The sequence below is a fragment of the Microbacterium testaceum StLB037 genome, from assembly GCF_000202635.1.
In the GTDB taxonomy this organism is placed as follows: Bacteria; Actinomycetota; Actinomycetes; order Actinomycetales; family Microbacteriaceae; genus Microbacterium; species Microbacterium testaceum_F.
In genome coordinates, this window is record NC_015125.1 from 1,194,647 (window position 1) to 1,421,007 (window position 226,361).

The 226,361-nt window shown below is 70.8% G+C and carries 205 protein-coding genes and 1 pseudogene (2 of these 206 running past the window's edge); 96 read left to right on the forward strand and 110 right to left on the reverse strand.

Annotated elements, in window-relative coordinates:
* The 6 genes from deoC to MTES_RS05525 form a co-directional block, all read left to right on the forward strand.
* Window positions 1-471: the 3' portion of a deoxyribose-phosphate aldolase gene (gene deoC / locus MTES_RS05500; RefSeq protein WP_013584217.1), read on the forward strand. Its footprint begins 219 nt before the window's first position; the window shows 471 of its 690 coding nt (coding positions 220-690); its start codon lies off the left edge, out of view; the stop codon is at window positions 469-471.
* Entirely contained in the window at window positions 468-1,436 is a 969-nt protein-coding gene (locus MTES_RS05505) for a shikimate dehydrogenase family protein (RefSeq protein WP_013584218.1), read from the forward strand. Before deoC ends, MTES_RS05505 begins: the two co-directional genes overlap by 4 nt.
* A gap of 3 nt (window positions 1,437-1,439) precedes the next feature.
* Window positions 1,440-2,951, forward strand: a complete 1,512-nt coding sequence (locus MTES_RS05510) for a xylulokinase (RefSeq protein ID WP_013584219.1) — start codon at window positions 1,440-1,442, stop codon at window positions 2,949-2,951.
* Complete coding sequence (locus MTES_RS05515; RefSeq protein WP_013584220.1) at window positions 2,948-3,673, forward strand: SDR family oxidoreductase; 726 nt, start codon at window positions 2,948-2,950, stop codon at window positions 3,671-3,673. The genes MTES_RS05510 and MTES_RS05515 overlap by 4 nt, the downstream gene beginning before the upstream one ends.
* On the forward strand, window positions 3,670-4,299 hold the full coding sequence (gene eda, locus MTES_RS05520) for a bifunctional 4-hydroxy-2-oxoglutarate aldolase/2-dehydro-3-deoxy-phosphogluconate aldolase (protein ID WP_013584221.1): 630 nt from the start codon (window positions 3,670-3,672) through the stop codon (window positions 4,297-4,299). Before MTES_RS05515 ends, eda begins: the two co-directional genes overlap by 4 nt.
* 378 nt (window positions 4,300-4,677) lie before the next feature.
* The gene (locus MTES_RS05525; RefSeq protein ID WP_013584222.1) at window positions 4,678-7,575 is read left to right on the forward strand and encodes a chitobiase/beta-hexosaminidase C-terminal domain-containing protein; all 2,898 of its coding nucleotides are present in this window, start codon (window positions 4,678-4,680) and stop codon (window positions 7,573-7,575) included.
* Between the two features lie 218 nt (window positions 7,576-7,793).
* On the opposite strand, the gene MTES_RS05530 is transcribed toward MTES_RS05525, so the two are convergent.
* The 5 genes from MTES_RS05530 to MTES_RS05550 form a co-directional block, all read right to left on the reverse strand.
* A complete protein-coding gene (locus MTES_RS05530) occupies window positions 7,794-9,896 on the reverse strand; it encodes an acyl-CoA dehydrogenase (protein WP_013584223.1) in 2,103 nt (700 codons plus the stop codon).
* 349 nt (window positions 9,897-10,245) lie between these two features.
* Complete coding sequence (recQ, locus tag MTES_RS05535; protein ID WP_013584224.1) at window positions 10,246-12,282, reverse strand: DNA helicase RecQ; 2,037 nt, start codon at window positions 12,280-12,282, stop codon at window positions 10,246-10,248.
* Window positions 12,283-12,346: 64 nt separating this feature from the next.
* A complete protein-coding gene (locus tag MTES_RS05540) occupies window positions 12,347-13,801 on the reverse strand; it encodes a cation acetate symporter (RefSeq protein WP_013584225.1) in 1,455 nt (484 codons plus the stop codon).
* Window positions 13,798-14,190 (reverse strand): hypothetical protein, encoded by a 393-nt coding sequence (locus tag MTES_RS05545; protein WP_013584226.1) that lies wholly within the window; start codon window positions 14,188-14,190, stop codon window positions 13,798-13,800. The genes MTES_RS05540 and MTES_RS05545 overlap by 4 nt, the downstream gene beginning before the upstream one ends.
* 54 nt (window positions 14,191-14,244) lie before the next feature.
* Window positions 14,245-14,436 carry a hypothetical protein gene (locus MTES_RS05550; protein ID WP_013584227.1) on the reverse strand — a complete coding sequence of 64 codons (192 nt, stop codon included), beginning with the start codon at window positions 14,434-14,436 and terminating at the stop codon, window positions 14,245-14,247.
* Between the two features lie 25 nt (window positions 14,437-14,461).
* Here MTES_RS05550 and MTES_RS05555 point away from each other — a divergent pair, with 25 nt between their 5' ends.
* The gene (locus tag MTES_RS05555; RefSeq protein WP_043361080.1) at window positions 14,462-14,977 is read left to right on the forward strand and encodes a CGNR zinc finger domain-containing protein; all 516 of its coding nucleotides are present in this window, start codon (window positions 14,462-14,464) and stop codon (window positions 14,975-14,977) included.
* A 120-nt stretch (window positions 14,978-15,097) separates the two neighbouring features.
* On the opposite strand, the gene MTES_RS05560 is transcribed toward MTES_RS05555, so the two are convergent.
* Genes MTES_RS05560 through MTES_RS05575 form a run of 4 tightly spaced genes read right to left on the reverse strand, consistent with a single transcriptional unit; the run spans window position 15,098 to window position 19,484 of the window.
* Complete coding sequence (locus MTES_RS05560; RefSeq protein WP_013584229.1) at window positions 15,098-15,796, reverse strand: LytR/AlgR family response regulator transcription factor; 699 nt, start codon at window positions 15,794-15,796, stop codon at window positions 15,098-15,100.
* Window positions 15,793-16,965 carry a sensor histidine kinase gene (locus tag MTES_RS05565; protein WP_013584230.1) on the reverse strand — a complete coding sequence of 391 codons (1,173 nt, stop codon included), beginning with the start codon at window positions 16,963-16,965 and terminating at the stop codon, window positions 15,793-15,795. The genes MTES_RS05560 and MTES_RS05565 overlap by 4 nt, the downstream gene beginning before the upstream one ends.
* Window positions 16,966-16,978: 13 nt before the next feature.
* Window positions 16,979-17,212 carry a YbdD/YjiX family protein gene (locus MTES_RS05570; RefSeq protein WP_013584231.1) on the reverse strand — a complete coding sequence of 78 codons (234 nt, stop codon included), beginning with the start codon at window positions 17,210-17,212 and terminating at the stop codon, window positions 16,979-16,981.
* A 7-nt stretch (window positions 17,213-17,219) separates the two neighbouring features.
* Window positions 17,220-19,484, reverse strand: a complete 2,265-nt coding sequence (locus MTES_RS05575) for a carbon starvation CstA family protein (RefSeq protein ID WP_013584232.1) — start codon at window positions 19,482-19,484, stop codon at window positions 17,220-17,222.
* A 291-nt stretch (window positions 19,485-19,775) separates the two neighbouring features.
* Between MTES_RS05575 and MTES_RS05580 the strand changes: the two genes are divergently transcribed.
* The 6 genes from MTES_RS05580 to MTES_RS05605 all read left to right on the forward strand — a co-directional run bounded on the left by MTES_RS05580 (window position 19,776) and on the right by MTES_RS05605 (window position 25,777).
* Window positions 19,776-20,114, forward strand: coding sequence for a GNAT family N-acetyltransferase (locus tag MTES_RS05580; RefSeq protein WP_013584233.1), 339 nt, complete (start codon window positions 19,776-19,778; stop codon window positions 20,112-20,114).
* Window positions 20,111-21,133: a pirin family protein gene (locus MTES_RS05585; protein WP_013584234.1), complete on the forward strand. Its 1,023-nt coding sequence runs from the start codon at window positions 20,111-20,113 to the stop codon at window positions 21,131-21,133. Before MTES_RS05580 ends, MTES_RS05585 begins: the two co-directional genes overlap by 4 nt.
* A 188-nt stretch (window positions 21,134-21,321) precedes the next feature.
* Window positions 21,322-21,879: an ECF transporter S component gene (locus tag MTES_RS05590; RefSeq protein WP_013584235.1), complete on the forward strand. Its 558-nt coding sequence runs from the start codon at window positions 21,322-21,324 to the stop codon at window positions 21,877-21,879.
* 64 nt (window positions 21,880-21,943) lie between these two features.
* A complete protein-coding gene (locus MTES_RS05595) occupies window positions 21,944-23,689 on the forward strand; it encodes an ABC transporter ATP-binding protein (protein WP_050901756.1) in 1,746 nt (581 codons plus the stop codon).
* Window positions 23,686-24,474, forward strand: a complete 789-nt coding sequence (locus MTES_RS05600) for an energy-coupling factor transporter transmembrane component T family protein (RefSeq protein WP_013584237.1) — start codon at window positions 23,686-23,688, stop codon at window positions 24,472-24,474. Before MTES_RS05595 ends, MTES_RS05600 begins: the two co-directional genes overlap by 4 nt.
* A gap of 64 nt (window positions 24,475-24,538) precedes the next feature.
* A complete protein-coding gene (locus tag MTES_RS05605) occupies window positions 24,539-25,777 on the forward strand; it encodes an LCP family protein (protein ID WP_013584238.1) in 1,239 nt (412 codons plus the stop codon).
* Between the two features lie 9 nt (window positions 25,778-25,786).
* On the opposite strand, the gene MTES_RS05610 is transcribed toward MTES_RS05605, so the two are convergent.
* Complete coding sequence (locus MTES_RS05610; RefSeq protein WP_013584239.1) at window positions 25,787-26,968, reverse strand: M15 family metallopeptidase; 1,182 nt, start codon at window positions 26,966-26,968, stop codon at window positions 25,787-25,789.
* Window positions 26,969-27,103: 135 nt separating this feature from the next.
* On the opposite strand from MTES_RS05610, the gene MTES_RS05615 reads away from it, so the two are divergent.
* Window positions 27,104-28,537, forward strand: coding sequence for an AAA family ATPase (locus tag MTES_RS05615; protein ID WP_013584240.1), 1,434 nt, complete (start codon window positions 27,104-27,106; stop codon window positions 28,535-28,537).
* Between the two features lie 68 nt (window positions 28,538-28,605).
* Window positions 28,606-30,741, forward strand: a complete 2,136-nt coding sequence (locus tag MTES_RS19700) for an intein-containing Rv2578c family radical SAM protein (RefSeq protein ID WP_193374911.1) — start codon at window positions 28,606-28,608, stop codon at window positions 30,739-30,741.
* A 54-nt stretch (window positions 30,742-30,795) separates the two neighbouring features.
* On the opposite strand, the gene MTES_RS05625 is transcribed toward MTES_RS19700, so the two are convergent.
* Window positions 30,796-33,036, reverse strand: coding sequence for a DEAD/DEAH box helicase (locus MTES_RS05625; protein ID WP_013584242.1), 2,241 nt, complete (start codon window positions 33,034-33,036; stop codon window positions 30,796-30,798).
* Window positions 33,037-33,539: 503 nt separating this feature from the next.
* On the opposite strand from MTES_RS05625, the gene MTES_RS05630 reads away from it, so the two are divergent.
* From MTES_RS05630 to MTES_RS19830, 3 genes and pseudogenes are all read left to right on the forward strand, one after another.
* Window positions 33,540-34,163, forward strand: coding sequence for an antibiotic biosynthesis monooxygenase (locus tag MTES_RS05630; protein ID WP_013584243.1), 624 nt, complete (start codon window positions 33,540-33,542; stop codon window positions 34,161-34,163).
* Entirely contained in the window at window positions 34,160-35,065 is a 906-nt protein-coding gene (locus tag MTES_RS05635; protein ID WP_013584244.1) for an aldose 1-epimerase family protein, read from the forward strand. The genes MTES_RS05630 and MTES_RS05635 overlap by 4 nt, the downstream gene beginning before the upstream one ends.
* 343 nt (window positions 35,066-35,408) lie before the next feature.
* Window positions 35,409-35,948: pseudogene (locus MTES_RS19830) on the forward strand (DUF998 domain-containing protein); the annotation flags it as partial.
* 328 nt (window positions 35,949-36,276) lie between these two features.
* Here the strand turns inward: MTES_RS19830 and MTES_RS05640 are convergent.
* The 7 genes from MTES_RS05640 to MTES_RS05670 form a co-directional block, all read right to left on the reverse strand.
* Window positions 36,277-39,462 (reverse strand): efflux RND transporter permease subunit, encoded by a 3,186-nt coding sequence (locus MTES_RS05640; protein WP_013584245.1) that lies wholly within the window; start codon window positions 39,460-39,462, stop codon window positions 36,277-36,279.
* Between the two features lie 81 nt (window positions 39,463-39,543).
* A complete protein-coding gene (locus MTES_RS05645) occupies window positions 39,544-39,909 on the reverse strand; it encodes a fluoride efflux transporter FluC (protein WP_013584246.1) in 366 nt (121 codons plus the stop codon).
* Between the two features lie 9 nt (window positions 39,910-39,918).
* Window positions 39,919-40,581 (reverse strand): pentapeptide repeat-containing protein, encoded by a 663-nt coding sequence (locus MTES_RS05650; protein ID WP_013584247.1) that lies wholly within the window; start codon window positions 40,579-40,581, stop codon window positions 39,919-39,921.
* An 82-nt stretch (window positions 40,582-40,663) separates the two neighbouring features.
* Complete coding sequence (locus MTES_RS05655; RefSeq protein WP_013584248.1) at window positions 40,664-40,888, reverse strand: hypothetical protein; 225 nt, start codon at window positions 40,886-40,888, stop codon at window positions 40,664-40,666.
* Between the two features lie 61 nt (window positions 40,889-40,949).
* Window positions 40,950-41,846 carry an alpha/beta hydrolase fold domain-containing protein gene (locus MTES_RS05660; protein ID WP_013584249.1) on the reverse strand — a complete coding sequence of 299 codons (897 nt, stop codon included), beginning with the start codon at window positions 41,844-41,846 and terminating at the stop codon, window positions 40,950-40,952.
* A 7-nt stretch (window positions 41,847-41,853) separates the two neighbouring features.
* Window positions 41,854-42,288, reverse strand: coding sequence for a hypothetical protein (locus MTES_RS05665; protein WP_013584250.1), 435 nt, complete (start codon window positions 42,286-42,288; stop codon window positions 41,854-41,856).
* Window positions 42,285-43,706 carry a flavin monoamine oxidase family protein gene (locus tag MTES_RS05670; protein WP_013584251.1) on the reverse strand — a complete coding sequence of 474 codons (1,422 nt, stop codon included), beginning with the start codon at window positions 43,704-43,706 and terminating at the stop codon, window positions 42,285-42,287. Before MTES_RS05670 ends, MTES_RS05665 begins: the two co-directional genes overlap by 4 nt.
* A 56-nt stretch (window positions 43,707-43,762) precedes the next feature.
* Here MTES_RS05670 and MTES_RS05675 point away from each other — a divergent pair, with 56 nt between their 5' ends.
* The 3 genes from MTES_RS05675 to MTES_RS05685 all read left to right on the forward strand — a co-directional run bounded on the left by MTES_RS05675 (window position 43,763) and on the right by MTES_RS05685 (window position 46,887).
* Window positions 43,763-44,398, forward strand: coding sequence for a TetR/AcrR family transcriptional regulator (locus MTES_RS05675; RefSeq protein ID WP_050901758.1), 636 nt, complete (start codon window positions 43,763-43,765; stop codon window positions 44,396-44,398).
* 144 nt (window positions 44,399-44,542) lie between these two features.
* The gene (locus MTES_RS05680) at window positions 44,543-45,613 is read left to right on the forward strand and encodes an alpha/beta hydrolase (protein ID WP_013584253.1); all 1,071 of its coding nucleotides are present in this window, start codon (window positions 44,543-44,545) and stop codon (window positions 45,611-45,613) included.
* Window positions 45,610-46,887 (forward strand): MFS transporter, encoded by a 1,278-nt coding sequence (locus MTES_RS05685; protein WP_013584254.1) that lies wholly within the window; start codon window positions 45,610-45,612, stop codon window positions 46,885-46,887. The genes MTES_RS05680 and MTES_RS05685 overlap by 4 nt, the downstream gene beginning before the upstream one ends.
* A gap of 43 nt (window positions 46,888-46,930) precedes the next feature.
* On the opposite strand, the gene MTES_RS05690 is transcribed toward MTES_RS05685, so the two are convergent.
* The 4 genes from MTES_RS05690 to MTES_RS05705 all read right to left on the reverse strand — a co-directional run bounded on the left by MTES_RS05690 (window position 46,931) and on the right by MTES_RS05705 (window position 50,503).
* Window positions 46,931-48,379, reverse strand: a complete 1,449-nt coding sequence (locus tag MTES_RS05690) for an aldehyde dehydrogenase family protein (RefSeq protein ID WP_013584255.1) — start codon at window positions 48,377-48,379, stop codon at window positions 46,931-46,933.
* 1 nt (window position 48,380) lies between these two features.
* On the reverse strand, window positions 48,381-49,106 hold the full coding sequence (locus tag MTES_RS05695; protein WP_013584256.1) for a class II aldolase/adducin family protein: 726 nt from the start codon (window positions 49,104-49,106) through the stop codon (window positions 48,381-48,383).
* Window positions 49,103-50,032 (reverse strand): carbohydrate kinase family protein, encoded by a 930-nt coding sequence (locus MTES_RS05700; RefSeq protein ID WP_013584257.1) that lies wholly within the window; start codon window positions 50,030-50,032, stop codon window positions 49,103-49,105. The genes MTES_RS05695 and MTES_RS05700 overlap by 4 nt, the downstream gene beginning before the upstream one ends.
* A 99-nt stretch (window positions 50,033-50,131) precedes the next feature.
* Entirely contained in the window at window positions 50,132-50,503 is a 372-nt protein-coding gene (locus MTES_RS05705; RefSeq protein ID WP_013584258.1) for a fluoride efflux transporter FluC, read from the reverse strand.
* Between the two features lie 116 nt (window positions 50,504-50,619).
* Here MTES_RS05705 and MTES_RS05710 point away from each other — a divergent pair, with 116 nt between their 5' ends.
* Together MTES_RS05710 and MTES_RS05715 are read left to right on the forward strand one after the other, a co-directional pair.
* Window positions 50,620-51,114 carry a transporter substrate-binding domain-containing protein gene (locus MTES_RS05710; RefSeq protein ID WP_043361087.1) on the forward strand — a complete coding sequence of 165 codons (495 nt, stop codon included), beginning with the start codon at window positions 50,620-50,622 and terminating at the stop codon, window positions 51,112-51,114.
* Complete coding sequence (locus tag MTES_RS05715) at window positions 51,111-52,097, forward strand: cation diffusion facilitator family transporter (RefSeq protein WP_013584260.1); 987 nt, start codon at window positions 51,111-51,113, stop codon at window positions 52,095-52,097. The genes MTES_RS05710 and MTES_RS05715 overlap by 4 nt, the downstream gene beginning before the upstream one ends.
* Here MTES_RS05715 and MTES_RS05720 read toward each other — a convergent pair.
* Window positions 52,072-53,037: a DNA topoisomerase IB gene (locus tag MTES_RS05720; protein WP_013584261.1), complete on the reverse strand. Its 966-nt coding sequence runs from the start codon at window positions 53,035-53,037 to the stop codon at window positions 52,072-52,074. The two genes, MTES_RS05715 and MTES_RS05720, sit on opposite strands and share 26 nt — an antisense overlap.
* 3 nt (window positions 53,038-53,040) lie before the next feature.
* Window positions 53,041-53,310, reverse strand: coding sequence for a DUF7218 family protein (locus tag MTES_RS05725; RefSeq protein ID WP_013584262.1), 270 nt, complete (start codon window positions 53,308-53,310; stop codon window positions 53,041-53,043).
* Between the two features lie 236 nt (window positions 53,311-53,546).
* On the opposite strand from MTES_RS05725, the gene MTES_RS19630 reads away from it, so the two are divergent.
* The 3 genes from MTES_RS19630 (at window position 53,547) to MTES_RS05735 (ending at window position 55,493) form a co-directional block, all read left to right on the forward strand.
* Window positions 53,547-53,711, forward strand: coding sequence for a hypothetical protein (locus MTES_RS19630; protein ID WP_013584263.1), 165 nt, complete (start codon window positions 53,547-53,549; stop codon window positions 53,709-53,711).
* 331 nt (window positions 53,712-54,042) lie between these two features.
* Entirely contained in the window at window positions 54,043-54,888 is an 846-nt protein-coding gene (locus MTES_RS05730; RefSeq protein ID WP_013584264.1) for a DUF4097 family beta strand repeat-containing protein, read from the forward strand.
* Window positions 54,888-55,493: a PadR family transcriptional regulator gene (locus tag MTES_RS05735; RefSeq protein ID WP_013584265.1), complete on the forward strand. Its 606-nt coding sequence runs from the start codon at window positions 54,888-54,890 to the stop codon at window positions 55,491-55,493. The genes MTES_RS05730 and MTES_RS05735 overlap by 1 nt, the downstream gene beginning before the upstream one ends.
* Before the next feature lie 4 nt (window positions 55,494-55,497).
* Here MTES_RS05735 and MTES_RS05740 read toward each other — a convergent pair whose 3' ends face one another.
* Window positions 55,498-56,013, reverse strand: coding sequence for a universal stress protein (locus MTES_RS05740; RefSeq protein WP_043362216.1), 516 nt, complete (start codon window positions 56,011-56,013; stop codon window positions 55,498-55,500).
* A 164-nt stretch (window positions 56,014-56,177) separates the two neighbouring features.
* Between MTES_RS05740 and MTES_RS05745 the strand changes: the two genes are divergently transcribed.
* Entirely contained in the window at window positions 56,178-56,360 is a 183-nt protein-coding gene (locus MTES_RS05745; RefSeq protein ID WP_013584267.1) for a DUF3073 domain-containing protein, read from the forward strand.
* 36 nt (window positions 56,361-56,396) lie between these two features.
* Here the strand turns inward: MTES_RS05745 and MTES_RS05750 are convergent, their stop codons facing one another.
* The 4 genes from MTES_RS05750 to MTES_RS05765 all read right to left on the reverse strand — a co-directional run bounded on the left by MTES_RS05750 (window position 56,397) and on the right by MTES_RS05765 (window position 61,188).
* Window positions 56,397-57,614 carry a CynX/NimT family MFS transporter gene (locus tag MTES_RS05750; RefSeq protein ID WP_013584268.1) on the reverse strand — a complete coding sequence of 406 codons (1,218 nt, stop codon included), beginning with the start codon at window positions 57,612-57,614 and terminating at the stop codon, window positions 56,397-56,399.
* Window positions 57,611-59,086 (reverse strand): amidophosphoribosyltransferase, encoded by a 1,476-nt coding sequence (gene purF, locus MTES_RS05755; RefSeq protein WP_013584269.1) that lies wholly within the window; start codon window positions 59,084-59,086, stop codon window positions 57,611-57,613. Before purF ends, MTES_RS05750 begins: the two co-directional genes overlap by 4 nt.
* Before the next feature lie 6 nt (window positions 59,087-59,092).
* Entirely contained in the window at window positions 59,093-60,235 is a 1,143-nt protein-coding gene (purM, locus tag MTES_RS05760; RefSeq protein ID WP_013584270.1) for a phosphoribosylformylglycinamidine cyclo-ligase, read from the reverse strand.
* Between the two features lie 194 nt (window positions 60,236-60,429).
* Entirely contained in the window at window positions 60,430-61,188 is a 759-nt protein-coding gene (locus tag MTES_RS05765; protein ID WP_231848148.1) for an endonuclease domain-containing protein, read from the reverse strand.
* A gap of 337 nt (window positions 61,189-61,525) precedes the next feature.
* Here MTES_RS05765 and MTES_RS05770 point away from each other — a divergent pair, with 337 nt between their 5' ends.
* Window positions 61,526-62,137 carry a hypothetical protein gene (locus tag MTES_RS05770; protein ID WP_013584273.1) on the forward strand — a complete coding sequence of 204 codons (612 nt, stop codon included), beginning with the start codon at window positions 61,526-61,528 and terminating at the stop codon, window positions 62,135-62,137.
* A gap of 2 nt (window positions 62,138-62,139) precedes the next feature.
* Here MTES_RS05770 and MTES_RS05775 read toward each other — a convergent pair whose 3' ends face one another.
* Together MTES_RS05775 and MTES_RS05780 are read right to left on the reverse strand one after the other, a co-directional pair.
* The gene (locus tag MTES_RS05775; RefSeq protein WP_013584274.1) at window positions 62,140-62,475 is read right to left on the reverse strand and encodes a hypothetical protein; all 336 of its coding nucleotides are present in this window, start codon (window positions 62,473-62,475) and stop codon (window positions 62,140-62,142) included.
* A gap of 209 nt (window positions 62,476-62,684) precedes the next feature.
* Complete coding sequence (locus tag MTES_RS05780) at window positions 62,685-63,041, reverse strand: sterol carrier family protein (RefSeq protein ID WP_013584275.1); 357 nt, start codon at window positions 63,039-63,041, stop codon at window positions 62,685-62,687.
* A gap of 137 nt (window positions 63,042-63,178) precedes the next feature.
* Between MTES_RS05780 and purD the strand changes: the two genes are divergently transcribed.
* Both purD and MTES_RS05790 read left to right on the forward strand, forming a co-directional pair.
* A complete protein-coding gene (gene purD, locus MTES_RS05785; protein ID WP_013584276.1) occupies window positions 63,179-64,450 on the forward strand; it encodes a phosphoribosylamine--glycine ligase in 1,272 nt (423 codons plus the stop codon).
* A 55-nt stretch (window positions 64,451-64,505) separates the two neighbouring features.
* Window positions 64,506-64,847, forward strand: coding sequence for an MmcQ/YjbR family DNA-binding protein (locus tag MTES_RS05790; protein ID WP_013584277.1), 342 nt, complete (start codon window positions 64,506-64,508; stop codon window positions 64,845-64,847).
* A 22-nt stretch (window positions 64,848-64,869) separates the two neighbouring features.
* Here the strand turns inward: MTES_RS05790 and MTES_RS05795 are convergent, their stop codons facing one another.
* The 6 genes from MTES_RS05795 to MTES_RS05820 all read right to left on the reverse strand — a co-directional run bounded on the left by MTES_RS05795 (window position 64,870) and on the right by MTES_RS05820 (window position 71,867).
* Window positions 64,870-65,802 (reverse strand): sugar kinase, encoded by a 933-nt coding sequence (locus tag MTES_RS05795; protein ID WP_013584278.1) that lies wholly within the window; start codon window positions 65,800-65,802, stop codon window positions 64,870-64,872.
* Between the two features lie 43 nt (window positions 65,803-65,845).
* Entirely contained in the window at window positions 65,846-66,478 is a 633-nt protein-coding gene (locus tag MTES_RS05800) for a bifunctional 4-hydroxy-2-oxoglutarate aldolase/2-dehydro-3-deoxy-phosphogluconate aldolase (protein WP_013584279.1), read from the reverse strand.
* Window positions 66,468-67,694 (reverse strand): D-mannonate dehydratase ManD, encoded by a 1,227-nt coding sequence (gene manD / locus MTES_RS05805; protein WP_013584280.1) that lies wholly within the window; start codon window positions 67,692-67,694, stop codon window positions 66,468-66,470. The genes MTES_RS05800 and manD overlap by 11 nt, the downstream gene beginning before the upstream one ends.
* 126 nt (window positions 67,695-67,820) lie before the next feature.
* On the reverse strand, window positions 67,821-69,221 hold the full coding sequence (locus tag MTES_RS05810) for an MFS transporter (protein WP_013584281.1): 1,401 nt from the start codon (window positions 69,219-69,221) through the stop codon (window positions 67,821-67,823).
* A 50-nt stretch (window positions 69,222-69,271) separates the two neighbouring features.
* Window positions 69,272-70,276 carry an L-idonate 5-dehydrogenase gene (locus tag MTES_RS05815; RefSeq protein ID WP_013584282.1) on the reverse strand — a complete coding sequence of 335 codons (1,005 nt, stop codon included), beginning with the start codon at window positions 70,274-70,276 and terminating at the stop codon, window positions 69,272-69,274.
* A 70-nt stretch (window positions 70,277-70,346) separates the two neighbouring features.
* Window positions 70,347-71,867, reverse strand: coding sequence for a mannitol dehydrogenase family protein (locus MTES_RS05820; protein ID WP_013584283.1), 1,521 nt, complete (start codon window positions 71,865-71,867; stop codon window positions 70,347-70,349).
* Between the two features lie 88 nt (window positions 71,868-71,955).
* Here MTES_RS05820 and MTES_RS05825 point away from each other — a divergent pair, with 88 nt between their 5' ends.
* The gene (locus tag MTES_RS05825; protein WP_013584284.1) at window positions 71,956-72,918 is read left to right on the forward strand and encodes a LacI family DNA-binding transcriptional regulator; all 963 of its coding nucleotides are present in this window, start codon (window positions 71,956-71,958) and stop codon (window positions 72,916-72,918) included.
* On the opposite strand, the gene MTES_RS05830 is transcribed toward MTES_RS05825, so the two are convergent.
* The 7 genes from MTES_RS05830 to MTES_RS05855 all read right to left on the reverse strand — a co-directional run bounded on the left by MTES_RS05830 (window position 72,915) and on the right by MTES_RS05855 (window position 81,364).
* Window positions 72,915-74,222 carry a glycosyltransferase gene (locus tag MTES_RS05830; RefSeq protein WP_013584285.1) on the reverse strand — a complete coding sequence of 436 codons (1,308 nt, stop codon included), beginning with the start codon at window positions 74,220-74,222 and terminating at the stop codon, window positions 72,915-72,917. The two genes, MTES_RS05825 and MTES_RS05830, sit on opposite strands and share 4 nt — an antisense overlap.
* 45 nt (window positions 74,223-74,267) lie before the next feature.
* Window positions 74,268-74,897, reverse strand: coding sequence for a TetR/AcrR family transcriptional regulator (locus tag MTES_RS05835; protein ID WP_013584286.1), 630 nt, complete (start codon window positions 74,895-74,897; stop codon window positions 74,268-74,270).
* A gap of 10 nt (window positions 74,898-74,907) precedes the next feature.
* Window positions 74,908-75,051 carry a hypothetical protein gene (locus MTES_RS19510; protein ID WP_013584287.1) on the reverse strand — a complete coding sequence of 48 codons (144 nt, stop codon included), beginning with the start codon at window positions 75,049-75,051 and terminating at the stop codon, window positions 74,908-74,910.
* 245 nt (window positions 75,052-75,296) lie between these two features.
* A complete protein-coding gene (locus tag MTES_RS05840; protein WP_013584288.1) occupies window positions 75,297-76,928 on the reverse strand; it encodes an ATP-binding protein in 1,632 nt (543 codons plus the stop codon).
* A 205-nt stretch (window positions 76,929-77,133) separates the two neighbouring features.
* Window positions 77,134-78,693, reverse strand: a complete 1,560-nt coding sequence (locus MTES_RS05845) for an MFS transporter (RefSeq protein ID WP_013584289.1) — start codon at window positions 78,691-78,693, stop codon at window positions 77,134-77,136.
* Window positions 78,690-79,313, reverse strand: a complete 624-nt coding sequence (locus MTES_RS05850; protein WP_013584290.1) for a PadR family transcriptional regulator — start codon at window positions 79,311-79,313, stop codon at window positions 78,690-78,692. The genes MTES_RS05845 and MTES_RS05850 overlap by 4 nt, the downstream gene beginning before the upstream one ends.
* Before the next feature lie 302 nt (window positions 79,314-79,615).
* Window positions 79,616-81,364: a BCCT family transporter gene (locus tag MTES_RS05855; protein WP_013584291.1), complete on the reverse strand. Its 1,749-nt coding sequence runs from the start codon at window positions 81,362-81,364 to the stop codon at window positions 79,616-79,618.
* Window positions 81,365-81,442: 78 nt separating this feature from the next.
* Here MTES_RS05855 and MTES_RS05860 point away from each other — a divergent pair, with 78 nt between their 5' ends.
* From MTES_RS05860 to MTES_RS05900, 9 genes are all read left to right on the forward strand, one after another.
* On the forward strand, window positions 81,443-82,408 hold the full coding sequence (locus tag MTES_RS05860; protein ID WP_050901760.1) for a phosphoribosylaminoimidazolesuccinocarboxamide synthase: 966 nt from the start codon (window positions 81,443-81,445) through the stop codon (window positions 82,406-82,408).
* 133 nt (window positions 82,409-82,541) lie between these two features.
* Window positions 82,542-83,879, forward strand: coding sequence for a uracil-xanthine permease family protein (locus MTES_RS05865; RefSeq protein ID WP_013584293.1), 1,338 nt, complete (start codon window positions 82,542-82,544; stop codon window positions 83,877-83,879).
* A gap of 157 nt (window positions 83,880-84,036) precedes the next feature.
* Window positions 84,037-84,231: a hypothetical protein gene (locus MTES_RS18400; protein ID WP_148272812.1), complete on the forward strand. Its 195-nt coding sequence runs from the start codon at window positions 84,037-84,039 to the stop codon at window positions 84,229-84,231.
* 276 nt (window positions 84,232-84,507) lie between these two features.
* Entirely contained in the window at window positions 84,508-85,560 is a 1,053-nt protein-coding gene (locus tag MTES_RS05875; RefSeq protein WP_013584295.1) for a LacI family DNA-binding transcriptional regulator, read from the forward strand.
* Between the two features lie 62 nt (window positions 85,561-85,622).
* Window positions 85,623-86,915: a sugar ABC transporter substrate-binding protein gene (locus MTES_RS05880; RefSeq protein ID WP_050901841.1), complete on the forward strand. Its 1,293-nt coding sequence runs from the start codon at window positions 85,623-85,625 to the stop codon at window positions 86,913-86,915.
* Window positions 86,916-86,976: 61 nt separating this feature from the next.
* Window positions 86,977-87,918, forward strand: coding sequence for a carbohydrate ABC transporter permease (locus tag MTES_RS05885; protein ID WP_013584297.1), 942 nt, complete (start codon window positions 86,977-86,979; stop codon window positions 87,916-87,918).
* 1 nt (window position 87,919) lies between these two features.
* The gene (locus MTES_RS05890) at window positions 87,920-88,864 is read left to right on the forward strand and encodes a carbohydrate ABC transporter permease (protein WP_013584298.1); all 945 of its coding nucleotides are present in this window, start codon (window positions 87,920-87,922) and stop codon (window positions 88,862-88,864) included.
* Window positions 88,865-89,035: 171 nt separating this feature from the next.
* Window positions 89,036-90,007, forward strand: a complete 972-nt coding sequence (locus MTES_RS05895; protein ID WP_013584300.1) for a glycoside hydrolase family 68 protein — start codon at window positions 89,036-89,038, stop codon at window positions 90,005-90,007.
* A 212-nt stretch (window positions 90,008-90,219) separates the two neighbouring features.
* Entirely contained in the window at window positions 90,220-91,146 is a 927-nt protein-coding gene (locus MTES_RS05900; protein WP_013584301.1) for a PfkB family carbohydrate kinase, read from the forward strand.
* On the opposite strand, the gene MTES_RS05905 is transcribed toward MTES_RS05900, so the two are convergent.
* The 4 genes from MTES_RS05905 to MTES_RS05920 form a co-directional block, all read right to left on the reverse strand.
* The gene (locus MTES_RS05905) at window positions 91,091-92,143 is read right to left on the reverse strand and encodes a class C sortase (RefSeq protein ID WP_148272813.1); all 1,053 of its coding nucleotides are present in this window, start codon (window positions 92,141-92,143) and stop codon (window positions 91,091-91,093) included. The genes MTES_RS05900 and MTES_RS05905 overlap by 56 nt on opposite strands.
* Before the next feature lie 4 nt (window positions 92,144-92,147).
* The gene (locus MTES_RS05910; RefSeq protein ID WP_013584303.1) at window positions 92,148-93,554 is read right to left on the reverse strand and encodes a SpaH/EbpB family LPXTG-anchored major pilin; all 1,407 of its coding nucleotides are present in this window, start codon (window positions 93,552-93,554) and stop codon (window positions 92,148-92,150) included.
* A 79-nt stretch (window positions 93,555-93,633) separates the two neighbouring features.
* Window positions 93,634-96,066: a SpaA isopeptide-forming pilin-related protein gene (locus MTES_RS05915; RefSeq protein WP_148272815.1), complete on the reverse strand. Its 2,433-nt coding sequence runs from the start codon at window positions 96,064-96,066 to the stop codon at window positions 93,634-93,636.
* A gap of 287 nt (window positions 96,067-96,353) precedes the next feature.
* On the reverse strand, window positions 96,354-97,817 hold the full coding sequence (locus MTES_RS05920; protein WP_158309748.1) for a helix-turn-helix transcriptional regulator: 1,464 nt from the start codon (window positions 97,815-97,817) through the stop codon (window positions 96,354-96,356).
* 690 nt (window positions 97,818-98,507) lie between these two features.
* Between MTES_RS05920 and nhaA the strand changes: the two genes are divergently transcribed.
* Complete coding sequence (gene nhaA / locus MTES_RS05925; RefSeq protein WP_013584306.1) at window positions 98,508-99,839, forward strand: Na+/H+ antiporter NhaA; 1,332 nt, start codon at window positions 98,508-98,510, stop codon at window positions 99,837-99,839.
* A gap of 4 nt (window positions 99,840-99,843) precedes the next feature.
* Here nhaA and MTES_RS05930 read toward each other — a convergent pair whose 3' ends face one another.
* The 3 genes from MTES_RS05930 to MTES_RS05940 all read right to left on the reverse strand — a co-directional run bounded on the left by MTES_RS05930 (window position 99,844) and on the right by MTES_RS05940 (window position 101,895).
* Entirely contained in the window at window positions 99,844-100,398 is a 555-nt protein-coding gene (locus tag MTES_RS05930; protein WP_013584307.1) for an NUDIX domain-containing protein, read from the reverse strand.
* 280 nt (window positions 100,399-100,678) lie between these two features.
* Entirely contained in the window at window positions 100,679-101,281 is a 603-nt protein-coding gene (locus MTES_RS05935; RefSeq protein WP_013584308.1) for a hypothetical protein, read from the reverse strand.
* Between the two features lie 14 nt (window positions 101,282-101,295).
* Entirely contained in the window at window positions 101,296-101,895 is a 600-nt protein-coding gene (locus MTES_RS05940; RefSeq protein WP_043361098.1) for a hypothetical protein, read from the reverse strand.
* Window positions 101,896-102,025: 130 nt separating this feature from the next.
* On the opposite strand from MTES_RS05940, the gene MTES_RS05945 reads away from it, so the two are divergent.
* Both MTES_RS05945 and MTES_RS05950 read left to right on the forward strand, forming a co-directional pair.
* Complete coding sequence (locus tag MTES_RS05945; protein WP_043362244.1) at window positions 102,026-102,538, forward strand: glycosyl transferase; 513 nt, start codon at window positions 102,026-102,028, stop codon at window positions 102,536-102,538.
* Window positions 102,531-103,322, forward strand: coding sequence for a MerR family transcriptional regulator (locus MTES_RS05950; RefSeq protein WP_043361099.1), 792 nt, complete (start codon window positions 102,531-102,533; stop codon window positions 103,320-103,322). Before MTES_RS05945 ends, MTES_RS05950 begins: the two co-directional genes overlap by 8 nt.
* Here MTES_RS05950 and MTES_RS05955 read toward each other — a convergent pair whose 3' ends face one another.
* The 5 genes from MTES_RS05955 to MTES_RS05975 are packed head-to-tail and all read right to left on the reverse strand — an operon-like array spanning window position 103,323 to window position 109,176.
* Complete coding sequence (locus tag MTES_RS05955; RefSeq protein ID WP_013584313.1) at window positions 103,323-104,336, reverse strand: LacI family DNA-binding transcriptional regulator; 1,014 nt, start codon at window positions 104,334-104,336, stop codon at window positions 103,323-103,325.
* A 30-nt stretch (window positions 104,337-104,366) separates the two neighbouring features.
* Complete coding sequence (locus MTES_RS05960; protein ID WP_013584314.1) at window positions 104,367-105,833, reverse strand: GH1 family beta-glucosidase; 1,467 nt, start codon at window positions 105,831-105,833, stop codon at window positions 104,367-104,369.
* A gap of 29 nt (window positions 105,834-105,862) precedes the next feature.
* Window positions 105,863-106,762: a carbohydrate ABC transporter permease gene (locus MTES_RS05965; protein ID WP_013584315.1), complete on the reverse strand. Its 900-nt coding sequence runs from the start codon at window positions 106,760-106,762 to the stop codon at window positions 105,863-105,865.
* A complete protein-coding gene (locus MTES_RS05970; protein ID WP_013584316.1) occupies window positions 106,759-107,838 on the reverse strand; it encodes a carbohydrate ABC transporter permease in 1,080 nt (359 codons plus the stop codon). Before MTES_RS05970 ends, MTES_RS05965 begins: the two co-directional genes overlap by 4 nt.
* A 60-nt stretch (window positions 107,839-107,898) precedes the next feature.
* The gene (locus tag MTES_RS05975) at window positions 107,899-109,176 is read right to left on the reverse strand and encodes an extracellular solute-binding protein (protein ID WP_013584317.1); all 1,278 of its coding nucleotides are present in this window, start codon (window positions 109,174-109,176) and stop codon (window positions 107,899-107,901) included.
* Window positions 109,177-109,486: 310 nt separating this feature from the next.
* Here MTES_RS05975 and purS point away from each other — a divergent pair, with 310 nt between their 5' ends.
* The 7 genes from purS (at window position 109,487) to MTES_RS06010 (ending at window position 115,650) form a co-directional block, all read left to right on the forward strand.
* Complete coding sequence (gene purS / locus MTES_RS05980) at window positions 109,487-109,735, forward strand: phosphoribosylformylglycinamidine synthase subunit PurS (RefSeq protein WP_013584318.1); 249 nt, start codon at window positions 109,487-109,489, stop codon at window positions 109,733-109,735.
* On the forward strand, window positions 109,732-110,439 hold the full coding sequence (purQ, locus tag MTES_RS05985) for a phosphoribosylformylglycinamidine synthase subunit PurQ (protein ID WP_013584319.1): 708 nt from the start codon (window positions 109,732-109,734) through the stop codon (window positions 110,437-110,439). The genes purS and purQ overlap by 4 nt, the downstream gene beginning before the upstream one ends.
* 10 nt (window positions 110,440-110,449) lie before the next feature.
* Window positions 110,450-111,163, forward strand: a complete 714-nt coding sequence (locus MTES_RS05990) for a GntR family transcriptional regulator (RefSeq protein ID WP_013584320.1) — start codon at window positions 110,450-110,452, stop codon at window positions 111,161-111,163.
* Between the two features lie 52 nt (window positions 111,164-111,215).
* Window positions 111,216-112,631, forward strand: a complete 1,416-nt coding sequence (locus tag MTES_RS05995) for a carboxylesterase/lipase family protein (RefSeq protein ID WP_013584321.1) — start codon at window positions 111,216-111,218, stop codon at window positions 112,629-112,631.
* 135 nt (window positions 112,632-112,766) lie between these two features.
* A complete protein-coding gene (locus MTES_RS06000; RefSeq protein ID WP_013584322.1) occupies window positions 112,767-113,261 on the forward strand; it encodes an ureidoglycolate lyase in 495 nt (164 codons plus the stop codon).
* A 2-nt stretch (window positions 113,262-113,263) separates the two neighbouring features.
* The gene (locus MTES_RS06005; RefSeq protein ID WP_013584323.1) at window positions 113,264-114,721 is read left to right on the forward strand and encodes an FAD-dependent oxidoreductase; all 1,458 of its coding nucleotides are present in this window, start codon (window positions 113,264-113,266) and stop codon (window positions 114,719-114,721) included.
* Window positions 114,721-115,650: a 2-hydroxyacid dehydrogenase gene (locus tag MTES_RS06010; RefSeq protein WP_043361102.1), complete on the forward strand. Its 930-nt coding sequence runs from the start codon at window positions 114,721-114,723 to the stop codon at window positions 115,648-115,650. Before MTES_RS06005 ends, MTES_RS06010 begins: the two co-directional genes overlap by 1 nt.
* 115 nt (window positions 115,651-115,765) lie before the next feature.
* On the opposite strand, the gene MTES_RS06015 is transcribed toward MTES_RS06010, so the two are convergent.
* From MTES_RS06015 to MTES_RS06040, 6 genes are all read right to left on the reverse strand, one after another.
* Window positions 115,766-116,596 carry a lytic transglycosylase domain-containing protein gene (locus tag MTES_RS06015; RefSeq protein WP_013584325.1) on the reverse strand — a complete coding sequence of 277 codons (831 nt, stop codon included), beginning with the start codon at window positions 116,594-116,596 and terminating at the stop codon, window positions 115,766-115,768.
* Window positions 116,597-116,715: 119 nt separating this feature from the next.
* A complete protein-coding gene (locus MTES_RS06020) occupies window positions 116,716-117,927 on the reverse strand; it encodes an ROK family transcriptional regulator (RefSeq protein ID WP_013584326.1) in 1,212 nt (403 codons plus the stop codon).
* A gap of 99 nt (window positions 117,928-118,026) precedes the next feature.
* Window positions 118,027-119,247, reverse strand: a complete 1,221-nt coding sequence (gene mmsB, locus MTES_RS06025) for a multiple monosaccharide ABC transporter permease (protein WP_013584327.1) — start codon at window positions 119,245-119,247, stop codon at window positions 118,027-118,029.
* Between the two features lie 5 nt (window positions 119,248-119,252).
* Window positions 119,253-120,782 (reverse strand): multiple monosaccharide ABC transporter ATP-binding protein, encoded by a 1,530-nt coding sequence (gene mmsA / locus MTES_RS06030; protein ID WP_013584328.1) that lies wholly within the window; start codon window positions 120,780-120,782, stop codon window positions 119,253-119,255.
* Between the two features lie 66 nt (window positions 120,783-120,848).
* A complete protein-coding gene (gene chvE / locus MTES_RS06035; protein WP_013584329.1) occupies window positions 120,849-121,967 on the reverse strand; it encodes a multiple monosaccharide ABC transporter substrate-binding protein in 1,119 nt (372 codons plus the stop codon).
* Between the two features lie 193 nt (window positions 121,968-122,160).
* Window positions 122,161-122,730 carry a nucleotidyltransferase family protein gene (locus MTES_RS06040; RefSeq protein ID WP_013584330.1) on the reverse strand — a complete coding sequence of 190 codons (570 nt, stop codon included), beginning with the start codon at window positions 122,728-122,730 and terminating at the stop codon, window positions 122,161-122,163.
* A gap of 51 nt (window positions 122,731-122,781) precedes the next feature.
* Between MTES_RS06040 and MTES_RS06045 the strand changes: the two genes are divergently transcribed.
* Genes MTES_RS06045 through MTES_RS06060 form a run of 4 tightly spaced genes read left to right on the forward strand, consistent with a single transcriptional unit; the run spans window position 122,782 to window position 126,603 of the window.
* Window positions 122,782-123,738: an XdhC family protein gene (locus tag MTES_RS06045; protein ID WP_013584331.1), complete on the forward strand. Its 957-nt coding sequence runs from the start codon at window positions 122,782-122,784 to the stop codon at window positions 123,736-123,738.
* On the forward strand, window positions 123,735-125,033 hold the full coding sequence (locus MTES_RS06050) for an amidohydrolase family protein (RefSeq protein ID WP_013584332.1): 1,299 nt from the start codon (window positions 123,735-123,737) through the stop codon (window positions 125,031-125,033). Before MTES_RS06045 ends, MTES_RS06050 begins: the two co-directional genes overlap by 4 nt.
* On the forward strand, window positions 125,030-125,659 hold the full coding sequence (locus MTES_RS06055) for a helix-turn-helix domain-containing protein (protein ID WP_013584333.1): 630 nt from the start codon (window positions 125,030-125,032) through the stop codon (window positions 125,657-125,659). Before MTES_RS06050 ends, MTES_RS06055 begins: the two co-directional genes overlap by 4 nt.
* Window positions 125,656-126,603 (forward strand): PDR/VanB family oxidoreductase, encoded by a 948-nt coding sequence (locus MTES_RS06060; protein ID WP_013584334.1) that lies wholly within the window; start codon window positions 125,656-125,658, stop codon window positions 126,601-126,603. Before MTES_RS06055 ends, MTES_RS06060 begins: the two co-directional genes overlap by 4 nt.
* A gap of 97 nt (window positions 126,604-126,700) precedes the next feature.
* Here the strand turns inward: MTES_RS06060 and MTES_RS19240 are convergent, their stop codons facing one another.
* Window positions 126,701-127,783 (reverse strand): hypothetical protein, encoded by a 1,083-nt coding sequence (locus MTES_RS19240; RefSeq protein WP_148272819.1) that lies wholly within the window; start codon window positions 127,781-127,783, stop codon window positions 126,701-126,703.
* A gap of 264 nt (window positions 127,784-128,047) precedes the next feature.
* On the opposite strand from MTES_RS19240, the gene MTES_RS06070 reads away from it, so the two are divergent.
* The 8 genes from MTES_RS06070 (at window position 128,048) to MTES_RS06105 (ending at window position 137,052) form a co-directional block, all read left to right on the forward strand.
* Entirely contained in the window at window positions 128,048-128,389 is a 342-nt protein-coding gene (locus MTES_RS06070) for a 2Fe-2S iron-sulfur cluster-binding protein (RefSeq protein ID WP_013584337.1), read from the forward strand.
* A 305-nt stretch (window positions 128,390-128,694) separates the two neighbouring features.
* Complete coding sequence (locus MTES_RS06075) at window positions 128,695-129,960, forward strand: amidohydrolase family protein (protein ID WP_013584338.1); 1,266 nt, start codon at window positions 128,695-128,697, stop codon at window positions 129,958-129,960.
* Between the two features lie 25 nt (window positions 129,961-129,985).
* Complete coding sequence (locus tag MTES_RS06080; RefSeq protein ID WP_013584339.1) at window positions 129,986-130,762, forward strand: ABC transporter ATP-binding protein; 777 nt, start codon at window positions 129,986-129,988, stop codon at window positions 130,760-130,762.
* Entirely contained in the window at window positions 130,759-131,649 is an 891-nt protein-coding gene (locus MTES_RS06085) for an ABC transporter permease (RefSeq protein WP_013584340.1), read from the forward strand. The genes MTES_RS06080 and MTES_RS06085 overlap by 4 nt, the downstream gene beginning before the upstream one ends.
* A 134-nt stretch (window positions 131,650-131,783) precedes the next feature.
* Window positions 131,784-132,962 (forward strand): hypothetical protein, encoded by a 1,179-nt coding sequence (locus MTES_RS06090; protein ID WP_013584341.1) that lies wholly within the window; start codon window positions 131,784-131,786, stop codon window positions 132,960-132,962.
* Between the two features lie 343 nt (window positions 132,963-133,305).
* On the forward strand, window positions 133,306-134,637 hold the full coding sequence (locus tag MTES_RS06095; RefSeq protein WP_013584343.1) for an FAD-binding oxidoreductase: 1,332 nt from the start codon (window positions 133,306-133,308) through the stop codon (window positions 134,635-134,637).
* Window positions 134,634-135,413, forward strand: coding sequence for a creatininase family protein (locus MTES_RS06100; protein WP_043361105.1), 780 nt, complete (start codon window positions 134,634-134,636; stop codon window positions 135,411-135,413). The genes MTES_RS06095 and MTES_RS06100 overlap by 4 nt, the downstream gene beginning before the upstream one ends.
* Before the next feature lie 427 nt (window positions 135,414-135,840).
* Entirely contained in the window at window positions 135,841-137,052 is a 1,212-nt protein-coding gene (locus MTES_RS06105; protein WP_158309749.1) for an MFS transporter, read from the forward strand.
* 210 nt (window positions 137,053-137,262) lie between these two features.
* On the opposite strand, the gene MTES_RS06110 is transcribed toward MTES_RS06105, so the two are convergent.
* Window positions 137,263-137,451, reverse strand: coding sequence for a histidine ammonia-lyase (locus tag MTES_RS06110; RefSeq protein ID WP_148272821.1), 189 nt, complete (start codon window positions 137,449-137,451; stop codon window positions 137,263-137,265).
* Window positions 137,452-137,532: 81 nt separating this feature from the next.
* On the reverse strand, window positions 137,533-138,120 hold the full coding sequence (locus MTES_RS06115) for a TetR/AcrR family transcriptional regulator (protein ID WP_013584347.1): 588 nt from the start codon (window positions 138,118-138,120) through the stop codon (window positions 137,533-137,535).
* Between the two features lie 67 nt (window positions 138,121-138,187).
* On the opposite strand from MTES_RS06115, the gene MTES_RS06120 reads away from it, so the two are divergent.
* Both MTES_RS06120 and MTES_RS06125 read left to right on the forward strand, forming a co-directional pair.
* Entirely contained in the window at window positions 138,188-138,946 is a 759-nt protein-coding gene (locus MTES_RS06120) for an SDR family NAD(P)-dependent oxidoreductase (RefSeq protein WP_013584348.1), read from the forward strand.
* A gap of 225 nt (window positions 138,947-139,171) precedes the next feature.
* Complete coding sequence (locus tag MTES_RS06125; protein ID WP_148272822.1) at window positions 139,172-139,537, forward strand: hypothetical protein; 366 nt, start codon at window positions 139,172-139,174, stop codon at window positions 139,535-139,537.
* Between the two features lie 74 nt (window positions 139,538-139,611).
* On the opposite strand, the gene MTES_RS06130 is transcribed toward MTES_RS06125, so the two are convergent.
* Window positions 139,612-139,848 (reverse strand): hypothetical protein, encoded by a 237-nt coding sequence (locus MTES_RS06130; RefSeq protein WP_013584350.1) that lies wholly within the window; start codon window positions 139,846-139,848, stop codon window positions 139,612-139,614.
* Window positions 139,849-139,854: 6 nt separating this feature from the next.
* Window positions 139,855-140,229 (reverse strand): hypothetical protein, encoded by a 375-nt coding sequence (locus tag MTES_RS06135; protein ID WP_013584351.1) that lies wholly within the window; start codon window positions 140,227-140,229, stop codon window positions 139,855-139,857.
* A gap of 327 nt (window positions 140,230-140,556) precedes the next feature.
* Here MTES_RS06135 and MTES_RS18810 point away from each other — a divergent pair.
* A protein-coding gene (locus tag MTES_RS18810; RefSeq protein ID WP_099046917.1) for an IS5 family transposase occupies window positions 140,557-141,451 on the forward strand; the annotation gives its coding sequence in 2 pieces (ribosomal slippage) (window positions 140,557-140,907 and window positions 140,909-141,451; 894 coding nt in all).
* Window positions 141,452-141,552: 101 nt separating this feature from the next.
* Here MTES_RS18810 and MTES_RS06150 read toward each other — a convergent pair.
* Window positions 141,553-142,929, reverse strand: coding sequence for an amidohydrolase family protein (locus MTES_RS06150; RefSeq protein ID WP_043362259.1), 1,377 nt, complete (start codon window positions 142,927-142,929; stop codon window positions 141,553-141,555).
* A 260-nt stretch (window positions 142,930-143,189) separates the two neighbouring features.
* Window positions 143,190-144,317 carry an alpha/beta hydrolase gene (locus MTES_RS19705; protein WP_013584354.1) on the reverse strand — a complete coding sequence of 376 codons (1,128 nt, stop codon included), beginning with the start codon at window positions 144,315-144,317 and terminating at the stop codon, window positions 143,190-143,192.
* A gap of 159 nt (window positions 144,318-144,476) precedes the next feature.
* Here MTES_RS19705 and MTES_RS06160 point away from each other — a divergent pair, with 159 nt between their 5' ends.
* Window positions 144,477-144,977, forward strand: coding sequence for a hypothetical protein (locus MTES_RS06160; protein ID WP_013584355.1), 501 nt, complete (start codon window positions 144,477-144,479; stop codon window positions 144,975-144,977).
* A 115-nt stretch (window positions 144,978-145,092) separates the two neighbouring features.
* Here MTES_RS06160 and MTES_RS06165 read toward each other — a convergent pair whose 3' ends face one another.
* Entirely contained in the window at window positions 145,093-145,431 is a 339-nt protein-coding gene (locus tag MTES_RS06165; RefSeq protein ID WP_013584356.1) for a hypothetical protein, read from the reverse strand.
* A gap of 119 nt (window positions 145,432-145,550) precedes the next feature.
* Here MTES_RS06165 and MTES_RS06170 point away from each other — a divergent pair, with 119 nt between their 5' ends.
* The 8 genes from MTES_RS06170 to MTES_RS06205 all read left to right on the forward strand — a co-directional run bounded on the left by MTES_RS06170 (window position 145,551) and on the right by MTES_RS06205 (window position 153,565).
* Complete coding sequence (locus tag MTES_RS06170; RefSeq protein WP_013584357.1) at window positions 145,551-146,258, forward strand: SDR family NAD(P)-dependent oxidoreductase; 708 nt, start codon at window positions 145,551-145,553, stop codon at window positions 146,256-146,258.
* A gap of 239 nt (window positions 146,259-146,497) precedes the next feature.
* The gene (locus MTES_RS06175; RefSeq protein ID WP_013584358.1) at window positions 146,498-146,848 is read left to right on the forward strand and encodes a carboxymuconolactone decarboxylase family protein; all 351 of its coding nucleotides are present in this window, start codon (window positions 146,498-146,500) and stop codon (window positions 146,846-146,848) included.
* 3 nt (window positions 146,849-146,851) lie between these two features.
* Window positions 146,852-148,129 carry a M20/M25/M40 family metallo-hydrolase gene (locus tag MTES_RS06180; RefSeq protein ID WP_013584359.1) on the forward strand — a complete coding sequence of 426 codons (1,278 nt, stop codon included), beginning with the start codon at window positions 146,852-146,854 and terminating at the stop codon, window positions 148,127-148,129.
* A 260-nt stretch (window positions 148,130-148,389) separates the two neighbouring features.
* Window positions 148,390-149,424 (forward strand): amino acid ABC transporter permease, encoded by a 1,035-nt coding sequence (locus MTES_RS06185; protein ID WP_013584360.1) that lies wholly within the window; start codon window positions 148,390-148,392, stop codon window positions 149,422-149,424.
* Window positions 149,421-150,203 (forward strand): amino acid ABC transporter ATP-binding protein, encoded by a 783-nt coding sequence (locus MTES_RS06190; protein ID WP_013584361.1) that lies wholly within the window; start codon window positions 149,421-149,423, stop codon window positions 150,201-150,203. Before MTES_RS06185 ends, MTES_RS06190 begins: the two co-directional genes overlap by 4 nt.
* A 293-nt stretch (window positions 150,204-150,496) precedes the next feature.
* Window positions 150,497-151,498: an ABC transporter substrate-binding protein gene (locus MTES_RS06195; protein ID WP_013584362.1), complete on the forward strand. Its 1,002-nt coding sequence runs from the start codon at window positions 150,497-150,499 to the stop codon at window positions 151,496-151,498.
* Between the two features lie 67 nt (window positions 151,499-151,565).
* Window positions 151,566-152,081, forward strand: coding sequence for a GNAT family N-acetyltransferase (locus MTES_RS06200; RefSeq protein ID WP_013584363.1), 516 nt, complete (start codon window positions 151,566-151,568; stop codon window positions 152,079-152,081).
* An 8-nt stretch (window positions 152,082-152,089) separates the two neighbouring features.
* Window positions 152,090-153,565 (forward strand): protein adenylyltransferase SelO, encoded by a 1,476-nt coding sequence (locus MTES_RS06205; protein WP_013584364.1) that lies wholly within the window; start codon window positions 152,090-152,092, stop codon window positions 153,563-153,565.
* 104 nt (window positions 153,566-153,669) lie between these two features.
* On the opposite strand, the gene MTES_RS06210 is transcribed toward MTES_RS06205, so the two are convergent.
* The 12 genes from MTES_RS06210 to MTES_RS06265 form a co-directional block, all read right to left on the reverse strand.
* A complete protein-coding gene (locus MTES_RS06210; RefSeq protein ID WP_013584365.1) occupies window positions 153,670-154,773 on the reverse strand; it encodes an FAD-dependent oxidoreductase in 1,104 nt (367 codons plus the stop codon).
* The gene (locus tag MTES_RS18410; protein WP_013584366.1) at window positions 154,770-156,797 is read right to left on the reverse strand and encodes an MFS transporter; all 2,028 of its coding nucleotides are present in this window, start codon (window positions 156,795-156,797) and stop codon (window positions 154,770-154,772) included. The genes MTES_RS06210 and MTES_RS18410 overlap by 4 nt, the downstream gene beginning before the upstream one ends.
* Window positions 156,794-157,915, reverse strand: coding sequence for an LLM class flavin-dependent oxidoreductase (locus tag MTES_RS06220; RefSeq protein WP_013584367.1), 1,122 nt, complete (start codon window positions 157,913-157,915; stop codon window positions 156,794-156,796). The genes MTES_RS18410 and MTES_RS06220 overlap by 4 nt, the downstream gene beginning before the upstream one ends.
* Window positions 157,912-158,781 carry a DUF1684 domain-containing protein gene (locus MTES_RS06225; RefSeq protein ID WP_013584368.1) on the reverse strand — a complete coding sequence of 290 codons (870 nt, stop codon included), beginning with the start codon at window positions 158,779-158,781 and terminating at the stop codon, window positions 157,912-157,914. The genes MTES_RS06220 and MTES_RS06225 overlap by 4 nt, the downstream gene beginning before the upstream one ends.
* Before the next feature lie 14 nt (window positions 158,782-158,795).
* Entirely contained in the window at window positions 158,796-160,154 is a 1,359-nt protein-coding gene (locus MTES_RS06230; RefSeq protein WP_013584369.1) for an NtaA/DmoA family FMN-dependent monooxygenase, read from the reverse strand.
* Window positions 160,155-160,169: 15 nt separating this feature from the next.
* The gene (locus tag MTES_RS06235; RefSeq protein WP_013584370.1) at window positions 160,170-161,369 is read right to left on the reverse strand and encodes an LLM class flavin-dependent oxidoreductase; all 1,200 of its coding nucleotides are present in this window, start codon (window positions 161,367-161,369) and stop codon (window positions 160,170-160,172) included.
* 26 nt (window positions 161,370-161,395) lie between these two features.
* Window positions 161,396-163,009 carry an ABC transporter substrate-binding protein gene (locus MTES_RS06240; protein ID WP_013584371.1) on the reverse strand — a complete coding sequence of 538 codons (1,614 nt, stop codon included), beginning with the start codon at window positions 163,007-163,009 and terminating at the stop codon, window positions 161,396-161,398.
* A gap of 8 nt (window positions 163,010-163,017) precedes the next feature.
* Window positions 163,018-164,706, reverse strand: coding sequence for a dipeptide ABC transporter ATP-binding protein (locus MTES_RS06245; protein WP_013584372.1), 1,689 nt, complete (start codon window positions 164,704-164,706; stop codon window positions 163,018-163,020).
* Complete coding sequence (locus MTES_RS06250) at window positions 164,703-165,650, reverse strand: ABC transporter permease (protein WP_013584373.1); 948 nt, start codon at window positions 165,648-165,650, stop codon at window positions 164,703-164,705. Before MTES_RS06250 ends, MTES_RS06245 begins: the two co-directional genes overlap by 4 nt.
* A complete protein-coding gene (locus tag MTES_RS06255; protein WP_013584374.1) occupies window positions 165,650-166,702 on the reverse strand; it encodes an ABC transporter permease in 1,053 nt (350 codons plus the stop codon). Before MTES_RS06255 ends, MTES_RS06250 begins: the two co-directional genes overlap by 1 nt.
* Window positions 166,703-167,032: 330 nt before the next feature.
* The gene (locus tag MTES_RS19645; protein ID WP_013584375.1) at window positions 167,033-167,200 is read right to left on the reverse strand and encodes a hypothetical protein; all 168 of its coding nucleotides are present in this window, start codon (window positions 167,198-167,200) and stop codon (window positions 167,033-167,035) included.
* Window positions 167,201-167,228: 28 nt separating this feature from the next.
* Entirely contained in the window at window positions 167,229-168,350 is a 1,122-nt protein-coding gene (locus MTES_RS06265; RefSeq protein WP_080575372.1) for a fatty acid desaturase family protein, read from the reverse strand.
* Between the two features lie 327 nt (window positions 168,351-168,677).
* Here MTES_RS06265 and MTES_RS06275 point away from each other — a divergent pair, with 327 nt between their 5' ends.
* Window positions 168,678-169,433, forward strand: coding sequence for a GAF and ANTAR domain-containing protein (locus MTES_RS06275; RefSeq protein ID WP_013584377.1), 756 nt, complete (start codon window positions 168,678-168,680; stop codon window positions 169,431-169,433).
* Between the two features lie 20 nt (window positions 169,434-169,453).
* Here MTES_RS06275 and MTES_RS06280 read toward each other — a convergent pair whose 3' ends face one another.
* The 5 genes from MTES_RS06280 to MTES_RS06300 form a co-directional block, all read right to left on the reverse strand.
* Window positions 169,454-170,767 (reverse strand): APC family permease, encoded by a 1,314-nt coding sequence (locus MTES_RS06280; protein ID WP_013584378.1) that lies wholly within the window; start codon window positions 170,765-170,767, stop codon window positions 169,454-169,456.
* A 50-nt stretch (window positions 170,768-170,817) separates the two neighbouring features.
* Window positions 170,818-171,651: an ADP-dependent NAD(P)H-hydrate dehydratase gene (locus MTES_RS06285; protein ID WP_013584379.1), complete on the reverse strand. Its 834-nt coding sequence runs from the start codon at window positions 171,649-171,651 to the stop codon at window positions 170,818-170,820.
* Window positions 171,635-172,357: a histidine phosphatase family protein gene (locus MTES_RS06290; protein WP_013584380.1), complete on the reverse strand. Its 723-nt coding sequence runs from the start codon at window positions 172,355-172,357 to the stop codon at window positions 171,635-171,637. Before MTES_RS06290 ends, MTES_RS06285 begins: the two co-directional genes overlap by 17 nt.
* A gap of 86 nt (window positions 172,358-172,443) precedes the next feature.
* Complete coding sequence (locus MTES_RS06295; protein WP_013584381.1) at window positions 172,444-173,556, reverse strand: sensor histidine kinase; 1,113 nt, start codon at window positions 173,554-173,556, stop codon at window positions 172,444-172,446.
* Complete coding sequence (locus MTES_RS06300; protein ID WP_013584382.1) at window positions 173,556-174,230, reverse strand: response regulator; 675 nt, start codon at window positions 174,228-174,230, stop codon at window positions 173,556-173,558. The genes MTES_RS06295 and MTES_RS06300 overlap by 1 nt, the downstream gene beginning before the upstream one ends.
* Window positions 174,231-174,378: 148 nt before the next feature.
* Between MTES_RS06300 and MTES_RS06305 the strand changes: the two genes are divergently transcribed.
* The 4 genes from MTES_RS06305 (at window position 174,379) to MTES_RS06320 (ending at window position 179,455) form a co-directional block, all read left to right on the forward strand.
* Entirely contained in the window at window positions 174,379-174,885 is a 507-nt protein-coding gene (locus tag MTES_RS06305) for a hypothetical protein (protein WP_013584383.1), read from the forward strand.
* Between the two features lie 19 nt (window positions 174,886-174,904).
* The gene (locus MTES_RS06310) at window positions 174,905-176,113 is read left to right on the forward strand and encodes a cation:proton antiporter (RefSeq protein WP_013584384.1); all 1,209 of its coding nucleotides are present in this window, start codon (window positions 174,905-174,907) and stop codon (window positions 176,111-176,113) included.
* 131 nt (window positions 176,114-176,244) lie between these two features.
* On the forward strand, window positions 176,245-178,785 hold the full coding sequence (locus MTES_RS06315) for a bifunctional lysylphosphatidylglycerol flippase/synthetase MprF (RefSeq protein ID WP_013584385.1): 2,541 nt from the start codon (window positions 176,245-176,247) through the stop codon (window positions 178,783-178,785).
* Window positions 178,786-178,810: 25 nt separating this feature from the next.
* On the forward strand, window positions 178,811-179,455 hold the full coding sequence (locus MTES_RS06320) for a LysE family translocator (protein WP_013584386.1): 645 nt from the start codon (window positions 178,811-178,813) through the stop codon (window positions 179,453-179,455).
* A gap of 35 nt (window positions 179,456-179,490) precedes the next feature.
* Here MTES_RS06320 and MTES_RS06325 read toward each other — a convergent pair whose 3' ends face one another.
* Entirely contained in the window at window positions 179,491-179,967 is a 477-nt protein-coding gene (locus MTES_RS06325; protein WP_013584387.1) for an SRPBCC family protein, read from the reverse strand.
* A gap of 122 nt (window positions 179,968-180,089) precedes the next feature.
* Here MTES_RS06325 and MTES_RS06330 point away from each other — a divergent pair, with 122 nt between their 5' ends.
* Window positions 180,090-180,635, forward strand: a complete 546-nt coding sequence (locus MTES_RS06330; RefSeq protein ID WP_043361113.1) for a hypothetical protein — start codon at window positions 180,090-180,092, stop codon at window positions 180,633-180,635.
* A 116-nt stretch (window positions 180,636-180,751) separates the two neighbouring features.
* Window positions 180,752-181,468 carry a GNAT family N-acetyltransferase gene (locus MTES_RS06335; protein WP_013584389.1) on the forward strand — a complete coding sequence of 239 codons (717 nt, stop codon included), beginning with the start codon at window positions 180,752-180,754 and terminating at the stop codon, window positions 181,466-181,468.
* A 74-nt stretch (window positions 181,469-181,542) separates the two neighbouring features.
* Here MTES_RS06335 and MTES_RS06340 read toward each other — a convergent pair whose 3' ends face one another.
* Together MTES_RS06340 and MTES_RS06345 are read right to left on the reverse strand one after the other, a co-directional pair.
* Complete coding sequence (locus MTES_RS06340; protein ID WP_013584390.1) at window positions 181,543-182,301, reverse strand: L,D-transpeptidase; 759 nt, start codon at window positions 182,299-182,301, stop codon at window positions 181,543-181,545.
* Between the two features lie 79 nt (window positions 182,302-182,380).
* Window positions 182,381-183,175 (reverse strand): hypothetical protein, encoded by a 795-nt coding sequence (locus MTES_RS06345; RefSeq protein WP_013584391.1) that lies wholly within the window; start codon window positions 183,173-183,175, stop codon window positions 182,381-182,383.
* A gap of 235 nt (window positions 183,176-183,410) precedes the next feature.
* Between MTES_RS06345 and MTES_RS18415 the strand changes: the two genes are divergently transcribed.
* The 4 genes from MTES_RS18415 (at window position 183,411) to MTES_RS06365 (ending at window position 186,118) form a co-directional block, all read left to right on the forward strand.
* A complete protein-coding gene (locus tag MTES_RS18415) occupies window positions 183,411-184,163 on the forward strand; it encodes a hypothetical protein (RefSeq protein WP_013584392.1) in 753 nt (250 codons plus the stop codon).
* Window positions 184,164-184,212: 49 nt separating this feature from the next.
* The gene (locus MTES_RS06355) at window positions 184,213-184,674 is read left to right on the forward strand and encodes a prevent-host-death protein (RefSeq protein WP_013584393.1); all 462 of its coding nucleotides are present in this window, start codon (window positions 184,213-184,215) and stop codon (window positions 184,672-184,674) included.
* A 62-nt stretch (window positions 184,675-184,736) separates the two neighbouring features.
* On the forward strand, window positions 184,737-185,027 hold the full coding sequence (locus tag MTES_RS06360) for a hypothetical protein (protein WP_013584394.1): 291 nt from the start codon (window positions 184,737-184,739) through the stop codon (window positions 185,025-185,027).
* Window positions 185,028-185,062: 35 nt separating this feature from the next.
* The gene (locus tag MTES_RS06365; protein ID WP_013584395.1) at window positions 185,063-186,118 is read left to right on the forward strand and encodes an LLM class flavin-dependent oxidoreductase; all 1,056 of its coding nucleotides are present in this window, start codon (window positions 185,063-185,065) and stop codon (window positions 186,116-186,118) included.
* 108 nt (window positions 186,119-186,226) lie between these two features.
* Here MTES_RS06365 and MTES_RS06370 read toward each other — a convergent pair whose 3' ends face one another.
* The 6 genes from MTES_RS06370 to MTES_RS06395 all read right to left on the reverse strand — a co-directional run bounded on the left by MTES_RS06370 (window position 186,227) and on the right by MTES_RS06395 (window position 194,103).
* A complete protein-coding gene (locus tag MTES_RS06370) occupies window positions 186,227-187,417 on the reverse strand; it encodes a PLP-dependent aminotransferase family protein (protein ID WP_013584396.1) in 1,191 nt (396 codons plus the stop codon).
* Window positions 187,414-189,054 (reverse strand): dipeptide ABC transporter ATP-binding protein, encoded by a 1,641-nt coding sequence (locus MTES_RS06375; protein WP_013584397.1) that lies wholly within the window; start codon window positions 189,052-189,054, stop codon window positions 187,414-187,416. Before MTES_RS06375 ends, MTES_RS06370 begins: the two co-directional genes overlap by 4 nt.
* Entirely contained in the window at window positions 189,051-189,935 is an 885-nt protein-coding gene (locus tag MTES_RS06380; RefSeq protein ID WP_013584398.1) for an ABC transporter permease, read from the reverse strand. Before MTES_RS06380 ends, MTES_RS06375 begins: the two co-directional genes overlap by 4 nt.
* On the reverse strand, window positions 189,932-190,948 hold the full coding sequence (locus MTES_RS06385; RefSeq protein WP_013584399.1) for an ABC transporter permease: 1,017 nt from the start codon (window positions 190,946-190,948) through the stop codon (window positions 189,932-189,934). The genes MTES_RS06380 and MTES_RS06385 overlap by 4 nt, the downstream gene beginning before the upstream one ends.
* 65 nt (window positions 190,949-191,013) lie before the next feature.
* Window positions 191,014-192,660 (reverse strand): ABC transporter substrate-binding protein, encoded by a 1,647-nt coding sequence (locus tag MTES_RS06390; RefSeq protein ID WP_013584400.1) that lies wholly within the window; start codon window positions 192,658-192,660, stop codon window positions 191,014-191,016.
* A 27-nt stretch (window positions 192,661-192,687) separates the two neighbouring features.
* Window positions 192,688-194,103 (reverse strand): FAD-binding oxidoreductase, encoded by a 1,416-nt coding sequence (locus MTES_RS06395; RefSeq protein WP_013584401.1) that lies wholly within the window; start codon window positions 194,101-194,103, stop codon window positions 192,688-192,690.
* A gap of 488 nt (window positions 194,104-194,591) precedes the next feature.
* Here MTES_RS06395 and MTES_RS06400 point away from each other — a divergent pair, with 488 nt between their 5' ends.
* Genes MTES_RS06400 through MTES_RS06410 form a run of 3 tightly spaced genes read left to right on the forward strand, consistent with a single transcriptional unit; the run spans window position 194,592 to window position 199,062 of the window.
* Complete coding sequence (locus MTES_RS06400) at window positions 194,592-195,782, forward strand: LLM class flavin-dependent oxidoreductase (protein WP_013584402.1); 1,191 nt, start codon at window positions 194,592-194,594, stop codon at window positions 195,780-195,782.
* On the forward strand, window positions 195,779-197,161 hold the full coding sequence (locus tag MTES_RS06405; RefSeq protein ID WP_013584403.1) for an NtaA/DmoA family FMN-dependent monooxygenase: 1,383 nt from the start codon (window positions 195,779-195,781) through the stop codon (window positions 197,159-197,161). The genes MTES_RS06400 and MTES_RS06405 overlap by 4 nt, the downstream gene beginning before the upstream one ends.
* The gene (locus MTES_RS06410) at window positions 197,158-199,062 is read left to right on the forward strand and encodes an FAD/NAD(P)-binding protein (protein ID WP_013584404.1); all 1,905 of its coding nucleotides are present in this window, start codon (window positions 197,158-197,160) and stop codon (window positions 199,060-199,062) included. The genes MTES_RS06405 and MTES_RS06410 overlap by 4 nt, the downstream gene beginning before the upstream one ends.
* Window positions 199,063-199,410: 348 nt before the next feature.
* Here MTES_RS06410 and MTES_RS06415 read toward each other — a convergent pair whose 3' ends face one another.
* The 3 genes from MTES_RS06415 to MTES_RS06425 form a co-directional block, all read right to left on the reverse strand.
* Window positions 199,411-199,866, reverse strand: a complete 456-nt coding sequence (locus MTES_RS06415) for a MarR family winged helix-turn-helix transcriptional regulator (RefSeq protein ID WP_013584405.1) — start codon at window positions 199,864-199,866, stop codon at window positions 199,411-199,413.
* A gap of 7 nt (window positions 199,867-199,873) precedes the next feature.
* Window positions 199,874-200,302: an SRPBCC family protein gene (locus tag MTES_RS06420; RefSeq protein ID WP_013584406.1), complete on the reverse strand. Its 429-nt coding sequence runs from the start codon at window positions 200,300-200,302 to the stop codon at window positions 199,874-199,876.
* Between the two features lie 243 nt (window positions 200,303-200,545).
* Window positions 200,546-201,568 (reverse strand): methylenetetrahydrofolate reductase C-terminal domain-containing protein, encoded by a 1,023-nt coding sequence (locus MTES_RS06425; RefSeq protein ID WP_013584407.1) that lies wholly within the window; start codon window positions 201,566-201,568, stop codon window positions 200,546-200,548.
* Window positions 201,569-201,673: 105 nt separating this feature from the next.
* Between MTES_RS06425 and MTES_RS06430 the strand changes: the two genes are divergently transcribed.
* From MTES_RS06430 to MTES_RS06440, 3 genes are all read left to right on the forward strand, one after another.
* Window positions 201,674-202,288: a pyridoxine/pyridoxamine 5'-phosphate oxidase gene (locus tag MTES_RS06430; protein ID WP_013584408.1), complete on the forward strand. Its 615-nt coding sequence runs from the start codon at window positions 201,674-201,676 to the stop codon at window positions 202,286-202,288.
* A gap of 1 nt (window position 202,289) precedes the next feature.
* A complete protein-coding gene (locus MTES_RS06435) occupies window positions 202,290-203,120 on the forward strand; it encodes an FAD binding domain-containing protein (RefSeq protein ID WP_013584409.1) in 831 nt (276 codons plus the stop codon).
* 136 nt (window positions 203,121-203,256) lie between these two features.
* Window positions 203,257-206,100, forward strand: coding sequence for a molybdopterin-dependent oxidoreductase (locus MTES_RS06440; protein ID WP_013584410.1), 2,844 nt, complete (start codon window positions 203,257-203,259; stop codon window positions 206,098-206,100).
* Between the two features lie 233 nt (window positions 206,101-206,333).
* Here the strand turns inward: MTES_RS06440 and MTES_RS06445 are convergent, their stop codons facing one another.
* Window positions 206,334-207,194, reverse strand: a complete 861-nt coding sequence (locus MTES_RS06445) for a PhzF family phenazine biosynthesis protein (protein ID WP_043362285.1) — start codon at window positions 207,192-207,194, stop codon at window positions 206,334-206,336.
* Window positions 207,195-207,237: 43 nt separating this feature from the next.
* The gene (locus MTES_RS06450) at window positions 207,238-207,852 is read right to left on the reverse strand and encodes a GrpB family protein (protein ID WP_013584412.1); all 615 of its coding nucleotides are present in this window, start codon (window positions 207,850-207,852) and stop codon (window positions 207,238-207,240) included.
* Window positions 207,853-207,911: 59 nt separating this feature from the next.
* On the opposite strand from MTES_RS06450, the gene MTES_RS06455 reads away from it, so the two are divergent.
* Complete coding sequence (locus MTES_RS06455; protein ID WP_013584413.1) at window positions 207,912-208,280, forward strand: hypothetical protein; 369 nt, start codon at window positions 207,912-207,914, stop codon at window positions 208,278-208,280.
* 19 nt (window positions 208,281-208,299) lie between these two features.
* On the opposite strand, the gene MTES_RS06460 is transcribed toward MTES_RS06455, so the two are convergent.
* The 7 genes from MTES_RS06460 to MTES_RS06490 all read right to left on the reverse strand — a co-directional run bounded on the left by MTES_RS06460 (window position 208,300) and on the right by MTES_RS06490 (window position 218,191).
* Window positions 208,300-209,583: an allantoate amidohydrolase gene (locus MTES_RS06460; protein WP_013584414.1), complete on the reverse strand. Its 1,284-nt coding sequence runs from the start codon at window positions 209,581-209,583 to the stop codon at window positions 208,300-208,302.
* 190 nt (window positions 209,584-209,773) lie between these two features.
* Window positions 209,774-211,006 (reverse strand): pyridoxal-phosphate-dependent aminotransferase family protein, encoded by a 1,233-nt coding sequence (locus MTES_RS06465; RefSeq protein ID WP_013584415.1) that lies wholly within the window; start codon window positions 211,004-211,006, stop codon window positions 209,774-209,776.
* A 55-nt stretch (window positions 211,007-211,061) separates the two neighbouring features.
* Window positions 211,062-212,744: an AtzH-like domain-containing protein gene (locus tag MTES_RS06470; protein ID WP_013584416.1), complete on the reverse strand. Its 1,683-nt coding sequence runs from the start codon at window positions 212,742-212,744 to the stop codon at window positions 211,062-211,064.
* A gap of 184 nt (window positions 212,745-212,928) precedes the next feature.
* A complete protein-coding gene (locus tag MTES_RS06475; RefSeq protein WP_013584417.1) occupies window positions 212,929-214,296 on the reverse strand; it encodes an acetamidase/formamidase family protein in 1,368 nt (455 codons plus the stop codon).
* Window positions 214,293-215,627 carry an allantoinase AllB gene (gene allB / locus MTES_RS06480; protein ID WP_043361117.1) on the reverse strand — a complete coding sequence of 445 codons (1,335 nt, stop codon included), beginning with the start codon at window positions 215,625-215,627 and terminating at the stop codon, window positions 214,293-214,295. Before allB ends, MTES_RS06475 begins: the two co-directional genes overlap by 4 nt.
* Before the next feature lie 51 nt (window positions 215,628-215,678).
* Window positions 215,679-216,431 carry an aspartate/glutamate racemase family protein gene (locus MTES_RS06485; RefSeq protein ID WP_013584419.1) on the reverse strand — a complete coding sequence of 251 codons (753 nt, stop codon included), beginning with the start codon at window positions 216,429-216,431 and terminating at the stop codon, window positions 215,679-215,681.
* Window positions 216,428-218,191 (reverse strand): NCS1 family nucleobase:cation symporter-1, encoded by a 1,764-nt coding sequence (locus MTES_RS06490; protein ID WP_013584420.1) that lies wholly within the window; start codon window positions 218,189-218,191, stop codon window positions 216,428-216,430. The genes MTES_RS06485 and MTES_RS06490 overlap by 4 nt, the downstream gene beginning before the upstream one ends.
* A gap of 159 nt (window positions 218,192-218,350) precedes the next feature.
* Here MTES_RS06490 and MTES_RS06495 point away from each other — a divergent pair, with 159 nt between their 5' ends.
* Genes MTES_RS06495 through MTES_RS06505 form a run of 3 tightly spaced genes read left to right on the forward strand, consistent with a single transcriptional unit; the run spans window position 218,351 to window position 220,867 of the window.
* On the forward strand, window positions 218,351-218,986 hold the full coding sequence (locus MTES_RS06495; protein WP_013584421.1) for a helix-turn-helix domain-containing protein: 636 nt from the start codon (window positions 218,351-218,353) through the stop codon (window positions 218,984-218,986).
* The gene (locus tag MTES_RS06500; protein ID WP_148272825.1) at window positions 218,983-220,062 is read left to right on the forward strand and encodes a type IV toxin-antitoxin system AbiEi family antitoxin; all 1,080 of its coding nucleotides are present in this window, start codon (window positions 218,983-218,985) and stop codon (window positions 220,060-220,062) included. Before MTES_RS06495 ends, MTES_RS06500 begins: the two co-directional genes overlap by 4 nt.
* Window positions 220,040-220,867, forward strand: a complete 828-nt coding sequence (locus MTES_RS06505) for a hypothetical protein (RefSeq protein WP_013584423.1) — start codon at window positions 220,040-220,042, stop codon at window positions 220,865-220,867. Before MTES_RS06500 ends, MTES_RS06505 begins: the two co-directional genes overlap by 23 nt.
* 55 nt (window positions 220,868-220,922) lie before the next feature.
* Here the strand turns inward: MTES_RS06505 and MTES_RS18420 are convergent, their stop codons facing one another.
* On the reverse strand, window positions 220,923-224,258 hold the full coding sequence (locus MTES_RS18420; protein ID WP_013584424.1) for a LamG-like jellyroll fold domain-containing protein: 3,336 nt from the start codon (window positions 224,256-224,258) through the stop codon (window positions 220,923-220,925).
* Between the two features lie 38 nt (window positions 224,259-224,296).
* Window positions 224,297-225,880: an Ig-like domain-containing protein gene (locus tag MTES_RS06520; RefSeq protein ID WP_013584425.1), complete on the reverse strand. Its 1,584-nt coding sequence runs from the start codon at window positions 225,878-225,880 to the stop codon at window positions 224,297-224,299.
* Between the two features lie 218 nt (window positions 225,881-226,098).
* Between MTES_RS06520 and uraD the strand changes: the two genes are divergently transcribed.
* Window positions 226,099-226,361, forward strand: the 5' end (the start) of a protein-coding gene (gene uraD, locus MTES_RS06525) for a 2-oxo-4-hydroxy-4-carboxy-5-ureidoimidazoline decarboxylase (protein ID WP_013584426.1). The gene runs 265 nt beyond the window's last position; only the first 263 of its 528 coding nucleotides appear in the window; it begins with the start codon at window positions 226,099-226,101; the stop codon falls past the right edge of the window.

Sequence of the window (226,361 nt, forward strand, 5' to 3'; positions counted from 1 at the left end):
GGCGGCGCCACGACCGCGACGAAGGTGGCCGAGGCATCCGAACTCCTCTCCCTCGGCGCTCAAGAACTCGACGTGGTCGTCGCGATCGGGCGCCTGCGCTCGGGCGACGACGCCTACGTGACGAACGAGCTCGCCGCGATCGTCGAGGTCGTCGACGGCCGCGTGCCGCTGCGCGCGATCCTCGAGGTGGGCCGTCTCGACGACGACGACATCCGACGGGGAGTGGATGCCGCCATCGAGGCCGGAGTGCCCTGGATCAAGACCGGCACCGGCTGGTCGGGCGTGGCCACCTCGATCGCACACATCCGCCTGATCGCCGACCGGGCCGACGGCCGCGCCGCCCTGAAGGCCGCCGGCGGCATCCGCGACCTCGAGACCGTCCGCGCGATGGCCGAGCTCGGCGTGACCCGATTCGGCATGAACGCCACCGCCGCGCTGGCCGCGGTCGACGCCTCGAAGGACCACCGATGACTTTTCCCACCCTGACCGCCGCGACCCTGCGTCCGGCAACGGCTCCCACCCTCTATTTCATCGGCGTCACGACGGGGAGCTCCTCGATCCAGCACGTCTTCCCCCGGTGGGCCGCGCATCTCGGACTTCAGGATGCCGTGCTGCAGGGCATCGACCTGCCCCTGCACGCACCGGCCGAGGACTACCGCGCCGTCGTGCGCTTCATCGCGGAGGACCCGCTGAGCCTGGGCGCCCTCGTCACCACGCACAAGATCGACCTCTTCGCCGCGTGCCGCGACATGTTCGACGAGATCGACGCCTTCGCCGCGCTCATGGGCGAGACGAGCTGCATCTCCAAGCGCGACGGCCGGCTCGTCTGCCACGCCAAGGACCCGATCTCGAGCGGCCTCGCCCTCGACGCGTTCCTCCCCGCCGGCTTCTGGTCGCGAGGCCCCGCCGACGCCCTCTGCCTCGGCGCGGGCGGATCGTCGATCGCGATCAGCTGGTACCTCTCCCAGCAGGAGCGGGGGCTCGACCGCCCCGCGCGCATCATCGTCACCAACCGCTCGGCCGCGCGCCTCGACCACCTGCGCGAGATCCACGCGGCGCTGCCGACCGACACGCTCTTCGAGTACCGCCTGACCCCGACCCCGGCCGACAACGCGCGCGTGCTGGCCGACCTCGCGCCGCGCTCGCTCGTGGTCAACGCCACCGGCCTCGGCAAGGACGCCCCCGGCTCCCCCCTCCCCGATGACGCCGTGTTCCCCCTCGACGGCGTCGCATGGGACCTCAACTACCGCGGCGACCTCGTCTTCCTCGACCAGGCGCGGGCGCAGAGCGCCGAGCGCCGCCTGCAGGTCGAGGACGGGTGGATCTACTTCGTGCACGGGTGGACGCAGGTCATCGCCGAGGTGTTCGACATCGAGATCCCCACCTCGGGTCCCGCGTTCGAGCGGTTGAGCGAGCTCGCCCTGGCCACCCGCTGACCCATGGGACCCCTCGCTCTCGCCCTCGACCTCGGCACCGGTGGCTGCAAAGCCTCGCTCTGGTCGGCCGACGGTCGCGCGGTCGCCGAGACGGTCGTGGCGTATCCGACGCGGCATCCCGGTCCCGGCCGTGCCGAACAGCGTCCGCAGGAGTGGTGGGATGCCGTCGTCTCGGCGACCCGCGAGGTCGTCGCCCAGACTCCCGGCGCGCGCGAAGCCGTCGTCGGGATCGCCCTGTCGGGGCAGAGTCTCGGCGTCGTGCAGGTCGACGCCGCCGGAGAACTCGTCGCCCGCGACACCCCGATCTGGTCGGACACCCGCGGGCGCACGGGCGAGATCCTCGACCGCATCGACGAGGACGCCTGGTACCTGCGCACGGGCAACGGCTTCGGCGCGCAGCTGTATCCGGTCTTCAAGGCCCAGACGATGCGCGCCGAAGACCCCGAGGGGTGGGCGCGCACCCGGTCGCTTCTCGGGTCGAAGGACTGGATCACCCTGCGGCTCACCGGCGAGATCGCCACCGACCACTCGATGGCATCCGGATCCGGTGCCTACGACCTCACCCGCGGCGACTACGACGACACGATCCTCGACGCGGCCGAGCTCGACCGCTCTCTCCTGCCGACCCCGCGCGAGTCCGCCGACGTCGTCGGGACCCTGCGGCCCGCGGCCGCCGACGCGCTCGGCCTTCCCGCGGGCGTCCCCGTGCACGCGGGCGCCGTGGACAACGCGGCCATGGCCCTCGGCTCGCGCGGCACCACCGACGGCCGGATCTACGCCGCGCTCGGCTCGTCGAGCTGGATGACGGTGACCTCGAGCGTCCCCGTGCTCGACGTCGAGACGCGCCCCTACGTCTTCCGTCACGCCGTGCCCGGTCTGTACGTCAGCGCCCTCTCGACCTTCAGCAGCGGCACGACCGTGACGTGGCTCCGCGACGTGCTGCGTCCGGGCGCCGACATCGGCGCGTTCATCGACGGCGCCGCGGCGAGCCCGCGCGGCGCTCGCGGCGCGGTGTTCGTCCCGACGCTCGCCGGCGGCACTCCGCTCGAGGGGGGAAGCGGCATCCGCGGCACGCTCGCCGGCATCGAGCTCGGCACTGCGGCGGAGGATCTCGTGCGCGCGTGCCTCGAGGGCATCGCCTTCGCCCTGGATCGGAGCCTGCGCCACATCCGCTCGCTCAGCGGGCTTCCCGCCGACACCGACCTGCTCATCTCCGGCGGGGGCAGCCGCTCCGACGTGTGGAACCGCATCTACGCCGACGTCCTCGACACGGCACTCCTGCGCACCACCGTCGATCAGCAGGCGGCGACCCTCGGCGCCGCGGCCCTCGTGTTCGCCGGGTCGGGGGTGTGGTCCTCGCTCGGCGTCGCCGACGACGCCCACCGGCTGATCGAACGCCTCGAGCCCGACCCCGACGGGGTGCGCGCCTACGCCGCCTCCCGCGACCGCTACTCCGCCGCGGCCGATGCCGCGGTGCTCTTCGCCCGATCCACCCCCTCCCAGGAGACCGCATGACCGCCCTGCCCCTCGTCGTCATCACCGGAGCCAGCTCCGGGATCGGCGCCGCGACCGCCCGCGCCTTCTCGGCCGCCGGCCACCCCCTGCTGCTCATCGCCCGACGCCTCGCGCCCATGGAAGAACTCGGTCTTCCGGATGCCGAACTCGCGGAGGCCGACGTCACCGACACGGCCGCGGTGGCCGCGGCCATCGCGCGCGCCGAGGAACGGTTCGGCCCCGTCGACCTGCTCGTCAACAACGCCGGCCTGATGGCGCTCTCGGCGGTCGCCGAGCAGGATCCCGCGCTCGTGCAGGAGCAGTTCGACGTCAACTGCGTCGCGCTGGTGAAGAACAGCCAGCTCGTCCTCCCGGGCATGCAGGAACGCCGTCACGGAACGATCGTCAACATCGGCTCGATCGCCGGGAAGCAGCTCTACGAGAACCACGTCGTCTACAACGGGACGAAGTACGCCGTGCACGCGATGACCGAGGGACTGCGTCGAGAGAACGCGGCGCACGGCGTCCGCGTGCTCCTCGTCGCCCCCGGAATGGTCGACACCGCCCTGCTGAGCAACACCGGCGAGGGCGACGTCCTCGACGGCTACCGCGAGTACAAGCAGAGCATCGGCGGCGGACTCGTCCCCGACGACATCGCCCGTGCGATCCTCGCGGCGTACCAGCTCCCGCAGCACGTGAGCTTCCGCGAGATCGTGGTCGCCCCGACCTCGCAAGACGCATGAGCGCGCCCCTCGACGTGCTGCACGGCAGCCGCATCGTGCCCGTGGTGGTCCTCGACGACGCGTCCTTCGCGCCCGACCTCGCCGACGCGCTCCTGGCCGGTGGCATCCCCACCGCCGAGATCACCCTCCGCACGCCCGCCGCCCTCGACGCGATCCGCGCGGTCTCCGGCCGCCCCGGCTTCGCCGTCGGCGCCGGTACGGTGACGACCGTCGCCCAGGTCGAGGCGGCCGTCGACGCCGGAGCGACGTACCTCGTCTCGCCGGGGTTCGACGACGCCGTGGTCGAGCGGGCGGCGGCCCTCGGCATCCCCTTCATCCCCGGGGTCGCGACCGCCACCGAGATCCAGCGGGCCGTCGCCGCGGGCCTGGACCGCCTCAAGCTGTTCCCCGCCGCAGCCGTGGGCGGGCCCACCGCGCTGAAGGCGTTCGCGGGGCCGTTCCCCGACGTGCGCTTCCTGCCGTCCGGGGGCGTGTCGGCGTCGAACGCCGCCGAGTACCTCGCCCTGGGCAACGTCTTCGCGGTGAGCGGGTCGTGGATGGTCCCGTCCGCCGCGCTCACGGCACGGGATGCCGAGACCGTCCGCGCCCTGTCGGCCGAGGCGTCCGCGGCGGTCGCCGTCCTCTGACCGGCCGCCCCGAGAGGGTCTCGGCCGCCGCGTCGGGCCCGCGGCGCGGCGTGCCGTCGCGCGGAGTCCGGCCACCGCCGCCGGGCGACGCGCCGTCCCGCGGGGTCCGTGCCCGACACGCCGAGTTCCGGCATCCTGAACCGGCATGTCGACCCTCGACTCCGCGAGATGGCGCCGAGCACAGCTCGCAGAACCCCGGATTGAGTAGCTGCACTACACAAATGTAGCGCCACCCGAGCGGCGGACGGCCGTAAATCCGCGCTTGCGCATCCAAAGCAACCGCCATAGCCTCGCTGATACATCCCCTCGGCGTAGCATTACTACAGATTCAGCGATGAGTCACCGCGACGCCTCCCATCACCGGCGATAGGAGAACTCATGAGACGACGGCGCACCGCCCTCGCCTTGACCGCGACGACCAGCGTCGTCGCCGCCGCCCTGCTCGTCCCCGCGACCGCGGCATCCGCCGCCGACGAGCAGCGCACCGTCACCGTCCACCTCGATCAGACCGTGCAGGAGGACTACCTCGGGGTCGGCGTCAACGTCATCCCGTGGAGCCTGCTCGAGGGCACGACGAAGTACGGGTACGACGACGCCGACTGGGAGGTCGACGTCGAGCGCATCCACACCCTGCAGCCGAAGGTCGCCCGCATCTGGTTCCAGATCGATTGGATGGAGCTCGAGAAGGGCCGGTACGACTTCGAGAGCCCCGAGATGAAGGCGTTCTACCGGTACCTGGATGCCTTCAAGGCCGCCGGCACCGAGATCGAACTGAACTTCGGGTGGAAGGTCGGCGCCCGCGTCCACGACTGGTTCACGATCCCCGGCGCTCCTGACCCCTACATCTCGGCGCCCGCCGACCTGCCCGCGTACGGCGCCTCCGCCTCCGCCCTGCTGCAGAACCTCTTCGATCGCGGGTACGACGACGTCGACCACCTCACCTTCTACAACGAGCCCAACGGCAGTTGGGACTTCTGGGCACCCGGCGACGAGAAGGCGTACTACGCCGACATGGCGCGCGCGGTGAGCGACCGCCTGACCGCGGACGGCCTGCGCGACGAGGTCGACATCTGGGGCCCCGAAGAGGTCAACGCCGTCGCCTGGACGCAGTACATGGCCGAGAACGCCGGCGACGTCTTCGACCAGTACTCGTTCCACCTGTACGGCGAGTCGTACGACGCGATGGGGGATGCCATTGCCCAGCGCCGCGCGGTGATCGGCGACGCTCCCCTCAACCTCTCCGAGATGGGCTGGACCAACCCGGGTACGAGCGTCTGGGAGACCGGCTACGCGAACTACATCATCCGCAGCGCCAACGACGGGGTGCACTCCAACCTCATCTGGCAGCTCAACGGCGTCATGACGGGCGACCCGGCGGGTGACACGAACGGCTCCTACAACCTGTGGGACTCGCTCATCCTGGGACTCGAGCCCACGGCCGCGTTCTCCGAGGCCGGCCCGCTCATGCGGTACGTGCCCACGCGCAGCACGGTGCTCGGCACGGAGATCTCCGATGCCGATGTCCGCGCGACCGCGTTCCGGGCACCGGACGGCGAGCTGACGGTGCTCGTCGAGACCCAGTCGGGCTCGTCGAAGGACGTGCGCGTGCAGTTCGAGGGCGGCGACGCCGCCGGCGACTTCACCCGCATCGCGTACACGGATGCGATCGCGCAGCCCGGCGAGAACGCGCTCCTGCCGGCCTCCAGCGGAACCCTGACCCCGGATGCCAACGCCTTCACCGACACCGAGATCGGCGACGAGCACACCTACGCGATCTACACCACGGCCCCCGCAGCCACGCAGGTCGAGATGACGCCCGTGCGCACCTCGGTCGCCGGCGGTTCGCGGGTGCAGCTCGGCGCGAACGTCATCGACGGCACCGGCACGCCGACGTGGTCGGTCGTCGGATCCGACAACGGCACCATCGATGCGAACGGTGTCTTCACCGCCCCCTCGGTGACCACCGAACGCACCGTCGCGGTGCGGGCGACCCTCGCCGACGGCGAGTACGGGGTCGCACAGGTCGAGGTCACCCCGGCCAGCACGGCCGGTGTCACCGATGCTCCCGTGTTCAGCCTCGAACGCGGCGTCTACGACTCGATCGAGGCCGTGACGATCACGAGCGCCACCCCCGACGCGCAGATCTTCTACACGACGGACGGCAGTGAGCCCACGGCATCCTCCACCCCCTACACCGGGCAGATCTTCCTCGAGCCGCTCAAGACGACCTACCTGCGGGCCGTCGCGGTGGCGCCCGGGGCGGACGCGTCGGGCGTGACCTCACGGCTCTACAAGGTGAGAGACGTGCAGAACGCGCCCGACGGGTACTCGTTCTGCCAGTACGCCGGCGGCGGCGAGTGCGCCTTCGAGGGCGAGGCCAACGTCGCCTTCGGCTCGGACGGGCTGTTCGTCTTCGGGACCTTCACCGATGGCGTGGACTGCGCGGTCGCCTCGTTCGGCTCCGACCCGAACCCGGGCGGCGACAACCGCTGCTTCGTCAACCCGGACGTGTCGGAGGAGCCGCCGCTGGTGAGCATCCTCAACGCCGGCTTCGAGCGCCCCGCGACCGGCGGGACGGCGAACGGACCGATGGTGAACGGATGGACGTTCAGCGCCCGCGCCGGAATCCAGCACGACAACAGCGTCTTCGTCCCCGCCTCGCCCGCCCCGCAGGGTGAGCGCACGGCGTACCTGAAGAGCGACTCGGGGCTGGCCAGCCGCATCGACCAGACCGTGGTGTTCCCTGCTGGTACGTTCGCGATCACGTTCGCCGCGGCGAACCGCGTCGGCTTCGGCGGTCAGCAGGAGTTCGACGTCGAGGTCGACGGGCAGAAGCTCGGTCACTACGTTCCGGTGGGCGGCGACTACCGGTACTACGAGACCGCACCGTTCACGGTGACGCAGGGCGAGCACACGATCTCGTTCGTGGCGACGACCACCGAGGGCGACAACACCGGGTTCGTCGACGACGTCCGCGTGGTCGCCGCGGAGGAAGAGCCGGGCGACACGACGGCTCCGACGGTCACGGTCAAGGAGGGCGCTGCGTTCACGCAGGGCACCGCCGAGGCCTACGACAAGGTGAGCTTCAAGCTCTACGACGAGGGCAAGATCGACCGCGCCGTGCTCAACGGCGTCGTGAAGGACCTCGCCGACAACACCTGGTCGGATGTGAACTTCGTCGCCCCGGGAGTGTTCGGGGCCGTGTCGGGCGAGAACACGCTCGTCGTCTCCGACGTCGCGGGCAACAGCACGACCGTCACGTTCACGCTGCGCTGACGCGTACCGCGGGCCCGTCCCGCCCTTCGGGGTGGGGCGGGCCCGCTCCCGTGTACCGGGATGCCACGGCGCGATCGTGCGACGAGAACAGGCGATGCGTCCGGAACAGGTCGGATCCTCGCGGATCGCCCTGTTCTCGGCGCATCGCCTGTTCTGGTACTGCCCGGAAGCGGGAAGCGCGCGGGCGGCAGTCCCCCACGGCCGCCGCCCGCGCGCGCTTACTTCGCCGGCTTCTTCTCCGGCACGGGCGCGTTGCCCGAGGCCCGCAGCTCGGCGTAGTACGCCGCCGCTTCGTTCTGACGGTCGTCCTCGACACCGGTGGCGATCGATGCGCGCACGTGCTCCGGGCCGTAGCCGAAGGCATCCACGAGGTCCTGCGCATGCGGGCGGAGCCGCGCGCAGAGACGGTCGATGTAGCTCGAGACCGCCGCCGCGCGCTGCGTCGACAGGCGCCCGTTGATGAGGTGCCAGGCGAGGTGCTTCTCGATGAGCTGGAGGCCGAACAGGTCCCGCAGCCATGTCATCACCTGCAGGGTGCCGCGGTCTTCGATGCGGTTGATCGCGTCGGTGAACGCCTCCCACTGGAGCAGCTCTCCGTGCGCGCGCGCCGCCTCGATCAGCTCGGACTGGTTCGCGTTGAAGAGCGCGGCCGCATCTTCCCGGGAGAGCTTGGATGCCGGACGCAGACGACCCGCGATGTCGGCGATCATCTGCTGGACGCGACCGGCGAGCAGCTCGTGCTGCTGATCGGCGCGGAGTCCGCGCTCGACCGAGCGGGCCGTGGACCCGAGGTCGGTGACGGCCTGGCCGAGCTGACGCAGCCCCGCCCCGTGGAAGAGCTTGCCCGCGGTCTGCCCGACGGCGAACGCGGCGAGGGCCTTGGCATCCTTGCCCTTGAACTGGCGGGCGTAATCGGCGAGCAGGCGCTTGCCGACGAGCTGCAGGAGGATGTTGTTGTCGCCCTCGAACGTGACGAAGATGTCGAGGTCGGCGCGCAGCCCCACGAGACGGTTCTCGAACAGGAACCCCTGGCCGCCGCAGGCCTCGCGGGCCTCCTGCAGCGTGTCGAGCGCGTGCCAGGTCGACAGCGGCTTGAGGGCCGCGGCGAGCGTCTCGAGGTCTTCGCGGTCGGCGTCCGTGTCGAGCGCGCCGCTGAAGACGCCGTCGAATTTCTGCAGGAACTCGTCGTGCGCGAAGATCTCGGCGTAGGTCGTCGCCAGGCGGGGCAGAAGGCGCCGCTGGTGCTTGCCGTAGTCGAGCAGGGTGACCTCGGGGGTGCCGCTGCCGGAGTCGAACTGGCGACGCTGATTGCCGTAGGTGATCGCGATGATGAGGCCGATGGCCGACGCCCAGGCGGCGGCGCCGTCGAGCGAGACACGACCCTGGACGAGGGTGCCGAGCATCGTGAAGAAGCGACGGCCGGGGCTGGCGATGTCGCTCGAGTAGGTGCCGTCGGCGGCGACGTCGCCGTACCGGTTGAGGAGGTTCGTGCGCGGGATGCGGACGTGGTCGAAGTGCAGGCGACCGTTGTCGATGCCGTTCAGACCGCCCTTGAGGCCGTCGTCCTCGCCGCCGATACCGGGGAGGAAGGTGCCGTCCTCGTCCCGCAGGGGCACGTAGAAGCAGTGCACACCGTGGTTGACGCCGTTGGTGATGAGCTGGGCGAACACCGTGGCGGCTTTGCCGTGAAGCGCGGCGTTGCCGAGGTAGTCCTTCCACGCCCCGCGGAACGGCGTGTGGATGACGAACTCCTCCGTCTCGGGGTCGTAGGTCGCGGTCGTGCCGATCGCCGCGACGTCCGAGCCGTGACCGGTCTCGGTCATCGCGAAGGCGCCGGGGATCTCAAGGCTCATGATGCCGGGAAGCCACTTGTCGTGGTGCTCGGCCGTGCCCAGCTGCAGCACGGCGGAGCCGAAGAGGCCCCACTGCACGCCGGACTTGATCTGCAGGCTCGGGTCGGCGGCGACGAGTTCCTCGAAGCCGGCGATGTTCGCGCCGTTGTTCTCTTCGCCCCCGAAACGCTTCGGGAAGGCGCGGTGCACCGCGTTGTTCTGCACGAGCAGGTGCAACTGGCTCAGGGTGCGCTCGCGGTGAGCGTCCATCCCCAGGCTGTCGTCACGCCACAGCGCGGGATCTTTCAGCATCTCGCGCGCCTGGCGACGGGTGTCACCCCACGTGCCGAGCAGCAGGTCGGTGACCCGGTCGATGTCAATGCGCGCTTCGGCGGCTTCGGCGGCGGAGTGCGGAGCGGACGGGGCACCCCCGACGGGTGTGCGCGTGCTCGTGGCGGGCGTGGTGGGACGGACGGCGGCGTCGGTCATTTCGGCACCTTTCGACGTTGCAAAGGGATGCCACCACGGTAGGAGTCCCACAACGCACCGGCAAACAGTGTGTGCGGTGTCGACAATGCGTCGGGGCGACGGGAGGCGCGGTCGTTGTGGGGGGTCAACATTCCCGTGCGGTGGCTGTGGACGCGGCGAGGGCGGCCGGCGGCTTCGACGGGCTCAGTCACCCGGGGCGGGTGCGCGGGGCGCGGGGCCGAGGGGGCTTCGACGGGCTCAGCCACCCCAGGCGCGCGGGGCCGAGGGGGCTTCGACGAGCTCAGCCACCGCGGGGACGCATCCCCTCGAGCCACGGCCCCTGAGCCCGTCGAAGGGACCGGAACCCGCGTCAGTTCGCGGCGACCACCGTCAGGATGCCGTCACCGTAAGCCTCGCGCTTCTTCGCGCCGATGCCGGTGATGCCGTCGAGGTCGTCGACCGATCCGGGCCGCGCGGCCGCGATGGCCCGCAGCGTCGCGTCGCCGAAGACGATGTAAGCCGGCACCCCCTGCTCCCGCGCCTTCTCGGCGCGCCAGGCGCGAAGCGCCTCGAAGAGGTCGCGGTCGCCGGGGGCCACGTCGTCGGCGCTCGACTTCCTCTGCCGGGAGGACCCGCCCCCGCCGGTGCGGCCGAGCGCGTCGCGCCGGAGCGGCACCGGCGTCTCTCCGCGCAGCACCCCGGCCGACGCCTCGCTGAGCGCGAGCGTGCCGTAGTCGCCCTGGGCGACGATGATGCCTCGGGCCAGAAGCTGACGGATGACGCTGCGCCAGTCCTGGTCGGAGAGGTCGGCGCCGAGGCCGTACGTGCTGAGCCGGTCGTGGCCCTGCTGCGAGATGCGCTCGGTCTTCGCTCCGCGCAGGATGTCGATCAGGTGCCCCGCGCCGAAGGCCTGACCCCGTTCGCGCTGAAGACGCACGATGGTCGAGAGCAGCTTCTGCGAGGCGATGAGTCCGTCCCACGTCTCGGGAGGGGTGAGGCAGGTGTCGCAGTTGCCGCACGGCTCCGACTTCTGGCCGAAGTAATCGAGGAGGTTCTGGCGGCGGCATCCGACCGTCTCGCACAGGGCGAGCATCGCGTCGAGGTGCTGGCCCAGACGCATCTTGTAGGAGCGATCGCCGGGCGATTGATCGATCATGCGGCGCTGCTGCACGACGTCTCCGAGCCCGTACGCCATCCACACGACCGAGGGATCCCCGTCGCGTCCCGCACGACCGGTCTCCTGGTAGTAGCCCTCGACCGACTTGGGCAGGTCGATGTGGGCGACGAACCGCACGTCGGGCTTGTCGATCCCCATGCCGAACGCGATGGTGGCGACCATGATCACCCCGTCTTCGCGCAGGAAGCGCGACTGATTCGCCGCGCGCACGGACGTGTCGAGGCCCGCGTGGTACGGCAGGGCGTCGAGGCCCTGCGTGCAGAGGTACGCCGCCATCTGCTCGACGCTCTTGCGGCTCAGCGCGTAGACGATGCCGGCCGCCCCCTCGGGCTGGCTCTTGATGAACTGCACGAGCTGACGGCGCGGGTCGACCTTGGCGTCGATGCGGTACTGGATGTTCGGGCGGTCGAAGCTCGCGACGAAACCGCGCGCATCGCGGAGGCGCAGGCGCTCGACGATCTCTTGCGCGGTCGCGGGGGTCGCAGTGGCCGTGAGCGCCATGCGCGGCACCCCGGGGAACCGGTCGGCGAGATCGCCCAGGGCGAGGTAGTCGGGCCGGAAGTCGTGACCCCACTGCGACACGCAGTGCGCCTCATCGATCGCGATCACGCTGAGGCGGCCGCGCGAGAGCAGACCGAGGGTCTGTGCGCCGTTGAGACGCTCGGGGGCGACGTAGAGCAGGTCGAGTTCGCCCGACAGATACGCCTGCTCGACGGCTTGGCGCTCGGCCGGAGCCTGCGTGGAGTTGAGGTACCCGGCACGCACGCCGTTGGCGATGAGCGCCTCGACCTGGTCGTGCATGAGCGCGATCAGTGGACTGACGACGAGCCCCGTTCCGGGGCGGACGAGAGCGGGCACCTGATACGTGACGCTCTTGCCGCCGCCCGTGGGCATGAGGACGACCGCGTCTCCGCCGTCGACGACGTGCTGCACGATGTCGGCCTGGTCGCCACGGAAGGCGTCGTACCCGTAGACCTCGTGGAGCACTTCGCGCGGGTCGCGACCGGTGAAGTCGCGCACGGCCGGGAGCTCACGGGCCGTACCCGTCGCGGCGACCGCGCGCGCGAACGCGGACGTGGGGTCGACGGGCGGGGGTGGGGCGTCGAGGTCGTCGGGCGGGGCGAAGAGATCAGGGTCCCAGTCGGCGTCCGCGTAGGGGTCGTCGTACCCGCCGAACGGCTCGGGCGGCGCGTCGGCGTAGGGCTCGGGGGCGGCGCCGGAAGAAGTCACCCGTCCACGGTAACCCGGGGTTCCGACACCCGCGCGAGCCGACCGGGCATCTGGGGACGGGGCGTCAGGAATCCGGGGTGTGCAGACGCGCCAGGTAGCGCTCGACGCGGAACGGCACGCCCGCCCGGTCGCGCAGCGACACCCCCACGATGACGGCGGTGGTCAGCGGGATCGTCCAGGCCGCGGGCTGAGCGAGGAGCGCAGCCCACGGTCCGGCATCCGGGATCATTCCTCCGCCGACGAACGCGGCCCCGCACGCCAGCGCGCCCACGACCATGCCGGCGACCGCGCCGCGAGCCGTCAGTCGCGGCCACCAGACTCCGAGCAGGAGCACGGGAGACAGGGTGGATGCCGCGAAGACGAAGACCGCGCCGACACTGGAGACGAGGCCCGCCGGCTCGGTGAGCAGGGCGACCGCGAGCGGCACCACCGTGCACAGCACCGCCGACAGGCGGAAGGAGCGGACGCTGCCGCCGAACACGTCCTGACTCACGACACCCGCGAGCGAGACCACCAGACCCGAGGAGGTCGCGAGGAACGCGGCGAACGCCCCCGCGACGATGAGCGCCGTGAGCAGTTCGCCCACCAGGCCCGGGAAGAGTCGCGCGGGGAGAGCGAGCACCACCGTGTCGGCGAGGCCGCGCACCGCCAGATCCGGGGCCACCACGCGAGCGATGAGCCCCATCGTCGACGACACCGCGTAGAACGCCCCGATGAGCACGATGACGACCACGGTCGTGCGCCGCGCCGATCCCCCGTTCGGGCTGGTGTAGAAGCGCACGAGGACGTGCGGGAGACCGATCGTCCCGAGCAGGAGGGCGAGGAGCAGCGAGACGGTCGCGTACGTGTCGACCGACGCGGGCCCGTACGCGGTCGGGAAGATCGTCGCCGGATCGTGCTCGCGTCCGCCCTGCGAGAGCACGACCAGCAGGAAGACCGCGGGGACGAGCAGCGCGGTCAGCTTCAGCCAGTACTGGAACGCCTGCACCGCGGTGATCGCCCTCATCCCGCCGGCCGCGACGATGGCCGCGACGAGGGTGGCGACGACCACGGCGCCCACCCACCCGGGCACGTCCGCCACGACGCCGAGCGCGAGGCTCGCGCCGTGCAACTGCGGCACGATGTACAGCCAGCCGATCACGAGCACGACGACGCTCGTGACCCCGCGGGCGGCCCGCGACTCGAGCCGCGCCTCGATGAAGTCGGGGATCGTGTACGCGCCGCTGCGCCGGAGCGGGGCGGCGACGAAGAGGAGGACGAGCAGATACCCCGCGGCGTACCCGATGGGGAACCAGAACCCCTCGGCGCCCGAGAGCAGCACGAGGCCGGCGAGGCCCAGGAACGTCCCGGCCGAGAGGTATTCGCCGCTGATCGCCGAGGCGTTCCACACGCTTCCGACGCTGCGGGAAGCGACGAAGAAATCGCCGGTCGTGCGGGACAGACGCACGCCCGAGAACCCCAGGACCGCGGTGACGACGATCAACAGCCCCACCGCGGTGAGGTCGAAGGCGGGGTTCACGCGTCGGACCCGGGTTCGGCAAGGTGGCGGTAGCGCCGTTCGTTGCGCGCCGCCGCCCGCACGAAGATGAGCGCGAACACGAGGATCACCGGATAGAACGCGTAAGCCTGCGCGAGCCACGACAGCGGGACGCCGAGAACGACGGGGTCCCCCAGCTCGGGCAGGATCGCGATCACGACGGCGAGCGCTCCCGCGACCACGAGGAACGCGGCGACGCAGCCGATCGCGAGCCGCAGCTGCGCCCGGACGAGTCCTCGCGAGAAGACGTCGTCGGCCTCGGCGGGCGCGCGTCCCGGCAGAGCGAAGCCGCGCGTGGAGGGGCGCGGCACCCGATGCGATCCGGATGCCGTGACCCGCACGCGCGGCAGGCGCGGCGGCTCGTCGGTCATGGCCTCCCATCGTGGCATCCGGAGCGTCCGTCGTCGATGCGCGTTCCCCGCCGCTCACACCTCGCGCGAGAGGCGGACCGGGGGCATCGCGGCGGCGGGATCGAGATCGACGCGGCGGGCGAGGCATCCGGTGCACCGCACGTATCGCACGCGCCCCTCGCTCGTGACGTGCGCGGACTCGGTGACCCACGCGTGTTCGTGGACGGATGCCGCGACGGGCAGCGACAGGGTTTCGGGGGCACTCATGATGTCAGCGTGCTGTAATGCCGTTATGCATCTCAACCCTTACGGTGAGTACGCGGTCCTGCTCGCGGCCTCGCTCGCGAACGACTGGCCCGGCGACCGCGACGGCGTCGAGGAACGAGCACGGCTGCTGGGCATGTCGATGGATTTCCCGGTCGGCGTCGACGACCACGAGCGCACACGCGACGTCATCGACGACTGGCTGCGCGTCGTGGACGAGCCCGACCCCGACGCCCGAGCCGCCCTCCTCAACGCGCAGATGGCCGCGGTCACCGCCTACCCGCGGCTCACCAACCACAACGGCGAAGGGTGGCACCTGCACTATCGCGACGAGAACGACGCGCTCCCCCGGGTCTTGGCCGCGGTCATCTCGGTCGGCACGGCGCTGCATCTCGTCACGCGCGGGCAGGACCGCCTCGCCCGGTGCGCGGCGGAGCCGTGCGTCAACGTCGTCGTCGACGTCACGCGCAACGGACGCCAGCGGTACTGCTCGGTGCGCTGCGCGAACCGCGCGGCCGTGCGCCGGCATCGCGCGCGGGCGTAATCCCGGCGCCCGACGAGAGCGTGTCCCACTTTTGGCCACGTGAGTCCGTCCACAGCCGCACTTTTCGGGACATCCTCCGCGAAAAGTGGGACGAGGGGTACGCCGCGAGGAATGCCCGCCTCAGCGCAGCAGAGCGTCGCGCACCGACGGCACGAGCCGGCGACTGACCGGCAGCTCGATCTCGGGCAGGACCACCGAGGGCGCCGAACCCGACAGACGCACCTCGACGATGGCATCCCGATGCACGAGGGTCGACCGGTGCACGCGGACGAAGCCGACCTCGGCCCACCGCTCGGCGAGCTCCGACAGCGAGACGCGGACGAGGTGATCGGATGCCGCCGTGTACAACCGCGAGTAGTCTCCCTGCGCCTGCACCCACCGCACGTCGGCCCGGCGGACCATACGCGTCACTCCGCCGACCGTGACCGGGATCGCCTCATCGGCGGACGGTGCGGGACCGGCGTCGATGGCGCGATCGAGAGCACGGCGGAGGCGCTCGACGCGGACGGGCTTGAGCACGTAGTCGACCGCCTCGACGTCGAACGCCTCGACCGCCCCCGCGTCGTCGGCGGTGACGAACACGATCGCGGGCCGCTCCCGCAGGCGCGCGAGCGCGCGGGCGAGGTCGAACCCCGAGAGCCCCGGCATGTGCACGTCGAGGAACGCGACCGCGACGTCGACCCGCTCGAGAACCCGAAGCGCCTCGGCCCCGCTCGCGGCGGCGTGCACCTCGCCCACCCGCGGGTCGGCCGACAGGAGCGCCACCAACTCGGCACGCGCGGGGGCCTCGTCGTCGGCGACCAGGACGTCGACGCTCACGGGTGCGCCGTCTCGTGCCGCGGCTGCGACTTGGGCACGCGCAAGCGCACCGCGGTGCCCGCGCCGACGTTCGTCTCGACGACCAGGCCGCCGGCCGGACCGTAGAGCTGGCGCAAGCGCGCGTCGACGTTGCGGAGCCCCACGTGGGTGGACGCGGCGTCGAGGTCGAGGAGGGCAGCGAGCTCGTCCGGATCCATGCCCACGCCGTCGTCGTCGACCACGACCTCGGTGTGCGTCCCGTCGTCGATCGAGGTCACGGTGATGACCCCGCCCCGCTCGCCCGGCTCGAGTCCGTGCCGCACGGCGTTCTCGACGAGCGGTTGCACGGACAGGAACGGGATGACCGTCGCCAGGGTCTCGGGCGCGATCCGCAGACGCACCGACAGGCGGTCTCCGAACCGTGCGCGTTCGAGCTCGAGGTAAGAGTGGATGCTGCGGAGTTCTTCGGCGAGGGTCGTGAACTCTCCCTGACGGCGGAACGAGTACCGCGTGAAGTCGGCGAACTCGAGGACGAGGTCGCGGGCGCGCGGCGGGTCCGTCGAGATGAAGGAGGCGATCGCGGTCAGCGCGTTGTAGATGAAGTGCGGGCTGATCTGCGCCCGCAGAGCGCGCAGCTCCGCCTCGGCGAGCGCGGCACGCGACGCGTCGAGCCCGGCGAGCTCGAGCTGTGCCGCGCACCACTCGGCGACGTCGCCCGCCGCGCGCACGAGCGGCCCGCGCACGGGCGACGCGAAGGCGATCACCGCTCCCCAGACGCGCCCGTCGACGACGATGGGTGCCCCCACGGCCTCGCCGTCGCTCTCGGTGAACACCTGCCGGCGACCGGTCTCGCGCACGCGCGCGGCGATCCGGCGAGCCGAAGCGGTCAGCGCCTCCGGGCCGTCCAACGCCACACGATCCTCGGCCGCGTCGACGATCGCCACCGCCTCCGCCGCGAGGAGCGTACGCAGATGCTTGGCCGCGCGGGTGGCATCCGGTTCATCCCGTCCCCCGCGGAGAGCGGATGCCGCTGCCACGGCGAGGTGCAGGGTACGGTGCGTCGCCCGCTCCGCGTCGCTGCCGAGGTCGCGCGGCGCGAGGGCGAAGCGGCGCGCGAAGACCAGGGCGAGGGTCAGCGCCGCACCGACGACGACCCCCGCGGCTCCGGCGAGCAGCGGTGCGTCGAGCATGCTCGCAGCCTAGTCAGCAGCAGCGGGCGCCGGGATTCGCGTCCTGCTCGGCCGCCCGCTGCCGCCAGAACTGCCGCTCGGTCAGCGGGACGTCGCCCCGGTGGTGCACCCGGTGGTGCGCGACGTACACGTCGTAGGCGCGATCGCCCATGAGCGTCGTCACGTACCACCGGATGCCACGCCCCACCCGCACCAGCCCCTCCCCCAGGCGGGCAAGGGCGGAACGCGTCTCCACCGAGTCGCTCATGACGCCCTCAGTGGTGCGCCGACGCGGTCGGACGATCCGGGTGGTCGGCCGGGAGGGCCTCCCACTCCTTCTCGATCTCGCGCTCGGCCCGGGTGGCGAGGAAGCCGGCGGGGGCGAATCGACGGGATGCCACGGGGGCGTCCTCGAGGTCGGCGCCGCCGCCGTTTCGCAGGGCCTTCACCGTCACGATCACGGCCATGAGGATGACGACGATCGCCAGCGTCACGAAGATCACCGACAGCACCCCCTGGACGAACGTGTTGCGGACGACGGCCTCCATCGCCGCGACCGTCTTCGCGGTGCCGAACTCGGTCTTGCCCGCGGCGAGCGCGTCGCGGAACGCGATGTGGTTCGCCCAGTATCCGACCGCCGGGACCGGCGAGAAGATCTTGTACATGGATGCCGTGATCGTCACGACCGCGGCGAACGCCAGGGGCAGCGCGACGATCCACAGCCACCGGAAGTACGACCGTCCGCGCTTGGCGACGATCGCGAGCACCACGGCGAGCGCGATCGCGGCGAGCAGCTGGTTGGCGATGCCGAACAGCGGGAAGAAGGTGTTGATGCCGCCCAGCGGGTCGGTGACACCGAGGATGAGGATCGACCCCCACCCGGCGACCATGATCGCCGTGCAGATCCAGACGCCGGGACGCCAGGAGAGGTCCTTGAACTTCGGGAGAACGGTGCCGATCGAGTCCTGGAGCATGAAGCGGGCGACGCGGGTGCCGGCATCCACCGCCGTCAGGATGAACAGGGCCTCGAACATGATGGCGAAGTGGTACCAGAACGCCATCATCGCCTGGCCGCCCAGGGCCTGTTGCATGATGTGCGCGAGGCCGAGGGCGAGCGTCGGCGCTCCACCGGTGCGCGAGACGATCGAGCCCTCGCCGACCGCTGCGGCGGTGGTCGTGAGCATGTCGGGGGTCAGGTTGACGCCCGCGAGTCCGAGGCCGTTCACGAACGCGACCGCACCCTCGACCGTGCCGAGGGTGGCGGCCGGAGAGGCGTTCATCGCGAAGTAGATGCCGCGGTCGATCGACAGGGCGGCGACGAGCGCCATGATCGCGACGAACGACTCCATGAGCATGCCGCCGTAGCCGATGAAGCGCGTCTGGCGCTCCTTCTCGATGAGCTTCGGCGTGGTCCCCGAGGCGATGAGCGCGTGGAATCCGCTGAGCGCTCCGCACGCGATCGTGACGAAGAGGAACGGGAAGATCGGGCCGCTGAAGACCGGGCCGGTCTCCCCACCCGCGAACTCGCTGAACGCGGGAACCGAGATCTCGGGCCGCACGAGGACGATGGCGCCGGCGAGCATCACGATGACGCCGACCTTCATGAACGTCGACAGGTAGTCGCGGGGAGCGAGGAGCAACCACACCGGCAGGACCGCGGCGACGAACCCGTAGATGATGATGCCCCACGCGATGATGGAGCGGTCGAGGTGGAAGGCCGCGTAGCCCCACTCGGTCGAGGCGACCCAGCCGCCCGCGACGATCGCGCCGATCAGGAGCACGAAGCCGATGATCGAGATCTCGGTGATGCGCCCCGGGCGGATGTAGCGCAGGTAAAGGCCCATGAAGAGGGCGATCGGGATCGTCATCGAGACGCTGAACACACCCCACGGGCTCTCGCCCAGGGCGTTCACGACGACGAGCGCGAGGATCGCGACGATGATCAGCATGATGAGCAGGCTCGCGAGGATCGCGGCGGTGCCGCCGATCTTCCCGAGCTCGTCGCGGGCCATCTGGCCGATCGTGCGGCCGCCGCGGCGCATGGAGAAGAACAGCACGAGGTAGTCCTGCACCGCGCCGGCGAGGATCACGCCGACGATGATCCAGATCGTGCCGGGTAGGTAGCCCATCTGCGCGGCGAGTACGGGACCGACGAGGGGTCCGGCGCCGGCGATGGCGGCGAAGTGGTGGCCGTAGAGCACGCGACGGTCGGTGGGGACGTAGTCCTTGCCGTCCTGCTTGCGCTCGGCGGGGGTGGCCCGACGGTCGTCGGGACGCGTGATGTAGCGCTCGATGACCTTGGAGTAGAAGCGGTAACCGATCAGGTAGGTGCAGATCGCGGCGAACACGAACCAGATCGCGTTCACCGTCTCTCCGCGCACGATCGCGAGCATCGTCCACGCGAGGCCGCCGAGCAGGGCGATCCCGACCCACAGGGCGATCTTCGCGGGCGTCCATCGGCTGCGGAGCCGATCGGGAGGGACGGCGACCGGGGGAAGGTTCGGGTCGGTGACGACGTCATCGTCGACGGAAGCGCTCATGGTGTCTCCTGCTCGCGGCGTTGCGGACTCGGACAGTGAACCGGATGCCGCGGGCCCGACGCCGTGGCATCCGGTCATCGTGCGGTGAGCGGCGTGAACGGTGCGGTGAACGGTGCGGCTGGTCCCTTGAGCCTGTCGAAGGGACCGGGGGCTTCGACGAGCTCAGCCACCTACGACGCGGCGGAGGTCCCTGAGCCCGTCGAAGGGACCGGATGCCGCGGTGTCGAGGGGGTGCGGAACACCGCGCGCGCCCCGTACGTTGCTGGAGAGAACCCGACGACAGGAGGCGCCATGACCGACGCACTGACCGTGACCCGCAACGATGAGGCCCACCGCTACGAGATCCACGTGGACGACGAGCTGGGCGGGTTCCTCGAGTTCCGCCCGGCCGGTGAGGGCCGGGTCGTCCTCCCGCACACCGAGGTCGACCCCGCGTTCAAGGGACGCGGCCTCGGCTCCGCACTCGCGAGCGACGCGCTCGCCGACCTCGCCCGTCGCGGCGACAGCATCATCCCCTCGTGCCCGTTCGTCGCCCACTATCTGCGCGAGAACGACGTCCCGGGCCTCATCATCGAGTGGCCGGAAGACCACGACGCGGCCGACTCGGCAGACCCCAGCGAACCGGCATGACCCGCCTCGACGTCGCCCCTCCGGAATCCGAGAGCCCCGTCGACTGCGACGGCCCGCGCGCCCTCGTGGTCGAGGCGCGGGAGGTTCCGCTCGGCGGCGTGCGCGGCATGGAGGTGCACCGCACGCTCCCCCACCGCGCGCTGCCGATGGTCGGGGCGTGGTGCTTCCTCGACCGGTTCGGCCCGCAAGAGACCACCATGCGCGTCGAGCCCCACCCCCACATCGGGCTGCAGACGGTGACCTGGCCGATCATCGGCGAGGTCCGCCATCGGGATGCCGTGGGCAGCGACGTCGTCGTCCGCCCCGGCGCGCTCAACCTCATGACCAGCGGCGAGGGGATCGCGCACTCGGAGTACTCACTCGGCCAGGGACCCGTCGCTCTCGACGCCCTGCAGCTGTGGGTCGCTCTGCCCGAATCGCGGCGCCACGGCGGACCGGCCTTCGAGCGCCACGAGAACCTCCCCGTTCTCGACCTCGGCGAGGGCGCCGACGCCGTCGTCGTGATGGGCGAGCTGGGTGCTGTGAGCTCTCCCGCAACGGTGCACACGCCGATCGTCGGGGCCGAGATCCGCCTGCCCGCCGGCGTGCGGGTGCGGCTCCCGTTGCGGCCGGGGTGGGAGCATGCGCTCTACGGCATGACCGGAACCACGGATGTCCAGACAGGAATGGATGCCGTCGACGCCGACGCCGCGCGACGCTCGGAGCCGCTCCCGGCTGGAGCAGATGGCGCGGTCTCGGTGGACGGAAGCCGCCTGCTGTACCTCGGGAAGGGGCGGGACCACGTCGATCTCGTCAGCCCCAAAGGTGCCCGCGTGTTCCTCCTCGGCGGAGAGCCGTTCGAGGCCGACATCGTGATGTGGTGGAACTTCGTCGGACGCACGCACGACGAGATCGTCGAGGCTCGCGAGGCTTGGGAGGCGCACGCTCCCCGCTTCGGCCAGGTCATCGACCACGGCCCCGAGCGCATCCCCGCTCCACCGCTCCCGGCGGTGCGCCTCACGCCCCGTCGCCGGCGCTGACCCGCCCGCCCGAGCCACGCGCGGCGCCCTCCTCACCCCGCGTCGTCGCCCGCACCGCGCGGCGGTGCGCACTCCCATCGAGTGTCCAAGAAACCCGGGAATCGCCCGCACTCTTTCCGGGTTTCTTGGACACTCGACGTCGAGAGACACGGGCGCGGGCAAGACGGGGCCGCCGATACGCTGAGGCCATGGCCTCGGCATCCGTTCTCTCCACCCGCGTGCTGCTCGTCTGCGCGGCGATCGGGGTCGGAACGGGCATTCTCGGCGGAGCGGCGGGATGGCTGACCCTCGCGGTGCTCGCCGCGGCGCCGTGGGCCTACGGTCTCGTCCTCGGGTCGCACGTGCTGCCCGGGATCATCGCGCAGCAGGTGGTCCGCCGGCCCTGGGTCGCCCTCGTCACGCACGTGCTCGCCGCCCTCGTCGCGAGCGCCATGGCGCCGCAGTGGACCTTCCGTTTCCTCGGGACGGCGATCCTCATCGGCGGCATCCAGGAGGGGGTCGCGGCCCTCACCCGCTACCGCGTGTGGGCACCGGCGCGCTTCTTCATCTCCGCGGTCATCGTCGGCATCGTCATCGCGGTGCCGGTGTGGTTCGCGGGCGACATCGCGAGTCTCGTCCCGGTCGCCCGGGTCGCGGCGGTGGCGATCAGCATCCTGGGTCCCGTCGCGTGGACCGCCGTCGGACTCGGCATCGGCTCGGGCCTGCGCGGCGCCGGGGTCGCCCGGGGTCTCTCGACGCCGAGATGAGCTCGAACAACCGAAGTTAGGGCGCACTAAGTTGGGGAGCGTACGCGCCCCCGAGGACTCGCCCGTGACCACCCGCCCCCACCCCGTCGCCGCCCCCGCCCCGTCGGACACCGACGCGCTGCTGAGCCTGCGCGACGTGGCGATCACGCATCTCGACGCGCCCGCGGCGACGCCGTCCGCCGTGAGCTTCGACGTCGAGCCCGGAGAGGTCGTGCTGGTGCTCGGCCCCAGCGGTTCCGGCAAGTCGACGCTCGCTCTCGCGCTGAACGGCCTGATCCCGCACTCCGTTCCGGCCACGGTCGAGGGCACGGTGCGGGTGGCGGGACAGGATGCCGCGACCGCGACGATCGCCCAGCTCGCGGTCACGGTGGGCATGGTGTTCCAGGATCCCGATGCCCAGCTCATCACCGGCACGCTGCTCGACGAGGTCTGCTTCGGTCCCGAGAACCTCCGACTGCCGGTCGACGTCGTCCTCGCCCGCGCGGAGGCGGCCCTGCGGCGCATGGGGCTCTGGGAGCGACGACACGAATCCCCCGACGTCCTCTCCGGCGGTGGGCGCCAGCGCCTGGCCATCGCCTGCGCGCTCGCGATGGGCTCACCGGTGCTCGTCCTCGACGAGCCCACCGCCAACCTCGATCCGCGCGGCGTCGACGACGTGTACGCAGCCCTGCGCGAGATCGTCGCCGAGGGCGATCGCGCTCTGGTCCTCGTGGAGCACAACCTCGACGCGGCGATGGGGCTCGTCGAACGCGTCGTCGTCCTGGACGGCGAGGGATGCCTCGTCGCCGACGGTCCGGTCGACGACGTGTTGCGCGCTCGCGCCGACGAGCTCCACGCCCTCGGAGTCTGGCTGCCGACCGCGACGCTCGCGGCCCTGCGCCTGCGGGACGCCGGATACCCCTTCGAGCGGCTCCCGCTCACCCCGGCCGAGCTGAGGGACGCGCTCGAGGGGATGCCCGCCCGGGGCGTGGCATCCCTCCCCCGTCCGCAAGAGCGACACCACGGCGACGCTCTCGTGAAGGTCGAGGGGTTGCGCCTCTCGCGCGGGCGCACGCCCGTGCTCCACGGGATCGACCTCGAAGTCGCGGCGGGCGAGTTCGTCGCGGTGGTCGGGGCGAACGGCGCCGGCAAGACGACGCTGGTCCAGGCGATCGCGGGAGTCCTCCGTCCCCCGCCCGGGACGGTGCGGGTCGACGGTCTGGACGTGGGCCGCACCCGCGCCCGCACACTGGCGCGGCACGTCGGGTTCGTGTTCCAGAATCCCGAGCACCAGTTCATCGCGACGACCGTGTTGGACGAGATCGCGCACGGCCTGCGGGCGCAGCGTCTCGGCGACGCCGAGGTGCGGCGCCGCGCGGAGGAGTTGCTCGCCCGCTTCGGGCTCGCCGACAAGGCCGGCATCCATCCGTTCCTCCTCTCCGGGGGTCAGAAGCGGCGTCTCTCGGTCGGCACCGCGCTCGTCGGGGGCGCGCGCCTGCTCGTGTTGGACGAGCCGACGTTCGGCCAGGATCGTGCGCGTGCCGAGGAGCTACTCACGCTGCTCGACGACCTGCGCGAGGACGGCACGACGATCATCGTCGTCACGCACGACATGCAGGTGGTCGCCGAGCACGCCGACCGGCTGATCGTCGTGGACGAGGGACGGATAGCGGCCGACGGCCTCGTCGCGGACGCGTTCTCCGACCCGGCGCTCATCGCGCGCGCGGGGCTGCGCACGCCGCCCCTGCGCGAGGCCTTCGCGGGGCTGCGGAGACACCCGGAGCTCGCGACGGTCGAGCGCCTGCGCGACCTTCCCGAAGGCACCCGATGACCGCCGTCGTGGAAGCCGATCGTCCGACGGCGCGACGGGGACTCGGGGCGCTCAACCCGCTGGCGAAGATCGCCGGCCCCGCCCCCGCCATGATCGCCCTCGTCTTCGTCCGCGACCTGTCCACACCGCTCGTGTTCCTCTGTCTCGCGTACGCCGCGCTGCTGCTCGGCGCCCGTCTCACGCGCCGGGGGCTCGGCATCCTGATCGGGGTGATCCCCGTCGCGATCGTCGTTGTCGCCGCGGGATTCGCCCTGTGGGTCGACCCCGCGCGGGTTGCGGGCACGAGCGAGGTCGTCCGGCTCGGCGACGGGGCGGTGACGCAGGGGGCGCTCATGATCGGGCTCGCCACCGGTCTGCGGCTCGCGGCGATCATGGCGCTCGCGTTCATCGGCGGGCTCACGACGGAGGGGTCCGATCTCGTCCGTTCCCTCGTGCAGCAGCTGCGCGTGCCGTCCCGCATCGGGTACGCGGCTCTCGCGGCGATCCGCTTCGTCCCGCGCTTCGGACACGAACTCGCCGTGATCCGGCAGGCGCACCGCGTGCGCGGTGCCCGGGGTGGAATCTGGTCGGCCCCGGCGCGGGCGGCGGGATACGTCGTGCCGCTGTTGGCCGGAGCGATCCGTCACGCCGAGCGCGTCGCCCTCGCGATGGACGCGCGGGCCTTCGGCGCGCACCCCGACCGCACCGAGCGGCACCTGGTCCCGTGGCGTCGGCGCGACACGGTGTTCGTCGGGGCGTTCTGGGCGGTGTCGGCCGCCGTCTTCGTCGTCGTGCGCCCGTTCTGAGCGATCCGGGTCCCGGAGCCGTGGCATCCGTCCCCCTAGACTCGGGGAAACCTGAGGAGAAGCCATGCCCCGGCGCCGTCGCACCGTCGCGCAACACGCTCGCCTGCGCTCCCCGCATCCGTTCTCCCAACTGGCCAAGCTGCTGGCCGTCGCCGCCACGGTCGTCCTCGTCGCGGTCGTCGGCGTCACGGCGTACACCGCGGTCGATCTGACCTCGGACTACGTCGCCGAAGCGGTCGCCGTCGAGAACCAGCCGGCCATTCCGCCCGACCTCGGACAGCTCGAGGGCGGCGTGAACATGATGGTCGTCGGGATCGACGCGTGCGAGGAGCACCTGAAGGCGCTGTTCGGCGAGCGATGCGAGGGCGCGGATGCCGAGGGCCAGCTCAACGACGTCAACATCCTGATGCACATCTCCGACGCTCCGCGGCGGGTCACGGTGGTGTCGTTCCCGCGCGACCTGCTCTTCGACGCCCCCGCGTGCGACACCCCCGACGGCGGCCGGTGGGGCGGCGGCTTCGTGCAGATCAACGAGATCTACACGTACGGCGGCCTGTCGTGCGTGATGACGGCCATCTCGGACCTGAGCGAGCAGCAGGTGCAGTTCGGTGCCATGGTCACCTTCGGCGGGGTGATCGAGATCACGAACGCGATCGGCGGTGTCGAGATCTGCCTCGCGAGCCCCATGCGCGACGAGAACACCGCGATCGACTGGCCCGCCGGCCCGCGCACGATCCAGGGCTACGAGGCACTGCAGTTCCTCCGCACGCGCTACGGCGTCGGCGGTAGCGACCTCGCGCGCATCAGCAACCAGCAGCAGTACATGTCACGACTGGCGCGGAAGCTCGTCAGCGAAGAGGTGCTGTCGAATCCCGCGACGGTGTTCCGGCTGGCATCCACGGGGCTGCGCAATGTCACGCCCACGCAGAGCCTCACGAACCCCCTGACCCTCGTGCAGATCGCCTCCGCGGTGAAGGACGTGCCGTTCGAAGACATCGTGTTCGTGCAGTACCCGACCGTGACGGCGAGCTCCGACGCGAACCGGGTCGAGCCGAACGACGCGGCGGCCCAGGTGCTGTGGGACGCTCTGTCGGCGAATCAGGCGATCGAGGTCACCGGTGACGTGGGCGCGAACGGGGGCGTGATCGCCGAGCCCTCGCCCGACGAGACGGCCGCGCCGACCGACGCCCCCGAGGTCGAGGCGGGATCGGTCGATCCGACCACCGGTGCCGTCGCCCTGCCCGAGTCGATCACCGGGTCGAGCGCGGCGCAGCAGACGTGCAGCAACGGCGTCGTGAACTGACGCTCGGGGTCAGTAGCTCGGCGCGGCCGGGAGGTTGAAGAACGCCTCGAGGGTCGAGTAGCCGCCGTCGTGGTACGCCTGGGCGAGCTCGGGGCCGATGTAGCGCAGGTGCCAGGCCTCGGGTTCGTATCCCGAGACGCTCTCCTGCCCGTCGACGTAGCGGATGACGAAGCCGTACTCCCAGGCGTGCTCGCGCACCCACGCGCCCTGCGACGAGCCGGCGACGTCGTCGAGCGACCCGCACGAACCGCTGCACGGCACGATGTCGACCGCGAGGCCGGACTGGTGCTCGCTGAAACCGGCGCGGGCGCTCTCGCGGTCGGCGGCCGCCACCCCGCCCACGGCGACGCGGCCGGCGTAGGTCTCCTGCTGGGTCCCGTACGAGCGGAACGCACTGAGGTACCCGATCTCACCCGCCCCCGCATCGTCGGCCGCCCGCACGAGCGTGGTGAGGGCCTTCGCCGCCGAGGACCGCATCGCGCTCTGCTCGAGCGCGCGGACGCCGTCGGGCATGACGAGGTCGTCGGGGCGCCAGTCGACGGGGTCGTACGGACGCTGCTTGTTGACCACGACCCACTGGTGCGTCGGGTCGCTGAGCGACACGCACGGAGCGATCCCGGATGCCACGGCGTCACGGAATGCTGCCCCGCCCCCGGCCGCGGCGATCGCCGCTCCATCGTCCTTCGCCGCGAGGGCGGAGGTGAACGCGGGGTTGTCGCACGGGGTCGTGGCGGCCGGAGCCGCGGCGAGGGTCGGGACCGGCAGACCCTCGGCGGGGACGGCCGGGGGGCCCTGGACCGAGGCCACCGCGTCGGGGCCGGCGGCGTTGGCCGGGCCCGTGGCATCCTGTCCCCCGCCGGACGCGGCGATTCCGATGGCGATAGCGCACGCGGCGACGACGACGGCCCCCGCGGCGGCGACCGCGAGGCGTCGGCGCAGGAGCAGGGCGCCGAGGGCGGCGCGCGGTGTCTCGCGCAGGGCGCGACGCGAGGGGGTGCCGAGCTCCCCGCCGGATGCCGGCGGGGTCTCCCGCCGACGGAGCCGGGAGCCCTCGTCGGGCATCGGCTCCTCGAAGGTGGAACGGCGCCGAGAGGACGCGGGCTCGGGAATCGGAATGGCTGCCGTCGCCCGACGTTCGGCCTCCGCGCGCGCGGCGCGACGGGTCGGAAACGTCGGATCGGAGGGACTCATTCCGTCCATTGTCCCCCGCACCGTCTCTCGGGTCGACCCGCCGCCCGGCTCGTTCGGCTCATTCCCGGTTGCACCCCGGAGATGCCGACGGCACGCTGAGGGGAACCGTGTCACGATCCCGGGAAGGGAGCGATCATGCTCGAAGACGAAGATCGCGAGCTCATGCGCGCCGTCAAGCGCTACCTGCAGCGCGTCGATCGGCTGGCCGCCACCGAAGCCGCCGAGGAGCGCACGCCGCTGGGCATCGCGCTCAGCGATCACCTCGGGGTCGACGCGGCATCCGTCCCCGTCCTGACCGAGTCCGTGCCCCCGCACCGGCTCGTCGACGCCGATGTCGCGCTCGACGAGCTGACGGCAGAGCGCGGCGGAACCCTCCTGGGCGTCAGCGGCGGCGAACAACGCCATCACTCGTCGGTCGCCGACCTGATCAGCAACGCCCACACCCGCTTCGCTCCGGGGCCGGTGTCGTACGAGATGAGGGCGACGGGCCCGCACACCGAGCGCCGCATCGTGGCCTTCGGTGTGCGTCTGCTGTCGTTCGCGGGTCACCCGATCGCGATCGTCCAGCGCGGCGCCTCCCCGCGCCATGGCGAGCAGACCGCGCGCCTCGAGATCCTGAGCGCGGACCAGGATGCCGCGACCGAGCTCGTCACCGAGCTCCGGCGCCTGATGGTCGAGAGGAGCGTCCTCAAGGGACGCGTGCTCTCGTTCGTCCCCACCGAGTACGGGCACGACGCGGGTGCGACGTTCCTGGATCGCCCCGACGTGCCGGCCGACGACATCGTGCTCGAGGACGGGGTGCTCAAGCGGGTCGTCGAGCACGTCGTCGGGGTCGGCGAGCATCGCGATGCCCTCCGCGCGGCGGGGCAGCACCTCAAGCGCGGCGTACTCCTCTACGGACCGCCCGGAACCGGCAAGACCCTCACCGTCCGGCACCTCCTGTCGCGCACCCCCGACACGACCGCCGTCGTCCTCACCGGCTCGAGCATCCGCTTCATCGCCGCGGCGGCGGAGATCGCCCGCACCTTCCCGCCGTCGCTCGTCGTGCTGGAGGACATCGACCTCGTCGCCGCGGACCGGGGCTACTCGCCGCAACCGATCCTGTTCGAGGTGCTCGACGCGCTCGACGGGCTGGAAGGCGACGCCGACGTGGCCTTCGTCATGACGACCAACCACGTGCACATCCTCGAGGAGGCGCTGGCCGCGCGACCGGGTCGCGTCGATCTCGGCGTCGAGATCCCCCTCCCCGGAGCGGACGCGCGGCGACGACTGTTCCGTCGGTACGCCGCCGACCTCCCTCTCTCGGATCGGGCCCTGGATGCCGCGGCCGACCGCGCCGAGGGCACCACCGGCTCGTTCGCGAAGGAGCTCATCCGCCGCACGGTGCTGATCGCCGCCGTGCGGGGCGACGGCGCCGGGGTGACCGATACCGACCTCGAGACCGCGCTGGACGACCTGCTGTCGTCGGGAGCGGCGCTCACGCGGCTCCTCCTCGGGGCACCGGGAGAGGATGCCGCGGCGCCGGGCGATCACGTCCACATTCACCACGGCGCCTCGTACCATCCCTAAGGGGATCCGCGTACGAACTTTGCGGGCATGCGGTTGCCTCACTATCGAATCTGTGTTCGAATGTGGTGATGAGATGGCAAGGTCAGCAACTCGGCGTCGATGACACCGCGGCGCTCCCCGGAATGGAGCGGATGGACGGTCTCGTGCGCTCGGTCACGACGCCCGAGTTCGCCGGCATGACCTTCCACGAGGTGCTCTGCAAGAGCGCGCTCAACCGCGTCCCCGGTGTCTCGGCGATGCCGTTCGACTGGACGGTGAATCCGTATCGGGGCTGCACCCACGCGTGTTCGTATTGCCTGTCCCCCGACACACTGATCCTTCGAGCCGACGGACGCCACGTCCCCCTGTCGGAACTCCGCGTCGGCGACGAGATCATCGGAACAGAACAAGGACCGACATACCGTCATTACGCCCGCACAACGGTCCTGGCGAAGTGGGCGACTCGCAAGCGTGCACACCGCGTGACTCTCGCAGACGGCACCGAGATCGTTGCCAGCGAAGACCACCGCTTCCTGAGCAATCGAGGCTGGAAGAGCGTGCGGGGGGCGATGAGTGGGCGTGAGCGGCGACCGCACCTGACCCTGATGAACCGGCTCCAGGGTTTCGGCACCGGCCACCGCGCTGACTCATCCGGTCCAGGGCCTGACTGGAAGCGCGGTTACCTCACCGGCATGATCCGCGGCGACGGCATGGTGTTCCACAAGAGCTACGACGACGGCCGTCGGGTCCGACTCGTTCACCGATTCCGACTCGCGCTGGCCGACCGCGAGGCCCTCGACCTCACTCGCGCGTTCCTCGAGGAGATCGACGTGCCGACGATGGTCCGACCGTTCGCCGTTCGCCCAGGCCGCAAGCCGATGACGGCGCTGCACACCGCTCGGCGCGACGCCGTCGCGCGCGTGGAAGAGTTCATCACGGTCCCCCCGGACCGTTCGATGGATTGGCTGGCGGGCTTCCTCGGTGGGATATTCGACGCAGAGGGAGCGCATTCCGGAGGCATCGTTCGAATCTCGAACTCCAACACGGAGCTTCTTGATCTGACGGAACAGGCGATGCGTGCCTTCCGTTTCGACGCTGTCAGGGAGCCAACGCGGCCCAACGGTGTCGTCTACATTCGGCTGAGGGGCGGTCACGCGGCGCGAGATCGGTTCTTCAGCGTCGCCCGCCCCGCCATCACTCGCAAGCTCGATCTGATCGGCCGAGCCGTCAAGACCAGCTCAGACCTGCGTGTCATCTCGATAGACGACCTCGGGCATGAGATCGACATGATCGATATCACCACCGGTACCGGTGACTTCATCGCCAACGGCGTCGTCAGTCACAACTGCTTCGCCCGGAAAACCCACGAGTATCTCGACCTCGACTACGGTGCCGACTTCGACTCGCAGATCGTCGTCAAAGTCAACGTCGCAGAGGTACTCCGGACGGAGCTCCAGCGCGGGTCGTGGTCCCGCGAGCCGGTCATGCTCGGCACGAACACCGACCCGTATCAACGCGCGGAGGGGCGCTATCGATTGATGCCCGAGATCATCGGAGCGCTGACCGAGAACCGCACCCCGTTCTCGATCCTCACCAAGGGCACGCTGCTGCGGCGCGACCTTCCCCTGCTCACGGACGCCGCCCGAGAGGTGAAGGTGTCCCTCGCGATGTCGATCGCCGTCTTCGACGACGCCCTGCAGCACTCGATCGAGCCGGGAACCCCCAGCGCCGAGGCACGGCTCGAGACGGTTCGGGCGGCGACGGCGGCGGGTTTCCGCGTGACGGTGTTCCTGATGCCGATCATGCCGCACCTCACCGATTCGGTCGCCGCTCTCGACGACGCCCTCGCCCGGATCCGCGCGGCCGGAGCGGCACGCGTGGTCTACGGGGCGCTGCACCTTCGCCCCGGGGCCAAGCAGTGGTTCCTGCAGTGGCTCGAGCGAGAGCACCCGCACCTCGTGTCGTCGTATCGGGGGCTGTACCCCGGCGTCTCCGTCTCGGCCCCCAAGGCCTACCGCACGTGGCTCGGCAAGCGCATGCGTCCGCTCCTGCGGATGCACCGTCTCGACGGGTGGGACGAGGACGACCACCCCCGCGGGCGCCCGCAGCCCGGCCTGGCCGCGCGGACGCCGCCGGTGAGCAGCCTCGGCCCGTTGCGCAGCACCGGGGTCCCGGCATCCGTGAGGCCTCGGGTCGCCCCCGCGAGCGAGCCGACCCTCTTCTGAACGCGAGAACCCCCGCCGCGGCTGCGACGGGGGTTCCGGGATCCGCGGAGCGGATTACGACGTGACGTCGGCCAGCTGACGACCCGAGATCTCTTCGATCAGGTCATCCCCGAGCTGGGCCGACTCGAACGGAGCGTCGATCTCGGCACGGTCGAGCAGCTCGGTCATGCGGCGCTGACGCTGCCGCGTGATCAAGGTCACGACGGTGCCGCTGCGGCCGGCGCGGCCGGTGCGACCCGACCGGTGCAGGTACGTCTTGTACTCGTCGGGGGCGTCGGCCTGGATGACCAGGTCGATGTCGTCGACGTGGATGCCACGGGCGGCGACGTCGGTGGCCACGAGCACGTTCACGCGGCCCGAGGTCAACTTCTCGAGGTTGCGCGTGCGCTTCTGCTGGTTGAGGTCGCCGTGGAGGGCGACCGCCGCGATGCCGGCTTCGTCGAACTGCTCGGCGAGCATCTCGGCGTACGCGCGGGTCCGCGCGAAGACGAGGGTCTTGCCGTCGCGGTCGACGAGCGAGTCGAGGATCTGCGCCTTGTCGCGGTGCTCGATGACGAGGACGCGGTGCTCGATGGTGCCCGAGTCCTGGTCTTCGCCGGCGACCTCGTAGACGGCCGGCTCGACGAGGAACTCGTCGACGAGGGCCGCGACCTCGCGGTCGAGGGTGGCCGAGAAGAGGAGCTTCTGGCTGCCGTCCGCGGTCGCGCGCAGGATGCGCTGCACCGGCTCGAGGAAGCCGAGCTCGCACATGTGATCGCCCTCATCGAGAACGGTCACCTGCACCTGGGAGAGGTCGAGCTTGCCCTGCTTGAGGAGGTCCTCGATACGGCCGGGCGTGCCGATGATGATGTCGACGCCCTTCTTCAGCGCACCCACCTGGCGCGCCTGGGGCACGCCGCCGTAGATCTGGGTGGTGAACAGGCCGACGCTGCGCGCGATGGGCTGCACGGTGCGGTCGATCTGCAGGGCGAGCTCGCGCGTGGGCGCCAGGATGAGCGCCTTGGGGGCGCGTCCGAACTCACGGCGCTGGCCCGCCTGCGCGCGCAGGATGCGCTCGACGAGAGGGGCACCGAAGGCGATGGTCTTGCCCGAGCCGGTGCGGCCGCGGGCGAGGACGTCGCGTCCCTCGAGGATCGGCTTCACCGTCGCCGCCTGGATGGGGAAGGGGCTCGCCGCACCGAGAGCGGCGAGGGCGCGCACGATGTTGTCGCCGAGGCCGAGCTCGCCGAATCCGGCGCCCGTCTCGGTCGCGGCGTCGACGGCCTGAGCCTGCAGACGCTCGTGGACGACGTCGACGCGCTGCTCGTGCTCGGCGGAGCGCTTCGGGGTGGCGTTCCAATCACTCCGGCTGGGGCCGTCGGTGCGGCGGGGACGGTCGTCGAACGAGCGGGCCGGGCGGTCGCTGCGGTCGAACGAACGCGCAGGACGGTCGCCGAAGTCGCGACGGGGACGGTCGTCGAACGAGCGCGCGGGACGCTCGCCGGCATCGCGACGGGGACGCTCATCACGATCGAACGAACGGGCCGGGCGGTCGCTGCGGTCGAAGGAACGCGCGGGACGGTCGCTGCGGTCGAAGGAACGCGCGGGACGGTCGTCACGACGGGGGCGGTCGTCGAACGAGCGCGCCGGACGGTCGCTGTGATCGAACGAACGAGCCGGGCGCTCGCCGGCGTCACGACGGGGACGCTCGTCACGGTCGAACGAGCGCGCCGGACGGTCGCCCGCGTCACGACGGGGACGCTCGTCACGGTCGAACGAACGAGCGGGACGGTCGTTGCGGTCGAACGAACGCGCCGGACGGTCGCTCCGGTCGAAGGAACGAGCCGGGCGGTCGCTGCGGTCGAACGAACGCGCCGGGCGGTCGCCCGCGTCACGACGGGGACGCTCGTCACGGTCGAACGAACGTGCGGGACGGTCGTTGCGGTCGAACGAACGCGCCGGACGGTCGCCGAAGTCGCGACGGGGACGGTCGTCGAACGAACGCGCGGGACGCTCGTCGCGGCGCCCGGCCGTGGCATCCCGATCCGAACGGCCGAAACGGTCGTCGCGCGCCGAGGTGCGGATGTCGCGGGCCTCGGTGCGGCCGGCGCGGTCGGCCGCGTTCCAGCGGCCCTTCGCGGGCGCGGCCTCGGTCTCGGCGCGGTAGCCGCGGTGGCCGGGGCTCTTGCTGCCGGGCTTGGCCGGGCCCTCGGTACCGGGGCGGCGCTTGCGGTCCTGGAACGAGGTCTGCGCGGCGTAGCGCGGCTCGAAGTTCTTGGCGGGTCGGCCGCCGGCGGGCTTCTTGTTCTTGGGCATGACGATGTCCTTCTGGGTTCTGTTTCGCGCGAGACAGCAGCACCGCACGGCGGTGCAAAACCCGGACTATCGTCGGCCGGGGGCCATTCACTGATGATGGTCGAGGCCGCGATCGCGTCCTGTCCATCGGCCCCTTGGACTCACAAACCCATCCGCGCATCACACGCGGTGTCCAGAGCCGACCGCCCCACGCTACAGGTCGCGCCTGGGAATGGCATCCACGTCCCACGCGACGAGAACAGGGGATGCCACCGAAACAGGCCAAATCGGCACCTGTCTCCCTGTTCTCGTCGCGGCCCCTGTTCTGGTGGCAGCCCCGGTCTCAGACGATCCCGAGGCCCGCGGCACTCCCCGCGTCCCGACGCGAGCGCCGCGCCCGACGAGAACAGGGGATGCCACGGAAACAGGCCGTATCGGCACCAAACAGCCTGTTCTCACGACATCCCCTGTTCTCGTGGCGAGCGGACGGCGGGATACACGCGCTCCTCGACGAAAATGGACGCATGGCAGACACCGACGCCCACCCCATCACGGTGGCGATCGAGCGGCGCATCGACCCGACGCGCACCGCCGAAGCGACCTCCTGGATGCAGGCCGGCACCGACCTCGCGACCGCTTTCCCGGGCTTCCTCGGCTCGGGCTGGGTGCGCGCGGGTGAAGAGAGCGACCTCTGGTACATGCTGTACCGCTTCCGCGACATCACCACGCTCGAGGGGTGGGAGACCTCGTCGCAGCGCCAGTGGTGGCTCGACTCGGGCCGCCCGTTCGCGCGCGAGGAGCGCGTCGAGCGCCGCACCGGCATCGAGGGCTGGTTCGACGCCTCGTTCGGCTCGGTGCTGGAGCCTACGGATGCCACGACCTCGCCCGTGCAGCAACCCGTACCGCCCGCGCCGCCCCGGTGGAAGCAGGCGGTCACCATCTGGGTCGGATTCTTCCCCACCAACCTCCTCGCATCGTGGCTTCTGGGCTTCATCCCGGGGTTCACCGAGATCCCCCTCGTCGTGCGCGTGCTCGCGACCACCCTCATGCTCACCCCCGTGATGACCTACGCGGTCCTCCCCTGGGTCACCCGCCTGCTGCGCCCGTGGCTGCAGCGCCCACCCCGCTTACGAAAGGCCTCGTCATGACCGCCGATCCCACCGGCCAGCGCTTCACCCTGCGCGGTCCGCGCTCGTCCGCCGAGATCACCCAGGTGGGCGCGGCGCTGCGCGGCCTCACCGTCGACGGCGTCGACCTCGTGCCGCCCTACCCGGACGATCAGCCGACGCCCGCGGCATCCGGGGTCGTTCTCGTCCCCTGGCCGAACCGCATCCGCGACGGCAAGTACACCTTCGAGGGCGAAGAGCTGCAGCTCGCGATCAGCGAGCCGAAGTTCGGCAACGCCAGTCACGGCCTCCTGCGTTTCGGTACGTACCAGCCGATCGAGCACACCGACGAGCGACTCGTGCTCGGCGCCGACGTGGTGCCGCAGACGGGGTACCCGTTTCACCTGCGCACCCGGGTGACGTTCACGCTGCTCGCCGACGGCCTGCACGTCGCGCACCACATAGAGAACGTCGGGGCGAGGACCGCGCCCGTCGCGCTCGGCGTCCACCCCTATCTGCAGATCGGCGGCGTCGCGACCGCCGACCTCGTGATCCGCTCCACCGGGACGACGACACTCGTGCTCGACGACCGCAACATCCCCGTCGACGAGGTTCCGGTCGACGACCGCACCGACCTGCGCGGGGGCCGGCGCCTCGGTGACGCGTCGCTCGACAACGGCTACCGGGGGCTGGAACGGGATGCCGAGGGCCGCGCGGTCCACACCCTCACCGCCCCGGACGGCCGCGTCCTCGAGCTCTGGCAGGACGCCGGATTCGGCTGGGCACAGGTCTTCACGACCGACCGCTACCCCGGGCAGCCGCTCGCGGTCGCGATCGAACCCATGACCGCGCCGGCGAATGCATTCGCCTCGGGAATCGACGTGCACGCATTGACGCCGGGAAACACATCGGTGCGCGAGTGGGGAATTCGGTTTAGCGCTTAATCAATGAATATGTCCCCCTTTTGGGGGACATATTTTCCGCCCGCGACCAGGGCTTATTTTCAGTCAAGACTTTCCCGTTGGAGCGAGAGAAAAGTTAGCATTCTGCTGACGGTCTCCGTCGACGCCGGGGATCAAAGCGACGCGATTCTCGGCATTACCCGAATTAGCCGACGGAGGCCGAGGGTCTCGCGGCGCCGGGGGACTTTCGGTCCGCCCCCAGCGAAAGCGCCCGAAAATGAGCATCGCGGTCCGACCAGCCGTTTCCACCCCGTCCCTCACCTTCTCGCGGGAGATGCTCGCGGCATCACGCCGTCTGGCGCGCCGGGCGATCGCTCTGTCGACGATGCAGTTGGCCGCCCTGGTGCTGGTCGTGCTCGTGGGCGGCATCCTGGCGTCGATCCTCACCACGACCGATCCCCTGTGGTGGCAGCTGCATTTCAGCCAGCTCGGGACGTTCCACGACCTGTCCGGCGCCCTGTTCAACACCACGCTCAAGGTCGGCGGCGCGCTCGTCGTCGTCTACGCCGTGCGCGTGCGTCGCGAGCTGCGTCGCCTGGGATCGCGGGCGGGTCGACGAGGAGCCGCGACGGTCGCCTTCGTCTGCCTCACCGTGATCGGCGTCAACCTCGCCCTCGTGGGGTGCGTGCCCCTGAACAGCAACAAGGACCTGCACGACAAGGTCGCCGGCATGATGGTGCTCGGCTTCGCCGCACTGCTGATCACCACGCCCGTGCTGCTGCACCGCCTGAACCGACGCCTCGCGGTCTCGACGGCTCTCGTCTTCGTGTTCCTGTTCGCCGGGGCGTGGCTGTTCGTCACCGCCACGATCAATCTCGCGCTCTTCGAGGTGATCGCCTTCGCCGCGATGTTCGGCTGGTCGGGGATCTTCACGTGGATGCTCTCGCGAGCGGGCGTCCCCGCGGCGCCGACCGAGGCGGCCGCGATGCACGCGGGGAACCCGGATGCCGCAGCCGCGAACGCCGCGACGGCGCACATCGCCACACCGGCCCCGGTGACGTCCGACGCCGCTGCGCGTGCGGCGGCTCGGCGCGTCGCCGGATGGGTCGCGGCGCAGCGACTCGCATCGCCGCGCGGCACGGCACCGCAGGCGCCGGCACCGTCGGTCACCGGGCAGGCGCCCACGCTGCGGCCGGTCGCGGCGCACCGTACGGCGACGTGTCACCCCGCGGCGCGCCTGCGCCTCGCGTCCCTCAGTACCGGTCGCGCAGCTCTCGCCGGCTCAGCGGGTGCCCGTCCTCCGCAACGGCCTCAGCCGCGCCCCCTGATGCGTCGACACTGTCCGTGTTGCGCGCCGCGCGCCGCGCGAGGCGCCGCTCCCGGGCTCCCTCGACGAGGTTGTACAGCGTCGGGAGCACGAGCAGGGTCAGGAACGTCGACGACACCAGCCCGCCGATCACCACGACGGCCAGCGGCTGCGAGATGAAGCCGCCGTGCCCGGTGATGCCCAGCGCCATCGGCACGAGCGCGAAGATCGCCGCGAGCGCGGTCATGAGGATGGGGCGCAGACGCCGTGAGCCGCCGACGATCGTCGCCTCGTAGACACTGAGACCGCGAGCGCGGTATTGGTTCACGAGGTCGATGAGCACGATCGCGTTGGTCACGACGATCCCGACCAGCATCAGCGCACCGATCATTCCGGCGACTCCGAGCGGCACCCCGGTCACCAGCAGCAGGAGGATCGCGCCGGTCGCCGCGAACGGCACCGAGACGAGCAGTTCGAGCGGCTGACGCAGGGACTTGAACGTGGCGACCATGACGACGTAGACGATGAGGATCGCCGCGAGCAGGGCGAGCCCGAGCTGGCCGAACGCGTCCTGCTGCGAGGTCACCGCGCCGCCGACCTTCGCCGTCGCCCCCTCCGGCAGCTGGACGTCGGCGAGCGCCGCGTTCACGCTGGCGGAGGAGCTGCCGAGGTCGTCGGTGGTCGGGGTGACCGTCACGGTGGCCGTGCGCAGCCCTCGAGCCGTCGTGATCGACGGGGGCGTCTGGCTCTGCTCGACCGTCGCGATCTCGTCGAGACGAACCGTGCCGGTCGCGGTCGGGATCTCGAGGGCGCGCAGCGCGTCGACGGTTGCGGGCGGGTTGGCGGCGGCGACGTAGACCGTCACACCGCGACCGTTGATCTCGACGGTGCCGGCCTGGCGTGGCTGCATCGTGTTCGACACGAGCGCTCCGACCGTGCGCTCCGATAGACCGCGCTCGGCTGCGGCCGCGCGATCGACGCGCACCGAGACGTACGGCAGCGACGCCGAGAGGCTGCTCGTGACCTGGCCGATGCCGTCACGCCCCTGCAGACCCGCGACGACGGCGTCGTTCGCCTGCTGCAGCGCCTGCCCGTCGGCGGCGCTCACGTCCACGGTGATGTCGGTGGACCCCAGGCCGCCGCCGCCGGAAGCGGCGACCTCGATCTCTCCGGCATCCGTGATCTTCTCCAGCTCGGTGCGCACGCGGTCGCGCAGGTCGACCTGGTCGACGCCCGACTGCGAGGTGATCGAGTAGGTGATGCCCGAGCCGCCGCCCGAGAACGCGTCGCGCAAGGCCGACCCGGTCGAGCCGATCGACGTCTGCACGGTCTCGACGCCCGGGGTGTCGAGCAGCACGGCCTCGACCTTCTGCGCCGCGGCGTCTTCGGCATCCAGGCTCGGAGCGGATCCGATCTTCTGCGTGACGGTGAACGTGTTCTGGCCGGAGTCGCCGAGGAAGTCGGTCTTGAGCAGGGGCACCGCCGCGAGGGTCCCCCCGAGGACCAGCACAGCCACGGTGAGAGTGACCCATGAGTGCTTCAGCGTCCAGCTCAGCACGGGCACGTAGGCCTTCTGCAGACGCGAGGGCGGTGCGTCGGGGGCTTCGGGATCGATCGGGTTGCCCTCGGCATCCCGGATCACCTTCCCGGGCTTCAGGAACCACGACGCCAGCACGGGCACGATCGTCAGCGAGACGAGGAGCGACGCGGCCATCGCGATCGTGACGGTGAGCGAGAAGGGACGGAACAGCTCACCGGTCACGTCTCCGACGAACGCGATGGGCAGGAACACCGCGACCGAGGTGATCGTGGATGCCGTGATCGCGGCCGCCACCTCCCGCACCGCGCGGACGATGGTCGGGATCTTCTCGGCGTCGCCGACGTAGTGCCGTTTGATGTTCTCGATCACGACGATGGAGTCGTCGACGACGCGGCCGATCGCGATCGTGAGGGCGCCGAGCGTCAGGATGTTGAGCGAGTAGCCGAACGCCTGGAGACCCACGAAGGTGATCAGCACGCTCGTCGGGATCGAGATCGCGGTGACGAGGGTGGAGCGCACCGACATCAGGAAGATGAGGATGATGACGACCGCGAAGACGAGGCCGAGGAGCCCCTCCTGCGCCAGCGCCTCGATCGACTGCTCCACGAACGGCGCCTGATCGAAGACGACGGTGAAGGTGGCACCGTCGCCGAGGGTCGACTCGAGCCCCGGGAGCGCGGCGAGGACTCCGCGCGACACGTCCACGGTGTTGGCCGCGGGGAGCTTGGTCACGGCGATCGTGAGGGCCGGCTTCCCGTCGACGCGCGACAGGGTGGTGGTGGGGTCGGCCTGGAGGGCCACACTCGCGACGTCGGCGATCGTCGTGGCACCGGCGCGGAGCTGCGCGGCATCCGAGGGCACGAGAGGAAGCGCTGAAATCTCATCGACGCTGGTGAGCTTGGCGCCGGTCTGCACCGTGAGGGTCTGATCGCCCTCGGTGATCGACCCGCCCGGGAAGAGGACGCCGTTCGCGTCCAGGGCGTCGGTGATCGACTGCTGGGTGTAGCCGCGCTCGGCGAGCTTCGTGGCGTCGGGCGTGATCGTCACGCGCTGGGCGGTGCCACCGACGATCTGCGCACCGTTGACGCCCTTCACGTCCTCGAGGTCGGGGATGATGCTCGTCTGCAGCGTGGACTGCACGGCCTCGGCATCGCTGAAGCCGGTGACGGCGAGCTGGATGACCGGGAAGTCGTCGATGCTGGCCGACGCAACGGTGGTGTCGGCGGACTCGGGGAGCTGGTCCTTGATGCGCGCGATCGCCGCGAGGATCTTCTGCTGCGCCGAGGCGAGGTCGGTGCCGTAGGTGAAGGACGCCGAGACGATCGACGAGTTGGTCGTGCTCGTGGCGGTCGTGGACTCGAGCCCGTCGACACCGCGGATCGCGTTCTCGATCGGCGTGGAGACGTCGGCTTCGACCACCTCGGGCGAGGCGCCGGGGTAGGTGGTGACGACGGCCAGCTGCGGGAACTGGATCGACGGGATCAGCTCCTGCTTCAGGTTCGTCAGCGCGAGGCCGCCGAAGATCGCCGCAACGATCGTGACGAGGGCGATGAGGGCGCGGTTCTTCAGGCTCAGGACGGCCAGATACGACACGAAGGACCTCTCGGGAGCATCATTCGATACAGAAATGTATCGACGCTCAGTATCCCACGGGCCGTTGCGCGGGAGGCCGCGTCACAGCAGTGAGCCGATGCCGATCCCGGCGAGCGCGGCGACGACCGACCCGACGAACGAGGCCACCGCGTAGACCGTCGCCGTGCGCGTCCGACCCTCCTCGGCGAACAGCGCGGTCGCCACCGCGACGGCACTGAACGTCGTGTAGCCGCCGAGGAGCCCCGTCCCCAGGATCCAGCGCCACGCTTCGTCCGCGGGAAGACGACTCAGGATGCCGAGCACCAGCGCCCCGGAGAGGTTGACCACGAGGATGCCCCACGGAAAGCTCTCGCCGGTGCGGCGACGGATGGCGACGTCGAGCACATACCGCGCCGCCGCGCCGACTCCCCCGGCGAGAGCGACGGCGACGAAGACGAGCGGGGTCACGCGGCCAATCTAGTCGTCGACCGTGATCCCGCGGTCAGCGGCGAGCAACGGGGCCAACTGCTGCAGTTGCCACGACGAGATCGTCGCCCCTCGCAGAGCGCTCAGCCCCGCGATGCCGCCCAGTTCCGCTTCCCGCAGGTCGGCGTGCTGGAGGGTCGCGTGTTCCACGATGAGGTTCGAGATGCGCGTACCCGGCGCGGCGAAACGGGTGATCCGGGACTGACCCACGTCGAGTTCATCGATGGTGCAGTCGGTGAAGGCGACGTCCTGCAGGACCGCCCCTCGGAGATTGACGAATCCGAGACGGCAGTTCCGGAAGTGCACCCCGCTCCACGTCGACTCGAACGCCTCGACCGATCCGAAACGGGATGCCGCGACCTCGACGTCACGCCATGCCCCGCGCGAGGTCGTCAGAATGGGCACGTCGACACCGGTGATCGACACCTCCGCGAGGCGCGCGTGACGCAACGTGAGGGTGGATGCCCGCAGGCCGTCGATACGGGATACCGTCAGCTCCGCGCTCTCGAGGTCGACGGCATCCTGACCGACGTTGTCGAACGACACGCCTTCCAGATGAGCCCGGGGCATGAGACCCGCGGAGTCCCCCTGCAGCAGGTCGTCGAGGACGAGGGTGCCGAACGACGGGGCGACGAGGGTGGGGCGCTTCGGCATGGGTCTCCTGGATCGCGGGACGGGGTGGAGAGAGCCTAGCCACTCCCGCTCGACCCTCTCCCGCACTCCGGTGACGGGGACCTCAGGCCTCCAGAGCCTCGACCCGACGACGGAGCTCCGCGGCCTTCTCGGCACCGAGCTGCGCGGCCGCCAGCTGCAGGGCGGCGCTCGCGGTGAGCGTCTTGGCGACGAGGTACGTCGGGCTCTTCTTCAGGTCGGGGATGACGTCGAGGATGATCGCCTCGGCATCCGGGTCCGTCATGAGCTTGCCGAGCTTCACCTTGGCGAGGTCGTATCGAGCGGCCATCGTGTCTCCTGATCCGGGTGCACCGTCGTCACCCTGGCGAGATTGTTGCACGTTTGTACAGTTATGTCATCACGCGGAACAAGGATTCGGCCAGATCCCCGACCCGCGCGTAGGCGGCGCGGGCCTCCGGCGTCCAGTGCGCCCCGACGTAGACGTGGAAACCTCCGGCCGCCGCGACGAGCGACACCGGCGCACCCGCCTTGCGAGCGCGCCGGACGAAAGCCGCCACGTCGTCGAAGAAGATGTCGTTTCCCCCTTGGAAGATCAGCGTGGGTGGGAGGGTGGACACGTCGCTCCGAGCCGGGTCGACCTCCGGATCGTCCCGCGATCCCCCGCCCACCCACGCGCGTGCCGCGGCACGCAATCCGGGCGCACGTAGGGACGGATCGCGGCGCGAGCGGCGAGCGATCGCGGGATTGTCGAGGGCGAGGTCCACCCACGGAGAGAAGAGCACGAGAGCGTCCGGAGACCGCTCGGCCCGCGCGGACAGCCCGAGGGCGACCGTGCCGCCCGCGGAGTCCCCCGCGACGATCAGCCGCCCCGACCCCACGCGCTCGGCCAGTCGCGCGTACTCGGCGTCGACGAACGCGGCCGTCTCCGCCGCGCGGTGCTCCGGCGCGAGCGGGTAGTTCACCACCGTGACGGCCGCCCCGGTCGCCCGCGCCAGGCGTTCGACGATCCACCAGTGCTCGGCGACGAGCGGGTTCACCAGCCCACCGCCCGGCAGATACATGAGCTCGAGGGCCGCCCGGCGGCGGGCCGGCTCGTACCGGACCACCTCGTGACCACCGCGCCGCGTCACGCGCAGTCGACCCGTTCGACGCAGACGAGCGGGAGGCGGCGCCGGCGCGCGATTGGGGTCGAGGGTGGAGAGGTAGTCGTCTCGCGACAGGGCTCGACGGGTCGGAGCGGCCTTCACCCACAGGGCGAGCGTGGTCAGCGCCAGCGACAGCGACACGACCGCCTCACCCCGCGGCCATGTCGGCCAGGGCGTTCGTGGTGACCAGACGCACGACCGCGGGCAGGCCCGCAGCGATCTTGCGCCCCACCAGCGGCCCGAGAACCACCGCCAGCGGACCCGAGATCTCGACACCGTGAGTCACCGACAGCCCGTTCGGCGTCTCCCGCATGTGGTGCGGGAACGACAGCACCGCCCCCGGGAGGCGGATCCGGAAGTTCATCGCGACCCCCGGCTGCAGCTCGGTGAAGGTGAACGTCTGCGCCGGCGTGCCGTGATTGATCACGCGACCGGTCGCGCCCACGCGCGGCGGGGCGGCGAACTCGGCCACGCGCAGGTCGGGGTCGTCGACCGCCCAGTCCTCGGGGGTGGTCCAGCGCTTCCACACCGCCTCGGGAGACGCGGTGGTCAGGTGGGTGTACTGGCGACGCCATGTCGTCATGCGGACGCTCCCGTTCGTGCGTGATCCGGCGAGGTGGAGGTGACGAAGCCGCGGGCCTGGAGAGCGGCCCGCTCCCCGGCCCGGACGGCTCCGTCCATGAATCCGGTCCAGCGGTCGGACGACTCCGTGCCGGCCCAGACCACCCGACCGACCGGGGCGGCGAGCGCCCCCGCGTAGGGGACGACCACGCCCGGCCCCGGAGCCGCGGTCGGGCCGCCCCCGACCCAGGGCTCGGCGCCCCATCGCTGGTCGATGAAGCCCGTGGCATCCAGTGCTCGGGGGCCGAAGAGGTCGGCGAACGACGACAGTACGCGCACGCGCCGCTCCTCGGCCGGGAGACCGTCCCACTCGCGGGCGTACACACCGCCCACGAACCCCAGGAGCACGCCGGGACCGCCCGTCCCGGGCGGGCTGGCGTCGAAGGTGATGAACGCCGGGCCGGTGTCGGAGAGGCCCTGACCGGACAGGTCGCGCTCGCGCCAGAACGGCGTCTCGTAGACGGCGTAGGCCTTCGAGAGCACACCGGCCGGCCACCGCTGCGACATCTGCGCGTTGACCGGGGGCAGTGCGGGCGAGAACGCGATGCGCGAGCGCAGCGCCGGAGGCACCGCCACGACGACGGCATGCGCCGAGACGCGCTCGTCGCCCGCGGAGACGAGCACTCCGTCATCCGTCGTCTCGATCCGCTGGACGGGGGCGTTCCGGCGCACCGCGTCGCCCAGGTCGGCGGCGATCCGCAGGGCGATCTCGTGCGAGCCTTCGACGAAGTGCTCCTCCTGCGCCCCGCCCTCGGTGTCGAGCATCGACGAGAGCCCGCCCGCCTGATGGATGTAGTGCAGGGCGTGCAGCAGCGACACCTCGTCGGGCTCGCAGCCCCAGGTGGTGCGACTCGCGATGGCGATGAGGTCGCGGGCCGTGGTCGAGGCGTGCGAGCGACGGAGCCACGATCCGAGACTGTCGGCGTCGAGCTCGGCCGCCCGGGGTGCCGCGGCCGGGTTCCCGCGCGGGACGGTTCGCGCGAGTCGGTCCAGGGCGAGCTGGATGCGACCGACGTCGAGGAGGTTCGCCCCCATCGGGGGCACGGTGCCGCGGTAGCGGCGGTGCTGGCCGCGCCACCGGATGACGTTCTGCCCTGCCGAGTGCGTGGGGAAGCGGCGCACACCGACCTCGTCGGCGAGTGCGATGATGCGATCCTGTCCGGGGCCGACGAAGGTGCCGCCGAGATCGACGTGCACCCCCGCGACGGTGGCGGAGCTCACGCGGCCACCGACCCGGGACGACGCCTCGAAGACGGCGACGCGCAGGCCGAGCTGGTGGAGTCGGCGAGCGGCGGTGAGGCCGGACAACCCGGCCCCGACGACCACCACGTCGACGTCGGGGGCCGTGGCGCGATCGACGGCTTCGGGGGTGACGGTCATAGGCTTGCTCCGTTTCTGGTGCGATCTCGGGCGGTCGGGCCGTGGAAGGGGACGCCGTGAGCGAGACGACGAGCCGGTCGATGCGGGCGCGAGGGCGCGCGCGACGGGAGCTGCTGCTGGACGCGACGCTGGCGATCATCGCCGAGCGCGGCATCGCCGGTGTCACGCACCGCTCGGTGGCCGCCGCCGCCGACGTGCCGCACTCCTCCACCACGTACTTCTTCGATTCGCTCGACGACATGATCGGCGAGGCCGTCGCCCACGCGATGGATGCCGAGTTCGAGCGGCTGCAGCAGTTCCGCGCCGTCCTCGAGAGCGGCGCGGGGTCGCCGGGCGCCGCGATCGACGAGTTCGTCGAGATCGTGCGGCAGCAGTCCGACGAGCACACCGTGGCGCAGTTCGAGATCTACCTCTTCGCCTCGCGGCATCCGGCTCTGCGCGCGCACGTCGAACGCATCCTCGACGAGACGAGGGAATTGGCCGGGAGCGTGCTGCGCGTCAACGGCGTGACCGATCCGCACGCCGCCGCGGCGGTCGTCGCCCTCATCGATGGATTCGCTCTTCATCGCATCGCCCGTTCCGAAGTCGTCCAGTACCAGTCCCTGGCGCGCGCCCTGCGCGCCACTCTCGTCGGATTCGTGACCCTCGCCGCCACCACCTCGCTGGGGGAGTCCGCGTCACCGCTCGAGTAATTTGCACAAACGTACTACTTACGGCGTGTGCATCTCGACCTTGCGCGGCAATTTCACACGTTCGACACACAATCTTGTACGTGTGTGCAATAAAGTGACCCGATAGTCGACCACGACGATGTGTTCGAGGAAAGGGTGCGATCGATGGCGCGTCACCGCCTGCAAGACCATGCGCTGCGCTGGGGAGCCCGCGCGCTGGGGAGTGTGCCGCACGGCGTCCTCCGCCGCCTGAACGGACGGCCGATCGAGGTGGACGGGAATCGCCTCCACCCCGCCGTGCAGACCTCCCTCCGGGTCATGAACGCCTCGCCGGGCGCCCACTTCGAACGGATGCCACTGCCCCAGGCGCGGGAGCACATCGAGGTCGAAGCCTGGACCTTCGCGAGTTCGACACGGCTGGCCCAACGCCGGGACATCACGATCCCCACGCGCGACGGGCAGGTTCCGGCCCGCGTCTACCGCGCGCGAACGGACCGCCCGGCGACCGGGACGGTCGTCTACTTCCACGGCGGCGGGTGGGTGCTGGGTTCCCTCGACAGCGCGGATGCCACCTGCCGAACGCTCGCTGCGACAACCGGTATGACCGTCGTCTCGATCGGCTACCGCCTCGCTCCCGAGGACCCGTTCCCCGCGGCCGTCCATGACGGCGTCGACGCCTTCCGCTGGACGCGCGACAACGCGCACCGCTTCGGCGGCACGGCGGACACCGTGGGTGTCGGGGGCGAGAGCGCCGGAGGAAATCTGGCGGCGGTCATCTCGATCGTCACGCGCGACGACGCCGAGGGCGCGCCCGCCTTCCAGATCCTCTTCTGCCCCGTCACCGATCTCTCGCGCAAACACCGCTCGTACGAGCTGTTCGCCGACGGCTTCTTCCTCACCGAGGCGCAGATGGACTGGTACGCCGCCCACTACCTCCGAGGCGGCGGACGAGCCGACGACCCGCTCGTCTCGCCCCTGCTCTCCGACGACCTCGGCGGACTCGCCCCGGCGTTCGTCGCCGTGTCGGGCTTCGACGTGCTGCGCGACGAGGGCATCGCGTACGCGCGACGCCTCGAGGAGGCGGGGGTGGACACGACGCTCGTGACCCACACGGGCCAGATCCACGGCTTCTTCAACGCGTGCGGAGCTCTGAAAGACGCTCGGGATGCCGTGACCGACGCCGGCACGTGGGCGCTGGGCCGCCTGTCCGCCCGCGCCGACGGGGCGCGTCGATGACGTCCGACGGCCGGACGGTCCCGGTCGCGGTGTACGCCGAACCCACCCGACCGGTCCGCGCCGGGTGGATCGCCGCCTTCGCCGGCGCGTGGCTCGGTCTGTGGATGGCGCAGCTCGTGCCGGTCCAGGTGCTCCTCCCCCTGCAGATCGCCGCCCAGCACTCTTCGGACGAGTGGCTCACCTCGCTCGTCTCCTACGGCCTGGTCAGCGCGGTCGCCGGGGCGTTCGTCGTGGTCGCCTACCCGATCGTGGGGGCGCTCAGCGACCGCACGCGATCACGCTTCGGGCGGCGGCGACCGTGGATCCTCGGCGGATCGCTGACGGCCGGCGTCGGCCTCGCGCTCCTCGGCATCCAGACCGGGACCGTCGGCACGATCGGGATGTGGACCGTCGTCATGCTGGGGTTCTGCATGGCCTCGGCCGCCCTGACCGCCGTGATGGCCGACCAGGTCCCGGAGAACCAGCGCGGGCTCGTGTCGGGGTGGATCTCGGCGCCGAACGCGCTGGGGATCCTGCTCGGGATCGTGCTGGTGACGGCGGTGTTCACCACGATCCCCTCCGGCTACCTCGCGCTCGCCGTGAGCGTGGTCGTGCTCGCCGTGCCGTTCGTGCTGCGCCTGCGCGATGCTCCGCTGAGCCCCGTGGATGCCGCCCGCCTGGGGCCGCTCACGGTGCGGTCGGTGCTGGCATCCATCTGGGTGGACCCCCGTCGCCATCCCGACTTCGCCTGGACCGTGGCGAGCCGTGTGCTCATCAACCTCGGCAATGCCATCGCGACGACGATGCTGCTGTACTTCTTCACCTTCGCGCTCGGTGTCGCCGACCCCACCGGGTTCCTCGTGTTCACGACGGTGATCTACATGGTCGTCACGATCGTGGCATCCATCGCCCTCGGCAAGCTCAGCGACGTGCTGGGGCGACGGCGGGTGTTCGTCCTGGCATCCGGAGTCGCCCAGGCGCTGGCGGCGCTGCTGCTCGCCGTCGCTCCCGCCGAGAGCACCTCGATCGTGGGGGCCGTGCTGCTCGGGCTCGGGCAGGGGTGCTTCTTCGCCGTCGACCAGGCCCTGGCGACCCAGGTGCTCCCGTCCGCCGAGACGCGGGGCAAGGACGTCGGCATCATGAACATCGCGATGGCCGGCCCTCAGGCCTTCGGACCGCTCCTCGGTGCCGGAGCGGTCGTGCTCTTCGGAGGCTTTCCGGGCCTGTTCATCGCGAGCGGTGTGACCGGGCTGCTCGGCGCGGCGGTCGTCATGCGGGTGCGCTCGGTGCGCTGAGGCGCGGGAGCACGGAGGCCGCTGACGGTCCGAGGGCGCGCGCTCACCCGTAGAGCAGGCGGATGATCCGCTGCACGAGCGCGTCGACGCGGGGCGTGCGCCGCATCGTCGTGAGGGTGAGCAGACGGAAGCGCTGTCGGGTGATGGCCTTGGCGTACGCGAACTCGCGCAGGCCGTCCGCCCCGTGGATGCGCCCGAACCCGGAATCGCCCACACCCCCGAACGGCAGCGACGGCACGGCGGCGAACGAGATGACCGAATTGATCGCGATCATGCCCCCGCGCAGGCGCTCGGCGAGAGCGCGTCCCCGCCGACGCGAGAACACGGCACCGGACAGGCCGTACCGGACGGCGTTCGCCTTCGCGACGGCTTCGTCCATGGATGCCACGCGGTTGACGACGAGGGTCGGACCGAAGGTCTCCTCGCGCACCGCCGCCGACGACTCGGGCACATCGAGCAGAAGGACCGGCGCGAGCGTCTGCCCGCTCTCGACGACCGCTCCCTCGCGGAGGACGCCTCCGGCGGCGAGGGCATCGGCGACGTGCTCGCGCACGACGTCGGCCTGGCGGGGCATGGTGAGCGGACCCAGCCGCGCCGCGTCGTCGGTTCCCGCACGCAGCTCGCGCACGCGCTCGGAGATGGCGGCGACGACGCGGTCGTACACGAGGGTGTGCGCGTAGACCCGTTCGATGCCGATGCAGGTCTGACCGGCGTTCGAGTACGCGCCCCACACCGCCGCCTCCGCGGCGGCCTCGATGTCGGCATCCGCGTCGATGAGGAGCGCGTCCTTCCCTCCCGCCTCGATCACGACGGGGGTGAGCGTCTCGGCGCACGCGGCCATGACCCGTTTGCCCGTCGCGGTCGATCCCGTGAAGGCGATCTTGTCGACCCCGGCCCGAGACAGCGCGGCACCCGTGTCGCCGAGGCCGGTCACGAGCTCGAAGACCTCGGGGGCTCCGCCTGCGCGCACGAACGCGCGGCGCAGCCAGTCGCCGACGGCGGGCGTGTACTCGCTCGGCTTGAAGACGACCGCGTTGCCCGCGGCGAGCGCGTACGCGAGGGAGCCCATCGGGGTGAACACGGGGTAGTTCCAGGGGCCGATGACCCCGACCACCCCGTAGGGGAGGTAGCCGAGGCTCGCGGACTGGTTGATCATCAGCAGTCCCGCGCGCACCCGACGGCGCCGCAACGTGCGTTCGGCGTGCGCGGCCGCCCACGCGAGGTGGTCGAGCGCGAGGAGGATCTCGAGCCGCGCATCGCCGGACGGCTTGCCGGTCTCAGCCCGGACGACGGCGATCAGTTCGTCGAGGTGCAGGGCGATGTCACGACGCCAGGCGTCGAGGATGCGACGACGACCGCGGAACCCCTGCGCCCGCCAGGCCCGCGCCCCCGTCCGGGCGCGGACCACCGCCGCGCGCACGGCGTCGTCGTCGCAGACGGGGAACGTCCCGACGACGTGACCGTCGAGCGGGCTCAGGGAATCGAAGGTCATCTCACGCCTCGTGCTTCTGCCCGTATCCGGTGGCCACCGCCGCGGCGACGACGTCGGCCTGCTGCGCGGGGCTGAGCTCGGCCGGCTCCCCCGCGGCGCGGGCGCGCAGGTAGATGTCGCACGCCCACTCCAGCAGCGCGGTGTGCGCGACGGCGTCGGCGAGATCGCGGCCGGTCGTCACGGCCCCGTGGTGCGCGAGGATCACCGCGTTCGCGCTGGACAGGGCATCGCCCGTGGCCTCGGCGAGCTCGCGAGAGCCGAACACCGAGAACGGGACGACCTCGATCTCGCCGCCGAGGGTGAGCTGTTGGTAATGCACGCAGGGAAGGCGGTCGGAGATCAGCGACACGGCGACGGCTGCCGGAGCGTGGGTGTGCACGACGGCACCCACCGCGTCGTCCGCGTACGCGGCGAGGTGCAGGTCCAGCTCGGAGCTGGGGGCGAGGCTCCCCCGCACGAGGCGTCGATCATCGCCGACGACCACCACGTCGTCCGCGACCGCCTCGGCGAAGACCACTCCGGTCGCGGTGATCGCAATGCCCCCGTCGACGCGGACGCTCACGTTGCCCGCGGTCCCTTTCACCAGCCCGTCGGCCGCGAGCGCGCGACACACGGCCGCCACGCGTTCGCGGGCGTCGGACCCGCCGGCATCGAGCCCCGCGGCGTCGAGCCCCGCGGCGTCGGACGCCCGGGCGGCATCGGGCCGGGTCGTCCCCGCGCCCGTCACCGCGGCACCGTCGCCAGGAGAGCGTCGATGGATGCCGCGTCATACGTGCCGTACGAGGTGCCGACGCCGGCGACCACCTGGGCGGCCGTCGCCGAGCCGAAGCGCGCCGCCTCCGCGGAGCTGCGGCCGAGGAGCTTCGCGAAGACGAAGCCGGCGGAGAAGGCATCCCCTCCGCCGCTGGTGTCGACGGGCTCGGCCGGCAGGATGGGGATCTCGCGGAGATCCCCGTCCTCGACGAGCACGATGTCGCGTCCCCCGTCGGTGATCGCGACGACGCGGGCTCCCGCGGACGCCATCGCGTGCGCCGCCGCGTGCAGGTCGGCGGCTTCGGTCCACCCGAGCGCCTGCTCGGCGTTGGGCAGGACGTAGTCGGTGTGCGCGAGCAACGGCTCGATCAGGGCGTAGAACGCCTGCTCGCCGCCGATGAGGAAGTCGAGCGAGGTGGTCGCCCCGTGCTCTCTCGCGTAGTCGAGGATCTCGATGACGTTCTCGGGGCCGAGGAGTTCGGGCGCACCCACGTGGACGTGGTCGGCCGCGGCGAGCGCGTCCCACGGGACGACGTCGGCCGCGAGGGCGTTGGCACCCACGACGTGCAGAGCGGGCCGCGACCCGTCGGAGCGGATCGGTAGGACCGACGCCGATGTGGGGAGCTCCCCGACGCGGAGATTCTCGACGTCGATCCCCTCGTCCGCCAGGAGACCCACCAGCACACGCCCCGTGACGTCGTCACCCACCGAGCCGCTGGTGACGACGTGGGCGCCGAGTCTCGCGAGCACGAGCGCCGTTCCCCCCGCGGGCCCGGCCGCCGACATGACGATCTCATCGACGAGCAGGGACCCCTGCCCGTCGGGGATCTCATCGACGGGTTGCACGATCGTGTCGAGGACGTGGGCACCGAGCGTGACGATGCGAGGGGCGGCGGTCATCGTTGAACCTCCGGGTCGGGTCACCGCTCGGACGGCCCGCGCGGCGTAAGTGGCACATTTGTACCATTTTCTCGTCCCGGGGACAACCGCCCCGTGCGCTCAGCGCGGCCGACGGCTCCCGCGCCCCAGCGCGACACCGGCCCACGCCGCCGCAGTCCCGACGATCACCGTCGCGACGCCCCACCACAGCTGCGTCAGGTCGGCGGACTCGAGGGCGAGAGAGCTGTACGTCGTGAAGCCCCCGAGGACGCCGGTGCCGAGGAACAGTTGCGCCCGCTGCGCGCGCGAGGACTCCGGCATCCGGGCCCGGAACCCGAACACGATGCCGATCGCGAACGCCCCGACGACGTTGACGAGCGGAACGAGGGCGGGCCCGAGGTCATCGCCCAGGCCGAGGGTGAGCCCGGCGCGCACGGCGGTGCCGATCGCCCCGCCGACGGCCACGAGGACCACGTCACGCCACACGCTCACCGCGCCACCCTACGCCGCTCCGCGCTAGGAGGACGGCGAGAGCCGCGCAACCCCCGCGACACCCGGGCACGCGGTGACGCAGAATCCCTGTCGCTCCCGCAACGGAAGGCCCCGTCATGTCCAGATCGAGACCGGTGATCGTCGTCGTCGCCGCCCTGTGCGCCCTCCTCCTGGCCGGTTGCGGCATCCGGATCCCCAGCGACCCGCAGGGAACCCTGGACCGCGTCGAGGGCGGAGTGCTGCGCGCCGGGATCTCCCCCAACGGCGACTTCGTGCAGGTCGACGGCGCTCAGCCGAGCGGCAGCGAGATCGACGCTCTGACCGCTTTCGCGGGCTCCGTGGACGCCGAGGTCGAGTGGACCGTCGGTTCGGAGGAGGCGCTCGTCCGGGGGCTCGAGAACGGCGACCTCGACGTGGTCGCCGGCGGCCTCACCGACGACACCCCCTGGACGGACAAGGCAGGCATGACACGGCCATACGGCGAGGTGACCCTCGACGACGGGTCGACCGCGCGGATCGTGATGCTCGTCCCGCTCGGCGAGAACGCTTTCGTGTCGCGCCTCGAGACGTTCCTCACCGCCGAAGCCACGATTGAGGGGGTCGGACGATGACCGCGCGTTTCGGCCGCACCGAGCTCCCGGCGCGGCAGGCCGAGGTCCTCCGCCGCGCCGTCCGCCTGGAGGGCATCACGCTCGGGTTCCTCGCCGTCACGGTGACCCTCGTGTTCCTCGTGCTCGGCAACTCGCAGGCGATGAAAGCCGCGTGGATCGAGGACCTCCTGTCCTTCATCCCACCGATCGCCTTCCTGGTGGCCGTGCGACTGGCCCGACGCCGGCCCACCGTGCGGCATCCGTACGGCTTCCACCGCTCGGTCGCGATCGGTCACCTGGTGGCGGCGGTGGCACTCACGGGAATGGGAGCGTTCCTCATCGTCGACTCCGGGATCGGGCTGCTGACCGCCGAGCACCCGACCATCGGCACGGTGAACCTCTTCGGCGTGACGATCTGGCTCGGCTGGCTGATGATCGCGGTCATGGCCCTCACGGGCATTCCGCCGGTCGTCGTCGGCCGGATGAAGCTCGGCCTGGCGCGCGAGCTGCACGACAAGGTGCTCTACGCCGATGCCGACATGAACAAGGCCGACTGGATGACGTCGGTCGGAACGATCGTGGGCGTCCTCGGAATCGGCGTCGGTCTGTGGTGGATGGATGCCGCCGCCGCCCTCTTCATCGCCGGGAGCATCGTGCACGACGGCATCAGCAACCTGCGCGCCGCCGTCGTCGACCTGATGGACGCGCGCGCGACGACCTTCGACGACGCCCGGCCCCACCCGCTCGTGGGGCGGGTGGATCAGTACCTCGCGGGCCTTCCCTGGGTGCGCGAGGCGGGAAGCCGGGTGCGCGACGAGGGACACGTCTTCCACATCGAGGCGTTCGTCGTCCCCCGCCATCGGAAGGTCGCGCTCGCCGACATCGAGGACGCCCGCGAGGGGTGCGTGATCCTCGACTGGAAGATCCAGGACGTCGTGGTGGTGCCCGTTCCGGAACTGCCCGACGTGGTCGACGCGATCACTCCCCGAGGATCAAACGCCTGATTGCGGCATCCTTCGAGCCGCCCAGCTCCATCGTGCGACCCTTTCGGTACAGCGAGAAGACGCGGGGATCGATGTAGCTCGACTTCGCCACGGCGGGGGTGTTGCCGAGCGCTTCCGCGGTCGCGCGCACCGCCGCCACCTCGGCCTTCTTGCGTTCGTTCTTGCCCCCGACGGCTCCCACCTTCGCGAGAGACTCCGCCGCCATGATCGTGCCGCGGAGCGTGCGGAAGTCCTTCGCACTGAAAGGGCCGCCGGTCAGGGAGCGGACGTAGGCGTTGACGTCGCCCGGCGTCAGCGGCACGCGCCGCCTCCCGCGCTTGTAGCTGAGGAGCGCCGCCCGCGAGCGTCCGAGCGCGAGTTCTTCGATGAGGGATGCCAATTCGGCATCGTGCACGCGCAGATCGGCGCGCTTGCCGCTCTTGGCCGGAAACGAGAGGCGGATGAGATCGCCCTCGATCGTGGCATCCCTCCGCTGGAGGGTCGTGAGGCCCCGGCTGCCGTTCGTGACGAAGTACCGCGCGTTGCCCACACGCGGCGCGACGAGGTCGAGCAGGCGGAACGACACCGCCAGCACCCGCTCCCGGTCGATCTCGCTGCGGCGCAACGACTGCGTCACGCGGGCTCGAGCGCGGGGCAGCGCCTCGGCGAGTTGCAGCGCCCGAGCGAACTTGCCCTTGTCCTGCCGCTTCGACCAGTCGGCGTGGTACGTGTACTGCCGGCGGCCGGCCTCGTCGGTCCCCACCGCCTGGATGTGGGCGTTCGGCTCGCGGGCGATCCACACCTCCCGCCAGGCGGGCGGGATGACGAGACCGCGCGCCCGCTCGGCCTCCCGCTCGGGAACGGGCGCCCCCGTGTGGTCCACGAACCGGTAGCCCGATCCCGAGCGGACGCGGCGATAGCCCGGGTCCTCGTAGGGACGGACGCGGATGAGACGCGCCATGCGTCAGTGATGGCGGAGCATGTCGATCAGCTCCGCCTTCTTCTTGCCGGAGTACCCGGTGATCCCGAGCTCCTTCGCGCGCTTCTTGAGCTCGTCGACGGTGCGGTCCTCGTAGTTCTCGGCGTGGCCGCCCTTCTCCCCGACGGCGCCGCGTCCCTGCGCGGCAGCGGCGTTCGAGATCCGCGCGGCCTTCTCCTTCGAGTCGCCCTGCTTGCGCAGTTCCTCGTAGAGCTCGGGGTCTTTCAGACTGTTGGATCCTCGCCCCTGGGGCATGATCGTCTCCTTCCGTCGGAACACCGACGCTACGGCGGACGGCCACCCCCTTCCTCGGGGTTGACACCGCGCGCGGCCGACGTCGGACGGGTGGGCCGTGTTACCGGGCGAGCGCGGCTAACAGCGATTTCCCAGCAACGTCAACCCCCTGCCGCATTTCCGACCGAGTGACACGGTAGAAGGACCAGTCACCCGGGTCCGTGTCCTGACGCGGTGAACAGCTAGGAGAGCCCCCCATGAACATCTTCCTCATCATCATCATCGTCGCCGCGATCGTCATCGCCATCGTGAGCGGAATGAGCCAGGCCGCCAGCTTCCTGCTCTGGGTCGCGATCATCGTCGGCCTCATCGCCCTGATTGTGCTGTTGTTCCGCCTGATCAGCGGACGCAAGCCCGTCTGACCCCCTCGGAGGACGACGCGTTTCGGGTGCGCGTCCCCTCCCCCCTCGGCGGGTTCGCCCGCCCCGGATGCCATGCGTTCCCCCAGAGCGCATGGCATCCGTTTTTGTGTGCGGGGCGGTCCCTTCGACGAGCTCAGGGACCTCACTCGCGCGGCACTCGTGGTGGCTGAGCCCAGGTGGCTGAGCCCGTCGAAGCCACCGACCCCGCACGGTCAAGCCGGGGTGGCTGAGCCCGTCGAAGCCACCGGAACCGTCGCGGGGGGCTTGACGAACTCGCGATATATCTCGATACTGTCCTCAACGCGATATATCGCGAGTGAGGAGCCCCACCATGGAGAAATGGATCGTCCACCCCGGCGAGACGCGCGTCATCGACCTCGAGAGCGTGCGCGAACTGAAGATCGGCCTCGTCGGCGGCCAGATCGACGTCATCGCCCACGATGAGCCGACCGCCCGCATCGAGGTGCACGGCGTCACCGTCAAAGACCTGCGCATCGAGATGAGCGACGGTCGCCTCGAGATCGACCACCCGCAGCTGCGGTGGGACAACTTCCTCGAGGTGTTCCGCAACTTCGGCGCCGGCGGCCCCAAGGCCGAGGTGAGCGTGGCCGTGCCGCGCGCCGTCGCCCTGACCCTCGGCGTGGTCAGCGCGAGCGCGCTCGTCTCGGGTCTGCGCACCGACGCCAAACTCAACACCGTCTCGGGCGACATCATCGTCGACGGCCTCGTGGGCGACGTCAACGCCAACGCCGTCTCGGGCGACGTGCAGGTGCGGGAGCTCGAAGGCTCCCTGAGCGCCAACAGCGTCTCGGGCGACGTCACGGTGACCGGTGCCGTCACCAAGGCCTCCATCGACACGGTCTCGGGCGCGATGCTCGTCGACTCCACCGGCCCCGTGCAGTCGATCGCGCTCAACTCCGTCAACGGTGCCGCCACCATCCGCCTCGATCGCGGCCTCCCCGCGAACTACGTCTCGCGCACGGTGAGCGGCCGCGTGCAGATCGACGGACACGTGCGCTCCGGCTCGGGCCCGACCAACTACACCGGTTCGACCGGCACCCTCGCGGGGCAGTTCGTCGACGTCCGCGCCAACACGGTCTCGGGAGAGATCACCGTGCTGCGCCGGGGCATCTCGGGCCTGCGTCCCGAGGAACTCGCGACCGAGGAGGAGTGGTGATGAGTCCTGTCTTCTCGCACGGCGGTCTGCGCCTGTACATCCTGAGCCTGCTCGATGAGGCGCCGCGCCACGGCTACGACCTCATGCAGGCCCTGTCCGACCGCACCGGAGGCACCTACTCCCCCTCGGCCGGCACCATCTATCCGCGCCTGGCGAAGCTCGAAGACGAGGGTCTCGTCACGAAGACCGTCGACGGCCGCAAGACGGTCTACGAGATCACGGATGCCGGACGCGCCGAAGTCGCGGCTCGCACGGGCGACCTCGAGGGCATCCAGGCGGAGCTCGCGGACAGCGTGCGTCTCATCGCCGACGAGGTGCGCGGGAGCGTCCGGGACGCCATGAGAAGCCTCCGGGCCGACCTGGCCGCCGCATCCCGCGAGGAGCGTGAGCACGCCGACACGGCCCCCGTCGACGACGCCCGTTCCCGGACACGCGAGCAGCTGCACCGCGCGGATGCCGCGATCACCGAGTTCCGCGGACGCGTCCGCTCGGAGCTGCGGTCGCACGTGGCCCGGGGCGGCGAGCTCGCGGCATCCGGAGTCGACGAGATCGAGACCGCGCTGCGTCAGGCCTCCGACGCGGTCGCCCGCGCGATGCGCGGCTGACCCGTCACTCCCACGGCAGCTCCTCGTGGGCGCCGACCGGCTCTCCCAGCGGAACCACCAGCACCGGACGGTGCTGCCGGTGCGAGAGCCGGGCGGCGACCGAGCCGGTCAGGAACTCGCGGAGCGACTCCCCCAGCCCGCGCTTGCGCGTGCCGACGACGAGCAGCGATGCGCCGACCTCATCGGCGAGCTGGATCAGCGCCAGCGCCGGATCGCCGATCACCTGACGCGCGCTCCAGCGCACGTCCTCACCCGCGAGAGCCGCGGTCGCGTCCTTCTCGACCTCCGCCAGCGCGGCGCGCGCCACTTCCCCGGCCACGTCGAGCGTCGCCGAGTTGACGTACCCGTCCGGATCCTCGAACGCGACGAACCGCGTCGTGTCGACGTGCGCGACGATCAGCTCGACTCCGGCGAGTGCGGCGTAACGTGCCGCCTCGCGCACGACACGGGGCGGTTGCCCCGGCACGACTCCCGCGATGACGGCTCCGGATGCCGCTGCTCCCGCTTCGTGGTCGCTCATGCCGTTCTCCCCTTCGTCGTCGGCTCTCTCCTCGCGGGACCGCGGACGGTCGGGGGCGAGGGGCACCGTGATATCCTGGGTGTTACTCTTACCGGCTCGGTCCGGAACCGCAATACGCAGGGCCCTGAGCACGGCCTGCGATGTCGATCGTGAGGGGGTCTCGCATGGGGCGTGGCCGTCAGAAGGCGAAGCACACCAAGATCGCCCGTGAGCTGAAGTACGACACCTATTCGGTGAACTACGCAGCGCTCGAGCGCGAACTCGGCGCACCCGAACCGGGTGAAGACGCGTACGTCGACAAGTGGGCGGACGAGTACTCCGACGAGTACGAAGACGAGAAGGCGTAGGGCCTCAGCGCCCCGCACCGGCCGCGTCAGCGGCTGTCACCAGGCAGTGCCGTGACGGCGCTCCCAGGCTTCCTCGATCGTCTCTCCGCGTGATACGACGATTCCCGCGGGGATCACGCACGCGATGACGACGCCGAGCACGATGAGTCCCGCCGTCCATCCGCCCGTGACCTCGTGGGTCACGCCGATGGCGAGCGGCATCAGCGCGGCGACGCCGTAGCCGACGCTCTGCACGAACCCGCTGAGCGCGACCGCGGTGTCGTGCGACCGCGTGCGCAGGCCGAAGAGCACGAGCGCCATCGGGAACATCAGGGGCGGGATGCCGATGAGCACCACCCACAGTGTCGTCGCAGCCGCGGGGGCGAACAGGAGCCCGGCGACCCCGGCGAGTCCGCCCACGACGGCGACGACGTAGAACGGGGCGACGGTGCGCGCACGCACGACGAGCAGCGGGACGACGAGCGACACCGGCAGACCCATGAACGAGAACAGGGCGAGCAGCCCGCCGGCCTCGGTGGCATCCACCCCGGCCACGCCCATCACCAGCGGCGGCAACCAGGCGAAGAGTCCGTAGGCGACGGACGAGTTCACCGCGAACGTCGCCGCGAGCGCCCAGGTCTGCGGCACGCGGACCACCCGCGACAGCACCGAGGTCTTCGGCTGCTCGATGACGTCCGCCCGGGCCGCCCGGGCACGGAGGCTCATCGCGACCCAGGGCACCACCGCGGCCAGGGCGACCGCCGCCCACAGGGTGAACGAGCCGCGCCATCCGACGCTCTCGGCGAGGGGGACGGCCACGAGCGGCGGCATGAACGTGGCGACCGCCATCGTGGTCGTGTAGATCGTCGTCATCAGGCCGATGCGGGCGGGGAAGTACTTCTTCACCACCGCGGGCAGCAGCACGTTGGCGACACCCACCGCCGCGAAGATCCCGGCGGTGGCGGCGAGCAGGGTGATCGCGTCGACGGCGAGCGCCCGCATGCCGAGCATGACCGCCGCGACGACCGCGGCGACCAGCACGAGGCGCTCGAGCCCCACGCGTCGCTCGATCGCGGGCGTCACGAAGCCCGAGATCGCGAACGCCACGGGCGGCGCCATGCCGATCAGGCCGACGATGGCCGCCGGGAGGGGAAAGTCGCGCTCGATGACGATCAGCAGCGGCGACAGCGACGCGACGGCGATGCGCAGCGTCAGCGCGAGCAGCACGATCGCGGCCGCGGCGAGCGCGACGGTCCCCGCGCGACGGGGACTCAAGACTCCTGGCTGCCCTCGACCCAGGCGAGATACTCCTCCGACACGGTCCCCGTGACGTAGCGGCCGTCGAAGCAGCTCATGTCGAGGTCGACCAGGTCGGTGCCCTCCATGATGGCGGCCTTGAGGTCGTCGACCTCCTGATACACGAGGTAGTCGCACCCGAGCTCTTCGGCGATCTCGGGGATCGTCCGGCCGTGGGCGACGAGCTCGTGACGCGAGGGCATGTTGATGCCGTACACGTGCGGGTAGCGCACGGGAGGAGCGGCCGAGGCGAAGGTGACGCTCTTGGCCCCGGCATCCCGAGCCATCTGGATGATCTCGCGGCTCGTGGTGCCGCGCACGATCGAGTCGTCGACGAGGAGGACGTTCTTGCCCTGGAACTCGGTCGACATCGCGTTGAGCTTCTGGCGCACGCTCTTCTTGCGCACCGCCTGCCCGGGCATGATGAACGTCCGGCCGACGTAGCGGTTCTTGTAGAAGCCCTCGCGGTACTCGATGCCGAGCTTGCGGGCCACCTGCATCGCGGCGGGACGCGCCGAATCGGGAATGGGCATCACGACGTCGATCGAGCCGGCGGGCGTGTACTTCGCCACGGTGTCGGCGAGGCGCTCGCCCATGCGCAGACGCGTCTCGTAGACCGAGACGCCGTTCATGACCGAGTCCGGGCGCGCGAGGTAGACGTACTCGAACGAGCACGGCGCGAGCATCGTGCTCTTCGCGCACTGCTGCGCGTGCAGGGTGCCGTCGAGGCTGATGAACACGGCCTCGCCCGGCTCGACGTCGCGGACGACCTCGAAGCCGGCGTTCTCGAGCACGAGCGACTCGGATGCCACGATGTACTCGTCACGGGACTCCCGGCCGGGCACCTCGGGGGCGGGGCGCTTGCCGAGGATGAGGGGACGGATGCCGAAGGGATCGCGGAACGCGAGCAGACCGTAGCCGGCGATGAGGGCGATCGAGGCGTACGACCCTTCGACGCGCTCGTGCACGCGACCGACCGCACGGAAGACCTGCGCGGGGTCGAGGTCGGGGCCGGTGATCTCGGACTGCAGCTCGGAACCGAGGATGTTCACGAGCAGCTCGGTGTCGCTGCTGGTGTTCAGGTGCCGGCGGTCCTTGTGGAAGAGCTCGGTCGTCAGCTCGCGGGTGTTGGTCAGGTTGCCGTTGTGCACGAGCACGATGCCGTACGGCGCGTTGACGTAGAAGGGCTGCGCCTCTTCTTCGTTCGACGCGGTGCCCTTGGTGGCGTAGCGGACGTGGCCGAGGCCGATGTCGCCGAGGAGGGCGCGCATGTCGCGCGTGCGGAACGCCTCGCGCACCTGCCCGCGGGCCTTGTGGATGTGGAACACGCCGCTCGACTCGGCCGTGGCCATGCCCGTGGAGTCCTGTCCCCGGTGCTGGAGAAGGAGGAGCGCGTCGTAGATCTCCTGGTTGACCGGGCCCTGCCCGGCCATGCCGACGATGCCGCACATGGGGTGTTACTTCGCTCCGTTCGCCGGCGCACCGGCATCCGCGTACGAGCCGACGAGACGCACGGCGCCTCCGTCGACGCCCTTCGCGCCCTGTTCGTAGTCGCCCTCGGGGCGCTGGTCGTCGCGGACGACACCGACCTGCCACGTCGCGATGCCGTCGGCCGTGAGCGCCGCGGTCGCGGCATCCGCGATCTCGGGCGAGACGACGGCGAGGAACCCGATGCCGAGGTTCCAGGTGCCCTCGGTCGCGGTCAGCTCGAGGCCGCCGATGTCGGCGAGCACGCGGAACACCGGCGAGGGGCTCCAGGTCGAGCGGTCCACGTCGACCCACGTGTTCTGGGGCAGGACGCGCGCGAGGTTCGCCGCGATGCCGCCGCCCGTGACGTGGCTGAGCGAATGGATGCCGGAGCCCACCGCCGCGTCGTCGAGCAGGCGCAGCAGCGGCGAGGTGTACAGGCGCGTGGGCTCGAGGAGAGCCTCGCCCCACGTTCCGCCGAGGTCGGCGGAGGCGGAGCCGTACGCGATGCCGGCGCCCGTGATGATGTGGCGCACGAGCGAGTAGCCGTTGGAGTGCAGGCCGCTCGAGGCGAGGGCGAGCACGACGTCTCCGCCGCGCACGCGATCGGCGCCGAGCACGCGGTCGGCCTCGACCACGCCGGTCGCCGCTCCCGCGACGTCGTAGTCGTCGATGCCGAGCAGGCCGGGGTGTTCGGCGGTCTCCCCGCCGACCAGCGCGGTGCCCGTCATGGCGCAGCCGCGCGCGATGCCCGCAACGATGTCGGCGATGCGCTGCGGCACGACCTTTCCGCACGCGATGTAGTCGGTCATGAAGAGCGGACGCGCACCCACGACGACGATGTCGTCGACGACCATGCCGACGAGGTCTTCGCCGATGGTGTCGTGCTTGTCGATCGCCTGCGCGATCGCGACCTTCGTGCCGACGCCGTCGGTGCTCGTCGCGAGCAGCGGCTTGGCGTAGTCGCGGAGCGCCGAGGCATCGAAGAGGCCGGCGAAGCCGCCCACGCCACCGAGCACTTCGGGCCCGTGCGTGCGGCGCACGGCCGACTTCATCAGTTCGACGGCGAGGTCGCCCGCGGCAGTGTCGACGCCGGCAGCGGAGTAGGGGTTTTCGTGGGGAGCGGAGGCCACCGCAACAGACTACCCGGGGTGGCTGTGTGCGGGCGTCCGGTTGGGGGGGGGTGACGGAGCGGGGTCACTGCGGGTGGCGGGCGGGGCTGCGGGCCAGGTGACGGGGTGGGGCTCCGGGCGGGAGGAGGATCCGCGACGGGAGGACGCCCCGGGCACCCGGCATCCTCCCCTCCCCGAATCACCTCCCGGTATGGTCAGCGGATTCGGTGCAGCCCCTGCGCGACCGCTTGGGTGATCATGAGCTGCCCAGAAGGCCAGTCGTTGACGACCTGGTGATACCCGACGCGGATGACGTGATAGCCGTTCAAAGCCAGGAGAGCATCGTGTCGGATGTCGGCCTCGCGCTGCGCGCCGACATGATGCCCGCCGTCGACCTGAACCACGAGTCTGTCTCCTATGAGGAGATCGACACGACGTCCGAGAATCCACGCCTGCGCGCAAAGCCGCTCGCGAAGCCACCTCAGGCGAACGAGAAGGAACGTCTCCAGGCCGGAGTCCGCGAGTGGCGTCGCCTGCTCCGCGATCTGCCGCGCCCGGCCCGTGAGCGGATACCGACGCATTTCGTCCAGCGTGACGAGTCGTTTGTTGAGCGCCGAATCCCAGATCGCGAGCGCCTGTTCCGGTGGGAGGCACCCGCTCACCAGACCGAGCACATTGATCACGCCATCAACCAGGTCCTCCGGATGCCGCGGGAGAAGAGGCTGCGAGCGGTGCGCGCGCGTACCTTCCGCCACGGAGATTCGCCCCGCGTGGGCGGGTGCCGCGACGTGCACGTCGTGCTGATCGAGCACCCACAACCCGTGCCGGGTCGCTGCGGTGGAGCACGCGAGCACCACCCCGCCGCGAGCGGCGGCGAGGAGGAACGCATCGGCGTCGGGGAGAGCGATCCACCGGCGGCGAATGCGCAGCACGGCACCGCTGCGCACGGCCGCCGCGATCGTGTCGACGGACACTCCCTCTCGCTGGAGGCGAGACGTCGCGACGACCCCTTCAAGGGCGCGCACACGGGCACGAAGAGCCTCGATGCGGCGGGATAGTCCAGCGCTCATCGCCGTATCGTGCCGGACGCGCGGGGTGTGTCTCCAGGAAAGGCATCGCGGCCTGTGGACAATTCGGGTTGGGGAGGAGCAGTGCCGCAGCCGGGACTTCCGGGCATGCGGAGGGGATTCGGCGAAGGGAGGACGCGCCGGGCACCCGGCATCCTCCCCTCCCCGAATCACCTTCGCTCGCGCTCGCGCGCCCCGCGCAAGGCCCATCGCCCCCGGGCAAGCCCGTCCCTACAATGACGCCATGACGGCAGGCCAGCCCGAGTGGGTGATCCGCGAGGACGCTGCGTCACCCGTGCTCGTCGCGCTCTACCTGCGCCAGGTTCTCGGCATCCGTTCTCCGGAGGAGTTGCCGTTCCTGCGGAGGGTGCCGCCGACGCCGGAGAGCGGGAGAGCGGATGCCGCGCAGTCGGAGCTCGAGCGGCAGTGGCGCGCGTACTGGGCGATGACGGTCGAGCCGCAAGCGCACCCGTCCCCCGTGCCGCTGGAGTTGGTCGACGGGTTCGACGGTTTGGTGACCCTTCCGGTCGAGGGCGCGGACGCCCTGCGCGAGGCGGCGGCCCCCTTCGCCGACGACGCCACGGACTACGCCCAGCACGCTCACGGACGGTACGCCCGGGAGACGGCGGCGCGACCCGGGGTGTCGTACCGCGCCTACGCGAGCGCGATCGCGGCGCACGAGCGGATCGTCGGTCGGCGCGCGCACTCGTTCGAGCTCAACGTGCAGATCCTGCCGCTCGCTCAGCGGGGAGTGTGGTGGATCGGTTCGCTCACGGTCGCGGTGACGGACGGCCTGCGCGGCGACGTCGCGGCGTTCGACTCCGCGATCCACCCGATCATCGCGGAGCTCGCCTGACGTCAGGCTCCGTGCTGCTCGTGATCGACGACCACCTGGCGCGTGCGACCGCCGAGGGTGCGCTCGAAGATCAGGGCGATGATGGCCGCGATCGTCACGCCGATCACGACGCAGATCAACGCGGTGAAGCCGAACACCTGCAGCTGCGAGTACACGACCTGCGTGAACGGGCTCACGTCCGCTCCGTCGATCGCGAACGTCAGGACGAGGGCGGCCAGGATGCCGACGAACGCACCGGCGGCGAGGAAGACGCCGTACTTCGGGGCGCGGCGCACGCTGACCGTCTCGATGTCGTCTCGCGAGATGGACGGTCGGTCGGGGGCGGGCTGCTCGGCCATGCCTCCATTGTCCCACCACCGCGTCGTCGGCGGGTCACGCCGCCGCCCCGCCTCGAGAGCACACGTTCCGCGCGAACGCACACGTCGCGCACCGCCCGGAGCGCGTGATGTCGCGCGGAACGTGTGCCCTCGCGAGGGAAGCCGCGGCCGCAAATGCGCAGAACCGGGCCGCGAGGAGACCGCGACATCGCGGGCGGGTGCGGACGAAACTACGGGCGCAACGGGAGCAGCGCGCTCAGGTCGGCGCGGACACCGGAGGCGACGATGCGCCCGGCGGCGACGGCATCCGTCCAGTGCTCCCGCCCCGTGGCGACGGCGATCCAGGTCGCGGCGTCGGTCTCGACGACGTTGGGCGGGGTGCCGCGCGTGTGGCGCGGACCCTCGATGACCTGGACGGCGCCGAAGGGCGGCACACGCATCTCGACGGAGTTGCCCGGGGCCTTCTCGGCGAGCAGCTGGAGCAGGTAGCGCACCGCTGTCGCGAGCGCGGGGCGCGGGGCGTCGCCGGCGGCCACCGCCTCGAGGGCGGCCCGACCGTCACCGGTCTCGATACGGCGTGGGGGCATGGCATCCACGGTACTCGCGGGTCGCGGCGGCGGCTCCGCGGGCGAGGCCCCGCGCACAGGCGCACGCCCGGTCGCGCGGCTCCACGGGGCATCCGCCCGGCTCCGCGGCCGGACGCCCCGCTCGGTAGGCTGGCCGCGTGAGAATCCTGGTCCTCGGTTCGGGCGCGCGCGAGCACGCCATCATCCTCGCCCTGCGCTCCGAAGAGGCATCGCACGCGATCTTCGCCGCTCCCGGCAACGCCGGCATCGCGCGCGACGCGCACCTCGTCGGCCTCGACCCGAACGACCCGGCCGCGGTGCTCACGTTCGCCAAGGAAGAGGCGATCGACCTGGTCGTCGTCGGTCCCGAAGCGCCGCTGGTCGCCGGCGTCGCCGACGCCCTGCGCGAGCACGGCATCCCGGTCTTCGGCCCGGGCAAGGCCGCTGCCCAGCTCGAGGGCTCGAAGACCTACGCGAAGCGGATCATGGATGCCGCGGGCGTTCCCACCGGACGCGCGGTGCGCGCGAGCGACCTTCCGACCGTGGAAGCCGCCCTCGACGAGTACGGCGCGCCCTACGTCGTGAAGGCCGACGGGCTCGCCGCGGGCAAGGGCGTCATCGTCACCTCCGACCGCGAGGCCGCGATCGCGCACGCCGCCACCTACCTCGCCACCGGAGCCGTCCTGGTCGAGGAGTTCCTCTCTGGTCCCGAGGTGTCGCTCTTCTTCCTCAGCGACGGCGATCACGTGCTGCCGTTGAGTCCCGCGCAGGACTTCAAGCGCCTCCGCGACGGCGACGCAGGCCCGAACACGGGCGGCATGGGCGCCTACTCGCCGCTGCCCTGGCTCGACGAGCGCTTCGGCAGCGAGGCGGAGTTCGTCGATCAGGTCACGCGCGAGATCGCGGAGCCCGTGATCCGGCAGATGGATGCCGAGGGCACGCCGTTCATCGGACTCCTCTACGCGGGCCTCATCCTGACCGAACAGGGCATCAAGGTCATCGAGTTCAACGCGCGCTTCGGCGACCCCGAGACGCAGGTCGTGCTGCCGCGACTGATCGACCCGCTGTCGGAGCTGCTGCTCGCCGCGGCCTCGGGAACGCTCGAGGACCGCCCGCGCCCCGCCTTCGCCGAGGCCGCCGCCGTGACGGTGGTGCTCGCGAGCGAGGGATACCCCGAAGCGCCGGTCACCGGCCGCGGGCTGACCGGGATCGACGAGGCCGAGGAGGTCGAGGGCGTGCACCTCGCGCACGCGGCGACGGCCTCCCCCGACGGGAAGTTCGTCGCCACGGGCGGCCGTGTGCTCAGCGTCGTGGCCCTGGGGTCGACCTTCCGCGAGGCGCGCGCCGCCGCCTACGCCGGTCTCGAGCGCATCGGCCTCGAGGGCGGACAGTACCGAAGCGACATCGCGCTCCGCGTCGTCGAGGGCTGACGCGCGGCGCTACGCCCCCGTCGTCGTCGTCATCCTTCCCCGCTAGCCTCTCGTCATGGTCGACAGGGATGCCATGGCCCGCGCGCACGAGATCTTCGACCCGATCGCCGAGCGCCAGTGTGCGCTGCCCGACATCGACCTCGGCCGCATGTTCGGCGCCGAGGGACTGCGGGTGCGCGCGAAGGTCTACGCGTTCGTCGTGCACAACGGCTCGCTCGTCGTGAAGCTGTCGGAGGAACGCGCAAGAGACCTCATCGCCTCGGGCACCGCCGGGCCCATGATCATGCGGGGGCGCCCGCTGCGGGAGTGGGTGGAGGTTCCGATGGATGCCGGAGCGGCGGTGTGGGCAGAGTTGATCGACGAGGCGCGGGTCTTCGTCGACGCGATCACGCCCTGAGCCGGGCCCCGCCCCGCGAGTGTCAGCGCCGCACCGGATCCCCACCGCCGGCGAGGAACCGCTCGAGGTCGCGGCGCGTCGGGGCGGCCTCCCAATCGCCGGGGACGAGACACGCCATCGCCCCGCAGGCGTTGCCGCGCACGAGGGCGTCCGCGGCGGAGAGGCCCTCGAGCCACGCGCTGAGGAAGCCGGCGACGAACGCGTCACCCGCCCCGACGGTGTCGAGCGGCTCGATCACGAAGCCGAGCGCCTCGGTCGCGTCGTCGGTGGTGAAGACGACGGCGCCCTCGGGTCCGCGTTTGACGATCACCTGCCCGACTCCCGCCGCGAGGAGCGAGGCCGTGGCATCCGGTCCCAGCAGCTCGAGCTCTTCGACGCCTCCGAACACGAGGGTCGCGCGCTCGGCGATCTCGCGCAGCACCGGCGCCGCCACCTCGGGGGCGGCGAGCGCCGAGCGGTAGTTGATGTCGAAGCTCACCGGCACACCGGCCGCGCGCGCCCGTTCGACGACCGCGAGCACGGCGGAGCGGGCGGTGTCGGAGAGCAGCGGCGTGATACCGGTGACGTGCAGCAGGGCCGCTGCCTCGATCCACCCGTCCGGCACGTCGGCGGCGCTCAGCCGGGACCCCGCCGAGCCGCGACGGTAGTAGTGAACGGCGGTGGATGCCGCGGACGGACGCTCCTTGATCATCAGGCCCGTCGGGGCTCCGGTGTCGACGAGAGCGCGAACGTCGAGTCCCTCGCCGCGGAGCTCGCGCGCGATCCGCTCGCCGAGCGGATCGTCGCCGACCCGGCCGAGCCAGGACGCGTCGATGCCGAGGCGTTGCAGCCCCACCGCGACGTTGCTCTCCGCGCCGCCGATCCCGAGGGCGAGTCCCGACGCGTGCCGCAGCGAGCCGATCTCGGTGGTGCGGGCGAGCGCCATCGTCTCGCCGAGCGTGACGACGCGGGTCATGGGCGGCCTCCTCGGCATCGACCCGCCGGCGGCACGCGAGCGGTCACGCCTCGCCACCCTCGCAGACGGAGACGAACCGCTGCGCACGGTCGCGCAGCGCGCCGAGGTCGCCGCCCCGGAACGCGTCGCCGAGCAGCGGTCCGCCGACGCTGACCGCGACGGCGCCCGCCGCGAGCCAGGCGGCCGCGCCGGCGGCATCCACCCCTCCCGAGGGGACGACGGCGATGTCGGGGAACGGTCCGCGCAGGTCGGCGAGGTAGCCCGGTCCGACCTGCCCGGCCGGGAACACCTTGACCGCCGAGGCACCCGCCGCCCACGACGAGAACAGCTCGGTCGGGGTCAGACCGCCCGGGATGATCGGGATGCCGGCATCCACCGCCCTCTTCACGAGTGCGGCAGAGGTGATCGGCGTCACGACGTAGTCGGCGCCCAGCTCGATCGCGCGGTCGAGCTGGGCGAGGTTCGTGACGGTGCCGATACCCAGGTCGCCGTCGAACGACGAGCGCAGATCGGCGAACGCGTCGAAAGTGCCGGGGGTGGTGAGGGTCAGCTCGACGCTCTGCACGCCGGCCTCGGCGAGGGTCGCGAGCACCGGGGCGTAGTCCGATGCGGCCGAGGCCCGCGCGACGACGACGAGCTTCGACGACAGCGTGCGCGCGGGGAGCTCACCAGTCATGGACGGTCCCATCCAGCAGGCGGTTCACGGGGAGGTAAGCCTTCGTGTACTCGAACGCCCCCGCGGCCTCCTCGTCGAGCTCGACGCCGAGACCCGGCTGGTCGCCGGGGTGCAGGAAGCCCCTGTCGAAGGTGAACGACGTCTGGAACACCTCGAGGGTCTGCTCGTTGTGCGGCATGTACTCCTGGATGCCGAAGTTGTGGATCGCGAGGTCGAGGTGAAGGGCTGCGGCCATGCCGACGGGCGAGATGTCGGTGGGACCGTGGATGCCGGAGCGGATGCCGTAGATCGCGGCGAAGTCGAGCAGTTTCTTCATCGCCGTGATGCCGCCGGTGTGGGTCACGGCCGAACGCACGTAGTCGATCAGCCGCTCGGTGATGAGCGTCTGATAGTCGTAAACCGTGTTGAAAACCTCGCCGATGGCGAGCGGGGTCGTCGAGTGCTGGCGGATGAGGCGCAGCGCGGTCTGGTCCTCGCCGGGGGTTGCGTCCTCGAGCCAGAAGAGGTCGTAGGGCTCGACGTCCTTCGCGAAGCGGGCGGCCTCGATCGGCGTCATGCGGTGGTGGCCGTCATGGAGGATCCGCAGGTCGGTGCCGAACTCCTCGCGGATCTTCGCGAAGACCCCGGGCATGTGGTTGAGGTACTGGCGGGTGTCCCACGTCTCCTCCGACGGACGATCGCCGGAGCGCTTGGCCGGTTCGTAGTCGTAGCGCACGCCCGGACCGGTCGAGGAGACGCCGTAGATCTGGCCGAGGCCGGGAACGCCGGTCTGCACGCGCACGGCGGTGAACCCGAGCTCGCGGTAGCCGGTGATGGCGTTCGAGAGGGCGGCGAAGTCGGTGCCGGAGGCGTGGGCGTAGACGCGCACGCCGTCGCGGCTGGCCCCGCCGAGCAGCTGGTACAGCGGCATCCCGGCCTTCTTCGCCTTGATGTCCCACAGCGCCATGTCGACGGCGGCGATCGCGGCCATCGTCACGGGTCCGCGCCGCCAGTAGGCGCCGCGGTAGAGGTACTGCCAGGTGTCTTCGATGCGGTCCTCGTCGCGGCCGATCAGCATCGAGGCGAGGTGCTCGGAGAGGTACGACGCCACCGAGAGCTCGCGGCCGTTGAGGGTGGCATCCCCCCATCCGACGACGCCGTCGCTCGTGGTGACCTTGAGGGTGACGAAGTTGCGGCCGGGGCTGGTGACGATGACGTCGACGGACTCGATGCTCATGCGGGGACTTTCTCGAGGAGGAGGGAAGAGGGATGCCGGGCGGACTCGCCGTCACGAGCCCGCCCGGGGCCGCACCGCGCGACGGCGGTCGGCCGGGTGCGGGGCCGCGCGGGGCGGCCCCGCGGATCACATCGCGGCGCGCGGGTCGGTCAGGTCGCGACCGGTCCACTCGGGGGCGACGATCGCGGCGACCAGCGCCGAGGCGGTGAAGACCCCCATCAGCACCATGATCGGGATGATGCTGCCGGTGGCGGCGGCCACCCACGCGGCGGCGACGACGGGGCCGATGCCGGTGGCGATGATCGCGGCGATCTCGCGGACGACAGCGGTGAGCGTGTAGCGGTTGCGGGCTCCGAAGATCTCGGGGATCGAGATGTTCTCCATGGATGCCAGACCCAGCACAGAGATGTTGTGGATCAGCGCGTAGCCGACGAAGATCCACGCGACGTCGCGGGAGTTGATCAGCAGCAGGGTCGGGACGATGAGCAGCAGCGACAGCGCGGACATGACGATGTACATGCGGCGGCGGCCGAACTTGTCGCCGAGGAACCCGACGACGGGGATCGTGACGAAGCCGATCAGCGACGAGACGATGACGATCTCGGGGCCGACCTCCTTGGAGACGGCGAGGGTGATCGTGATGAACGAGATCAGGTAGGTCTGCACGATGCCGGAGTTGCCGGCCTGGCCGAAGCGCAGGAAGAACGACACGAGCACGGCCTTGAGCGGCTTCTTCTGCAGCGACTCGAGCGTGCGGATGTCGTTGGTCTCGGTGGCGACCTTCTGCAGCTCGGCGCGCGAGAGCGCCTTGCCGTCGACGACGTCGGTGCGCTCTTCGAAGACCGGGCTCTCCTTGAGGTTGAAGCGGACCCACAGGGCGAAGAGCATGATCACGGCGCTGCCGATGAAGGGGATGCGCCAGCCCCACGCGATGACATCGCTCTCCATCATCACGGCGAGCAGGATCGCCCAGATGCCGGAGGCGAAGAGCGTGCCGCAGTTCGTGCCGAGCGCGACCAGCGAGGCGACGACGCCGCGACGGTTGTCGGGGGCGTACTCGGCGAGCATGACACCTGCGCCCGAGATCTCGGCACCGGCGCCGAAGCCCTGCGCCAGGCGGAGGATGACGAGGAGGATCGGGGCCAGGATGCCGACCTGCTCGTACGTGGGCAGGACGCCGATGAGGGTCGTCGCCGCTCCCATGAGCAGGATCGTGTAGAACAGCACCTGCTTGCGGCCGATCCTGTCGCCGATGCGGGCGAAGAAGAACGCGCCGACCGGGCGGGCCACGTAGCCCACACCGTAGGTCGCCATCGCGAGGACGACCGCCATCGCGGCGTCGCCCCCGGCGAAGAAGATCTGGCTGAAGACGAGGGCGGCGGCCAGCGAGTAGAGCTGGAAGTCCATGAACTCCAGCGCGGTGCCGAGCCAGCCGGAGACGGCGGCGCGGGCGAGGTCGCCGACCGACCTCTTGGCGACGGGCGTCGACGACGACGCGTCGACGCCGGGGGCGGAAGAGCTGCTCATCGGATTACTCCTTCGTAGTGATGATGATCGTTCGGTGAAGCGGGGACGGGTCAGAGGGAGAGGAGGACCTTGGCGGATGCCGAGGAGTCGCGCGCCGTGGCGAACGCACTCACCGCGTCGGCGGCGGGGATGACGTGCGAGACGACCGCGTCGAGGGCATCGGTCTCGGCGAGCATCGCGACGGCGTCGTCGATCTCGGTCGAGAAGCGGAACGCGCCGCGGACGGTGAGTTCTTTCGCGAGCATCGGAGCGAGGTTGACGCCGATCTCAGCGTCCGGGAGCATCCCCACCTGCACCACGGTGCCGGCGCGACGGACGGCGCGGACGGCCTGGGTGAGGGCGACGCCGACCCCCGAGCACTCGAAGACGACGTCGAACGACTCGGGGTCGATCGCGTCGGTGCCGACGAGGAACGTCTCGCTCGCCCCGAGCGCCCGCGCCCGGTCGAGGGGCTCGGGCCGGACGTCGCTCGCGCCCACGACCGCTGCCCCCGCGTGCACGGCCGCGGCGACGACGAGCAGACCGATGGGGCCTGCGCCGATGACGAGGGCGCGCTTCCCGGTCAGGTCCCCTGCCAGACCCACGGCGTGGATCGCGACGGCGAGGGGCTCGGCGAGCGCCGCTCGCTCGAGGGGAAGGCCTTCGGGGAGGACGCGGATCATGTGTTCTTCGACGAGGAGCAGCTCGGCGGCCCCGCCCTGGCGATGCGGGAAGCCCGCTGCGCTGCCGAGGTAGTCGCCTCCCGCGCGCAGGTGCGGACGGTCCTCGAGTCCCGGCGCGGAGGGACCGAACCGTGCGGGGTGGACGGTGACCGGAGTGCCCGGCGCGAGGCGACCCGAGGGGTCGAGGTCGACCTCGGCCGAGAGCTCGTGACCGGGGGTCAGGGGCTCACGGACGGCGTACTCGCCGTTCTTTCCGTGGAAGTAGTAGTGCAGGTCCGACCCGCAGATGCCGACGTAGCGCACGCGCAGGCGCACTTCGCCCTCGCCCGGCTCGGGAGTCGGGCGGTCTTCCCAGCGGATGTCTTCCGCGCCGTGGATCGCGAGGAGCTTCATCGCGTCTCTTTCCTGTCGTTCTGCGCTTCGAGAGCGTCGGATGGTGGGGCCGTTCGGGGGTGCCCAGGGGTCAGGTCGCGGGGTGCGCCAGGCTGCCGGCGGCGGCGAGGCTGTCGGCGATCGCGCTCTCGACGCCGCGCTGCACGATCGTGTCGACGAGATCACCGACCCGGTCGACGAAGGCGGTGCGGTGCGCGACGTCGTCGCCGAACAGCCGCAGGTCGACGATGGCGCGGTGCGCGAGGTCTCTGCCGCCGCGCGTGGGGACCGCGGTGAGCCGTTCCCGGGCGGGGTCGGTCATCGCCTCGGCGTGCGGACCGGGGTCGAACCCGGCCGGCGGGGCGACGCAGGCGAGGTAGGCGGCCACGGTCAGCGCGATGAGGTGCGGGAACTCGCCGCGGTCGAGAGCGTGGGCGATCGGGCCCGGGATGCGCTGGCCGAGTTTGACCGACCCGTCGGATCCCACCTGGCTCGTACGGTGGCCCAGAGCGCTGTTGCCCCAGCGGGCGAAGAGCTCCCGCTCGTACTGCTCGATGTCGACGCCGGCGGGAGCGGTGACCGAGGGCTCGTACTCGCCGCGCAGGACGGTCGCGGCCGCGGCTTCGATGTCGGCCAGGGCGATGGCATCCGGGATCGTCGGAACTCCCCGCAGCGCGCCGAGGTAGGCGATGAGCGAGTGCGTGCCGTTCAGCAAACGCACCTTGAGCTGCTCGTACGCGCCGACCTCGTCGGTGAACACCGCTCCCCCGGCCTCCCAGGCGGGGCGGCCCGCGGCGAAGCGGTCCTCGATCGCCCACATGGTGAAGGGCTCGGCCGGCACGGGGATGTCGTCGCGGACGCCGAGGAGTCCGGCGACGCGGTCGGTCAGCTCGGCGGTGGTCGAAGGGACGATGCGGTCGACCATGCTCGACGGGAAGGTCACGGCGCGGTCGAGGTAGGCCAGGACGTCGGCGCCCTCGGCATCCGGAAGCTCCTGGAGGAACTCGCGGACCAGCTTCTCGGTGTGCGAGCCGTTCGAGAGCAGGTTGTCGCAGCTCAGGATCGAGAGGGGCGCGCCGCCGGCAGCGGCGCGGGCCTGCAGTCCCCGGGCGAGCTGGCCGATGGTCGAGGTCGGCGCGCCGCCGCGCAGGTCGGCCTGCACGCGCGGATCGGTGACATCGAGGTGCTGCGTCGACGACGAGAAGCTGTAGCCGTTCTCCGTCACCGTGAGCGTCACGACGCGGATGCCGGGGTCGGCGAGGTCGGCGACCACTCGTGCCGGGTCGTCGGCGGCGACGTACGAGTCGGTGTGGACGCCGGGGATGGCGAGCGTCGTCCCCTCGGGCGAGACCGTGGCCACGGCGTAGAGGTGGTCCTGAGCGTGCAGCGCGTCGACGACGCGACGTGAGCGGGATGCCACGCCGACGATGCCCCAGTCGCCCCCCTCGGCGCGGAGAGCGGCTGCGGTGTACACCGCCTGGTGCGCGCGGTGAAAGCTGCCGAGACCCAGGTGCAGGATCCCCGCGGCGCCCGACACCGGGGGAAGGGCGACCGGCGAGGAGTCGCGACGCAGGCGCGCGGTCGGTGCGGAGGGATCATCGGTGATCGACATACAAGCAGTGTGCTGTGTTTGTACAAACTTGTCAACAGTTTTCACACCGCTATGCACGAAGATGGAACGACAGCACGAAGGAGCACGGATGGCGGCGACCCTCACCGACGTGGCCCGGCACGCCGGAGTCTCGATCGCCACGGCTTCGCGCGCTTTCGGCGAGCCCGACCGCCTGGCCCCGGCGACGCTCGAGCGGGTGCGCGCCGCCGCCACCGAACTCGGCTACGCCACGTCGCAGGTGCCGACGGGGGCGCGCACGATCGCGGTCCTCGTTCCGGATGCCGCGAACCCGGTCTACGCGACCCTCCTCAAGGCCATCCAGGGGCAGGCGTGGCACGGTCGACACCGGATCGTCCTCTACGACGCCGACGAAGACCTCCGGCGCGAGCGCGAATCCATCGAGCTCGCGGGCAAAGCCGACGGTCTGGTGCTGTGCTCTCCGCGCCTTCCCGAAGAGGATGTGCTCGCACTGATCGGCGACACCCCGCACGTCGTGATCAACCGCCTCATCCCGGGGGCCGTCTGCGTCATCATGGACGCCGAGCGCGGCCCGAGCCAGGCGGTCGAGCACCTCGCCGCCCTCGGCCACACGCACCTCGCCTACGCCTCGGGCCCGTACGGCTCCTGGGCCGACGATCAGCGCGCACGGACCGTCGCGCGCGCGTGCGAACGGTTCGGCATCCGCCTCACGCGCCTGAGCAACCACGCCGCGTCGATCCAGGGCGGCCGCGCGAACGCCGCGGCGGCGATCGCGAGCGGGGCCACCGCCGTGATCGCCTACAACGACCTCGTCGCTCTCGGGCTCGAGGCCGGCATGGGCGAACTCGGCCGAGCGTGCCCCGACGACGTGAGCATCGTCGGGATCGACGACATCGAACTCGCCGGAGCCGTCACCCCGAGCCTGACCACGGTCCGGATGCCGATCGCACGCTCGGGCGCGCTCGCGGTGGAGCTGCTGCTGCAGTCGATGGCCGGCAGCGCCCCCGACGAGACGGCGGTGCTTCCGTCGGAGCTGATCGTCCGCGGGTCGACCGCTCCTCCACGGGTCTAGACCGGGTCTGAGCCGGTCGCGGCGCGGGCCGCGACCATCGCCTCCACGTCGTCCACGAGCCCCGCGGCGCCGGGAGCGACCGCGATCGCCTCGCCGATGCGTCGCGCGTTCGCCGCGTACGACGGGTCCGTGAGGATCCGCTGCACGGCCGAGCGGATGGCATCCGGAGCCGGACGACCCGTGCGCAGATTCACACCCACGCGAGCATGCTGCACGCGCGCGGAGGTCTCGACCTTGTCCTCGGAATCGCCGGCGATCACGATCGGCACGCCGTGGCGCATCGCGTGGTGGAGTCCGCCGTAGCCGCCGTTGGTCACGAGCACGCTCGTGCGGGCGAGCAGCTCGTCGTAGGGCAGGTAGCTCGCGGCGAACGCGTTGGCCGGAAGGGCCGGCAACGTGTCGACCGGGCGACCGCCCGTGGTCACGGCGACCTGGACGGGGAGGTCGGCCAGGGCCGTGAGGGTCGGCTCGATCACCTCGCTGTAGTCGGTGTTGGCGACCGTGCCCTGCGTGACGTGCACGAGGGGCAGGGCCGGATCGAGGTCGGCGAACCACGCCGGCGCAGGCGCGGGCTGCGTGACCGCCGTGGCCATCGGGCCGTAGAAGCGCAGGGTGTCGGGGGCGTCACTGCGGGGGTACTCGAACTCCCCGACGGTGAACTGCGCGAGAAGGTCGCTGCGCGAGAGGACGTCCATGAAGAAGGCCCCGTTCAGCGGAGGGGCGCCCACCCCGGCCAGGAACAGGTCGAGCGAGCGGTGAACCGGCCGGAGCACGATCTTGGCGGTGACGCCGAGAACCCGGTTTCGCGCGCGGTTGAGGAGCGGCTGACGCAGCGGCGTGATGCCGAGACCGTAGGGCGGGGTGTCGCGGCTGGAGAAGCCGGCCGCCGTGATGCCGCACATGACGGTGAGGGGACGCTCGGAGCGCGGCAGGCCGAACAGGGTCTGCACCCCCAGGAAGAGCATGTCGTGCAGCACGACGTCTGCCGGCTCTTCCGCGAGAACGTGCTCCAGGGTGGCCGCCGCGGGGCCGGCGGGGTCGAGAAACGCCCGCTCGACGCCGCGGTTGATCGTCGCGAGTCCCCGCTCGCGCTCGTCGTCGCCGGTCCCGATGTCGTCGAGCGTGTCGGCTTCGGGCGGCAGAGGCAGGAACCGGATGCCGGCGGCCTCGACCATCGATCGGTATCGGGCGCCGGTGAGCAGGCGGACATCCCATCCCCGTCGCTGCAGTTCGGTGGCGACGACGAGGAGCGGGCCGACGTGGCCGACGGCGGGCATGCTGCAGATGAGGGCGGAACGGGTCATGTTCGGTTTCTTTCGAAGACGAGACCCCCGCGGGCAGCGGACGGTCTACGCGAGGTTGTCGGAGAGGTGGAGGAGCTGGGCCGTCAGCCACGACCGGTAGGCGTCGATGTCCCAGCCGCGGGTGACGGTGAAGTGCGTCCATGGATCGGGGCCCGTGATGAGGCCGAGGACGTCGGCGGCGAGCGCGACCTGCTCGACGCGGATGCGCTCGCGCTGGAGGAACCAGCCGGCCGCGATCGTCATGTCGCGATGGCGCCGCATCTCGAGGTCGAGGTACGCGGCGCGCACCTCGGCGTCACTGTCGGCGGCGGCGAGCAGGGCCCGGACGATCGCGGCCGAACGCCGGTTCGCCTCGATGAGGAAGTCGACGTACCTCGAGATCGCCGCGTCGGTGTCGGGCTCGCTCATGATCTCGACGAGTTCCGGTCGCTCGGTGAGCGAGTGCCGGCCCTCGTCGCCCGCGAAGGTGCGCTCGAAGGCGGCGATGAGCAGGGCGTGCTTGGGGCCGTTCAGGTGGACCGTCGGGATCGACACCCCCGCCTCGGCCGCGATGGTCTTGATCGATGTGGCGACGTACCCGTCACGGACGAAGAGCCGCGCCGCCGTGTCGACGATGTTCGCGCGCGTGGCGGCGGCTTCGGCCTGCCGCTTGGGGGATTGATAGCTGCGGGGCACGTCCCACCCGCTACTTCGCGGCGACGACGCCGACCCGGGCGGCGGCGGTCGACAGCACACTCCCGACGGAGATCAGGATGCCGGCGGCCCGGAGCCACGAGGGGCGTGAGCCGATCGCGACGGTGGAGTGAAGCACGGGGGCGGGAGCGGTCATGGGCGACTCCTTCGAGAGGCGAGGTGGAGCGCGCGAGCGGGGTGCGAGTCACCGCAGCGCAGAATTCACCATACACCCATATAATCGAATATGGAGATACTTCCCCGCGTCATCGAGAGGGATTGTGAACGGACAAGCTCCGAAACCGTCGAATTCACAGGAGGTACGCATAACCCATTACGTGCCTCGATCGCCACGACAAGGAAACCGCGGGCCAACGCACTGTCACCGAGCGGAACCGTGGCTCAGGAAGGTGCCGGAGCGGCTGGGAGGTCGACGGTCACCGTGGTGCGCGCACCGGGCGCGCTCTCGATGTGGATGCGCCCCTCGTGCGCGTGGACGATCGTGCGCACGCGAGTGAGCCCCAGCCCGAACCCCTGCACCGCCCGGGAACGCGCGTGGGCGGTGCGGTAGAAGCGATCGAAGACCCGACGCAGCTCGGCATGAGAGAGGCCCGGACCGTCATTCGCCACACTGACGCGCACACGCTCGTCGCCCGCGTCGCACGTCACCGTGATCGGCGCCTCGGGCTCACCGAACTTGAGGGCGTTCGTCAGCAGTTCGGCGATGGCGTTCTCGAGTTTCTCGCGGTCGGCGTGAGCGCGCGCGACGGATGCACCCCTCACGTGCACGGGCGTCGACTGCTGCTCGGCGAGCTTGCTGACACGCCGCGCTGCGGCATCCACGATCTGACGGATGTCGACGACGCAGAGACGGAGCGCCCCCTCGACCCGCGTCGCGGAAACGAGGTCCTCGATGCGGTCGAGGAGGTCGGCGGCCCGGCGGTTGACCACATCGACGTACGAACGCAGCTTGGGATCGTGCGGTCCGACGGCGTCGTCGATGAGGGAGAGGAAGCCCGTGACGCTCGTGAGCGGAGTGCGGAGCTCGTGCGAGACCGTGCGGAGGAACTGCTCGCGCACCTCGATCGCGTCGGCGAGTTCGGTGACGTCGTGCGCGACGACGACGGTTCCCTGGACGGAGCCGTCCCGCCTGTGCAGTTGGTTCGAAGACGCGAGAACGGCCATCTGCGCCTCGGGCGGGCCGAGCCAGGCGAGGTGCGCACGAATGACTTCGCCCCGCAGCGCACGGGGGATGAACTGCTCGTCGGGCGGGATTCTCGACACGCGATCGGCGGCGAGCACATTCTCGCCGGCATAGGGGGGTTCATCGAGACGGAACCCCGACGCGTGCGCCATCTCGTGAGCGGCGGCGTTCGCCACCTCAAGGCGCCCTTCTTCGTCGTAGAAGGCGACGCCCGCGGCGACGGTATCGAGGATCCCCGTCACGAGTGCCTCGGCGTCCTGCGCGTCCGCGAGGGCTTCGGTCTGAGCCTGATTCGCCCGGGAGAGTTGGCGTCCGCGGTGCCCCAGTCGACGCGCGGCGAGGAAAGCCATGACGGCCAGCGCGACGATGACCAGCGGCAGACTCGTGACGTTCGCCCAGCCCGCGAAGGACTGCGGCCAGGCGCCGTCGTAGACGAATCGGAAGGTCAGCATCGCCACCGAACCCCCCGCGACGAGCGTCAATCCCGCGCCCCCGAAGGCATAGGCCGCCCACGTCATCGGGAAGATCGCGAGCAGGATCACCCCGGGCAACACCCGCGTGATCTCGGCACGGAGGAGCGTCACGGCGACGACATCGAGAGCCGCGACCGCGATCGGGGCGAACCTCTCCCACGGGACGAACATCGCGAGGACCGTTGCCACGACACCCAAGGCGAATCCGAACAGCGAGATCGGCATCACCAGGATGGACGGCTCCACGACGGCCACGACCACCGCCACGTACACGAGCCCGAAGAAGAACGGGAGTTGCGTCTGCGCAGATCGAGCACGACGCCCCTCCGGTGTCCGCGTCGAGTCGATGTGGGGCACGGCGTCCTCGTTGCCTCTCGGGGGCGGGTAGCGGGCAGGCGGCCGCGCCCTGTGGGGTGTCGAGGGCGAGTTGCGGCAGCCAGGAAACGAAAGGTAGGTTAACCGACCATCCGCCTCTCGTACAGCTCGGCAGGACGCACGATGACGCACAGATGGCAGAAGCCGCCGCCTCCCGGAGGACGCGACGGCTTCTGCCGATTCGGAGCTATTCGCCGGCGGCGGCCGGAGCAGCCTGGGCCTGCGGGGCGGGAGCCGCGTCGCGCGGAGCGCCGTGCGGGCGGATCATCGCGGGCCGGCGCATGAACAGCACGGCGACGAGACCCACGCCGATCACGATGATCGGCAGCGTGAGCGACTGCCCCATGGCCTGCGAGAACCCGGTGACGACCTGCGGCGGAAGCGTTCCCCCGCCGAAGCTCGCCGAGGCATCCGCCGCTCCGGGCAGGTTCGCCTCGAGGCGCGCCTGCATGAACGCGGCGATGGATGCCGAGCCGATGACCGATCCGACCGTCCGGGTCGTGTTGTAGATACCGGCGCCGGCGCCCGCCTGGCGCGGCGGGAGGTTCCGCGTCGCGGTGGTCGCGAGCGGACCCCACATCCCTGCGTTGCCGACGCCCATGAGGGCCGAGGGGATGAGGAAGGCCCAGATGGGCGCGTCGTTCAGGATGAGCGCCACGTAGATCCCGAGCGAGCCGCCCACGAGCAGGAGGCCCGGCACGAGCAGGAAGCGCGGATCGGTGCGGTCGAGGAGCTTGCCGGCGAACGGGGCGAGCACGCCGGACAGGATGGCGAGCGGGACGAGCAGCAGTGCCGACTCGGTCGGGGTCAGGCCGCGAGCGAGCTGCAGGTAGAACATCTGCGGCAGCGCCATGCTCGTCACGGTGAAGCCGACCGCGGCGATGGCGAGGTTCGCGACGGAGAAGTTGCGGTCGCGGAAGAGGTCGAGCGGCACGAGGGGTTCCCCCTTGCTGCGCGCCTGGGTCCAGACGAACACGCCCATGACGACGACGCCCGCGGCGACCATCCCCCAGATCCACGCCGCCCACGAGTAGTGCTCGCCCTCCTGCAGCCCGAAGACGATGAGGAAGAGGCCGACGGCGCTGAGCACGACGCCCAGGATGTCGAACTTGTGCGCGGTGCGCGGCAGCTGCGGGACGAGGATCACCGCGGCGATGAAGCCGATGATGCCGACGGGGATGTTGATGAAGAAGATCCACTCCCACCCGAGTCCGTCGACGAGCAGACCGCCCGCGAGCGGGCCGACGAGGGTCGCGACACCGGCGGTCGCGCCCCACAGGCCCATCGCCGCGCCACGGTTCTGCGGCGGGAACGTGCGGGTGATGACGGCCATGGTCTGCGGCGTCATCAGGGCGGCGCCGAGTCCCTGCACGGCACGGGCCGCGATCAGCACCTCGAGCGACGGGGCCAGTCCGCACGCGAGCGAGGCGAGCGTGAAGATCGCGAGGCCCGTGAGGTAGATGTTCTTCGGGCCGAAGCGGTCGCCGAGGCGGCCGGTGATCAGCAACGGCACGGCATAGGTCAGCAGGTAGGCGCTGGTGACCCACACGACGTTGTCGAGGTTGTTGGTGTTCGGGTCGAGCGCCGCCTTGATCGCGGGGTTCGCGACCGAGACGATCGTGGTGTCGACCAGGATCATGAAGAACCCGATGACGAGCGCCCAGAGGGCGGGCCAGGGGCTGCGTTCGTGGGTCTTGTGGGACCCGGTACGGGTGGATGCCGTTGTGGCGGCGCGAGCGTCGGTCATGCGAATGTCTCCCTCGAGACGCGGTGCTTGTTCTTGATGTGTTCGGGGATCTCGGCGACGCCCCAGGGCAGGGTGCGGTCGGCGAGACGCGCGCGCAGGGAGTCCTGCCACGCGAGTTCGGCGGCGAGGAGAGCGGCTTGCCGCTGCACCTCGACGAGGAATTGCTCGGGGGTGTCGCGCGCGGCGGCTTCCTCGAGACCCACGCGGTGCTCGCCGATGGAGGCCTCGAGCATCGCGCGTCGCTGGTCGAGCAGGGCGACGACCTCGTCGCGCTCGAGATTGTGGGCTTCGGAGAGCGCCACACGGAAGTCGCTCTGCCGATCGATCTGGGGCAGTTCGGCGCGAACCCACTCCTCGACGGCCCGGCGCCCGGCATCGCGCAGCGTATAGGTGGTCCGCTCGGGACGATTGCCGTGTCGGTCGACGCCGACCTCGGCGAGGAGGCCGTCGCGCTCGAGGCGGGCGACGGTGTGGTAGATCGTGCCCTTCTGCAGGGGGACGAGCCGATCGTCGCGCCGCTCCTTGAGCAGCCGGACGAGCTCGTACGTGTGCATATCGGCTTCGCGGAGGGTCGCGAGGATCATGACGGCGATCGGAGTGAGGCGGCTGGTCTCCGGCATCCGTCCTCCTCATGGTCCGTGTTGACTAGTCCACGTGGACTATACGCTCTTCCACGCGATCTCGCGAGCCTCCGCACCCGAGCGCCCGCGCCCGCACCCGCGCCCGCCCTCGCGCCCACGCCCGCCCTCGCGCCCTCGCCCGCCCGCTCCCGCACCCGCACCCGCGCCCGCGCCCGCGGGCAGCGCTGAATGTCCAAGACACCCGGACGAAAATTCGAAGCGTCCGGGTTTCTTGGACACTCAACGCCCCGACAGAGCCCGGGACCGCGGAGAGATTGGGGCAGACGTGGACCGAGCGCGAGCTATGAGTCGGTCGGCGGGGCCGAGGGAGGCGAGCTGGCCGCAGGCGCGGAAGACTGCGCCGCAGCCGTCGGTGCCGCACGGCGCACCCACCGCAGGGGGATCGAGAAGATCCCCCGCTGGTTGGGCTCCTCCACCTCGAGCCCGTAGTGCTCGCCGATCGCGTCGCGCAGCTGGGCGCGCTCGGCCTTGTCGTAGGCGCGCATCTCGCGCCGGAAGGCCGTCACGGTCGCCCAGCAGATCGCCAGCAGCACCAGGCTGAACGGCAGAGCGATGCTGATGGCCGCCGTCTGCAGGGCTTGCAGACCGCCGGCCAGCAGCAGCGCGAAGGCGATGAGCGAGGTCGCAAGGGTGAAGAAGATGCGCACCCAGCGCTTGGGCTCCTCTTCGCCGCCGGTGGCGATCATGCCCATCACGAGCGCGCCGGAGTCCGCCGACGTGACGAAGAAGATCCCGATGAGGATGAGGAACCCGATCGACAGGAACACGGCGCCCGGCACGCTCTCGAGCATCTGGAACAGCGCGGTCGAGACGTTCACCGCCCCGTCGGCGCCGACCAGAGAGACCGTGCCGCTGAGTTCGCCGTAGATGGCCGTCCCACCCAGAACGGTGAACCACAGGATGCCGACGAGCGTGGGCACCAGGATCACTCCGGTGACGAACTCCCGCACCGTCCGTCCGCGCGAGATGCGCGCGATGAAGATGCCGACGAAGGGCGCCCACGAGATCCACCAGCCCCAGTAGAACGCCGTCCACGTGCCCTGCCAGGCGACCCCGTCTGCGCCGGAGTAAGCACTCGTGGTGAACGAGAGGCCGACGAAGTTCTGGATGTAGTTGCCGATCGACTGCACGACGTCGCGCAGGAGGAACTCGGTGGGGCCGGCGAACAGGAGGTACAGCATCAACAGGCCGGCGAGCACGAGGTTGATGTTCGACAGCCACTTCATGCCCTTGCCGACGCCCGAGAGCACCGAGAACAGCACGAAGCCGGTGATGATGCCCACGATGATCGCCTCGCTGACGACCGAGGGCGAGACGACGCCGAGGTACTCGAGACCGGCACTGATCTGGATGACACCGAGACCCAGCGATGTGGCGACGCCGAAGAGCGTGCCGACGAGGGCGGCGACATCGACCGCGTTGCCCCACGCCCCCTGCACGAGACGCGCCCCGAGCAACGGCTCGAGCGCCCAGCGGATGGTGCGCGGGCGCCGCCGCCGGTGGAAGGCGTAGGCGAGTGCGAGTCCGATCACGACGTAGATCGACCACGCGTGCACGCCCCAGTGCAGGAACGTCTGCGACATCGCCTGCTGGGCGAGCTGGTTGGGGGTGCCGGACACACCGGGCCGCGGCTCGATGAAGTGACTGAGCGGCTCGCTCACGCCGTAGAAGACGAGACCGATGCCCATGCCGGCGGCGAACAGCAGCGAGAACCACGACATCGTCGAGAACTCGGGCTCGTCGTCGTCCTGCCCGAGCTTGATGTTCCCGAATCGACTGAATCCCATCGCGAGCGCGAACACGACGAAGAACGCCGCGATCAGCACGTAGTACCAGTTGAAGGCCGAGACGATCGTGGTCTGCACGGCGCCGAACGTGGCCTCGGCGGCGCTGGGGAAGAGCATCGCGAAGGCGATGAACGCCAGCGCGATCGCTGCGGCAGGCCAGAAGACCCACCCCCGGATCGTCTTGTGACGACTGCCGAGGTGGGGATCGATGTTCACCGTGGTGTCGGGGGCTGCCTCGGTCATTCCATCCACGGTAGTCAAGGGCCTCGCGCCGACCGGGGGGCAGGCGCGACGGAGCGCGGTGTGGCACAATCCGCGCCGATGCGCGCCGCCCGCACCCGCAATAATGAGCGGGTGACCTCCGCTGCCCCGCTCGAGCTCCCCGGTTGGCGCCACACCTACTCCGGCAAGGTGCGCGACCTCTACATCCCCTCCGACACGGTCGAAGGGGCGGCCCCGGCGCACCTTCTCGTCGTCGCGAGCGACCGCGTGAGCGCGTTCGACCACGTCCTCTCCCCCGGCATCCCCGACAAGGGCGTGCTCCTGACCACCCTGAGCCTCTGGTGGTTCGACCAGCTCGCGGGTGCCGACGGAGGGCGCGGCATCCCGAATCACCTCGCCGCCGACCACGCCCTCGTCGGCGACGACGCGGTGGAGCTGATTCCGGATGTCGTGCGCGGACGCGCCATGCTGGTCCGCTCGCTCGACATGCAACCGATCGAGTGCGTGGTGCGCGGGTATCTGACCGGCTCGGGCTGGGCGGAGTACCGCGCGGAGGGCACGGTCTGCGGCATCCCCCTTCCGGATGGCCTGAACGACGGCGACCGCCTGCCGGAGCCGCTCTACACCCCGGCGTTCAAGGCGCCGATGGGCGAGCACGACGAGAACATCACGTTCGAGCGCTCCGTCGAGATCGTCGGGGCCGAGACCGCCGCGGCCCTGCGCGACGCCTCGCTCGAGATCTACCGCCGCGCGTCGGCCACCGCCGAGGCGCACGGGCTGATCCTCGCCGACACGAAGTTCGAGTTCGGCTTCGACGCCGACGGCGTGCTGACCCTCGCCGACGAGGTGCTGACCTCGGACTCCTCGCGGTACTGGGATGCCGAGGCCTGGAGCATCGGCACCACTCCGGCGGAACGCATGGCGAGCTTCGACAAGCAGATCGTGCGCAACTGGCTCGCGGAGAACTGGGACAAGCAGGGCGAACCGCCCGCGCTGCCCGACGAGATCGTCGAGCGCACCCGCGAGCGCTACGCGGAGCTGCTGCGCCTGCTCACGGCATCCTGATCCGCCCGCGGAGGCTTCGACAAGCTCAGCCACCGCTCGTGCGGCCGCGAAGCCCGAGCATCGGTCCCTGAGCCCGAGCATCGGTCCCTGAGCCTGTCGAAGGGACCCCCGACCACCCTCTTCAAGGAGACACATGTTCCGCTGGAAGCTGCACGGCAACGGGCGCACCGTTGCACCGGGCGCGGTCGTCGCCCCCGGCGAGCGCCTGAACTGGGGGGCGACGGTCGCGATCGGCCTCCAACACGTGATCGCGATGTTCGGTGCGACGTTCCTCGTGCCGGTGCTGACGCAGTTCCCGGTCTCGACGACGCTGCTGTTCTCGGGCGTCGGGACACTGCTCTTCCTGTTGATCACGCGCAATCGCCTCCCCAGCTACCTCGGCTCGTCGTTCGCCTTCATCGCGCCGATCACCGCCGCCACGACCATGGCCGGCACCGGCTCGGCGCTCGCCGGCATCGTCGCCGTCGGGGTGCTCCTGGCCGTGATCGGCTTCATCGTGCAGTTCGCCGGCCTCGGGTGGGTCGACAAGGTCATGCCCCCGGTCGTCGCGGGCGCGATCGTCGCGCTCATCGGGTTCAACCTCGCGCCGGTGGCGTGGGGCAGCTTCGAGAAGCAGCCGCTCACCGGAACGATCACGCTGGTCGCCGTCATCCTGTTCAGCGTGCTCTTCCGCGGCTTCCTGGGCCGCATCTCGATCTTCCTGGGCGTGATCGTCGGCTACGTCGCGACCGTGTTGATCCAGGTCACGACCGGCGAGAAGCTCATCGACTTCGACGCCGTTGACGCCGCCCCGTGGGTGGGTCTGCCCGAGTTCCACTTCCCCGACTTCGCCTCCCCCGGCACGTGGTCGGTCATCGCAATGTTCCTGCCGGTCGTGCTCGTCCTCGTGGCCGAGAATGTCGGTCACGTGCGCGGAGTCGCCGCGATGACGGATGCCACGGCCAACCGCTCGACCGGTCGCGCCCTCATCGCCGACGGTCTCGCCACGACGCTGGCGGGATCCTTCGGCGGCTCGGGCACCACGACCTACGGCGAGAACATCGGAGTCATGGCCGCCACGCGCGTCTACTCGACCGCGGTGTACTGGATCGCGGGCCTCACCGCGATCCTGCTGAGCCTCTCCCCCAAGGTCGGCGCGGTGTTCAACACCATCCCGCCCGGGGTCCTCGGCGGCGTGACCACGGCGCTCTACGGCCTGATCGGCATCATCGGCATCAAGATCTGGGTCGACAACCGCGTCGACTTCTCGCGCCCGGTCAACCAGTACACCGGAGCGGTGGCCCTGGTTCTCGCGATCGCGGGCTTCACGATGGACATCGGCCAGTTCCAGCTCGGTGCCATCGTGCTCGGCTCGGTCGCGGCCCTCGTGATCTACCACCTCGGCAACGCGATCGCCCGCGCGCGCCAGACCGGCGCCGACGACGGCGGGCCCATCCCCGCGGTGGGGCCGCTGGGCGGCGACCCGTCCTGACTCCGCGTCAGGACCGAGGGATGCCGAGACCGCACCCGTTCACCGAGCCCGCACGCGCGTGCGGCGAGACGCCGACGGCCTCGGCGATCGCGTGCGGTCTCGGCGAGGCGGGGCGTACGGCATGATCGGGGGGACCGCCCCCACCCCGGAGGAACCCATGACCGCCACCACCCGCCCGACCGCCCGCACCGGCATCATCCTCGTCGCCGTGGGGACCGTCTTCCTCGCCGCGATGCTGTGGTGGGATGCCAACGGCGCTCCCACCGTGGCCCACTTCATCACCGCCTCGGCGGGGTACCTCATCGGCCAGGGCATCGTGACGTTCTTCGCCGCACGGCGTCGCCCGCGCTGACGCCGCGCCCGCGGCATCCGGTCCGTCCTGCGGATTTCGGAGGCGGGGGCGGGCCGTCCCGAGGAGTTCGACCGCAACACGCCGCTCCAGGCCGCTCTCCGCCGGCGAGTCGGGACTCAACTCGGCGCGACGGCACGCCCGCCGACCCCGGCCTCGCCGCCACCGTTGCCGTTCCGTTACTTGACACCGGCGGGCTCCACACCGCACACTGATTGCTGTCGCTGGTAAATCGGTTTATCAGCAAGATAAATCGATTATCCAACGAAGGGTGAAGCCATGGCTCGAGTGCGCATCGCGGATGTCGCCAAAGCCGCCGGCGTCTCGCCCGCGACCGTCTCTCTCGTCCTGAACGACGCCGAGTCGCGCATCTCCGACGAGACCAAGGAGCGCGTGCGCCGCGTCGCCGACGAGGTCGGATACTCCCCCAACCCGATCGCCCGGAGCCTCCGCACCCGCGTGACCGGCACGATCGGCCTCGTCTCGGACCGCATCGCGACGACCCCGTTCGCCGGACGCATGCTGGCCGGTGCGCAAGAGGTCGCCCGCGAGAACGGGCGACTGGTGATCCTCGTCGACACCGACGGCCACCCCGAGATCGAATCGGACGCGATCTCCACGCTCGTGAACCACCGCGTCGACGGCATGGTCTACGCGTCGATGTACCACCGCGTGCTCCCGGCCCCCGCCGGTCTGCCCTCGGGCACGGTCTTCCTCGACTGCCGACCCGAAGACGGCGGATACCCGGCCGTCGTCCCCGATGACTACGCCGGGGGACGCGCCGCCACCCAGGAACTGATCGACGCGGGCCACCGCCGCATCGCCTACATCGACGACGGCGACGCCGACCGCCCGGTCGCCGCCGAGCTCCGCCTGCAGGGCTACCGGGACGTCCTCACCGAGGCCGGCATCGACCCCGATCCCGCTCTCCACGTCTCCGCGCAGACCTCGGCGGCCGGCGGTCAGAGCGCGATCGCCGAGCTGATGGCCTTGCCCGACGAGCAGCGCCCCACCGGCGTCTTCGCCTTCAACGACCGCATCGCGGCCGGGGTCGTCATGTGGGCGCCCCGTCATGGCATCCGGATTCCCGAAGACCTGTCGATCGTCGGCTACGACGACCAACAGCTGGTCGCGGCGGAGCTCGATCCGCCCCTGACCACCGTCTCGCTCCCCCACGCGGCCATGGGCCGCTGGGCGATGGAGGTCGCCCTCGGCCTCCGCGAGACGGACACCGATTCCCCCCACCTCATGGACTGCCCGATCGTTCGTCGGGCTTCCGTCGGCCCTCCCGCGCACCTCGGCAGCGCGCGGGACCCCCGGGCCACGGACTGACGCCTCTCCGGCGTCCCCTCACGATGGCGACAGGGATGTCGTCGCACACCGAAAGGAACACGATGAAGAAGTCCTTCATCCCGCTCGCCGCAACGGGCGTCGCTGCCGCGCTGGTGCTGACCGGCTGCGGTCAGGCAGGTCAGGGCAGCACGACGACCGAAGACGGTCGCACCGTGCTGACCATGTGGACGCACTCGGCGGGCAACCCCGCTGAACTCGCGGTCTACGAACAGATCATCAGCGACTTCAACGCCTCGCAAGACCAGTACGAGGTCAAGACCGAGTCCTTCCCGCAGGGCGCGTACAACGACGCCATCGTCGCGGCGGCGGCCTCGGGCGACCTGCCCTGCCTGCTCGACCTCGACGGCCCGATCATGCCCAACTGGGCCTGGGCCAACTACCTGCAGCCGCTGAACATCTCCAGCGACATCACCGACAAGCTCCTTCCCACCGCGGTCGGAAAGTACAACGGCGAGATCTACTCCGCCGGCTACTGGGATGCCGCCCTCGGCATCTTCGCCCGCAAGTCGGTTCTGGATGCCAACGGCATCCGCATCCCGACCATGGCTCAGCCGTGGACCGCGGCGGAGTTCGACTCCGCCCTCGCCACGCTGAAGGCGGCCGGGTACGACACCCCGATCGACATCGGCGCCGAGGACAAGGGCGAGTGGTGGCCGTACGCCTACTCGCCGTTCCTGCAGAGCTTCGGCGGCGACCTGATCAACCGCGACACGATGCTCACCGCGGACGGTGCGCTGAACGGTCCGGATGCCGTGAAGTGGGGCGGGTGGTTCCAGTCCCTGTTCACGAACGGCTACGCCAACAGCGGCGGCACCGTCGGCAACCAGGAGTTCGTCGACGGCAAGGTCGCGCTGAGCTACACGGGCGTCTGGAACGGTCTCGCCGCGGTCGACGCCGTCGGTGAGGACCTGCTGATCCTGCCGCCGCCGAACCTCGGTAACGGCCCCAAGATCGGCGGCGGTTCGTGGCAGTGGGGCATCTCGTCGTCCTGCAACGACGCCGAGGGCGCCCGCAAGTACCTCGAGTTCAGCTTCAACGACAAGTACATCACCCAGTTCGCCGACGAACAGCTCGTGATCCCCGCCACGGAGGCGGCCACCGAGGCGTCGAAGTACTTCAACTCCACCGATGGCGCTCTGCGTCCGTTCGCGGAGTTCTCGAAGGAGTACGCCGTGCTGCGCCCCGAGACCCCCGCCTACGCGGTGATCTCGACCACGTTCGAGACGGCGGCCAAGGACATCATGAACGGCGCCGACGTGCAGTCGGCCCTGGATGCCGCCGTCACCGAGATCGACACCAACATCTCCTCCAACGACGGCTACGGCGCGAAGTAACGCCGAGCCTGCGGTGGGGGTCCGCTCGGACCCCCACCGCACCCGGGAAAGAAGAATCCTGATGACCGTGTCTCCTCCGGTCGCCGCGGCGAAGCAGCCGCGCCGATCCCTCCGTCGCATCCGTTCCTCCCGAGGCCGGGAGACGTGGGCGGGCCTGGCGATGATGGCCCCCGCCGGGCTCCTGCTCCTGCTCTTCCTCATCGTGCCCGTGCTGCTGGCGTTCACGCTGTCGTTCACGAACGCCCGTCTGATCTCGCCGAACCCGCCGCGCTTCGTGGGCCTCGACAACTTCTTCCGGGCCTTCACCGCCGACCCGGTGTTCCTGCAGTCGGCACTGAACACGTTCCTGTTCGCGCTCGTCGTGGTGCCGGTCCAGGCCGGTCTCGGTCTGCTGCTCGCGATCCTCGTGAACCAGCGCCTGCGCGGCACCACGTTCTTCCGCGTGGTGTTCTTCATCCCGGTCGTGACGTCGATCGTCGTGGTGTCGATCCTCTGGCGCTTCATGTACCAGAGCGACGGACTCATCAACTCGATGATCGACACCGTCACCTTCGGGGCCCTGAAGGGCGCCGACTGGCTGAACGACCCGACCACCGCGCTCGGCGCGATCATCGTGCTGTCGATCTGGCAGGCCGTGGGCTTCCACATGATCATCTGGCTCGCCGGTCTCCAGACCATCCCCGAGGAGCTGTACGAAGCCGCTCGAATGGACGGCGCGAGCCGGTGGCACCAGTTCGCCCACGTGACGTGGCCGGGCCTTCGTCCCACCATGGTCTTCGTCCTCGTCACGATCACGATCGCCGCCCTCGGGCTCTTCGTCCAGGTCGACGTGATGACCCAGGGCGGTCCCCTCAACTCGACGACGACCGTCGTGTACCACGCGGTGCGCAAGGGCTACGAGCAGCAGGAGATCGGCTACGCCGCCGCGATCTCGCTCCTGTTCTTCGTCGCCGTGCTGGTCATCGCCCTCATCCAGCGCTGGTTGACCCGAGAGAAGAACTGACATGACCGGCACCCTCGAGCGCCCCCGCCGCACGGCGTCGCGCAGCACCCCCGCCCGAGAGCGCACCCGCTCCTCGGAAGGCCGCAACGGCCGCATCCTCACCTACGTGTCGATGTCGATCCTGGCGGTGTTCTTCCTGTTCCCCCTCGTGTTCATGTTCGTCTCGAGCCTGAAGCCCGACGCGCAGATCCTCCGCGACATCGACTCCCCCGCGGCGTTCCTGCCGACCGGCGACATCAGCCTCGACAACTACTTCGGCGTCTTCGATCGCGTGCCCGTCGGACAGTTCCTCTTCAACTCGATCCTCGTGACGGTGCTCACGGTCGGGCTCGGGCTGATCGTGAACTCCCTCGCCGGCTTCGCCCTGTCGCGCCTGCGGTGGAAGGGTCGCGTGGTCGTGCTCGCGCTCATCATCGCGACCCTCATCGTGCCCTTCGAGACGATCGCCGTGCCGATGGTCTACTGGGTCAACCAGCTGCCGACCCTCGTCATGGAGGGCGGCGTGCTGAAGTACGACTTCGGCTGGCTGAACACGTACCAGGTGCAGATCGTGCCGTTCATCGCGAACGCCTTCTCGATCTTCCTGTTCGCGCAGTACTTCTCGACGATCCCGCCGTCGCTCGACGAGGCGGCCCGCATCGACGGGGCGAGCTGGTTCACGATCTACCGCCGCATCATCGTGCCCCTCTCGGGGCCGGCGTTCGCGACGGTGGCGATCCTGACGTTCCTGCCCGCGTGGAACCAGTACCTGTGGCCCCTCATGGTCGTGCAGAAGGAGAATCTGCGCCCGGTCATGGTCGGCATGCAGTACTTCTTCCAGCTCAACACCGCCTGGGGTGAGGTCATGGCCTACACCTCGCTCATCACCCTGCCCGTGCTGATCGTGTTCCTGGTCTTCCAGCGTGCGTTCGTCAGCAGCATCGCGGCATCCGGAGTCAAGGGATGAGCTGTCCACTCGATGTCGTCGTGCACGGGGAAGCACCCGTCGACATCGTCACCACTTCCGCCGGGGCGGCCGAGCGCCCCGGCGGGAGCCCCACCGACGAGCCGCCGGGCGTGGCTCCCTCCACCCGAGAAGACCCGCAGCGATCCGCTGCCCCGAAAGAGAGTGCCTGACGTGTTCGACCTCGCCGATTCCTACGTGTGGGATTTCTGGTTCGCCGACGACGGCGACACCTACCACCTGTTCTTCCTCTACGCCTCGCGCGCTCTGCACGACCCCGAAGCCCGTCACTACCGCGCCTCGGTGGGCCACGCGGTCTCGACCGATCTCGTCTCGTGGGACCGCGTCGCCGACGCCCTCGTGCGCGGCGGTGCCGACGACTTCGACGCGCTCGCCACCTGGACCGGCTCGACCGTCCGCCGCGAGGACGGCACCTGGTTCCTCTTTTATACGGGCTCGCGCCTGGCCGAAGACGGCCGCAACGTGCAGCGCATCGGGTACGCGACCAGCGACGACCTCTACACGTGGCACAAGAACCCGGCGAACCCGGTGCTCGAGGCCGACGGTGAGATCTACGAGCGCCTCGCAACCACCGCGTGGCACGACGAGGCGTTCCGCGACCCGTGGGTGTTCGCCGATCCCGCCGGGAACGGCTGGCATATGTACGTCACCGCCCGCGCGCCCCGGGGACCGCTGAACGGTAGCGGCGTCGTGGCTCACGCGACCTCGCCCGATCTCGAGACGTGGACGCTGCGGGCCCCGGTGAGCGAGCCCACCGACGAGGGCTTCGGCCAGCTCGAGGTGACCCAGGTCGAAGAGGTCGACGGCCGCGCGGTGCTGCTGTTCTCGTGCATGCCCGCCCAGGCGATGGATGCCGTGCGCGCCCGCCACCCGCGCGGGGCGGTGTGGGCGGTCGCCGCCGACAGCGTCCTCGGTCCGTTCGACATCGCGACCGCGACGCCGATCACCGACGACGACCTGTACGTCGGACGCCTGATCCGGGACCGCGACGGCCGCTGGCAGCTCCTGGCGTTCCGCAATGTCGGTGTCGACGGACGCTTCGTGGGCGGGATCACCGACCCCATGCCCGTCGGCTGGGACGGCGACCGCCTCGTCGTCACGCAGCCCGCGGTGCTGTCGGCCTGACGGCGCGCGCCCGGTCCGTCGGGCGGAACTTGCGGCTGCGGCCCGGTCCGTCCGGCGGAGTTCGACCGCAACTCCCCGCTCCCACCCGCCGCTCACCGGCGGGTCGCGCCGGAACTCCGCCCGACGGCACGCCCCGGCCCGGCTCCCGTTCGCGCCGGCACGCTCGATGCACCATGATGACGGCGAGGCGATCGCCCACCGGAAGGATCAGCATGACGACCACGGAAACCCGCACCCACGACGTCGCCGTGCTCGGCGAGGCCCTCGTCGACATCGTGACCACCGCGGCGGGAGCGTCCGAGCGCCCCGGAGGCAGCCCTGCGAACGTGTCCGTCGCTCTCGGCCGACTCGGCCGCGACGCCACGCTCGTGGCACGCGTCGCCGACGACGAGCGCGGGGCCGCGTTGAACGCGTGGCTCTCGGCATCCGGAGTCGACCTGCGCACCGCCGGTGACCCCGAGCGCACCGCCACGGCGCGCGCCACCATCGGCGAGAACGGCAACGCCACGTACGAGTTCGACATCGACTGGGTGCTGCCCTCGCCGGTCGACGTGCCCGCGTCCCGGATCTTCCACACCGGATCCGTCGCGGCGACCCTCGCCCCTGGCGCCGACGAGGTGCGCGCGGCGGCCGAACGTGCGCGGCGCTCCGCGCTCGTCAGCTACGACCCCAACATCCGCCCCGCCCTCACCGGCGGGCACGCCGACGCCGCCGCCCGCGTCGAGGCGCTCGTCGCCCTCGCAGACGTCGTCAAGGCCAGCGCGGAAGACGCCGAATGGCTCTACCCGGGCGTCGCGCCCACCGACGTCGCGCGTCGATGGGTCGAGCTGGGCGCTGGGCTCGCCGTCATCACGGACGGCGAGGCAGGATCCCTCGCCGTCACCGCGCACGCCACCGTCGACATCCCCGCGGTGTCCACCGCCGTCGTCGACACCGTCGGCGCGGGCGACACGTTCATGGGGACCCTGCTCGACGGCATCCTGAACATCCCCGGCGATGTCGAGGGGCTGCGCGCGAGCGTCCGGAGCCTCGACCGCGAAGCCCTCCTGGCGCTGCTCAGCCGCGCGGCGCGCGCCGCCGCGATCACCGTCGGGCGCGCGGGAATGGACCCGCCCACCCGCGACGACCTCGACGGCTGACCGGGCGGGCCTTCGGCAGGCGGCCGGCGGCGTAGACCAGCACGCAGAGCGCGGCGAAGGATGCCGGGATGATGACGGCCCACCAGGGGAAGCCGGGGACGTCGGGCGCCTGCCCCGCGGCGTCGATGTCGGCCTGCGGCGTCGGAGTCACGCGCTCTCCCGTCACCAGGATGCGATGAGTGTTGATCCCCAGAGGCGTACACGTGACCAGGGTCACCAGGTCTTCTCCGGCCTGCGGGAAGAGGGTCTCGGTCTCCTCCGGCAGCACCACCTGCGTATCGCGCACGCGATAGGTGAGCACGTCACCGAAGACCTCGATGGTGAACGTGTCGCCCACGACGACCTCATCGAGGTCGTCGAAGAGGGTGGCCCCGGCCAAACCCCGGTGCGCGGTGAGCACGGAGTGCTGATCGGCACCGCCGACCGGCAGCGATGTGCCCTCGAGGTGGCCCACGCCCTTGTTCAAGGTCGCGTCGCTCGTCCCGTGATAAATCGGCAGGTCCACGTCGATCGCGGGGATGCGCAGCCGGGCCATCACGCCGTCGGCGCTGGCACGCAACAGATCGTCGTAGACGAACCCCGGAGCGTGCGCACCAGAGCCTGTCGGCACGCGCGACCCCGCCTCGAGCAACGCTCCTCCCACGAGGGCGGCGTTGTAGGAGTGCGCTTCGGACAGCGCCTCGCTCCGCGTCGAGCGGGTCGTCGAGCCGAGGTCGGTCTCCACGCTCACGATGAGCCGCGACTGGTTGTACTGCGTCCACCAGCTCGCCACCGTCGGGTACATGAGCAGCAGAACGCCCACAAAGGCGATGAGGGCGAGCGCCGCCGTCGCCCACGGTGCGCGCCACCGGCGACGACGGGCTTGTCGACGGGATGCCGGGGGCCAGGGGTCCTCGCCGGGAGGATGCCAGGACCGACGTCGACGCGGGTGCGGCGCGACGTCGGCCCCGGCTGGGGAAGGGGCGGTGTGGGGGGAATCCGCCCCTCCCGGCTTCATGCGGTCAGGACCGCTGCGCGCGCATGCGGCGAGCGACGATGGTTCCGACACCCGCGAGGACGAGGCCTCCACCGAGGATCGTGAACGCAGCGCTCCCCGCGCCACCGGTCAGCGGGAGGTTCGGACCCGTCTGCTGGGTGTTCGGAAGGGTGACCGTCGTGGGCGCGCTCGTTCCACCGGCGGTGACGGTGACCTCGGTCCACGGATCGGCGGGGAGGACGTATCCGGCGGGAGCCTGCGTCTCCTTCACCCAGTAGGTGCGCGACGTCACGGAGTCGTTGCCGACCCACAGGCCGTCGATCGAGATCTTGCCGGTCGCGTCGGTGGTGAACGGGCCGGCGACGAGCGTGCCGTTCTTCGCGTCGTACACCTCGAAGATCGCACCCGAGAGCGCGTCGGAGGTCGCGGCATCCGTCTTCTGGATCACCAGCCCGCCCGAGTTGGTCTGCGGCGAGTTGGTCTCACGCTCGGATCCGTTGGTGTTGACCAGAGCGGTGTTGGTGATCTGACCGTCGGCCCCGAGGCTCATGACCTTCGTGGAGATCTTCGCCTCGACGGCGGTCTTTCCCGCGAGCTTGGACAGACCGACCGAGGTGAAGGTGATCTTGACGTTGCCGGAGACCGTGTAGTCGGTGTCCTCGACCAGCGGCGTTCCATCGACCGAGACCGTGGCGCCGGTGTACGACAGGCGGTCGTCGAGGTCGTCGGTGATCGAGAAGCTGCGGTAGGTGTCGCCTGCGGCGAGCGCCGGAACGGGAGCATTCACCGTCCACACGACCGTCGAGCCGAGCACCGGCGCGTCCGGGGCCGAGACCGACTTGGTCGGGTTGGTGTCGTTCAGCTTGTTCTTGGGGTAGACGTGCACGTCGTAGAGCCAGGTGCCCTGGTTCGGGTACGGCACCGACACGAGGAAGGGCTGCACGGGCGAGACGATCGGGTTGGGTCCCGGGTTGGTCTCGGTGACGTAGTACAGACCGTAGGGAAGGTTCGCCAGAGCCGCTTGGCCGTCTGCTCCCGTGGTGACCGTGGTCGAGTTCGCGAACGAGAACGGTGCGGACGCGATGTTGGCGGGAGTGGCCGTTGCGGCCTGGTCCCAGCCTGCGGCGGTGGTGAGGTCGATCGCCGTGCCTTCGTAGGCGACGCGCTGCACCGAGAATTGCACGCCCGACAGCGCCTCCCCGAGCTGCCGGACCGCGTCCGGATCGGTGATCTCGGCACCGTTGCCCGCGGCGCCCGGATCACCCGCGTGCTTGTGGATGGTCAGCGTTCCGGTGGTACCGGTGATGTTCGACGGGCTCGCCGGGTCAGCGGCATGCGCCGCCCCGCTCGCTCCCATGGCGCCGAGCGCGGCGAGCGCCGCGACTCCGATGCCGGCGGCCAGCTTCCGCAGCCGCAGTGACCTGAGGGACATGTGATTCTCGCTTTCGTTCCTTGGCCGCCGTGGTCGACGACAGCCGGGGTGTGGGGGGACGTTCGGGGAAGACGGACGGTCAGCGTGAGGACCGTCGGCTTCGCAGGCGCAGGGTGAGGACGGAGGCGGTCGCACCCAGGAGGACGACGAAGCCCGAGATGACGAACGCATCCGCACCCACACCGCCCGTCAGGGGCAGGCGCGCCCCCGACTGCTGCTCATTCGTCTGCGGCCCGAGGTCCTGCGTCGTGCCCGCATTCGCGGGGGTCACCGTGAAGGAGAGCGAGCCCGCGGCGATGTAGCCGACCGGCGCCCGGGTCTCGGTGGCGGTGTACGACCCCCAGGCCAGATCGTCGAGGCGGAATGCGCCCGGGGTGGGGTCCTTGTCGAGACCGGTGCACGGGCTGGCGATGCAGTCGACGACCACGTTGTCGGGCGCGGCGAGCGAGGGACCCGAGACCGTCCATTCCGATCCGGACAGCATGTCGCCGGTCGCCTCCGATGTCTTGGTCCAGGCGACGCTCCCGGGTTTGCTCGCGTTCGTGATTGTGCACACCACGTCGGCGTCGGCAGCCACAGAGACGGATGCACCGGTCACGGTGCCGCCCGTGCAGCTCCAGGGTCCGGCTTGATAGCCGGCGGGCGTGCCCGATTCGGACAGGGCATAGGAACCCGGGGCGACCACCGCGGAGGTGATCGCGCTCTCGCCGGTCTTACCCGTGATCGCCTGAGGTCCCGCGCCGGTCAGCGTCCAGTCGGCCGGCGTCGAGCTACCGCCGTAGGTGTTATCGACCTGCTTCTTCAAGGTCAGCAGGCCCGAGACCGGCTTGTTCGTGAGGGTGCAGTCAATCGCATCACCGGGCGCGATGTTCGACAGGGCGACTCCGGATGGCCCGGCAAGAGGAACCGTCTGGCTGCCGCCTCCGGCCCGGGCGATGGTGCAGACGCCGCTCACGAACTCCCACCCGCTTTGTTGCTGCTCCGAAACCTTCACCTCGCCCCGCGCCGAGGCGCCCTCGAAGGCGAGCTGCCAGGACACGCTTCCGGATGCCGGGGTGACCTGGGTGGTTGCGGAAGGAGAAGCCGTACCGGAGCCGGTGGTGAAGGTCGTCGCCGCGCCGAGTGTCCATCCGCTTCCGGGACGCGCGTCCTGTCCACGGATGTCCTGGACCACCTTGTGCACCGTAACGCTCGCCGTCAGCGCCCGGTTGACGAATGCGCACTCGACACTCGCGCCCGAACGGTTGGGAATGGTCACGGTCGACTCGGAGCTCACGGTCACTGCGGCGCCCGTCTCGTCGACACAGCTCAGGCTGCTCGCATAGGTGGCGATCGGACTGGTCGATCCGGGTGCCATCTGCTCCGTCAACGTGTACGTGGCGCCCTGTAGAACGGGGAGAGGGCCGATTTGATCCGCCTGAATGCCCGTCGCAGAACCCGTCGTCGTGGCAGTGCCGGAGACCGTCGAGCCTTTTGCCACGGAGAGGGCGAATTGATCCGAACCCGCCGCGCGCGACGCCACATTCTTGCGGAGCGTGAGGTTGGCGGGCGAGTTGCAGCTGGCCAGATCCGTACTGCCACTCAATCCCGTCGCGGTGACGGAGATCAACGTGCCCGTGGAGGTGTCGTACTCGCGGACGGTGTCGGAACTTCCGAGGAACATGCTGCCGTTGTTGTTGAACGCGACACCGTTGACTTCGGCGAAGCCCGCGGTGGTGAAGCTGAACGACTGCGACGAGGGAAGGAGCCCGCCGCTCGCCGCGGCGAGGGAGGCGGCGGTTACCGACAGGACCGTGGTGCTGGAGTTGCTGGCAACGAGATACAGATTGCCGCGCGCGTCGAACGCCATGTCACCGTTCATGGTTCCGCTACCCGCGGTGGGCGCGTTGATCGAACCGACCAACGTGAATGCTCCGGTAGATGGCACGTAGCGGGTCAGCAGGAACCGACTGTCAGACGTGAACCCCCCCAGGTAGTAGTCTCCCGTGCTCAGATCGATTGCTCCGGCGACGAACGAGACCAATGAGGTGTTGGTGTAGCTGTCGGTCGTCCGAACCCACCTCGATCCATCGAAGTAGTAGATCCTCGCAGTGTTCAACGTGCTGGACCGATCAAAGGCGAGGGCCGTCTTGCCGTCCGCTCCGATCCCCAGGCCGTTGAAGTGCGTGATCCCCTGCGCGGCGGCACCAACGGTCGAGACCGCGCCGTTGGCGATACGTCTCATCTGCCCAGAGCTGGAGACCGCGTAGAGCGTCTGCGGTGCGCACGTCAACGACGCAGACACCCCGGACGGAATCGAGGCCGGTCGCACCGGCGAGAGAGCCTGCGCGGCGGGGACGACCGTCGTCGCCGCGACCACTCCGACACCAGCGCCCGGCTCGGAAGCGCTCGCTGGCGCTCCCGAGCAGGTCAGCCCCAGGGACAACCCGGCGACCAGCACTGCGCGGGCGACCTTCTCTTTGATATGCACGAAATTCTTCCCTCCGACGAATAGCGCCGATTTCGGCGGCATATTCGCGATTCAACGGTCGGCCTCGCTCGGGCGGATATCGCACACGAAATCCGCCGCCATCTCACATGGATCCGACGAACGCCGTGTCTCACCGTATGGACCGCCCCAGAGAACACGAAACCGTTAGTACCCGCCTTAGTCCCTGCGCTTAATACCAGCCCCCGCTCGCCACGCACCGCAGTCGCATGGCCGGAATCACCCAGGCGGGGTCGGCCGCGACATCGAGAGGAAAGAGAAGAGGGAGCCGCCCCCGATGGGGGCGGCTCCCTCGCGTGAGCGATCAGCCTCTATTCGTTCGCGGAAGATTGCTCATCGACCGGCGGCAGGAAGAATTCACGCTCATCGAGAAAGGCCAGCGCTTGCTTCCGGGTCGACACTCCGAGTTTGCGGTAGAGCGTACTCAATTGCACTTTCACCGTATTGACGCTCACGCCGTCCTTTTCGGAGATTTCTTTATTCGATGCCCCGTCGTAGATACTCCAGGCAAGTGATTCTTCGCGAGACGTCAAGACCGGAACGACCGATGGCGATGGGGGATTCGGCAGGCTACCGCGGTACTGCTCGAGCCGAGACAGGAACTCAGCCGCCTCCGGCGTCACGTCGCCGAGCCACTCGGCGACGTCTCGCAGATCGACGGCGGCCAGACCGATGATCAAAGCCGGCGAAAGGCGCGCCCGAGCCGCCATCCGGAGTCCGTCCGTCAGTGACCGGCGCGCTCGGACGTGCTCACCCAGCCGATACTGCGCCACCCCCCGCACGAGCATGATGGCCACGGCTGCGCGCAGGCCGAGTTCAGAGACGCGTCGGAGGCAGGGTTGGGTCACCCGAAGGGCAGATCGGTAGTCCGCCGTCATGAGGAACGCCAGGGCACGCGGGGCTTCGAGGCAGACGATGGGCGGGGTCGGGAGGTCGATGCCGCTCGCCACGGCCAGCGCGCGTCGCGGCTCCCCCCGCAGCAGCAGCGCGTCGAGGTAGAGGCTCAGCAAGAACCCACGCATCATCCAGCGACCCCGCGACGATCCACAGTCCAGGAGGCCGCTGCCGAGGCAGACGGCTTCATCGATCTGGCCGGAGAGCACGTACGCCTGCACGCTGACCACGTCCGCCGCGTACTGCACGTAGTCATCCCTCCCCCCGATCCCGCGCAGGTCCGCAGCCGCACGCCGGAGGCCGTCCGCGTCTCCCTCGTTCGCGAGCACGAAGGATCGCGCCACGCTCAGGACATAGGAATCGTGCGACCAGGAAGGATCGTTCCGCCGCGCGAGGCCGTCGCATTTCGATATCTGACCCGACGCTGCCGCCATGTTCCCCCGGAGGCTCAGGCAGAGAGCGAGGACGCTTTTCGCGCGGAATGTTTCAGCCGCATTCGCACTCATACTCAGAGCCCTGCGCGCATGAAGGGCGGCGGTGGAAACATCCCCGAGAGCACAATAAGCCTCCGCAGCGTTCGCCTCGAGGAAAAACATTTCCCGACGATCCAGCGAAACGGACGAACGAAGGTGGTGATGACGCCAGTAGCGCCCCAAGAGATATGAGCAACTTTCGATATCATCCATACGCGCATGGGCGATGAGCGCTGCACTCAACACCGAAACTTCTTCTTTAGGAATGTTTTGCGGTTCCGTGCGCATAGGAAATGATCTCACGTAATTGAGATCGAAAATCGCAGCAGCCTCCACCGTCGGCAGCGTGCTCGCATTCACTCGACGCGCCGACTCATTCACCACGTCGCATGATTCGAAAAGACTCACGACTCTCCCCCGTCATCACTCGAGACTCAATCCACGAAAGGTCAAGAAGTTCCAATTGCGCCTCTGCGGAACAGGCGCGACTCGATACGGCGTGTAACCGTACAGGATTCGGTACGCGCACTCCGGCCCCGGTCCAGGGCGAAAGGGCGCGCGCGAATCCGCCCCGTCCGCGCGTCGCGCACGCGGCACGATGAGCTGCTCCACGCCGAAAGTCCACGAGACGACAAGCCGATTCAGCCACCGCCCTCAGAGGTGCACGACGCCCCCGGCGACAGAAGCACGCTCGAACCCGCCCTTTGAAAGCGCTCTCATCTTCATACCAGGGACACGTCGCACGAGGGTATCCACGGCGTGTCGCGCTCGTCTCAGCGGCCGCGAGGAGCCGTTGCGGCGCCATCCGCCCCACTTCTCGCCGCTCCGTCGCGGCGCCCGTCGAAGCACCCCGACGGCCTCGCTCTCATATCCGGCGCGCGCGATATGGCCTTCCTCCGTCAACGACGGAAGTGATATATGCGCATTCCGAGAGAACATTCGCCGATCGAGGGCCGTTCCGGCATATCCCGTAATTCGCCACGACCGGAGCCCTGGACCGCGCCACAGGCGAGCGCGGCACCCAGCACGCGTAAACTAGGCGATGGTGCGTCGGGAAGTCTGGTCGACATTTCGTTGACCGACCCTTCTGGAGGCTTCATGAGCCACGACACCGTCCGCGCGCCGAGCTGGCCCGGCTACGCCGAAGTCCACCGCGTCACGACCCTGCTCCGCCGCGAGTCCGTCGGCGGGATGGTGCTCGTCGTCGCCGCCCTCGCCGCGATCGTCTGGGCGAACTCGCCCGCGTCGGAGGCGTACTTCGCGTTGCGGGATCTCCGCTTCGGCTACGAGCCGTGGCATCTCGAGCTGAGCGTGGGCGCGTGGGCGGCCGACGGGTTGCTCGCGATCTTCTTCTTCCTGGTCGGTCTCGAGCTCAAGCGCGAGATCGTCGTCGGGAGTCTGCGACGCTTCCAGACCGCGATCGTGCCGGTGACTGCGGCCTTCGCCGGCGTCGCCGTGCCCGCGGTCATCTATGTCGCGATCGTGCACACGCAGCCGAGCCTCCTGGCCGGCTGGGCGATCCCCACCGCGACCGACATCGCGTTCGCCGTCGCCGTGCTCGCCCTCGTCGGCTCGCACCTGCCCGGTCCCCTGCGCATCTTCCTGCTGACGCTCGCGGTCGTCGACGATCTGATCGCGATCGCGATCATCGCGATCTTCTACACCAGCGACATCTCGCTCGTGCCGCTCGCCGTTTTCGCCGTGCTCGTGGTCGCGTACGGGGTGATCGCCCACCGCGCCCGCGCGTGGTTCTCGCGCAACGCCTGGGGTGCCTGGGTCGTGCTGCTGCCGATCGGCTTCGCCGCGTGGGCGTTCCTGCACGCGTCGGGCGTGCACGCCACGATCGCGGGCGTCGCTCTGGCGTTCACGATCCCCGTCGCCGCGTCGAAGCGGCAGCCCGAGCACCACGGCATGGACCTCGCCGAGCAGTTCGAGCACCGCTTCCGCCCGCTTTCCAGCGGCATCGCGGTCCCGATCTTCGCGTTCTTCGCGGCGGGCGTCGCCGTGGGAGGCGGCGAGGGAATCGTCCGCGCGCTGAGGGACCCCGTGACGATCGGCGTCGTCGCGGGACTCGTACTCGGCAAGCCCCTCGGCATCCTGCTCGGCGTGCGCCTGCTCACACTCGTGACGAAGGTGCGTCTCGACCCGGCGCTGAAGTGGATCGACCTCGCGGGCGTGGGCCTCTTGGCCGGCATCGGCTTCACGGTCTCGCTGCTCATCGCCGAGCTGAGTTTCGGTGACGGCTCGCCCCACACCGACGACGCGAAGATCGCGATCATGGTCGCCTCGCTCGTGGCATCCGTCCTCGCGTCCTGCGTACTGCTCGTGCGCAACCGTCGCTACAAGCAGCTGGCGCGGGACGAAGAGGTGGATGCCGACCACGACGACGTCCCGGACGTGTACCAGCAGCCGCTGCCACCGGAGCGCTGAGCGCTCAGACCACGGGCGCCACGCTCGAGTACTCCTCCAGCGCGACCGGCTCCCAGGCGGGAAGGATCTCGTCGAGGATGAACCGCCCCGCTTCGCGCCACATCTCGACGATCTCCTCGTCGGGAACCGCGTCCAGCTCGGCGCGGGTGAGGAGGCGGATGTCGGTCGACTCCCCGTCGCCGGGGGCGCCCGCCGGCTCCTCGGCGGTGACGAGCGCGTAGAGCAGATCCGTGTGGAAGTGCGCCGGGTCGGGCGAGGTGCACGCGGTCGACGACAGCACCGGAACGGGATGCGCCGCAGCGTCCGTGAGCCGACGCAGGCGCACCGGCGGCTGGAGCAGCCGCACCTGCTCCGGCCGATACCCGGACTCCTCGACGAGCTCGCGCTGCACCGCCGCCCACGGGGTCTCGTCGTGCTCGACGTGACCGCCGAACATCATGAGCTTCCGAGCCCGCCGGTGCAGGTGGTAGCTCAGGCGCGGTTCGGGTCCGTCGGTGCGCACCACGAAGAAGCTGACGGTGGCGTCGTGATCACCGGGGCGGGTGTGCAGGTGGGGCATCGGGCGTCTGTCCTTCGGCGGGTGGGCGGGTGTCCACGGTATCGACCCCGCACCGCCTCGATCTGCCCGGCTCCGGCCCGGCTCGGCTCGGCCCGGCTCGGCTCGGCTCGGCTCGGCTCGGCTCGGCTCGGCCCGTCACGAGAACAGGGGATGCCACGGAAACAGGGCGATCCGCGCGAGAACGGCCTGTCCCGGTGGCATCCCCTGTTCTCATGACGTCCGGAGGCCGCGGGCGCGAGACCGACGCATGGCGCGGGCGCCGGCCCGAGAGCAGCGCGCCTCAGCCCAGACCCATCTCCTGCAGCACCCCCGTCTTCGTGCGGGTGAAGGCCTCGACCTCGCCGTCCTCGCCCTCGCCGAATCGGGTCGAGTACCCCTCGCCGCGCGGGCGGGACGCGAAGAGGGCCTCCACGGCGCCGGACAGATCGGCCGAGACCGTGGAGCCGCCCGGCGACAGCTCGCCGTACCCGGCGACGATGGAGACGTCGACGTGGTTCTGCTCCGCCACCGGGATCACCGCGACCAACACGGCGCGCAGCAGGTCCTCGGACACCGCGTAGCCCGGGGTCGCGTCGAGGTCGGCGGCGTCGGCGGGCTCGATGCTCACGTCGACGCGCAGCTGGCAGGGGCCCTCGCAGTTGTCGCTCCCCTTCTCGGCGACGACACGCCAGCCTCCGCCGTCGGCCGCTCCGCTCTCGTCGATCGCGGCCTGGATCGGCGGGATGGCCTTCTCGATGTCGCTCTTGCTCGACCCGAAGGGGTCGTCGAACGGCGATCGTCCGTCGACCAGGGGAATCACGAAGCAGCCCGACAGAGCCACGGCCATCACCCCGGCAAGCGCCGCAGCGAGCACCCCTCTGATCGCCCCGCGTGTCCCGCTCATCCCCGTCGCCCTCCTCAGTCGAAGATCTGCGACGAGATCTCCGACAACCACGCGCGCGCGTTGATGTTCACCGTCTCGAGGTAGATCCACACCCCGTCACGCGCGACCACGACGTCCTCGGTCTCGGCGGTGCCGCCCGCCTTCACGCAGTACTGGGCGCCGAAATCCTCCGCCGCCTGGCACTCGTACCCCTGCGCGCCGAGACCCGCGACGCCGGCGGTGACATCGGCGTCCGACGCGGTGCTGACGATCAGCAGCACCGCGGCCGCCTCCTCCTGGATCCAGTTGCACGACAGCGCCGTCGTCGCGTTCGCGGGCGCCGGCCGCACGAAGCCGTCGGCGTGCTGAGCCGTGAGCCCGCCCACCGTCTCCTGCCGTGTGGCCGCCGTGCCGAGATCATCACAGGATGCCGGGATCGAGGCCGACGGCGCCGTCGGGGCCGAGGGCTCGGATGACGCGGAAGGAGTCGGCGACGCACTCGGAGCGGTGGCCGACGGCGAGGCGACGGTCGTCGTGGTCGGTGCGGGAGCGGGGTCGTCCGGGACGCACCCGGTCAGCCCGGCGATCGCTCCGATCAGCAGCGCTCCCGTGATGGCGATGGATGCACGACGCATGGTGAAACCCCCTCCGCGGAGCAACGCTCTCCGGTGCCGCCCGCTCTTCCTGCGCTCAACATAGCCGGGTTCGCCCGCCGCCTCACCCAGCGCTTGACCCTCACGTGGCGTGAGGGAACACGCTGTGACCATGAACGAGAATTTCGACGCCTTCGACATCAGCCCCGTCCCCCGTCCCGGCCCGGGCGCCGCCGCTCCGCCGCTGTACCGCGGCATCTACGGCATGCCCATGTTCGTCACCGTCCCGACCACCGACCTGGCGGCATCCATCGACTTCTGGACCCGCGGTCTCGGATTCTTCGAGCTGTTCGGCATCCCCGGCCAGATGGTGCACCTGCGGCGATGGGCGTTCCAGGACGTCCTGCTCGTGTCCGGCGAGACGATCGCATCCCCGTCGCCCGCGAGCGTGAGCTTCGCGTGCGTCCTCGACCAGATCGATCCCCTGATCTCGTCGTTGGATGCCGTCGGGGCCACCCCCGAGGTCCGCGACACCCCGTGGAACACCCGCGACGTCGAGGTCATCACCCCCGAGAATGCGCGCGTCCTGTTCACCGCGGCCAAGGTGTTCGACCCGGCGAGCGTCGAGGGGCGGAACCTGCAGTCGGTGGGGATCGGGCGCGACGACAATGGGTCCCATGAGTGAGCACGGGATGCCGGTGGGCGAGACGGCGGCCCGCCTCGGGCTGACCGTGCGCACCCTGCACCACTGGGATGAGATCGGTCTCGCGCGCCCGGCCGCGCGCTCCACCGCCGGCTACCGGCTCTACACCGACGACGACCTCGAACGCCTTCGCCGCATCGTGGTCTACCGCGAGCTCGGCCTGGATCTCGACGCCATCCGCGCGGTGCTCGACGAGCCGGGTGGAGACGTCGCCGCGCAGCTCCGCGTCCAGCGGGCCCAGCTCGCCCAGCGCATCGCGCAGCTGCAGGACCTCGACGAGGATCTCGAGCGCATGATCGCGGCGCAGGAGCGCGGCATCCTGCTCTCCGAGGATGAGCAGCGCGCGACCTTCGGACCCGGCTGGGACACGAACTGGCCCGCCGAAGCGCGGGATGCCTACGGCCGCTCGCCGCAATGGCAGCAGTACGCCGAGCGGTCGGCATCCCGTTCCGCCGACGACTGGGCCGCGGTGACGCGGGAGGTCTCCGCCTTCGACGACCAGCTCGGAGCCGCTCTCGACGCCGGCGTCCAGCCCGGCGATGCCGCGGCCGACGCGCTCGTCGACCGGCATCGCGAGGTGTTCTCGCAGTACTTCCCCGTCACCCGGCAGATGCAGGTGCACCTCGGCCGGATGTACGCCGCCGACCCCCGCTTCGCCGCGCACTACGACGCGATCCGCCCGGGACTCGCGGCGTGGCTGCGCGACGCGATCGAGGCCAGCGCCCGCGCGCACGGCATCGACCCCGACACCGCTCGGTGGGAGTGATCAGGCGGAACCGCGCTCGACGATCTCGGTCGGGAGGATCGTCGCGTGGACGGCCGGTCGTCCGGCGAGGATGTCGAGGAGAACGGATGCCATGTGCCGCCCCTGCATGAGCGAGGGCTGGCGCACGGTGGTCAGCCCGGGGGTCAGCGTCGTCGCGACCGCGGAGTCGTCGAAGCCGATCAGCGCGATGTCCCGGCCGACCTCGAGTCCCCGATCGCGGAGAGCCGTGTAGGCGCCCCGAGCCATCAGGTCGCTCGCCACGAAGAGGGCGTCGGGGAGCTCGCCCGCCGACAGGATGCGGTTCATCGCGAGGGCACCGCCCATCTCGGTGAAGTCGCCGTCTTCGATCGCGACCGGCTCGAGTCCGGCGTTCGCCATCGCGGCGCGGAACCCCTGGATGCGGTCGAGCGAGGCGGGCATGTCGAGGGGCCCGGAGATGGTGCCGATCCGACGGTGGCCGCGATCCAGCAGGTACTGCGTGGCCCCGCGGGCGCCCTCGACGTTGTCGACGTCGACGTAGTAGTCGTCGGCGCGCACCTTCGGGGGGCGACCGCCGTAGACGACCGGCACGACATCGGCGATGCGCTCCAGGAACGTGTCGCTCGTGTGGTGCGAGGCGACGATCGCTCCGTCGACGCTGCCCCCGCGCAGGTACCCCAGCGCCTTCGCGCTGGCGTCGTCGCTCGCGATGAGCATGTTCATGACGAAGTCGGTCTCGCCGACCACCTCGCCGATCCCGGCGACGATCGATGCGAAGAACGGGTCGCCGAAGAAACGATCGGTCTGCTCCGGGATGATCAGCGCGATGGCGCGGGTCTGCCGGCTCGCGAGCGAGCGCGCCGCGCGATTGGGGACGTATTGCAGTTCCTCGATCGCGCGGCGCACCGCTTCGAGGGCGGCGGGAGAGACCGCGGTGGAGCCGTTGACGACACGGGACACCGTCGAGCGCGAGACTCCGGCGCGAGCGGCGACTTCTTCGATCGTGGCGGCGCCCCGCACGGGTGCGAGTTCCATCGCGTTCCCTCCTCCGGGCCCTCGCGCGGCCTACACCGCGGCTGCGGTGACCAAAGCGCGCTCGGCGATGATGCGAGCGTACTGCTGCCCGGAGTCCTTCACCGTGCGCGTCTGCGTCTGGTAATCGACGTAGACGATGCCGAAGCGCTTCTCGTATCCCCAGGCCCACTCGTAGTTGTCCATGAGCGACCAGTAGAAGTACCCGCGGACGTCGACGCCCTGCTCCACGGCATCCAGAACCGCTCCGAGGTGGGACTCGACGAACGCGACGCGCTCGGTGTCGTGCACGTGCGCCTCCCCGCCCTCGGCCCCGCCCTCGACGACGAGCTCGTCGTCGTAGGCGGCGCCGTTCTCGGTGACGTAGAGGGCCACGCCGGCCTGGGCTGCGTACTCCTCGCTGACGTGGACCAGCAGACGGGTGAGCCCCTCGGGCTGCACCTCCCAGTGCATGCTCGTGCGGTCGAGGCCGCGGTCGTGCCAGTAGAGGTTGTGGTGCGCGGGGAACGGCGACGCGATCTGCCGCTCCGTCGGAGCGTCGCCCGCGGGCGGGTTGACGAGCGGGGGCGTGCCGCCGACGAACTCCCCGTGGTAGTAGTTCACGCCCAGGGTGTCGATCGGCGTCGAGATGATGTCGAGGTCGCCGGGCTGAACGGCCGCCTGCCACGCGGACACCGCATCGGCGTCGGTCTTGCGGAAGTCCTTGATGATGTCGGCGGGGTACTCGGCGCGGAACACCGGCTCGAGGAACCAGCGGTTGAACTGCCCGTCCACCCGTCGCGCCGCGTCGATGTCGGCCGGGTTGGTCGGGTCGACGGCATCCGCCACCGTGAGGTTCAACGTGAGCCCGAGGTTCAGCGAGGAGTCGCGGGCGCGGAGCTCGCGCACGGTCTGGCCGTGGCCCAGCAGCAGGTGGTGCGCCGCGAGCATGCCCTCGGCCTGCGAGTAGTGCCCGGGGGCGTGGGCGCCGGCGGTGTAGCTGAGGAACGACGAGCACCAGGGCTCGTTGAGCGTCGTCCACACGTTCACGCGATCGCCGAGCGCGTCGTGCATGTCGAGGGCGTACTCGGTGAACCTCTCGCTCGTCTCGCGCACCGTCCAGCCGCCGCGGTCCTGCAGGGCCTGCGGGAGATCCCAGTGGTACAGGGTCAGCCACGGGAGGATGCCGGCATCCAGAAGCTCGTCGACGAGGCGCTTGTAGAAGTCGACGCCCTTCGGGTTGAGGGCGCCGCCGTCGGGACGCACGCGCGACCACGACGTCGAGAACCGGTAGGTCTGCAGACCGAGGCTCTTCATGAGCTGCACGTCGCCGGCGTAGCGGTGGTAGTGATCGCACGCGACATCGCCGTTGTCGGCGTTGATCACGGCGTTCGGGACGCGGCTGAAGGCATCCCAGATCGAGGCGGTGCGGCCGTCCTCGAACGCGGCACCTTCGATCTGGTAGGCCGCGGTCGCGGCACCGAAGAGGAAGCCCTCGGGAAAGGCTCGGGTGTCGGACATGGTTCGGGTTCCTTCCGTGGGCGCGAGGGTCATCCCTTCACCGCCCCTTGCATGATGCCACTGACCAGCTGCTTGCCCGCGAAGACGAACAGCAGGAGCAGCGGAACCGTCGACAGCAGCACACCCGCGAGCACGACCGAGTAATCGACGAAGTAGTTCGACTGCAGCAGCGACAGCGCCACCGGCAGCGTGGGGTTCTGGCGGTCGAGCACGATGAACGGCCAGAAGAAGTTGTTCCACGCGGTGACGAAGGTGAACAGGCCCAGCATCGCCGCGGCGGGGCGGGCGGCGGGGACTCCCACCGTGAGGAAGGTGCGGAACGAGCTCGCCCCGTCGACGCGGGCGGCCTCGATGAGCTCGTCGGGAACGGCCTGGCGCAGGTACTGCGTCATCCAGAACACCCCGAACGCGCTCGTCAGCGCGGGAACGATGACCGCGCCGATCTGGCCCGTCCACCCGATCTCACTGAAGAGGATGTACAGCGGCACGACGCCGAGCTGTGTGGGCACGGCCATCGTCGCGACGACGAACAGCAGCAGCCACGGGCCGCCGCGGAAGCGGAGCTTGGCGAACGCCCAGCCCGCGAGGGTCGAGAAGAAGACGACGGATGCCGCGATGAGAGCCGAGCTGAAGATGGAGTTCCACAGCCCCGTCCAGAAGTTGACGGCGGGGTTGTTCAGGACGGCCGCGGCGTTCGTGAAGAAGTTACCGCCCGGGATCCACGACAGTTCCGTGTTGCGGATCGTGGACGAGTCCCCGGAGCCGATCAGCAGCGCCCAGTAGTACGGCACGATCGCGGCGAGGAGGACGACGCCGAGGCTGGCGTAGACGAACCAGCCGGGACGCGAGCCCCGCACGGCGCGAGGACGGCGGCGTGACGGCGTCGGGTCGGCCGCCGCGGTGACGGGAGAGGTGTCGATGACGCTCATGACCGTGCGCCCTTTCCGGTGGATTCGGCGGCGACGCGCTGCTTCGTCGCCCGCGCGGCGGCGCGGCGCTGGGCACGGGTGAGGCCGTCGCGGGTTCCCTCGTCGCGGACGAGCGAGCGACTGATGAAGAGGTTGAGCGCCCCGATGACGAGGATGATGAGGAAGAGGATCCACGCGAGCGCGGCCGCTCGACCGAAGTTCCACTCGCCCCAGCCGAGCTTGTAGAGGTAGAGCGAGATGGTCAGCCACTGGTTGTTGGAACCGCCGGTGCCGCCCTGGTCGAACATGCGCGGCTCGTCGAAGATCTGCAGGCCGCCGATGGTGGACGTGATGATCACGAAGATGAGGGTCGGCTTCAGGCTCGGCAGGGTGATCGAGAAGAACTGACGCACCTTGCCCGCGCCGTCGACGGTCGCCGCCTCGTAGTACTCGCGGGGCACGGCCTGCATGGCCGCGAGGAGGATGAGGGTGTTGTAGCCGGTCCAGCGGAAGTTGACCATCGTGGCGATCGCGATGTGGCTGGCGAAGGTGTCGGAGTGCCATCCCACCCCGGGCAGGCCGATGCGGCCGAGCAGCGTGTTCACGATGCCGTACTGGTCACCGAACATGTTGCTGAAGATCAGGGCGACCGCGACGGGGGCCATGACGTAGGGCACGAGAACGCCCATGCGCCAGAGCGTCTTCGCCCGGATGTTCTGGTCGAGCATCGCCGCGATGAAGACCGCGAAGAGCAACTGCGGCACGGTCGACAGCACGAAGATGCTGAAGGTGTTGCGCAGGGCGTCCCAGAACGCGGGCTGCGAGAGCACGTAGGCGTACTGGTCGAAGCCGACGAAGGTGCCCGAGCCGCGGATCTGGTCCCAGTCCATGAACGAGATGACACCCGTGTACAGGATCGGGAAGAGGCCCGTGACGAGGAAGAGGATGAAGAACGGGGAGATGTAGAGGTACGGGGAGAGCTTCAGATCCCAGGCGCTGAGCTTCGAGCCGAACCCGACGCGTCGGGGGGTGCGGGCGGGGGGACCGTCGGGGGCGGATGCCGCGGGGGCCGCGGGCGGCTGCAGTGTCGTGGTCATGAGGTTCCTTCCGGGGGTACGGGCCGGGCGCACGAGGCGCCCGGCCCGCGACGTCCGAGGTCAGCCGATGGCTTCCACCTGCGAGACCCACTGGTCCCACGAGGTCTGGGCGTCCTGCGTGTTCTGGTCGACGCGCAGGAGCGCCTTCGACATCGCGTCGTTCACCTGGAAGTAGTACTGGCCCTTGAACGGCGTCACCGTCACGGCGTTCGCGCGGTTCGTGAAGATCTCACCGATCGGGGCGTCGTTGAAGTAGGCGTTCTTCGCGTCGAGGAGGTCGGTCGACTTCAGCGCGTCGACCTGGCTCGGGAAGGTGCCCGCCTGCTGGAAGAACTTGACCTGCTGCTCGGGCGAGGTCAGCCAGTCCGCGAGGGCCTGCGCCTCAGCCACGTGCGGGCCGTTGGCGGGGACGGTCAGGTACGAGCCGCCCCAGTTGCCGCCGCCGTTGGGGAACACGTCCGCGATCTTCCAGCCGGAGACCTCGGGGGCGTTGCCCTCGATCTGCGTCAGCATCCAGCCGGGGCAGGAGAGCGTCGCGAACGCGCCGTTCGCCATGCCCGCGTACCAGTCGGTGGACCACTGCTCGAAGTGCGCCGACTGCGTCTTGCTGGCGTCGAGCGTCTCGGTGTAGATCTTCTTGACCTCGGGGTTGGTCGTGGCGGTGATCTCGCCCGAGTCGGGGTTCTCGTAGGCCGCCTCGACCTGGTTGATCATGCCCTGGTACACGCTGCTGGCGGAGTCGAAGAACGGCTTGCCGGTGGCGGCGACGTACTTGTCACCCATCTCGAAGTACTTCGACCAGTCACCCTGGAGCGCGGCCGCGACATCGGCGGGCTCGCTCGGCAGACCGGCGGCCTCGAAGAGGTCGGAGCGGTAGCAGATCGCCTCGGGGCCGATGTCGGTGCCGTAGCCGACGAGGTTGCCCGAGGGGTCGGTCGCTGCCTTGACCTTCCAGTCCAGCCAGCGGCTCTTGAGGTCGTCAGGGACGGGGGCGAGGAGGTCGGAGTACTTCATGACCTCGGGAAGCCAGTCGACCTCGATGGCCTCGATGTCGGCCAGGCCGCTCTTGCCCAGCTTCTGGAAGTAGTTGGCACGGGCGTCGTTCGACTTGGCCGCGCGGTTGTGCACGATCTTCACGTTCGGGTGCTCGGCGGTGTACGCGTTGAGCAGCTCGTCGGTGTAGCCGAAGTCGTTGAACGTCGCGACGGTGAGGGTGACCTCCTCGTCGCTGCTGCCGGCGGCAGCACCCCCGCCGCCGGAGCAACCGGCCAGCACGAGGGCAGAGGTGGAGGCGACGGCTGCCGCGAGGGCGACGCGGCGCAGGGCGCGTGATTTCACAGGACACTCCTTTGTGGTGGATGCGAACCGACGAGGGTGATCTGCCCCCGGCCTCAGGTGTGGGAGCGCTCTCATCGATTTCGTCGAGAGTATGGGATCGCTCCCACGACGTCAAGGGAGCGCTCCCAAATCGACGACACGTCGCGAGATCGCACGTCCGTGTCGAGGTCGCACCGCGTTGCGCACAGCCCTCTGTCATCTCGCGCGGAACGTGTGATCTCGGCAGCGGACCCGCGCCCGACGCGCACCACGCGGCACGCGGCGCCCTGCGTAGAATGGGAGGACACGCCCACCGACTCCTGGAGCTGCTGTGCCCACCATCGTCGTCGACGTCATGCCCAAGGCCGAGCTTCTCGACCCGCAGGGAAAGGCCGTCGCCGGCGCCCTGTCGCGTCTCGGCGAGAACCGCTTCTCCGACGTGCGCATCGGCAAGCGCTTCGAGCTCACCGTCGAGGGCGAGGTCGACGAGGCCATCCTCGCCCGTGCCCGCGAGCTCGCCGACGAGATGCTCTCGAACGCCGTCATCGAGGACGTCGTCAACATCGAGGTCGTGGAGTGACCGCCCGCATCGGGGTCATCACCTTCCCCGGTTCGCTCGACGACCGCGACGCGCAGCGCGCGATCCGCCTCGCCGGCGCCGAGCCGGTCGCCCTGTGGCACGGCGAGCACGACCTGAAGGGCGTCGACGCCTTGGTCCTGCCGGGCGGCTTCAGCTACGGCGACTACCTGCGCGCGGGTGCCATCGCCGCCTTCGCGCCGATCATGGCCGAGGTGAAGGATGCCGCGGGCAAGGGCATGCCCGTCCTCGGCATCTGCAACGGCTTCCAGATGCTCGTCGAGGCGCACCTGCTGCCCGGCGGCCTCATCCGCAACGCGCACCAGCAGTTCATCCGCCGCGACCAGCGCCTGCGCGTCGAGAACGCCTCGACCGCGTGGACGAGCGACTTCTCCGAGGGCGACGAGATCGTCATCCCGCTCAAGAACGCCGACGGCGGTTACATCGCGGATGCCGAGACCCTGGCCCGCGTGAACGGCGAAGGCCTCGTGGCCTTCCGGTACGTCGGCGTGAACCCCAACGGTTCGCTCGACGACATCGCCGGCCTCACCAACGAGCGCGGCAACGTCGTGGGCCTCATGCCGCACCCCGAGCACGCGGTCGAGCCCGGCTTCGGCCCCGGCACGAGCGCCGCCATGCGCTCCGGCGTCGACGGCCTGGGCTTCTTCACCTCGGCGATCACCGCCGTGGTGGGCGCCGCGGCCTGACGCCTCGCTCGTGACCGAGAAGCGCTCTCCCGACCAGGACGCGCTGATCGATCGCATCCTGCACCTCTGGCGGGCGGATGCCGAGACCCTGCCCTCCGAGCCGCGCCTGGCCGAGCTGACCGGCGCGAGCCGCAACTCGGTCCGCGAGGCCCTGATCCGCCTCGAGGAGCGCGGGTACGTGCACCGCACGCAGGGCGCGCGCACCTCGCCGAATCGACGTCTCCCCGGTATCGGTCGCCGCATCGACGAGCAGTTCGACCACTCGCTGTCGATCCGCTCCGCCGGCTACGAGCCGACGCTCGAGGTCGTCTCGGCGGACCGGCTCGCGCTGACCCCGGGCGCTCACCGCTACGACGATCTGCCCGACGGCACCGAGGTGCTGCGCACCCGCAAGATGTGGCGCGTCGACGGGGCGCCGTACGCCCTCGCCGAGGACCTCGTGCCGCTCACCCGCCCGGCCGACCTCGACCCGCATCGTCCGGTGTTCGATCTCGCGGAGGAGGCCAATGGCATCCGGGTCGCGTGGGAGACCCTGTGGATCGACGCGATCGCCCTCGACGCCGAGCGCGCCGGGATCCTGGATGCCGAGCCCGGCACGCCGGTGATCGAGATGACGTACTGCGGGTACGGGGCGGACGACGCGATCGGCTACTGGTCGCGAGAGGTGCAGCTGCCGGCGCCCGCGGGCCTGCGGAATGCGCTGATCCGGCGCGTGCGGTCCTGAGCCCGGTCCGCGAGGACTCCCTGGGACAAGGCATCCGGGAGAAGATGAGAGCATGTCTCGTCCCGTGATCCAGACCGACGTCGGCTCCGTGGCGGGAGCCCGGCACGAGGGAGTCGAACGCTACCTCGGCATCCCGTACGCCGAAGCTCCGGTGGGGCCTCGGCGCTTCGCCGCCCCCGCGCCGGCCGCCGGCTGGGACGGTGTGCGGGAGGCGACCGCGTTCGGGCCGACCTCACCGCAGTCCCCGTACCCCGGCGCCATCGGAGAGCTCCTGGCCTCGGCGATCATCCCGGGCGACGACATCCTCACGGTCAACGTCTGGCGACCGGAGGATGCCGACGGCGCCGCCGTCCTGCTCTGGTTCCACGGCGGGGCCCTCGAGCGGGGCACCGCGGCGCTCAGCACGTACGACGGCACCCCGTTCGCGCGCGACGGCGTCGTCTTCGTCTCGGCGAACTACCGACTGGGGGCGGAGGGGTTCTCCGTCCTGCCCGACGCCCCGCGGAACCTCGGGCTCGCCGACGCGGCGGAAGCGCTGCGGTGGACGCATCGAAACATCTCCCGGTTCGGCGGAGACCCGTCGCGCATCACGATCTTCGGGGAGTCCGCCGGCGGAGCCGTCGTGGCCGCCCTCCTCGCCCGCGAAGACCTCCGCCCGATGATCGCCGGCGCCATCATCGAGTCCGGCCCGCTCGACGCCGAGACCCCGCAACGCGCGGGGCGGGCCACCCGCGCCATCGCGCGCTCGCTCGGCGTCGAGGCCTCGGCCGAGGCCCTTCGCCAGGTCGAGCCGGAACGGCTCGTGGCCGCGCGCGACGCGATCGCCGCTCGATCGACCCTCCTGCGGGCAGCACCGGGGTTCACGGCGGCGGTCGATCCCGAGACCCTTCCCGACTCTCCGCGGCGCGCGATCGTCACGGCGGACGTGCCCGTGATGATCGGCACGAACACGGACGAGTACCGCCTCTGGTATCCGCCCGAAGCCCTCGCCGCGCTGAACCGGCGCACGTACGCCCTGCTCGCCCTGGCGAAGCGCCTTCCCCGGGGCGTCTGGGCGGCATACCGACGCGCCCTCCCCGAGGCGTCGACCGGCGAGATCATCGGGCAGGTGATCACGGACTCGATCCTGCGCGCGCCCACCGTCGAGGTCGCTCGAGCCCGCACCGCCCCCACCTTCGTGTACGAGTTCGCGTGGCAGAGCCCGGTGCGTGATCTGCGCGCCGCGCACGCCCTCGAGATCGGCTTCGTCTTCGACGCGCTCGATGATCCGGCGTCGGAGCGTCTGGCGGGGACCGCAGCGCCCGCCGCGCTCGCGGAACGCATGCACGGCGACTGGATCCGCTTCGCCGAGACGGGCGATCCGGGCTGGTCGACGTTCGCGGACGGCGAGCGCGTCCGCCGCTACGACACCGTCACGCGGGATGTGCCTCTCCCCCGCGCCGAGGCTCTGGCCGCGCTCATGCGCTGAACGCGGCAGACAGGGCGCGGGATGCCAGCGCGTCGCGTTTCGCCCACGTAAAGACGCCGTGACGTTGTTGGACAAGTCGCTCCGCGACTTGTTGGACAAGCGTACGCTCGCCTCACCCGACGAAAGCGAGCCGTCATGCCCGAGACCCTCACGACCCACCCCCTCCCCTCCGAGATCGTCACCCCCGCCGGATTCGAGCCGTTCGGCGTCGTGCTGACCCCCATGGAGGACGGCACCCCGTTCACGGCGGAAGAAGCCGTACTCGATGTGTCGAACGGCATCCCGCGCTTCTACCTCATGCACCTCGAGGACAAGGCGCCCGAGTTCGTGCGCGTCACGCGACACCTCGAGACCACGCAGACGCTCATGGCGGTCGGCGACGTCGAGTGGACCATCGCCGTCGCCGCGCCCGGGATCGAGGAGCCGACGCTCGACGACCTGCGGGCCTTCCGCATCCCTCCGCGCACGGCGATCACGATGCGCAAGGGCACGTGGCACGCGGGCCCCTTCTTCGCCGAGCCGAGCATGGACTTCGTCAATCTCGAGCTCGACGACACCAACGTCACCGACCACCACAACCACCGCTTGGACGACGCCTTCGGGGTGCGCGTCGTCATCGACGCGGAGTGACGATGCTCACCCCGCTGGTCGACGCCGGAGCGCGCCTCGCCGCCCTCGAACGCGAGGCAGCGCACCAGGCCGCGCTCAGCGCGGGCGACGGTCGCGCGTGGGTCGGCGAGCGCGACGGGATCCACCCCGTCGTGATCGTCGGTGCGGGACAAGCCGGCCTCGTCCTCGCGCGGGGCCTCCGCCGCCGCGGCATCGACGATGTCATCGTGCTCGACGCCGCCCCGGCCGGATCGGCCGGACCCTGGACGACCTACGCCCGCATGCACACGCTGCGGACGCCGAAGGACATCGCCTGGCCGACCTGGGGCACCCCCGCCGTCAGCCCGCGGGCGTGGTTCGAGGCCGTGTACGGCCTCGACGCCTGGGACGGGATCGAGTTCTTCCCGACGGTCGCGTGGCACGGGTTCCTGCAGTGGTACCGAGAGGTCTCGGCGATCACGGTCGTCCCTTCGACGCGGGTGACGGCGATCGTGCCGGGTGACGGACCCCTGCGACTCGCGCTCGAGGGTCCCGACGGCACGTGGACGCTGGAGGCGCACCACGTCGTGCTCGCGACCGGAATCGAGGGGGCCGGCGGCCGCCACATCCCCGCTCTCCTCGACGGACTCCCCGCCGACCGGGTCCACCACACGCACGATGACATCGACTTCGCCGCCCTCGCGGGCCTGCGGATCGGCATCCTCGGCGCGGGCACCGGCGCGTTCGACAACGCCGCGACCGCCCTCGAACACGGCGCCGCGAGCGTCGATGTGCACATGCGCCGCGCCGCGATGCCGCAGGTCAGCCCATACCGCTGGATGGAGTTCGCCGGTCTCATCGAGAACTACGGCACGTTCACCGACGCGCAGAAGTGGGCGTTCAACGTCCATCTCTCCGCCGTCGATCAGCCCGCCACGCAGAACGCGCTCTGGCGCGCGCACGCCTTCGACGACTTCCGTTTCCTCACGTCGTCGCCGTGGGAGAGCGTCGCGTGGACGGGCAGCGACATCGCCGTCACGACGCCGCGTGGCATCCATCACTATGACGTCGTCCTCGCCGCGACCGGCATCGTGTCCGACCTGGTACGGCGCGCTGAGCTGGCGAACGTGGCTCCGGATGCCACCCTGTGGAGCGATCGCCTCAGCCCCGAGGCCGCGGCCCAGAACCCGGGGCTGGCCGCGTTCCCGTATCTCGACGACGATTTCGGCCTCGTGGACCGGAACGGGGGCGAGGCCCTCTCGCGCATCCACCTGTTCAATCACGGCGCGCGGATCAGCCAGGGGATGCTGAGCCACCAGATCCCGGGGCTCGTGGGCGGAGCGACCAAGCTCGCGGCGGCCCTCTCCCGCCGCCTGTTCGCGCGGCAGTCCGACGAGTTGCTCGCGGAGTACCTCGCGTACGACGTGCCCGTCGGCGTGCACATCGGTCGACGCGCGCAACCCGCCTCCGCCGAGAAGCCCGCGGCGGTAGCGTCTTCCTGATGACGACCGCGATCCCCCTCACCGTGTCCGTTCCGACCGCCCGCCTCCGCGATGACCTCGGGACACTCCCCGACGGCGTCGAGGTGGTGATCTGGGACATGAAGGATGCCGCTCCGCGCGAGCGCTTCGACATGGTCGTGCCGCCGTACATGTCGATGGACGGGGTGATCGAAGCCCTCTCGGGCGTCGAGGTCGGGCTCGTCCAGAGCCAGTCGATCGGCTACGACAACGTCGAGGGACGCCTGCCCGAGGGGCTCGTGTTCGCGAACGCCTCCAGCGTGCACGAGACGGCGACCGCGGAGCTCGCCGTCGCTCTCACGCTCGCCGCGCAGCGTCGGCTCCCCGACTTCGTCCGGGCCCAGGACCGCGGCGAGTGGACGGGCGGGGGCGCCGCGGGGCTCGCCGACCGACGCGTCACGCTCCTGGGCTTCGGTGGCGTCGGCCGCGCGATCGCCGCACGGCTGAAGCCCTTCGAGGTCGACCTCCGCGCCGTCGCTTCGCACGGACGCCTCCAGGACGAGGTCGAGGTGTTCCCGCTCGGCAAGCTCTCCGAGGTGCTCGCCGACACGGACATCCTCATCGCCTCGCTCCCCGGCGGCGACGCCACCCGGCACATCATCGACCACGCGGCGCTGTCGGCGCTTCCCGACGGCGCGCTCGTGGTCAACGTCGGCCGTGGCCCCCTCGTCGACACCGACGCCCTCGTCGACCACGTGCGACGCGGCCGCATCCGCACGGCGCTGGACGTGACCGACCCCGAACCCCTGCCCGCCGGCCACCCGCTGTGGAGCCTCGAGGGAGCCCTCGTCGTCCCGCACGTCGGAGGAGCGACGGATGCCATGCACCCCCGCATCGCGCGCCTCGTCCGCCGGCAGATCGACCGCCTCCGCGCCGGCGAGGAGCCGCTGAACGTGGTGATCGGCGGCTGACGCCCCGACCGCCGTCGCGCAGCCGCTCCGGTGCGCGTCGAGTGTCCAAGAAACCCGGACGCCGCGCGATTCCGTTCCGTGTGTTTCGGACACTCGAACGGTGAGGTGACGCCGGTCAGCCGCCCGCGCGAGCCGCGTAGGCGTTCGCGGCGGCGGCGACATCGTCGACGTAGGTGTCGAGGTGGTTGTACGAGAACACCGCTCGGCGCCACCCGGCCGGACTCGTCATCTCGCCCGCGGCGCACAGATACCGCCCCGCCGCCAGTGCCGCGTCGTCGATCTGGTTCGGGTCGGCGATGCCGTCGCCGTTCGCGTCGGCACCCCAGCGCTGCCACGTCGAGGGGATGAACTGCAGGGGTCCGACGGCGCGATCCCAGACGGTGTCGCCGTCGAAGCGGCCGCCGTCGGTGTCGGAGATGGCCGCGCTCGCGGTGCCGTCCAGGGCGATCCCCCGGATGGGCGGATCGGGATACCCATCCGCGCGGAGCGAACCGCCGTCGTGCGTGCCGTGAGCGGACTCGATCGCACCGAGGCCCGCGAGCGTGTTCCACCCGAGACCGCAGCCGGGCTGCTCCGCCCGCAGGGTCAACGAGGCCGCGGCGTAGGCGCGCAGAGCGCGTTCCGGGATGCCGGTCCGCACCGCCACCGTTCCGGTCCAGGCCGGATCCGGTGAGACGGTGGCGACACCGGCCGTTCGCTGCGCCGAGTGAGACACCGCCGCGTCTGCGGCAGGGGTCGAGAGGGCGGATCCCGCGGAGACCGCCGGCACCGTGGCATCCCCCTCCCCCGCTGCCTCGGGCCAGTGGTCGACGCGCGCCGCGGATCGCTCGACGTCGAGGGCCACCGCCTGCGCCTGCGCGACGAAAGCACCTCCGCCGCCCACCAGCAGCACGAGCGCGAGCAGCCACGGCCAGAGCGGCCGGTGCGGAGCCTCGTCGAGGTCCACGGACACCTCCCGGGCGCCCGTCAGGTCGGACGCACGCGGCGACGCTAGACCGCGCCCTCGACGCCGACGTGAACGGTCGGGATACGGCATCCGTCCCGGCCCACGGGCGCGTCGCGAGGTCAGCCGCGAAAGCCCGCCGGGTTCGACAGCAGGTCGGCGAACGCCAGCTCGGCGGGGCCGACGAGCATGAGGCGCGAGCGCAGGTGGGCGCGTTCGAGACGGATCGTGCGACCCTCCGCACCGAGGGGATGGACGCGCACCGCGTCGGCGAGACGCTCACGGCTCACCGAAAGCAGCGCGCCGAGGTAGCCGGAGAGCACGACCGTCTCGGGGCTGAACGCGTTGACGAAGTTCGTCAGGGCGATCGACAGCACCTCGACCTGCCGGGTGACCTCGGTCATCACGCGAGGGTTGCGCGCGACGCCGAGCTCGACGTCGAGCTCGTCCTCGTCGAGCTTGCGACGACCCAGGAGCGGTTCGAGGATGTCGAGGCTGACCTCGGCCTCGAGGCATCCGCGACGTCCGCACACGCAGCGCCGACCCCGGGGGTCGACGACCGTGTGACCCAGCTCGCCCGCGTAGCCGGACGTGCCGCGGAGGAGCGTGCCGTCGATGATGAGCCCGCCGCCGATGCTGTGCATCGCTCCGCCGAGGTAGAGCAGGTTGCCCACGCCCACGCCGACGCCGAAGCGTGACTCGGCGAGGGCTCCGATGCTCGCGTCGTTGCCGGCGGTGACCGGCATGCCCAGCTGATCGCTGAGGCGGGCGGCGACCGGGTCGCGCTTCCACCCGAGGGTCGGCGACACGAGGACGGAGCCGTTGGCGTTCACCAGGCCCGGCACCGCGAGCCCGGCACCCACCACCCGGTAGTGACGGTCGATGTCGGCGCGCATGGCCTCGACCGAGGACTCCACGATCTGCACGAACCGGCGCGGTGAGGGCGGGCTCGCGGTGTCATGGCGGAGCCGCGCGTGCACGACGCCGCCGAGCCCGACGAGGGCCACCGTCACCGCGTGCGGTTCGGCGCGGACGCTCAGGGCGGCGACGTGGTCTTCGGGCTCGATGTCGAGCGTGGGGCGGCCGACCTTGCCGGTGCGCTCCCCGCCGGGGGCTTCGCGCACGAGACCCAGCTCGGTGAGCTCCATGACCAGTCCGGTCACGGTCGAGCGGTTCAAGCCCGTGGTGGCGCCGAGCTGCGCGCGTGAGAGCGCTCCCCGCGAGTGGAGGAGCGACAGCACGGACGCGAGGTTCTGCTGGCGGATCAGGTCGTTGGTCGTACGACCGGCCGGGGGTGCGAGCGGCGTCGCGGGCTCGAACACGGCAGGGGTCATGAGGGGCGCACCTCCCCCATCATCCCATCGGAGTCATCCGGACGAGAAACGCAGTGACGCGGATGGGGAGCGGGCCCCGGGGCCACGCTCCCCATCCGATCACGCACCGCCGTTGCGCCGCTTGTTGAAGATGTCGAACGCGACGGCCAGCAGCAGGACGATGCCCTTGATGGCCATCTGCCAGGCGGCATCCACGCTCAGGATCGACAGACCCATGTTCAGCACGCCCATGACGAGACCACCGACCACGGCGCCGATGACGGTGCCGATACCGCCCTGGACGGCGGCACCACCGATGAACACGGCGGCGATGGCATCCAGTTCGTAGTTCTGACCGGCGGATGCCACGGCCCCGCCGGCGCGAGCCGTGCTGACCACGGCGGCCAGGCCCGCGAGCACACCCATGTTCACGAAGATGAAGAAGTTGACCCACTTCGTCTTCACACCGCTCATCACGGCCGCGAACAGGTTGCCGCCCATCGCGTAGACGTGGCGACCGAAGGTCGTGCGGTTCAGCACGAACGTGTACGCGAGCACGAGCACGGCGAGGATGATCAGCACGATCGGGGTGCCGTTGTACGCGGCGAGGGTGAAGGCGACCGCCATGATCGCCACCGCGGCGATGGCGTTCTTCGCCCAGAACGACCACGCGACCTCGCGGGGCAGCTCGAGGCGACGCAGTGTCGCCCGTGTCCGCAGCTGCTGCGCGATGAGCGCGACCACGGCGACGAAGCCGAGCACGACCGTCAGGGAGTCCCAGACGCCGACGTACCCGAGGACCGGCGGCAACCACCCGGCGCCGATGGCCGTGAAGCCGTCGGGCAGGCCCGCGATGGTGCCACCGGTGAGCAGCACGAGCGTGAGACCGCGGAACAGCAGCATGCCCGCGAGCGTGACGATGAACGCGGGGATGCCGACGAAGGCGACCCAGAAGCCCTGCCAGGCACCGACGACGGCGCCGACGGCGAGCGAGAGGATGACGGCCAGCCACCAGGGCAGCCCCCACTGGTTCATCGCGATGGCCGCGATCGCGCCGACCATGGCGACCACCGAGCCGACCGACAGGTCGATGTGCCCGGCGATGATGACCATGACCATGCCGATCGCGAGGATCAGCACGTAGGCGTTCTGCTGGATGAGGTTGTTGACGTTGCCCGGCATCAGCAGGCGGCCGCCGGTGAGCACCTGGAACAGCACGATGATGATGACCAGGGCGGCGAGGATGCCGAACTGCCGGAAATTGATGCGGGACAGGATGCCGCGGCGGCGAGGACCCGGCTGGGTCGGCGCCTCGACCGTCTGAGTGGATGCGGTGGCCATTGCTGTCAGTTCCTTCCGGCGGTCATGTGCCGCATGAGCGTCTCCTGGGTGGCATCCGCGCGGCTGACCTCGCCCGTGATGCGTCCCTCGGAGATGGTGTAGATGCGGTCGGAGAGGCCGATGACCTCGGGCAGCTCCGACGAGATGACGATGACGGCCTTCCCCTGAGCCGCGAGTTCGTTGATGATTCCGTAGATCTCGTACTTCGCGCCGACGTCGATGCCGCGGGTCGGCTCATCGAGGATGAGGACGTCGGGTCCGGTGAACATCCACTTCGACAGCACGACCTTCTGCTGGTTGCCGCCGGACAGGCGTCCGGTGATCGCCGCGACGCTGGGTGCCTTGATGTTCATCTTGTAGCGGTACGAGTCGGCGACCTTGTACTCCCGGTACCGGTCGACCACGCCCAGACGGGCGAGGCGGGCGAGGGCGGATGCCGAGACGTTGACCTGGATGTCGCCGATGAGGTTGAGGCCGTACTTCTTGCGGTCCTCGGTGGCGTAGGCGATGCCGTGCTTGATCGCCGCGTCGACCGTGCGGACGTCGATCTGCTGGCCGCTCTTGTAGACCTCGCCCGAGATGCCCGTGCCGTACATGCGGCCGAAGATGCTCATCGCGAGCTCGGTGCGCCCGGCGCCCATGAGGCCCGCGAAACCGACGATCTCTCCCGCGCGCACCATGAACGAGGCGTTGTCGATGACGACGCGCTCGGTGTCGACGGGGTGGTGGACGGTCCAGTTCTCGACGCGGAACAGCTCGTCGCCGATGTCGGGCTCGCGCGGCGGGAACAGGCTGTTCAGGTCGCGGCCGACCATGGCGCGGATGATGCGACCCTCGTCGGTCTCGGGATCGTCGCGACGCATGGTCTCGATCGTGCGACCGTCGCGGATGATCGTGATGCGGTCGGCGATACGGAGCACCTCCTTCAGCTTGTGGCTGATGATGATGCAGGTGATGCCCTGGTCGCGCAGCTGGTCGATGAGGTCGAGCAGGTGGGCGGAGTCGTCGTCGTTCAGGGCCGCGGTGGGCTCGTCGAGGATGAGGAGCTTTACCTCCTTGGCCAGGGCCTTGGCGATCTCGACGAGCTGCTGCTTGCCGACGCCGATCTCGTAGATCTTCGTCGCGGGGCTCTCGCGCAAGCCGACGCGCTTGAGCAGTTCGGCGGCGGCGGTGTTCGTCGCGTTCCAGTCGATGACGCCGCGGCGGGCCTTCTCATTGCCGAGGAAGATGTTCTCCGCGATCGACAGGTACGGGCTGAGGGCCAGTTCCTGGTGGATGATCACGATGCCGGCGGCCTCGCTGTCGTTGATCGAGCGGAAGGCCACCTCCTTGCCCTCGAGCGTGATGGTGCCCTCGAAGCTCCCCGCCGGGTAGACCCCGCTGAGCACCTTCATGAGGGTGGACTTGCCGGCGCCGTTCTCGCCGCAGATCGCGTGGACTTCGCCGCGATGCACGTCGACCGAGACGTCGGCGAGAGCCGGGACGCCGTTGAACGACTTCGAGATCCCCGACATGCGCAGGATCGGTTCGGTCATGGTTGTCCCTCCGTCAGGGATCGAGCGGCGGGGCGGGCCGAAGCCCGCCCCGCCGCGAGGGGTGGATCAGAGTCCGACGTCGGACGCCTTCAGGAAGCCCGAGTCGATGAGCTTCGACTGCACGTCGTCCTTGGTGACCACCTCGGGGGTCAGCAGGTACGACGGGACGACCTTCTTGCCGTTGTCGTAGGTCTTCTCGTCGTTGACCTCGACGGTCTTGCCGTCCTTGATCTCCTGGATCATCGTGAACACGCGGTCACCGAGGGCGCGGGTGTCCTTCCACACGGTCATCGCCTGAGCGCCGTCGAGGATCGCCTTGACGTTGGCCTTGTCGGCATCCTGGCCCGTGATGATCGGGTAGTCGGCGCCCGGGGTGTATCCGGCCGACTTCAGCGACGCCTCGATACCGATGGCGAGGCTGTCGTTGGGCGAGAGCACCACGTTGACCTTCTTGCCGTCGCCGTAGAACGACGAGAGGCGGTTGTCCATCTCGGCCTGAGCCTTGTCGGACGCCCAGCCCTGGATGCCGATCGACGCCCACGCGTCGTCGTTCGCGGGCGACTTGCCGCTGGGGACGACCAGCTGGCCCTTGTCGACGTAGGGCTTCAGGACGTCCCACGCGCCGGCGAAGAAGAACTTCGCGTTGTTGTCGTCGGGGCTGCCGGCGAAGGGCTCGAGGTTGAAGGGGCCCTTGCCGTCCTTGAGGCCGAGCTGCGTCTCGATGTACTGGCCCTGGAGGGTGCCGACCTTGTAGTTGTCGAACGTGGCGTAGTAGTCGACGTTCTCGCTGCCGTTGATCAGGCGGTCGTAGGCGATGACCGTGGCGTTCTGCGCCTTGGCCTCCTGGAGCACCGGGCCCAGGGTCGAGCCGTCGATCGCGGCGATCACGAGGATCTTCGCGCCGCCCGAGATCTGGTTCTGGATCTGGCTGATCTGCTGGTCGGTCTTGTTGTCGGCGTACTGCAGGTCGACGGTGCAGCCGGCGTCCTGGAGCTTCTTCTGGAGCTGCTCACCGTCGTTGATCCAGCGCTCGAGGCTGCGGGTCGGCATCGCGATGCCGACGTTGCACTCGGTGCCGCCGCTGGCGGCGTCGCCGCCTCCGGCGGGTGCGCGCTCGGCGCTGCACGCTCCGAGACCGACGGCGAGAGCGGCGATGGCCGCACCGGTCAGGATTTTCTTCAGCATGTGATCTGCGTTCCTCTCTGAACTGCAGGGACCCCCGTGGCCGTACCCGTGCCCTCCCCGGCACAGATCGGGTACGTCTTCGTCCCGGCTTCCTGGTGCCGTCGCAATTATGACGGCTCCGAAAAATTATCTAGCGGCGGGGGTTTTGTCTATAGCCACGTCAAAATTCTTCCCCGCCGTGATCAGACCGTGATCAGCGCTCGTCGCGGTCTGCCCCGGACCACAGATCTCCGCACTCCACGAGGTCGGCGTTCTGCGTGATCAGGTAGGGACGTGCCCCGATGTCGCCCCGGACGGCGGCGCTGACGGCGTCCCAGTGCGCGCGGCCGATCAGCACGGGATGCCCCGGCACCCCGTCGTACACCGCCTGGGCGAGCGCGTCGGCCCGCGCCCGACGGACCAGGCGCGCGATCGCCGCAGGGTCGGCATCCGGTGTGTCGACCGGCATGATCACCGCGGCGGAAGCGGATCCGGATGCCGCGACCGCGAGGCTCGCGCGGACCGCGGCGGCGACTCCCGACGCCCAGTCCGGCACACGGACGATCGTGGCCTCGGGCGGAACGAGCGGGGCCGCCTCGTCGGCTGCCGCCCCGAGGGCGACGAGGATCTCGCCGCACCCGGCCGCGCGCAGAGCCCGGACCGCGAGGGCGACCCAGGGCGCGCCGGCCGGGGTGCGGGCGAGGGCCTTGGGGCCGCCGAATCGGCGGCCGGCCCCCGCGGCGAGGACCACTCCGCACGGCGGCTCGAGGGGTTCGGCGGGCATGGTCACGACAGCGTAGCGTGCGCGAAACACGCCCCGACTACCGTCGCGTCCATGCTCGATCTGGCCGCCGACCTGGTGCCGCTGCTCGACGCGGGAGTGCCCGTCGCCGCGGTCACGGTCACCGCCGTCGTCCGCAGCGCACCGCGCGGCGTGGGGGCCACGCTGGCCGTCACGCGCGATGCCCGCGTGATCGGCTCGATCTCGGGCGGCTGCGTCGAGAGCGACGCCGTGATGCTCGGACTCGACGCCCTGCGCACGGGCGCCGTGCGGCGCGCGCGCTTCGGATTCTCGGACGACGGCGTCGTCACCCCGATCGCCGCGGGACTCGCGTGCGGCGGGGCGGTGGACGTGGTGGCGTACCCGATCGACGGCGCCGCGGTGCGGGCGGCCTTGGGGGACGCCCGCGCCGGCCGGGAGGCGACGCTCCGCCTCGACCTCGACGGCGAGCCGCTCGAACTGCACCGACCGGCCCTGCCGCGGCTGATCGTGCTCGGAGCGGGCGAGCACGCCGCCGCCCTCTGCCGCCTCGGCGCCGCCGCGGGCTTCGCCGTGACCGTCTGCGACGACTGGGCGCTTCTGGTCACGCGCGAACGGTTCCCGGATGCCACCGAGCTCGTCGTCGCGGCCCCCCACGACTACCTCGCCACCCTCGACTCGCCCGACGCCCGCACCGCGGTGTGCGTGCTCACGCACGACGAGCGCCTCGATGTCCCCGCGCTGCGCACCGCCCTGCGGATGCCCGTCGGCTTCGTCGGGGCGATGGGAGCACGCGCGACGGTCGCGCGGCGCGCGATGCTCCTGCGCTCCGCCGGAGTCACGGATGCCGAGCTCTCGCGCCTGCACTCCCCTCTCGGCCTCGACCTCGGCGGCGCCACCCCGGAGGAGACGGCGCTGTCGGTGATCGCCGAGATCGTGGCATCCCGGAACTCCGCCGACGCGAGACCGCTCCGCGATGGACGCGGTCCCCTGCGGCAGAGGGACGACGCGTGCGCGGTGAGGAGCGCGTGAACGCTCTCGTGGTGCGCGGCGCGGTCGCGGTGGTCGACGGCACCGGACGCGTGCACACGGACGACGTCGTGTGCGTCGACGGCGTGATCGTCGAGGGTGCCGCTCCCGCGGGGGCGACGGTCGTGGAGGCCACGGGCTGCGTCGTCACCGCGGGTCTCGTGAACGCCCACCACCACCTGCTGCAGACGGCGTTCCGGACGCTGCCCGGCACCCGCGGCATCCCGATGCGGGAGTGGCTGCCGGCGATGGCGGCGGCCTACACGGCCGCGGGGGTCGACCCCGAGCTGACCGGTCTCGCCGCGCGCGCGGGACTGGCCGAAGCCCTGCTGAGCGGCGTCACCACCGTCGCCGATCACCACCTCACCTGGCCGAGCGGCGCCGACACCGTGGGTATGGCGCGGGCCGCGGCGGAGGCAGCCGCCGGGCTCGGCGCGCGCCTCGTGTTCGTCCGGGGAGCCGCGCGCGACGACCCCCAGGAGGCGGCGGCCTCGGCCGACGCGATCGTGCGGGCGCTGGTCCCGGGTGCGCCGGGCGGGGTCTCGGAGGACGGGATGCTGCAGGTCGCCGTCGGACCCGCCGGGGTGCACAGCGACCCCCGCGAGACGTTCGAGCTGCTGGGTGAGGTCGCGCGGGAACACGGCCTGCGCCGGCGGACCCAGGCCAACGAGGTCGTCGACGTCGAGATCGCGGTCGAGCGCTACGGCGCGCGTCCGCTCGACCTCCTCGAGGAGTGGGGCTGGCTCTCCCCCGACGTGACGCTCGCGCACCTGTGCGACGTGACCGACGACGAGATCGCCCGGGTCGCGGCATCCGGGGCCTCCGCCACCCATGCACCGGGCTGCGACGTGCCGATGGGCTGGGGCGTCGCTCCGGTCCGCCGACTGCTCGACGCGGACATCGCCGTGGGCCTCGGAACGAGCGGCGGGGGCAGCAACGACGCGGGACACCTGCTCGCGGACGCGCGCCTGGCGATGCAGGTCTCGGCTCTCGTGGGGCCGCAGCTGCCGGCATCCGAGGTCCTGTCCCTGGCGACCGCGGGCTCTGCGGACGGTCTGGGGCGGTCGGAACTGGGACGTCTGACCCCGGGAGCCGCCGCCGACATCTGTCTGTGGGACGTATCGGGAGTGGCGGATGCCGGTGTCGCCGACCCCGTGGCGGGACTCCTGTGGGCGTCGCCCGGGCGTCGCCCACGCACGGTCGTCGTGCGGGGACGGGTCGTCGTCGACGAGGGGCGCCTGGTCTCCGCCGACGAGGACGAGATCGTCGCGCGGCTGTTCGAGAGGGTGGGACGATGACGACCATGGCTCCTGCGACGTCGGTCGATGACTCCCCCACCGGTGACGAAAGGCTCGGGGCGCGCGTGCGGGGACTCCGCAAGGCCCGCGGGCTCACCCTCACGCAGCTCGCGGAGGCCGCCGCGCTGTCGCACCCCTTCCTCAGCCAGCTCGAGCGCGGCCTCGCGCGGCCGAGCATGGCGAGCCTCGAACGTCTCGCGCGAGCCCTCGGCACGAGCCGGGTCGAGCTGATCGCGGCCTCGGAACCGCGCCGCGCCGACGCGGACGCGGAGCCGTCGTTCGTGCTCGCCGACGAGGGCGCGATCGGGCCGTACGCCGAGGGCACCGCGCGCCTGCTCGCGGACGGACCGCGACGGTTCGAGCCCCTCGAGTTCTCGGGGTCGAACGCCGAGGCGGGCGACCATTACGTGCACGAGGAGGACGAGTTCCTCACCGTGCTCGAGGGGACGATCGTGATCTCGTTCGGACTCTTCGGCGAACGGCGGCTCTCGGTGGGCGACTCGGTCTACTGCCGCTCCGGCACTCCGCACCGCTGGCACTCGCCGGACGGATCGCCGTACCGGCTGCTGATCGTCAAGGAACTCGTGCACGGCTCGGTGGACGACACACCCCAGGGAGACACATGAGCGGGGGAATGACCTTCGACGCCATCGTGCGGGAGCGGCGGGAAGCCGCCGACGGCGTGGTGGTGCTCGACCTCGAGCGCGCGGGCGGCACGCTGCCGCACTGGTCGCCCGGCGCGCACATCGACGTCGTGCTGCCCGGAGGCATCGAGCGGCAGTACTCGCTGTGCGGGTCGCCGAGCGAGCGCGGCACGTGGCGCATCGGCGTGCTCCGCGAGCGCGAGGGCTCGGTCTGGCTGCACGACAACGCCCACGTCGGTGCGACGCTGCGGGTGCGCGGACCCGCCAACCACTTCCTCTTCGCCCCCACCGCGGGACGCTCGTACGTGTTCGTCGCGGGCGGCATCGGCATCACGCCGATCGTGCCGATGATCGAGGCGGCCGAGGCCGCGGGAGCGACCTGGGCGCTGCTGTACGCGGGGCGCTCGCGGCGCACGATGGCCTTCGTCGATGAGCTGATCGAGCGCTACGGCGAGCGCGTCGAGGTCTTCGCGGCCGACGAGGGCGACCGCCTCGATCTGTCTGCTCGCTTCGGCACACCGGTTTCCCGCACGGTCGTGTACTCGTGCGGCCCCGCGCGCCTGCTCGAAGCCCTGGAGGAGGCGATGTCGGGCTGGCCCCGAGGAAGCCTGCACCTCGAGCGCTTCGAGGCGAAGGTGCTGGGCCCGCCGGTGTGGTCCGAGCCGTTCGAGGTCGACCTCATGATGTCGGGCCTGACCGTGACGGTCCCGCCCGAGCGCTCGATCCTCGATGTCGTCGAGGAGGCCGGCGCGGTCGTCCCCTCGAGCTGCCGCGTCGGCACCTGCGGCACGTGCGAGGTCGCGGTCATCGACGGCGAGGTCGAGCACCGCGACTCCGTGCTCTCGCCGGAGGAGCAGGATGCCAACCGCTCGATGATGGTGTGCGTCTCGCGCGCGGCGTGCGGGCGGATCACGCTCGAGCTCTGACGGCAACGAACGACTTTCAACGTAACCGTAGTTCGCTAGGGGATAGTCGAGCGGGGTCCTTCGTCTGCGGCGAAGAGATTTACTCTGCGGGAGAAGGTTAGCCACCCGACGTAACGAGGCCACCTATTGCGGCACCAATTCCAGACCCGATTACCGCAGCTGCAACTGTCGCGCCTACAACTCCGCGATGCTCCATTCGGGCAGACTTGTTCTCAATGGCGGAACGCGCGAAGCCAGTGTCAATGCTCGCTACTCCCGCCTCATCGTCCTTGAGGTCACCGTCGAAGAGCTCCGGGGTAGCGAACTCCGAGGAGGCATCCTGATAATCGCGTCTGGCGTCGGCGACCATTCGCTGCAGTGACTCAATTGCCGCCATCTGCAGCCAAATCTCGGAGATGATCCTCCGCACAGGACGCCCGCGCCCCTTTCCCCGCATGAAGCTCCACACGTCCTGCAATGCGTGCCCAACTGTTCTCCAAGCACCGACATCAGCGCGCTCCACCGTAGCGTAGTCCATGAGAAGTAGCGTTGCTGTTTTGGAGCGGAGGGACTGCTCGATGTTCAGGACGCGGCGCGATCCATTTTTGATGCGCGCGAAAGCGGCACCCGGACTGAAGACTTCACTACCGACAAGGACGGAAACCATTTCTGGCGCAATGTTTCCGCGGATTCGGACGTCCACCGGTTCCATGCCTACGGGCTTATCAAAGTCAATATCGAAATCGAGAGACGGGCCGGACCACACCGAAACACGCATGTCACGGTGGCCGAAGAGATGCTCGCACACCGGACTACACGCCTGAACGAGCAGCGTATGCCCCAGAGGTTCGAGCGCGTCTCGCAATATGTCAACTACGACTTGCCCCGCAGCAGACGGCGCGTACCGGTCGCTTTCGGAGCGGCGCCAAGCCACGACGGCCGTCCAACCACCCCAGGTCGCTTCGTATTCATCCGCGCGAGCGCCTTCACCGTGGATTCGCGGTTGATTTTTTGCAGGAACATGTACCGTGAACGCGATTGCTCCACCGAAGCGCCTCGCGTGTATGTGATCAGCGCCGCTGAGCAGGTGATCGTCTTCGCTTACTGAGATGGGGTAAAAGATCTGGTCTTCGTCCCAATAGTCATTTGGCGGCCCAGTTCGAACACTAGTCACCCGACTGTCCTTTTTGAGGGCCGTCATTATGTCCTCGCGAGGCGTAGTGCTGTCCGACGAACCAAGACCCAGGACAAACGTGCCAAAGCGGGCCCACCACATTTCCGAGGGAGGAGAGGACGACGCAGAGCGGAGAACATCGGACATTTTCTTTCCCCTGTACGTAGTTGATGCGTGGGTCGAAGATAGCGCGTCCGCGACCTGTCTGGCCCGACGAATACTGAGCCTTCGCGTGCGCACCTCAACGGGCGGATTCTGGCGGAGCCACTCCGACCGCGGCGCCGCCCGGCGATGGCCGGATGGCCGCGCGGAAGCCTGCACCTCGAGCGCTTCGAGGCGAAGGTGCTCGGCCCTCCGGTCTGGACGGAGCCGTTCGAGGTCGACCTCATGATGTCGGGCCTGACCGTGACGGTCCCGCCCGAGCGCTCGATCCTCGATGTCGTCGAGGAGGCCGGCGCGGTCGTCCCCTCGAGCTGCCGCGTCGGCACCTGCGGCACGTGCGAGGTCGCGGTCATCGACGGCGAGGTCGAGCACCGCGACTCCGTGCTCTCGCCGGAGGAGCAGGATGCCAACCGCTCGATGATGGTGTGCGTCTCGCGCGCGGCGTGCGGGCGGATCACGCTCGAGCTCTGACGCGAGCGGCGGCCCTGCCGTCACCGGAACAGGGGATGCCACCGAAACAGGCCGGCCCTTCGCACGACGGCCTGTTTCGGTCGCATCCCCTGTTCTCGTGACGGTGCGCGGCGGTGCCCGCGGAGCGCCGCGAAAGGTTTGTCACGAGGGTCACGCCGAGGAAATACAGCGGAAACGCGCGGTTCCTAGCATCGGAACATCGCCGGATGTTGGTCACACCAACACTGGCCGGCCGCCCCCGGCGACCCGCCCCGATGCCGTGGCTCCCGTCTCGACGACCGTCTACCCGACTCCTCGGAGGCTCCGTGTCTGCCGCTCCACCCGTCTCCCTCGCCGCGCTCCGCGGTGCGCGCCTGCCCTCGGGCGCGCTCGTCGACATCGCGCTCGACGGCGACGAGGTGCTCGCGGTGGTTCCGGCCGGAAGCCCCCTCCCCGACACCGACGGCGAGACGCTCGACCTCTCCGGCTACCTCGTGACCGCGGCCGGGGCCGAGCCGCACGCGCACCTCGACAAGGCCCTCTCGTGGGATGCCATCCAACCCCCGTTCGGCGACCTCGAGCGCGCGATCGAGAGCTGGCACGCCTTCGCCGTCACGCTCGACGAGGACGAGACGCTCGGGCGCGCACGGGCCACGGCGCTGCGGATGCTGGCATCCGGGATCACGTCCGTGCGCACGCACGTCGACCTCCTGCGCGGCGACGACCCGCTCACGGGCGTGCGGGCGATGCTCCGCCTGCGCGACGAGCTTGAGGGCCTCATGGACATCGAGCTCGTCGCGCTCGGCGGGCCCACCATCACCGACGACGTCTTCGAGGCCGCGCTCGACGCAGGCGTCGACCTCGTCGGCGGGGCACCGCACCTCGCCGACGACCCGATCGCCGACCTCGAGCGCCTCCTCGCGATCGCCCGCCGCCGCGACGTCGGTCTCGACCTGCACACCGACGAGAGCCTCGCCGGGGCCGACACCCTCGCGACCTACGCTCGCGCGGTCACCGGCTGGCACCGCCCCCGCAGCGCGGGCCACTGCGTGCGTCTCAGCATGATGCCCGCCGCCGACCTCGCCGAGCTGGCCGATGAGATCCGCGCCGCCGACATCGGCGTGATCGCCCTGCCCATCACCAACCTGTACCTGCAGGGATGGGATGCCGAGCACGCCGTGCCCCGCGGCATCGCGCCGATCGGCCGCCTCAAGGCCGCCGGTGTCCGCGTCGCCGCGGGAGCCGACAACGTCCGCGACCCCTTCAATCCCGTCGGGCGCTGCGACCACCTCGAGACGGCGTCGCTCCTCGTCTCGGCGGGGCACCTCGCCCCGACGGAGGCGATGGATGCCGTGACCGTCGGCGCGCGCGACGTGATGGGGCTGCCCGTCGCCGGTCCCGTGCCGGGTGCCCGCGCCGATCTCGTCGCGATCCGCGCCGACTCGCTCGGCGAGGCCGTGGCTTTCGCGTCCGCTGATCGCGTCGTCATCCACCGCGGTCGCCTGGTCAGCCGCACCACCGTCTCGACCGAGACGGCGACTCCCCGCCCCACCGAATCCGCCCGCGCCGCCGCACCCGCGACGACTCCCTGAACCCGACCGGAAAGTGAGCGCTCCCGTGACCTTGGCCTCTCCCGCTCCCGCAGACATCGCGGACCCCACCGCGCCCCTGCTGGACTTCCGCAACGTCGCCATGACGTTCCCCAACGGCACCACCGCCCTCTCCGGCGTCGACCTCACCGTCGGACGCGGCGAGTTCGTCAGCGTCGTCGGCCCCTCGGGCTGCGGCAAGTCGACGCTGCTCCGTATCGCGTCGGGGCTCGAGACCGCGAGCGAGGGCACCGCGACGGTCAACACCGACCGCATCGGCTACGTCTTCCAGGACGCGACGCTCCTGCCCTGGCGCGACGTGCAATCCAACGTCGAGCTGCTCGCCGAGCTGAACTGGCAGCCGAAGCGCGTCCGCACGCCGAAGGCGAAGTGGGCGATCGACCTCGTGGGCCTGACGGGCTTCGAGAAGCACCTCCCCAAGCAGATGTCGGGCGGCATGAAGATGCGCGCCTCGCTCGCCCGCTCGCTCACCCTCGACCCCGAGCTCTTTCTCTTCGACGAGCCGTTCGGCGCTCTCGACGAGATCACCCGCGAGCGTCTGAACGACGAGCTGCTGAAGATCTTCGTCGAGCAGAAGTTCGGCGGCCTCTTCATCACCCATTCGGTCTCCGAGGCCATCTACCTCTCCACCAAGGTCGTCGTGATGTCGGGTCGCCCCGGTCGCCTCGTCGACACCTTCGAGATCCCCTTCGACATGCCCCGCGATCCCGAGATCCGCTACACGGCCGAGTACGCGAAGCTCGTCGGCGAGGTCTCCCACGCCCTTCGGGAAGGACACTCATGAGCACCACGTCTGCAGAGCCGGTCGTCTCCCTGTCGCCCGAGCCCACGGCATCCACTCCTCCGCCCACTCCGCCGAAGCCGCGCACGCCCGCGCGTCGCCGCGGCTTCGGGGCACGCGCCGCATCGATCCTTCCGCCGCTCGGCGTCCTGATCGTGCTGCTCGGCGCCTGGTACGGGGTGTCGATCGCGCTGAGCGCCTCGGGCAAGGGCTTCCTCATGCCCATGCCCCACGAGATGTTCACGCAGGGCTTCTTCAACCCGCAGGTCGGCTCCGACATCTGGATCGCCCTGTTCCGCACCACGGGCGTCGCCCTCACCGGCCTCGCCATCGCGATGGTGATCGGCATCGGCTGGGCCATCGCGATGTCGCTGGCCCGCTGGGTCGAGCGATCGACGTACGCGTACGCCGTGATGCTCCAGTGCATCCCGATCCTCGCCCTGGTCCCGCTCGTCGGGTTCTGGTTCGGCTACGAGTTCCTCGCCCGCGTGATCGTCTGCGTCCTGATCGCGCTGTTCCCGATGGTCTCGAACACCCTGTTCGGCCTGCAGTCGGTCGACAAGTCGCAGCGCGAGCTCTTCCGTCTGCAGAAGGCCGACAAGTGGACGGTGCTCACCAAGCTCACCCTCCCCGCGGCCCTCCCGTCGATCTTCGTCGGCATGCGGACCTCGGCCGGGCTCTCGGTCATCGGCGCGATCGTCGGCGACTACTTCTTCCGCCGCGGCGAGCCGGGCATCGGCTCGCTCATCTCCAACTACCAGTCGCGCCTGCAGAGCGCCGAGCTGTTCGCCGCCATCCTCGCGGCCTGCCTCCTCGGCGTGGCGATCTTCGCCTTCTTCGGCTGGCTGTCGAAGGTGGCCGTCGGCCGCTGGTACGACAGCACGCGCTGACCCAGACCCCCGGATGCCACGGCCTCCCCGCCGCATCGCGCGCGAGGAGGCGGCATCCGGCGTACCCGAAACACCCCTGCACCTGCTCCACCTTCCGCACCCGAGCTCCATCACGTCACAGAAAGCGACCCAGCATGCAGCGCTCCACTCTCCTTCGCGCCACCGCCGCCACCGGTGCCTTCGCGATCGCCCTCACGCTCACCTCGTGCGCGGGAAGCGCCGCGGACCAGGCGGCGCCGGCGACCGACATGCCGATCGGCTCGGTCGACCTCTCGGCCGACTGCCCCTCGACGATCGTCGTCCAGACCGACTGGAACCCCGAGGCCGAACACGGTCACCTCTACGAGATGATCAAGGACGACTACACGATCGACGCCAACACCAAGGCGGTCACCGGTCCCCTCATGGCGGACGGTGAATACACCGGCGTGAACCTCGAGATCCGCGCCGGTGGCCCCGCCATCGGCTTCCAGACCGTGTCGGCGCAGATGTACCAGGACGACAAGATCACCCTCGGCTACGTCAGCACGGATGAGGCGATCCAGCTCTCGGCCACCACGCCCACCAAGGCCGTGTTCGCTCCGCTCGACATCAGCCCGACCATGGTCATGTGGGACCCCGCGACCTACCCCGACGTGAAGACCATCCAGGACGTCGCCCCCGCGCTGGAGAAGAACGGCGGCGTGTGGCGCTACTTCGACGGCTCGGCGTACATCGAGTACCTGAAGAGCGCGGGCCTCGCGAACAGCTCGATCCTCGACGGCTCCTACGACGGCACCCCGTCGAACTTCGTCGCCGCAGGCGGCAAGGACATGCAGCAGGGCTTCGCCTCCGCTGAGCCGTACGTCTACCAGAACGAGGTCTCGGCTTGGGGCAAGCCGGTCAAGTTCGCCCTCATCCACGACGCGGGATGGCAGACCTACCAGTCGTCGATGTCCGTGAAGAAGGACAAATTCGACGAGCTGTCGCCCTGCCTGTCGAAGCTCGTCCCCGTGCTGCAGAAGGCGGGCGTGGCGTACTACAAGGACCCGAAGGCGGCGAACGACCTGATCCTCAAGCTGGTCGACGAGTACGCCACCGGCTGGACCTACACCCAGGGCGTCGCGGACTATTCGGTCAAGACGCAGGTCGACCTCGGCCTCGTCGGCGACGGCCCCGACTCCACCTACGGCAACTTCGACGACACCCGCTTCTCGGACTTCTACACGAAGGCGGCCAAGGTCTACACCGACCTGGGCACCCCGCCGGCGTCGGGGGAGACCGCGAAGGACCTGTACACGAACGAGTTCATCGACACCTCGATCTCGTTCTGACCGCCTCGGCCCGGTCCGCCTCGCGCGGGCCGGGCCGCGCCGGTGGCTTCGACAGGCTCAGCCACCTCCTCGCGGCCCAGGTCCCTGAGCCCGAACCGAGATCCCCGAGCCCGAACCCAGGTCCCTGAGCCTGTCGAAGGGGCCGGAACCCGCCGCACGGCCGCAGCTCGGGTCCCTGACCGAACCGAGATCCCTGACCGAACCGAGGTCCCTGAGCCTGTCGAAGGGACCGGAACCCGCCGCACGGCCGCAGCCGAGATCCCTGAGCCCGAACCCAGGTCCCTGAGCCTGTCGAAGGGACCGGAACCCCCTCCCCGCAACCCGTTCCACCCGGAGAACCACCATGAGCGACACCGCCACCCGCGTCCTCTCCCTCGAGGACGAACTTCTCGACCTCCTCGGCCCCGCCGCCGTCAGCACCGAACCGCGCGTGCGCGAACGCGCCAGCGTCGACGGTTCCCCGATGTCGCCGATCATCGCGGCGCAGCTGCCGCTCGGGCTGGCCGACCTCGTCGTCTTCGCCGCGAGCGCCGAGCAGATCGCCACGGCCGTGGCCGCGGCATCCCGTCACGGGGTCCCAATCACCGTGCGGGGCAAGGGAACCGGCAACTACGGCCAAGCCATCCCGATGCAGGGCGGCCTCGTGATCGACACCACGCGCGCGAAGGCCATCGTCGAGGTCGGCGACGGCTTCATCACCGCCGAAGCGGGCACCCCGATGGTGCTGCTCGAGCAGGCGGCGTGGGCCGCGGGCCAGGCGCTGTGGATGTACCCCTCGACCGCGCAGTCCACGATCGGCGGCTTCCTCTCGGGCGGCTCCGGCGGAACGGGCTCGATCGCGTACGGCTCCAACGACCGCGGCTTCGTCGCCGCGCTCGACGTCGTCCACGCCGACGGCAGCGACGAGATCCACCACGTCGAGGGCGACGAGGCCCAGAGATACGTGCACAACTACGGCACCGCGGGCGTCATCGTCCGCGCGACCGTCCGCCTCGAGCCGCTGCGCGAATGGCGGGGGCTCTGGGCGAGCTTCCCCGACTTCGCGGGCACCCTGTCGGTGGTGCAGACCATCGGCAACCTCGACCCGTCGCCGCGCCTGGTCTCGGGAGACGGGCCTGAGATCTCGGCATCCCTCCCCGCCGACGAGGCCATCCCCGAGGGACGTTCCAGTCTTCGCGTGATCCTGGATGCCACCCAGGTCGATACCGTGACGGCGATCATCGAGGGCGCGGGCGGCCGCGTCGAGGCGGTGCGCGAGGGGCCGCAGGCCAGCATCCGCCTGTCGATGCTGAGCTACAACCACCCGATCGAGTGGTACCAGAAGAGCCAGCCGCACGAGGTGTTCCACCTCGAGGTCGCCGGCGCGCCGCTGGCCGAGGACATCGAGGCCGTCGAGGCGGTTTTCCCCGGCGGCAAGCTCCACGTCGAGTCGACGAAAGCGTTCCCGATCGGGATGCTCGCCGCTCCCTACGTCAGCGAAGAAGACGTGTACCGCGGCATCGCGGAACTCAACGCGATCGGCGTCGGCGTGCACAACCCGCACCAGTGGAACGTCGACTTCAACGTCGAGCAGACCATCGAGACGGCCCGCGCGACCGACCCGAACGGCCTCCTGAACCCCGGCAAGCTCAACCCCGACTACACCGGCGCGCGCAAGGGAGCGATCATCTCATGACCCGTCTTCTCGCCGAGCTGAGCGGTCCCGCCGCCGCGGAAGCCCTCACCGAGGACTCGATCCTCGTGCTCCCCACGGGCGCGATCGAGCACCACGGTCCGCACCTTCCTTTGGCGACGGATGCCATCGTGGCCGAGGCCTCGGCGACGGCCGCCGTCGCGCGGGCCGCGGCGATGGGGCTGGACGTCTGGCAGTTGCCGACCCTGTCGATCACGAAGTCGGACGAGCACTCGTGGGCACCGGGGACGCTGTGGCTGACGCCCGAGACGATGCTGCAGACCGTCGTCGACATCGGGCGCTCGATCCTCACCACGCGCGCTCGGACGCTCGTGTTCCTCAACGGCCACGGCGGCAACGTCGCGCTGCTGAACGTCGCGAACCGCGAGCTGCGTCGCCGCTTCGGCCTGCGCACGTTCTTCATGCCCGCCGCGCGCGTGCCCTCGTTCGACGGCACCGACGGCACGCCCGACGAGCACGGCACCGGCATCCACGCCGGCTACGGCGAGACGAGCATGATCATGCACCTGCGCCCCGAGCTCGTCGATCCGTCGACCTTCCACGCCACGGTGCCCGCGCACATCGGCGACTTCCGGCACATCGGCTTCAACGGCAAGCCGGTGACCTTCGGATGGCTGTCGAACGACTTCGGCCCCACCGGCGTACTGGGCGACCCGACCGGCGCCAACGCCGAGGCAGGGGCGCGCATGTTCGAGGACAGCGTGTCGTTCGTGGTCGAGGCGCTCGAGGAGATCAGCCGATTCGACTACACCGCGTGATGGTGGCGCGGCGCGCAGCACGACTCCTGCAGATTCGGCCGTGCGGCACCGGACCGGCTGTCGTGGGTGCGTCGTGCAGGAGTTGTGCGCCGCGGACGAGCGGGTTGGCGCCCCACCCCGCGTTCACGTGCGCGCCGCTCCCCGACGCGGCGGTTCTCGGTGGCAGGCAGCACAACTCCTGCAGAATGCGCACCAGGATGCGTCCCGGGGGCGCGACCCCGGGTCTTTGCAGGAGTTCTGCACCCGGAAGGCAGAAGCCCGCCGAGATCGGTGCCGCCGCCGGTACGCGGCCGGTGCGGCACAACTCCTGCGAATTCTCGCCCGAAGTGCGGCAGCGGCAGACCCCCCGAGACCGGGAATCGTGCAGGGGTTGTGCTTCGCCCGGGCCGGATTCGACTCCGGATGCCACGGACTCGGCGGTGCGCGCGTGAGCGTGGCCGCCGAACCCGCGCAGGGGGTCCGGGCCTACGGGCAGGTGCTGCGCCTGCCCGGCGCGCGGACCTTCGTCGCCGCGGGTATCCTCGCCCGATTCCCGCGCGCGACCCTCTCGCTCGGCATCATCCTGCTGGTGTCCGCCACGACCGGCAGCTTCGCCTCGGCGGGCCTCGTCGTCGCCCCGCTCGTCGGCGGCATGGCGGTCGCGGCGCCCCTGTGGTCGTCGCGGATGGATCGGCACGGCCAGGCCCGCGTCATCCTGATCTCTCTCGGATGCCTCGTGCTCGCGGCATCCGGTCTGCTCGCCCTGGTGCTGACCGGGGCGCCGTTCTGGACGTGGCTCGTCGCCGCCTTCGTCACCGGCGCCGCGACCCCCGACCTCACCTCGGCCGTGCGTGCGCGGTGGACGGTGCTCGCGCCGGAATCGCAGCGCACCGCCGCCCTCGCGCTCGAGACGATCGCCGATCAGATGGTGTTCATCGCGGGTCCGCCCGCCATCACGGCGGTCGCCGCGGCCGTCGACCCCGCGGTGGCGATGCTCGGCTCGCTCGGGCTCGGGGTGATCGGCGGCGTGTGGCTCGCGGCACAGCGCGGGACGCAGCCCGTGGCCTCGCCGCGCGGACCGCGGACCGGGCTCGTCCTGCCGCCCGCCGGGGTCGTACCGGTCGCTCTGGCATGCATCGCGCTGGGTGGTGTCTTCGGTGCCTTCGACGTGAGCCTCGTCGGCTGGGCGGAGGTCGGCGGGCGGCCCTGGCTCGCGGGGCCGGCGTTCAGCGCTCTGGCCGTGGCGATCGCGATCGGCTCCGTCGTCACGGGGGCGCGCGCGTGGAAGCTGTCTCCCGCCGCGCGCTACATCGGCTTCGCAGCGCTGGCCGCGGTGGTCGCGGTGGGACTCCCGTTCGCGCAGAGCTCGGTGCCCGTGCTGTTCGGCGTGATCCTGCTGCTGGGCTTGGCCGTGTCGCCGGTGATGGTCTCCGGCATCCTGGTCGCCTCGGCGCGCGCCCCGAAGGGACGCGTCACGGAGACGCTCGCCTACCCGACGGCCGCGATGTCGCTCGGGGTACCGATCGGCGGCGTGATCGCGGGAGCGGCCCTGGATGCCACGGGCCCGGCGACCGCCCTGGTCACGATCGCGGTGTCGCTGGCTCTGGCGGCGGTGATCGCCGCGGTGGGCGAGGCGCTGGTGCGGGTGGGTCGGCGGTAGCGGCGGGGCGGAGGCTTCGACACGCTCAGCCACCGCGCACGGCCCGGGCCCCCTGCCGCCGCCGAGGTCCCTGAGCCCGTCGAAGGGACCGCACCCCAGCCACCGCGCACAGCCCAGGTCCCTGAGCCCGTCGAAGCGACCGCACCCCGCAGCCGCGCGAGGAGGCTTCGACACGCTCAGCCACCTCTGCCGTTCGGCCGGGCGTGCGCGTCAGCCCGCCGAGACATCCAGACTGTGGACCCGGCCGGTCGCCGGGTCGACCCAGTTTCCGGAGCCGGTCAGGCGGTGCCACCGCTTGTGGAACGCGAGATCCGTGTCGGCGGCGTCGAGGACGCCCGCCCCGCACAGGTCGCAGATCCGGAGGAGGACCGTCTCCCCCTCCGCCGTCGTCAGCGACACCGAACCGTTTGGAAATGTGAGCCCCACCGCGCTCCCCCTTCGTTCGCGAGATGCCCACACCTTACGAGACGCGGGGGCGGCTCAGTGCGGTGCGACCTCGCGGAGCGCGCGGCGGACCACGCTCTGCGGGGCTTCCGTCCCTCCGTGCAGCGCCCACCAGGCGAGGGACGCATTGACCGCCGCCATCAGCGCGTGCACGCGCACCAGGATCGAGAGGTCGTCCGGTGAGGAGCCCGACCGTTCCACGGCAAATCGTGCCGCGGCATCCGTCATCATCCCGATCGTCGGGGCACCGACCTGCTGGATCGACGGGTTCGCGCGGATCACGCGGAGCCGGTGGCGCGTGACCTCGATGGACTCCGCGGGGATGGTCGCACCGGCCTCGAAGGCGCGGCGGATCACCTCCCAGACCGGCTCGTCCTCGGCGCTGGCGGCCAGGGAGGTGCGGAAGCGATCGGACGACTCCTCGAGCCCGTCCCAGACGAGGGCGGCCTTGGTCGGGAAGAGCCGGAACAGCGAGCGCCGACTCACGCCCGCCGCGGTGGCGACCTCGTCCATCGACACGGCGTCGAACCCGCGCTCGTCGAAGAGGCGGAGCGCGACGAGAGAGACGCGACCGGGATCGATCGTGCGCGGCCTCCCCGCGGGACGTTCGTTCGGACGTTCCATAGACACCTTTCGGCACTGAGTGCTAAAACGTGAGTGGCGCACCCGCGCCCTCACGAAGGAGAAAAACATGACCGCGTCGACCGTCGCACGATTCGCAGGCAAGACCATCATCGTCACAGGTGCCGGGTCCGGTATCGGACGCGCCACGGCGACGCGCATCGCGCACGAAGGAGGGCGCGTGATCGCAACAGACGTCGTCGCCCCGCGACTCGATGCCCTGCGCGAGGAGTTGAGCGGCCTCGCGGTCGAGACGGTCGTGGGCGACGTCTCCGCGCCCGAGACCATCGCGGCGATCCTCGACGCCGCGGGAGAGCGCGTCGACGGCCTCGCGAACGTCGCCGGGATCATGGATGCCTTCCTCCCGCCGAGCGAGGTGGACGACGCCACGTGGGACCGGGTCATGAGCGTCAACCTCACCGGGCCGATGCGCCTGACGCGGGCGGTGCTGCCCCTGATGATCGCCGTGGGCGAGGGAGCCATCGTCAACGTCGCCTCGGAAGCGGCGCTGCGCGGCTCGACGGCCGGCGCGGCCTACACGTCGTCGAAGCACGCGATCGCGGGATTCACGAAGAGCGTCGCGTTCTTCCACGGACCCCAGGGCATCCGCGCGAACGCCGTCGCCCCGGGAGCGGTCGCGACGAACATCGAGGCCCCGATGGGCAGCGAGTACGCCGCCGGACGCGTCGGCCCGCTTCTGCAGGTCGTCGTGCCGCCCGTGGCGCAGCCCGAGCATCTCGCCGCCGCCATCACCTGGCTGCTGAGCGACGACTCGGCCAACGTCAACGGTGTGCTGCTGCCGAGCGACGGGGGATGGTCGGCGATCTGACGCACTCCGCCGCCGCGCGCTCGCCCGGTGGCTTCGACAGGCTCAGCCACCTGCGCCGCGCGCTCGCCCGGACGCTTCGACAGGCTCAGCGACCTCCGCGGGGCGCTCGCCCGGTGGCTTCGACAGGCTCAGCCACCTCCGCCACGCGCGCGAGCGAGGTCCCTGAGCCTGTCGAAGGGACCGGACCCGCGCGGCGACGAACGTGCGACCCGTAGCGTGGTCTTCGTGGACCCCGAGACCGAGGAGCAACGATCGCGCTTGGCTCACTGGAGCTGGCAGGACCGATCCCTCAGGTCCACCACGCCCCCACGGGTCGAGGACGGTCGGCGCCTCATCCGCGTCTTCCCGGAGTGGATCAGCGGCCTCCCCCTCTGGGAGAACTTCACCGAAAACTACCCGTTCGAGCGCGATGCCCTGCCCCTCTCGTCCGAGCTGCAAGACGCTCTCGAGGCATGGAACGAGCACTGGCAGAATCGGAACCCCACCGAGGAGCTCCCCGACCTGGACCGATGGCTCACCGAGGGCGGAGAGCTCGTCGCCCGACTCCGCGACGAACTGGGTGACGTCGCCGAGGTGCGGGCCGAGTTCTGAGTTCCTCTTCCAGCGGGCGGATCAGCTAGGGGCGAACGGTCCCTGTGGGTGGGTAGCGGCAACGACCGGCGAGCTCAGCGGTGGGGCGCGGCGCTGACGATCTTCACTCGTTTCGGGCGAATGATTCTGATGGCAACTGAGGCGTGTCCAGCCGCGACAAGAGTAGCCAACACCGCGGCCACGTAGGGCGTGACATCGGGGGCATCAGTGCCGAGCGCAGAGAGCACGATGAAGGGTAGCGTCAGGCTGAGCAGTGTCCCGACCGCGAACGACAGCGCCAGCAAAAGGAAGAGCAGAAGTTTGTCTTTCACGATGCCTCAGCACTTATAGGTGTTCAGAGTGAAGGCGAAGTCGTCGCCGATCTTGTGCCAGCCGCCGTCTCCCTTGAGATAGTTCCTGGCTTGCGTGGTGCCGCCCGCACCATAGAACCACGCACAGACGCCTCTGGCGAGAAGATACCCATCGGCGTCCTTCATGGAGTCTCGGGACGACTGGCCAGGCCGAAGTGTCGATGTCACGCCCGTAGGGCGGCCAGCTGAAGTGCTCCAGTTCGCTCCGACCAGGATGGAGAACTGCGAGGTGCTGGCGTTCTTGACCGTGCCGCAGAAAATCCATCGACAGTCGCTTGCCTGCGCCGCGCCCGGCACCTGCAGACCAGCCAGCGCTGCCACGACCAGGGCGCCGCTGATCATCACTCTCCGCAACCTCGGCCGGAAGAAACGAACTCGACTCATACATGGCTCCTGCCTGGGAAATGGAGCGCATACCCGCTCCCGTCGCGGAGCTTCTCGCCGCGCGTTCGCCCATCGTCGTGAAGAAGCGCCGTGCTGGTGCCGAGAGGCGCGAAATCTCACCATGGAGGTCGCCCAATCGCGCACTCCAAGTGAACGACAGTCACCTGTGCGCTCTTGTGTCACCACTGATGCAGCGCGGGCCGACAGGGTGGCTAGACATCACCGACGTGCGGACCTAGGGCGTGTCTTGTAATTGGTCGGTGTGTTGGCTGAGATGCTGGCAGGGTGTCGCGTTTCGTGTTGCTCTCGGATGATCAGTTCGTGTTGATCGCTGATCTTCTCCCTGGGCCTACGGGTAGGAAGGGGCGTCCGTTCGCGGACGCGCGGACGATGGTCGAGGGCATCGTTTACCGGTACCGGACCGGGATAGCCTGGCGGGATCTGCCGCGGACGTTCGGGCCGTGGCAGACGGTGTGGGCTTGGCATCGCCGTCTCGCGGCCGATGGCACCTGGGACGTCGTGCTCGACCGACTGGTCAGCGCTGCGGACACCGCTGGCGCGGTGGACTGGTCGGTGTCAGTGGACTCCACGATTGCGCGCGCCCACCAGCACGCGACGAACATCTCCCGGGTTACGGGGGGCTTCGTCGAATTACACGAATCCGCGACTCGAGCCGCCTGACCACGGCTTCGGTCGCTCCCGCGGAGGCCTGTCCACGAAGATTCACCAGCTCGTCGACGGTCATGGACTGCCCTTGGTGACATTGGTCACCCCCGGACAAGCGGGCGACTCGCCGATGCTGCTGCCCCTGCTGGCCGAACTCCGCGTCACCCGGCCGGTCGGACGCCCGCGCACCCGACCCGATCGAGTGCGCGGCGACAAGGCGTACTCATCCCGAGCGATCCGCGCCCACCTTCGCAGCCGTGGCATCGAAGCAGTGATCCCGGAGCCCCGCGACCAGCAAGGCCACCGGAAACGGCGCGGATCCCGAGGCGGACGCCCCGTCTCCTACAACCCGGTCGACTACCGCAACCGCAACGTCATCGAACGCGGCTTCTGCCGAGTCAAACAATGGCGAGGCCTCGCTACCCGCTACGACAAGCTGGCAATCGTCTACCGCGCCGCGGTCGTCCTCAACGCCGTCATCGCCTGGCTACGCCATTTACAAGACACGCCCTAGTTCGGGCCGGACCCGAGGCTCCTGAGCCTGTCGAAGGGACCAGCAGCCGCGCCCGGAGGCTTCGACAAGCTCAGCCACCTCCGTTGCACGACGCCTCGGGGTCAGAGGATGACGCCGAACTCCTCCGCGAGCGCGGGCAGCTCCTCGTGCAGCACCCGCGATGCCTCCTCGGCCAGCGGGTTCGTCGAAACACCGCGGTCGTTCACGAGCTTGCCGCCGACGTAGACCTGCTGCAGATTGCGCAGGCCGCACGCGAGGACGTAGCTGCGCACGGGGTTCCACAGCGGTCCGACGTCGGGCAGCCGCGGGTCGACCACCACGAAGTCGGCGAACTTGCCCACCTCGAGGCTGCCGACGCGGTCGTCGACGCCCATGATCTCCGCGCCCCCGAGGGTGTGCAGGCGCAGGACCCGCTCGGGCATCATCGACAGCGGGTCGTGGGTGCGGGCGCGCTGCATGAACATGCCCATGCGCATGTTCTGCCACGGGTCGGCGACGTCGGTGCAGGCCTGGTCGTCGAGACCCATGCCGACCTTCATGCCCTGCTCGAGCATCTCGGGCACATGCGCGATGCCGGATGCCAGACGCCCGTTGGATGCCGGCTGCCACGACATACTGGCGCCGCCGGCGGCGGCATCCGCGATGATCTCGGGCGTCGTCTGGATGAAGTGCCCGAACATCATGCCGGGGCGCAGGGCTCCGGCGTTCTTGTAGAGCTGGAACTTCGTCTGCTGGTGCTCGATGGCCTCGTACGTCTCGAGGAAGTGCGCCTGGTTCGTGACACCGAAGCGGTCCATGACGGCGACCTCGATCTCGGCGGCGTCCGGCCTCGTCGACCACTGCACCTGCCCCATGATCGAGGCGCCGAGGGCGATGTCGGGGTCCATGGCCAGGACGTGATCGAGGGATGCCTCGAACCGGGCGAAGATCTCGTCGTCGGTGCCGACGGTGGCATCGAGGGCGATGGAGTCGACGAAGCGGAGCCCCGCGTCGTGGCATCCGTCCGCCTGTCGGGTGTGCCAGGCGTGATCCCGCAGGATGCCGCCACCGTCGGCTCGCTTGCCGTCGACCATCGGCTCCCAGGGCAGGAGCGGGTCGGTGAAGTTGTAGGCCGTGGTCACGCCGTTGGCGAGGAAGTCGAGCGAGCCGTGCAGCGTCGCCCAGTAGATCTGGTCGGGTGAGGCGTTGTTGAGCACGCTGAACATCGAGGTACACCAGCCGTAGAGCGTCTGGTCGACGCCGAGTCCGCGCGAGCCGCTCGTGAAGAGGTGGCTGTGGGACGAGACGAAGCCGGGGGCGACGAACTTGCCGTCGACGTCGAGGATCTCGTCGGCGGTGACACCCGGGGCGGGGTCGCCGGCGCCGATCGCGGCGATGCGGCCGTCCTGCACGAGGAGGTATCCGCGCTCGATGTAGCCGGGGTCGTCGGTGCCCGCGGGGACCGTGATGAGCCGTGCGTTCGTGACCAGGAGCGACATGTTGATCACGGTAACAATGGCGTGTTTCCGCGGTGTTCCGGGCGTGGGGCGGGCTGTTTGCGGGGAGCCTCTCGTCCCACTTATGGCGGTGCATGTCCCTGAAACAGCCAGTTAGACACCGCCCCACCCACCACAAGCGGGACAAGGGTCGAGCACGCCGGCGCAGCGACCCCCTCGTCCCACTTATGGCGGTGCGTGTCCCAGAATCGCGAGTCAGCCACCGCCCCACCCACCACAAGTGGGACAAGGGTGCGCGCCGATCAGGCGAAAGCCGCGCGCACCGCCGGCGCGACCGCGGCGAGCACCTCGTCGCGCGCGGGCGTCGACGGAAACACCAGGAACAGGTGCGGCACGCCCTCGCGACGCACGAATTCAACGGGGACTCCGGATGCCGCCAACCGCCCGGCGTACTCCTCCGCTTCGTCCGAGAGCGGGTCGACGCTCGCCGCGACGATCACCGCCGGGGCGGACCCTCCCAGGTCCGGTGCGCGCAGCGGCGCGGCCTCGACCGGCACGACCGGCACAACGCGCGCGGGCACCGCCACGGCCTCAACCGGCACGACTCGCGCAACGCCCGCGTCAGCCGCGGGCACCGCCGCAGCCTCAACACGCGCAACGCCCGCAACGCGCGCAGGCACCGCCGCCGCGGGCACCGCCACCGAGCGCACCCCCGCCCGCGCGGGTCGCGACCCCGCCTCCCCGGCATCCTGCACATACAATCGCCAGTACCACTGCATCCCCTTCGCGGTCAGCGGCAGATTCTCGGTGTGCGCGCGGTAGCTCCGCCGGGTCGGGTCGGGGGCGTCGAGTACCGGACACAGCAGAACCTGACACCGGATGCCGGGAGCCCGCCCCTCACGCGACCGCAGAGCCAGCGCGGCCGCGAGGTTGCCGCCCGCGCTGTGGCCCGCGACGCCCAGGAGGGCGGGGTCGACCAGTCCTCCCGCGCCGGAAGCGGCGAAAAGCAGCGCGCGATCGAGGTCGTCGAGGCCGGCCGGGAAGGGATGCTCCGGTGCCAGCCGGTAGTCGACGCTGAGCACCTGCGCGCCGGTCGCGGCGGCGAGCGCCCGACAAAGCGCGTCGTTGTTGTCGAGGTCGCCGGCCACCCAGCCGCCGCCGTGGGCGAAGACGAGGGTTCCGCGGTGGCACGCGCGGGGCCGATACAGCCGCAGCGCGAGACCGTCGGCATCCAGGTCGATCGACTCGATCACCTCGTCGTCGGGTACGCGCACCCACGACGGGTTGGCCCGCAGCTCGGCGATCCGCGCGGCGTCGTCGCCGTCGGCATCCGTGGCTCCCGAGGGGATGGTCCCCGCCTGCGCCGCGAGGCGCGCGAGGTGCGCCCGCACGTGGGGGTCGGTGATGGCCGGGTGCACGGCGTCGGTCACGGGGGTCCTTCCGGTGGGCGTTCGGGATGCCGCGCGTTGGGGCGGCTCTGGGCGGTGATGCCCCGAGCGTAGGCCTGCGGATGCCGACGACCCGGCGCCGACGACCAAGCGTTACGCCGGAGAAACATCGGCGTCTCAGGCGCCCCGCACGATGGCGCCATGAGCTCTCCGGAACAGCGGGCGGCGGCGATCCTGGCCGCGCAGCGCTTCGTCGTGATCGGAACCTCCGACGCCCACGGGCCGTGGACCGCGGCCGCGCAGTACCGGCTCCTCCCCCGCGGTCTGTACGTGGAGTCCGACCTCGGTTCGCGGCACGCCCGGGCGATCGCGGGGTCGGGGGTGGCATCCGGGGTCGTCTACGACTCGTCGGCGGCCATCGTCGACGCCGACGGGGTTCAGCTGGCGTTCTCGGCGCGGGAGGTGGATGCCACCGAGCCGGCCGTGCGGGCTGTGCTGGCCGCGCGGCTCCCCCGTGACGCGTGCCCCGCCGCGGCGCTCGAAGCGGAAGTGGCGGCGGTGCTCGCGGTGCCGACGAAGCGCCTGTACGTCTTCGACGTCGAGCGGGCTTACGTCTTCGATCGCGACGCCTGGCGGTCGCGCGGCACCGACGCGCGGGTCGAGGTCGACCTGGCCGCCGTGTGGCGGGCCCTCACCGGATGACGCGGCGCGGAACGTTTTCCGGGCTCGCGGGGCGGCGGCCGGCGGCGTCCGCTCTCGTGCGCGAGGCCACCCGTCCTCGACCGCACCGCGCGGCCGGGGTGACGAGACCCCCCGATCAGCCGAAAGACCGCGCGAACATGATCTGGGCGATCACCGGCAGGCCGAACGAGGCCAACGCACAGACGATCGCCGCACCCGCGACGATGCGGGGTGCCAGACGACGCGAGCGGACGGCGAAGAACGCCGCCAGGATCGCCAGCGTGGTGAGCCCGACGGGGACCAGGAACCACAAGACGAGTCCCCCCGGCACCCAGGCAAGGAGGAACAGCACCCCGATCAGCGCCGACCACCCGAGAGCCAGTACGGCGATGACGAGCAGCGAGAGAGCGATGCTCCCCACGGCCGCACCCGTGCCCGACCGCGCCGTGGCGTCGGGTCGGACCGCCTGATTCATGGCCTCACCCTAGCCACATCGCGGCGTTACGCGACCGAAACAGCGCCGTCGCGACGCCGTAGGACGCCGGGCGTACCGTGACGCCGCAGGGCGACCCGACGCCCGGAGAGAGGTAAACCATGTCCCACCGCGTCATCGTCACGGGAGGCGCCGGCGGCATCGGCGCCGCGATCGTCGAACGCTTCCTCGCCGACGACGCCCGCGTCGCGGTGCTGGATCGTCGCGCACCGGCCGCAGAGTCGGGATCCCTCTTCGTCGGCGTGGACCTGCGCGATCCGCTCGACACCCGCCGCGCCGTCGGCGAGGCGATCGCGGCGCTCGGCGGCGTGGACGTCCTCGTGAACTGCGCGGGGATCTTCCAGCACGCGTCGCTGCTCGACATCACCGTCGACGACTGGGATCGCGTCCTCGACATCAACGCGCGCGCCACGTTCGTGACCATGCAAGCCGTCGCTCCGGCGATGCTCGATGCCCGCCGCGGCGCGATCGTCAACATCGCGAGCATGGCCGCGAAGCAGGGCGGCGGCGGCGAGGGGCACTACGCGGCCTCGAAGGCCGCGGTCGTCGCCCTGACCCGCGCGGGCGCGCAGGAGTGGGGATGCCACGGCGTCACCGTCAACGCGGTCTGCCCGGGGTACGTGCTCACCGAGATGGGCGCCGACACCCGCTCCGAGGCCGACGTGGCCGCCTGGAGCGCGAAGTCGCCGCTGGGGCGGCTCGGCATCCCCGAGGACGTGGCCGGTGTCACCCACTTCCTCGCCTCCCCTGCGGGCAGTTACCTCACCGGCCAGGCGATCAACGTCACGGGCGGGATGGTCATGCACTGAGCGCGCGTCGTGCCGCGCTCCGGAGAATCCACCGCCCGGGCAGCAATCATCGGTTCCCCGCAGCCGGGAGTGACTTCGGACTCCGGAGCGCGGGACGCGCGCGCGACACCAGCGGCGCGGGGGCTCCGGCGCGAGCGGGCCGCGTGTGACCGCGCGTGACGCCCGCCGACGCGCGCCAGAGGGCGGTGGTTACGGTGGGGCTTTGGCATCCGTCCCGCCGAAACCGACCTGGAGAGCACATGTCCGAGTACTTCGACCGCACCGCCGACAAGACCTACACGAAGGTCTACAAGGCCGAGACGCCCGACATCCTGGCCGCGTTCGCCGCGTTCGATCAGGCCGTCTTCGCCGCCGAGGGTCGCGCGATCCCGCTGAAGTACCGCGAGCTCATCGCCTTGGCGGTGGGCATCACCACGCAGTGCGTGTACTGCATCGACGGGCACTCGCAGAACGCCGTGAAGGCCGGCGCGACCGAGGCCGAGCTGGCCGAGGCTGCCTGGGTCGCCACCGCGATCCGCGCGGGCGGCGGGTACGCGCACGGCCGCCTCGCGTTCAAGCTCGGCGAGGACGCCCGTCCCCACGAGCACTGACCCGTGTCGGCCCTGGAGGCGGAAGCGCTGGAGTTCATCCGCGCCCTGATCCGCATCGACAGCGTCAACACGGGTGAGGCCTCGACGATCGGCGACGGCGAGACGCGCGCCGCGCGCTTCGTCCAGGCCCGGCTCGAAGACGCGGGCTACGAGACGACCCTCGTCGAACCCGTTCCGGGGCGGGCGAGCGTGATCGCGCGCTTGGCCGGGTCGGATCCGGATGCCGGTGCCCTCGTCGCCCACGCCCACCTCGACGTCGTGCCGGTCGAGGTGGAGAACTGGACGTACCCGCCCTTCGGGGCCGAGATCCATGACGGCGTCCTGTACGGCCGCGGGGCCGTGGACATGAAGGACTTCGCGGGGATGCTCCTCGCGATCGCCCGGGCGTTCCGGCGCGAGGGCATCGTCCCGCGCCGCGACCTCATCTTCGCGTTCTTCGCCGACGAGGAGGCCGGGGGTGTCTGGGGCGCGCGCTGGATCGTCCGCAACCGTCCCGAGCTCTTCGCCGGGGCGACCGAGGCCATCAGCGAGGTGGGTGGGTTCTCGATCCCGCTGCCCGGGGACCGTCGGGCCTACCTCGTCGCCACGGCGGAGAAGGGCGTCACCGTCGCCACCCTCACGGCCCGAGGACGCGCGGCCCACGGCTCCCGGCCCACCGCCGACAACGCCGTCGTCCGCGTGGCGCGAGCCGTCGCCGCGGTCGGTGCGCACACGTTCCCCATGGTCCGCACGGCGACGCTCGGACGGTTCGTCGAGACCTGGGAACGCGCGGGCGGGCGGATCGACGACCTCGGCTTCGCGGCATCCCTCATCGACGCGGGCATGCGCAACACCGCCTCCCCGACCGTGCTGACGGCCGGTGGTAAGCCGAACGTCATCCCGGCGACGGCGAGCGCGGCCCTGGATGTGCGCGTGGTGCCCGGACAGGCCGAGGCCGTGCGCGAGCAGCTCGCGGCCCTCGTCGACGATGACATCGAGATCACCTGGGCGCGCGATATCCCGGCCATTGAGGCGCCTACCGACGGACGGCTGATCGACGTGCTGCAGGATGCCATCACCGCCGAGGATCCCGATGGCACCGTGGTTCCGTACCTGCTGCCGGCCAGTACCGACAACAAGCACCTCGCCGAGCTCGGCATCCGCGGATACGGCTTCGTCCCGCTGCGCGTGCCCGCCGACTTCGACGTGTTCGGACAGTTCCACGCCGCGGACGAGCGAGTACCGGTCGAGGCGCTGCACTTCGGCACGCGGGTGACGGCGCGGCTGCTGCGGGAGGCGTGAGGGCGCTTCCGGCGCGTGAGGGGGCTGAGCTTGTCGAAGCCCCCGGGGGGATCCGGTCCCTTCGACAGGCTCAGGGACCCGGCGCCTTCTAGCGCGAGCGAGCGCGCAGCGCGAGCGTGTTACCCCGCGAGGCGGAGTTTTGCGGAGCGTGGCGGACGGTTGCGACGTGTGAAACGTCGCGTCGCGAGCGGAGAAGCCCCGGCTTAGCGTTTCGGGCACCCACCGGCTTCACCGCCGATCCGCCGCTCGAGGAGCACGCCATGACCACCACCGCGCCGGCCCACGCCGCCCGCCCGATCGACACGTCCGCCACGAATCCCGCCGCCAAGGTCGACCTCGGCACCATCGCCGTCGTCCCCACCCGCCACTGGTGGCGCTGGACCCTCAGCGCCCTGCTGCTCTTCGTCGTCGCGCAGTTCGTGTGGAGCCTCTTCACCAACGACCGGTACATGTGGGGCACCTTCGCGCAGTACTTCTTCGCGGAGCCCGTGCTCATCGGCATCGGGTACACCCTGAGCCTCACGGCGATCTCGGCCGTCGTCGGGTTCGCGCTCGGCACCCTCCTCGCGCTCGGCCGCCTGTCGCCCTCGCCCCTGGTCAGTTCGGTCGCGTGGGGCTACATCTGGTTCTTCCGCTCGGTGCCGCTCGTCGTGCAGATCATCGTCTGGTACAACCTCGGCTACCTCTACCCGACGCTCGGCCTCGGCACCCCGTTCACGACGGACTTCTGGATCGTGGAGTTCCCCACGGTGCAACTGGTCAGCGCCTTCGCCGCGGCGATCCTCGGCCTGGGGCTCCACCAGGCCGCGTACTCCGCCGAGATCATCCGCGGCGGGCTCGTCTCGGTCGACCCCGGTCAGCACGAAGCCGCGGCGGCCCTCGGCATCCCGGCATCCCGTCGTCTGTTCCGCATCATCCTGCCGCAGGCGATGCGCTCGATCGTCCCCAACGCCACGAACGAGGTGATCGGACTGGTGAAGGGCGCGTCGGTCGTCTTCGTCATCGCGATCCCCGAGCTGTTCTACGCCGTGCAGGTGGTCTACAACCGCAACAGCCGCGTCATCCCGCTCCTGCTCGTCGCCGTGGTCTGGTACACGATCATCACCACGATCCTCAGCGTCGCGCAGTACTACATCGAGCGGCACTACGCCCGCGGGTCCGCGCGCGCCCTGCCCCTGACACCGTTGCAGCGCGCCCGCCGCTGGGTGAGCACGCAATGGGCACGCCTCGGCGATGCGCCCCCGGGAGCGACGGATGCCACGCACCCGGTCGCCGCGAAGGGAGCGGGCGCATGAGCGTCGCCACCGCCACCCGTGGGCTCGTCGAGATCCACAACGTGCACAAGAGCTTCCACGGCGTCGAGGTGCTGAAGGGCATCGACCTCACCGTGCAGCCGGGCGAGGTCGTCGCGCTGCTCGGACCGAGCGGCTCGGGGAAGTCCACGCTGCTGCGCACGATCAACCACCTGGAGACCGTGGATGCCGGCTCGGTCACGGTCGACGGGGAGTTCATCGGCTACGAACTGCGTCACGGCAAGCTGCACGAGTTGCACGAGAGGGAGATCCTGCGCCGGCGGACGCGCGTGGGGATCGTCTTCCAGAACTTTCACCTCTTCCCGCACCTCACCGCGCTCGAGAACGTGACCGAAGCGCCGCTCGCCCTGAAGCGGCTGAACAAGGACGACGCGCGCGAGCTGGCCCTCGGCCTGCTCGACCGGGTGGGCCTGAGCGACAAGGCCGACGCCTACCCGCGTCAGCTCTCGGGTGGTCAGCAGCAGCGCGTCGCGATCGCCCGGGCCTTGGCCCTCACGCCCCAGGTGCTGCTGTTCGACGAACCGACGAGTGCGCTCGACCCCGAGCTCGTGGGCGAGGTGCTCGATGTCATCCGCGACCTCGCGAAGCTCGGCACGACCCTCGTGATCGTGACGCACGAGATCGGTTTCGCGCGCGAGGTCGCCGACCGCGTCGTGTTCCTCGACCAGGGCCGCGTCGTCGAGCAGGGCACGCCGGACGAGGTGCTCGGCCGCCCGCGGCACCCGCGGACGCGGGAGTTCCTCGCGAAAGTGCTCGGCTGACGGCCGCGACCTCCCGGTGGCTTCGACAGGCTCAGCCACCTCCCCCGCAACGCGAGGTCCCTGAGGCCGTCGAAGGGACCAGAACCCGCACCACCTCCCCCGCAACGCGAGGTCCCTGAGCCCGTCGAAGGGACCGGACCCGCACCACCTCCCCCGCAGCGCGAGGTCCCTGAGCCCGTCGAAGGGACCGGACCCGCACCACCCCGGTGGCATCGACTGGCTCAGCCACCTCCCCCGACCCCGTGACGCGACCCGGCGTTGCGGCATCCCCACCCCTCACAAGGAGACACAGCATGGCACTCAGCAAGAAGCAGGGCATCGCGCTCGGCGTGATCGCCGCAGCCCTCGTCGCCGTCGTCGGCGTCGGCGTCACGATCGGCCTGAACCGCCCCGTCGAGGCGCAGGCCGCGGCCGCACCCACGGCCAGCACCGGGTCCAACCCCGACACGGGTGAGATCCCCCGCATCACCGGTCACGCCGTGCCGGAGGCGGTCGCCGCCCTCAAGGCCAGCGGCTTCACCCCGATCGAGCCCGGGAAGCTCACCGTGGCGATCGGCGCGTTCGTCCCACCCCTCAGCTACCAGCCCGAGGGCACCACCGCCGCGACCGACGTCGCCGGAACCGAGCCGAACTTCGGCGAGCTCATCGCCGAGGGCCTCGGCCTGGAGTACAACCCCGTCGTGGTCGCGTGGGCCGACTGGCCCCTCGGCATCCAGTCCGGGAAGTACGACCTGATCACCTCGAACGTCACCGTCACCGAAGAGCGCAAGGAGCTCTACGACTTCGCCAGCTACCGCCAGGACCTGCTCGGCTTCTACGTGCGCTCCGACAGCTCGATCTCGAAGATCGAGAGCTCCGACGACATCTCGGGCCTGAAGATCGTCGTGGGCTCCGGCACCAACCAGGAGAAGGTGCTGCTGAAGTGGAACGAAGAGCTGGCGGCCAAGGGCAAGGCACCCGCCGAGCTGAACTACTACGACGACAACGCCGCAGCCACTCTCGCCCTGCAGTCCGGTCGCGTCGACGCCACCTTCGGCCCCAACGCGACGGCGGCCTGGGCCGCCCGTGAGACCGGACAGACCAAGCTCGTCGGCATCATCCCCGGCGGCTGGCCGCTCGCGGCCGACATCGCCGCCGCGACGAAGAAGGGCAACGGCCTCATCGAGCCCGTCAACATCGCCCTCAACGCCTACATCGCCGACGGAACGTACGCGAAGGTCCTCGATGCCTGGGGCCTCGAGTCGGAGGGCGTGAAGACCTCCGAGATCAACCCTCCGGGACTCCCCAAGTCCTGACCCCCGCGCGTGGCCCGGTCGTGCGCGACCGGGCCACGCCGCACGCCCTCCGAGAAGAATGGATGCCATGACCCCCGCGACCCCATCGACTCTGACCATCCGCCTCGTCGAACCGCACGAGTACGCCGAGGCCGGTCGGGTCACCGTGGAGGCCTACCGCCACAGCTACGACGGGCTCACCGACGGCTATCTCGCCTCGCTCGCCGACGTCGCCGGCCGCCTGGCTCACGGCGAGGTGTGGGTGGCGCTTTCGGCCGACGAGATCGTCGGGACCGTGTGGGTCCCTCGGCCCGGGGAGCGCCTCTCCGAGCTGGCGCGCGAGGGCGAACTCGACTTCCGGCAGCTCGCGGTGGCGCCGGCCGCACGCGGTCGCGGGGTGGGCGAGGCCCTCACCCGTCACATCATCGACCTCGCTCGCGCGCGGGGAGCGCGGCGGGTCGTCATGAACAGCGGTCCCGAGATGCTCGGCGCGCACGCGCTGTACCTCAAGCTCGGCTTCCGCCGTCTCACCGAGCGCGAGCACCCCGTCGAGGTGGAGCCCGGGCGGGTCATCGACCTCCGGGCTTTCGGGTTCGACCTCTGAGCCGCGCCGTGGTCGCCCTCGATCCCGCGCCTCCCCGGCTCGAGTCGGTGTGGGCCGAGAGCCTGCCCGAACTCTCGAGGCCGGTCGAGCCGCTTCTCGCGCCGCACCCGCGACTGTTGGCGCTGAACGACGGTCTCGCTCGCGACCTGCGAATCGACCCCGACGCGTTCCGCCGCGCCGAAGGTCTGCTCTTCCTCACCGGCGGTCTTCGCTCAGCGGGATCGTCACCCGTCGCCCAGGTCTACGCGGGGCACCAGTGGGGCCGGTTCCGCCCGATCCTCGGCGACGGCCGTGCCGCCCTGCTCGGCGAGCGGCGCGACGCGGAGGGCGTACTCCGCGACATCCACGCAAAGGGCATCGGGCCCACCTCGATGTCGCGGGTCGACGGGTTCGCCACCGTCGGCCCGATGCTGCGCGAGTTCCTCCTCGGCGAAGCGATGCACGCCCTCGGATTGCCGACCACGCGGGCGCTCGCCGTCGCGGCGACCGGCGCGCCGCGATCTCTCGGCGGGGTGACGCTCCCCGGTGCCGTACTGGTCCGCACCGCCCGGAGTCACGTCCGCTACGGATCGTTCGAGTACGCCGCGAGCCTCGAGGATCGCTCGGTCCTTCGACGCCTCGCTGATCTCGTCATCGCGCGTCACTATCCCGACGCGGCCGACGATCCCCACCCCTCCCATCGACTGCTGACCCTCATCGTCGACACCGTCGCGATGCAGACGGCCGGCTGGATGGGCGCGGGCTTCGTCCACGGCGTGCTGAGCACCGACAACGTTCTCGTGAGCGGCGAGACGATCGACTACGGACCGTGCGCGTTTCTGGATGCCTACGACCCCGACGCCGTCTTCAGCTCGATCGATCACCACGGGCGCTACGCCTACGGACGTCAACCCGAGATCATGCGGTGGAACCTCGAGCGTCTGGGCGAGGCGTTCGCGCCCCTGCTCGCCGAGGACGGCAGCGAAGGAAGAGCGATCGCCGCAAGGATCGTGGACGGGTTCGACGAGATCTTCCGCGTCCGATGGATCGGTGTCTTCCGCGCGAAACTCGGCCTCGCCTCCACCGTCGACGCCGCGACCGTGGAGCAGACCGCACGGAGCGTTCTGGCGCTGCTCGCGGAGCACCGGACCGACTTCCCCCGGTTCTGGCGGGCCCTCTCGGCCGCGGCGCAGGGTGACCGGTCCGGAGTTCGGCATCTGTTTCCTCCGCACGCCCGGCCCGGGGTCGACGCGTGGACCGACCGGTGGGACGCGCTCCGGCCCGATGCCGCTCGCCTCGACGCCGCGAACCCGGCGATCGTTCCGCGCAATCACGTCGTCGAGGAGGTCTTGGCCGCAGCGGTCGAGGGAGACCTCGGCCCCTTCGATGAACTGGTCGAGCTCGTGCGCGACCCCTTCACCGCGCACGACACTCCGCTGGCGCACCGGCTCGCAGCGATCCCACCCGAGACCGCGGCACCGTTCGTCTCGTACTGCGGAACCTGACTCACCGGTCGATCGCCTCCTCGGAAGCGCCGACACGCAGAGGGCGATGCCCCCTCCCATCTATGGCGCGGCGCCGCTCCCGGCCCGGCGGGAGCCCTCTTCCGTCAGTCCCGACCGACCGCGTCGGCCAGAATCCGGCCGATCACCGGGGTGAACTTGAAGCCGTGGCCGGAGAACCCCGCGCCGATGACGACGGGTCCCACGCGGTCGAGCACGAAGCGCGAGTCGGGCGTCGACGTGTAGGTGCAGGTGATCTCGCGGAAATCATCGGCATCGACGCCGGGCAGCCACTCGCGGGCGTACCGCACGAGGGCCGCGGTCAGGTCGGGGTCCGGCGTGAAACGGCGTCGGTCGGGGTCGATCTCGGGCCCCGCCGCATGCCATCCGGCCTTCACCCCTTCGCCGGGGGTGAGCATGCCGTAGATCCCCGCGGGGAACCACGCCGTCTCCGCCCCGCCGGGCGCCGGCAGGTGGTTGAGCCCCGGCCACGGCGCCGTCACGTCGCGCGGTGCGAAATGCGCCGGCTGCTCCTGCGTGACTCGGAGCCGGGGCAGCGCGCTCGCGGCATCCGTCGTCCCCAGCACACGCGTGGTCCACGCGCCCGCGGTCACCACCACCCGCCGCGCCCGCACCGCCCGCTCGCCGGTGTCGGAGACCGCGCGGAACTCCACGCGATCGTCGTCACGCACCGCGAGATCCTCGACCCGCGTCCGCGCGTGCACGCGACCACCCGCGGCCACGGTGCGCGAAAGCAGCGCGGCGACCGACGCGTCGGCGTTCAGGCGTCCCGCGTCGGGGGTGAACAGCGCAGGACCGTCGAAGCGGATGCCGGGCCACCGCCGCCCCGCTTCGCCGGCGTCGAGCATCTCGGCACCGAAACCGCCCGCGCGGATCGCCGCGGCAGCGCCGGCAAGATCACGGCCACCACCGTGGTTCACGATGCCCGTGACCTCGAGGAGCGCCGTCGCACTCTCGTCTTCGAGCTCCCGCCAGAGCACCCGCGCCTCGCGCAACCAGGCGAGATAGTCGGGCTCGTCGTAGGTGACGTTGAAGTTGCGCGAGGCACCGTGCGACGCGCCGCGCACGTGACCGGGCTCGAACTGCTCGAACACCTCCACCGACACCCCGCGCCGCGAGAGGTGCCACGCGGTCGCGGCGCCCATCGCGCCCGCGCCGATGACGGCGACGTCGACCTGCTCGGCGCTCACGCGCGAACCGGGGTCAACGTCTTGGCGAAGCAGCGCGAAGCGGCGAACCGCACGTACGGCGCGAAGGTGGCGATCGGGTGGTAGCCGATGCGCTCGTACAGCGCGATCGCCTCCGGCTGGCGGTCACCGGTCTGCAGGATCAACCGCGCTGCCCCGCGCTCGATCGCGAGGTCTTCCAACGCGGCCATCAGGGCACGGCTGGCGCCGCCGCCGCGCGCGTGCCGGTGCACGAAGACGCGTTTGACCTCGAGCTCGTCGCCCAGGGCGCGCAGCGCCGCATGCCCGACCGCCTCACCCCTCGCGTCGAGGACGAGCACGACCTCGACGATCGTGGCGGGGTCGACGGCGAAGTCCTGTGCGAGCAGGGCCGCGGTCTCGTCGTCGAACGAGGCGAAGACCTCGGCGTAGCGCGGCGAGATCTCGTCATCCATCGCGGCACGCAGAGCCACCGCGCGCTCGTCGGACCACGCGACCCGTTCGATGGTCCAGGGGCCCCGCGTCGCCGTCATCCCGTCAGTATCGTCCGGCCCGTGCGGCACCGCCGAAGAGGGGGAAACGCCCGGTAACACGAGCGCCGTGCCCGCCGTCGGGCCACCAGAGGGGATGCCATCGGCCGCGCGTCGGCGCGAAGACCAGCACGCCACGGCGAGAGCCGCCAGCACCGCCGCTGCGCACACGAGGATGGCGACCCGCAACGATCCCGTGGTCGGTCCGGCGCCCGCGCCCAGCAGCACTCCGGTCGCGAGGGCGACGAAGAACGTCGCCGAGAGGCGCTGGGTCAGCTGGAGGAACGAGGCCGCGACCCCGTGCAGGGTCGGCGGGGCGAACCCGAGGGTGACGGCCCGCAGGGTCGGCTCGACGAGGCCGCCGGCGACGCCCATCGCGATCTGGATCGCCACGACCGCGGCGAACAACGCGCCGGACTCCGCCACGAGAGTCACCACGAGCAGGGCCAGGAGGCAGGCGAACTCGATGGCCAGGCCCGCCGGGATCGCCGTCGACCCGAATCGCGCGAAGATCGCCCCGCTCGCCCGCGACGTGATCAGCCGGGCGAGGGATGCGGGCACGAGACACGCGGCGAGGAGAAGGGCCGGCAGCTGCTGGGCCTGCAGGAAGAAGACGGTGACGACGGTCGACAGGGCGAGCAGGCTCCCGAACCAGAGCAGGGCCACGACGTTGCCCGCCACGAACCCTCCGGAGCGCAACAGGGCCGGGGCGAAAAGGGGCAGTCGTCCGCGACGCGCGTACGCGCGCTCCCACACCACCAGTGCCACCGCGAGGACGGCGACCGCCCCGAACGTGCCGGCAGCGAGGGCGGGCGGCATCCCGGGATCGATCACCGGGAGGGTCACCGCGACCACGATGGCACCGAGCAGAGCGATCCCCGGGAGATCGAGACCGGCGGTCAGCTGCGCGGGCCGCGAGCGGGGCAGGAAGCGCAGGCCGCGCCAGATCGCCACGGCCGCGAACGGCACCGGCGTGAGCAGCACGGCGCGCCACCCCACCCCGGGCGGGAGCACGGCCAAGAGGATGCCGCCCGCGAGCGGACCGACGATCGCGGCGAGAGCGCCGACCGCGCTGTAGGCGCCGAGGGCGCGCACGCGAGCCGTTCCGTGGGATGTGTCCTGGATGATGCCGAGCACCTGGGCACTGATGAAGCCCGCCCCGAGGCCTTGCGCGAAGCGCCCGGCGACGAGAAGCCACACCGTCGGGGCGAGGGCGGAGGCGATCGCCCCGACGAGGAAGACGAGCATTCCCCCCACGAACAGCCCGCGACGCCCGAACGCGTCGCCGAGACGCCCCGCGGGCACCAGCCCCAGTCCGAACGTCAGCGAGTACGCGGCGAGGAACCACTGCACGCCGGAGGTCGTGGCATCCAGAGTCGAGACGACCGTCGGCGCGGTGTAGGCGACCATGGTCGCGTCGAGCAGCGTGGCGAAGCCCGCGGCGAGGCAGCACGACAGCGCCGCCCTCGCGGCCACCGGGTCCGAGGCGGGCGGCGGGCTCTCCGCCGCTCGGGTCACGGCGCCGCGCCTGCGAGCGCCGGCGCAGCGCGCTCCTCCGCGGCGCCGCCGGACGGGCGCGCGCCCGCCGGGTCGGCATCCGTCCACAGCGTCGTCGGCAGCTCGCGGCGCAGGACCGGGATCACCTCGGTCGCGAAGCGTTCGAGGATCTCGAGCTGCTGCGCGAACGGCACGGTCGTCGGCAGACTGACGGACTGCAGGTCGTGGCCGAGCCGGTTATGGAAGGTGCCGATCTTGTCGATGATCTGCTGCGCGGTGCCGACCAGCGCGGGACCCTCGGCGACGGCGTGGTGGATGTCGCGGAACGGGGTGTTGTTTCCCGGCACGTTGGTCGCCGCGACGATGGCCTCGTAGACGGGGCCGTACTGCTCGATCGCCTCCTGACTCGTGTCGGCGAGGAACAGCGCACCCGCTCCCGCCCCGACGTAGGCCGTGCGCGGGTCGTGCCCGTGGCGGGCGTACTCGTCGCGATAGTGGTCGACGAGCACGCCGTAGTTCTGCAGGGGCTGGATCGCGTTGGCGCTGAAGAGCGGGTCGCCGTGTCGCGCGGCCAGTGCCGCCGAGAACAGCGTCGTCGCGGAACCGTGCCACACGCGCGGCGGGCCGTCGAAGGGACGCGGCAGGGTGGTCGTCGCCCGCAGCGGGCGGGTGAATTCGCCGCCGGGCCAGTCGAGTTCTTCGGTCCGCCAGAGCGCCCGCAGCAGCTCGTACTTCTCGGCGAGCAGCTCCCACTGATCGTCGATCTCGAGACCGAACAGCGGGAACTGCGCGACCTCGTTGCCCTTGCCGATCGTGAGTTCCACGCGACCGCGCGAGAGCTGGTCGATCGTGGCGTAGTCCTCCGCGACCCGCACCGGGTCGAGCACCGAGAGCACCGTGACCCCGGAGTTCAGCCGCACGCGCGAGGTGCGCGCGGCGATCGCACCGAGGACCACGGTCGGCGACGACGAGAGGAAGCGCCCCGCGTGGCGCTCGCCGACGCTTACCGCGTCGAACCCGAGCTCCTCGGCCCGCACGGCCGCCTCGACCGTCTGCGCGAAGCGGTCGGCCGGGCTCACCTGCTCGCCGGTCAGCGGGTTCGCGTAGAACGGGATGATGTCGAGCAGCTGGAACTTCATGCGGTGTCTCCTTCGGGCTCGATGCCGTTCGCGGTGACGCCGCCGTGGGCTCGCGAGAGCGGGGTCTTCTCCCCCGCCTCGATGCCGATCGGCAGGCGGTTCTCGGCCGGCGGCAGCGGGCAGGTCGCGAAGTCGGTGTAGGCGCACGGCAGGTTGACGGCGCGGTTGAAGTCGAGGACCGTCCGGCCCTCGGCATCCGGTTCCGAGACCGACAGGGAGCGGTTCGCCGCGTAGGTGGTGAGGCCGCTCGTGGCATCCGTGAAGAGCACGTTCAGCGTGCCGGGGACGTGCCCCGGGAAGGCGACGAGGCGGAAGGTCTCGCCGCGCAGCTCGAACTCGAGATACCCCGGCGACTCGTACACGTGCGACAGTCCGCCGACCGCCGCGCCCACCTCGTGCGGTCGCGGAGCGGCGTAGCGGACGAAGCGCGCCTCGACCCGCCATCGCGGGTTCGGGACGTACGTGGGCGTGCCCGCGTAGGCCCGGAGGAACGGGAAGTCGGGTCGACGGGGACGCAGGATGTCGCGGCCGCCGCGGCGCGCCACCTCGATGACGCCTCCGTCGAAGCCGACCGTCACTCCGCCCCGCTCGGGGATCGGCCCGAACTCATGTCTGCCGGTGATCGTCGCGCCGTCGACCCGAAGGGACTCCCCCTCGGCCAGCTCGACGACCGGACCGTCCGCGGAGGTATGCCAGCTGCCCGGGATGCCGGGGAACGAGCGCGTGCTCTCGGCGAGCCAGAACAGCGCCGTCACCGCGAGGAAGCCGTGCGGGTCGGCCCGGCGCTCCTCGTGGGCGCGGTGCCAGTCCTCCCAGTCGCGGGCGAACTGCGCGCGGTCGAGGGGTGCCTGCGTCGTGATGCTCATCGTCGTGCCGCCGCTCACAGGGCCGCCGCGAGAGCGGCTTCGGGCAGCGGGAGGCCGAGGTTGTCACGCAGCGTGGTGCCCTCGTAGTCGGTGCGCAGCGACCCGCGCTCCTGCAGCAGCGGCACGACCCGGTCGACGAACTCGTCGAGCCCCGACGGCACGACGTGCGAGCCGAGGACCACACCGTCACCTCCGCCCTCCTGCACGAACGTGTCGAGCTGGTCGGCGACCTGTTCGGGAGTGCCGACGTACTGGGGTCCGCGGGCGACCGCGCGCGCGAGCCCGCGGAGCGTGAGCCCGCGCTCCTCGGCCAGATCCCGCCACTGACGCACGGTCTGGAATCGGTCCTGGAAGATGAACGCGCGCCCCTGGATGAAGGCCGGAGCTTCGGGGTCGGGATCGATGTTGGGCACGGGACCGTCGAGGTCGTACGCCGACAGATCGCGGTTCCACACCTGCTCGAACGTCACCCGGATGGTGCGGTCGCTGAGCTGCTGCTCGAGGATGTGTCGCGCCTTCTCCTCGGCATCCGCTCGACTGTCGCCGAGGACGAACCCGGCGGAGGGCAGGATCTTCACGTGCTCGGGGTCGCGGCCGAACCGGGCCGCGCGCTCGCGGATGTCGTCGCGGAACGCCTTGCCGTCCGTGAGGCTCGAGTACGGCGAGAAGATCGCGTCGGCCGTGGATGCCGCGAAGTCGCGGCCCTGCGGAGACACCCCGGCCTGCACGATGACCGGGCGGCCCTGCGGGCTGCGCGGAACGGTGAAGCGCCCCTCGATGTCGAACTGCGAGCCGTGGTGCGAGAACTCCCCCGCGCGCGGGTCGCGGAGGAAGACCCCGGCGTCCTTGTCGGCCGCGATGGCGTCGGCGGCCCACGAGTCCCACAGCTCGCGGACGGTGGCGACGGTCTCCTCGGCGCGGACGTACCGGTCGGCGTGCGGGAGGAACCCGCCCCGGCGGAAGTTCGCGCCCGTGTAGGCGTCGAACGAGGTGACCACGTTCCACCCCGCGCGGCCGCCGGAGAGATGGTCGAGGCTCGCGATCTGGCGGGCCAGCTCGTAGGGCTCGTTGAAGGTGGCGTTGAGCGTGCCCACGAGACCCAGATGTTCGGTGACCGCGGCGATCGCGGCGAGCACCGGCAGGGTGTCGGGGCGTCCGGCGATGTCGTGGTCGAAGATCCGGCCGTCGCGGGCACGCAGCGCGAGCCCCTCGGCGAGGAAGAAGTAGTCGAAGCGGCCGCGTTCGGCGGTCTGCGCCACGTGGCGGAAGGTCGAGAACGCGATCTGGCTCCCGGCATCCGGGTGCTCCCAGGCGGTGTGCTCGTTCACGCCGCCCACGTAGGCGGCGAGGATGATTCGCTTGCGCTCGGTCATGGTGGTCTCGTCCTTTCAGGCGACGGGGGTGGCGTAACGACTGGGGAGGCCCACGGGGAGGCCGAGGCGCCCGCGGAGGGTCGTGTGCGTCGACGGTGCGGCGAGCCCGCGGCGACGCAGCTCGGGCACGAGATCGTCGGCGATGCGGGGCAGGTCGTCGGTCACCACGCCCGGGCGGAGCCGCACCCCGGCGTAGCCGGCCGCGACGAGGTCGTCGATCACGTCGGCGACGGTGGATGCCGAACCGGCGACGATCCGGGCATCGGAGACGAGCGGTCGGCCGAGGCCGTCGAGACGGGCGAGACGCGCCTCGGCTGCCTCCCCCGGTGCGTCGAGCAGGACGACGAGATCGGCGACGACCCGCAGGGCCTCGCCCTCGCGACCGACCTCCCGCTCGGCCGCGCGCACCTCGTCGAGGATGCCGCGGGCGTGACCCGTGTCGGCGGGGGTGACGAAGACCAGGTCGGCGGCCCGGGCGGCCAGGCGGTAGGGCACCGCGGCGTGGGCGAGGGCGGCCACGACCGGTTGCCCCTGCGGCGGGCGCGGGGTGATGGAGGGTCCGCGCACCGAGAAGAAGCGACCCTCGAAGTCGATGCGGTGCACCTTGTCGGCATCCAGGAACCGGTCGGTCGCGGCGTCGCGGATCTCGGCGTCGTCCTCCCAACTGTCCCAGAGCCGACGCACGACCTCGACCGCGTCGGCGGCCTCGTCGAACGCGTCGTCGACGAAGGCGCGGAACGCCGGGTCATCGACGGCGACATCGCCCGGGTGAGCACGACGGCCCACGTGTGCGGCCTCATCGGCGCGCGCCGACACCTTCACCTGGAACCCCGCGCGGCCCTCGCTGACGTAGTCGAGCGTCGCGACGGCCTTGGAGACGTGGAACGGCTCGGTGTGCGTCACCGTCGCGACGGGGATCAGGCCGATCCGCTCCGTGAGCGGGGCGACACGCGACGCGATGAGCACCGCGTCGAGCCGACCGCGCACCTCGTCGGTGCGCTCGTCGCCGGTGAGGAACCGCTCGGACTGCAGGGCGAGCGAATCCTCGATGGTGACGAAGTCGAGGTCACCCCGTTCGGCGGTGCGGACGAGGTCGACCCAGTAGTCGGCGGTGAAGAGGGCGCCGGGCCGCGCGGAGGGCTCGCGCCACGCGGCGGGATGCCAGCCGGCGCCCTCGAGGGCGACGCCGAGGGAGAACGGATGCGATGAGATCATGATGCGCTCCTAGCGGGTGGGCGGGGTCAGTCGTTCTTCCAGGCGGCCACGAGCGAGTCCAGGCGCGAGTCCGCGCCGAGGCTCACCGCGTGCACCGACTCCTGGGTGCCGAGGATGGAGGTGAGTTCGTGCACCGGGATCTGGTACACCTGGCTCGCGATGCGCGCCTGCGCCTGAGCGAGCACCGCGTCGCGCGCGGTCGGGTCGCTGGTGGCGAGCTGCTGCTGCAGGAGCGTCTCGAGGGCGGGGTCGTCGATGCGGTATCGCGTGGTCGCCTTCGAGAAGGTGGTGCGCAGCACGTCGCCGTCGGCGCGGGAGAGGTTCCCCCACACGAGGTCGAAGTCGCCGTTCTTCTGCGCTTCGAGGAAGTCGGGCACGGGACCGCTCTGCAGCTGCAGGTCGACGCCGACGGCCTTGAGCTCCTGCTGGATGAGCTCGAGGGAGGTCTGGTTGGGCCCGAAGTTGGTGATCCACCAGAGCTTCAGCTGCAGCTTCGCGCCGTCCTTCTCGCGGATGCCGTCGGCTCCGGCCTTCCATCCCGCGGCATCCAGCAGCTTCCCCGCGCGAGCAGGGTCGTACGCGAGAGCGGCGCTCTGGTCGGCGTAGCCGGGCGTGTTCTTCGCCAGGACACTCGTGGCGATCGCGAACGAGTCATTGAGGGCGGTGTCGCGCACGGTCTTCGCGTCGATCGCGGCCGCGATCGCCTGACGGACGGAGAGGTCGGCGACGATCGGATGCGAGAGGTTGAACGAGATCCCGAACGTGACGCCGGGGTTGCCCCGCGACACCAGCGGATACCCCGCCTGCTCGATCGAGGCCACATCGCCCGGCTGGATGCCGCCGGCCACGTCGACCTGGTCGGAGGTGAGGCTGCCGGTGCGCACGCCCGCCTCGGGCACGATCTGGAAGGTGACGGTGTCCAAGCGCGCGCGACCGGCGTTGCCGAGCGCCGCAGGGCCCCAGGCGTAGTCCGCACGCGCGGTGAGCGCCGTCGCGGTGTCCTTCGTGTAGCTCTTCAGCGTGAAGGGACCGCTGCCGACGACCGCCGCCCCGTCGGCTCGCTGGTCGTACGGGACCGTGAGGGTCGCGTCCCCCACGATGCCCAGTGCCACGGATGCCGTGGAGTTCGGGAACGCGGCGTTCGGCGCCGAGAACCGGACGCGGGCGGTGTGCGCGTCGACGACGTCGGTCCCGGCGTAGCCGACGAAGCTGCTCACCGCCTGGCTCAAAGCCCCGGCCGCGACGATGTCGTCGAACGTCGCCTTGACGTTGGCGGCGGTGAACGGCGTGCCATCCGAGAAGGTCACGTCGTCGCGCAGCGCGAAGGTGAACTCCGTCGCGTCGGCATTGGAGGTGTACGACGTCGCCAGCCACGGGTCGAGGGCACCCGTCTCCGGGTTCTGGTACAGCAGAGAGTCCACGAGCTGACGGGTGACGTACAGGGTGTCGTTGCCGGAGCCGGTCCCGGAGGGGTTCAGCGAGATCGGGTCGTTCGCGATCGCGAACGTCAGGTCGCCGCCCTGGACGGGTTCGGTGGATGCCGCGGTGCCGGGGCCGGCGGCGGTGCTCCCGCAGGCGGTCAGGACGAGGGCCGCGGTCACGGCGAGGGCCGCCGCGAAAGTGGTGCGTCGGATGGTCATGGTGCTCCTCAGGCGGAAGGGGTGAGTGACGGGAGAGAGCGTCCGGGAATGGCATCCAGGAGCGAGCGGGTGTAGTCGTGGGCGGGCGAGGTGAAGACGTGGTCGACGTCGCCGATCTCGACGAGACGCCCGCGGCGCATCACTCCCACGGTGTGGGCGATCTGGCGCACCACCGCGAGGTCGTGCGAGATGAACAGGTAGCCGAGCCCTTTCTCGCGCTGGATCTCGGCGAGAAGGGTGAGGATCTGGTGCTGGATCGACACGTCGAGGGCCGACACCGGCTCATCCAGCACGAGCAGCTCCGGCTCGATGGCCAGCGCCCGGGCGATCGCGACGCGCTGACGCTGCCCACCCGACAGGTCGGCCGGCCGACGCCGCAGCGCGGAGGCGGGCAGCGCGACGAGGTCGAGCAGTTCTGCGGCGCGAAGGCGCCGCTCGGCCCGCGAGCCGACGCCGAACGCGCGGAGCGGGTCGGTGACGATCGTCTCGACGCTCCACCGCGGGTTCAGCGCCGCGTAGGGGTTCTGCTGCACGAGCTGCACCCGGCGCCGGAGCTCGCGCAGCGGCCGACCGCTGAGCGCGGTCACGTCGATGCCGTCCACGCGGACGCTCCCCGCGGTCGGGTCGGTCAGGCGCAGGGCCAGACGCGCCGTCGTGGTCTTGCCCGAACCCGACTCGCCGACGAGGGCGAGGGTGCGGCCCCGCTCGAGGCGGAAGCCGACCCCGTCGACGGCGCGCTGCACCGCTTCGCCGCCGGGGAGGACGAACTCCTTCACGAGGCCGTCCACCTCGAGCACGGGAACGACGGATGCCGGAGAGTCGCCGCCGCGGACGGGCCCGCCGCGGACGACCCCGACGCGGACCGGCCCGCCGGCGGCGTCGCGGCGCAGGCCGGCGGCATCCGGTGTCGACGTGTTGAGGCTCGGGGCCGCGGCGATGAGTCGCCGCGTGTACGGATGCCGCGGGGAACCCAGCACCTCGGCGGGCGTCCCCTGCTCGACGATGCGTCCCTCCGTCATCACGACGATGCGGTCGGCGCGGTCCGCCGCGACGCCGAGATCATGCGTGATGAGCAGCAGACTCGCCCCGCGCTCGCGCTTCAGGACGTCGAGGTGGTCGAGGATCTGCCGCTGCACGGTGACGTCGAGGGCGCTCGTCGGCTCGTCGGCGATGATCAGGGCGGGGTCGCCGATGATGGCGATCGCGATGAGCACGCGCTGACGCATGCCACCCGACAGCTCGTGCGGGTACTGCCGCGCGCGGACGGCCGCGTTGGGCAGCCCCGCGCGCTCCAGCGCCTCGACCGCACGGACGGCCGCGGTGCGGCGGTCGGCGAGACCGTGCGCGCGCAGCACTTCAGCGACCTGGTCGCCGATGCGCACGACCGGGTTCAGGCTGACCGTCGGATCCTGCGGCACGAAGCCGATGCGGCGCCCGCGCACGGATCGCAGTCGCCGGTCGGATGCCGCGACGAGGTCCTGTCCGTCGAAACGAACCGCCCCCGCGCGGATGCGCGCGGCCGCGGGCAGCAGGCGGATGATCGCGTGCACCGTCGTGGACTTGCCCGATCCGGACTCCCCCACGATGGCGACGGTCTCCCCCGGCTCCACCGCGAGGCTCACCTCGCGCACCGCGTCGATGTCTCCGCGCGCGGTGCGGTAGGCGACCGCGAGGCCGTCGATCTCGAGGAGGCTCATCGGCGTGCCCGTCCGTCCGCGTCGAGGCCCCGCGAGAGGCGATTGGCGGCCAGCACGGTCACGGCGATCGTGAGACCGGGGAGAGCGGTGAGCCACCACGCGGTGCGCAGATAGTCACGGCCGCCCGAGACGAGGGCGCCCCACTCGGGGGCGGGCGGCGGTGCGCCGTAACCGAGGAAGCTCAGGGCCGAGACGGCGAGGATCGCCGTGCCGAACTCGAGCACCGCGAGCACGAGGACCGGCGCGATCGCGTTCGGCAGCACGTGGCGGAGCAGGACCGCCGTCCACCCGTTGCCCGAGGCGCGCGCGGCCTCGATGTACGGGGCGCTGCGCACCCGCAGCACCTCCGAGCGGAGGACCCGCGCGACCGATGCCACGCTGGCGATCCCCACGGCGACCGCGACGTTGACGGTGCCGAATCCCAAGGCCGTGATCACGGCGAGCGACAGCAGCAGCCCCGGGATCGCCAGCAGCACGTCGGCGACCCGCATGAGGACGGCATCCGTCCGCCCGCCGACGAACCCGCTCACCAGCCCCACCGCCGACCCCACGGCCACGCCCACACCCACCGCGATCGCGGCGGCCGACACGGTCAGGGCCGTGCCGTGAACGACGCGGGTGTAGAGATCGCGACCCAGCTGGTCGGTGCCGAACCAGTGCCCCCACGACGGCGGCTGCAGGTTCTCGGCGGGCGTGCCACCGAGGGGGTCGCCCGGGGCGAGCACCGCGGGCCAGAGGGCCGCCACGACGACGATGAGCAGCCACAGGATCGAGGCCGCCACGAGAGGCCGTCGAACGACCGACGGAAGACGCGGGCGACCGGATGCCGGCTCCCCGGCGCCGCGCGCGACGACGGCGTCCTCGAAGCGGTCGGCGGCGGTCGCGGCGAAGACGTCGTCGGACGTCTGCGCCCGTTCGGAGACGAGGGCCACGGTCTCGGACATCAGATCACCACCTTCTCGAGGGGCGCGGAGGCGTCGGCATCCGCGGTCCGGGGAACAGCCGCCGCCCGACGACGGGCGCGGCGCGGGGAGCCGGAGCTCAGCACGATGCGCGGGTCGAGGAGCGGGTAGACGAGGTCGACGGCGAGGGTCGTGAGCACGAAGACGGCTGCGGCGAAGAGCACGATGCCCTGTACGACCGGGACGTCCTGCTGCTGCACCGCTTGCGCGGTCACCCGGCCGATGCCCGGCCGCGAGAACACCGTCTCGGTCACGACGGTCCCCGACAGCAGCTGCCCGACCACGAGACCGGTGACCGTGAGGGCGGGGAGAGCGGCATTGCGCAATGCGTGCGCCAGGTGCACGCGCACCCTGGTCGCGCCCTTCGCCCACGCGGTGTCGATGTAGGGCTCGCCGAGCGTCGTCGCCAAGCTCTTCGACAGCAGCTGCGCGATCGCGGCGCTCGTCGGGATCGCCAGCGTGATCGCCGGCAGGACGAGCGAGACGAAGCCCTTGTCACCCATCGCGGGGAACAGCGGGATCTGGAAGGACAGCCCCTGGATCAGCACCAGTCCGAGCCAGAACGAGGGCACAGCGACACCGAGCGGCGGCAACCCGAGCAGGAAGGCCGACAGGCGCCGCGAGCGGGTGAAGGTCGCGGCGATCGCGATGCCCGCGCCGAGCAGCACCGCCACGACGAGCGCGAGACCGGCGAGCTGCGCCGTCGGCGGGATCGCCTCGCCGATGACCGCGGCGACCGGACGGCCGGTCGAGATCGAGGTGCCGAGGTCACCCGACAGGATGCCGCGCAGGTGCAGCAGGTACTGCACCCAGAGCGGTTGGTCGAGCCCGTAGCGCTGACGCAGGTCGTCGAGCTGCGCGGGCGAGATGTCGGTGGCATCCCCTCCCGCCAAGAGCGCCACGGGATCGCTCGGCAGCGCGTACAGCACGAGGAACGACAGGGTGTAGGCCGCCCACAGCACGAGGACGGCCTGGGCGAGCCGGGAGACGATGTAACGGGCGAGGAGAACGCGGGACGCGGTGGGCGTGCTCATGCGGATGTCCTCTCTGCGGGGCGGAGGTGCCGCGGCGGTATCCGTCGGCACCCACAGAGAGATTGCGTCGCACGCCCCGAGCACGTCGAACGGGGCGAAACGTGATGTCGTGCACCGTCATCGACCGTCGTCCGTCTTCACGCGAGGTCACATACGGCGCGTTTCGTTGCACACGAGCCGGCTGGGCCTACACGTCCGCGAGCTCGGGACATCTCGCTCAGCAGACCGCGGCGGCGGCCGGAGACGGAGGGATCCCTGCTCTCACCCCTCAGGTGGGCTGAAAGCCCCTCGCCCGGCGAAGACGCGCCGACACGCGGCGCTCGATCGGCGTCAGCCGCGCGATGCCTTCCTCGTCGCATTGCGGCGGATCAGGCCGAAGATGAGCGTCCCCACGAACAGCACGATGCCGACGATGGCCAACCAGAGGAGGCCCTCGAAGGCGAATCCGACGATGGCGAGGATGGCCCAGAGGACGAGGAGTACGAGGAAAGTCTTCATGTGAGGACCCCTTCTTTTCGGCGGTGCGTCAGTGGATGCGGAGCTGAGATACGAGCGGGCACGCGAACGGGTCGCGAGCGGCGAGCCCGACGTCGTTGAGGTAGCGCACGACGAGGGCATAGGAGTGCGAGAGGGAGGTCTCGGTGTACGGGACCCCGAGCTTCTGACAGTGCTCGCGCACGAGCAGTCGCGCCTTCTTCAGCGCAGGACGGGGCATGGAAGGGAAGAGATGGTGCTCGACCTGATAATTGAGGCCACCCATGAGGAACGACACCCACCAGCCACCGCGAATGTTGCGGCTGGTGAGGACCTGCCGGGAGAAGAAGTCGACTTTCGCATCGGGAGCGATGGTCGGCATTCCTTTGTGGTTGGGGGCGAAAGAGGCGCCCATCATCACACCGAACACGGCGAGCTGCACCCCGAGGAAAGCGAGCGCGAGGCCCAGGGGCAGAAGAGAGAAGATCGCGGTGAAGTAGAGCCCGAACCGCAGAACGAGGAGCACCCCTTCCAGCGCCCGCCCTCGAGGATCGGGGCGGTCCTGCGCACCGCGCAGGACCGACATCACCGCGTGTCGGTGCAGGTTCACGCCCTCCAGCGTCAGCAGCGGGAAGAACAGCCATCCCTGAAAGCGCACGAGCCGGCGCCACACTCCCGTCGTGCGCGCAGCATCCTCGGGGATGAACACGATGGTATCCGGGTCGATGTCCGGGTCCTTACCGAGAGTGTTCGGGTTGCCGTGGTGGCGGGTGTGCTTGTTCATCCACCACGAGTAGCTCAAACCCACCAGGAAAGTGCCGAGATAGCGGCCCGCACGGTCATTCCACACGCGCGAGTCGAAGATCTGCCGGTGCGCTGCCTCGTGCGACAAGAACGCGAACTGGGTGAACAGGACGCCCAACGCCGCAGCGACGAGCAACTGCCACCAGGAATCACCCAGCAGCACGAAAACGACGCCGCATCCGACCGTCGCCGAGAGCAGGGCTGAGAACAGTGCCCAGTAAAACCCTCGGCGTCGCTGCAGCAGGCCTGCACTTTTCACCTCCGCCAGAACAGCCGTGTACGTCGAGGTCCCCCCGATCCGCGGTTTGCCTGTCCCCCCGGTGGTCCGAACGTCGGCAGCGACGATTTCCTCCGCTGTCACGGTTGTCATTTCCTCCTTCGTGCGCCGCACGGAGCAGCGTCGGCCGGCGCACTCAGCGCGCGGCGAATCGGTGTGGCGACACGGCCCGCGTTCCGACGGATCCTCGCCGCGCCGGGCGTGCACGACAGGGCGCGAGCCCGCGTATTCGCGCGGAGCGGGCGAAGAACGGCATGCATCCGGGTACCCCTGGTCGTCATCGGAATCGAGAAGCGATCCGGCGGCCGGGGTCTGGGGCTACCAGTGACTACGCTAAACCGGTCGCCCGCTCATCCGCAAACGCCACGGACCCGAGGGACACCTCGCGCAAGACGCCCCGGCCGACTGAAGGAGACCCCTGTGACCGAGACCCGTGAAGCACGACTCGTCGAGACTTTCGTCACGCTCACCGACAGCCTCATCGCGGACTTCGACGTCGTCGACGTTCTCCAAACACTGGTGGACCGGGCGGTCGAGCTGTTCGACGCAGCCGCCGGCGCCATCCACCTGCTCAACGCCCACGGGACGCCGGAAGTCGCCGCGTCCACGAGCGAACGGAGCGGGTTCATCGGGCTCCTCCAACTCGACGCGGGCGAGGGGCCCTGCCTGACCGCCATCACGACCGGTCAGCTCGTGACTTCCGAGGACGCCGACGAGCTGCGGCACGGGTGGCCTCTATTCGCGGAGGCCTCGATGGAGCGCGGGTACGCCGGGGTACACGCGATTCCGCTCCGGCTGCGTGAGGAGGTCATCGGCTCGCTCAACCTGTTCCGCGAGACCGAAGGCGCCCTGAACGGTGCCGATGCACGCGCCGCACAAGCTCTCGCCGATGTCGCCACCATCAGCATCCTCCAGCACCGCATGATCGACAGTGCCCACCTCGCTACGGAACAGCTCCAACGTGCGTTGGACAGCCGCGTCGTGATCGAACAAGCGAAGGGATACGTGGCCCGTGCCTTCGGCGTCGAGATGGAAACCGCCCGCGAGATCCTTCGCCGTCACGCCCGCTCACATCAAGTCCGCCTCAGCGCCGTCGCCGAGGCGGTCGCTCGAAACGAACTCCCTCTGACAGAGCTCGGAACTCCCCCCAAGGACGCACCCGATCCGGCGTCCTGAGCGACGCGCCGGCAGGAACGTCAGCGCTCCCCGCGCGCCCGCCCCCACCGCGCGAGGAAGTACAGCACCACGCCCACTGCGAGCAGCACGAGCCCGAAGATCCAGACCGTGAGGCTCTGCTGGCTGAGCAGCAGCACGCACGAGGCGATGCCGAGGATCGGCACGAACGTCCACACGCGGAAGTGCGCGTGCTCGACGCGGTCGCGACGCAGGACGAGCACCGAGATGTTCGCGCTGAGGAACACGAACAGGAGCAGGAGGACGACGGTCTCGGCCAGCAGGGTGAGGTCGCCGACGAGCGTCAGCAGCATCGCGACGAGGGTCGTGGCGAGGATCGCGACCCACGGCGTGCGCCGCCGCGGCAGCACGCGCGACAGCGCGCGGGGAAGGAGTCCCTGCTCGGCCATCCCGTAGGTCAGGCGGCTCGCCATGATCATCGTCAGCAGGGCGCCGTTGGCGACCGCGACCAGCGCGATGAGGCTGAAGAGCCAGGACGGGATCGCCACGCCGCTGGCCTCGACCACCGACAGGAGCGGACCGCTCGAGGCCGACAGCTCCTCGGGCGGGAGCGCGATGCTGCTGGCCAACCCGACCAGGACGTAGACGAGACCCGCCGTGCCCAGGGCGGCGAAGAGGGCGCGGGGGTACACCTTCGACGGCTCCTTGACCTCTTCGATCATGTTCGCCGACGTCTCGAACCCGACGAACGAGTAGTAGGCGATGATCGCCCCGGCCAGGACCGCGGTCGCGACGCCGGTGCCCTCCGGGGCCTGCGCGACGCGCGAGGCGTCTCCGCCTCCGCCGCCCAGAAGCACCCCGACGACCACCACCACGATGACGAGACCGCTGACCTCGATCACGGTCATGACGAGGTTCGCCCCCATCGATTCCCGGATGCCACGGGCGTTGAGCGCCGCGACGATGCCGAGGAACACGATGGCCACCGGGATGACGGGGAGATCCACGAAGGTCGACAGGTACTCCCCCGCGAAGGCGATGGACAGCCCCGCCGCGCTGGTGACCCCCGCGGCCAGCATGCTGAAGCCGACCAGGAACGACACGAGCTTGTTCTTGAACGCGCGTTCCGCGAACACCGCGGCACCCCCGGCACGCGGGTACTTCGTCACGAGCTCCGCGTAGGAGCCGGCGGTCAGGAGCGCGAGAAGCAGAGCGGCCAGGAGAGGAGCCCACAGCATCCCACCCACCCGCTCCGAGAGCACTCCCATGAGCGCGTAGATCCCCGCGCCGAGGACGTCGCCGAGGATGAAGGCGAACAGGAGGGGGCCGCCGATCCCCCGCCGGAGCGTGGAGGGCGCGCTGGTGTCGGTGCTCATTCGGCCGACGGTAGGTCGCCGAGGAGTGCGTCCCGAAGACCGTTGACAGCTCAGCTCTCGTGGATGACGGCCGTCAACTCGGGCAGCAGATCGCGCGCGAGGAACCCGATGCCGACGCGCTCGGTGAGGCGGTCGCCCGCCCGCGCGTGCGTCCACCCGCCCCAGACCGCCGCGCGCTCCGGTTCCATGCCGAGGGCGGCGAAGCCGGCGATCGCTCCCGAGAGCACATCGCCGCTCCCCGCGGTGCCGAGGCCCGATCCTCCGGGCTCCGCACGCCACGCCCGCCCGTCGGGGGCGGCAACGGTTCCGAAGCAGTGCACCACCGCCGAGAACCGGTCGGCGATCTCTCGGACGTCGGCGACACGGTCCTCGTTCAGGTCACGCCCGAGGAGCAGAGCCGCCTCCTCCTCGTTCGCGTTGATGAGGAGGTCGTCGGGAAGGATGCCACGGTCGACATCGGGCAGGATGCCGAGCGCGAAGGCATCCAGGACGAGCCTGTCGACCTCCGCGTCGGCGACGGCGAGAAGCGCCGCGCGCGTGGCATCCGGATCGTCGAAACCCGGCCCGAGGAGGACCGCGTCAGCGGATTCGACGGCGGAGCGCAGGTGCTCGTCGAGGGGCTGGGAGCCCGGCGGGAGGACGTAGACGCCCGCCTCGGGCATCGCAGGTCCCAGTGGTGGCGCGATGTCGGCGGGCACGGCGATGCCGACGCGGCCCGCGCCCACGCGCAGCGACGCCTCCGCGGACAGGAGCACGCCGCCCGGCGACCGGGTGGACCCGCCCACCACGACCACCTGGCCGCGCGACTTCTTCGAGCCGCCGGGCTCGGGGAGCCCCCAGTCGCGCAGCAGCGCGAGGGTGACGTCGTCAGCGCTGGGGGCCATCGTCTTCTCCGGAGTGAACGGTGATGTCGGCACCCTCGGCGGCGAGGTGCCCGACGGACGAGAACGTCGTCAGCTCCCAGCCGGCCTCGCCGCGCTCGAGCTCGGTCACCGAGGCGTTGCGCACGGTGTTCTCGGCGGCGAACGCGAGCAGCTCGGTCTCGTCGAGCGGCAGGAGCACGGCGAGGATCAGCATCACGACCGCATCGTGCGCGACGATCATCACGGTGTCGGCGGGCCGATCGAGGTTCTCGCCGAGGAACGACCGCAGCCGCAGAGCGACGTCAGCCCACGACTCGCCCCCGGGTGGCCGGTGGTAGTACTTGCCGAGGTGCCGGCGCCGCGCCGCCTCTTCGGGGTGGAACTCGCGGACACCGAGAGACGTCAGCAGATCCAGGATGCCGAGCTCCCGGTCGCGCAGCCTCTCGTCGACGCGCGTGCGGGTCGACAGCTCCGCGTCGTCGACCGCGAGCGCGAGGGTCTGCCGCGCCCGCAGGTACGGCGAGACCCAGTACTCGTCGATGGGTCCGGCCGCCTCCCACCAGGTGCGCAACGCCCGCGCCTGTTCCTCCCCCGTGGGCGAGAGGGCGACGTCGGCGTCGCGGATGTCGAGGTCGATCGTCCGAGAGCTCGCGCGTTCCGCTCTCGAGGCAGCGAGGTTCCCCTCGCTTTCGCCGTGCCGGACGAGCAGGAGTCGGGAGACGGTCATGTCGCGACCGTATGACGGCGCCGACGTCGTCCGCACGGGCGTTGACAGAGCGGATGCCACCGACCCCGGGACTGGTCCTGGGGGCTTCAGGGGCGCGCGTGCCCCGAGAGGGGAAGGCGCATCTCGATCTCGTACGAGCCGTCGTCGTGCGCCCGAGACCGGAAGGAACCCCCGAGCAGATGCGCCCGTTCGGACAGGCCGCGATGCCCGAGCCGCGCCGTGGCCGTCTGCGGCGTCACGGGCTCGGTCGGCGCGGAGTTGACGACACGGAGGACGACGGTCTTCCCCGCCTCGACCTCCGCGGTCACCTCCACCCGAGCACCGGGCGCGTGCTTGCGCACGTTCGTCAGCCCCTCCTGGACGGCGCGGTAGACGGCGCGCTGGATCGCCTGCGGCAGACCGGCCGGCAGATCGATGCGCGAGGTGACCTCGAGATCCTCCGTGGCGAGCAGTTCGCCGAGGTGCTCGAGGGTCGGCTGCGGGGTGAGCGGAGCGGCCTCCGGTCCGTCCGCGCGGAGCACGAGGAGCATCTGACGCAGCTCCGTGAGCGTCGTGGCGGCGAGCACGCGGATCGTGTCGGCCGTGTCGATGACCTCAGGGTCCTCCACGCGCACCATCAGCGCGCCGGCCTGCACCGTGATGAGGCTCACCTGGTGCGACACCACGTCGTGCATCTCCCGGGCGAGGTGCGCGCGCTCCTCGGCCACCGCTTCGCGGGCCGCGAGACGGGTCTCCTCGTCCCGTGCACGCTGGAGCTCGGTCAGGCTCGCGGCCAGGCGCGTCTGGCTCCGGCGAAGACGCCCGATCGCCACGGCCCCACCCGACGTCATCGTCGCGTAGACGATCGCGAGCACGAGATCGTTGATCGACTCGATCTCGTCCCATGAGAGCGTGAGGCCGAGGAAGGTCGCCGCGGAGGCGGCCACCAGCGCCGTGGTCGACGACACCCGCGTCGCCACGGTTGCGAGGGCGATCACCGAGGCGATCGGCCCGCCCGTGAGGAAGAGCGCCGGGAGCGCGAGCGCGACGGCCACCAGCGGAAGACGTCGGCGCAGGAGCAGCCCGGCCGCCCCCACCAGGGTGAGGATCAGCTCGGTCAGGCCCGACGTGTAGAGACCGAGGACCCCGTCGAGAGCGGCGACCGCGACGAGCCCGAGATCGACGAGGATCGCCCGATGTCTCACGGCCCATTCCTTCATCAGGCACCACCCGCATCGCGCAGCAGGCCCGCGCGCTCGGCGATCAGCGCCGCCGACACCCGACCCTCGACGCCGAGCTTGCTGAGGATGGTGCTGATGTGCGCCTTGACCGTCGCGGGGCTGAGGAACATCTCGGAGCCGATCTGAGCATTGGACAACCCGCGCCCGAGGTGCACGAGGATCTCCTTCTCGCGCTCGGTGAGGCCCTCGACGAGACGAGTGTCCCCACCCGTCTCGGGGCGGAGATAGCCGGCGACGACCGCGCGGCTCACGGTCGGCGAGAAGACCACTCCGCCCCCGTGCAGCGTGCGCACGAGCTGAGGAAGCTGGCGCGGGTCGGTGTCCTTGACCAGGAAGCCGGCCGCCCCTCCGTCCAGGGCGGCGGCGATGTGGTCGTCGGAGTCGAAGGTGGTCAGGATCGCGACCGTCATGTCCCATCCCCGCGCCCGGATCTCGCGCAAGACGGACAGGCCGTCGCGGCCCGGCATCCGGATGTCGAGGAGGACGACGTCGGGGTGGGTCGCCTCGAGCACGTCGATCGCCCCCACCCCGTCGGCGGTGGCCACGACGTCGATGTCGGCGGCGGCGTTGAGGATGTACGAGAACCCGGTGCGGATCAGTGCTTCGTCGTCGATGACGACGACGCGGATCGGGGAGGCGACGGTGGGGGCCATGCGCCCAGATTAGAGAGCGCGCGCGGTCCGCGAGGGGCGTTCGGCCACGGACTACCCGAACGGACGGGAGCGTAGCCGGTCGGCCGGTGACGAACGGCCCCGGCGCGAACGACAGTGGAAGAGTCCGCACCCGAACCCCGAGGACTCCATGTATACCGCCGAACCGCTCCCCACTCCCGAACGCGCCCGCCGCAACCTCCTCGTCGGCGGCGTCGTCCTCGCCGTCGCGGCCGTCCTCTTCGTGGTCGCGGTGCCGCTCGGCATCCGGGGCCATGGGGTGGCGCACCTCGAGATCGTGGGAGAGGCCCCGGCCCACGCCGTCGTGACCGACGCGGAGGAGCCGCCCGGCGCCGTCGAGCTCCGCACGGCGCCCGTCGCCCGCACGGGGAGCTCCACCACCGCGACGGTGGAGCTCGTCGGCGACTACGCTCCGCGGGCGCGGCTCGTCGCCTTCCGCGAGGGCACGTGGGTCGGCGCGGGCGACCGCATCGTGCTCGACCGCTACGCTGCCGCGCAGGGCGTCGACGTCCTCGTCGAGCCTCGCGAGGGCGCAGCGGATGATGACTGGGACGGCTCCGTCACCGTACGGCTGACCGTCTCGCAGGGTTTCCTGCCCGACACCGACGAGATCGACCTCGCGCTCCCGCCGAGGTGACCCACCTGGAGCCCCTCCCGTGTCTGTCCCCCTCCTCGTCATCGGCCTCGCGCTCCTCGTCTGGGCGCTGTGGAGTCGCGTGTTCCGCAAAGCCACGGTGAACGGACCCATCGTCATGACGGGTCTCGGCCTGCTCGGCGGCGCGCTGCTGCCGATCCAGGGCGAGCTCTTCCTCGAGTCCAAGGCGACGCTGTTCTTCGCCGAGATCGTCCTGGCGTACCTGCTCTTCGTCGATGCGCTCGAGGTGCGCGGGTCGATGCGCTCGCACTTCACCGGGGTGCCCGCGCGCCTGCTCGGCATCGGTCTGCCGTTGTCGCTGCTCCTCGTGCTCGCGGTCGGGCTCGTCCTCCCCCTCGGACTGTCGATCGCCGTGATCCTCGCGATCGCCTGCATCTCGGTTCCGGCCGACTTCTCTCCCGAGACGTCGCTGGTGCGCGACGAACGGGTCCCGGCCCGGGTGCGTCGGTGGCTGAGCATCGAGAGCGGCTACAACGACGGCCTCGTCTCGCCGTTCCTCCTCGGAGCCGTCGCCTTCGCCTCCGCCGGAACGACCTCGGATGCCGGCCGTGCCTTCGCCGTCGCCGCTCCGGCCGGCCTGATCGCCGTCGTCGTCGGCGCCGTCGCGGGAACGGCGATCGGCGGAGCGATCCGCTTTGCGGACCGTCGAGGGTGGACCGAGCCGCAGAGCATGCGCATCGCCTTCATCGCCGCTCCCCTGATCGTCTTCGGCCTCGCCCTCCTCCTGCAGGGCAACGGCTTCGTCGCCGTGTTCGTCGCCGGCGTGGCGGTGCGGCTCACCCGTGGGACCGATGCGCTCGCGGCCGCCGAGATCGCGCTGCTCGACGACCTCTCGTGGCTGCTGAACCTCCTGCTCTGGCTGGCCTTCGGGTTCGCCTCGATCGTCCTGCTCAGCGAGACGTACGACTGGTGGCCTGCGATCGTGCTCGCTCTCGTGGCCCTGACCGTGGGGCGATTCCTGCCCGTACTCCTCTCGCTCGTCGGCACCGAGGCGACCCCGAAGGAACGCCTGTTCGTGGCGGCGATGGGGCCGCGAGGGGCGGCATCCATCGTCTTCGGACTCATCGCCGCCAACGCGCTGCCCGGCGAAGAGGGCTTCCTCGTGCTCGCCGCGACCTGCATGGTCGTCCTCGGGAGCGTCATCCTGCACGGCATCGCCGGTCCGCTGCTGGTCCGGCGCCTGTGGCCTGCTCGCGCGCGGACTCCCTGACCCGGTCGGCGTCGGGCATGTCATCCGATCGGATGACACCCCGGTCCGAACGGCCGATGCGCCCCCGCACCGCGACCAGAAGCATGGAAAGGGATGCCACACCCCTGGCATCCCCGTCGGACGGAGGACCGATGTCCCAGGTGTCCACCTTGCCCGAGCGCGCCCCCGCGACCCCCCGGGTCTCGCGGGCGACGTTCCCGCTCCGCCCCCGCGGGTCCGCCGCGTTCCTTCGGCGGCGCCTCGGAACCCTGGCCATCGCGGCGGCCGTGGCGGCGGTCAGCCTCGTGACCATGCGCACCGACATCGCGCGCGTGGGAACGGGGCCGTTCGACCTCCGCGACATGCTCCTCGCACTGATGAGCGTCGATCGCCCCACGACGTTGGCGGTGGTCCTCGCGGTGACCCTCGTGGTGTGCGGGTTCGCGGAAGGGGCGTTCGGCACCCGCCGACTGCTCGCGACCTTCTTCGGCGGCGGAATCGTCGTCGGTGTCATCGGCCTCGCCGTGGGGGTCTTCGAGGACCGGGTGATCCCCGCGATCCCGCTGAACGACATGCCGGTGTCGGGTGCTCCCCCGCTCGCCGGACTCCTCACGGTCGCGATGGCCGCGAGCTGCTTCGCGTCGCCGCTCTGGCGCCGGCGGATCCGCCTCGGCAGCGTCGTGTTCGCGCTCACCCTCTTCCTCTACGCCGCCTCGGCGAGCGACATGTACACGCTCATCGCCCTGCCGGTCGGCGTCGGCGCCGGTCTCCTCCTGGGCGGGTCGAGCGCTCCCGGCGTGCTGCGGAGCTCCCTACGGGAGAAGCGCGTGCTGCTGGCCGCGCTGACCGCGATCATCGCCGTCGGCCCGGTCATCGCCACCCTGTGGGGGTCGGGGGCGGGTCTTCTCTCGGTCTACGGCTGGCTGTCGTACGACCCGCTCGCGACGGTGAACGACGTCGTGTGCGCGATCGGTTCGGATGCCGCGCCGTGCCCCTCCCCCGTCAATGCCTACGCCGAACTCCAGCCGTGGGCGGGGTGGATCGCGCTCCTGCCGCAGCTGGTCCTCCTGATCGCGGCGTGGGGGATCCTGCGCGGGCGCCGCGGGGCGCTTCACCTCGCCGTCGTCGTCAACGTGCTGACGTTCGTCGCCATGGTGGGGCTCGTCACGGTGAGCGAGATCGACACCCTCGAGCAACTCGCCGACGCGCGCGCCGCCTTCGCCGTCGTCGACGCCTGGCAGACCGTGCTCAGCATGGTCGTCGGCGCGCTCCTGCCCCTGGCCGCGGCCGTCATCCTCCTGCGCTTCCGTTCGGCGGCCCAGATCCCGTCCGCGCGCGCCGTCCGGCGGCGTTTCGTCACGACGATCGCCGGCGCGGCGATCATCGCCTCGGCGCTGGCGCTCGTCGGCATCCTGGCGTTCTCCGGGGGATTCCGTCCGTGGCCCGACGTGTCGACGCTGGTCGCCACGCTGCCGCTACGGCTCCTCCCGCCGTCGCTGCTGCCCGCGGAGGCCCTGGCGTTCGTGCCGGTGACGGGCGCGGCGCAGACCGCGTGGTACCTCCCGCCGTTGCTCTTCTGGATCGCGGTCGTGGTCGCCACGGTGCGGTTCATCGCGGGCTCGCGCGCCGAGGCGGGGACCCCCGACCGAGAGCGCGCGCGAGCCCTGCTCTCCGCCGGTTCGGGCGACACCCTCGGCCACATGGCCCTGTGGGAGGGGAACTCGTACTGGTTCTCGCCCGACGCCCGGGCCGCCGTGGCGTACCGCGTGCGCGGAGCCTTCGCCGTGACCCTCGGCGGTCCGTTCGGCCCGGATCGCGACGCCGAGACCGTCGGCCGCGACTTCGCCGACTTCTGCGAACGACAGGGCTGGACCCCCGTGTTCTACAGCGTCGACGAGGCCGACCGGACGCGCCTCGAGCCACTCGGATGGCCGCGCCTGCAGGTCGCCGAGGAGGCTTTCCTCGACCCGACGACCTGGACTCCCGCGGGCAAGAAGCGCCAGGACGTGCGCACCGCGACCAACCGGGCGGAGCGCGAGGGCGTCACCGCGGACTGGACCCGCTGGAGCGCGCTGTCGTTCCTCGAGCGCAGCCAGATCCGCGACATCTCCGAGGCGTGGGTCGCCGACAAGACCATCCCCGAGATGGGCTTCACGCTCGGCTCGACCGACCAGATCGACGACACGTCGGTACGCCTGCTGCTCGCCCGCGATGCGCACGGCCGCATCGTGGCGTTCACGAGCTGGATCCCCATCCACCGCGACGGCGCCGTGGCCGGGTACGCGCTGGACGTCATGCGCCGCCGCGACGAGGCGATGAACGGCGTGATGGAGTTCCTCATCGGCCGCGCCGTCGAGCAGCTCCGCGCGGACGGGATGACGGTCATGAGCCTGTCGGGCTCGCCGCTCGCTCGCCACTCGACGGTCGCCGAGCACGAGCGCAGCCCGCTGGATCGCGGACTCGACACCCTGAGCGCGCTGCTCGAGCCGGCCTACGGCTTCCGATCGCTGGCGAACTTCAAGAAGAAGTTCCAGCCCGAGTTCTCGCCCCTGTGGATGGTGTATCCGGATGCCACCCAGCTCCCCGCCATCGCCATCGCGCTGATCCGCTGCTACATCCCCGGACTCACGCTGCGTCAGGCCGCGCAGCTGGGTGGAGCGCTGCGCCGAGCTCGGGAGGGCGCTGCGGCCTGAGGCCGCCGGGTCCTATCGTGCTTCTATGTCTCCGACTCAGTTCCTCGGCGTGGCCGCCGCGACGGTGCTGCTCATTCTGGTGCCCGGCCCGAGCGTGATGTTCATCGTCGGCCAAGCGCTGGCGAGGGGGCGCGGGGCGGCCCTGCTGAGTGCGGGCGGGAACGCCACCGGAGCGTTGATCGCCGGCCTGCTCATCGCCCTCGGGCTGGGCGTCCTGGTCACTGAGTCCACACTCGTCGTCGAGATCATGCGCTACCTCGGGGCAGGGGTGCTGGTGATACTCGGGGTGACGGCCATCGCCACGGCAGGACGCACGGTTCGCCCCCGGGCCGCCGCCCCGTCGCGGGCCGCCGGCGACCGCCCGGGGATCAGATCCTTCCTCGCCGCCGTGGTCGTGGGAGCGACGAACCCCAAGGTCTACATCATCTTCGCCGCGCTGCTCCCGACCTTCGTCGACCCGTCGTCGTCGGTCCCGGCGGGGACTCAGATGGTCCTGCTGGCCGCGGTCCCCGTCGTCATCGGGCTGCTATCGGATGCCGCGTGGGCGGTCGGCGCGAGCTGGGCTCGAACATCGATCGTCAATGCACCGTCGCGCATGAGGCTCTTCCAACGGATCGGGGGCGGCTGCCTCGTGGCGGTGGGCGGGTTCACGGCCCTGCACCGCAGCTGACGGGTCGGCTGCGACCGCCGGTCCGGGTCCCCCGGTCAGCGCACCGCCGCCAGCACGACCGGGTCCGAGCACCCTCGCGCGAAGCCCTGGATGCGCCGATCCATGTCGCGCTGCAACACGATCACGCCGATGCGTTCGGCCAGCGGCGCCAGCCACTTCGGGCGGCAGGCGAAGTTGTACCGCCAGACGGCGAGGGTGCTGCCGGGATCGTCGGCAACGGGCGTGAACTTCCACCCGCCCGCGAGACGCTCGAAGAACCAGGACCCCTTCGTCATCTTCATGCCGACATTCGAGGGTGGGTTGTAGGAGACGTACTCGCTCTCCATCCGGAAGCCGAAACGCTGCACCGTGTAGGTCCGCACGCCCTTCCCGGGGGCGGTCGCCCCGTCGACGAAGTACTGGCGACGGATGAACGGGTCCCAGCGCTTACGGGTCTCGCCCGTGGTCTGCGAGACGGCGAACGCGACGTCCGGCGCGACCGGGACGACACAGCGGGACTCGATGACGGGCATGGACCCATCGTGACAGGCCCGACCGGCCCGCACGGGTCGTGGACGTGAGCGCAATACCCTCGAAGAATGGCCATGCGGGAGAAGCAACGGATTGCACGGTGGTCGGGCGTAAGCCGGAAGCCATGAGCCAGGACGTCGCTCTCGACCCGCGCGGGATTCGCCGTCATCTTCTGACGGTGCTCGCGATCCTCTGGGCGTTGGCGGCACCACCGCTCGTCTGGTGGTTGGGCCTCGTGCTGTGGCGTGAAGCGGCCTCGTGCGATCCGCCGAGCCCACCGGCGACGATCTCTCTCACGTGTGCTCTGGTGTTCCTCGCCGTGGGCGCTGGAGTGGTGCCGGTTCTCATCGCCGCCAAGGCTCGCCGATGGATGCCGTGGGTGGCGCTACTCCCCTCACTCGGCGTGTTGGCGGTGTACACGATGATCATGATCCCCGCGATGACGTTCGGTCTCTCCGGTCACCCCGATCGCGTAGCCGACGCGATACCCGACGTGTTCGTCAGCTACGCGCCCTCGCTCGCCGTCGCCGGCTCGGCGGCGGTCTCGCTGCTCGCGAACAAGTCCCTGCGCGGAATGTTCGTCGCCCTGTCGTCCTGGGCGCTCGTGATCACCGCTCTCGCCCTCTGGGCAGCGTTCGCCACCCAAGCGGCCTGCGGGGTCGGGCGATGAGGTGATCGGTCCCTTCCGGCCGCGCGGACCGACACGCACCGTCACGTCGGCGACCGATCGTTGCGCGCGGTGACCCCGGGTTTGCGCGACGACTGTGACCGGCGGAGAGTGTCCCGGTGACCACCGCTCCCGCCCTCGACATCCCGCACGCCGACGCCACCGTTCTCGACAACGCCGCGTGGCACTCGCTCGCGGGCCCGCACTCCTCGTTCGCGATCGGCGGCGACCTCGTCCGCCGGTATCCGGCCGACGTCGCGCCGTTCGTCGCCGTCCGCACGTGGGACGAGCCCGGCGTCTGGGACGCCCTGCGCGACCTCGTCGGCCCCGGCGCCGACGTGGGTCTGTCGGGCTACGAGGGGGGCTTCCCCGACGGGTGGGAGTATCTCGGCGGCGGCGAGGGCGTCCAGCTGGTCGAAACCGAGGCGCTGCGGCCCCGTCCCGACGACGAGGCGATCGAGCTGGGGGCGGATGACGCCGCCGACATGATCGCGATCGTCGACCGCAATCAGCCCGGCCCGTTCCGGCCCCGGACATACGAGCTCGGCCGGTACATCGGCATCCGTCGCGAGGGTCGGCTCGTCGCCATGGCGGGCGAGCGCCTGCACCCGACCGGTTGGACCGAGATCAGCGCGGTGGCCGTGGATGCCGATCACCGCCGCCAGGGCCTCGCCTCGCGCCTGGTGCTCGACGTCGCCTTCCACATCCAGCAGCGCGGGGACCGTGCTCTGCTGCATGCCGCCGCGGCGAACGTCAACGCGATCGCGGCCTACGAGAAGCTGGGTTTCGCGCTGCGTCGGCGCAACAAGTTCGCGTCGGTGCGCACGCCGGCCTGACCGGATCGCCCGCCCGACGCCCCGTCGAAGGCGAAGACATCCGTTTCCGACGGAAACGTGACCCTCGACCGAGGCTACGGACCGATCGCGATGGGGGTTCCCAGCGGCAGGAGTCGCGCGAGCTCAGTGATGTCGGCGTTCGACATGCGAATGCATCCGTGGCTGACGGACTGCCCGATGGTCGACTCGTCGTCTGTGCCGTGGAGACCGATCTGTCCGGGCCCCCCACCGAAGCTCGTGAGCACGTCGGAGAAAGCGGACAATCCGAACGCGTAGGGCCCGTAGCCCGCGTTGGTCGGTTCGATGAGCTCGGTCAGGAAGAAGGAGCCGTGCGGCGTGGGGGTCCCTCCCGTTCCCGTGGCGATCGGGTAGGTCTTCACTGATCGACCGTTCTCCGTCAGCGTCAGCGTGTTGCGATCCGTCGAGACCTCGAGGCCGTAGGCGAGCGCGTGGAGGGTGACGTCCTGCACGCGGACCCACCCCGTGCTGCCGTTCGGCCGTTGCGGCAGAGCGACCTCCAGCCAGTCATCGTGACGCGCGACGACGAGAAGGGTCAACGGCGCCCCCGATTCCTGCGGGTTCGCGAGGGTCTGCGTCGCGTCGCCGCCGGGCTCCGCGGAGACCGCGAGACGATCCGCGGTGGCGGTCGCGGAGGTCGCGGCGGCGGTCGCGCTCGGCGCGGGACTGCTCGGCGGAGCCGTGGCGAGAGAGGGGGAGCCGGTCGGTGCCGCGGTCATCACGATCGGGCTCTGCGGAACGCACCCGGCGAGTAGGAGGACGACCAGCAGCGCGGATGCGACGAGCTGCGAGTGAGCGAGCGAGCGGCGGATCACGGGGCTCTCCGGGGTCGTAGGTATCGGCGTACCGGGCCGGAACGGATGTGCCGGCCCGGTACAGGGCGAGCGTTCGGGGTCAGCCCGTGAAGCTGGCCGCGCGCTTGACGGGCGTCGCGGCGGGCGCGAGGGGCGCATCGACGGGAGCGACGACGGGAGGGGTGGCACCGGGGGCAGGGTCGGAAATCACCTCGAAGCTCACCAGGTCCGAAACGATGCTGAGATCGTTCGAGGCCGCCCGCAGCTGGAACGTTCCCACCTGCGCGTAGGCGCTCCCCGTCTGGGGGACGTACGAGAGAGTCACCTGGCCCGCTGCGTCCGCCACGGCGGTCGTCGGGAGCTGCGTTCCCGACGTGGCATCCGAGACGCCGAACGCCACCGTTTCGCCGGGTGTGAAGCCGGAGAACGTCGCCGAGACGCCGGTCGCGAGGTAGTCGGAGATCGCCAGCGACGACGGCGACACCGTGGCGGTCGGTCGGGGCACGATCGTGACGGTGGTCGAAGCCACTGCTGAGCCGCTCGAGTCCGCGACCGAGATGGTGTGCGCGCCCACCGTCACGCTGTCGGGCAGCCACGCGTCGCCGTCGTAGTCGCCGTTGGCGTCGGCGGTCTCGGTGCTCCCCGTGAGCGGGTCGGTCGTGAGCGCGGCGCCGTCGAGATCGAACGTGAGCGTGTCGCCGGGGGTGATCCCCTGGGCACTCAGGAGGACGAGTCCGCCGGCCGTCGCGGTCGACGGGCTCGCGGTCAGGCTTGCCGATGAGGCCTGCGCGGAGACGGCGCCGCCGAGAGCGACGGAGACGGCGAAGGCCGTCGTGGCGAGGAGCGCGGCGGAGCGTCCGACCACGGAGTGACGTGGGACTGTCGAGTTCGACATACGGGTTCCCTTTCCAGGATGTGGGGCGCGACATCGTGAGTGCGCGTGTCGTCGCCGGCTGTGGTGGTGCCCCGGAGAGACGAGTGCGCGCGTCGCGGACCCGGCACCTGAGCCCCCACAGGAGACCACGCCGACCGTCAGGCGTGAGGCGGGAAGAGGTCTGCGGTGGGCCGGGTGAAGCCGCCGGCAACCGACTTCACCATCTCGACACCGACCGCCGCGTTATCGTCGGGCGATGGAGATCTGGGTACCGCAGTGGAGCGTTCGACAGCCTGAGCACCCGGCGGCGGGGGCGAGTTGGTTCGGGGGCATCCCCGTCGGCCTCGACCCGGCGGTCTGGCCGGTCTGCGGGCAGTGCGGCACGGCCCTGACCCCGCTGCTGCAGCTGTCGGCCGGACCGTGGCTGCGGCGCATCCCGGCCGGGCACGTGCTCCTCGTCTTCAAATGCGAGAGCGACGACGTGTGCGAGTTCTGGGACCCGGATGACGTGGCCAACCGATGCCTCCTCGTTCCGGTGGCGGAACTCGCGTCCGAAACCCGTGTGCCGGACGACGTGGCCACGGGGAAGACACGCATCCTCCCTCGCGTCTGGGTCGGAGAGTGGAAACGGGAAGATGACGGGCTGACCCCCGAGCAGGCCGACCGGATCGACCGGGACGAGCTCTGGGACCTCCCCGAGGACACCCGCGCGATCGCGGAGGCGGCCGAGACCTATACGAAGGCCGGTGGCGCGCCCGTCTGGACGGGCAATGGCCCGGCCTCGGAGCCCGCGCGTCCGCGACAGCTCCTGTTCCAGATCGACAACTGGATCACCGTCGTCGACAGCGCCGCCGACGTCGCCGACGCGCTCGGACGGCGAGACCCGTACGTCCACGTCCGGGACAGCAGGATCAGCGCCGCGAACTTCATGAGCGACGGCGTCGCCTACGTCTTCGACGTCGCTCCCGACGCGCCGGCACCGCACGCGAAGCTCGTCATCCAGCGCTGAGGCACACCGACTTCTCGACTTCCGAACACGATCGGAATACGATGGGGGAATGACTGCCGCCGCTTTCTCTCCCTCCCACACACGGCGTTCATCGGATCTCAGCAAGCACTCGGCGGAGGTCTTCGCCGAGGCAGAAGACCACCCCATCGCCGTCACGCGACGCGACGGGCAGACTCTCGTTCTCATGTCCGAGCGCGAGGCGAATGCGCGCACCCAGCTGTTGGAGTTTGCCGCCCAGCTCATCACCGTCACCCTGGACGACGACGGGCCGTTGGACGAGCGCATGACGAAAACGTTCCCCTGGATGCTCGCGCTGTCTCCCACGGACCGCACTCAGTGTGCGCAGGATCTTGTGGATGCCGCACGGGCGTCCTTTGCGACGGACCAGCCGCACCTCGCGCTCGCCGAACTCACCGCGTGGAAGGAGACCGCTGTCGCCATCGCCGCTGGACTCGGTGCCGCCGATCTCGATTGGCTCGATGACGAACGCACCATCGTCGAACGTCCCTGACGATGTCGGCATCGAAGAGGGGCGAGGTCGTTCCGCGACCGGCGAAGAAGACGGAGTAGGAGGTGCGATTCGCGACGGCAGAGGCGCGGCGCGGCTGGCAGGACCTGGTCGCGACGGTTCGCAACGCGATGACCGACACCTGGGATTTCCTCACGCGCACGCCCCTCACGACGACGCCGACGAACTACCGGCTCAGAGGCGAGCTGGGAGTCATCGTCCGCGGTGGCGCGACGTACGAGCGGTGGCAGCACAAGCCCACCCTCAGAGGCGGCGCACGCGTGTGGCTCTTCGTCGAAGGGCGCACGGTATGGCTCGAGCAGGTGCACGCGAGCCACCCCAACGAGACCAAGTAGGGCGTGGGGGAATCAGGCGATCACGGTGACGGCGCATGACGACGCCGCACCAGCGCCTCGTCCGCGAGGTTACCGTGGCGGATGTGACCCGACCGCTGCGCTCCCTCGGCTTCCTCACCATCGGCCTGTTCGACCGCGAGAATCCCCGCGCCGGGCATGAGACGACCCTGTCGATCATCGAACGCGGCGAGCGCCTCGGTTTCGACAGCGCCTGGCTGCGCGACCGGCACCTGCAGTACGGCATCTCGTCCCCCGTGGCGGTGCTCGCCGCGGCATCCCAGCGTACGAGCCGTATCCGCCTCGGGACCGCGGTGATCCCCTTGGGTTGGGAGAACCCACTCCGGTTGGCCGAAGACCTCGCGACCGTCGACGTGCTGTCGGGCGGGCGCCTCGAGCCCGGATTCTCGGTGGGGCCGCCGCGACGCCTCGATGAGATCGCTCCGGCGCTGTACCCGGACACCGCCGAACTCGAGGACTTCGGTTACGAGCGACTCTCTCGCCTGCGGCGATTCCTCGCCGGCGAGCAGGCCAGTCCGTTCGCGGGATCGGAGGGCATCGAGGAGTATTCGGAGCGCGTCGAGCCGCATGCCGCGGGTCTCGCCGACCGGCTCTGGTACGGCGCCGGGAGCCCGGCATCCACCACCTGGGCGGCCGAGAACGGTTTCCATCTGCTCACCAGCAGCGTCATCCGCTCGACCACGTCGACCGACTTCGACCGTGAGCAGCACGCGCAGATCCGCCTCTACCGCGAGACGCACCCCGAAGGCGAGAGCGCGCGGGTCTCGCAGGGACTCGTGGTCATCCCCACCGACTCGGCCACGCCCGACCAGCGTCGGCGGTACGAGGCCTACGCCGAGTCGCGGCGCGGGCGCGTCGGCATCCCCCAAGGCCCCCAGCGGATGTTGTTCGCCGAGGACCTCGTCGGCACCTCCGAGCAGATCGCCGAGCGCCTGCTGTCGTCGCGGGCCTATCCCGAGGTCGACGAGGTCGCGTTCGCGCTGCCGTTCTCGTTCGCCCCCGACGACTACGCGCAGATCCTCGACGACATCGCGGGTCGATTGGGGCCGCTGCTCGGGTGGGCTCCCGCGTGACGCGTCACCGCCAGCCGAGCAGCCTGGTTGTCCAAGAAACCCGGGCGCGTTTCTGAAGCGTCCGGGTGTTCTGGACACTCGACGGGCCGGGAGGCAGGGGAACGCCGTTCAGCGCTGCCGCGCCACCGCCCGCGCCAGCCGCGCCGCCGCCTCCCGTAGCGACTCCTCGGACGTGTCGCCGTAGGCGAGGCGCAGGTGCCGGTCGGCATCCGTCCCCGGTCCTGAGGGGAAGAACGAACCGCGCTGGTACTCCACGCCCTCGGCGCTGGCGTCGGCGGCGAGGCGGTCGGCATCCAGGGAGTCGTCGATCAGACGCGGCCAGAGGAACAGCCCGCCGTCGGGCACGGTGACGTCGAAGAAGCCGGATGCCGAGAGCGCGTCGGCGAGGGTGTGCGCCCGTGAGCGGTAAAGTTCCCGCGCCTTGCCGAGCACCCGGTCGAACAGGCCCGCGTCGCTCGTCAGCAGCTCGGCGACCACGGCCTGCACGAGAGTCGACGAGTGCGAGTCCTGGCGACTGCGGAGGGCCACGGCATCCGGGACCAGACGCTCGGGCAGCACGACCCAGCCCAGGCGCAGGCCCGGGCCGAGCGTCTTGGTGAAGGTGTTGACGTGGATGACATGGTCGGAGTCGTGGAACGGGGCGAGCGACTCCGACTCGCCGTGGAAGCGGAGCTCGCGGTAGGGGTCGTCGGCGAACACGACGAAGCCGTACTTCTCGGCGAGGGCGACAAGCTCGCGGCGTCGGGCGGTGGGCAGCGACGACTGCGACGGGTTGTGGAACTCGGGCACCGTGTAGACCGCGGCGGGCCGTGCGCCGGCGCGGAGCTCCGCGGCGAGCGCGTCCACATCGAGGCCCTCGGCGCCGACGCGGACGGGCAGCACGCGCGCGTCGGCGAGCTCGAGCCCCCGCAGGAACAGCGGGAACACGGGGTTGTCGACGGCGACGAGGTCGCCTCGCTCCAGCACGGTCTGCACCGCGATCGCGAGACCATGGAACCCGCCGTTCGTGATGAGCACCCGCTCCACCGGGACGCCCTCGCGCTCGGCGATCCACGCGCGCAGCGCCGGGATCCCCTCGGTGCGCGAGTACTGCAGCGACGGCGCACCGGGCTGCGCGAGCACGCGCGCGGTCGCCTCGGCCAGCTCGGCGGTCGGCAGAACGGACGGATCCGGGATGCCGCCGAGCAGCTCGATCGCATCGGGGCGGCGATCGCGCAGTGTCTGGTCGCCGAATCCCTTCGGGGCGGTGAACGCCTCGACGAGCGCGGGTCGGGAACGGGGCGGGGAGAGCAGGGTCATCGGGGACTCCGGAGGTCGGGGGACGGGATCGCGTCGACGAGGGCGCGCGTGTACGGCTCCCGCGGGTGGGAGAGCACGTCGGCCACGCGACCGGCCTCGACGACGCGCCCGCCCTGGAGCACCGATACGGTGTCGGCGATCTGGCGGACGAGGGCGAGGTCGTGCGACACGAAGAGGTAGGTGAGCCCGCGCTCTCGCTGCAGGCGACGGAGGACGTCGAACACCCCCGCCTGCACGGTGACGTCCAGGGCGGAGGTGGGCTCGTCGAGCACGATGACGTCGGGTTCGAGCACCAGAGCGCGGGCGATCGCGACGCGCTGGCGCTGACCGCCCGACAGCGCGTCGGGGCGACGGCGAGCCAGGTGGAGCGGCAGGCCGACGGCATCCAGGGCCTCCGTCACTTTCGCCGACCGGTCGGCGCGGGTGCCGATCCGATACTGGTCGAGCGGTTCGCGGACGATCCGCCCCACGCTCCACGTGGGATCGAGCGAGGTGAACGGGTTCTGGTAGACGAGTTGGAGGTGGCGACGGATGCCACGGAGCTCGGCGGCCGTGCGCGCGGCGATCTCCGCGCCGTCGATGAGGATCTGCCCGGCGTCGGGGGTCTCGAGCCCCAGGAGCAACCGCACCGTCGTGGTCTTGCCGGAGCCCGACTCCCCCACGAGGGCGTGCGTCGTGCCCGCGGGGACGCGGAAGGAGACGTCGGCCACCGCGGGGCGGGCGGCACCATCGAAGGACTTCGACACCCCGCGCACCTCGATGCGGGACGAGGCGGTGTCGGTGATCCAGGCGTCGACGCCGCGCTCGTCGGTGTCGCGGCGATACCGATCCGGGTTCAGCGCGGGCGCGTCGGCCTGCAGCTGTCGCGTGTACGCGGAGGCCGGAGCGGCGAACACCGCTCGGGTGGCGCCCGCCTCCTGAATGCGCCCCTCCTTGAGCACCACGATCTCGTCGGTGCGTTCGGCCGCGATGGCGAGATCGTGCGTGATGAGCAGCAGGCCGATGCCGAGCTCTCCGCGCAGCTCGTCGAGGAGGTCCAGGATGCGCTTCTGGATCGTCACGTCGAGGGCGCTCGTCGGCTCGTCCGCGACGAGGAGATCGGGGCGCGGCAGCACCGCAAGTCCAATCAGCACGCGCTGGAGCATGCCGCCCGAGAGCTGGTGCGGGTACGAGTCGTACACCCGGACCGGATCGGGCAGACCCACCCGGGCGAAGACGTCGAGGACGGCCGCGCGGCGGTCGGGGGCGTCGGTCAGCGCGGCCGCCTCGAGCGCCTGCGAACCGACGGTGCGCACGGGGTTGAGCGCGTGCGACGGGTCCTGCGGCACGAAGCCGATCCGGCGCCCGCGGAACGGGCGGAACCGCGCCTCCGACAGGCCCAGCAGCTCCTGCCCGTCGAACGCGACGCGACCCCGCGCCTTCCCCGCGCCGCGCGGCAGCAACCTCAGCACCGACCGCGCGATCGTCGACTTGCCCGAACCCGACTCGCCGATGAGCGCGAGGCTGCCGCCGCGGGGGATTGCGAACGAGACGTCGTGCACCACGGGGACGCGGCCGTACGCGACGGACAGACCCTCGACGCGCAGCAGGGAGGTCTCCGTCAGAGCGTCGGGGAGCAACGGAACGGTGAGGGTCATGACGTCCTCCGGAGCCAGCGGCTGATGCGGTTGATCGAGAGCACGGTCGCCACGGTCACCAGAGCGGGCCACACGACCAGCCACGGCGCGCGCGGATAGTCCTTGCCCGCCGAGATGAGCAGTCCCCAATCGGATGCCGGCGGCGGATCGCCGTAGCCGAGGAAGGCGAGCCCCGCGATGACGAGGATCGACAGCCCGAACTGGAGCACCGCGAGCGGGATCAGCGAGCGCGAGGCGTTGGGAAGCACGTGCCGGAACAGCACGTGCAGGGTCGATCCGCCCTGGAAACGTGCCGCCTCGACGAACACCGAGGAGCGGACCCGCAGCACCTCGGATCGCATGACGCGGGCGAACACCGCCACGGCCGAGACGCCCGTCGCGATCGCGGCGTTGATGGTCTGGAACCCGAGCGAGCTGACGATCACGACCGCGAGCAGGAACGCCGGGATCGCGAGCAGCACGTCGACGAAGCGTGCCAGCACGACGTCGGTCCAGGATCCGAGGAAGCCCGCGAGCAGGCCGATGAGGCCGCCCACGACCACCCCGATCCCCACGGCGACGAGCGCGCTGGTGACCGACGATTGCGCGCCGAACACGATCCGCGCGAACAGGTCGCGCCCCAGGTGATCGGTGCCGAGCAGGTGTGCCGCGCTCGGGGGCTGCAGCTTGTCGGCCGGCACGCCCTGCGCCGGGTTCTGCGACGTGAAGAGCGTCGGCGCGAGCGAGAAGAGCAGCACCACGGCGATGACCACGAACGACAGCAGGACGCTGACGGGGACGGCGAGACGGATGCCGCGCGCCCGGGCGAGAAGTCCCTCCGGCGCGGAGCGCGGCGGGACGGGGCGCTCCGTACGTGCGGCAGCGAGGGGCGTGGCGGTCATACGATGCTCACTTCCTCGCGCAGCAGCGGCGCGGGATCGTCGCGGGGATTCGCCGTGGTCGTGCGCCCGCGCGCTCCGATCGACACGCGAGGATCCAGCAGCGGGTAGGCGAGGTCGGCGAGGAGGTTCACGACCACGAACACGATCGCCGCCAGCGAGACCACCGCCTGCAGCACCGGCAGGTCCTGGCTCGCCACGGCCTGCTCCACGAGGGTGCCGATGCCGACCCGCCCGAAGATCGCCTCGGTGATGAGCGCGCCGCCGAGCAGCTCGCCGACGATGAGCGCGAGCACCGTCACCGTCGGCAGCGACGAGGGCTTCACGAGGTGGCGCGCGAACAGCGCGCCCTGACGCAGGCCGCGGGAGCGTGCGACAGCGACGTACTCCTGACGGGACTCGTGATCGAGAGAGGCGATCAGCACCTCGGCGAGCTGCGCCGAGACCGGGATGCCGAGCGCCACCGCCGCGAAGAAGGTCCCCCACGGCGTCTCGGTGTCGATCATGCTGAACAGTCCGAGACCGAAGGCGAAGACGTGGATCAGCAACAGGCCGATCACGAAGTTCGGAACGGACAGGAACAGCGACGGCAGTGAACGCAGTACACCCTGGCCGAACCGCTGCGGCAGGAACTGCGTGCCGTAGGCGATCACGACGGCCAGCACGACGGCGACGAGGAGCGCCACCGCCGCGAGGCTGAGCGTGGACCCCAGCGCATCGAGGACGAGCGTGCTCACGGGCAGGTTCGAGCGCAGCGACACACCGAGGTCGCCGACCAGGAACCTCCCGAGCGACGACCCGAGCTGGACCCACCAGGGCTGATCCAGCCCGTAGTACGCCACGATGCGGGCGATGTCGTCTTCGGTGAAGCCGTTGTCGGGATTGCGCAGGGTGCTCGTGACGGGGTCCCCGGGCAGGATGCTGATCACGACGAACGTGAACAGGTACGCCAGCAGCACGACGACGATCGCCTGGCCGGTGCGTCGCAGCGCGAAGCGGCCGTAGGTGCGGAGCATTCTCTCTCCTTTCGTTGACGAAGGCCGGGAGAGGTGGATGCCACGCACCCACCCCTCCTCGGACGTCAGCCGTTGAGCCAGGCGTCCAGGTAGTACGCGTAGGCGAGACCGTTGTAGCTGACGCCGCTGACCTCGGGCGACTGCACGTAGACGCGCTGCACGATCTGCGTGAGGGGCACGAAGTAGCCCTGCTGGAGCACGTACCCCTGCAGGTCGTCGGCGACCTTGGCGCGGGCGTCACGGTCGGTGGCCGTGGCGATCTTGGTCGATAGGTCGTTCAGCGTGGCATCCGAGGTCCCGAGCTTGAACCAGTCCTCGTCGCCCTTCTTCTGCGAGGTGAGGACGCCCGCGACGGTTCCGACGTCGACGAAGCTCCGGGTGATCTCGTTCGCCGGGATCGTCGCGTTGCCGATCACCTTCTGGCCATAGGTCGGCACGTCGTAGGTCTCGAGGTTCACCTCGAAGCCGAGGGTCGTGAGCTGCTGGTCGACGAGCTCGTCGACCGACTGCGAGGCCTGCAGGTACGGGTTGGGGTACAGCGTGAGCGACAGCTTCTGCCCGCCCTTCGCGCGGACTCCGTCGGATCCCTTGACCCACCCTGCGGCATCGAGGAGGGCGGCGGCCTTGTCGGGGTCGTAGGCGAAGTCGGCGCTGTGGTCGGTCGCCTCGGGCACCGTGCTCTGGAAGAGCGACTCGGCCGCGTGCCAATCAGGGGTGTACACCGTCGAGAGGATCTCGTCGCGGTTGATGCCGTGCTGGACGGCCTGGCGCACCTTGACGTCGTCGAACGGAGCGACGGAGGTGTTGAGCGCGTAGCCGTTGACGAAACCGAGGTAGCGGGGCGTCTCGACGGTCAACCCTTCCTCCTTCAGCGCCTCCAGGTCCTGCGGGCTGGCGTTGTACGCCACCTGGGCCTGACCCGACTCGACCGAGGCCGTGCGCAGTGTCGGCTCGGCGACCTGCTTGTACGTGATCGTGTCGAGGTAGGCAGCGCCCTCGTGTCCGACGGCCTGGGGGCCCCAGTTGTAGTCGTCGCGCTTCTTGAGGACGACGCTGTCGCCCTCGGCGACCTTCTCGACGACGAACGGGCCGCTGCCGATGTCCTTCGTGAGGTCGGCCTGCTGGTCGGCGGGAAGGGCCAGCGTGGCCGGCGAGATGAGGATCGAGCCGTGGTACGCCAGCGTCGGGATGAAGCTGAGGGTCGGGGCCGAGAACGACACCTTCACCGTCGTGGCATCCACCGCCTCGGCACCCACGTAGTTCGCTGAGGGGAACAGGCCGATGCGGTTGATGCCCTGGTCGGGGCGTCCCTTGGCCCAGATGTCGATGTTCGCCACGACGGCGGCCGCGTCGAGGGGGGTGCCGTCCGAGAACGTGACGCCGTCCTTCAGGTGCAGGGTGAACTGCGTCTTGTCGGCGTTCTCGTCCCAGCTCTCGGCGATCCAGGGGCTGAGCTTCCCTTCGGCGTCGACGTAGACGAGCTTGTCGGTGAGGTTTCCCCAGATCTGGCCCTGGTAGCTCGAGATGGCGCTGTTGTTGGGGATCCACGTGGCACCGAGCGAGTCGATGAGGAACACGAGGTCGCCGCCGGGCTTCGGCGTGGAACTCTCGGCCGGAGCGGCGGCCGTTCCGGCGCCGCACCCGCTGAGCAGGACGGCGCCGACGGTGAGCGCGGAGGCGACGCCGAGAAGGCGTCGGAGACGAGTGGTCATGAGGGTCCTTGGGCTGTGGAGAACGGGTTACAGGGCTTTTCCGGGGTTGAACAGTCCGGCCGGGTCGAGCGCGTCCTTGATCGCGAGCTGGGCGATGCGCACGCGCTCGGCGAGCTCCTCGGCGGCGAGTTCGCGTTTGACCGTGCCGATGCCGTGCTCGCCGCTGACGGTGCCGCCCACGGCGAGAGCACGACGGACAAGGTCCTCAGCAGCCTCGTGCAGCACCGCGGGAACGGCGGCGGGGTCGACCCCGGCGGGGATCGGCAGGGTGATGACGGGATGCAGGTTCCCGTCGCCCGCATGCGAGACGGCGCTCACGGCGACGCCGTAACGCGCCTCGATGTCGGGGAACGCGGCGAAGACCTCGGCGATGCGCGACTTGGGCACGGCGACGTCGCCCCCGACGAACCAGGTTCCCTCGCCCAGGCGACGGCCCGACCGTCGCAGTTCCCAGAGCACCTCGGCATCCGCGTCGCTCTCGACCTGCACGCGAGCGCCCACGGCCTCGAGCGCGGTCGCGAGCTCGGCGGTCTGCTCGTCGATGCCGAAGCCGTCGAGTTCGATGAGCAGCAGGGCCGCACCGCGGGCGCGCAACCCGGAGTCGTTGGCGGCGTCGATCCCGACGAGCGTGGGCTCGTCGAGGAACTCGACGACGCTCGGGCGCACGCGGGACGCCGTGATCGCTCCGATGGCCGCGGCCCCCTCGGCGGTCGAGGAGAAGAACGCCGTCACCGTGCGACGCGCCACGGGCAGCGGTCGGATGCGGACCGTCGCGCCGACGACGAGGCCGAGCACCCCCTCGGACCCGACGAAGAGCGAGACGAGGTCGAGCCCCGTGACGCCTTTGATCGAGCGGTGCCCGATCGAGACGAGACTCCCGTCGGCGAGGACGACGTCGAGCGCGAGCACGGACTCGCGGGTCACACCGTATTTCGCGCAGCGGAGACCGCCCGCATTGGTCGCGATGTTGCCGCCGATGGTCGAGATCCGCCAGCTCGCGGGGTCGGGAGCGTAGAAGAGGCCGAGCGGGGCGAGGTGTTCGTTGAGCGCCGCGTTGAGGACGCCGGGCTCGATGACCGCGACCTCGTCGGCGGGCGACACCTCGACGATCCGGTTCAGACGGTCGGTCGAGATGACGAGCTGCTCGGTGCTCGCGACCGCTCCGCCGGAGAGCCCGCTGCCGGCCCCGCGGGGCACGACGCTCACGCCGTGACGCGCGGCGAGGCGCACGAGCCGCTGCACCTCGGAGACCGTGGCGGGGAAGGCGACCGCAGGTCCGTCGTACGCCCGGGCACCGCGCCGAGGAGCGGTGGCCGCATCGTGGCCGAACGGGGCGGTCGCGGGCGACGGCGGGCGCACCTCGATGTCCGGCGCTTCGACACGGACGTCGTCCAGGAGCGCGGACAGACCCGTCGACGCGGCGATCGCGGTGGGAACGCTCATGGGCGGACCTCTCGGGGTGGGAAGCGGATACGGTGGGCTCCGGCCGAAGGTAGGCGCGACCGCCGTGGAGGTCACCTCGGACGAAACCGTCCGTCGCGATGCGTCACCGTCCGACACCGTGCGTCGCGGAGCGTCACAGTCGCGCGGGCGGCGACCCGGGGCGCTATGTTGCGCGCGGGCGATGCGTCGCGGCGGCCCAGCGTCGACCTGAGTGTCCAAAACACCCGGACGAAATCTCGCGGCCTCCGGGTTTCTTGGACACTCAACGCGCAGGCGGGGCGGCGGGGCGGGGGCGGCGGGGCGGCGGGGCGGCGGCACGGCGGGACGGCGGGGCGGGGGCACGCACCGGGCGGGCGGCACCCGCACCCCGCATGCCGCCGTAACAATGACGCCTCGCGGCGCTGCGTTACGTGCGCGATTGTGCTGGCGCGGCACCGACGGCACAGTGGGGCGTCTCGGCGGGATCGGCCCGCCGCGAAGGAGTCCCGATGCCCGACCGCATCCACCTCGCCGTCGCTCTGGACGGCGCCGGCTGGCACCCGGCCGCCTGGCGCGAGACCACGGCCCGGCCCACCGAGCTCACCTCCCCCGCCTACTGGCGCGCCCTCGCCCGGACGGCCGACGGCGCGGGACTGCTTCTCGCGACCATCGAAGACGCACTGAGCCTGGGCGGGCGATCCTTCGAACCGGATGCCGAGACCCGGCGTGACCGCGCACGGGGGCGCCTCGACGCGGTGCTGTTGGCGTCGTTCCTGGCTCCGGTCACGCGCCGTCTGGGACTCGTGCCCACCGCGACCACCGCGCACCCCGAGCCTTTCCACCTCGCCACGGGCCTCCAGACCCTCGACCACGCGAGCCGTGGGCGCGCGGGCGTCCGACTGGTCGCGGGTTCGACTCCCCAGGAGCGTGCGAACTTCGGGCGCCGCGCTGACGGCCCCACCGGGCTCCCGGCATCCGGTCGCGTCGAAGACGACCCGGCTCTGCTCTCCGCCTTCCGCGAGGCGGGCGAGGTGGCCGAGGTCATCCGCCGACTCGCCGACTCCTGGGAAGATGACGCGATCGTGCGCGATCTCGAGTCCGGGAAGTTCCTCGATCGGGAGCGCGTGCACAACGTCGACTTCGAGGGCGAATTCTTCTCGGTCACCGGTGCCTCGATCGTGCCGCGCTCTCCGCAGGGCCGGCCGCTCGTCACCGCTCTCGCGCACCAGAGCGTCCCGTATCGTTTCGCTGCGGAACACGCCGATCTCGTGTTCGTCACCCCCGCGGATGCCGGGGCGGTCGGGGGAATCCTCGACGAACTCGCGAGCGGCGAGCGGGAGGAGCCGCTCCGGGTCTTCGCCGACCTTCTCGTGCTCGTCGAAGAGACGCGCACGGAGGCCGCCGCGGTGTGGAACCGGCTGCAGGACCGGGCACCGCTCACGACCGACGCCCGCGTGGTCGTGGGCACCGCCGACGACGTCGTAGAAGAGATCCGGGCTCTGACCGCCCAGGGCATCGACGGCGTGCGGCTCCGGCCCGCCCGTCTGCCGGCCGACCTCGAGGCGATCGCCGACCGGGTCGTGCCGCGCGCGGCGGCCGCCGGCATCCTGTTGCCCGACGACGGCGCCCCGACGCTCCGTGAACGCGTCGGACTCCCCCGTCTCGCCAGCCGCTACGCCCGTCAGGAGGTCGGCGCATGACCCGCCGTCAGATCCATCTCGCCGCGCACTTCCCGGGCGTGAACAACACCACCGTCTGGACCGACCCGAGCGCGGGCAGTCAGATCGACTTCTCGTCCTTCGAATACTTCGCCCGCACCGCCGAGCGGGGATTCTTCGACTACCTCTTCCTCGCCGAAGGCCTGCGCCTGCGTGAGCACCGCGGGCAGCTGCACGACCTCGACGTCGCCGGACGTCCGAACACCCTCTCCATCCTCAGCGCCCTGGCCGCCGTCACCGAGCACATCGGCCTGGTCGGCACGCTCAACACGACGTTCAACGAGCCGTACGAACTCGCCCGCCAGCTCGGCACGCTCGACCTGTTGTCGAACGGCCGCGCCGGCTGGAACGCGGTGACGAGCTCCGACGCGTTCCACGGCGCCAACTTCCGCCGCGGAGGCTACCTCGACCACGCCGATCGGTACGTGCGGGCGTCCGAATTCGCGGCCCTGTCGAAGGCGCTCTGGTCGTCGTGGCGCGACGACGCGATCGTGGCGGATGCCGAGACCGGGGCGTTCCTGCGCGACGACGCCATCGCGCGGGTGCGGCACGAGTCCCGCCTGTTCGACGTCGACGCGGTGTTCGACGTCCCGCGGTCGCCCCAGGGTCGGCCCGTCATCGTGCAGGCCGGAGACTCCCCCGACGGCCGCGATTTCGCCACGGATCACGCCGACGTGATCTTCTCCCTGCACACCGAGTTCTCCGACGCGCAGCAGTTCTACCGCGACGTGAAGGGGCGGCTCGCCGCCCGAGGCCGCGACGAGGACTCGCTCAAGATCCTGCCCGCGGCGACCTTCGTGTTGGGCGATACGGCGGAGGACGCGCGCGAGCGCTCCCGCGAGATCGCCCTGCAGCAGGTGCGCCCGCAGACCGCGATCACCTACCTCGAGCAGATCTGGAACCGCGATCTCAGCGGCTACGACCCCGAGGGGCCGCTCCCCGACGTCGAACCCGACACGGGCGTCGAGACCGCTCAGGGCTTCGCCGGTCGCCACGCGGCGATCCGCGACCGCGTCGGGCAGCTGCGCGAACAGGCCGCCGCCGAGAACCTCACCATCCGCGAGCTCGTCATCCGTCTGACCGCGAAGCACACCTTCGTCGGGACGCCGGAGCACGTGGCATCCGAGATCGACCGGTACGTGCAGGAACGCGCGACCGACGGGTTCACCGTCGTCGGACACGTCACCCCGCACGGTCTCGACGAGTTCACCGACCGGGTCGTGCCGTTGCTGCAGGAACGCGGCTCGTATCGCCGCTCGTACGACGAGGGGGCGACGCTGCACGACCTGCTCGGGCTTCCACCGGTCGACGCGTCGGCGGCGGGCGCGGCGTCCGCTCCCGTCCCGGCCGCGACGCGATGAGCGACCGGGCGACGCGACTCGTCATCGTCGGCGCGGGTCCCCGCGCCGTGATGCTCGTCGAGCGTCTGCTCGCCCGACGCACGCGCTCCCCCCACCCGCACCTGCACGTCACCCTCGTCGACCCGCACCCGCCGGGGGCCGGGCGCATCTGGCGGCGCGATCAGTCGCCCCTGCTGAAGCTCAACTCGATGGCGCGAGACGTGACCGTGTTCACCGACGAGACGTGCACGATCGCCGGTCCCGTCCGCTCGGGCCCGTCGCTGATCGAATGGGCCGAGCGGGTGCGCGCCGGGTCCCTCCCCGACGTCGAGATCGACGATCCCGACCTGGAGGCCGAACTCCGCACGCTCCGCGGCGACAGCTTCCCCACGCGTCGGCTGCAGAGCGTGTACCTCGACTGGTTCTGGCGCCGCACCGTCGCGATCGCGCCGCCGGGCGTCGAGGTGCACTGGCATCAGGGCGCGGTGGAGTGGGTCGACGACACGGCCGAAGGGTACGAGGTCGCGTTGGCCGATGGCATCCGTCTTCCCGCCGAGATCGTCGTCTACGCGCTCGGTCACAACGGACGCGAGCCGGATGGGGAGACCCTCGCGCTGATCGCCGCGGCCGCCGACGCCGGTCTGACGTACGTCCCGCCGTCGTTCACCGCCGACGCCGATCTCTCGGCGCTCGGCGCGGGCGACGACGTCATCGTGCGCGGTATGGGGCTCGCCGCGGTGGATGCCATCGTGCTGCTGGCCGAAGGACGTGGCGGCCGCTTCTCGCGGACGCCGGACGGCACCCTGCGGTACAGCCCGTCGGGGCGGGAACCGCGCCTGCACCTGGGGTCGCGGCGCGGCGTGCCGTACCGCTCGAAGGTGTCGTCGGAGCTTCGGGGCGACCCACCGGCGCGGGAGGTGCTGACCCCCGCGGCGGTCGCGGAGCTCCTCGCGCGGCCGGGCACGATCGACTTCCTCGACGACGTGTGGCCGCTGATCGCCCGGGAGCTCGTGTGGGGGCACTACCGCGAGCTGTTCACCGGACACCCCGAACGAGTACGTGTCTCGTGGGACGTGTTCCGCGAGACGCTGCGCGAAGTCGACGGTGACACGGCGGCCCTCCGCCGGGCGGTCGCCGAGGTCGTCCCCGATCCACTGGACCGTTTCGACGTGCCCGCGCTCGACGTCCCGCTCGGCGACGAGATCTTCGCCGACGCGGCGGAGGTGCACCGCCGCATCCGACGGCACATCGCCGACGACCTGCACCTGCGCACGGCCCCGGAGCGTAGCACCGCTCAGGCCCTCTTCCTCACGATCCTCTCGTCCTTCCTCGCGCTCTCGGACATCCCCGTCGAGCGGTGGAGCGCACGATCACGCGCCGTCGACCTACCGGTGACGTGGCACACCTTCTTCAGCTACGTCGCGTCGGGTCCGCCCGCGCACCGCCTCGAGGAAATCGGGGCTCTCGCGGATGCCGGGGTCGTGCGGTTCCTCGGCCCCGACGTCGCCGTGGGGGTGGCGGAGGGGCGGTTCGTGGCATCCTCCCCCCGTGTTCCCGGCGACGTCCGCGCGGAAGCGCTCGTCGACGCGTGGCTCCCGGGCGCGGGCGCGGCCGCGAGCGACAACCCCGCGCTCCGCGAGCTCGCGACGCGACACGGCCGCGAGGTCCACGTCAGCGACGAGACCTTCTCGGGCTCGCTCGGGCGGATCGACACCGACGCCGACGGGCGGGTGCTCGCGCGGGACGGCGTCGCGCACGAGACGCTGTTCGCGATCGGCCCCTTCACCGCCGGCATGGAAGCGGGCGCGTTCACCCGCCCCCGCTCGAACGCCCTCTCGCTGCGGATCACCGACCGGGTCGCGGGGGCGGTGTCGGAGGCGGTGGCGGTCGTGTCCGAGCGCCGCTGGGCTTACCCGCGCTGACGCCGCGCGCGACCCTCGCGTGTGTGAGCGCGGGTACGCCCCAGGCCCACCACCCCCGCGGCACCCGGGTGGGCGCTCCCCGGTTCGGCGCCGTACCGCCATTGAGTGTCCACAACACCCGGACGAAATTTTTTCGCGTCCGGGTTTCTTGGACACTCAACGTAGCGAGGGAGCGCGGGCGAGCGCGCGTGGGGCGAGCACACGCGGGGCTCGGGGCGAGCGCACACGGGGCGCACGCGCGCGGGGCGAGCACACGCGGGGCGCACACGGGGCGCAAGCGCGCGGGGCAGCACATGTGGGGCGCATGCACGCGGGTCGCACGCGGGGCGCACGCACGCGGCACGACCGTCAGGCGCGCGAGCGCGACAGCACCGCGGCGAGATGCTCGACCAGCGGGTGCGACGCCGTCGCGTCCACGCCGAAGAACTCCTCATCGACCTCCTCCACAGCGCGATTCGCCGCGCGCGCCAGCTCACGCCCGGCAGCCGTGGCCCGGACGCGGACGGCGCGGCGGTCGGTGGCATCCTGTCGCCGCTCGACGAGATCGCGGTTGGCGAGCGCGCGGATCACCTGCGACACCATCATGGGGTCGGCGCCCGCGCGCTGGCTGAGCGCCGCCTGGGTCATGCCCTGGTCGGAATCGGCGAAGGTCAGCACCGCGAGCAGAACGAATTGCACGTGCGTCACCTCGTGCGGTGCGAGCGCCCGGCGGATCGCCGCCTGCCAACGGTTGGTCACCTGCCACAGAAGGAATCCCGGACTGGCATCGCCGGAGGCGAATCGGCTGTCGAGGGGAGTCGTCATGCCTCGATCATCGCGCGTGCACGGCCTCGACCAGCGCGACGAGCCGGTCGAGGTCGGCCGGTACCGAGCGTTCGAACCCGGCGAACGCGGTGCGCGCCCACAGCCACGACAGGGGTCCCTCGAGAGTCACGAGCACGGTCAGGCGTGACCCACCCGGGGTCGGCTCGACCTCGTGGCGAAAAGTGAGTCGGGCTCCCGGCATCCGGCTGACGTCGGTGTAGACCCGGTCGGGCTCGAGTTCGGAGATCTCAAAGGCCGTCCGCGGGCCACCGACGGGCTTCAGGATGCCACGGGCTCCCCGCCGCACCTCGCCCTCGACGCGTGCCCACTCGGTGTCGGGCGACCACTCGCGCCACGAGTCGTGATCGACCCAGCGCGCGTAGAACGCCGAGGGCGAGGCGGATGATTCACGGGTGACGGAGGCAAGTGTTCGCATGGTTTTAGTATGCGCGCATACTACTTGGACGACAAGCCCAACTTGAGTGTCCAGAACACCCGGATGAAATTCCGCGGCGTCCGGGTTTCGTGGACTCTGACAGCTCCACGCGGCGCCCACGCCCGCCGCACGCCTCTCCGCGCGACGCGTCCGGAGCGGAACCCGGCCCGACAGCCCGGCCCGACACCCACGGAGCGGACCCGCGCCCGCCCCGCGCACGTCAGCGCACCCACCCCACGCGCGTCAGCGCAGCCGCCGAGCAACCTCCGCCATCGCCTCGGCGAACGACTCCTCGGCGCCCTCGCGGCCGCCGGAGAGATTCACGCCCACGACCCCGGGGAGCGCGAGCATCTCCTCGGCGAGCGCGACCGCGAGGGCGATGCCCTCCGCGCGGGGGTCCGCGGCGCCGCGGACGCGCGAGAGGAACCCGTCCGGCAGCACGAGCGTCGTGAACGACTCGAGCAGGGCGGCCGACGCGTGATCCACCACCAGCGGGACGCAGGGGATGAATGCCGCCGGAGCACCCACCTCCTCGATGAATTCCCGCACGGGGGCCGCCCCGCCCGCGTGATTGACGAAGCAGACATCGGCGCCGGCCCGCAGCTTCTCGCGCAGCCGCGCAGCCCGGCGCTCCACGGGCGGGGCCGCGGGCGAAGCCGCGACGGACACGACATGCCCCGCGGCCCGCGCGAGCGACGCCGCCTCTGTCGAGTCGAGGTCGAAGACAGGAACGGCATCCGGTCGATGACCCGTGCGGGTGTGGTCGCCCGTGACGCAGTGCACCCCGGCCACGCCCTCCACGGCGAGGGCCGCGAGCTCTCCCTCGATGGCCACGCGGTTGCGGTCCCGCATGTTCAGCCCGGTCCAGACGCGCAATCCGCGCTGGTGCAGCAGGTGTGCGCGGTACGCGGGTGGGAACTGCACCCGGGCGCTTCCCGCGTCGCCGGCGAGGACGGCATCCACCTCCCCCGCGAGGACGGCGGCACAGGCGTCGATGGATGCCACACTCAGTGCCCGCGCCGGCAGATCGGCCACGACCCACGGGCGCGTGCCGAGGGAGGCCAGGGTGTCGGCGGCGGCCGCGGTGCGCGGGCCCGACGCGGGCACCGACGACCGGTCGACGCCCGTCCACGGCACCGTCGGGCGGTGGAGAAAGGCGCAGCGGTGGGCGGCGTCGATCTCGCACGATCCGTCGAACCCGACGCCCCCGCAGGGGCCGTACTCCATGCGCTTGGGGCACGTGTCGATGAGGGGCAGCGAGGTCATGGCCGGAGTGTACGGAGCGTGTGTTTCGACAAATGTTCGTGGTGGCAACATCACCGAAACGCGGGCTGCCTACGCTCGGCCCTACCGCAGTTCCCGGGAGGACCCATGATCACGGCCGGCACCACCTTCGGTTCCGACGTCGACGCCATCGACGCGCTCGTGGCCGACCCCCTCGCGCTCATGGTTCAGTGGCTCCCCGCGCACGACAGCGAGCTGCGCCCCCTCGCGGCCCTCTCGACCATCGGGCTCGACGGCATCCCGTCGCTCCGACACGTCCTCATCAGCGACAGGGATGCCGCCGGCCTGACGTTCCACACCGACGAGGCGAGCGCGAAGGTCGCCGAGATCGCCGCGAACCCCGTGGCCGCGATGGCGGTCGCGTGGCCCGAGCTCGGCCGTCAGCTCGTCGTTCGGGGAATCGTCGAGCGCGTGACACCGGCGGAGGCGGCGACCGTCTACGCCCAGCGCTCGCGGTACCTGCAACTCCTGGCGTGGCTGAACACGCGCGAGAACGCGCAGCTCGACACGTCATCCCGCCAGCACCTGTGGGCCGAGTTCGACGCCGCTCATCCCACGCTCGACCCGCCCCCGCGGTGGACGGGGTTCCGCCTGCGCCCCCTCACGCTGACGTTCTGGCGCGGCGACCCGATCGGGCAGAGCACCCGCCAGCACTACACGCTCGCCGACGGCCGCTGGTCGGGGCAGATCCTGGCGGGCTGACATGGACATCACCACGGTCACCTCGTTCCGCTCCGCCCGCACGCGCGCGGACCTCCAGCTCGCTCCGGGCGAGGTGGTGCTGGCCGGCGGCACGTGGCTCATGAGCGAGCCCCAGCCGACCACGACCGGCTTCGTCGACCTCACGACCCTCGCGTGGCCGGATATCGAGATCACCGACGCGGGCCTGCGCATCGGCGCGACCTGCACGATCGCGCGCCTGCTCGCGTGGGCCGAGACGGAGGCGCCCCCCGAGTGGACCTCGCTCGCCCTCGCCCGCCCCTCCGCCGACGCGCTCCTGGCGTCGTTCAAGATCTGGAACACCGCGACGGTCGGGGGCAACGTCTGCCAGGCGTTCGCCGCGGGTGCGATGATCGCGATGCTCTCGACCCTGGATGCCACGGCCCTCATCTGGACGCCCGACGGCGGCGAGCGCGAGATCGCCGTGGCCGACCTCGTGGTCGACAACCAGGCGACCTCGCTAGCGCCCGGGGAGGTCGTGCGGGCGCTCGACGTTCCCGCGCACGCCCTGCGCTCGCGCGTCGGTCTGCAGAAGATCGCCCTCGCGGAACTCGGACGCTCCGGCGCGGTGGTCACCGCGCGCGTCGACCCGCACGGGGCGGCGGTGTTCGTCGTGACCGCGGCGGTGCGGCGACCTCGGGTGCTGCGGTTCGCCCGCGTCCCGGGGGCGGGAGAGCTGCGGGATGCCGTCGCCTCCGCGCCAGATTTCTACACCGACCCGCTGGGCAGCGCGGATTGGCGGCGCGGCGTGAGCGTCGTGCTCGCCGAGCGGCTGCGCGCGGGCTTCGCCCGCGAGTCAGCGGGGGCCGCGTGAGGATCCGCGCCTGCCGGAGCGTGCCGCGCTCCGGAGCGAGCGGGGCTTCTGCGCCGTCGCCGCCCCGTCCCGCTGCGCGAACACCCCTGTTCTCCGGAGCACGGCACCGCGTCCCCACCCGCCGAGGAGGCGCCGCGTGAAGTTCGAGGTCAACGGGGTGCCGGTCGACGCCGAGCCCCGTCCGGGTCAGAGCGCTCGGACCCTGCTCCGCGAGACGGGCCACGTCGAGGTGAAGAAGGGCTGCGACGCGGGTGACTGCGGCGCGTGCTCGGTGCTCCTCGACGGAGAGCCGACGCACTCGTGCATCATCCCGGCGATGCGGCTCGAGGGTCGCACCCTCACGACGGCTGCGGGCCTCGCCCCCGGCGACGACCTGCATCCGGTGCAGGAGGCGCTCGCGTCCGGCTTCGGCTTCCAGTGCGGATTCTGCACGCCCGGGATGAGCGTCACCGCGTCGACGCTGACCGCGGACGACCTGCCCGACCTTGACCGCCGCATGAAGGGCAACCTCTGCCGGTGCACCGGATACCGCCCGATCCGCGAGGCGATCCGCTCCTCGGTGCTGGGCCCGGTGCGTGAGACGGGTGCCCTGTCGGATGCCACTGCCCCCGCGGCGGCGGCGTGCGGCTCGGGCTGCGCCGGGCACAACGCCGACGGCGCGGCATCCGGTCCCGCCGCGGGCGACGGCCGGGTCGGTGCTTCGACCGTGCCCGAGGCGGCCCGGCGGATCGTGCAGGGCCGCGAGCCCTTCACCTTCGACGAGCCCGTGCCCGGCGGCCCCCCGCTCGTCCTGCGCGTCGTCACCTCGCCGCACGCCCACGCGCGCGTGCGGTCCATCGACACCGAGGCTGCCCTCGCGATCCCCGGGGTCGTCGCCGTGTTCACGCACGACGACGTCCCCGAGATCCGCTACTCCACCGGCCGTCACGAGCACCGCACGGATGACCCCGACGACACCCGGATGCTCGACGACGTCGTCCGCCACGTCGGCCAGAGGGTCGTCGCCGTCGTCGGCGAGACGGCGGAAGCTGCGGATGCCGGCTGCCGCGCGGTCCGCATCGAGTACGACGTGCTGCCCGCCGTGTTCGACCCCGAGGAGGCCCGCCGCCCCGGCGCCCCGCTGCTGCATCCCGACCGCACCCCGGACGAGCGCGTGATGGAGGCGGGCCGCAACGTGGTCGCGGGCTTCCACACCGGTCACGGCGGCGACATCCACGCGGCCCTCGCCGCGAGCCACACCACCGTCACGGGCGAGTGGACCTCGTCGCGCGTCACCCACGCGGCACTCGAGACACATGGGGCCGTCGCCTGGCTCGACGACGACGGGCGGCTCGTCGTCCGTTCGTCGACGCAGGTCCCCTTCCTCGTCCGCAACGAACTCGCGCACATCCTCGAGGTCTCGCCCGACCGCATCCGCGTCTACGCCAACCGTGTCGGCGGCGGCTTCGGCGGGAAGCAGGAGCTCTTCACCGAAGACCTCACGGCCCTCGCCGTTCTGAAGCTCGGGCGCCCGGTGGCCTACGAGTTCTCGCGCACCGATCAGTTCGTGCGCGCGTCGCTGCGGCATCCGATGCGCGTCCGCGTGACCCTCGGATCGGATGCCGACGGCGTGCTCACCGCGATGAAGGTCGACGTGCTGAGCGACACGGGCGCCTACGGCAACCACGCGATCGGGGTGCTGTTCCACTCGTGCGCCGAGTCGACGACGCTCTACCGGGTGCCCGTGAAGTGGATCGACGCCGAAGCGGTCTACACGAACAACCCGCCGTCGGGGGCGTTCCGCGGGTACGGCCTCGGGCAGGTGGTGTTCGGGGTGGAGTCGGCGCTCGACGCCCTCGCGGTCGAGCTCGACATGGACCCCTTCGATCTGCGCCGCATCAATGCCGTGCGCGAGGGTGACCCGCTGCACCCCGACGACGACGAGAAGTACGAGGAAGACCTGATCTGGGGCAGTTACGGCCTCGACCAGTGCCTCGATCTCGCGCAGGACGCGCTCGCGCGCGGCAACGGGGTCGACGCCCCCGAGGGCTGGCTGGTCGGCGAGGGGATGGCGGCCTCGATGATCGCGACGATGGCCCCGCGCGGGCACATCGCGCATACGACCGCGACCCTGCGACCGGACGGCACGTACCTCTTGCGCGTCGGCACCGCAGAGTTCGGCAACGGCACCTCGACCGTGCACCGACAGATCGCCGCGACCGTGCTCGACGCCGCGCCCGAACGCCTCGAGCTCTGGGCCGCCGACACCGACGCGGTCCGCCACGACACGGGTGCCTTCGCCTCGGCGGGCACGGTTGTCGCGGGCAAGGCGCTGTTCGGGGCGTGCACGGTGCTGCGGCGACGGATGGTCGACATCGCCACGGAGCTGGCGGATGGGGATGCCGTGCCCGGAGGGGTGGATGTCGAGCTCGTGGCATCCGGGGTCCGTGTCGACGGGACAGTCGTGTCGTGGGCGCGGATCATCGCGGCGGCCCCCGCGGACTTCCGCGACGGCGACGGCCTGACCGCGGACGGCGCCGAGTTCGGCGACCTGCGCTCGCTCGCCTTCAACGTGCACGCCGCGCGCGTGGCCGTCGATCCCGAGACGGGGACCGTGAAGGTGCTCCAGTCGATCCAGTCGGCCGATGCCGGCGTCGTCATCAACCCCGCGCAGTGCCGCGGGCAGATCGAGGGCGGCGTGGCTCAGGCGCTCGGCGGAGCGCTGTACGAGGAGGTTCTCGTCGAGGACGGGGTGGTGCAGAACCCCGTGTTCCGCACGTACCGCGTTCCGCAGTTCGCCGACGTCCCCGACACCGAGGTGTACTTCGCTGAGACGGACGACTCCCTCGGCCCGTTCGGCGCGAAGTCGATGAGCGAGTCGCCCTACAACCCCGTCGGCGCGGCGATCGGCAACGCCGTCTCTCGCGCGGTGGGGCGTCGCGGGTACACGCTGCCGTTCTCGCGCGACCGGGTGTGGAGGTTGGCGGGCGGAGGCGGCTGACCGGGCGCATCGGTGCGGCGAGGCCCGGCGGCGAGGCGGCGGGGCGGACCCTCGTCCCACTTTTGGCCGGTGCATGTCCCACATATGGCTACCCGGCGGTAGCTCGACCGACCAAAGTGGGACATGGGGGCGGGGGCGGAACCTCGTCCCACTTATGGCCGGTGCATGTCCCACATACGGCTACCCAGCGGTAGCTCGACCGACCAAAAGTGGGACATTGTCTCGGCGCGGGCTCAGCCCGCCAGGGGCACGGCCGTCCCCGACACCCGGATGCCGCCGGATGCCGGAACCTCCACCTCGAGGATGCTCGGCCGACCGACGTGCCGCCCCTGCCGGACGGTGAAGCCGAACGGCGCGGGCATTTCGGCGCGGTCGCGCAGATAGGCGCCGAGGGCGGCCGCGGCGGATCCGGTCGCGGGGTCTTCGAGAATGTGGGCGACGGGGAAGAGATTGCGCGCCTCGACGACAGCCCCGTTCCCCAGGGGACCGTCCACGTGCACCACGGTCGCGGTTCCCTTCCACCCACGCTCGTCCAGGAGCGCACGCAGGCGCGGCCCCTCGAAAGTGAACGCGTCGAACGTGTCGCGCGAGGCGACGGCCACGATCGGGTGCAGGTTACCCGCGAACGCCTGAGCAAGCGGCATCCGCTCGTCCAGGTCGGCACGGGTCAGACCGAGGAGGTCCAGGAGCCGGTCGGCGACGACGTCTTCGAGATCGACGACGTGCGGCTCGACGCTCGTGAAGCCGGCGATGATGCGCTCTCCCTCGGTCTCAGTGACGACCTCGACCGCCCCGGCGGCCGTCTCGAACGTGTACGCCCCGACGCCCTCGGCCTCGGCGAGCGCCACGGCCGTCGCGATCGTGGCATGTCCGCAGAACTGCACCTCATCGTCGGGCGAGAAGTACCGGACGGCGACGCGACGCCCCTCCCGCTCTCCCACGAAGGCCGTCTCGGGATGCCCGAGGTCGGTGGCGATGCGCTGCATCTGCGCGTCGTCGAGGGCCCTGGCATCCAGGATCACCCCGGCGGGATTGCCGCCGCCGGGCTCAGCCGCGAAAGCGAGGAGGTGCAGGATGCCAGGGGTCGGGGTCATGCGACGATTCTCGCGCGAGCGGCGCGGCATCCGCGCGGGCCGATCACCGGTTCGTGGACCGGCTCTCGCGCGCCGCCCACGCCTCGAACGCGGCCTGCACCTCGTCGAAGAACACCGTCTTCGCGCGCGTGTAGTCGTCGTAATCGGCCTTTCCGACCTGCTGGGCGCTCAGCCGCTGTTTGAGCCGCGCGTACCGATCGCGCTCGGCGGGGTGGGCTCGCAGCCAGTCCCGGAACCACACGGTGTACCGCCCCCACGGCGAATCGAACCGGCGAACGTGCAGGATCGCCTGGGCATCTTCGTGCCAATACAGTCGCTTCTCCCACACGACGTCATCGACCTCGATCCGTCCGCGCGGAAGGTCACGGTCGACACCGGGCGAGTCGGGGCGTGATCCACGCGCGCGCACGTATCCGCGCGGGGCGAGTCGTGCGAGCAGCTCATCCTCATCGGGGAGGGGGGCGATACGTACCTGCAGGTCGAGGAACGGTTTGGCCGCGAGACCCGGTACGGCGGTCGATCCGATGTGGTCGAGAGCGGCGGCACCCGCACCCGGGAGACCGGCGAGCGCGGATCGGACATCGACGAGCAAGGCGGCGGCGCGGGCCGCCCACTCCGGACGGTGCTCGGCGATGGCCGCGGGGTTGTCATCGGTCATGCCCTCACGCTACGTGGCGGGAGGACGGCGCAGCCTCGACAAACGGCGAAGATGGAGGCGTGCGCATCGTCGGGGGAATCGTCCTGGTCGTCGTGGCGATCGTCGTCGGTCTCTTCGGAGCGCTGATGCTCGGCGCCTCGGGGCTGAGCTGGGCCGGTCCGGGGCTGACGGTGATCCCGTACTCCGACTCCGACGACGGCGAGCGGGCGATCGGCATCGGCATGGGGGTCGTCGCCCTGGGCTCGTGGGCCCTGCTGACCCTGGCGGGCTTCTTCGTCGCACGCGGGCGGACCCGCACCCGATCGTCACGGGTGGTCGCGGGCGGCCTCGTCGCCGTCAGTGTCGTCGTGGTGGTGGGTGCCACGATCTTCCTGACCTCGACCCCGCCGCCGGTGATCGAGAACCCGCCGCCGTGGAACCGGGCCTGAGGCTCTCCCTTCCCGCTGCTCAGCGCGGCTCCGCCCCCAGGTGCAGCACCGCCTCGGCCAGCGCGCGGATCCCCGCCGCGACGTCGCCTCCCGACACCGCCTCATCGGGATGGTGGCTGATGCCGTCGGGGTTGCGGAGGAACAGCATGCCCACCTCGGTGATCGCCCCGATCGACATCGCGTCGTGTCCGGCGCGGCTGAAGAGAGTCGGGGCCTCCCCGCCGATCCCGGCCCGGACGACGTCCTGCAGAAGGGGCGCGCAGAACACGGCCGGAGCGCTGTGCACCTCGCGGGCGCGCCACCGCAGACCGCGGCGGCCCATGATGGCATCCAGTTCTCGGGAGATCTCGTCCCACGTGTGATCACGGGTCGCGTCGAACTCGCCGCGCAGGTCGAGCGAGAAGTGTGCCTCTCCCGGCACGACGTTCACCGCGCCCGGGAACGCCTCGAGCTGCCCGACCGTGCCGATGATGTGGTGCTCACCGCGGCAGATCCGCTCGACCGCGAGGGCCGCTTCGCTCGCGCCGAGTAGGGCATCGCGGCGCATGTCGTACGGCGTTCCGCCGGCGTGCCGGGCTTCCCCCTCGACGACGAGCTGGAACCGCCGCGCCGACGCGATCGATGACACTGCGGCGAGAGCCTGTCCGCTGCGGTGGAGCTCCGGCCCCTGCTCGATGTGCGCTTCGAGGTAGGCGACGAGTTGCTCGGGCCGACGCGCAGCTTCGCCGATGCGCCCGGGATCGAGACCGAACTCGCGGAACGCCTCGCGCAGCGTCGAACCGTCGGCATCCGTCAGGTCCCACCAGGCGTCGTCCCACTGCCCCGCCACGGCCGATGACCCCAGAAGCGCCTTGCCGAATCGCGTGCCCTCCTCGTCGCTGAACGCGATGACCTCGAGCGCGAACGGGAAGGGACTGGATGCCGTGCCCTCGTCGTCGATGCTACGGATCAGCCGCACCACCTCGAGTGCCATCAGCACCCCGACGATGCCGTCGAAGCGCCCCGCGTCGGGCACGGTGTCGAGGTGAGAGCCCAGCAGGAGCGTGGGGGCGTCGGGGGCACCCGCGGGGGCGAGGCGTCCGACCTGATTGCCCGCGGCGTCTTGCCGCGTCGTCATGCCGAGCTCGCGCATCCACTCGGCGGCGAGACGGTTCACCCGCGCGTGCTCGGGAGAGAGGTACACGCGCGTGATGCTGCCCGGGGTCGCGGTGACGCGCGCGAGCTCCTCGCAGCGTCCCATCACGCGGCGGGCTGCCGAGACGACGCGCTCGGGTGCGACGTCGAGGCGCGTGGCGGTGGTCATCCCAGGGCTCCTCGGCCCGGTGCGCCGTGACTCGTCGCGCGGGGACACCCCTCCCCCTGCCCGGCGGGACGCCGTCCGAAGGAGCCGCGCCCGAAGGAGCGGTGCCCGAGGGAGCGGACCCCGAAGGAGCGGCGCCTGCCGGAGCGCCACCCGAGGGCAGCGACGGCGGCGACGGGGAGGGCGAGAGGCGTCACGACCGTGCCGCCGCGTACACGCCCTGCGCGGCCTCGACGCCACCGCCGGCCGGCACCGACGCGCCGTGGCGGCGCAGCACCGCCTCGAGGGCGGCGAGCGTGGTGAGCACGGCGTCGGTGCGGGCGTTGTACCCCATCGTGCCGATCCGCCAGACGCGGCCGTGCAGCGGCCCGAACGAGGTGCCGATCTCGATGCCGAAGTCGCTCAGGAGCTCCGCGCGCACCGCGTCGCCGACGACCGCCTCCGGGATCTCGACGGCGACGACGTTCGTCATCTTGTGCGCGACGTCGCCGAAGACGGTCAGCCCGAGGCCCTGCACTCCGGCGAGCATCGCGTCGCCGTGCAGGCGGTGGCGGTCGATCACGGCATCCCGGCCCTCGAGGAGCAGCACGCGCGCGCACTCGCGTGCGCCGTAGAGCATCGTGGTCGCCTCGGTGTGGTGGTTGAGGCGCCGCGGCCCCCAGTAGTCGAGGATCATCGCAAGGTCGAAGTAGTTGGACCGGATGAAATCGGATGCCACGGCATCGCCCTCTTCCCGGATCCCCGCCTCGACGCGGGCGCGCGAGCGCACCACCTCGACGGCGCGCTCCGACAGGCTGATCGGCGCCGACCCCGACGGACCGCCGAGGCATTTCTGCAGGCCCGCGGTCGCGGCATCCAGGCCCCAGGCATCCATCTCGAACGCGTTGCCGCCGAGCGAGGCGGTGGCGTCGGTGTAGAACAGGGCGCCGTGCGCGCGGCAGATCTCGCCGATCTCGTCGAGCGGTTGAAGCATGGTGGTCGAGGTGTCGCCCTGCACGCACGCGACGAGGTGCGGCTTGACCCGCTCGATCGCCTCGCGGATCGTCGACACCGGGAAGACCTCGCCCCACGGCACCTCGATCGTGTGCACCTCGGCGAGCGCGCGCTCGGCGATCTCGGCCAAGAGGTGACCGAAGCGCCCGAAGACGGGGACCAGCACGCGGTCCCCGGGGCGCACGAGCGAGAGGATCGCCGCCTCGATCCCCGCACGGCTCGTGCCGTCGATCAGCAGGGTCGCGTCGTTGTCGGTCGCCCACACCCGGCGGTACAACTCTTGCGTCTCGGTCATGGTCGCCGTCATGAACGGGTCGTACTGCCCGACGAGCGGCGCGCCCATCGCGCGCAGCACACTCGGGTACGCCGAGATGGGGCCGGGGCCCATGAGGAGCCGGGCGGGCGGGTCGATGGGGCCGGGGAGGTGAGACATCAGGACTCCGTGGTGCGGGGGTGGGTGAAGCGGCGGGGCGAGAGGGAGGGAGTGGTCATCGGAGCCCTCCCTCGACGAGAGCGGCGAGGCGGCGAGCCAGGCGTACGAGGGCGATATCGGTGCCCGCCCGCGAGACGAGGCAGAGCCCGACCGGAGCGCCGTCGACCGTGAGGAGCGGCACCGAGATCGAGGGCAGGCCCGCGATCGCGGCCGGCGCCGTCATGCGCAGGGTCGCCGCGCGCACGGCGTCGACGTCGGCCGTGCGCTGGGGCGCCGGACCGGGGACGGTCGGGAAGATCAGCACGGCCCCGTCGACGAGCTCGGCCAGGTGCGCGGCGATCGGCTCGAGGTCCTCGCGCGCGGCGGCTTCGTCCGCGGCAGCGATGCGCGAGGCGACGGAGAAGCGCTCGGCGACGGCCGGGCCCACCGCCCCGGGGTGCGCGGTCATCCACTCGCCGTTGTTGCGCCAGGCCTCGGCACCCTGCACGGTGCGGAACGCCGCGAAGGCGGCATCCAGGTCTCCCGTGTGCACGGCGCGGAAGGGCGGCGGATCATCGGATGCCGCGAGCGCGGCCACCAGCTTCGAGAACGCCTCGCGGGTCGCGGGCTCCGCGCACTCGAGGATCTCTTCGGGGACGAGGAAACGCCAGGGCAGGTCATCCCCCGAGGCTCCGTAGACGTTCTCCGTCGTCGCTGACCCGTCGTAACTCAGGCACCAGTCGGCGACGCGCTGCAGGGTATCGCCGTCGCGGGTCAGCCATCCGATCGTGTCGAACGACTGCGCGAGCGGCAGCATGCCCTGGCGCGGCACGAGATCGTGGGTGGTGCGGAGGCCCCAGAGCCCCTGGTACGACGCGGGCACGCGGATGGATCCCGCGGTGTCGGTGGCGAGGCCGATGTCGGCGTGCCCCGCGGCGACGGCGGACGCCGGGCCGCTCGAGGATCCACCCGGGAGTGCGCCCACGACCGCGCCATTCGGCGGGGTGCCGTAGTGCACGTTGTCGCCGGCGATCGAGTACGCGAACTCGTCGGTGCGAGCGATTCCCCGCAGCGACGCGCCGGCCCGCAGCAGGTCGGCGACGGCGGGGGCGGTGACCTTCTCCGGTCGCGCTTCTTCGAGGAAAGCCGGGTTGCCCGCCCCGATGCGGAAGCCCGCGATGGCGAAGAGGTCTTTCACGGCGACGGTGAGGCCCGCGAGGGTCCCTTCCCACGCGCCCTGAAGGAACGGATCGCCCACGCTTCGCCAGATCGAGCGATCGAGCGGCGGCGTGCGCGGAGCGACGTGTGCGGCGGTGATGAGCCAGCGCCCGTCGATGCGCTGCCAGACCTGGGTCTGCAGCCCGCGGCCTCCGCCGTGGAAGCGTGAGACCGACATCAGCAGGGCGACGTCGGGCCCCAGCCGCCGGTAGTGGATGTCGGTGATGTCGCGCGGGGGGACGCCCCCGCGCAGCGAACGGAAGCCGCTGATGGCGTCGTGGCCGACGAGGAGGCCCGCAGGGTCACCGCGCAGGGTGTCGGGACCGGGGGCGAAGAACGCGTCGAGCGCATCGAGGTCGTTCGCGACGATCGCCCGCTCGTAGGCGTCGAATGCCGAGCGCAGGTCGGCGGGGATCGCCGCGGAGTTCGTAGGTGCCGCGGGCGCGGGTTCGGGAATCCCCGCAGAGTCGTTCGGGACGGGCTCGCGCGACACGCGCTCGGGCGTCGCGAGTTCGGACATCGCCCCCGTGGCATCCGTCATGATCGTCGCCCCTCTCCGCGCGGCGCTGAGTGTCCGAAACACCCGGACCATCTCGAAAATCGTCCGGGTGTTTTGGACACTCGACGGAGAGGAGCCGCGTCGGGAGCGCCCAGCGCGAGCGGCAGGCCGGCAGCGCCGGCGTCAGCCGCCTCGGCACGGGCCAGGGCGGCGGCGAGGACGGGGCTCATGCGACGTCTCCTTCCTGTTCGTTCGCCGCCGCGCCGTCGACGGGCGCGGGCATCGAGACCGCGGCGGTCCCGGATGCCAGCGCCTCGGGCTCGACCGCCGGCACCCCCGCGAAGTCGGCCTCGCGGATCCGGGCGTGCACGCCCGAGACGATGTCGACGACCTGCGAGATGTCGAAGTCGGTCGCCGCGCTCAGGTAGGCGTAGGCGAGGTGCTCGCCCATCCCCCAGCGCCCACCCAGTAGGGCGAGCGACGAGCGCACGCACGCGCGCATCGCGGCATCCAGGTCGGGATCCATGCCGGTCGGCACGAGGTACTCGGGCGTCCGGACCAGCGGACCGACGACCTCGCCGAACGCGGCGCGCGCGGCCTCCGCGGGAACCACCTCGAAGCGCAGCGTCGCGCGGAGCGACGCCTCCAGGGCGGTCAACGCCACCTCGCCGTCGCCCTGCGCGAAGTGCGGATCGCCCACGTAGGCGAGTGCTCCGTCGACCTGCACGGGGAGGAAGAGAGCGGTGCCCTCGACGAGGAGATTGATGTCGATGTTGCCCCCGTGGGTCCCGGGCGGCACGGAGTGCGGGCGCTCGTCGCCCGCGACCGCGACGCCCATGGTGCCGAGGAACGGTGCGAGGGGGAAAGCCACGAGCGGATCGCCGCCCTCGCGAAGCGGGAGCGTGCCGTGCAGAACGCCCTCGCGCTCGGCGACCGCCGAGAACACGCTGACGTTGTGCTCGCCCCGCGGCAGCTCGCCGACGAGCGCGCCCTTGCCGTGCCGGTTCGAGATCACGCCGTAGGGCACCCGCGGCACCAGCGTCTCGACCGTGATCTTCAGCAGATCGCCCGGGTGCGCGCCCGCGACGCGCACGGGTCCGACGACCACGTGCGGTCCGTCGGCGCGAGGGTCGCGGAGAACGGATGCCGCGATCTCGACCGCATCGTCGAGCACCTGGGCGCGCGGCACCCCGTGCGCGGAGAAGTAGGCCGCGGGGTCTTTGCCCTGGTCGTCGAGGATGCCCTCGTGGCTGACCGTGTCGATGGTGACGGTCTCGCCCGACGCGATCTCGAGCACGGGAGTGTCGGTGGCGCAGGGCAGGCGGCCCCACAGAACGGTCTCGGGGGTGGCGCGGAGGTAGTGGTCGCCGGGGATCGGTCCGGTGCCGGGTTGGAGGATCGGGAAGGGCGTGGGGATTCCGGATGGGGCCCGACCATGGTGGCTGAGCCTGTCGAAGCCACCCCCCGATCGGGCGTGCCCGGTCCCTTCGACAAGCTCAGGGACCCCCGACGCGGCCACGGGCACGTCGGGATCGGTCCTCTCGCCGAGCTCAGGGACCTCGGACGCGGCCCGGCTCACCTCGCCGCCGCTCACGCGTCCACCGCCGCGGTCGCACGGAGGATCTCGCGTCCCCCGCGCTCGGTCACCGCCGAGCCTCGGCGATACACCGATTCGCCCCGGAGCCACGTCTCGCGGACGACGCCGGTCAGGGTCTGGCCGTGCCAGGGCGAGACGGGGTTGCGGTACTCCAGAGCCGTGGCATCCACGACGAACTCCTCATCGGGGGCGAACGCCACGAGGTGCGCCGGAGCACCCGGCGCGATCACGCCGAGTCCCTCGAGGCCCGCGATCCGCGCGGGGCCGGTCGTCATCAGCGGCAGCAGGCTCTCGAAGGCGAGGCCTCGCGCGCGGGCGGTGCTGTGCACGGCCGACAAGCCGGTCTGCAGGCCCGCGATCCCGCCCCAGGCGAGACCGAAGTCCGGATTGCTCTTCAGCTCGACGGTCGCGGGGGAATGGTCGCTCACGATCGCGTCGATCGTGCCGTCGACGATGCCCGCCCACAGCAGATCGCGGTTGTCGCCCCCGCGGATCGGCGGGCAGCACTTGAAGGCCCCGGCACCGTCCGGTACCTCCGCGGCGTCGAGGGTGAGGTAGTGGGGGCAGGTCTCGACCGTCAGCCGCACGCCCTCGGCCTTGGCGGCGCGCACGTCGTCGAGCGCTCCTCCGTCGGCGACGTGCACGATGTGCGCGCGAGCGCCGGTGCGGCGCGCCGCGTCGATGACCCGGAGGATCGCGGATCGTTCGCTGAGCGGCGGGCGACTGGCCTCGAAGTCGCGGTAGCGCGGACCGAGCGCGCCGTCCGCGTGCAGGTGCGCGGGGTCTTCGGCGTGCACGATCAGCAGGCCGTCGAAGACCGCGAGCTCGGCGAGGCACCGCTCGAGCTGCTCCGCATCGAGGTGTCCGAACTCATCGATGCCGCTGGGCGACAGGAAACACTTGAAACCCACGACGCCGGCGTCGGAGAGTGCGCGCAGCGACCCGAGGTTCTCGGGGACCGCACCGCCCCAGTAGGCGACATCGACCGCGAGCTTTCCCGCGGCGGCCGCGCGCTTGGCATCCAGGGCCGGAAGCGTGGTGGTGACGGGAGAGCTGTTCAGCGGCATGTCGACGATCGTCGTGACGCCGCCCGCGGCGGCCGCGGCCGTTCCGGTCGCGAAGCCCTCCCACTCGGTGCGCCCCGGCTCGTCGAGGTGCACGTGCGAGTCGACGAGCCCCGGGAGCAGCACCGAGTCGCCGGGCAGCACGGTCTCGGCAGCGGCGTCGAACGGCTCGACGGAGGTGATCGTCCCGCCCTCGCTCACGACGGTCGCGGGGCGGAACTCGCCGTCCAGATAGACCCGTCGCGCGGCGATCCGTGTGCTCATACCGGCCACGCTAAGCGCCCCGCGTTTCACAGATGTAACCGTGATCAACATTCATGCAAACACCTCGAGATTCGTCGCCTGGGGAGGAAGAGTCGGCGCCGCTCCCTCGCGAGTCGGAAGCGCGTACTCGTCGCGTTTGCTCGTCCCCAGCCCCATCCGTGCCATCCCGGATGCCACGCCCACCGCCGCCGCGACCCCGTCGACGACCGGCACCCCGACGCGTGCCGTCAGCTCGACGCACAGATCGGCCATCCCCGCGCACCCGAGCACGATGACGTCCGCCCCCGCAGCCGCGGCCTCCGCGCTGTACCGCGCGATCGTCTCCACCGCGACGGACCCCGTGTCCTCGAGGTCGAGCACGGGGATCCCCGTCGCCGCGAGCGACACGCACGCCCGCTCCATGCCGTACCGCGATACGAGGTCGCGAGCTCGGCCCAACGTCCGGCTGAGGGTCGTGACCACCCCGAAGTGCCGCCCCGACACCGCGGCCAGGTGCATCGCCGCCTCGGCGATTCCGACGACCGGCGCCTCGACGAGCTCCCGCGCCGCGTCCAAACCCGGGTCGCCGAAGCAGGCGATCACGTAGGCATCGGCGGGGTCGAGTCCGTCGCGATCGGCCGCGACGAGCTCGACGACCGCGGCCGCGGCGAGGACCTCGTCGGTGTGGCTCTCGATCGCGGCGGCGCCGGTCGCAGGACACACGGCCTCGATGAGCACGTCGGGCCCCGCCACCTCCCGGGCGGCCTCCGCGATCTTCGCGGTCATCGCCCGGGAGGTGTTGGGGTTGATGAGCAGAATCCTCACGCGAGCGCCTCGCGCGGGTTCTCGGGAGTCGACCGACGGAGCGGCGACGCCGTGCCGGGCTCCGGAGTTCTGGCATCCTGAGCCGTCTGAGCGAGCACCGCGGGCGCACCGGGCGCCACGGCTCCGGAGCCCGGCACCGGGGTCACGACATCCGGAACCGTCCGCGCGAGCACCAGGTCCTCGGCCTCGACGGGGGCCTCCACGGCATCCGAGGTCCCGTCGGAGATGCCCTCCGTCTCGCCCTCGAACGTGGGGACCCGCGGGTCGAGGCGCTCGAACAGCAGGAACAGCGCGTATCCGAGGCCGCACCCGATGAACCAGCTGTAGTCGCTGATCCACGAGACGTCGAACATCCCCAGGTCGGCGAACAGCTTCGGGAACACCGCGACCGCGACCGTCGGGACGCCCGCCGCGATGACGGCCTTGACCGCATTCGGGTTGAAACCGTTGCGGTACCAGTACGGCCCCGTCGCGTCCATCGTGAACATCGCGTCGACCTTCACGCGCTGACGGGCGGTGATGTAGTACCCGGCGATCAGGATGCCGAACAGCGGGCCGATCAGCGCACCCAGCACGCCGAGGGAGTAGTGGATCGCGTCGTCGTTCGAGTACCAGTTCCACGGCATGAGGAACGTCGATCCGATCGCGGCGATCATTCCGCCCGCGCGCCACGAGATCTTCTTGGGCGCGACGTTGGAGAAGTCGAACGCGGGAGAGATGAAATTCGCGACGATGTTGATGCCGACCGTCGCTGTGACGAACGTCAGGCCGCCGAGCAGGATGGCGAACGGGGTGTCGATCCGCTCGACCGTCTTGATCGGGTCGGTGATCAGCGAGCCGAACACCGGCACGGTGGCCGAGGCCGTGATGACCGTCAGCAGCGAGAAGAACACGAAGTTGATCGGCAGACCCCAGAAGTTGCCCTTCTTCACCGCGGCGAAACTCTTGCCGTAGCGGGCGAAGTCGCCGAAGTTCAGCATCGGGCCCGAGAAGTACGACACCACCAGGGCGATCGCGCCGAGCATCACCGGGATCGACGCCCAGAAGTCGAGCTGGGTGGTCGAGAGGGTGAACGAGATGTTCTGGATCCCGGCCTGCGACACGAGGTAGACGGCGAGGACGATCATGACGACGTAGACGGCGGGGCCGGCCCAGTCGATGAAGCGGCGGATGACCTCCATGCCGTTCCAGAAGAGGAGGAACTGCGCGGTCCACAGGATCGCGTACGAGATCCAGCCGAGCGCCGACAGCCCGGCGAACGACACATCGAGGAGGGCAACGGAGCCCGGGATGAACTTCAGGAAGATGATGTTCAGCGATTCCGCGGCGAGGAAGGTCTGCACGCCGTACCAGGCGATCGCGATCAGGCCGCGGATGATCGCGGGGATGTTCGCGCCCCGGATGCCGAACACGACGCGGTTGATGACGGGGTAGGGCACGCCCGTCTTCTGACTGGGCTTGGCGACCATGTTGGCGAAGACCTGCACGATGACGATGCCGGCGATGAGCGCCACGAGCACCTGCCACGACTGCAGGCCGAGGGCGAAGAGCGAGCCCGCGGTGACGTAGCCGCCGACGGAGTGCACGTCGCTCATCCAGAACGCGAAGATGTTGTAGCTCGACCACTTCTGCTTCCGCAGCGGCGCGAGGTCTTCGTTGGCGAGACGCTCGTCGTAGTGGGGCTTCATGTTGCCGCCCCCGTGGGGGTGGCCGGCGGCCTCCACGAGATCGTGGGGGCCGGTGAGCGGGGTGGATGTCATGTCATTCCTCTCAGGACGATGGATGCCACGACGTGGAGTCCGCGGCCGGAGTGGAGCTCTGATGTGAAGTTATGGGTTCACACTGCGCGGCTGGTTTCGCTCGTGTAACAGGCGTGTGAAGTCGCTCCTTCACACCCGCCGGCTGCCTAGACTCGGGGCATGACGCAGCCGCCCCTCGCCGACGCCGTCGATCCGGACGCTGCGGTCCCAGGGGCACCGGCCGAGCCCGCGGCATCCGTCGGCGCGCGCATCCGGGATCTGCGCCAAGCCCGCGGCATCTCCGCCCGCGCTCTCGCGGCGACCCTCGGCATCTCCCCCAGCGCGGTCTCGCAGATCGAACGCGGCGTGATGCAGCCGAGCGTCTCGCGGCTCATCGCCATCACCGACGCCCTCGGCGTGCCTCTCGTCGCGGCCTTCGATCCGGCATCCGATCGCCCCGTCGAACCCGTCGGCCCCTCGGGCTTCACGCTGCAACGCGCCGCGCAGGCGGCCGACATCGTGCTCGAGAGCGGCGTCTCGTTCCGCCGCCTGACCCCCGGTTCGTCGCCCGGCGTCGACTACTTCGAGTCGGTCTACCCACCCGGAGCCTCGGCGCACGGCGCCGACGGCCTCTTCCATCACGAGGGCTACGAGGTCGGCACCGTCGTCGCGGGTGAACTCACGATCGACTTCGAGGCCGAGCGGGTCATCCTGCGGGCGGGGGATGCCATCAGCTACCCCTGCTCGGTCCCCCACCGCCTGCACAACACCGGCGCAACGGATGCCGTGGCGCACTGGCTGATCGTGCACGCGTGAATGACAGATTTTCGCACGAAGATAACTTTCCTTGCGAGAAAAATCTCTTCGTAGGAGAATTCTCCTCGGAGGAAACCATGGACAGCGAGAAGATTCGGAGCCGCGCGCGAGACTACGGCATCGACCTCGTCGGAGAGATGCCGACAGCGAGCAGCCCAGTCACCTTTCTCGTCGTTTCACGCGGGAAGCAGCAGCAGAGGGTCACCGCGGTTGCGGTGTCGCCTCTGACCCTCACGGAGCTGGAGCACATCCTCCCTCTCCCCGCGAAAGGTCCTGTCGTCGCGCTGGGCAGTCGAGTCACGCCGCGCAACGCGGATGCGCTCCGAGACGTCGGCGTCAACTTCATCGACGAGGCGGGTAACGGCTACCTGTCGCTCGGAGACACGCTGATCGACGTGCGCGGGCGGACGCCCGATTCCGCCGCCGGCCTCCGTAAACCCGCGAAGAGCGCCTCCCTGTTCACGGAAAAACGGTCGCAGGTCATCCTCGCGGTGATCAGTTGGCCCGACCTCCTCGCTGCACGGCTCCAAGACCTTGCGCGAGCCGCCGGAGCCTCCGTGAGCTTCACGCAGAAGACGCTGGTGGCTCTCGAATCAGCCAACTTCCTTGACCGCTTCGGCCCACGGGACCACGCTTCCCTGAGGAACATCGACTCGCTGATCGATGGATGGGCGGCAGCATTTACGAGCGGACTCGGCTCGCGGGAGAACACCCGAGCCTTTCGTGGGACTTTCGACCCGTCCCGCCTCTCTCCGGACGGCCCACCCCTCTATCTCAGCGGAGAAGCCGTCGCACCGTGGATCGCACGCAACATCACATGGACCATCTACGCCGACGGCATCCCCCGCGATGCAGCCCAAGCGGGGCGCTGGGCACGCGATGACGAGTCACCGACCCTGTTCCTTCGCGAGAAGTTCTGGACCGAGCCTGTCCCCGCGCGCACGCGAGAATCTGCCCGACTACGAGAAGCGCCGCCGTTGCTGGTCTACGCCGATCTCCTGGCATCCGGTGATTCTCGCGAACGAGAAGCAGCCCAGCGTCTGAGAAACGACAATGCTCGACTGCGCGCGCATTGACCTCCGACTGCTGGACGATGTCGCGGCGGCCGTCCATGATCTGGTCACGACGACGGGTATTGATCCTCGGAAAATCCTGCTGGTCGGGGCACGGTGTCGCGATGCCATCCATTCCGCCCTGGGAAGAACGACACCGACTCGACTGACCACAGACCTCGACCTCGGAATCGCCATCGCCTCATGGAATGAGTTCGAGCGGATCGGATCGGCATTCGCCTCCATCCAGTCGAACGGAATTGCCTTTCGCGTCGCCGGCATGCATGTCGATGTCGTCCCGTTCGGCGATGTCGCTGAGGAACCCCGCGGCCTCAGCCGACCATCGACCCGTAATGACGACATCGTCGTCTTCGGATTCCAGGAGGTGTTCGACCGAGCATCGATCCTGACGCTTCCCACCGGGGAACCTGTCCGTCTTCCTCAACCCTCGGGGTATGGATTGCTCAAGACCCGCGCGTGGGCGGATAGAAGTGCGCACGGCGACCATCGCGACGCACAGGATCTGGCTGTCGCTCTCGACTGGTATGCGCAGGATCCGTCGACGATCGATCGCCTGTTCAGCGCCGACATTGACATCAGCGAACTGTACGGCTTCGACGCTGGCCAAAGCAGCGCGCACCTCCTCGGCCGCGACATTCGGCGGCATCTCATCCCCTCAGATGCGAACGACCTGGTGAGCCGGTTCACCGGCCTGGACGCGCGGCCGCTTGCTGGCCACCTGCTCAACCTGCCGCAGGACCGGTCGCGACGATTCGATATCGTCGAAGCGTTCACGCGCGGTCTCCGCGACGCGCAACTGCCCGCATGACGTGTCATCGACGGAGCCCCCGCCGACCCGAGGGCCGACGGGGGCTCCGGACGTTCTACTTCGCGATGAGCGTGAGCGTCAGCGTCGACCGGTAGACGCCGACGGGGGCGTCCTTCGGCGGCGTGAAGTCCAGCCCCGCGTCGAAACGGGCCCCGCCGATCCCCGTGGACACACCAGCGGCCCCGGAGGCGATGACCCCGTCGCCCGCGCCGAGGCTGAGACCCGAGGGCAGGACCTCGCCCGCGAACGACATCGGTCGGATGCCGAGGGCGTCTGTCGGAGCGGAGTAGGTGCCGCTGGTGAAAGGCGTGGCCGTCGCGGTGAGGGTCCACCCCGTCAGCGCGGCGCGATCGTCGACGACCGTGAGCCTGCCCAGATTTGCGGTCGCGCGCGTCCCCCGCTCGACCGCGCCGAAGTCCACCGCGGTCTTCTGCGCGTCGAGCGACCACAGGTCGCTCGCAGTCACCTTCGTGTGCAACTCCGCGCTGTCCCGCAGCGAGACCGGGTGCACCGGGATCTCGAACGTGCCCCACGCGACGATGGTCGGGTCGTTCGGCTGGGTCAGCGCCACGGTGTGGTGACCCGGCTCGAGCCCGGAGACGTCGACGACCGCGTCACCCGCAGCATCCGTCGTCAGCTGTCCGAGATCGGTGAGCGAGGACCACGCCCACGCCCGCAGGATCTGCCCCTTGTGAGCCGCTCCCGCGTGCACCGTGACGGTCGTTCCCCCGTCCGCGGGGCCGGCGATCTCCACCTGAGCTGCGTCGGAGGTCGACGGCAGCTGCGGGTTGGGATCGACGACGGTGAGGGTGGCCGGCGCGGACAGGGTCTTGCCGCCCTGCGCGTTGGAGGCCACCGCACGGTACTTTCGGCCGTTCATCGCGGTCGTGGCATCCGTGACCGTCAGGGTCGACGAGGTGGCATCCGGGATATCCGCCCAGCTCGCCCCGTCTGCCGACGACTGCCAGGCGACGGTCGGAGCGGGTGAGCCCCCCGCGATCACCGAGAACGTCGCCGTCGCGCCGACCAGCACGCGCTGGTCCGACGGGTCAGTGAGCGTGGGCAGGGATGCCGAGATAGTGACCGTCGCCTCGATCGCCTTCCCGTCGCGGCTGCCGAGCGACTGCACGAAGCTCAGCGGGTGAGCACCGGCGCCGGTGACGGGAGTGTCGAGGGCGATGTGCCAGGTGCCGTCCGAGGAGACCGCGGTCCGGCCGATCGTGCGCCCCTGCTCGACGACGCGGACGTCGGCCCCGGTGAGACCGGTGCCGTCGAACGACGAGAGCGAGGCATCCGCCGGCTGCGCCGCCGACACGTCCGTGGTCAGGGCGAACTGCGGCCCACCCGCGTCGATGTTCTGGCGCTGGTAGAGGAACTGGTCGGTCGTGAGCGCGTGATCGACGACGCGGGTCTCACCCACGCAGCCGTACCAGCCGTGCTCGGGCTCCTCATTCCACGCCGAGGCACCGATGATCCACGGCATGAAGTCGGCGGCCATCATCCCGCCGACCTGCGAGGCGTTGCGCAGCACCGGCACACCGTCGACGTACATGATGACCGTCCCGTTGGCCGGGTCGTTCACGATCGCGACGTGGTGCCACGAGCCGGGCATGATCTCGCCTGACCAGAGGGTGTACGAGTTCTTCGAGCGCGGATCGGCGGCGGAGAACTGATACTCCCGGAGGTTGGAGATGCCCAGCCACGCGGCGCCCGCACCGGCATCGGAGGAGTCGTTGATCCCCATCCACTGGCGGGCACCGCCGCGCGTGATGGCTGCTCCCCAACGGTTGGCCGCCTCCGTCCAGTTGCTGTCCATCTGGAGGAACGTCTCCAGCGTGTAGCCGGTGCTCGCATCGAGATGCGCCATCGTGGCCGGGGCTCCGTACTCGGTGGTGAGGTAACCGAGGTTGTCGCGCGCACCCGCATTGCGGTGGACGTCGCTGAAGCACACCGCGCCCTTGTCGGCCGAGTACACCGGCACGTTGGAGTGCGAGATGGAGACGTCGTCGCTCGTATCCGGCGCGTCGGTGTCGTCCACCGGATTGCGATACATCGGGCTCGACCCGGCGATGTCGGGGATCTCGGTCGTGTCCGCGACGTCCCCCTCTGCGACACCGCCGAACCGCCAGTGCGCGAGCGTCCCGTCGACGTGCACGTAGTCGGTGTCGTCACCGGCGACGGCGAGCTGCTGCTCCTTCCCGTGGCCGGTCCATCCCGCCGACACGATCTGCTTGGCCCGCGCCGAGAGGTCGCCATTGTCGGCCTGCGCCGCGGTGGGCGCCTTCCAGCCGAAGCGGGCACCGAAGTCGATGGGGAGGCTGAAGTCCTGCCATTTCCCATCGAGCACGGGGGTGTCCGTCGACGTGAGCGCGTCGGCGTGCTTCTTCGGAACCCAGGGCGAGACGGTGTCGACGTCGATGCTGTTGTTCGACAGGTCGAACTCGAACAGCGTCATGATGCCGTTGCCGCCGTCCGCGGCCATCTGGTAATCGGTCAGCACCTCGAAAACGGGGTGGCCGAAGTCGTTCGTCAGCGTCCGCTGGGTCGCGCCGTGGAAGTGGCCGTTCAGGGTCAGGATGATCTGGTCGTTCTTGCGGATGAGCTTGTCCCAGAGCAGATCGCCATACCACCAGCTGGTCGGCGAGATCTGGTCCTGGTCGATGCCGATGATCGCGTGAGAGTTCAGCACCACCGGGACGCCCGGGTGGGCGTCGAGAATGCCCTGCGCCCAGGCGAACGTGTCATCGGAGGCGTTCCAGCCGAGCGAGAGGACGATCCAGTCGTGCCCCTCGGCCTGGAAGTCGTATGCCGAGGAGTACCCGTTCTGGAACGTGCCGAGCAGGGTGCCGCCCGCCTGCCGTTTGAGGGTCGTCGCCCCGAAGACCGACAGGTAGTTCGCCGCGTTGGCCTCCGACGAGCGTGCGCCCTGGTCGGCCACGTCGTGGTTGCCCGGGATGATCGAGTACGGCACGCCGCCGTCCTCGAGGATCCGCATGGCCTTGGAGGCGGCGGTCCACTGGTCGCCCACCCACTGCTGGTCGACGACGTCGCCGAGCTGCACGGCGAAGGGGATGTTCAGGTCGTTCTTGTGATCGACGACCCACTGCGTCTGCGCCTCGAACGGGTTCGTCCCGTACTGCGGGTAGAACTGCGACGCGCTGTACCGCGAGTAGAACTGCGTGTCGGGAAGGACCGGCAGCAGGAAGCTGGACCGGTCCGCGGCGGTGGACGCATCGGGGGATGCGGACGCGGATGCCGCAGTGACGGGTGTACTCCCATCGGCCGCGAGCGCGGCGGACGCGTTGCCGAGGACGAGAGCCGACAGGGTCAGTACTGCCGCCGCGGCGGCCAGGGGGCGTGCGCGTCGAGCGCGCGGAGGGTGGAGGGACATCTCTCTTCTCATCTGGGGAAGGGCGAAACGGGAGGAGGTCACGCGGCGGGCGCCTGAGGTCCGTATACCTCGACCTCGGAAAGCGTCATCCAGGTGCTCGGCGACTTGTTGGAGAACAGCACGCGCACGCCGGTGGCGAGCACGGGGGCGAACGCGACCTCGAGCGAGAGGTTCGCCGAGCTGTTCGCGGCGGGCCACGTGGACGACGTGGGTACGTTCTTCCACCCGCCGAGAAGCGTGCGGTACTGCACCGTGACGCTGCCGATGTTCTGCTTCCCGCCGATGTCGTAGACCTTGACGCCGGTGATCGAGCGCGGCTGGTCCAGGGCGAACGAGACGCGGTTGGGGTTCGCACGGTTTGCCGCGCCTCCGCTGCGCCAGTCAGAGAATCCGACGGCGTTGCGATTGCCGTCCGTGAGCGCGAACGTCGTGCCGTTGTCGCGCACGGCCCAGTCGGGGTGCACCCCGCTCTGGCGCAGGATGTTGACGCTCTCGGGGGCGACGAGGGCGACGACCAATCGGGCGGAGAAGTCTGCCCCCGACACGGCCGGGACGGTCACTGTCCCGGGCTGGGCGAGTGCGGTGTCGGTGACCCCGGAGAAGTCCCACGACACGGGTGCGGTGACGCTGGCACCGGATCCGCCGACCCGGCGGACGACGGTCCGAGGCGCGAGCATCCGCAGCTCCTTGACGCTGACCCCCGCATACGAGCGCAGCGTGGCGTCGTCCGCCGCGGCGGCCGCTCCGACGGCGATGTGCGCGGAGACGGTGATGGTCTCGCCGAAGAAGCCGGTGGCCGTGCCGGTGACGTCGACATCCCCCGGTGCGTTCCAGACGGAGCGGTCGGGCTTCTGCCACGCGATGGACGTGAGCGGGAAAGAGGTCCCCCACCCATAGCGGGCGACGAGTTTCGACGGCAGGCGCGGCTCCGTCCCGACCGGCGTGACGGCCGTCGGCACCGTCACCGTCGCGGTCAGCGCATGCATGCGCCATTTCTGGACCGCGCTGCCCGTGGCCAGCGTGTACGACTGCACCTCGGACCCGTCCGCCGTCTTCTGGTTGTACAGGTCGAGGGCCGCCCACTTCTTGGAAGGGTCCTGCTGCACGTTCACGAGGTTGACGGTGCCGTCGCCGGCGTCACGGGCCTCCCACTGGGCGTAGGGGTCGGTCGCCGAATCGGCGACGTCGGCGAGCTGCAGATACCGGAAGTTCGTCGAGCTGTTGCGGGACCGGATGAGCGCGCGCCCCTGCTGATCGGCGATGACGTAGGTGTTCGCCGCCCCGGTCACGGGGTAGAAGGTCAGAGCCTGGGCGGCGAGCGCGGACGGGTCGCCGGTCTTTATCGCCTCGATCGCCGCCGCGGCGCGCTCGGTCGCCCCGGGTGCGGAGGAAACCTGCGCGTTGGTGTCGCCGAGCTGGACGACCTTGCCGGGAGCGTTGACGCTCTCCAGCAAGATCCGTTTGGGGGCGCCGACACCCTCGTAAGGGGCGCCGGCGGCGGATATGCGTCCGGTGACCTCGGCCGGAGCCGCGTGGGCCGGCGCAGCGACGCCCAGGGCGAGCAGAGCGACGGCCGCGGCGGCCAGGCCGTGCAACGACCGTCTCGGGAACAGGAATGACATGGGAAGGAGAGGTCCTCTCACAGAAGAAACGCCCGTCGGGCGCGGGCCGGACCGAAGCTATCCATCGGATGTGCCCCGCAGAGGGTCACTTCCGTTCTCGGGACATGAACGCGAGGTGCTCAGCGTGTGGCCGCAGGCGCTGTGAAATGTTCGCCACAGCAACACCGCCGACACATCCCGCCACAGCCCCGTAACGCGCGCCGCCTAGCCTGACCGGCATGCACCTGCACGAGTTCCACGCCCTCGACGACGCGGATGCCACGGCCACCGCCCGCGTGTGGGCCGACATCCCGGGCTGGGTCGACGCGATCGTGGCGGCCCGGCCCTACGCGAGCGTCGAGGCCCTCGCCTCCTACGCCGGAGACCTCGCCGCCGCCTGGTCGCCGGACGACCTCGAGGCCGCACTGCACGCGCACCCGCGCATCGGCGCGAAGGTCTCCGGCGAGGGCGCCGAGGCTGCGGCATCCCGTCGCGAACAGGG

What these genes read in the sequence shown, in the direction of transcription:
- MTES_RS05505 (WP_013584218.1), top strand. Translation starts at nt 468, where the DNA reads ATGACTTTTCCCACCCTGACCGCCGCGACCCTGCGTCCGGCAACGGCT.
- MTES_RS05510 (WP_013584219.1), top strand. Translation starts at nt 1,440, where the DNA reads ATGGGACCCCTCGCTCTCGCCCTCGACCTCGGCACCGGTGGCTGCAAA.
- MTES_RS05515 (WP_013584220.1), top strand. Translation starts at nt 2,948, where the DNA reads ATGACCGCCCTGCCCCTCGTCGTCATCACCGGAGCCAGCTCCGGGATC.
- eda (WP_013584221.1), top strand. Translation starts at nt 3,670, where the DNA reads ATGAGCGCGCCCCTCGACGTGCTGCACGGCAGCCGCATCGTGCCCGTG.
- MTES_RS05525 (WP_013584222.1), top strand. Translation starts at nt 4,678, where the DNA reads ATGAGACGACGGCGCACCGCCCTCGCCTTGACCGCGACGACCAGCGTC.
- MTES_RS05530 (WP_013584223.1), bottom strand. Translation starts at nt 9,896, where the DNA reads ATGACCGACGCCGCCGTCCGTCCCACCACGCCCGCCACGAGCACGCGC.
- MTES_RS05545 (WP_013584226.1), bottom strand. Translation starts at nt 14,190, where the DNA reads ATGACCGACGAGCCGCCGCGCCTGCCGCGCGTGCGGGTCACGGCATCC.
- MTES_RS05550 (WP_013584227.1), bottom strand. Translation starts at nt 14,436, where the DNA reads ATGAGTGCCCCCGAAACCCTGTCGCTGCCCGTCGCGGCATCCGTCCAC.
- MTES_RS05555 (WP_043361080.1), top strand. Translation starts at nt 14,462, where the DNA reads ATGCATCTCAACCCTTACGGTGAGTACGCGGTCCTGCTCGCGGCCTCG.
- MTES_RS05565 (WP_013584230.1), bottom strand. Translation starts at nt 16,965, where the DNA reads ATGCTCGACGCACCGCTGCTCGCCGGAGCCGCGGGGGTCGTCGTCGGT.
- MTES_RS05570 (WP_013584231.1), bottom strand. Translation starts at nt 17,212, where the DNA reads ATGAGCGACTCGGTGGAGACGCGTTCCGCCCTTGCCCGCCTGGGGGAG.
- MTES_RS05575 (WP_013584232.1), bottom strand. Translation starts at nt 19,484, where the DNA reads ATGAGCGCTTCCGTCGACGATGACGTCGTCACCGACCCGAACCTTCCC.
- MTES_RS05580 (WP_013584233.1), top strand. Translation starts at nt 19,776, where the DNA reads ATGACCGACGCACTGACCGTGACCCGCAACGATGAGGCCCACCGCTAC.
- MTES_RS05585 (WP_013584234.1), top strand. Translation starts at nt 20,111, where the DNA reads ATGACCCGCCTCGACGTCGCCCCTCCGGAATCCGAGAGCCCCGTCGAC.
- MTES_RS05590 (WP_013584235.1), top strand. Translation starts at nt 21,322, where the DNA reads ATGGCCTCGGCATCCGTTCTCTCCACCCGCGTGCTGCTCGTCTGCGCG.
- MTES_RS05600 (WP_013584237.1), top strand. Translation starts at nt 23,686, where the DNA reads ATGACCGCCGTCGTGGAAGCCGATCGTCCGACGGCGCGACGGGGACTC.
- MTES_RS05605 (WP_013584238.1), top strand. Translation starts at nt 24,539, where the DNA reads ATGCCCCGGCGCCGTCGCACCGTCGCGCAACACGCTCGCCTGCGCTCC.
- MTES_RS05610 (WP_013584239.1), bottom strand. Translation starts at nt 26,968, where the DNA reads ATGAGTCCCTCCGATCCGACGTTTCCGACCCGTCGCGCCGCGCGCGCG.
- MTES_RS05615 (WP_013584240.1), top strand. Translation starts at nt 27,104, where the DNA reads ATGCTCGAAGACGAAGATCGCGAGCTCATGCGCGCCGTCAAGCGCTAC.
- MTES_RS19700 (WP_193374911.1), top strand. Translation starts at nt 28,606, where the DNA reads ATGAGATGGCAAGGTCAGCAACTCGGCGTCGATGACACCGCGGCGCTC.
- MTES_RS05625 (WP_013584242.1), bottom strand. Translation starts at nt 33,036, where the DNA reads ATGCCCAAGAACAAGAAGCCCGCCGGCGGCCGACCCGCCAAGAACTTC.
- MTES_RS05630 (WP_013584243.1), top strand. Translation starts at nt 33,540, where the DNA reads ATGGCAGACACCGACGCCCACCCCATCACGGTGGCGATCGAGCGGCGC.
- MTES_RS05635 (WP_013584244.1), top strand. Translation starts at nt 34,160, where the DNA reads ATGACCGCCGATCCCACCGGCCAGCGCTTCACCCTGCGCGGTCCGCGC.
- MTES_RS05650 (WP_013584247.1), bottom strand. Translation starts at nt 40,581, where the DNA reads ATGCCGAAGCGCCCCACCCTCGTCGCCCCGTCGTTCGGCACCCTCGTC.
- MTES_RS05655 (WP_013584248.1), bottom strand. Translation starts at nt 40,888, where the DNA reads ATGGCCGCTCGATACGACCTCGCCAAGGTGAAGCTCGGCAAGCTCATG.
- MTES_RS05665 (WP_013584250.1), bottom strand. Translation starts at nt 42,288, where the DNA reads ATGACGACATGGCGTCGCCAGTACACCCACCTGACCACCGCGTCTCCC.
- MTES_RS05670 (WP_013584251.1), bottom strand. Translation starts at nt 43,706, where the DNA reads ATGACCGTCACCCCCGAAGCCGTCGATCGCGCCACGGCCCCCGACGTC.
- MTES_RS05680 (WP_013584253.1), top strand. Translation starts at nt 44,543, where the DNA reads ATGGCGCGTCACCGCCTGCAAGACCATGCGCTGCGCTGGGGAGCCCGC.
- MTES_RS05685 (WP_013584254.1), top strand. Translation starts at nt 45,610, where the DNA reads ATGACGTCCGACGGCCGGACGGTCCCGGTCGCGGTGTACGCCGAACCC.
- MTES_RS05690 (WP_013584255.1), bottom strand. Translation starts at nt 48,379, where the DNA reads ATGACCTTCGATTCCCTGAGCCCGCTCGACGGTCACGTCGTCGGGACG.
- MTES_RS05700 (WP_013584257.1), bottom strand. Translation starts at nt 50,032, where the DNA reads ATGACCGCCGCCCCTCGCATCGTCACGCTCGGTGCCCACGTCCTCGAC.
- MTES_RS05710 (WP_043361087.1), top strand. Translation starts at nt 50,620, where the DNA reads ATGTCCAGATCGAGACCGGTGATCGTCGTCGTCGCCGCCCTGTGCGCC.
- MTES_RS05715 (WP_013584260.1), top strand. Translation starts at nt 51,111, where the DNA reads ATGACCGCGCGTTTCGGCCGCACCGAGCTCCCGGCGCGGCAGGCCGAG.
- MTES_RS05720 (WP_013584261.1), bottom strand. Translation starts at nt 53,037, where the DNA reads ATGGCGCGTCTCATCCGCGTCCGTCCCTACGAGGACCCGGGCTATCGC.
- MTES_RS05725 (WP_013584262.1), bottom strand. Translation starts at nt 53,310, where the DNA reads ATGCCCCAGGGGCGAGGATCCAACAGTCTGAAAGACCCCGAGCTCTAC.
- MTES_RS19630 (WP_013584263.1), top strand. Translation starts at nt 53,547, where the DNA reads ATGAACATCTTCCTCATCATCATCATCGTCGCCGCGATCGTCATCGCC.
- MTES_RS05730 (WP_013584264.1), top strand. Translation starts at nt 54,043, where the DNA reads ATGGAGAAATGGATCGTCCACCCCGGCGAGACGCGCGTCATCGACCTC.
- MTES_RS05735 (WP_013584265.1), top strand. Translation starts at nt 54,888, where the DNA reads ATGAGTCCTGTCTTCTCGCACGGCGGTCTGCGCCTGTACATCCTGAGC.
- MTES_RS05740 (WP_043362216.1), bottom strand. Translation starts at nt 56,013, where the DNA reads ATGAGCGACCACGAAGCGGGAGCAGCGGCATCCGGAGCCGTCATCGCG.
- MTES_RS05745 (WP_013584267.1), top strand. Translation starts at nt 56,178, where the DNA reads ATGGGGCGTGGCCGTCAGAAGGCGAAGCACACCAAGATCGCCCGTGAG.
- purF (WP_013584269.1), bottom strand. Translation starts at nt 59,086, where the DNA reads ATGTGCGGCATCGTCGGCATGGCCGGGCAGGGCCCGGTCAACCAGGAG.
- MTES_RS05770 (WP_013584273.1), top strand. Translation starts at nt 61,526, where the DNA reads ATGACGGCAGGCCAGCCCGAGTGGGTGATCCGCGAGGACGCTGCGTCA.
- MTES_RS05775 (WP_013584274.1), bottom strand. Translation starts at nt 62,475, where the DNA reads ATGGCCGAGCAGCCCGCCCCCGACCGACCGTCCATCTCGCGAGACGAC.
- MTES_RS05780 (WP_013584275.1), bottom strand. Translation starts at nt 63,041, where the DNA reads ATGCCCCCACGCCGTATCGAGACCGGTGACGGTCGGGCCGCCCTCGAG.
- MTES_RS05790 (WP_013584277.1), top strand. Translation starts at nt 64,506, where the DNA reads ATGGTCGACAGGGATGCCATGGCCCGCGCGCACGAGATCTTCGACCCG.
- MTES_RS05795 (WP_013584278.1), bottom strand. Translation starts at nt 65,802, where the DNA reads ATGACCCGCGTCGTCACGCTCGGCGAGACGATGGCGCTCGCCCGCACC.
- MTES_RS05800 (WP_013584279.1), bottom strand. Translation starts at nt 66,478, where the DNA reads ATGACTGGTGAGCTCCCCGCGCGCACGCTGTCGTCGAAGCTCGTCGTC.
- manD (WP_013584280.1), bottom strand. Translation starts at nt 67,694, where the DNA reads ATGAGCATCGAGTCCGTCGACGTCATCGTCACCAGCCCCGGCCGCAAC.
- MTES_RS05810 (WP_013584281.1), bottom strand. Translation starts at nt 69,221, where the DNA reads ATGAGCAGCTCTTCCGCCCCCGGCGTCGACGCGTCGTCGTCGACGCCC.
- MTES_RS05815 (WP_013584282.1), bottom strand. Translation starts at nt 70,276, where the DNA reads ATGAAGCTCCTCGCGATCCACGGCGCGGAAGACATCCGCTGGGAAGAC.
- MTES_RS05820 (WP_013584283.1), bottom strand. Translation starts at nt 71,867, where the DNA reads ATGTCGATCACCGATGATCCCTCCGCACCGACCGCGCGCCTGCGTCGC.
- MTES_RS05825 (WP_013584284.1), top strand. Translation starts at nt 71,956, where the DNA reads ATGGCGGCGACCCTCACCGACGTGGCCCGGCACGCCGGAGTCTCGATC.
- MTES_RS05830 (WP_013584285.1), bottom strand. Translation starts at nt 74,222, where the DNA reads ATGACCCGTTCCGCCCTCATCTGCAGCATGCCCGCCGTCGGCCACGTC.
- MTES_RS19510 (WP_013584287.1), bottom strand. Translation starts at nt 75,051, where the DNA reads ATGACCGCTCCCGCCCCCGTGCTTCACTCCACCGTCGCGATCGGCTCA.
- MTES_RS05845 (WP_013584289.1), bottom strand. Translation starts at nt 78,693, where the DNA reads ATGACCGACGCTCGCGCCGCCACAACGGCATCCACCCGTACCGGGTCC.
- MTES_RS05850 (WP_013584290.1), bottom strand. Translation starts at nt 79,313, where the DNA reads ATGCCGGAGACCAGCCGCCTCACTCCGATCGCCGTCATGATCCTCGCG.
- MTES_RS05855 (WP_013584291.1), bottom strand. Translation starts at nt 81,364, where the DNA reads ATGACCGAGGCAGCCCCCGACACCACGGTGAACATCGATCCCCACCTC.
- MTES_RS05860 (WP_050901760.1), top strand. Translation starts at nt 81,443, where the DNA reads ATGCGCGCCGCCCGCACCCGCAATAATGAGCGGGTGACCTCCGCTGCC.
- MTES_RS05865 (WP_013584293.1), top strand. Translation starts at nt 82,542, where the DNA reads ATGTTCCGCTGGAAGCTGCACGGCAACGGGCGCACCGTTGCACCGGGC.
- MTES_RS18400 (WP_148272812.1), top strand. Translation starts at nt 84,037, where the DNA reads ATGACCGCCACCACCCGCCCGACCGCCCGCACCGGCATCATCCTCGTC.
- MTES_RS05875 (WP_013584295.1), top strand. Translation starts at nt 84,508, where the DNA reads ATGGCTCGAGTGCGCATCGCGGATGTCGCCAAAGCCGCCGGCGTCTCG.
- MTES_RS05880 (WP_050901841.1), top strand. Translation starts at nt 85,623, where the DNA reads ATGAAGAAGTCCTTCATCCCGCTCGCCGCAACGGGCGTCGCTGCCGCG.
- MTES_RS05885 (WP_013584297.1), top strand. Translation starts at nt 86,977, where the DNA reads ATGACCGTGTCTCCTCCGGTCGCCGCGGCGAAGCAGCCGCGCCGATCC.
- MTES_RS05890 (WP_013584298.1), top strand. Translation starts at nt 87,920, where the DNA reads ATGACCGGCACCCTCGAGCGCCCCCGCCGCACGGCGTCGCGCAGCACC.
- MTES_RS05900 (WP_013584301.1), top strand. Translation starts at nt 90,220, where the DNA reads ATGACGACCACGGAAACCCGCACCCACGACGTCGCCGTGCTCGGCGAG.
- MTES_RS05905 (WP_148272813.1), bottom strand. Translation starts at nt 92,143, where the DNA reads ATGAAGCCGGGAGGGGCGGATTCCCCCCACACCGCCCCTTCCCCAGCC.
- MTES_RS05910 (WP_013584303.1), bottom strand. Translation starts at nt 93,554, where the DNA reads ATGTCCCTCAGGTCACTGCGGCTGCGGAAGCTGGCCGCCGGCATCGGA.
- MTES_RS05915 (WP_148272815.1), bottom strand. Translation starts at nt 96,066, where the DNA reads ATGCCGCCGAAATCGGCGCTATTCGTCGGAGGGAAGAATTTCGTGCAT.
- nhaA (WP_013584306.1), top strand. Translation starts at nt 98,508, where the DNA reads ATGAGCCACGACACCGTCCGCGCGCCGAGCTGGCCCGGCTACGCCGAA.
- MTES_RS05930 (WP_013584307.1), bottom strand. Translation starts at nt 100,398, where the DNA reads ATGCCCCACCTGCACACCCGCCCCGGTGATCACGACGCCACCGTCAGC.
- MTES_RS05935 (WP_013584308.1), bottom strand. Translation starts at nt 101,281, where the DNA reads ATGAGCGGGACACGCGGGGCGATCAGAGGGGTGCTCGCTGCGGCGCTT.
- MTES_RS05940 (WP_043361098.1), bottom strand. Translation starts at nt 101,895, where the DNA reads ATGCGTCGTGCATCCATCGCCATCACGGGAGCGCTGCTGATCGGAGCG.
- MTES_RS05945 (WP_043362244.1), top strand. Translation starts at nt 102,026, where the DNA reads ATGAACGAGAATTTCGACGCCTTCGACATCAGCCCCGTCCCCCGTCCC.
- MTES_RS05950 (WP_043361099.1), top strand. Translation starts at nt 102,531, where the DNA reads ATGAGTGAGCACGGGATGCCGGTGGGCGAGACGGCGGCCCGCCTCGGG.
- MTES_RS05955 (WP_013584313.1), bottom strand. Translation starts at nt 104,336, where the DNA reads ATGGAACTCGCACCCGTGCGGGGCGCCGCCACGATCGAAGAAGTCGCC.
- MTES_RS05960 (WP_013584314.1), bottom strand. Translation starts at nt 105,833, where the DNA reads ATGTCCGACACCCGAGCCTTTCCCGAGGGCTTCCTCTTCGGTGCCGCG.
- MTES_RS05965 (WP_013584315.1), bottom strand. Translation starts at nt 106,762, where the DNA reads ATGAGCGTCATCGACACCTCTCCCGTCACCGCGGCGGCCGACCCGACG.
- MTES_RS05970 (WP_013584316.1), bottom strand. Translation starts at nt 107,838, where the DNA reads ATGACCACGACACTGCAGCCGCCCGCGGCCCCCGCGGCATCCGCCCCC.
- MTES_RS05995 (WP_013584321.1), top strand. Translation starts at nt 111,216, where the DNA reads ATGTCTCGTCCCGTGATCCAGACCGACGTCGGCTCCGTGGCGGGAGCC.
- MTES_RS06000 (WP_013584322.1), top strand. Translation starts at nt 112,767, where the DNA reads ATGCCCGAGACCCTCACGACCCACCCCCTCCCCTCCGAGATCGTCACC.
- MTES_RS06005 (WP_013584323.1), top strand. Translation starts at nt 113,264, where the DNA reads ATGCTCACCCCGCTGGTCGACGCCGGAGCGCGCCTCGCCGCCCTCGAA.
- MTES_RS06010 (WP_043361102.1), top strand. Translation starts at nt 114,721, where the DNA reads ATGACGACCGCGATCCCCCTCACCGTGTCCGTTCCGACCGCCCGCCTC.
- MTES_RS06020 (WP_013584326.1), bottom strand. Translation starts at nt 117,927, where the DNA reads ATGACCCCTGCCGTGTTCGAGCCCGCGACGCCGCTCGCACCCCCGGCC.
- mmsB (WP_013584327.1), bottom strand. Translation starts at nt 119,247, where the DNA reads ATGGCCACCGCATCCACTCAGACGGTCGAGGCGCCGACCCAGCCGGGT.
- mmsA (WP_013584328.1), bottom strand. Translation starts at nt 120,782, where the DNA reads ATGACCGAACCGATCCTGCGCATGTCGGGGATCTCGAAGTCGTTCAAC.
- chvE (WP_013584329.1), bottom strand. Translation starts at nt 121,967, where the DNA reads ATGCTGAAGAAAATCCTGACCGGTGCGGCCATCGCCGCTCTCGCCGTC.
- MTES_RS06040 (WP_013584330.1), bottom strand. Translation starts at nt 122,730, where the DNA reads ATGCCCGCCGAACCCCTCGAGCCGCCGTGCGGAGTGGTCCTCGCCGCG.
- MTES_RS06045 (WP_013584331.1), top strand. Translation starts at nt 122,782, where the DNA reads ATGCTCGATCTGGCCGCCGACCTGGTGCCGCTGCTCGACGCGGGAGTG.
- MTES_RS06055 (WP_013584333.1), top strand. Translation starts at nt 125,030, where the DNA reads ATGACGACCATGGCTCCTGCGACGTCGGTCGATGACTCCCCCACCGGT.
- MTES_RS06060 (WP_013584334.1), top strand. Translation starts at nt 125,656, where the DNA reads ATGAGCGGGGGAATGACCTTCGACGCCATCGTGCGGGAGCGGCGGGAA.
- MTES_RS19240 (WP_148272819.1), bottom strand. Translation starts at nt 127,783, where the DNA reads ATGACGGCCCTCAAAAAGGACAGTCGGGTGACTAGTGTTCGAACTGGG.
- MTES_RS06070 (WP_013584337.1), top strand. Translation starts at nt 128,048, where the DNA reads ATGGCCGGATGGCCGCGCGGAAGCCTGCACCTCGAGCGCTTCGAGGCG.
- MTES_RS06085 (WP_013584340.1), top strand. Translation starts at nt 130,759, where the DNA reads ATGAGCACCACGTCTGCAGAGCCGGTCGTCTCCCTGTCGCCCGAGCCC.
- MTES_RS06090 (WP_013584341.1), top strand. Translation starts at nt 131,784, where the DNA reads ATGCAGCGCTCCACTCTCCTTCGCGCCACCGCCGCCACCGGTGCCTTC.
- MTES_RS06095 (WP_013584343.1), top strand. Translation starts at nt 133,306, where the DNA reads ATGAGCGACACCGCCACCCGCGTCCTCTCCCTCGAGGACGAACTTCTC.
- MTES_RS06100 (WP_043361105.1), top strand. Translation starts at nt 134,634, where the DNA reads ATGACCCGTCTTCTCGCCGAGCTGAGCGGTCCCGCCGCCGCGGAAGCC.
- MTES_RS06115 (WP_013584347.1), bottom strand. Translation starts at nt 138,120, where the DNA reads ATGGAACGTCCGAACGAACGTCCCGCGGGGAGGCCGCGCACGATCGAT.
- MTES_RS06120 (WP_013584348.1), top strand. Translation starts at nt 138,188, where the DNA reads ATGACCGCGTCGACCGTCGCACGATTCGCAGGCAAGACCATCATCGTC.
- MTES_RS06135 (WP_013584351.1), bottom strand. Translation starts at nt 140,229, where the DNA reads ATGATCAGCGGCGCCCTGGTCGTGGCAGCGCTGGCTGGTCTGCAGGTG.
- MTES_RS06150 (WP_043362259.1), bottom strand. Translation starts at nt 142,929, where the DNA reads ATGTCGCTCCTGGTCACGAACGCACGGCTCATCACGGTCCCCGCGGGC.
- MTES_RS06160 (WP_013584355.1), top strand. Translation starts at nt 144,477, where the DNA reads ATGAGCTCTCCGGAACAGCGGGCGGCGGCGATCCTGGCCGCGCAGCGC.
- MTES_RS06165 (WP_013584356.1), bottom strand. Translation starts at nt 145,431, where the DNA reads ATGAATCAGGCGGTCCGACCCGACGCCACGGCGCGGTCGGGCACGGGT.
- MTES_RS06170 (WP_013584357.1), top strand. Translation starts at nt 145,551, where the DNA reads ATGTCCCACCGCGTCATCGTCACGGGAGGCGCCGGCGGCATCGGCGCC.
- MTES_RS06175 (WP_013584358.1), top strand. Translation starts at nt 146,498, where the DNA reads ATGTCCGAGTACTTCGACCGCACCGCCGACAAGACCTACACGAAGGTC.
- MTES_RS06185 (WP_013584360.1), top strand. Translation starts at nt 148,390, where the DNA reads ATGACCACCACCGCGCCGGCCCACGCCGCCCGCCCGATCGACACGTCC.
- MTES_RS06190 (WP_013584361.1), top strand. Translation starts at nt 149,421, where the DNA reads ATGAGCGTCGCCACCGCCACCCGTGGGCTCGTCGAGATCCACAACGTG.
- MTES_RS06195 (WP_013584362.1), top strand. Translation starts at nt 150,497, where the DNA reads ATGGCACTCAGCAAGAAGCAGGGCATCGCGCTCGGCGTGATCGCCGCA.
- MTES_RS06200 (WP_013584363.1), top strand. Translation starts at nt 151,566, where the DNA reads ATGACCCCCGCGACCCCATCGACTCTGACCATCCGCCTCGTCGAACCG.
- MTES_RS06220 (WP_013584367.1), bottom strand. Translation starts at nt 157,915, where the DNA reads ATGAAGTTCCAGCTGCTCGACATCATCCCGTTCTACGCGAACCCGCTG.
- MTES_RS06225 (WP_013584368.1), bottom strand. Translation starts at nt 158,781, where the DNA reads ATGAGCATCACGACGCAGGCACCCCTCGACCGCGCGCAGTTCGCCCGC.
- MTES_RS06230 (WP_013584369.1), bottom strand. Translation starts at nt 160,154, where the DNA reads ATGACCGAGCGCAAGCGAATCATCCTCGCCGCCTACGTGGGCGGCGTG.
- MTES_RS06235 (WP_013584370.1), bottom strand. Translation starts at nt 161,369, where the DNA reads ATGATCTCATCGCATCCGTTCTCCCTCGGCGTCGCCCTCGAGGGCGCC.
- MTES_RS06240 (WP_013584371.1), bottom strand. Translation starts at nt 163,009, where the DNA reads ATGACCATCCGACGCACCACTTTCGCGGCGGCCCTCGCCGTGACCGCG.
- MTES_RS06245 (WP_013584372.1), bottom strand. Translation starts at nt 164,706, where the DNA reads ATGAGCCTCCTCGAGATCGACGGCCTCGCGGTCGCCTACCGCACCGCG.
- MTES_RS06250 (WP_013584373.1), bottom strand. Translation starts at nt 165,650, where the DNA reads ATGTCCGAGACCGTGGCCCTCGTCTCCGAACGGGCGCAGACGTCCGAC.
- MTES_RS06255 (WP_013584374.1), bottom strand. Translation starts at nt 166,702, where the DNA reads ATGAGCACGCCCACCGCGTCCCGCGTTCTCCTCGCCCGTTACATCGTC.
- MTES_RS19645 (WP_013584375.1), bottom strand. Translation starts at nt 167,200, where the DNA reads ATGAAGACTTTCCTCGTACTCCTCGTCCTCTGGGCCATCCTCGCCATC.
- MTES_RS06265 (WP_080575372.1), bottom strand. Translation starts at nt 168,350, where the DNA reads ATGACAACCGTGACAGCGGAGGAAATCGTCGCTGCCGACGTTCGGACC.
- MTES_RS06280 (WP_013584378.1), bottom strand. Translation starts at nt 170,767, where the DNA reads ATGAGCACCGACACCAGCGCGCCCTCCACGCTCCGGCGGGGGATCGGC.
- MTES_RS06285 (WP_013584379.1), bottom strand. Translation starts at nt 171,651, where the DNA reads ATGGCCCCCAGCGCTGACGACGTCACCCTCGCGCTGCTGCGCGACTGG.
- MTES_RS06290 (WP_013584380.1), bottom strand. Translation starts at nt 172,357, where the DNA reads ATGACCGTCTCCCGACTCCTGCTCGTCCGGCACGGCGAAAGCGAGGGG.
- MTES_RS06295 (WP_013584381.1), bottom strand. Translation starts at nt 173,556, where the DNA reads ATGAAGGAATGGGCCGTGAGACATCGGGCGATCCTCGTCGATCTCGGG.
- MTES_RS06300 (WP_013584382.1), bottom strand. Translation starts at nt 174,230, where the DNA reads ATGGCCCCCACCGTCGCCTCCCCGATCCGCGTCGTCGTCATCGACGAC.
- MTES_RS06305 (WP_013584383.1), top strand. Translation starts at nt 174,379, where the DNA reads ATGTATACCGCCGAACCGCTCCCCACTCCCGAACGCGCCCGCCGCAAC.
- MTES_RS06315 (WP_013584385.1), top strand. Translation starts at nt 176,245, where the DNA reads ATGTCCCAGGTGTCCACCTTGCCCGAGCGCGCCCCCGCGACCCCCCGG.
- MTES_RS06320 (WP_013584386.1), top strand. Translation starts at nt 178,811, where the DNA reads ATGTCTCCGACTCAGTTCCTCGGCGTGGCCGCCGCGACGGTGCTGCTC.
- MTES_RS06325 (WP_013584387.1), bottom strand. Translation starts at nt 179,967, where the DNA reads ATGCCCGTCATCGAGTCCCGCTGTGTCGTCCCGGTCGCGCCGGACGTC.
- MTES_RS06330 (WP_043361113.1), top strand. Translation starts at nt 180,090, where the DNA reads ATGAGCCAGGACGTCGCTCTCGACCCGCGCGGGATTCGCCGTCATCTT.
- MTES_RS06345 (WP_013584391.1), bottom strand. Translation starts at nt 183,175, where the DNA reads ATGTCGAACTCGACAGTCCCACGTCACTCCGTGGTCGGACGCTCCGCC.
- MTES_RS18415 (WP_013584392.1), top strand. Translation starts at nt 183,411, where the DNA reads ATGGAGATCTGGGTACCGCAGTGGAGCGTTCGACAGCCTGAGCACCCG.
- MTES_RS06355 (WP_013584393.1), top strand. Translation starts at nt 184,213, where the DNA reads ATGACTGCCGCCGCTTTCTCTCCCTCCCACACACGGCGTTCATCGGAT.
- MTES_RS06365 (WP_013584395.1), top strand. Translation starts at nt 185,063, where the DNA reads ATGACGACGCCGCACCAGCGCCTCGTCCGCGAGGTTACCGTGGCGGAT.
- MTES_RS06370 (WP_013584396.1), bottom strand. Translation starts at nt 187,417, where the DNA reads ATGACCCTGCTCTCCCCGCCCCGTTCCCGACCCGCGCTCGTCGAGGCG.
- MTES_RS06375 (WP_013584397.1), bottom strand. Translation starts at nt 189,054, where the DNA reads ATGACCCTCACCGTTCCGTTGCTCCCCGACGCTCTGACGGAGACCTCC.
- MTES_RS06380 (WP_013584398.1), bottom strand. Translation starts at nt 189,935, where the DNA reads ATGACCGCCACGCCCCTCGCTGCCGCACGTACGGAGCGCCCCGTCCCG.
- MTES_RS06385 (WP_013584399.1), bottom strand. Translation starts at nt 190,948, where the DNA reads ATGCTCCGCACCTACGGCCGCTTCGCGCTGCGACGCACCGGCCAGGCG.
- MTES_RS06390 (WP_013584400.1), bottom strand. Translation starts at nt 192,660, where the DNA reads ATGACCACTCGTCTCCGACGCCTTCTCGGCGTCGCCTCCGCGCTCACC.
- MTES_RS06395 (WP_013584401.1), bottom strand. Translation starts at nt 194,103, where the DNA reads ATGAGCGTTCCCACCGCGATCGCCGCGTCGACGGGTCTGTCCGCGCTC.
- MTES_RS06400 (WP_013584402.1), top strand. Translation starts at nt 194,592, where the DNA reads ATGCCCGACCGCATCCACCTCGCCGTCGCTCTGGACGGCGCCGGCTGG.
- MTES_RS06405 (WP_013584403.1), top strand. Translation starts at nt 195,779, where the DNA reads ATGACCCGCCGTCAGATCCATCTCGCCGCGCACTTCCCGGGCGTGAAC.
- MTES_RS06410 (WP_013584404.1), top strand. Translation starts at nt 197,158, where the DNA reads ATGAGCGACCGGGCGACGCGACTCGTCATCGTCGGCGCGGGTCCCCGC.
- MTES_RS06415 (WP_013584405.1), bottom strand. Translation starts at nt 199,866, where the DNA reads ATGACGACTCCCCTCGACAGCCGATTCGCCTCCGGCGATGCCAGTCCG.
- MTES_RS06420 (WP_013584406.1), bottom strand. Translation starts at nt 200,302, where the DNA reads ATGCGAACACTTGCCTCCGTCACCCGTGAATCATCCGCCTCGCCCTCG.
- MTES_RS06425 (WP_013584407.1), bottom strand. Translation starts at nt 201,568, where the DNA reads ATGACCTCGCTGCCCCTCATCGACACGTGCCCCAAGCGCATGGAGTAC.
- MTES_RS06430 (WP_013584408.1), top strand. Translation starts at nt 201,674, where the DNA reads ATGATCACGGCCGGCACCACCTTCGGTTCCGACGTCGACGCCATCGAC.
- MTES_RS06435 (WP_013584409.1), top strand. Translation starts at nt 202,290, where the DNA reads ATGGACATCACCACGGTCACCTCGTTCCGCTCCGCCCGCACGCGCGCG.
- MTES_RS06445 (WP_043362285.1), bottom strand. Translation starts at nt 207,194, where the DNA reads ATGACCCCGACCCCTGGCATCCTGCACCTCCTCGCTTTCGCGGCTGAG.
- MTES_RS06450 (WP_013584412.1), bottom strand. Translation starts at nt 207,852, where the DNA reads ATGACCGATGACAACCCCGCGGCCATCGCCGAGCACCGTCCGGAGTGG.
- MTES_RS06460 (WP_013584414.1), bottom strand. Translation starts at nt 209,583, where the DNA reads ATGACCACCGCCACGCGCCTCGACGTCGCACCCGAGCGCGTCGTCTCG.
- MTES_RS06465 (WP_013584415.1), bottom strand. Translation starts at nt 211,006, where the DNA reads ATGTCTCACCTCCCCGGCCCCATCGACCCGCCCGCCCGGCTCCTCATG.
- MTES_RS06470 (WP_013584416.1), bottom strand. Translation starts at nt 212,744, where the DNA reads ATGACGGATGCCACGGGGGCGATGTCCGAACTCGCGACGCCCGAGCGC.
- allB (WP_043361117.1), bottom strand. Translation starts at nt 215,627, where the DNA reads ATGAGCACACGGATCGCCGCGCGACGGGTCTATCTGGACGGCGAGTTC.
- MTES_RS06490 (WP_013584420.1), bottom strand. Translation starts at nt 218,191, where the DNA reads ATGACATCCACCCCGCTCACCGGCCCCCACGATCTCGTGGAGGCCGCC.
- MTES_RS06495 (WP_013584421.1), top strand. Translation starts at nt 218,351, where the DNA reads ATGACGCAGCCGCCCCTCGCCGACGCCGTCGATCCGGACGCTGCGGTC.
- MTES_RS06505 (WP_013584423.1), top strand. Translation starts at nt 220,040, where the DNA reads ATGCTCGACTGCGCGCGCATTGACCTCCGACTGCTGGACGATGTCGCG.
- MTES_RS18420 (WP_013584424.1), bottom strand. Translation starts at nt 224,258, where the DNA reads ATGTCCCTCCACCCTCCGCGCGCTCGACGCGCACGCCCCCTGGCCGCC.
- MTES_RS06520 (WP_013584425.1), bottom strand. Translation starts at nt 225,880, where the DNA reads ATGTCATTCCTGTTCCCGAGACGGTCGTTGCACGGCCTGGCCGCCGCG.